The organism is Alistipes timonensis JC136, from assembly GCF_900107675.1.
GTDB classification, from domain to species: Bacteria; Bacteroidota; Bacteroidia; order Bacteroidales; family Rikenellaceae; genus Alistipes; species Alistipes timonensis.
Map to the genome: position 1 here is coordinate 115,343 of NZ_FNRI01000004.1, position 230,686 is coordinate 346,028.

Consider the following 230,686-nt stretch of genomic DNA (forward strand, 5'->3'; position numbering starts at 1 on the left):
AGATAGAGACGATCTACGGCTCGCTGTCGCAGTACGACTATGCGGAGAACATTCTGTTCCGGAACAAGAATACGCCGGAATCCATTATGGAGATTCAGCATGTTTATACCCAGGGCGGACTGACCTATACTTCCAATGTGGCCTGCATCTGCCAGCCTTATCCGCGTTCGGCCAATTCGGCCATTTACGACGGCGTCGAGATTCCCGAACTCGGCGATCAGGCGACCGTATGGGCCGCCATGCGTCCGAACGTCTATTTCTGTCAGGGGCTCCAGTCCAAAATGGGCAAGGACATTCGCGCCAAATACAACATGGCCTGGGGCTACGGGGACAAGACGTTCAACAGCACGAACACCCGTCCGTGGTGCGGGCCGAAGTTCTGGAGTCCGAACATGCAGGCTTCGGCCGACGGCAACAACTACAAGGTGTTCCGTTATGCCGATGCCCTGCTCATGATGGCCGAATGCTATTTCTACAAGGATAATTACGAGAAGGCGGTCGAATACCTCGATATGACCCGTACGCGCGCCGGTCTGGCCAATTACACTTACCGCACTCCCGCGCGTCTCGAAGAGGAGATCCGCAACGAGCGGGCCCGGGAGCTCTTCGGCGAGTTCCAGCGCAAGTACGATCTGGTTCGCTGGGGCATCTGGTACGAAGCGGTGACGGATAACAGCGATTACGGCTATTTGCAGCTCAACACGGCGACCAGCCGCATCAAACCGTGCCACCGTTACTATCCGATTCCCGATACGGAGGTTACCTATTCGAAGAACAATCTCGATAATAATGAATACAAGGCTTACGGCTTGTAAAAATCCGAAATTTTCAGACTATGAAAACAATATTCGATAAACAGAAAAGATCGGTCGCCGGTCTGCTGACCGCCGTCATGGCGTTTGCGGCGGTCCTGACCGGTTGTCAGAAGGACTTCGAACTGGAACTGCCCCTGGCGGTTTCGGCGCGGGAGCTGTCGCTGACCAAGGATGCCGGATCGACGCACGTGCTGGTCTATTCGACCGGTGATTGGAAGGCCCGCTTTACGCGCAATGTGAAATGGGCGTCGCTCAACAAACTCGAAGGGTACGGCAATCACGAAATCGTGTTCACGTATGCGGCCAACTACGGCCTTTCGAGAAAAGTCGGCGTCATCTTCGAGAAAGGCGCTCTGGCCGACACCGTGATGTTCATGCAGGCCGGGACGGTCACCGATCCGTCGATTGCATTCTCGAAACCCGCCGTCACGTTGCTCAAAGCGCAGTCGCGGATCATGGCTCCGATCAGCACCAACCTGCGTTACAGCATCGACGATATGGAGGCCTCCGTTACCTATTACGACGAGAACGGCCTGCCCAACGAGCCCGTTCCCGTCGTGACGCGTGCCGGGGAGGACGAGGGCGAAGAAGGGGACGACGGGCCGCAGGCGGAGCCCGTCGCACCCTGGATCTCCAATGTTTCGATTACGCACAAGGGCGTTCAGTTCGAAGCCGCGGAGAATGAAACAGGCTTCGTCCGGTGGGCCGACCTGACCGTTTTCATCGAGAACGTCGAGGGCGACGTTTTCAAATCGGTGCTGACCGTTACGCAGGGCAGCGCCGTCCCCGTGTTCAAACTGGACAGCGAGGCGGAGACCTACGAAGGATACGGCCAGCAGTGCGTCGTTCCGGCCATGACCAACAACCTTGTGCCCTATTCCGATCAGGTCGAATACGATGTAGTGTACGACGTGCCTGTCGGGGAGGGCGACGAGTGGATTTTGAAGCCCGAGATCACCGACGAGGGGCTGGCGTTCTCGCTGACGATGAACGAGGGCTCGGCGCCGCGTACCGCCACGATCAAACTCAGCTTTACCGACGCCTCGGGGGCATCCGCTTCGGCCCTGTGCAAGGTTACTCAGAAACCCTATCCTGCTGCTGCCGACTTCGCGACCGTGCGCGCCCTGACTCCGGGCGAGATCACGATCGCGCAGTATATCGAAGGGTACGTCGTCAGCGATCCCGCCAGCAAGAACATCGTTTCGAGTCCCCAGACCAAACAGTTCTTCTTCGACCGCGGCGAGAACGACCGGACGGTCTACATCGAGAGTCTCGACGGGCAGTACGGTTTCTGCCTGAAGTTTGCGACCGCCGAAGACAACACGCTGGCCCGTTTCTCGAAGGTGCGGCTTGCAATCGCCGGTGCCACCCTCGAAAAGAAGGCCGATCCCGAATGCTATACCATTTCGGGGCTCACCGCAGCGAACGTTCTGGAAACGTCGGTTCCCGACGAATTCAAGATTCCCGTAAAGACCAAAAGCATCGCCGAACTTACCGATGCCGATATTTACACGCTGGTTTCCGTGACCGGTTTGGAGATTATGTGCAAGGACGGCGCCTATACCAACTGTACCGACGGCTATTCGTTCAAGGATGCGCTGAACGCAATCGGTACGGCTACCGCACCGCGCTGGGACGTGGCGCCGCTGATGTGCTACGACAAGGGCGGCAACACCATCTTCATGCTGACCAATGCCGCCGTGTCATGGCGACGCCACAGCTCGGGACGCGATCTGGATTTCTATTCGGTCGTCGCACAGGGTTCGGGTACGTTCCGGGGCATCGTCGTCGCCGACGATGTCGCCCCCGTCCGTTACGGCGATCTCGGCCGCTATCAGCTGCGCGCCATGACCAAAGAGGAGATCGCGCTGAACGACGAACCTTTCATGAAGACTGTCGTCGAGTGGAACTGGAACGATCGCAAGGTCGACCTCGTTCCGGAGATCGGTGCGGGCGAGATCAACAAATACGGCGCTGCGCAGGCCGCTGCGGCGGACTTCAACAACGTAGTCTGCTCGGGTAACGGCGGTTCGACGACCGAACAGAAAGGATTGGTGTCGAACGGCGGAATCATGTTCACCCAGCAGTGGTGGGACTTCACGGCTGACGAAGGCAGGTATTTCGACATTTCGTTCTCGACGCAGGGCATCAGCGGGTCGAACCTGATTTTCGGTATCACCTGGGGGCACGGCTCGATGAGCAATACCACGCTTTCCGGTCCTGCGCACTGGAATCTGCTCTACTCCGTCGACGGCGGCGGGACGTTCCTGCCCGTTCCCGACTGCCCGGTCATCAAAAAACGTTCGATAACGTGGTGGTCCACCACCTCCCAGGATTCGACGCCGGGCTTCACCGAGCACCTGCGCAGGCTGCCTGCCGACTGCTTCGGCAAGGAAAAGGTGGTGCTGCGGCTGCAAGTGGCCGACAAAGTTACCGACATCGATCCGAAAGCTACGGCCTCGAATTACCTGACGGCTCTGGGTATCGAGAAGGGCACGCTGACCTCGTCCGTCGCGGCGGGCAACAGCCAGGCCCGTATCGGTACGATCACGGTACGTTATAACTAAATGTCTTCGGTCCGTGCGGCAGGTTGGCTGCCGCACGGACGGGGACCAGACAAACAACGCATAAAATTCAGACTATATGAACTGTCGTAAACCGATAATTAAGTTTTTAAGCATCGTGGCCCTGTCCGGGGGCATGGTGGCTTGCGCCAATGCGGATGCCGAGGACATCGACCTCGTCAAACTGGGTGCGCTGGAAAAGGAGTTTGTCGTCGAAGCCGATGCGAATACGTTCGATATCGACATCTATACAAACAGCTCGTATCATATCGAGCGCATCAATCAGGCCGACTGGCTCAGCCTGACCTGCGGGGCGACGGAGAATGGCAAAGCCAAGATCACGGCCGAATGCGAATTCAACGAGGACTTCAAGCGCAAGGCGGGATTCGTGCTCTGCTCCGACGTGGATTCCCGCCGCGATACGCTCTACGTCAAACAGAAAGCGCTCATCGACGCGCGGATAGAGTTCGACAACTCGTCGGTCACCGTTGCCGGAGCCGGGGGCGAGAACAAGTCGGTCATCACCACCAACGTTCCTTTTTCGGCAATCACGGTCGACACCGAATATTCCGATCCCGAGAACGCCGGGTGGATCGAGCGAATCGAGATCGTGGATTCCGACAGCGAAAAGCGCGAACTGGTCATCGCTACCGAGGCCAATTCCGCGGATGAGATTCCGCGTTCGGCAGCCGTGTCGCTCTCGTTTACCGACGGCTGGGACGAAACTGTCTCCGTCGAGTTCAACCTGTTGCAGCGCACCGCCAGGGAGACGCTCGGACGCGAAATCACGTTCGACGAATTCCGCCGGACGTACGCCGCCAACAAGAAGATCGAAGATTACGTCATCGTCGAGGGCATCGTGGTCAGCAACACGGCGAACCGCAATGCCGGCGAAAACACGCAGCTCACGACTTCGACGATCGACTATACCGTGTCGGAAAGAACGGTCTATCTCGAATCGTTCGACGGACAGTACGGTATTGCCGTGCAGACCGCGACGGCCGAGGACAATGTGTATGACCAGTACGATCATGTGCAGATTCTCATTCAGGGCGCGTCCGGCTATCTGGTTGAGAATCCCGACCGCTACGAACTGCGCAACGTCACCAAGGCCATGGTCATTTCGCGTGTCGCGGGTTCGGCTTCGGACGTGCCCGTGAAGGAGAAGTACATGGGCCAGCTTACCGACGACGACATCTATACCTACGTTACGCTCAAAGAGGTCGAGTTTCCCGTGCGCAAAGGCGCTATCACGCCTATCAACGAGGGTTATGCCATCGGAACGAACGCCCACCGTATCAGCAAATACCCGCTGCTCGTCCGCGATGTCAACGGCGACGACATGTATATGCTGACCAACACCAACTGCGCTTATCGCAGCGACGGTACGCGTCTGCCTTACGGTTCGGGCCGGATTTCGGGCGTGATCGTCCATGAGCGTTTCCCGCGTTTCGACTGGCGCGACGGAGCCGACCCGGCTGAGATGGACGATGATCCGACGCTCGGGTTCATCGGCCGTTACCAGATCCGCCACCAGACCAAGGGCGACATCTGGGACAACATGCAGAACAGCGTCGAAGACAGCTTCTCGGCTCTGCTGACGGAGTATCGTTACTGGAATCCCGACAAGGAGAACCGGGTCCAGAAACCCACCTACGGCACGAACGGTTACCTGACGCACACCTATCAGCAGAAGTATTCGGGGTCGGAGAGCAAGGAGTATTTGCAGGGGACCTACAATCAGCACATGTGGGGCGGCGGCACGTATGAGTATCTGGGCCCGATCGGCAACAATGCCGGCTATCTTTTCGGAGCCAATTTCGGCAACAAGAACGGCATCGGCATCGTGATCGACCCCTCGAAGGAGAGTTGGAATCCGTTGATGAACGACCTCGTAAGCCGCAATCCCGATGGAACGGTCGAGTGGTGCGGTCCCTATGCCGCCGACAAGAACGCGGCCTGCGGCACGGGCGGCTGGACGAGCAATGAGGCGATCGCCACCAATTCGCCCCAGATCAATTACAGCGGCAGCACGGGCCTGCGCGGCAAGGGCAACGTCGGCGGAAGCTGCTATACCTCTTTCGCCAACCACTTCTGGTGGGACGACGACACCGACCGTCCCTATGCGTGGCTGATCAACTTCTCGACCGAGGGGATCACGACCTCGCACATCTCGATGCAGATTTCCGTCATGAATACGCAGCAGACCTTCTATTCGCCCCGCTTCTGGTGCGCCGAGTGGGCGCTCACCGATTCGCAGGCCGAGAAGGACGACGCCCAGTGGAACCTGATCGGCGAATACACCATTCCCGACGTTTCCGTCTGGTCGAATACGCTCTATTCGTCGTGCGTGGCCTACAAGAGCATCAATTTCGAACTGCCTCAGGAGATTCTCGGACACGAGAACGTTTACATCCGCCTGCGTCCGACGAGCGACCTTTGCAGCGACGGCAGCGACTACGCCAATGCGCGTCTGAACCAGAGCAAAAGCGGTGCGGCGCTGGCCGCCGAACATTCGAGCAACCTCGAATATTTTGCGATCCGTTATAACAAACAGTAAATTCATCGAATAACCCGGGGCTGGCAGGTGAAGAAAAAGTCCGGAACCTGCCAGCCCCTTTTCAAATGCTCTCTGAATCCATGAAACTGAATATTACGATGCTTCTGGCGGCGCTGCTGAGCTTTGCGACCGGGTATGCCGGTATCGGCATCATTCCCCGCCCGCTCGCCGTCACCGAAGGGAAAGGTTCGTTTCCGATCACCTCGCGAACGGTTGTCGTAACTCCCGAACCGTTGCGGACCTCCGCGGAATTTTTCGCCGAAGACCTTGCACGGGCGCTCGGCGTAAGGACGACCGTCGCCACGGATGGAAACGCGCGCCGGGCGATACGGCTTGCCGTAGATCCTTCGCTCGGAACGGAGGAGTATCTGCTCGCTGTAACGCGTAAAGGCATAACGATTCGCGGCGGTGCGCCGCAAGGCGTATTTTACGGGTTGCAAAGCCTGCTGCAACTGGCGGTGGCGAATGCGGGCGACGTTCCTGCCGTGGTCGTGCGGGACAAGCCGTGCATGGCTTATCGGGGAGCCATGCTCGATGCCTGCCGCCATTTCTTCCCGGTCGAAGATGTCAAACGCTACATCGACCTGCTGGCGCTGCACAAACTCAACCGTTTCCACTGGCACCTTACCGACGACCAGGGCTGGCGCATCGAGATCAAACGTTATCCCCGGCTGACGGAGATCGGCTCCGGCCGCCGGGAAACGCTCGTAGGTCTCATGCCCAAAAAGGGCGGGGAGATGCGGTTCGACGGCCGGCCCTACGGGGGTTACTACACGCAGGAAGAGATTCGCGAGATCGTGGCGTATGCTGCGGCCCGCTATGTCGAGGTGATTCCCGAGATCGAAATGCCCGGTCACGGAATGGGTGCATTGGCGTCCTATCCCTGGTTGGGATGTACGGGCGGCCCCTACGAAGTCTGGACTCGATGGGGGATCAGCGAGGATGTCTACTGTGCGGGAAAGGAAACGACCTACGAATTCATCGAGCATGTGCTCGAGGAGGTGATCGGGCTGTTTCCTTCGCGCCTGATCCACATCGGGGGCGATGAATGTCCCAAACAACGCTGGAAGGAGTGTCCGGCCTGCCGGAAACGCATGGCCGAGGAGAATATCAGGGACGAAAAAGCCCTCCAAAGTTATTTTGTCCGCCGGATTGAAAAGTGGCTGCAGGCGCACGGCCGCGAGATAATCGGCTGGGACGAGATCCTCGAAGGCGGAGTCTCCCCGACTGCGACGATCATGGTCTGGCGCGACCAGCAGCACGGCGTCGAGGCTGTGCGGAAGGGTAACAGGGTCATCATGACCCCGAAATGGAACTGTTATCTCGATTACAGCCAGACCTCCGATCCGAAACGATGGGAGCCTCTGTGCAATCTCCGGTATTTGCCGTTGCAGCAGGTCTACCGCCTCGATCCCTACGACCGGCTGCTCCCGAAAGAACGGGCGAACGTGCTCGGCGTGCAGGCTAATGTCTGGACCGAATACATGCCGGACATGCAGTGCGTGGAACGGATGGTTCTGCCCCGGCTGGCCGCACTGGCCGAAACGGCCTGGGCCTGTGACCGCAAGGATTACAATGATTTTGTAAGACGGTTGAGGGACTTTGTACGTATATACGATTTACGGTCCTACCGGTATTCCGATTTTGTATTTCGAGGGATAGAGTAGCGTTCAAAAAAGATGATTATGAATAGATTCGTTGGATTTCTGGCGCTGTTCACGCTGCTGTGCGGCGGTATGGCGTCAGGGCGTGACGATGCGGCTTCGAAGAGAGCCGCCCGGAGGGAGTTGAAGCTGATGTCGTTCAATATTCGTTATTACAAGCCTGGGGTCGACGGGGACAACTGTTGGGAAAACCGGCGTGAGGGTGTGCTGAAAATGCTGAGGGCCGAGGACCCCGACATCATCGGGTTTCAGGAGCCGCACCGTCCGCAGGTCGATTTTCTCCGGGTCAACATGAACGACTATGCTTCGCTCGATATGGGCCGCGACGCAGACACCGACATCGAAAAGCGGCCCGACGGCGGCGAACACCTGATGATCCTCTACCGCAAATCGCGGTTCGTTCTGCTCGACAGCGGATTCTTTTGGCTGAGCGACACGCCGCAACGGGCCTCGCGCGGCTGGGACGCCGTGTGCCGCCGCGTCACGGTGTGGGGTAAATTCCGCGACCGCAGGACGGGGAGGGAATTTTACTATTTCGACACCCATTTCGACCACAAGGGGGTGAATGCGCGTAAGCAGGAGTCCCGGATTATGATTGCGAAAATGAAAGAGATTGCCGGAGAGAAGGCCGCGGTCATCATGTCCGGTGATCTGAATGCCGTATTCGGCAACGAGGCCCTCGCTCCGCTGCGCGAATGGATGTCGGGAGCGCGCGAGACGGCTCCCGTGACCGACTCGCTGCCTACATTCAACGATTGGGGAGCGTGCGACCTTTGGATCGACCACATCTTTTATCGTCGGTTGAAGATCGTGGGGTATGAAAGTTTGATGAACGATGCCGGGCGGTACGGCGTTCCCTATTTGTCGGATCATAATCCGATTGTCGCCCGGTTTAAACTCTAAAAATTGCAAAGATGAGAAAACTGTTGATATTGTTCGCCGTGTCGTTCGCCGTGACGCTGTTCGATGCGGGCTGCGGAAAATCGGAGACGGGTAACGGTCAGGAGGAACCCTCCGGGCCGCCGACCCCTGCTCCCGGCGATGAAACCGACTGGTCGAAAGTCGATCCGGCGGCTACCGTGCGCGGCGTCGTGACGTGCGGCGGCGCGGGGGTGCAGGGCGTCGTCGTGACCGACGGCGTGAATATGACGCGCACCAACAAACAGGGTGCGTACGGACTGCGTACGTCGGCCGGGAAGTCGAATCTGGTTTATCTGACCGTGCCGTCCGGTTACGAGGTCGAGTCTTCGCGGGGCTTCATTCCCCGTTTTTATCGCCGGCTGACTTCTCCCGTGAGTGTCGAGGCGGTCCAGCAGCACGATTTCACGCTTAAAAAGGTGGACAACGACCGCCATATTATGATCGTGTCGGCCGATATGCACATTCGTAACCGCGCGATGATAAAGTCTGCGTCGGCGACGACGCCGTCGATTTGTCCGCCGAAGGGCGAGCTCGATTCGACGACGTTCCGGCGGACGTATCTCGAAACCCTGCGCGAATACGTGCGCGGCCTGCCTTCGGGCGTGCCGGTTTACGGGATGAATCTGGGCGATATGACGCAGGAGTCGCACTGGACGAATGCCAATAAGGCGACGCTGGCCAATTTCGTCAACGTGTGCGAACGCGGAGGCATGCCCATCCAGACCTTCCACCTGATCGGCAACCACGACCACGACATGGCGGTGCAGAACATTGCCGGCGAAGACGATTCGGAGGCCGAACTCGCATACAACGCGGCTTTCGGCCCGACGTATTATGCCGTCAATATCGGCAAGGTGCACTATGTCGTGTTCGATAATACGCAGTACATCAACAACGGGGGCGACAGGTCGTATACCGTCCGTCTCAACCGGCGCCAGCTCGACTGGGCGCAGAAAGACGCCGACTATATGACCGCCGGCACCGAGCGTATCGTGATCGCCTGGCATTGCCCGGCGTTTCGCCGCAATCCCAAGGCTTCGACGCCGACGCCGATGGACAATGCGAATGCGCTGCTCGACATATACAAGGATAAAAACCTGCCTGTGACAATTTGGTCGGGACACAATCATATCGCCGAAACGGTGACTGTGCCGCGCAGCGACATGACCGTGACCGAATATACCCATCCCGCCGTTTGCGGCGCCTGGTGGTATTTCCCGCTTTGCCACGACGGGGCGCCTGCGACTTTCACGCGTTACGATTTCAGCGGCGGGACGATAACGAACCGGCGGAGCGTGAATTTCAGCGATGAAAACGAACAGTATTACAGGGTATATAATTCGGGACAGAAGAATGTCGAGGGGAAATCGGTGGTACGCATCAATGTCTGGGACTGGCATTCGACGTGGAAGATAGCGTGCCGCGAGAACGGGGTGACGGTGCCTGCGTCGCAGCTCAAAGCCGTGAACGTCTACGACGATCGTTACGTCGCCGTTCATGAAGCCTGCGGCAACGGCATTTCGTCGTTCGATTTTCTGAACAAGTACAGCACGGACCATATGCTCGAATACACGCCTGTCACGCCGGCGGCCGATATTCAGCTGACGGCGACCGACGAGTTCGGCAACCTGCTTTTCGTCATCAACACGAAAGTGGTAAACTGATCCGTCGTAAACGGCCCGTGGAAAAGGTGAGCCGGGATTTGATGCGCGGATAGCGATCTTCTGGTTATCCTTGTAAATGAAAAAGGCGCTGATCATCAGCGCCTTTTTTGTGCCCAGGACAAGACTCGAACTTGCACGAACGTAATTGTTCACTACCCCCTCAAAGTAGCGTGTCTACCAATTTCACCACCTGGGCATTACACTCCCGAATCAACTTTCGGGAGTGCAAATATAGATACTATTTTGCGATTCGCAAAATTTTTACGCGAAAAACGTCAAAATTCGCCAAATGGCTGTGCAGGACCGCCTGCACAGCCGTTTGAACCGTTCTTTATTTAAGTTTCATCTCTTTGAGCAGGTAACCCGCGCCGCCGATGCGGTCCACGACGAACAGCACATAGCGGATGTCCACGGCGATATTGCGGCAGATCGAGGGGTCGAACGCCACGTCGCTCATCGTCGAACGCCACGTGCGGTCGAAGTTGATGCCGATCAATTCACCCGAGGCGTTCAGCACCGGTGACCCGGAGTTGCCGCCCGTGGTGTGGTTCGTGGCCAGGAAGCAAACCGGCACGGTCTTGTGCCCGCCGATCGTCGCCGCCCAGCGGCCGTATTCTTTCGAAGCGTAGCGATCGCGCAGCGTTTGCGGAATGTCATAGTCGTATATCTCGGGGTTGTCCTTGGCGATGATGCCGTCGAGCGTCGTCTGCGGCTTGTGGTACTCGCCGTCGGCATATTCGTATCCGGCTACTGTGCCGTAAGCCACGCGGAGCGTGAGGTTGGCGTCGGGGTAGAAAGCCCGTTCGGCATCCCATTCGCGCAGCCCTTTGATATAGGTGGTGTAGAGCTCGTTGAGCCGCTTGCTGTTGAGGTTGCGCAGCGATTTGGTGCCCGTGAGCCACGTGATGTGGTCGAGCATGCGCTTCGTTCCCGAGCGCAGGGCGGTTGTCGCCGTGGTGTCGCTCCCGTTCCATACCTGCGTGAAAATTTCTTCGGCAAAGGCCTCGGGCGAGCCGTACCGGGCCACGCCGTCGAGGAATTCCGGAATCTGGAACTGCGCCGGACAGCGGCGGGCATACTCCCCGAACTGCAGGCTGTAAAGGGCGCGTTCGGTCGCCTTGCGGTGGGCGAAGACTGCCTCGGCACGCTCCTTGGCGGAGTATTTTATCGGAAGGGCGCCGAGCGTCTCGAGCGTGATCTCGCGGGCGAAATAGGGGTCGGCAATGCGGGCGTATTCGGCTTTGAGCTGCGCCACGACGTTGCGGTATCGGAGTTTGTCCTGTGCCCAGGCGTCGAATGCCTCCTCATAGGCGCGTTTCGAAGCCACGGTGCCGCGGCGTTTGATGCCCAGCACCTCGCCCTGCCATTTCTTCCAGGCATTGGCGATCGAGGCATGCCGGGCGGCGTAGAAGATGCGCAGTGCGGGGTCGGATTCCTGCGCCTTGGAGATGATGTCGAGGCGGCCTGTGCGGATGGCGATCTTCGCCGGGTCGGAACGCTCGGCGATGTAGGCCACGGCATCCGAGAGGATGTACTCCTGCGTATTGCCCGGGAAACCGTAGATCATCGTGAAATCACCCTCTTTCACGCCTTTCGTCGAGATGGCGAAGTGTTTCTTGGGACGGTAGGGGACGTTTTGGGGCGAGTAGGCCGCGGGTTTGTTGTCCTTCGAGGCATAGACGCGGAACATCGAGAAATCGCCCGTGTGGCGGGGCCATATCCAGTTGTCGGTGTCGCCGCCGAACTTGCCGATCGACGAGGGCGGCGCGGCCACCAGGCGCACGTCGTCGAACTGCTCGTAGACGAACAGGAATTGCTGGTTGCCGTAGTACATCTGCTCGACGGCGGCCTTGTAGCCCGGACCCTCGGCTTCGGCTTTTTTGACGATCTCGTCCGCGGTCTCTCCCGCGGCGATGCGGTCGGTCACCTCCTCCATCCGGACGAGGAAGCGCACCCAGAGTTTTTCGTTGGGAAGCTCCTCGGCGCGCGACATGGCCCAGAATCCGTCGGTGAGGTAGTCGTGCTCGACGGTCGAGTGTCGTTGGATGGCGCCGTAGCCGCAGTGGTGGTTGGTCAGCAGCAGGCCCTCGGGCGAGATCAGTTCGCCCGTGCAGCCGCCGTTGAACAGCACCACGGCGTCCTTCATCGAGGCCTGGTTGACGGAATAGATGTCTTCGGCGGTGAGCCGGAATCCCTTGGCGCGCATGTCGTCGATGCGCGAGGAGATCAGGCTCGGGAGCCACATGCCCTCGTCGGCCAGCGCAGGCAGAATAAAGAGAGCTGTCAGCAGGGTCAGCAGGGTTCGTTTCATTGGTCTAAAAATTTATCTAATTCAACATATACTTTCTGGATGGGAAGGCCCATGACGTTGTAGAACGAGCCTTCGATGCGTTCGATGGCGGCATAGCCGATCCACTCTTGGATGCCGTAGGAACCCGCCTTGTCGAACGGACGGCAGGTGTCGACGTAGTGTTCGATCTCCTCGGCGGAGAGCGTGCGGAACCATACGCTGGTCCGCGCCTCGAAGCTGTGCATCCGCTCCGCCGTGCGCAGCGTGACGCCCGAGACCACCGTATGACGGCGTCCCGACAGCCGACCGAGCATCCCGACGGCCTCCTCGCGTCCGCAGGGTTTCCCGAGGACCTCGCCGTCGAGCACCACTACCGTGTCGGCGGTCAGCAGGATCACGTCCGGTGCGAGCGGTCCGGGCCAGGCCCGGCTTTTGAGCTGCGAGAGGTAGAGCGGCACCTCCTCGGCCGGAAGGTCGGCGGGATAGACCTCCTCGCAGTCGTATTTCGGGGCGGGTTCGTAGGGAAGCCCGCAGCCGGTCATCAGTTCCCGCCTCCGGGGCGACTGCGACGCCAGCAGCAGGCGGTAGGGTTTGAGTTTGTCGTTGAGCAGCATGTTATCGTATGTCGAAATTCAAAAGTTCGCGTCCTTCGAGCGCCGCGCACAGGTTGTCGCCGGGCGCGACGGGCCCCACGCCTGCGGGCGTTCCCGTGTAGAGCAGGTCGCCCATGCGCAGTGTCACGTACCGCGACACCGAGGCGATGATCCGGTCCACTGTGAAGAGCATCTCCGCCGTGTCGCCCGTCTGGCGGCGTTGGCCGTTCACGTCGAGCGTGAAATGCAGCCGTTGCACGTCGCCGCCCAGTTCCGCGAGCGGGACGAATGCCGGCGAGATCGCCGCCGAACGGTCGAAAGCCTTGCAGCTCTCCCACGGAAGCCCTTCGGCAATGGCCCGTCGCTGGAGGTCGCGGGCCGTGAAGTCGATGCCCAGCCCCACCTCGTCGTAATAACGGTGTGCGAACCGCTCGGAGATGGCTTTGCCGACGCGGTTGATCCGCACGACCAGTTCGCATTCGTAATGCACCTCCTGCGAGAACGACGGAACATAGAACGGGTCGTTGTTTCGGAGCAGCGCCGTGTCGGGTTTCATGAAGAACATCGGTTCTTCGGGGAGTTTTCCGCTGTCGTTCAACTGTTCGTGCAGTTCCGCCGCATGTTCGGCGTAGTTGCGGCCTATGCAGATGATTTTCATTGGTTTTCCTTCTTTAACTCCTCTGCCATCCGCGCCGCGAAGCGGTCGCTGGCGCCGGGGCCGCCGATCACGGTGCGCAGTTCGTCGAAATCGGCGAGCATCTTTTCGCGTTTTGCGCCTCCTGCGACGATTGCCCGCAACTCCTGCTCGGCCCGCTCGACCGAGAGGTCGGACTGGATGAGTTCGGCCACGGATTCGCGCCCGAGGTTGAGGTTCACCAGCGACACCCACGGCACCTTCAGGACATAGGGACGCAGCCACACCTGCCACCACACCGTGCGGTAGACGACCGCCTCGGGGATTCCCAGCAGGGCTGTTTCGAGCGTCGCCGTGCCCGATGTCACCACGGCCGCTTCGGCCGCCGCCAGCGTTTCGTAGGTCTGGTCGCAGACATAGCGGATGTCGCTGCCGGCCATATGCTGCTCGTAAAGCGCGCGGTCGATCCACGCCACGCCCGCCACCACGAACTGATGTTCCGGGAATCGTTTCGACAGCAGGGCCATCAGCGGCAGGTTCGCGCGGATCTCGCCCCGGCGGCTGCCGGCCAGCAGGGCGATGATCGGCCGGTCGTCCAGCCCGTTCCGGCGGCGGAATTCGTCGGGCGCCGGGAGCGATGCGCGGCGGGCTTCGATGGCGTCGACCAGCGGATTGCCTTCGAAAACGGGTTCGATGCCGTGCTTCGGGAAATAGGTGCGCTCGAAGGGGAAGATGATGAACAGCCGGTCGACATATTTGCGGATCGCCTTCACCCGCCATTCGCGCCACGCCCAGACCTTCGGGGCGATGTAGTAGAAAGTGCGGATGCCGCGCTCTTTGGCCCAGCGGGCCATTTTCATGTTGAATCCGGGGTAGTCCACCAGGATCAGCACGTCGGGGGCGAACTCCGCCACGTCCGCCTGACACTCCCGCATCTGCCGCCGGATGGTCCCGAGGTTTTTCACGACCTGCACGATCCCGAAGAACGAGGTTTCGTTGTAGTGCTTCCGCAGGTTGTCCCTGCCTCCTGCGGCCGCCATAAGGTCTCCTCCCCAGAAACGGAATTCCGCTCCGGGGTCGGCCTTCAGCAGCCCTTTGATCAGGTTTGCGCCGTGCAGGTCGCCCGAGGGCTCCCCGGCAATCAAATAGTAACGCATGGCTTTATTCGTTTAAAAGGTCGGGGCGCAGGCGCTTCGTGCGTTCGTAGGCCTGTTCGTCCTGCCATTTTGCGATTTCGGCGAAATTCCCCGACAACAGCACGTCGGGAACCCGCCAGCCCCGGAACTCCGCGGGCCGCGTGTAGACCGGGGGCGCCAGCAGGTTGTCCTGGAACGAGTCCGTGAGGGCCGACGCCTCGTCGCCGATGGCCCCGGGGATGATCCTCACGACCGAGTCGGCGATGATGCAGGCTGCCAGCTCGCCGCCCGTCAGCACGTAGTCGCCGATCGAGATTTCGCGCGTGACGAGGTGCTCGCGGATGCGGTGGTCGATGCCCTTGTAATGGCCGCAGAGGATGATGATGTTTTCGAGCGTCGACAGCCGGTTGGCCTCGTGCTGGTCGTACCGCGCGCCGTCCGGCGAGGTGTATATGATTTCATCGTATCGCCGCTCGCTCTGGAGCTTCTCGACCAGTTCGAACACCGGTTCGCATTTCATGACCATACCCGCCTCGCCGCCGAACGGATAGTCGTCGGTGGTCTTGCGGCGGTCGTGGGCGTAGTCGTGCAGGTTGTGTACGACGATCTCCACCAGACCCTTCTCCTGCGCCCGCTTCAGGATGGATTCGTGAAGCGGCGAGGTCAGCAGTTCGGGGACGACCGTCAGGATATCAATGCGCATATCTGAAAATAATGTCTTTTGTGGAATTTTCCGTCAGGGGCGCCTCCTGCCCGTGTTCGAGCGTGTAGCCCCGGTATCCTAACTCCGTGAAGAGCGCGACGATCTGCGGACGGTTCGCACCGCCCGTCTCGATCAGCACCGCGGGGCGAAACTTCTCGAGCAGCGGACGCATCTCGTTCATCACCACTGCCTCATAGCCTTCGATGTCGCATTTCACGAAATCGAGGCGTTCCAGTTTGCCGAACAGCTCGCTGCCGCGGCGCATCTGGGCCGTGAACTCCACGGCGGCCTTTTCGCCGCCGTCGTTGACGAAATTCTGTCCCGTGCCGAAATAACCCGTCTCGCGCGCCGAATCGTTGGCCATCGTGATCGGTTTGTTTTCGGTCCCGAGGGCATAGGGTATTATCTCGGTGTTCCCGCAGCGGCGGAGGTTGCGGCTCAGCACCTTGCGGATCGGGGCCACGGGCTCCACGGCATAGACTTTTCCCGCGGGACCCGCCAGCCGCGAGATCGTGCGGGCGTAGTAGCCGAGGTTGGCGCCGATGTCGATGGCGGTGTCGCCCGGGCGCACCAGCTGCGGCAGGTGGTAGACATACTCCGTGGCCGGGGCATAACGTCCGATGCCGAGCCGCTGCCAAAGAAAGAACAGCCTGCTCACGGCCCGCAGATAGCCTTCGAGCGGCAGGGTCCGGTAGAGAACTTTATGGATCAGGGCCTTCATCACTCCTTGTAGTTCACCTCTTCGTTCAGCACTTCGACGATGAAAGGGTTGTAGAGCATTTCGTGGCCGATCGTCGATTCGGGGCCGTGGCCGGGGTAAACGTGGACCTCTTCGCCCAGCGGGACCAGGGAGTCGAGGATCGAGCGCATGATCCACGAGTAGTCGCCGCCCGGCAGGTCGGTGCGGCCGATCGACTCGCGGAAGAGCGTGTCGCCCGTGAAGAGCGATTTCGACACGGGTTCGTACAGCGCCACATGGCCCGGGGTGTGGCCCGGGGTGCGGATCACGCGCAGCGCGGTCTCCCCGAAGCGGACTTCGGAGAGCGTGTCGAGGTCGATCTCCGCCGCGGGCATCTGTCCGATCTTCACCCCGAACACCGAGCCGCTCGTCGCGGCGTTGTCCAGCAGGAATTGGTCTTTCGACGAGAGGGCGAAGGGGATGCCGTAGCGCTGTTTGAGGTGCTCGACGCCCAGCGTATGGTCGAAATGGCCGTGGGTGTTGACCGCCATGACGGGCTTCAGGCCGTGTTCGGCGATGAAGTTGTCCAGCGCGGCGTCCTCACGGGGGTTGCTGTTTCCGGCGTCGATAATGACGCACTCTTTCGTATCGTCCCAGACGATGTAGGTGTTTTCCTGTATCGGGTTGAATTGCAGGCAGGCTATTTTCATAATTTACGGCTGTTTTGGTGCGGTCTGTTTCGCAAAGATAGTGCTTTTTGCGGGATTTTACCTACCTTTATGACCCAAAACCTCGATCTCTTATGAAACGATTTCTGCTGTTTCTTTTTGCGCTGACCCTGCTCTGCCCGGGAGTCACGGCCCGGACGGATGCTTACCGGACGGAGAAAAATATCGCCTACCGCGATGCCGCGGGCGACAGCTATGCCGATTCGCTCTGCCGGCTCGACATTTATTACCCGGCGGATGCGAAGGGCTTCCCGACCGTCGTGTGGTTTCACGGCGGCGGCCTGACGGGAGGGCGTCGTGAAATCCCGAAGGCTTTGTGCGAAAAGGGGTTCGCCGTCGTGGGCGTGGATTACCGCCTCGTCCCGCGCGTGAAGGTCGCCGACTGTGTGGAGGATGCCGCGGCGGCGGCCGCGTGGGTGGTGAAGAACATCGCTTCCTACGGCGGGGACCCGAAGCTGGTCTTCATCGCCGGGCATTCGGCGGGCGGCTACCTGACCTCGATGATCGGCATGGATAAACGCTGGATGGCGCCCTACGGCATCGACCCCGACACGGCGTTTGCGGCGCTGATCCCTTACAGCGGGCAGGTCGTGACCCACTTTGCGCGCCGCCGCGAACTGGGCATTCCCGATACGCAGGTGGTCGTGGACGATATGGCGCCGCTGAACCACGTGCGCCCCGACTGTCCGCCCGTCCTGATCCTCTCGGGCGACCGCGAGCGGGAGATGCTGGGCCGTTACGAGGAAAATGCCTATTTCTGGCGCATGATGCAGGTGGTGGGGCATCCCGACGTGCAGATCTGCGAATTCGACGGATTCAACCACGGCAATATGCCCCAGGCGGGTCATTACGTTGCGGTGCGCTACATCCGTGACTTTGTGAAAAACTGGAAGGATAATTGCGTGCCGGAGCGATAAACGGAATCGTATGAACGGATGGATGAAACTGGCCGCTGCGCTTTTCGCCGCGGTGTCGCTGACGGGATGTTCGCTGCTGAAAGTGGCCGTGGCCACGGGCGACCCCTTGTCGAAAGAGGAGATGAACGTGCGGACCATGACGCGCGGTTTTTACTACGACATGGCGGGCGAGGTGGCCCGGGCGGCCGATTCGATCGCATCGCTGTCGCCGGACGTGAATACGCGGGTGGCCGCCGTGCGGTGGAAAATCCGCGCCACGCGCGCCGGGGTGAACGCCGCAATGCAGGGTATTCCCGACGTGGCGCTGGCCGACATGTGGATTCTGTGCCGCCGCATGAACGACGCCTTTTCCGCGGCGCCCGATTCGCTGCTGTTCGGTCCCCAGAGCGGTATCGCCCGCGACGCCGTGCGGCGGCTCGACCGCCGGGCCGGACGGCTGGCCCGGCAACTGCTCCCGGCGGACCGTTACGACCTGATGGCCTCTTTCGTTGACGACTATATCCGTAAGAATCCCGCTTCGGAGGGCGACGAGACCGACAATACGACCCTCGCGTGGCTCGAATACCTCGGGGACAACGGTGTGGAGCACGCCTATGCCACGGGGTCGATCGCCGAGGTGCTGGCCGATGTCAACGACCGCCTGAGCGGCCAGACCCAGCAGATGTCGAACAGCATCGGGTGGTCGAAGGACATTTTCGAGATGCGTCTCGAACAGGACAGCCTGCGCCTGCAGGTCGGGGCGCAGCTGGACTCGCTCGAACGCAGTTTCAACCGCATCGTCGTCGTCGCCGAACACCTGCCCGAGATCACGGACAAGATGCTGGAGGAGCTGAACCGGCAGGTTGCGCAGTTGATGGGGACGATGAACGCCTCGGTCGACAACGCTTTTGCCGATTTCGACCGTCAGCGCGACGAGTTGCAGCAATATGTCTCCCGCGAACGCGAAGCCCTTGTCGGGCAGCTGCGGCAGACGGGCGACGATCTGGTGCGGACGGTGCTCGACGCCCTGCCGGGGCTCGTCGGAGAGATTCTGCTCTATCTGGTGCTGGCGCTTGCGGTGCTCATCGGCGGACCTTTCGCGCTGGGATTCTGGCTCGGAGGGGTGCGCCAGCGGGCGAAGGGGCGCAAAGCGGAAAACCGGTGATTTTTTATACCTTTGCAACCCGAACTCGAACTTATGGCAAGAATGGCAAGGAAAAAAGCGAATTATCCCCTTATCGAGGGGCTCGAAATAACGACGCTCGCGGCCGAGGGCAAGGCCATGGGGCGTTGGAACGATGTGGTGGTCTTCGTCCCGATGACCGTGCCGGGCGACGTGGTCGACGTGCAGATACGTTCCAAACGCCGCCGCTTCATGGAGGGCTTCGTGGTCAACTATGTCAAAAAATCGCCGCTGCGCTCGGAGCCGTTCTGCGAACATTTCGGCGTCTGCGGCGGCTGCAAGTGGCAAAACCTGCCTTACGACGAGCAGCTGCGCTTCAAGACCGAACAGGTCCGCGACCAGCTGACGCGCATCGGCAAGGTCGAACTGCCCGAAATCGCCCCCTGTTTCGGCTCCGCGCAGACGCGGTTCTACCGCAACAAACTCGAATTCACCTTCGCCGACCGCCGCTGGCTGACACGCGAGGAGATCGAGACCGCAGGCGACATCGGCGACGCCCCGGCCGTGGGATTCCATATCCCCTCGATGTTCGACAAGGTGCTGGACATCCGCAAGTGCTGGCTGCAGCCCGACCCGTCGAACGGCATCCGCACCGAGGCCCGGCGTTTCTGCATCGAGAACGGCTACACGTTCCACAACGCCCGTTCGCACGAGGGGCTGATGCGCAACATGATCGTCCGCACGGCCTCGACGGGCGAGGTGATGGTGATCGTGGTCTTCAACAGCGACGACCGGCCCCGGATCACGGCTCTTCTGGACCATCTGGCGGAGGCGTTTCCCGAAATCACGTCGCTGTTCTATATAGTCAACACCAAATTCAACGACTCGGTCGGCGACCTCGATCCGGTCTGCTACCGCGGCAAGGACCATATCATCGAGGAGATGGAGGGGTTGCGCTTCAAAGTGGGACCCAAGTCCTTCTACCAGACCAACTCCGCGCAGGCTTACGAACTCTATAAGGTGGCCCGCGACTTCGCGGACCTCAAACCCGGCGACGTGCTCTACGACCTCTACACCGGCACGGGCACCATCGCCAACTTCTGCGCCGCGCGCTGCGGCCGGGTGGTGGGCATCGAGTATGTTCCCGAAGCCATTGCCGACGCGAAGATCAACTCCGAACTGAACGGCATCGGCAACACGCGGTTCTACGCCGGCGACATGAAGGCCGTACTGGATGATGATTTTGTCGCCGCGAACGGCCGTCCCGACGTCGTCATCCTCGACCCGCCGCGTGCGGGCGTCGACGAGCCGGTGATCGGCGTCATCCTGCGCGCCGCGCCCCGGCGAATCGTCTACGTGAGCTGCAATCCCGCCACGCAGGCCCGCGACCTGGCGCTGCTCGACGCCGACTACCGCGTCGAAGCCGTGCAGCCCGTCGACATGTTTCCCCACACGCACCACGTGGAGAACGTCGTGAAACTTGTGCGGCGATGACCCTCCCCATGCAGTATTTTCGGTTTCCGGCGTTTTATTTGCAAAGGACAACCTTAAAAAAGAAAATTATGAAACGATTCATTTTAGCAGCGGCGGTCGTGCTTCTGGCCCTCCCCGCAGCAGCCCAGGTTCAGGAGGCATTCCCCAGCTACATCCAGGTCAACGGACGTGCCGAGAAGGAGATCACGCCCGACGAGTTCTACCTCCAGATCGTCATCAACGAGCGCGATTCGAAAGGCAAGATCTCGGTAGAGAGCCAGCAGCGCGACATGATCGCGGCCCTGAAACGGCTGGGCGTCAATGTCGAAAAACAGCTCAAAGTGGCCAACCTGTCGAGCGAGTTCTTTAAGAAGAACACCTCGGTAGCCACGGCCAAGTATCAGTTGCAGCTGGGTTCGTCGGCCGAAGTGGGCAAGGTGTGGCAGGCGTTGGACGGACTGGGCATTTCGAACGTCTCGATCCTGAAGGTGTCGCACACGCAGCTCGAGCAGTATAAGGCCCAGGTGCGCATCGAAGCGATGCGGGACGCCAAGCAGAACGCCGCAACGCTGGCCGAAGCCATCGGACAGAACATCGGCAAGTGTTTTTATATATACGACTCGAACAGCGACATGATGCCGCGTTTCTACAACAACGCGGTGGTCATGCGCAGCATGAAGGCGTCGGCCGACATGGCCGAGGGCGCCGTTGCGGACGAACCGCTCGACTTTAAGACGATCAAACTGGAATACAGCGTGCAGGCTAAATTCGTCCTGGAGTAGTTTTCGGTTTCAGACGGCTGTTTCCGCACATTCCTCACGCGGGGCGAACAGGACGTACTCCGGTACTGCCCGTCCGCCCCGTGTTTCACGATGCACGAAATTTGCCTGCCTGAAATCAAAACCCGTCATGGCCCGGTGATGCGGACCGCGACGGAAAAAACGGTTAATAAACCGAAACGGATTCGGAGAAAACCGCAAAGTTTCATTATCTTTGACTTTGCCGAAGATACTTTCGCTCGGCAAAATGCAGGTAAACTTGCTTTTGCCCTCGCTTATTCGTACTTTGGCTTTGCCGAAGATACTCCGCCTCGGAAAAAATGCAAGCGAGCTTGCTTTTTTCTCTCGGCTTATTCGTATCTTTGTAATTCACCCCTGTAAAAAAGGAGGAGTTATGAAAAAGCAGTTTTGTTTCGACTATGAACACTATGCGGCCCTCGCGGAGCTTCCCGAAGCCGACCGCAAACTGGTCGCCGAAGCCGAGCGGGCCACCGCCAATGCGCATGCGCCCTACTCGAAGTTTCACGTAGGGGCCGCCGCGCGGCTGCGCAGCGGGAAGATCCTCTACGGCAGCAATTTCGAAAGCGAAGTCTATCCCGCGGGCCTCTGCGCCGAGCGGACGCTGTTGTTTTACGCCCAGGCCAACTACGCCGACGACCCGATCGAGACGCTGGCCATTGCGTCGAACCCTTCGGACCGTGAATGTTATCCCTGCGGCCAGTGCCGGCAGGTGATGGTCGATGTCGAACGCCGCCAGGGCTCCCCGATGCGGGTCATCATGAGCGGCCACGGCACGGCGACGGTGCTCGATTCGGCTTCGCGGCTGCTGCCTTTCACCTTTATTCTGTAATACCTGCGATGTTCACTCCCGACGATATTCTCTACGAGGACAATCACCTGCTGATCGTCAACAAGCGCTGCGGCGACCTGGTGCAGCCCGATCCTTCGGGCGAAAGCGCTTTGGAAGACCAGATCAAAGCCTTCATCAAAGGGCGCGATGCGAAACCCGGCGAGGTGTTCCTCGGCGTGGTGCACCGCATCGACCGTCCCGTGAGCGGGGCCGTTATTTTCGCCAAAACATCGAAAGCCCTCGCAAGGCTCAACGAAATGATCCGCGAGGGCCGCATCCATAAGGTCTATTGGGCGCTGACCGAGGCCACGCCCGATCCCGAGAGCGGCGCGCTGTGCCACTATATCCTGCGCGACGGCAAGACCAACCGTTCGCGGGCTTACGACGCCCCGAAGGGCGACGCCAAGCAGGCGCGCCTGCGCTATGCGACGCTCGGAGCGGGTACGAACTACACGCTCGTGGAGGTCGAACTGCTGACGGGACGTCATCACCAGATCCGGGCCCAGCTCTCGAAGATCGGGTGTCCGATCCGTGGCGACCTGAAATACGGCGCCCGGCGCTCCCTGCCCGGAGGCGGCATTTCGCTCCATTCGCGCCGTGTCGAGTTCGAGCATCCCGTGCGCCGCGAGCCCCTCTCGGTCACGGCCCCCGTGCCTGCGGGCGACAACCTGTGGTCTTATTTCGAAAACCTGTAACCCGTTTGTAGTATGCGATTGCTGATCCAGCGTGTGAAACACGCATCCGTCGCCATTGACGGAGAAGTCCGCTCCCGGATCGGCGCCGGAGTGCTGGCGCTGGTCGGCGTCGGGAACGACGACGGTGCGGAGGATGTCGAATACCTGGCGGGAAAACTGGTCCGGCTGCGCATCTTCGACGACGAGGCCGGAGTGATGAACCTCGACGTGGTGCAGACCGGCGGCGAAGTGCTGGTCGTGAGCCAGTTCACGCTTCAGGCCTCTACACGCAAGGGCAACCGCCCGAGCTATATCCATGCGGCTCCCGAAGCCGTCTCACGGCCCCTCTACGAGCAGTTTGCGGCCCGTGTCGCGGAGCTGCTGGGGCGGGAGGTCGCCACGGGCCAATTCGGGGCCGACATGCAGGTCGAGCTGGTCAACGACGGCCCGGTGACGATCTGGATGGATTCGAAACACAAAGAATAAACGCGATGCTGATGAAAAAGATTTTTGCGCTTCTGATTGCGGCCCTTTCCGTGGCCTTTGTCGCCTGCGGGGATGAAAAGACGGATAACGGGAACGACTGGTTCCTGACGCCCGAATACTCGGTTGACGGCACGACGGTCGAGCTGACCTGCCTGACGCGCTTCGGCGACGGGGTGCTGGAGGGGCTCGGCGCGGGATTCTCCTGCGCGGCGCTGACCGGCGAGTCGCTCGGCGGATTCGTCGATTATCCGGATGTCACGATCGACGGCAACCGCCTGTCGGCCCGGGTGAGCGGTCTGCAGCCCGAGACGACCTACATTTTCTACGCCTATGCCGACCTTCCGACCGGGCGCACCCGGAGTGCTTCGGCTGCGTTCGTGACCGGCAAAAGCTCGGGCAACCCGACGTTCGGAACTCCTTCGGCAACTGATGTGACGACGACGATGGCTACGCTGAAATGCGGAATCACGTTCGACAGGGATGCGACCGACTATGCCGTTTATTTCCGCTATAAAACCGCCTCGGCGGACGATTATACCGTGGTAACGACTACTGCCGGTTCGGGCGAGAAGAGCGTGACGCTGACCGGACTGACGCCCGGCGTGGATTATGAGTTCCAGCTGTGTGTCGGTTGGGTTGGTGCGACCTACGCCAGCGCTACCGGACGCTTTACGACGCTCCAGCTCGTAACTCCCGGGAAGACGCGTTATGCCGGCTGGGCCGAGCTGCCGGCCGAAGCGGACCATAAAGACGGCTATTACTATGCCTACCATATGCGCGCCGACCTGAAGACCATGCGCAATTATTCGGTCTGCTACAGCGCCGATAAGCGCACGGGCATGTGGTCGGCATTCCCGCTGCACGAGTGCTACCGGGGAGATCAGGACCGGACGAAAAAGTGGTACTATGATCCGGCCGTTCCCCAGGCGGTCCAGCCCGACCTGATCGACGGATCGTATCAACCGCAGCCGGGCTATTCGAAAGGTCACCTGATTGCTTCGAACGACCGGACGATAAGCTACGAAGCGAATTCACAGACATTCTATGTGACCAATGTGGCTCCGCAGTGGCAGAACAGTTTCAACGGTGGGGTCTGGTCGTTGCTCGAGGAGGATTGCTGGAAGAATATCTGCGCCGACACGCTGTATATAGTGTCGGGCGTCTATTTCGCCAATGACGATACGACCGTCACGGACCAGAGCGACGATACGTGCATCGTGCCGACGAATTTCTACCGCGTGCTGATGCGTTCGAAGGCCGGCAATACGGGAAAACCTCTCTGGGAGCTCTCCGCCGACCAGATTAAGTGCGTGGGTTTCTGGTTCGAGAACCGTGCTTATTCGGGCGGCAAGCCTTCGTCGGGCATGATGTCGGTCGCCGACATCGAGCAGAAGGTGGGCTTCGAGTTCTTCCCGAACGTTCCGCTGGCCCCGAAGGATACCTATAACAAGTCTGACTGGACATTTCGATGACCTATCCGTGGGGTGATGAGCGGCGGTTCAACTCCTATGCGGGGTATTTCCGCCGGATGTTCGGCGGCCGGGTCCAGAAACTCTCGGTCGATGCGGGTTTTACCTGTCCCAACCGCGACGGAACCATTGGAAAAGGAGGGTGTACGTTCTGTGACAACGGGGCGTTTACACCCTCTTACTGCACCCCTGCGAAAAGCGTCCGGCAGCAGATCGACGAGGGCATCGAGTTTCACCGAAACCGTTACCGCACGGCACGCCGATACCTGGTCTATTTCCAGTCGTTTTCCAACACCTATGCCCCGCTGGAGCGTCTGAAAGAGCTGTACGGCGAGGCGCTGGCGCATCCCGAAGTGGCGGGCATCGTCGTCGGCACGCGCCCCGACTGCGTGGACGAGGAGAAACTCGACTGGTTTGCCGAACTGGCCCGCGACCGCTATGTGGCCCTCGAATACGGCATCGAATCGACTTACGACGCCTCGCTGCGGGCCGTCAACCGCGGTCACGATTTCGCCTGCGCCCGCCGGGCTGTGGAGATGACCGCCGAGCGGGGGCTGCCCGTCGGGGCGCACTTTATCCTGGGGCTTCCGGGCGAGACGGACGAGATGCTGCTGGCCCAGACGGAGCGGATCAACGCCCTGCCGCTCACGACCGTGAAGTTCCACCAACTGCAGGTTTTCCGCTCGACGCCGATGGCCGCCGAGTACGACGCCGACCCCGGGCGTTTCCGCTTCTGGGAGCCCGGCGAGTACATCGACCTGTTCATCGAGATACTCCGCCGCCTGCGTCCGGACCTGGTCGTCGAACGCTTCGCTTCGGAGGCTCCGCCGCGCTACCATTACGGCCGTAACTGGGGGCTGATACGCAACGAGCAGCTGCTCGCCCGGCTCGAGAAAAGATTGGAGGAACGCAATGCATATCAAGGCGAATTTTTTACTATCTTCGCCGAAAATAATTCTTAATAAAAATCCGTCGCTATGAAATCCATTTCTCCGGATATCGTGCTGAAGCCCGTCAAGGAGTATATCCTGATGGCTGTCGGCATGTTGATGTATTCTTTCGGCTGGATTGGCTGTATCCTTCCGGCGGGCGGTGTCGGCGGCGGTGCGGCAGGTCTGTCGCTCGTGCTGTGCAACGCCCTTTCGACGGTGGGGATCAACCTGCAGATCGGTACGATGGTCTTCATCATCAATGCCGCCCTGCTGCTCGTCGCCGGGTTTATCGTGGGGTGGAATTTCGGTGTCAAAACCATCTATTGCGTGGTGGTCATCTCCCTGGGCATGAACTTCTGGCAGGAGGTGCTTCCCGAGGGCAATTTCCTCGGGGTCGACAACCTGCTGGCGATCGTCATGGGCGGCATCCTGGCCGGCGCGGGCATCGCGCTCTGCTTCTCGCAGGGCGGTTCGACGGGCGGCACGGACATCGTGGCCATGATTATCAACAAGTACCGCACGGTCAGCTACGGCAAGATACTCATCTACTCCGACTTCGTCATCATCGCTTCGGCCCTGCTGGTGGGCATGGGCATCAGCGCCGTGATCTACGGCTACGTGATGACGGCTGTCGTGGGCTATACGGTCGATATGATCATGGCCGGGAGCCAGCAGTCGAGCCAGGTCTTCATCGTCACGCACGACTACGAGAAGATGGCCCAGGCGATCGTCGACAATGTTCACCGCGGGGTCACGCTCATCGACTCGCAGGGATGGTATTCGAAGAAGGGGTCCAAGATCGTCATGGTGGTCTGCCGCAAGCGCGAGACCTCGATGATCCTCAAATTCGTCAAAACCATCGACCCCGAAGCCTTCATGACCGTCGGCTCGGTCATGGGCGTCTACGGCAAGGGATTCCAGGCAATCGGCAAGGGCTGATGCTCCGTTATGCCGACATAGTCCTTCCGTTGGCGCAGCCGGCCTATACGTTCGCCGTGCCCGAGGGGGCGGCGGTCGCGGCCGGGCAGGCCGTGGCGGTGCAGTTCGGCCCCCGCAAATTCTATACGGGCATCGTGTGGCGGGTCCACGACCGGAAGCCCGATTTCAAACGGATCAAATCCATCCACCGCGTTCTTTACGACGCACCCCTGCTCTCGGCGCAGCAAATGTCGCTCTGGGAGTGGGTCGCCTCGTACTACATGTGTTCGGTGGGCGAGGTGATGCGCGTGGCGCTGCCGTCGCTGATGAAGCCTTCGGGCGACACGGAGGAGGAGTTTTCCGATGACGAGTTCCGGCCCCGGACGGAGTGTTATGTTGCATTGTCCCGGGAACTTCACGATGAAACGGCGTTCCACGAGGCGTGCGAGAAGCTCGAGCGGCGCGCTCCGAAACAGTACGAAGCGCTGCTGGAGCTGGCTGCGGCCGGCGACGAGACGCGCATCTCGACGGGCGAGGTGGCCCGCCGTCTGCTCCGGGCCGATTACGCCGTGCTGCACGCTTTGGAACGTAAGAAATTGATCGTCTGCACCGAGCGCGAACGCACCGTCGAGCGCGGCGGCTCGGCATTCCGGCTGCCGGAGCTCACCGCCCACCAGCAGGCGGCGCTCGATGCGCTGCGCGGGGAATTTGCCGCCGGGAAAACCACGGCCCTGTTGCAGGGAATCACCGGCTCGGGCAAAACCGAAATCTACATCCACCTGATCGCCGAGGTGCTGGCACGCGGCGGCGACGTGTTGCTGCTGGTTCCCGAGATCGCCCTCACGGCCCAGCTCATCGCGCGCATGGAGCGCATCTTCGGCAGCCGTGTCACACCCTACCATTCGAAGCTCACCAACCGCCGCCGCACGGAGACCTACCTGCGGCTGAACCGCTCCGAGGGGGGCGAGTTCGTCGTCGGGGTCCGCTCGTCGATCTTCCTGCCGCTGAAACGGCTGCAGCTCATCATTGTCGACGAGGAGCACGACGCCAGCTACAAGCAGACCGAGCCTGCGCCGCGCTACAACGCCCGCGACTGCGCCGTGGTGATGGCCCGCCTCGTGGGGGGCCGCACGCTGCTGGGCAGCGCCACGCCGTCGCTCGAAACGTGGCTCAACGCCGCGTCGGGCAAGTATGGTAGGGCGGAACTCTCGGAGCGTTACGGCGATGCCCGGCCGCCCGAGATCCTCGTTTCCGACACCCTGCGGGCCGCCAAGCGCGGCGAGCGCAAGGCCCATTTCAACAAACTCCTGCTGGACAAGATCGGCGAGGCCCTCGACCGGGGCGAGCAGGTGATGCTGTTCCAGAACCGCCGCGGCTTCTCGCCCTATGTCGAGTGCACCGAGTGCGGCTGGACAGCCCGCTGTCCCCATTGCAACGTCACGCTGACCTACCACAAGAGCGGGCGGAAACTCGTCTGCCACTATTGCGGCTACACGGCTGAGGTCCCGGCGAAATGCCCTTCGTGCAAGGTTACGGACGTGATTCCGATGGGCTTCGGCACCGAGAAAGTCGAAGAAGAAATTGCCAAAATCTTCCCCGAAGCGCGTATCGCGCGGTTGGACCGCGACAGCGTGACCTCCGAAAAGGCTTTCAACGCCATCATCGCCGACTTCGAAGCCCGCAAAACCGATATTCTGGTCGGCACGCAGATGATTACCAAGGGATTCGATTTCGGGGGCGTCTCGCTGGTGGGCATCCTCAATGCCGACAACCTGGTGAACAACCCCGATTTCCGGGCCGCCGAACGGGCCTTCCAGCTGATGATGCAGGTGGCGGGACGTGCCGGCCGCCGCGCCGAAGGGGGCGAGGTGGTGATTCAGACCTCCGAGCCGGGGCATCCCGTCATCCGGCAGGTCGTGGCGGGCGATTTCGGGGCGATGGCCCGCGCCCAGCTCGCCGAACGCGAAGCCTTCTTCTATCCGCCCTATGCGCGGCTCACGTCGCTCACGCTGCGCCACCGCGATCCCGTGGTGCTGCGTCAGGGGATCATGGAGCTGGCCGCACGCCTGCGGGTCCGCTTCGGACGCCGTGTGCTGGGGCCCATGACTCCGCCCGTCGACCGCATCCGCGGCGAATACCTCGCGGGGCTGCTCCTGAAGATCGAGAGCGGCGCCTCGTCGGCCCGGGCCCGCGAACTGCTTGCCGCAGAGCTGAAAACTTTCTCCGAAAACCCGGCTTTCAAAGCCGTCACCGTCGTCGTCAATGTCGATCCTCAGTGATTTCGTGCACGATATCGCGTCGCTGTTGTTCCCGGCCCGCTGTGCGGTCTGCGGCGAGCCGCTTGCGCGCGGTGAACGGACGGTCTGCACGTTCTGCCGCGCCACGGCGCCCCTGACCGGCTACTGGGACGAAGCCGACAACCCTGTCGCCCGCAAATGCTGGGGGCTGGTGCCCGTCGAGCGGGCCTCGGGGTTCCTCTTCTTCGTCCATGCGAGCGGCTGGCGGCGGCTGATTCACGGCTTCAAATACCGCGGGGCGTGGCGCACGGCCCGGGAGATGGGCGCGTGGTACGGGCGGCACCTGAAACAGAGCGGGCTTTACGACGATGTCGAGGTCGTGGTTCCGATGCCCCTGCATCCTTTCCGGCGGTGCCGGAGGGGTTACAACCAGTCGGAATACCTCGCCGAGGGAATCGCCTCGCAACTGGGCGTCGGGGTCGACCGCCGCAGTGTCCGCCGCAGGCGCAATACGCCCAGCCAGGCCCTCAAATCACGCCGCGACCGGGCCCGCAATGTCGAGGGAGCCTTTGCGGTCCGCCGTCCCGAGCGGCTCGCCGGGCGGCATGTGCTGCTGGTCGACGACGTGATGACCACGGGCAACACGCTCCTCGCCTGCGCCGCCGAAATTCTCCGCGCCGCACCCGGCTGCCGCGTCAGCATCGCCGCCTTCGCCGTCTCGCGTCACGAAATGGGCGTGAAGGAGTAATTAAAAATGAAAAATTCTTTTTCAACAGGCCGTTTTCGGATGCAGCGGGAGTTGTTTGCGGATGAACCGTGTTATTAACACGGTTTTCGACAATAACTTTGCCGCGGCCGTTTTGTTTTCTCCGGCCGAATCGCTACTTTTGAAGTCTGAAAGATTCCGATACCAAATGGCGAAAGATTTTACCCCCTCCTCCCGCAACCGGGAGGCATTCGAAGCGATGACCGACACCGTCGGCAACGTACCCCCGCAGGCGATCGAACTGGAGGAGGCTGTGCTCGGTGCGCTGATGCTCGAGAAAGACAGCATCATCTCCGTACAGGAGTACGTGACCCCCGAGGCGTTCTATACCGAGGAACACCGCCTGATCTACAAGGCGATCAACGAACTGTCGATGGAGCTCAAACCCATCGACCTCTATACCGTGACCGAGCGGCTGAAGGTCAAAAAGGAGCTTAAGAAAGTGGGCGGGGCCTCGTACCTCGCGCAGTTGACCCAGAAGGTCGGTTCGGCGGCCAACGTCGAGTTCCACGCCAAGATCATCGCCCAGAAATATGTCCAGCGCGAGCTGATCCGTTCGGCCACGGAAATCCAGAAACGTTCGTACGACGAGTCGACCGATGTCACGGAGCTGATCGGCTATGCCGAGGGCGAGATTTTCAAAGTCGCCGAGGGGCACGTCAAGCGTTCGGTGCAGTCGTCGAAGGACATCCTGGCCCGTGCGCTGATGCAGATCGAGGAGGCGTCGAAGAACACCAGCGCTTTCAGCGGCGTGCCGTCGGGCTTCATGGCCCTGGACCGCGTGACGCTGGGCTGGCAGTTGTCCGACCTCATCATCGTCGCCGCGCGCCCCTCGATGGGTAAGACGGCCTTCGTGCTCTCGATGGCCCGCAACATGGCCGTCGACCATGAGCAGGGCGTGGCCTTCTTCTCGCTCGAAATGTCCTCCGTGCAGCTGATGATGCGTCTGATCATCGCCGAGACGGGACTTTCGGGCAATGATGTCAAATCGGGCCGCCTGACGCCCGAGCAGTGGCGCCACCTCGAGTCGGCGACCAAGCCGCTGGGTTCGGCGCCGTTGTTCATCGACGACACCCCGGCCCTTTCGGTCTTCGAGTTCCGCTCGAAAGCCCGCCGTCTGAAGATACACAGCGATATCAAGATCATCATTATCGACTACCTCCAGCTGATGACCGGCAACCAGGATACGAAGGGCAACCGCGAGCAGGAGGTGGCCTTCATTTCGCGTACCCTGAAAGCGATCGCCAAGGAGCTGAACGTGCCGGTGATCGCCCTTTCGCAGCTGAGCCGTGCCACGGAGATGCGCGGCGGCTCGAAGCGTCCCCAGCTCTCGGACCTCCGCGAGTCGGGCGCCATCGAGCAGGACGCCGACATCGTGGCCTTCATCCACCGTCCGGAATACTACGGACTGACGACGACCGAGGATGGTATGCCCACGGCGGGTATGGCCGAGATCATCCTTGCCAAGCACCGTAACGGCGCCGTGTGCGACGTGCCGCTGCGCTTCATCAAGGAGCAGGCGCGGTTCGCCGATATGGACGACGTGATGCTGCCGCCCGCGCAGGCTTCGGACAGCCAGCAGGCCTACGACGACTATGCCAGCGGGTCGAACGGCCAGCCGGCGGTGTCGGGACTGGGGGCCGCGATGGGCGGCGAGTTCGACGTGAACCGCTCGGTGAACCTCAACGACGAAGCGCCCTTCTGACCATGTTCGTTCGCACTTATGCAGGCGCACTTGTCGGGATCGACGCCGTGGCGGTGACCGTCGAGGTCAACATCACGGGCGGCGGTCTGGGGCTGTACCTCGTGGGACTGCCGGACAACGCCGTGAAGGAGAGCGAACAGCGTATCCGTGCGGCGTTCGAGAACTCCGGGGAGCGGATGTCGGGCAGGAAAGTGGTTGTCAACCTGGCTCCCGCCGATCTCCGCAAGGAGGGCTCGGGCTTCGACCTGCCGATCGCCGTGGGGATTCTCGCAGCGATGGGCCGCATCGACGCCGAGGCGGTCGCCGACACGATGTTCGTCGGCGAACTGTCGCTCGACGGATCGGTCAAACCCGTGCGGGGCGTGCTGCCTCTGGCGGTCCGGGCGCGTTCGGAAGGACTGCGGCGGCTGGTGCTGCCGGCCGGGAACGCTGCCGAGGCGGCGGTCGTGGAGGGGATCGATGTGATCGGTGTCACGACGCTCCGGGAGGTTGTCGCCTGCCTGAACGGCGAGGCGGAGATTGTTCCGGCAAAGCCGGCCGACGGCGAACCGTTCGATGCGGAGACGTTGCGGTATGCCGAGGATTTCGCCGACGTGAAGGGTCAGGCGCATGTGAAACGGGCGTTGGAGATCGCTGCGGCGGGCGGCCACAACGTCATCATGATCGGTTCTCCGGGCTCGGGCAAGACGATGCTCGCGCGGCGTCTGCCGACCATCCTGCCGCCGCTGACGCGCGGGGAGGCGTTGGAGACGACCAAAATACACTCCGTGGCGGGCGGCATGACGGGCGGACTGATGACCCGGCGGCCGTTCCGGGCTCCGCACCACCTCGCCTCGCAGGTCGCCGTGATCGGCGGCGGGCAGTCGCCCCGTCCGGGCGAGGTGTCGCTGGCCCACAACGGGGTGCTGTTCCTCGATGAACTGCCCGAATTCGGGCGCAGCGTGCTCGAAGTGCTGCGGCAGCCGTTGGAAGAGAAGCGGGTGGTGGTTTCGCGGGCCAAATACAGCGTCGAATATCCGGCCAACTTCACGCTCGTGGCGGCGATGAACCCGTGTCCGTGCGGCTACTACAACCATCCGACGAAGGAGTGCACCTGCTCGCCGGGATCGGTGCACCGTTATATGAGCCGCATTTCGGGTCCGCTGATGGACCGTATCGACCTGCATGTCGAGGTGACACCCGTGGCTCCGCAGGAGCTTTCGGCGACGGCTCCGGGCGAGCCGAGCGCGGTGATCCGGGAACGGGTCGTCCGGGCGCGGGAGGTGCAGGCGGCGCGTTTCCGGGATGCGGCGGGCGTGTATGCCAACTCGATGATGAACAGCGCGATGCTGCGCGAATACTGCCGCCTCGACACGGCTTCGGCGGCCCTGCTGGAGCGGGCCATGGAGCGGCTGTCGCTCTCGGCGCGGGCTTACGACCGCATCCTGAAGGTGGCGCGCACGATCGCCGACCTGGCGGGACGCGCCGGCATCGTTCAGGCGGACATCGCCGAGGCGATCAACTACCGGTCGCTGGACCGGGGCAACTGGGGCAGGTAGCGGTTTTGTGGTGTTATTCCGGTCGCATGCGATAAGCCCCTCCCGAGGGAGGGGTTTGGGGTGGGGTCAGGCTTGTAAACACGGCCAAAGGCCGTGAATAAGAACCGTGAATAGCAATGGAACGATAGAATAAAATAAATATACGATTATGAAACGCATCATTCTTTCCGGCGGCGGCACGGGCGGCCATATCTACCCGGCCGTGGCGGTCGCCGAGGCCCTGAAGCGGCGCTTCGGAGACGAGGTGGAGATCCTCTTTGTCGGCGCCGAGGGCAAGATGGAGATGGAAAAAGTTCCCGCGCTGGGTTACCGCATCGCGGGACTGCCGATTGCGGGATTGCAGCGGCGGCTGGACTGGCACAACCTCGCCGTGCCGTTCAAAGCGGTGAAGAGCATCCGGATGGCGAAGCGGATCATCCGCGAATTCGGGGCCGATGCGGTCGTCGGCTTCGGCGGTTATGCCAGCGCCCCGGTGCTGTGGGCCGCGCAGCGGATGGGCGTGCCGACGGTGATTCAGGAGCAGAACTCCTATGCGGGGGTGACGAACAAAATCCTGTCGAAAGGTGCGAAACGCATCTGCACGGCCTACGAGGGGATGGAGCGCTTCTTCCCGGCGGGCAAGATCACGCTGACGGGCAACCCCCTGCGGGGCCGCTTCTCGAAGGAGGGCGCCGACCGCGCCGAGGCGCTGAAATATTACGGCCTCACGCCCGACCTGCCGGTGATTCTGGTGGTCGGCGGGTCGCTCGGCACGCGGTCGCTGAACGAGATGATGAAGGCGTGGATCGTCGAAACGGGCGGCGAAGCCCCCGTGCAGGTGATCTGGCAGACGGGCAAGTACTACGAGCGCGAGATGCAGGCCTTCCTGGCCGCACATCCGGCCCGGCACGTCTGGCAGGGGGCTTTCATCGACCGCATGGACTATGCCTATGCCGCGGCCGATCTGGTCGTGTCGCGCAGCGGCGCCGGGACGGTCTCGGAGCTGTGTCTCGTGGCGAAACCGGTGCTGTTCGTGCCTTCGCCCAACGTGGCCGAGGACCATCAGACCAAGAACGCCCGGGCGCTGGAGACAAAGGGCGCCGCGGTCGTGGTCGCCGACGCCGAGAGCCGCACGAAAGCGATGCCGCGGGCCCTGGAGCTGCTGGCCGACCGGGAGGCGCTGGCGGCGATGAGCCGCAGCCTCGAAGCGCTGGCCAGGCCGAACGCTGCGGAAGATATTGTGAATGAGATTGTAAAGGTAATGAAGTGATGGAATACAGGAACGTCTATTTTCTGGGTATCGGCGGTATCGGCATGAGCGCCCTGGCCCGTTATTTTCTGCACGAAGGCCGCCGAGTCGCCGGGTATGACCGCACGCGCTCGCGCCTCACCGAAGAACTCGAGGCCGAAGGCGCTGCGGTCCACTATGAGGACGATGTGCGGCTGATTCCCGGGGAGTTCCTCGACCCGAGGGAGACGATGGTGGTCTACACCCCCGCCGTGCCGCAGGACCACAGCGAATACCGCTATTTTACGGAGCATGGTTTCCGGATCGAGAAGCGGTCGCAAATGCTGGGACACTTGGCCGAAGGCAAATATGTGATGGCCGTGGCGGGCACGCACGGCAAGACCACCACCTCGACGATGGTGGCGTGGCTCAACCGCGTTCTGACGGGCGGCGGTTCGGCATTCCTGGGCGGCATCTCGAAGAATTTCGGGGGCAATCTGGTGTTGGGCGGCGGCGGGAGGCTGGCCGTCGAGGCCGACGAGTTCGACCGCTCGTTCCTGCGCCTGTATCCCGACGTGGCGGTGGTGACCTCGGCCGATGCCGATCACCTCGACATCTACGGCACCCACGAGGCGGTGAAGGAGGCCTTTTCGCAGTTCGTGCGGCAGATTCGTCCCGACGGATTCCTCATCGTCAAACAAGGGGTCGATATCGTGATCGACAACCCGGAGATCACCGTTTACCGCTATGCTTACGACACGCCGTGCGACTTCTACGCCCGCAATGTGCAGTTGCTCGAGGGCGGCCATTACCGCTACGACATCGTAACGCCCGGCGGCGTGATAGCGGGGTGTACGCTCGGCATTCCGGGATGGATCAACATTGAGAATTCGGTGGCGGCGGTGGCATCGGTGTGGTGCGCCGCGCAGGCCGAGGGGACGGAGCCGGACGCGGACAAACTGCGCGAAGCGCTGGCGTCGTTCTCGGGCGTCAAACGGCGTTTCGAGTTCTATGTGAACACTCCGAAACAGGTCTATATGGACGACTATGCCCACCATCCGCGCGAACTGGCGGCGACGCTGACCTCCGTGCGCGGGATGTTCCCCGGGCGGCGGATCACGGCGCTTTTCCAGCCCCACCTCTACACCCGCACCCGCGATTTGTATGCGGAGTTCGCCGAGGCGCTGTCGCATGCCGACGAGGTGGTGCTGCTGCCGATTTACCCGGCGCGGGAGGAACCGATTCCGGGCATTGCGTCGGAGATCATCGCCGACCGGGTGGCGGTCCCCTGCCGGATCGTGGAACGCGAACGGCTGGCCGACGCGGTCGCCGCAATGGATACGGACGTGGTCATCAGTTTCGGGGCCGGCAATATCGACGCCTGCTGCGAAGCCATTGCCGAAAAGCTCCGCGTGAAAAGTTAGACGATGAACCGCTACCTCCGATACACGCTTCTGGGCCTCATGTGGGCCGCCGTTGCCGCCTATGTTATCTGGGCGGGAGCTTCGGCACGGCGTGTGCGTACGGGGAAAAAGGTGGCGGGCGTGGAGATCGAGGTCGTGGACAGCTCCTCGCAGGGACATCTGGTCTCGGCGGCGATGGTCCGCGGATGGATTTCCCACAGCGGGATCAAAACGCTCGGCGAGGCTGTCGATGCGGTGGACCTCGCGGGCGTCGAACGCCTGATCGCCCGCAACGGTTTTGTGGACGAGGTGGTCGCCTATGTCTCCTACGACGGGGTCATGCACGTCGCTATCAGCCAGCGCAAGCCCCTTCTGCGGATGCTGACCGACGGCATGAATGCCTATGTGACGCCCGAAGGGTATGTTTTCGCCGCCCCGCGCGCCTCGTCGCTCTACGTTCCGGTCGTTACCGGTTCGTACCGCCCGCCTTTTCCGGCATCGTATGTGGGGAGTGTCCGGGAGCATATCGACCAGCGGTTGCAGGAGATCGAAAACCGGATCGCCGAACTCGAACGGGAGAAGTATCCCCTCTACCGCCGCGAGCTGGAGAACGACCGCAACACCTCGGCCCTGCGCCGCATGCGCATCAAACGGCAGTGGTGGCGGCTGGAGAGCTCCAAGGAGTTCGATGCGCGGGTCGATGCGCTGCGCGAAAAGAAGGCCAAACTGCGCCGGACCTACCGCTACCGGGCGCGTGTGATCCGCGAGGAGATCGAGCGGATCGCCGGGCGGCAGGAGGCCGAGCGGGCGAAGCAAAAAAAGTTGGAGAAAAGCTACGAAGATTTCATGAAACTCCTTACCTTTGTGGAAAGTGTCGAGAACGACGATTTCTGGAGGTCGGAAGTGGTGCAGATCGCAGCGCGCACGACCCCCAGCGGAGCATTGGAAGTGGAACTGACGCCCCGCAGCGGTCGTTTTACGATTCTCTTCGGCCGGTTGGAGGAGGTTGAACGCAAGTTCGGGAAACTGCAGCGGTTCTACCGTCATGGACTTTCGTCGATCGGCTGGAACGAATACCGCACAATAGACATCAGATATAACGACCAGGTGGTCTGCAAGAAGTAAAAGGAGTATACCGTGGAAAGAAAGAATTATACCGTTGCCGTCGATCTGGGCAGCTCGTCGGTCGTGGTGGCCGTCGGCGAGAAGACGCCCGAAGGCGCCGTTGACGTCGCTTGCGTCGTCTCGAAACCCGTCGAGGGGGTCAATGCGGGCCGGATCGAGAACATCGAGCTGGTGAGCCGCGCCATCCGCGAAGCCGTGTCGGAAGCCGAGGAGCAACTCGGAATCCGCATTACGGAGGCTTATGCCGGTATTTCGGGCGATTTCGTGCGCTGTGCGCGCCACACCGACCATGTCTTCGTTTACGACCCCCAGAACGGCGTCAACCAGAAGGATGTCGATGCGCTGTTCGACCGCATGCGCAACGTGCAGGCTCCCGACGACGAGACCATTATGGAGCGCGTGCCCCAGAACTATCTGGTCGACGACAGCCAGGAGGTTCGCAACCCCGTGGGGTCGTTCGGCAAGAAACTTTCGTCGACGTTCAACTTCATCCTCTGCCTCAAAACCCCGATGCAGCGTCTCGATATGGCGCTGAAACGCTTGGGAATCAAAATGCTGGGCGTCGTGTCCGACGCGCTGGCGGTGCCCGAATCGGTACTGCTGCCCGATGAAAAAGAGGAGGGCGTGGCCGTGGTCGACATCGGCGGCGGCGTTACCGACGTGACGGTCTATTACCGCAACGTGGTGCGCTACATCGCCTCGATTCCGATCGGCGCCTCGGCCATCAACCGCGACATCCGCACGATGAGCGTTCCCGAGAAGCACGTCGAAAGCCTCAAACAGAAATACGGTTCGGCGGTTGCCGAACTGGCTCCCGAAGACAAGCTGATCCGCGTCAACGGCCGCACGGCCCGCGAGGCGAAGGACATCCTGCTGCGTAATCTGGCGACGGTGGTCGAGGCCCGCGCCACGGACATCGCCGAGTTCGTGCAGCAGGAGATCAAAGACTCGGGTTTTGCCGGGAAACTGGCCTACGGCATCGTGCTGACGGGCGGTTCGGCGAAATTGAAGGACCTCGACGAATTGTTCCGCCGGGTGACGGGCATGGATGTGCGCGTCGCCGTTCCCGAGGCGGGCATCACCGAGGAGTCGAAGGAAAAGGTCGCCGATCCGGCCTATTCGACGGCTGTGGGCATCCTGCTGAAAGGTGCCGAGCAGGGCGGATGCGCTTTTGTAGAGCGTCCCTCGACTCCGGCGTCGACCGCAGTGCCGGGAGCCGCGCCGCGGACGGGTTTCATCCCTCCGCAGCAGCAACCGGGGCCGAAGTTTACCTCGGTGCCGCCCCGTTACCCGCAGGCCGCGCCGGCGGAGGAGCCCGCACCGGCTGAGACCCGGCCCGAGATTCCCGGACAGGACGAAGAAGCGGACCGGGAGGACCCGGTGGTGGTCGAACCCAAGCGCAAGCGTGGTTTCGGGTCGATTGTCATGAGTGCGATCGACAAGATCAACAAGGGTTTCTCGGCTGCCGAAGACGAAGAGATATAGGGGTCGGAACTGGTGCAGACAATTCCGTCTGCATTCCGGTCGAAATTTTGGCTGAATCCCCGGTTGCGTCGCGACAAGCCCCCTCCGAGGAGGGAATTTAGGAGAGGGGCAGACTTGCATACGCGGCAGAAGGCCGTGAGTGACTGACCTTCGACAGCGAGACGGCGATTAATTAAGTGATTAGGATAAAAAGCGAAATAACGATATGACAGACGAATTGATGTCGGAAATCAAGGCCCCGCGCACGAACGGCTCGATCATTACGGTGGTCGGTGTCGGCGGAGCCGGAGGCAATGCCGTGAACCACATGTGGAATCTCGGCATCAGAGGGGTTACGTTCATGGTCTGCAATACCGACCAGCAGGCGCTCGACAAGAGTCCCGTCGAGCAGAAGATACGCCTCGGGGCCGAGGGTCTCGGAGCCGGCAACGATCCCGAGAACGGGCGTCGCGCGGCTGTCGAGTCGCTGCCCGAAATCCGGCAGGTACTCGAAGAGGCCGGTACGAAGATGCTCTTCATCACGGCCGGTATGGGCGGCGGCACGGGCACGGGCGCTTCGCCCGTCATTGCCAAGCTGGCCCGCGAGATGGGGTTGCTGACGGTGGCCATCGTCACCTCGCCGCTGGCCGTCGAGGGTAAGATACGCTACGAGCAGGCGTTCCGCGGTATCGAGGAGCTGCGTCAGAATACCGATTCGCTGCTGATTATCAACAACGAGAACATTCTGGAGATTTACGGGCGACTTTCGCTCAAGCAGGCGTTCGGCAAGGCCGACGACATTCTGGCCTCGGCGGCCAAGGGCATTGCCGAGATCATCACCGTCGAGAGCGATCTGGTGAACGTCGACTTCGCCGATGTCTCGAAAGTCATGCGCGACAGCGGCCGGGCCCACATGGCCGTCGCTACGGCCGACGGCGACAACCGCGCCGAAGCGGTTGCCGAGGCGTCGCTGCGTTCGCCGCTGCTGGATCACAATTTGATATCGGGGGCCAAGAACATCCTGCTGAACATTTCGGTATCGGATGCCGACGCGCTGATGTACGAGGAGGTGGTGCGGATTCTGGAGTATATTCAGGCCCATGCCAGCGTGCAGGACGATCACGGTGTGATCCACAATGCCAATATCATCTGGGGTACGAGCGAGAAGCCGCAGCTGGGCAATTTCATCGAGTTGGTGGTTGTCGCCACGGGATTCGAAGGCGATGCGCAGCACGGCGTGATGAAGCAGATCATTCCCCCGGCGCGCACCGTCGAGCCGGTCGCCAAGGAGCCCGCCGCGGCTCCCGTGCTGGAGCCGATCAAACCCGTGCCTCCCAAGGTCGCGCAGCGCCAGCCCGAGCAGGTGATGCTCGGGGCCAAGCCGACCCGCTACAATAATATCGAGACCCTGCTGGCCAAACCCGCCTACCAGTCGCGCAACTCGAAGTTCGTCGTGCAGATGCCCGGCGGCCGCAAAGAGGTGCTGAAGGACGACGCGGCGGAGACTCAGGCTCCGAAGGAGGAGACGCAGGGCGGCTCGCTGTTCGATTAACAAATTGATTGTCAGTTTGGAAGAAGCTCATTCCTGGATCGCGTTCAACGGGTTCGAAGCCCATATCGCCGTGCTGTGCGCGGTGACGTTCTGCCTGCTGTGTGTTTCGGCGCTCGTTTCGGGGGCCGAGACTTCGTTTTTCTCCCTTTCGCACAACGACATCCGCCGCCTGCAGAACAGCAGGAGCACGTCGGCTGCCGCCGTGCTGCGCCTGCTGACCGATGTCGACCTGCTGCTGGCCACGATCCTGGTGGTCAACAACCTGGTAAACATCTGCATCGTCATTCTGACAGCCGGCATTATCGATTCGCTTTTCACGTTCCTGCGTTTCGAGTTTCTGTTCAAAACCGTGCTGGTGACTTTCCTGCTGCTGCTCTTCGGCGAAATACTGCCCAAGGTGCTGGCGCAGACCATCCCCGTGCGTTTCGCCTCGATGGTGGCCCGGCCACTCGTGCTGCTGCGGTGGATTTTCTACCCGCTCTCGTATGCGCTGGTCCGCACGAGCAGCCGCATCAGCGAGAAAGCCGCCCACAAGAGCGAAATATCGCTCGACGAACTGGCCGATGCCGTGGATATGACCCAGGGGTCCAGCCCCGAGGAGCACGTGATGCTGTCGGGGATCGTCAACTTCGTCAATACCGAGGTGCAGGAGATCATGAAGCCCCGCGTGGACATCACGGCGCTCGATGCCACGGATGACTATGAGACGGTCAAAAAGACGATCATCGAATCGGGCTTCTCGCGTATTCCGGTCTACGAGGAGGATATCGACAACATCCGCGGCACGCTCTACGTCAAGGACCTGCTGCCTTATATCAACAACGGCAGCGATTTCGCCTGGCAGCAGTTGGTCCGCAAGCCCTATTTCGTGCCCGAGCACAAGAAGATCAACGACCTGCTGGCCGATTTCCAGTCGAACAAGGTCCACATGGCCATCGTCGTCGATGAATACGGCTCGACGCTGGGATTGGTCTCGCTGGAGGACATCATCGAGGAGATCGTGGGTGAAATTTCCGACGAGAGCGACAACGACGAATCGTTCTATACGTGCCTCAATCCCAAGTGTTACGTATTCGAGGGCAAGACCCACCTCGGGGATTTCGAACGCATCCTCGGCCTGGGCGAAGACACTTTTGCCGATGTGCGGGGCGAGGCCGAGACCCTGGCGGGACTGATGCTCGAGCTCAAGCGCGACTTCCCGCGCAAAGGTGACGTGTTCACCTCGCACGACATCCGTTTCACGGTGCAGGGGATGGACGGGCACCGCATCGACAAAATCCGCATAGATATCCAATGATTCGGAAACTGCTGGTCGAGCCGCCGATGACCGCCGAAGAGGCGGTCCGGTGGACGACGCCCGAAGAACGTGCCGAGGCTGCGGCATTCGGCTCGGAGCGTCGCCGCGCGGAGTTTCTCGGCTGGCGGGCCCTCGTGCGGCGCGAACTGGGGACGGATGTGCAAATCGGTTACGACGCCGTGGGGGCTCCCGTGCTGACGGGTTCGGACTGCTGCATTTCGGTCGCGCATTGTGCCGGCCGCATCGCCGTCTGCATCTCCCCGGAGCGTTGTGCCGTGGATATCGAACCGGCGTCGCGCAATTTCAGCCGGGCCGAAAGCCGTTATATGACTCCGTCCGAACAGGCTCTTTCCGACGATCCGCTGTGGCCGGGGATCGTCTGGTGCGCCAAGGAGGCGCTCTACAAATACGCCGGGCGCCGGGCGCTGGATTTTCAGAAAGACCTCCGCATCGGGAGCGCGGACCTTGCGGCCGGTATGCTGACGGGCCGGATCGAAAACGGAGAGCCCGTGGAGCTCTCCGTGCGCCGTGAAGACGGCTTTATCCTTGTCTGTATTCTTTAGAATGCTTCGGAAGCGGTGAAGAGGAATGCTGAGGAGCGCTTGCGGTCCCACGGCAGGTTTTGGTTGCCGAAATTGCCCCATCCGTAGTCGAGGCGGATATTCATGCGGTTCTTAAACTCGAAGCGGTAGCCGCACCCGAAACTGCACAGCGTGTTGCCCCAGCGGAACCGGTCCGTACCCCAGACCTGCCCGCCGCCGATCCATCCCACGATGCCGTGGCGTCGGTAGATCTTCTGCCGCAGTTCGAACTGCGTCTCGATGAGCCGTTTGTCGCGGTAGCGTCCCTCGTAGTAACCGCGCATGCGCTCCATGCCGCCCATCTTGGCGTACATGTGCCATGACGGGGTTCCGGCCGTGCCGTCGGCGTAGAGGTCGTAGGCCAGCACGGCCCCTTTCCAGAGCCTCTGGTAGAAGTTGAAGGTCAGCGTGAAGCGTCCGAACGTGCGGCGGGTGTTGCCCAGCCATTCGGGATACCATTTGGCTTCGGCTTTGATGAAGATGCCCTTCGAGGCGTTGAACGTCACGTCGCGTGTATCGTATTGGGCGAAAATCCCGAGACTGGTGTTAAACGCGTTGGGCTTGTCGCCCGTCGTGGCGATGAAGTTCGAGAAGGGGTCCTGCTTCTCGGGGTCGTAGCGTTTGCCGTCTTTCCAGAGATCGTACATTTCGCCGATCTGTCCGCCCGGTTTCGGGATTTCGTTGTTGTCGATCCGCTGCATGTATTCCACCATGCCGGAACTCTTGTATTTGGCTCCGGAATAGTCGATGCTGCCGCTGACGCCGACATAGAAACGCCCCACGAGAGAGGTGCAGTAGGAGATGCGGAAAGCGCCCATCGTCGTGGTGAGATCCTGCGCGTAACCCTCTTTGCCGGCCTGGTAGCCCACGCCGTAGAAGGCCCCGGGGAAGTAGACGAAAGCTCCCGAATAACTCAGCCGTTGTTTGTTCTTGTTGTAGATGTTGTCGCCCGAGAAGCGCAGCAATACGAATTTCTTGGTCGTGAAGTTGCCGTAGATCGAAATGTTCGACGGAGCGGTGACCGAGTCGGTGCGGTCGAGCCTGTAAAGGCCCGCCAGCAGGAAGCCGATGCCGAACCCGACGTCCGACGAGTAGTTGGGGCCGGGAGCGATGCTCCAGTCGATCTTTTTTTCGAAAGTCCGGTCGACGTTCGACCGGCTGTAGTAGTCGATGATGCGGCGGATGAGTCCGGGGCGTTTTACCGGAGCGGCGAGTGCCGACGTGTCGGCCGGTCGTATGTGTTTGGCGTTCGGGTGTGCTTCGGCCTGTCCGATTTGCAGGAGCGTCGTCTCGGTCGAAGGGAAATTCTCTTTCGAGGGCTCCGTGTTCTGAGCGGATGCCGGGCGTGCGGCTGTCAGCAGGAGAACTGCGGAAAGAAGGAGTGCGATGGTCTTTTTCATAGCGTGTTGGGTGGGAGCCGAATGCAAAGATAACCCTAATTTTTCGGTTGTGCAAAATGAACAATCGGAACCCTTGCGGGAGGCGACTGATCCGGGAAAAATTCCTACCTTTGTAGCAATTCAAACAATCTTCGTGTATGGAAATCGCCCGTCCGCAACTGCCTGCCGAGCCTGAAACGGCTGCCGACCCCATCCGGATGCACCTCGACGAGGAGATCGCCGACGCTGTATTCCGCGGTGCGGATTTCGGCGCACCCGTCCGTGAACACCTCTCGGTGCAGGGCTGTCGCTTTACCGGCTGCGTCTTCGCCGGAAGCGCACTCGGGCACTCGCAGTTCTCGGATGTCGTTTTCCGCAACTGCGACTTTTCGAACGCCGATCTGCTGGGATGCAGTTTCCATCGCGTGGAGTTCTCCGACTGCAAGCTGACGGGGACCAACCTTGCCGAGACGACCTTGAATCATCTGTTGTTCGACCGTTGCAAGGGCGAATTTGCCAATTTCGCCTTTTCGCGTCTGCGCACGGTGCGCTTTGCCGGATGCCGGATGCGCAGTGCGGCCTTCGGCGACTGCCGTTTCGAACGCGTGGAGTTCGCGCAGTGTGAGCTGGCGATGGCCGAATTCTTCGGGACGCGCCTGCGGGGCGTGTCGTTCGCCGATTCGGACATCCGCGGGATACGGGTCCGCGAGATCGACTCCTTCGAACTGAAAGGCATGAAGATAAGCGTGCTTCAGGCCGCCGAACTGGCCCGTCTGCTGGGCGTAGAGATCGAGGAGTGAGCCGGCTCCGATAAATGCACAGCCCGGACTCCATCGAAGCCCGGGCTGTCGTTTCGTGCGGTGCATGCGCTTATTTGAGTCCGATCTTTTTGAGTATCTCCTTGGGTACGCCGTTCTTGTTGACCAGCACGGTCATCGTCTTGTAGGCGACGAACGGACGCGAAAAGTACCAATAACCCTCGTAAGGTCCCGCCAGGGCCCACGAGTTCTTGACCTTGTAGTAGGGCGTGCCGTTCTGGTCGACGGCCGTGCCCACGATCTGCATGCCGTGGTCGTCGGTGCTCTCGTAGTTGTCATAGCCCTCCTGGCGAAGTTCCTGCGTGATGGTGCGCTCCTTGCCGGGTTTCTCGAAGGTGTAGAGTGCGGCGTCCTTCTCCTTCTGGGTGAGTTTGCCCCACTTCTCGGCCTCGGTGCCCTCCATGCCTTCGAGGTCGGCCTCGGGAATGATGCCCAGGCCTTTGGTGCGGCTGAAGCCTTTTTCGCTGACGTCCGTGCCCCAGGCGATGGTGTAACCTTTCTCCAGCGAGTTGTCGATGATTTGCATGAACTCGTCCAAGGGGACGTTCCACACCTTGTCCCAATTCCAGTTGTCGGGGACCTCCATGGCGAACTCCGTGTAGAAGGGATGGTGGGTGAACGACGAGAACTCGATGTAATCGTTCATATCGATCGGCAGCGAGGCGGCGAACGAGGCGGGGGTGTACTCCTTGCCTGCATAGGTGAACTTTTCGGGCATGGCGCCGAAATAGGCGTCGAGAATGCCGTTCAGTCCGGCCTGCCAGGCGGTCGTGAGACGGCTGTCGCTGCGTTTTTCGCCGGCATTGATCACCGCGTCGGCATAGGCTTTGATGACGGCGTCGATCTCGTCGAAATTGGGCTTGTCATAGCCGTAGTTCAGTCCCGGATAGACCTCCTCGGGGACGATGCCGTAGCGCTCGATGCCGCCGATCACGTCGTGGGCCTGACCGCCGACGGCGAGGTTCAGCGAACCGTGCAGCCGGACGTATTTCACAGCTTTCTCAAAGTAGACGTTGCGCACAATCCACATCTCCGAGAGGTCCAGTTCGGGACCTCCGGCGCGGAGGATTTCGCTCTCGAGGAACGAGAGGGTCGAGTAGCACCAGCAGGTGCCGCTGCGGCTCTGGTCTTTGACCGAGGTGACGGGCAGGATTTTGACATCGGTGAACCGGTAGCCTTCGGGGGCGGTCTTTTCGGTCGTTTGTGCCGCGGCTCCTCCTGCGAGACAGAGCGCGAATACGGTGAGAACGAGGTTTTTCATGGTATGACGGGTTTTTGTTGTCCTTATTTCTTCGATCCGGCGACGATTTTCAGGCATTCGTCGAGGGTCAGTTCCTCGGGCTTGGCCCCTTTCGGCAGACGGTAGTTCTTGCCCTTGTAGGCGATGTAGGCGCCGTAACGGCCGTTCTTCACCAGCATGTCGGGGTCCTCCGGGAAACTTTTGAGCGGCGTGTTGGCAGCTACGGCGGCCGCCTGATGTGCGCGCACGACCTCTACGGCCCGGTCATAGGTGACCGTATAGGGATCGTCGGTTTTAGCCAGCGAGGCGAACGACTTTCCGTAGCGGATGTAGGGACCGTATTTGCCGATGCCGACGGTCAGTTCCTCGCCGTCCAGCTGCCCGAGGCCGCGGGGCAGGGCGAACAGCTCCAGCGCCTCTTCGAGCGTGATCGACTCGATCAACTGGCCCTTTTTGAGCGATGCGAAGCGTCCTTTCTCGCCTTCGTTGCCTTCGATCTCGACCATCGGGCCGTAACGGCCGATGCGGGCCTTCACGACGTGGCCCGTTTTGGGGTCGTTGCCCAGAATGCGCACCTCGCGCGTCTTGGGGTTCTGGGTTGCGATGGCCGAATCGACCATCTGGTGGAAGGGACCGTAAAATCCGTCGATCATCTTCTCCCACGTGATGTCGCCCTCGGCGATGCGGTCGAACTCTTTCTCGACGCTGGCCGTGAAGTTGTAGTCGATGATCGGGCCGAACTGCTCCTCCAGGTAGTCGTTCACCACCATGCCGATGTCCGTCGGCGAGAGGCGGTTTTTCTCCTTGCCGTAGTTCTCCGAGAGGTTCTTCTCGGCGATCCTGTCGCCGGTAAGCGTGAACTGCACGTAATTGCGCTTCTGTCCGTCTTTGTTCTGTTTGACGACGTAACCGCGGTTGATGATCGTGGTGATGGTCGGGGCGTAGGTCGAAGGACGCCCGATGCCCAGCTCCTCGAGGCGCTTCACGAGCGATGCCTCGTTGTAACGGGCCGGAGCCGACGTGAAACGCTCCGTGGCGGTGATCTGCGTCGGGAGCACCCGGTCGCCGGCCGCCAGTTTCGGCAGCAGTCCCTCGCCGCTTTCGGCAGCCTGGTCGTCGTCCGTCGATTCGGAGTAGAGGCGCAGGAAGCCGTCGAAACGGACCACCTCGCCCTGCGCCACGAACTGGTTCGACGAACCCGACATGTCGATCGTAATCGTCGTGCGGTCCAACTCGGCACAAACCATCTGCGAGGCGACCGTGCGCTTCCAGATCAGGTCGTAGAGTTTCTTCTCGGCGGGCGTGCCCTCGATCGACTGCCGCTCGATATACGACGGCCGGATGGCCTCGTGGGCCTCCTGGGCGCCTTTGGTCTTGGTCTTATAGTTGAACCAGCGGGAGTATTTCTCGCCGTAGAGCTTCGTGATCTCCTCCTTGCACTGGGCCAGCGCTTGCTGCGAGAGGTTCACCGAGTCGGTACGCATGTAGGTAATGAGACCCTGCTCGTAGAGGTGTTGCGCCACGGACATCGTCTGTGAAACGGACATGCCCAGTTTGCGCCCTGCTTCCTGCTGGAGCGTCGAGGTGGTGAACGGCGGTGCGGGGTATCGCTGCGCGGGTTTCTCCTCGGATTTGGCCACCGTGAAAGTAGCACCGATACAACTTTTCAAAAACTCCTCAGCCTGTGCCGCGGTTTCGAAACGCGATCCGAGTTCGGCTTTGAAGAGCGTTTTTTCGGGATCGCCGGCGGCGTGGAACTGCGCCACGACGCGGAAATAGGCCGCCGAACGGAATGCGATGATCTCGCGCTCGCGCTCGACGATCAGCCGTACGGCCACCGACTGTACGCGTCCCGCCGAGAGCGACGGACGCACCTTTTTCCACAGGACGGGCGAGAGTTCGAAACCGACCAGCCGGTCGAGTATGCGGCGTGCCTGCTGGGCGTTTACCAGGTCCATATTGACCGTGCGCGGTTTTTCGATGGCTTCCAGGATCGCCCGCTTGGTGATCTCGTGGAAGACGATGCGCTTGGTCCGGTCGACGGGGAGCCCCAACACTTCGGTGAGGTGCCATGCGATGGCTTCTCCTTCGCGGTCTTCATCGGACGCCAGCCAGACGGTTTTCGATTTGGCCAGCTTCGTGAGTTCGTCGACCACCTTCTTCTTGTCGCCCGGGATTTCGTAGACCGGTTTGAATCCCTCCGTGATATTGATGCCGAGGTCCTTTTTGGCGAGGTCCCGGATATGGCCGAAGCTCGATTTGACGATGAAGTCCTTGCCGAGGAATTTCTCGATGGTCTTGGCCTTGGCGGGGGACTCTACGATAACTAAATTTTCCTGCATTGCGTTTTTTTGATAGCTTTTCAGAAATGCGAAAACCTAAGCATTACACTTAGGTTCCGCATGAGGATTGTCTGTCGTTTATTTAATCAGGTTATAGGTCAGGTCGAAGCGGATCGGGGCGTTGTTTGTGCCGGCTTCCGCCATGCCCTGCAATACGCCGAACGACGTGGAGTAAAGACTGTACGCTTCGGGGCCGATATAGACCGTACGGTTCGTTACCTTGTCCCAGTCGATGTCGGCGATCACGCCGCCCGCGGCCTCCTTGGCCTTGTTGTAGCTGTTCCACAACTGCTGCATGTAGCCCGTGATGTCCATCACGTAGCATCCGCGGCTGCGGTTGATCTTGCCGCCGTAGGAGAGCGTCGTGTTGTAATTCTGCTCGTAGGAATAGTTGTAGTCCGAGATCGGCGTCAGCGTCTTGAAATTGGTATACATGCCCAGCCGGCTCGGGAATGTGTTCATCTGATCGATCATCGTCGGTTTGACCGGGTTGAGCGCTTCCCAGTCGTAGTCGCTCTCATCGAAATAGACCGACATGCGCGCCTGGCTGAATGCCAGTGTCTTGAAATCTTTGCCGTCCTTGTTGCCCTCGGCGATTTCCTCTTCCAGCCGTGCGAAGAACTCCGGCGTGAAAGTCATCTCGGTAACCACGCCGCCCATGCCTTCGACATAGACGCGGGGATTCAGTTCCCGGTTCTCGTTGATGCTTCCGTCGGGATTGACCTCGCGGGCTTTGGTGATGTCGATCTTGGCGTCCGAAGTGGCCGCATCGTAGTTGTGGCTGATCGTGTTCACCGAGACATTGCCGAACTCGGCGCCGGATTCGTAGAAGTAATAGACCATGCCGATCGTGTCTTTGATCAGTGTGGGGTCGTCCTTCACGCGGTTACGGCCGAAGACCGCCAGTCCCGAGTAGTCGAGCGATGTGGCGAAGAGCGTACCCGTCTCCTTGATGCCGTCTTGTTGAATCGGTGTATCCGGATCGGGGCAGATATAAAGTCCTTTGAACCGCTGAACCCAAAACTCGAGACTGTCCGGGCTGTAAATCGAATAGTCCGGCTTACCGTCTTTGTACTCGCTTTCGTCCTGAAGCATCAGGCGTTTGATGTATTTTTCTCCCTCCTCGGTCGGAGTCAGCGTGACAGCCGTTGCCGTCGAGGGAGTTGTGCCTTTGCCGCCGAGCTTGAAGGTGAAGAGCTTCTTCGAGGGATCATAGACGGCATCCGCATATTTGTTGCCGCTGGCGTCTTTCGGTCCCGTGGGATCGAAATTGATGTAAAAAGTCGTGTCGGCCTGCGATTTGCCGGCCGAAATCGGTTTTTTGGTGATGTAGTCGTTGCTGGTGATCTCGTAGATGGCAAAGGTCTGTTCGGTCAGCGAGTCGCGGCCTATGCCGGTGATTTTGAGCATGATCTGCGCCGAGTCGAAGATCGGCATGTATCCGAAATAACCCGAATCGACCTTATAGTAATTAATCATCTGCGAGAGGAACCCTGCCTTGCGCTCGCCGAGCGTGTCGTTGATGCAGGTTCCGAAATAGCCGTAGGAGATGTTCGAGCCGATCAGCGAGTCGCTCTGAAACAGCCGCGTCTCGACGTATTTCCGGGGGTTCACCTTCTCGCCGAGGAGTTCGACGTATCCGGCCTTCATCTGCTGATTGTCCGGAATGAGGTTTCCGCCCAGCGTATCGTCTACCTTGGTGCAGCCCGCGAACACCGCAGCGATCACGGCGGCCAATGCTGCGACCGGGAGCAGCTTGCGGCGGAAATTATTGAATTGCTTCATAGAATCGGTTGTAATTATCGAAAAAGTCCTCCGCCTCGGGTGACTGGTATTCGAGCATGGGCTTTCCGCTTGCGCGGGCCATATCGAGCACCTTGGGGTCGACATCCGGAGAAGCCGCCACCACACCGTCGGCATATTCCATAACGAAGCGGCAGAGATTTTCGTATGACGGGGCGTCGAGAATCGAGAGATTTTTATCTTTGACCCCTTCGCCGGCGATCTTCGCGCCGAACCCCGGATCGAGCTCCCCGGGGAATCCGTCGCCGTAGAGCGACACCACGACCTTGACGTCGCGGAAGATCGGATCGTCGGCGAAAACCCGCTTCAGGTAGACGGGAACCACGGCCGTAAACCACCCGTGGCAATGCACGACGGTAGGCGTCCAGCGCAGTTTTTTGACGGTTTCCAGTACGCCGCGGGCGAAGAAGATGGCGCGTTCGTCGTTGTCCGGGAAATAGCTGCCTTCGTCGTCGGCCAATACGGCCTTGCGCGAGAAATAATCGTCGTTGTCGATGAAATAGATTTGTACGCGTGCTGCCGGGATCGAAGCCACCTTGATAATCAGCTGGTGGTCGTTGTCGTCGATGATGAGGTTCATGCCCGAGAGGCGGATGACTTCGTGCAGTTGGTGCCTGCGTTCGTTGATACAGCCGTAACGGGGCATGAAAGTGCGGATCTCGTTTCCGTGTTCCTGCATTGCCTGCGTCAGTGCACGGCAAAGCCGGGAACCCTCCGTTTCGGGAAGATAGGGGGTGATTTCCTGACAGACGTACAGAATCTTGCTTGCCATGTTTTAAAGGGGGTTTATGCTTGCAAAGATAGTGAAAACCGCGTGCAGAACCAAATTTATTCGGATTCCGCCGAGGTGCATCCTATCTTCACGGGGTCGCTTTTGTTCCGTAAAGGTAGTGAAATTTTTTTAAAGAATCAGCATTGCGTCTCCGTATGTGCCGAAACGGTACCCTTCCTCCTTGGCTATCTTGTAGGCATTCATGACGGTTTCATACCCGCCGAACGCTGCCACCATCATCAGTTGCGTGGAGTAGGGCAGGTGGAGGTTGGTCACCATGGCGTCGGCCACCGTGAACTCATAGGGCGCGAAGATGAACTTGTTGGTCCATCCCTCCATGGGTTTTATCAGGCCGTTGGTCGAGACGGCGGTTTCGATCGTGCGCATGACCGTCGTGCCGATGGCCACGACCTTGCGTCCGGCGTTCTTGGCCTCGTTTACCGCGCCGGCGGCCTCCTCGGTGACGAAGAACTGCTCGGAATCCATCTTGTGCTTCGAGAGGTCCTCGACATCCACCGTGCGGAAGTTGCCCAACCCCACGTGGAGCGTCACGAACGTCTTGTCCACCCCTTTGATCTCCATGCGTTTCATCAGGTGCTTCGAGAAGTGCATGCCGGCCGTCGGAGCCGCCACGGCGCCCTCCTTTTCGGCGAAGATCGTCTGGTAGCGATCGGCATCCTCGGGCTCGACCTTTTCGCGCACCCACTTGGGCAGGGGCGTTTCGCCCAGTGCGAAGAGCGTCTGTTTGAACTCCTCGTAGGAGCCGTCGAACAGGAAGCGCAGCGTGCGGCCGCGCGAGGTGGTGTTGTCGATTACCTCGGCCACCAGCAGGTCGTCGTCGCCGAAATAGAGTTTGTTGCCGATACGGATTTTGCGTGCCGGGTCCACCAGTACGTCCCACAGCCGCAGTTCGCGGTTCAGCTCGCGCAGCAGGAAAATTTCGATCTCGGCGCCGGTCTTCTCCTTGTTGCCGTAGAGGCGTGCCGGGAAAACTTTCGTATCGTTGAAGACGAACAGGTCCTTTTCGTCGAAATACTCGATGATGTCTTTGAAAATGCGGTGTTCGATGGTGCCCTTGGCGCGGTTAATGACCATCAGCCGGGATTCGTCGCGGTTGTCGGCCGGGTATTTGGCCAGCATTTCGGGCGAAAAGTCGTACCCGTATTGCGATAGTTTCATAGATGAACGCTCTTTTTTACGTTTGAAAAAATACACAGATTATTTTCTATACGCAAAAAGAGCTATTTTGTTTCAATTTTTTGCAGATTTTCCAGAAAATCATCCAGTTCATACGCTTTTTCGAGCGTGAATCCGCCGCTGCGCGTGCGGCGCAGGGATGAGAGATGGGCTCCGCTGCGGAGCGCCTGTCCGATCTCGTGGGCCAGCGACCGGATGTAGGTGCCTTTGCTGCATCGCACCCGGATGCGCACCCGCGGAAGGGCGTACTCCACGATCTCCATTTCGTAAATGGTGATCAACGCCTGGCGCACGGCGACCTCCTCGCCGGCCCGGGCCAGTTCGTAGGCGCGCGTACCCTCGATCTTCTTGGCCGAGTAGACGGGCGGGGTTTGCAGCCGCTCGCCGGTGAGCGAGGCAAGCGCCTCTTCGACCGCTTCGCGCGTGATGTGTTCGTAGGGATAGGTTTGGTCGATCTCGTGTTCGAGGTCGTAGCTCGGGGTCGTGGCGCCCAGCATCACGTCGGCTATATACTCCTTCTCTTCGGCCTGCAGGGCGTCTACCAGTTTCGTGGCGCGGCCGATGCAGACCAGCAGGATGCCCGAAGCCAGCGGGTCGAGCGTTCCGGCGTGTCCGACTTTGATCTTGCGGTAGCCGAGTTTGCGCAGGGCGAATTTGACCTTGCGGACCACGTCGGTCGAGGTCCAGCGGAGGGGTTTGTCCAGAACGGCGATGTAGCCGTCTTCGAAGTTGATGCCGCGGAAATCCAGCGGTTCTCGGGTTATGGGCATGGGCGTCAGAGGATGGAGAAGACGATTGAAACGAGCCCTGCGAGGCAGCAGTAGAGGGCGAACCAGATCAGCTTGCCGCGTTTGACCACCTCGATCATGAATTTGCAGGCCAGCGTTCCCGAAATGAAGGCCGCGAGGAATCCGCCGACGAGGGCTCCCGCCGGGATGTCCATGGCTGCGACCTCGCCCGAACAGATGTCTAACAGCATCTTGCCCAGGATGACCGGGATGACCATGATGAACGAGAAGTTGGCGACCTCCTCCTTGCTCTTGCCGAGCAGCAGTCCCGTGGCGATGGTCGATCCCGACCGTGAAAGGCCGGGGAGCGTGGCCGCAGCCTGTGCGAGGCCGATGACGAAGGCGTTGCCGAAGGTGATTCCCTTCCTGGCGCGCGGTTTGGCGAAATAGGCGAAGGTCAGCAGTTGCGCCGTGAGCATCAGCATGGCGCCGACGAAGGTCAGCGATGCGAAGAACGTTTCGATCTGTTCGGCGAAGAGCACCCCGACGATGCCGGCCGGGATCATCGAGACGACGATTTTGAGGATGTAGGCCTGCTGTTCGTTGAAATGCCGCGAAAAGAGTCCCTGCAACAGGTGCAGCAGTTCGCGCCACAGCACGACGACGGTGCTCAGCACCGTGGCGGCGTGCAGCATGACGTCGAAGGTGATGTTGTTTTCGAGCTCCACGCCCAGCACTTCCTTGGCGATCTGGAGGTGTCCGCTGCTCGATACGGGAAGAAATTCGGTGATGCCCTGCACGATGCCGAGCAGGATAGCTTGCAGTGTGTCCATTTAGTACCTCTTCATGATGGCATATATCTCGATGACGAATCCGCCGATCACCAGGATCGGGGCCAGCGTGATGCGCCGCCACGAGAACATCGCGTAGTTGAATTCATCGGGCGAATCGCTGCCGCCGCCGGCCATCAGGACAAAGCCCAGGAGGATGACGGCGAATCCGATTGCCAGCAGGACGTAGTTGCGCCGGGTCAGCGGCATGCGGGTATCCTCCTGCGCGGGGTCCTGCGTTTTTTTCTGCTCCTTTTTCATTTAATATAGGTATATCTTGTTCGACTTCATGTTGACGAATTTGTTGAGGGCCGCGAAGGTGAAGAGCCCCGATATGACGATGCCGCCGACGACCATCGACCCGAGGATGATGGCGATCTTGCCTGCTTCGGCAATGGTCATCAGCTCGGGCACGGCTTCGTTGAGCCCGTAGACCGCGAGGACGAACAGCGCCGAGGCAGCCACGCCGGCCAGTATTCCCTGTGTGACGCTGCTTCCGAGGAAGGGCTTCATGATGAACCATTTGGTAGCTCCGACCAGCTTCATCGTGTTGATGAGGTAGCGTTTCGAGAAGATCGCCAGCCGGATGGTGTTGCTCAGCAGGATCAGCGAGATGACCAGCAGCGCCCCGCCGAACATCAGCAGCACGAGGCGGATCTTGTTCACCGTGGCGTGCAGCCGCTCGGCCATCAGCGCGGGGTACGACACCCGGTCGACGCCCCCGATGCGCCCGACGGCGGCGATGAACGAGTCGAGCAGCTCCTTGTCCGCCGAGGCGGAGGTCAGCGTGAGTTCGAACGAATCCAGCAGGGGATTCTCCTGCAGAATCTCCTCGAACGAACTGTTGAACATTTTGCGGAACTCCTGGTCGTCGATTTTCTCCTCCTTGGGCGAGTAGGCGATCGTCGCGACCATTTCTTCGGCCGTCAGCCGTTTGTTGATGGCCTCTTTCTGCTCGTCGGAGAGTCCGTTCTTCAGCTCCACGGTGACGGCGATGCTCTCCTGCAGCGTGTCGGCGACCTTCAGCGCCGCCACCATCAGGTAGCCCACCGATCCCAGCAGGAACAGTACGAGCGTGATGCTCACCGTCGATACGATGTAGGAGTTGCGGACCTTTCGTTTCAACCGCTTGTCATCTTTCATAACCTTACGCTTTTTTCTTCCTGAAACAATAGACCAGCGCCGCGACGGCTCCCAGCAGGATTGCGAGCGACGCCGTGAGCGTCACGCCCTCGACGGCCGTCCAGCTCGGTGCGCGGAACCGCCATTCGACGGTGTGCTTTCCGGCGGGGAGCTTCATCGCCCGCAGGACGTAGTCGGCCCGGAAGCAGGGCATCTCCTCGCCGTCGACACAGGCCGTCCAGCCGTGGTCGTAGAAGATCTCCGAGAAGACCGCCACGGCCTCTTCCGGCGCCGTGTATTCGTATTTGAGGTAGTTCGGGCGGTACTCCGTCAGCGCGATCGAGCGCACGAGCGCCGTATCGGCCCCGGTGCTTCCGGCCTGCCACTCTTCGGCGAAAGCCTTGTCCCGGGGATTGACCACCGCCGTCGTTTTGAGGTCGGTCGTGCCCAGCAGGTCGATCTCCTGCTGCGGGGTTTCTCCCGCGACGAGGCGGTCGACGAACCACGCCGCGCCGTTGGCCGTCGTCCGCAGACGCGGCTCGGGCTGGTTGTCCTGCCCCGGAACGATCAGGTAGCGGGTGTTGAGCATGTCCAGCACTCCGTCGTCGATGTTCGACAGATAACGGTCGATCAGGTCTTGGTAGCGGGCCAGTTTGGCGCCGTGGTATCCGCCCACCGAGCGGTGGAAATAGCTGGTCGTGGCGTCGTTGAACGGGCTCACCGTGAGGTTCAGCACCCGGTAGCCCAAATCCTTGTCCTGCATGATCGCCTTGTCGGCTGCCGAGGCCGTCACCTGTCGGCGGCGCGCCGATTCGAATTTGTCGTGTCCGAGGAACCGCAGGTCCACCGGCACGAGGTCCAGCAGCATCACGCCCGCCAACAACCCCGTCAGCACGTATTTGTTGATCTTCCGCAGGGCGAACAGCGCCACGCCGCCCGCCGCCAGCAGGATCATCAGCAGCGAACGCCACGCGTCGGCCTGCATCATCGCCGCACGGTCGGCGGCCATGGCGTCGGCCGTCGCTTCGGCCCATTCGACATCCATGCCGCGGTCGATGTACGACTGCATGTTGTTGCTTTCGAAAATGTGGCGGAACGTGTCGGTCATCATCGCGGCGCTCTCTCCGCGCCCGAAGTCGAAGAACGCCCCTCCGGCCACGGCCAGCAGCAGGCACAGCCCGCCCGTGACGCCCGCTGCCCAGGCCAGCGCGCGCATCAGCCGCTCACGCGGAATCTCCTCTTTCCAGAGCCGCATCAGTGCCAGCGCGCCCAGCAGCGGCACGGCCCATTGGACGACGACGAGCGTCATCGAGACCGTGCGGAATTTGTTGTATCCGGGGAGGTATTTGAAGGCGAATTCGGTGAATCCCATCAGGTTGCGGCCCCAGGCCAGCAGGATCATCACGACGCATGCGGCGATGATCCACCATTTGTTGCGTCCCCGGGCCAGTGCGATGCCCAGCGCCGCGAGGAACACCGCCGCGGCCCCGAGGTACGTCGGGCCGCCCGTGTAGGGCTGCGTGCCCCAGTAGGCGGGCAACTGCTGCGCCGCGCCGCGCAGTCCGTATTCGTTCAGCACGGCGGCCGTCTCTCCGTCGGCCGGGAAAGTCGTGGCCGACTCGCGGCCCATGAAATCGGGGATCAGCAGGTTGAAAGTCTCGGCTTTGCCGTAGCTCCACGCCGTAGCGTAGTCGAGTGCGAGGCCGCTTTTCGAGGTTTCGGCCGTCGCCGCGAGTTCCGAGCCGCCGCGGATGGTCTCCTTCGAATGTTTGGCCGTGTACCACAGGGACGAGAAGTTCGACCCCACGGCCAGGATGCCCGCCGCGGCCAGCGCCGCTGTGCGCAGGGCGAAATTTTTCATCCGTTTTTCCCGGAAGGAGACGATGCCTTCGCTGACCCAGAAAGCGGCCATCGCCACGAGGAAATAGTAGGTGATCTGCGGATGGTTGGCGCCGATCTCGAGCGACGCCGTGAGCGCCGTGAGCGCCGCGCCGCACCAGATGTTGCCCCTCAGCGTCATCCACGCGCCGCCCATCATCAGCGGGGCGTAGACCAGTGCCCACATCTTTGTGACGTGCCCCGCGCCGATAATCAGCAGGAAATAGGTCGACAGTCCGTAGGCCAGCGCCGCGACGATCCCCACCCAGGGGTTGACACCGAAAACAAGCAGCATCAGCCACATCGAGACCATGGCGAAGAAGAGGAATGCCGCCGGAGTGTCCATGATCTTCACGAGCTGCCCGACGGTGCGCTTCACCAGCTGGGCCGGGTAGGCGACGTTGATCAGGTAGGCCGGCATGCCGCCGAACATGCCGCCCGTCCACTGGGGGTCTTCGCCCGTTGCGGCGCGCATGTCGCTGATGTCCTTGGCCATGCCTTCATACTGGATGACGTCGTGCTGGGGGAGCACCTCGCCGCGGAACTGCGGGGCGAAGTAGAGCGCGCTCACCACGAAGAAGAGCACGAGGGCTGTTGCCGTCGGCAGCAGCTTGGATCGTATCGTGTTCGAAAATTCCATTTTACCGGGTCTTAACCAATTAACAAAAAGTACGAGAACGTCGGACGGGGCCAAAGCCGAATCGCGCATGGCTCGACGAAATTTTCCGCTCTTTTTCCGAAAGCGCCGTTACGGCACCGGCCTCAAAGGTACGAAAAAATAGTTACTTCCCGAGTCGTGATTGCGAAAAATCACTATCTTTGTCCCTATGATTACACTCGATGACATTCACAAACCCGTGACTGCCGAACTGGAGGCTTTCGACGAATTTGTCGACCGCCAGTTCACGGCTGAGGGGGAGTTGCTTTCCGATATGTTGCGTTATGCCCTTTCCACGCGCGGGAAAGGTATCCGTCCCATGCTGGTGATGCTTTCTGCGGCGATGAATGCTCCGGTGAAAGGCGCCGCGATGGGTCGTCGGGCCTGTCTGGCCGCCATGCTGGTCGAAATGATCCATGTGGCGTCGCTGATCCACGACGATGTGATCGACGAATCGGACATGCGCCGCGGGCAGCCTTCGGCCAACGCCCGCTGGCAGTCGCATAAGGCTGTGATCCTGGGCGACTATATTCTTGCCAAGAACATGAACATCGGTTTGCAGAGCGGGCAGTTCGACCTGGTGACCCACGTCTGCGGCTCGATGGCCGCGCTGTGCGAAGGCGAGGTCCTGCAGGACGATTGTGCCAGGAACCGCACGATGACCCGCCAGGCCTACCTCGATATTATATATAAGAAGACCGCCAGCCTGCTGGGCGTCAGCGCTTCGGCCGGGGCGCTGGCCGTAGGGGCCACGCGCGACAAGGTCGCCACGATGCGCCGTTTCGGCGAAGCCGTGGGCATGGCTTTCCAGATACAGGACGACATCCTCGATTATACCCCCTCCGCACATACGGGCAAACCCGCCAACAACGACCTGCGGGAGGGTAAGATCACCCTGCCGCTGCTCTCGGTGCTCGACCGGGCTTCGGACGAACGCCGCGCCGATCTGCTGGCCCGGCTGGCCCGCTGCCGCGAGGACGACGACGCGGTCGAATACCTGCGCTCGGTGGTCGAGAACGAAGGCGGCCTGACCTTCGCCGCCGAAGTGATGCAGGGCTATATTACGCGGGCCGTGGAGATGCTCGCCGATTACGAAGATTCCGAATACCGCTCGGCGCTGATCAACCTCTGTGCCTACATTGCGGAGCGGGACCGCTGATACGAAGAAACTTATTAACCTAAATTGATAAAAATGGAGACAAAAAAACAAAATTATGTTTTGCCGATCGTCGTGATGATCTTCCTCTTCGGTATGATCTCGTTCGTGACGAATCTGGCTTCGCCGATGGGTGACATTCTGAAGTATCAGTTCAACGTTCCGAACTGGATGGGTACGCTGGGCGTATTCGCCAACTTCATCGCCTATGCGATCATGGGCTATCCTGCAGGCAACATGCTTCAGAAGTACGGCTACAAGAAGACCGCGCTGGTCGCCATCGCCGTCGGTTTCATCGGTGTCGGCATCCAGACGTTGTCCGGTACGGCCCAGAGTTTCGGCGTTTACCTGCTGGGCGCTTTCATCGCAGGTTTCTCCATGTGTCTGCTCAATACGGTCGTCAACCCCATGCTGAACAAGCTCGGCGGCGGCGGTAACAAGGGTAACCAGTTGATCCAGGCCGGCGGGTCGTTCAACTCGCTCTGCGGTACGGCCGTGATTATCCTGACGGGCCTGCTGATCCCGGAAGGTATCAAAAACGCGCAGATCAGCAATGTGTTCCCGCTGATGTACGCCGCGCTGGCCATCTTCGCGTTCGCTTTCGTGGTAATCAGCCTGACGAAGATTCCGGAGACCAAGAAAGAGGTCGGACTGAAGAGCGCCGAGGTTTCGAAGTACGGTCCGCTGTCGTTCCGTCACTTCATTCTGGGCGCCGTCGCCATCTTCGTCTATGTGGGTATCGAAGTGGGTATTCCCAACGTGCTGCAGAAGTGGCTGCAGAATCCCGACCTGAACGTGCTGGGCGGCGGCGTGAATGCCGAGGCCGTTGCCGGATCGGTTGCCGCTACTTATTGGTTCCTGATGCTGGTCGGCCGTCTGCTGGGCGCCGCTGTCGGCAGCAAGGTATCCGCCAAGAGCATGCTGACCGTCGTTTCCGGCGTAGGCCTGCTGCTTACGCTGGGAGCGATGTTCCTGCCCGCGGTGGCTGTCAATCTCCCCGTCTTCAACGGTTCCGAGGGCTTCGGACTGGTGAATGTTCCCATTAACGCGGCTTTGCTGGTGCTTATCGGGCTTTGCACCTCGATCATGTGGGGCGGTATCTTCAACCTCGCTGTCGAAGGACTGGGCAAGTACACCGAGAAGGCTTCGGGTATCTTCATGGCGCTGGTTTGCGGCGGCGGTATCCTGCCCCTGCTTCAGAACGCGATCGTCGACGTTACCGACGGCGGCATGGGTTATCTGACCAGCTATTGGGTGATCGTGATCGCACTGGCCTACCTGCTCTACTACGCGCTCGTGGGTTCGAAGAACGTCAACAAGGACATTCCCGTAACGGAATAAATTTCAGCGGGCGTCTTCGCCCTGCCTTGTCCGGCCCGGATGGATTTTTTCATCCGGGCCGGATTTTTTCGTTCCGGGTGACCATAAAGAAAACAGGGTGTCCCGTCGGGACACCCTGTTTTTCTTCGCACCTTTGCGGATTATTTCTTCTCCGTGCGGGTAATACGCTTCTCTTTGATGCGGGCCTTCTTGCCGGTCAGGTCGCGCAGGTAGTAGATACGTGCACGGCGTACGACACCGACCTTGTTGACCTCGATCTTCTCGATGTGAGGCGAGTAGAGGGGGAAGATACGCTCGACACCCACGCCGCCCGAAATCTTGCGGATGGTGAACATCTTGGTCTTGCCCGATCCCTTGATCTGGATCACTACGCCGCGGAAACTCTGGATACGCTCCTTGTTACCCTCGACGATCTTGTAGGAGACGGTGATCGTGTCACCTGCCTTGAACGACGGTACGTCGGCGTCCGTCTTCGGCCACATCTGCTCGTTGACGAGCTTGATGATTGCGTCTTTGTTCATTGTTGCAACAAATTTTTGTGTTTCGCATTCGACATTTCCGCTGCGTTCCGGCTACCATACAAGCCCTTTGCCTGTAATCCCGCGGGAGCCGCGTCCGTCTCCGTCCGCGCCCGCATCCGCCGTACCGCCCAATGAAAGAGGTTGATATACGCCCGAAAGGGACTGCAAATATAGGAAGAATTTTCGGAACGGTGCAACTATTGCATGAAAAAAGCGCGATTTGACTATCTTTGCAGGAAAACAAATGGGAAAGATGAACGAAAGACTGATACTTGTCACCAACGACGACGGCTACGATTCCAAGGGGCTGGCCGCAGCCGTCGAGGTGGCCCGGGGCTTTGGCCGTGTGGTGGTCGTGGCCCCCGAGACGACGCAGAGCGGCATGAGCCAGGCCATCACAATGTACAATCCCCTCTACCTGCGGCGCGTCCGCGAGGAGGAGGGACTCGAAATATACGCCTTTTCGGGAACCCCGGTCGACTGCGTGAAGATGGCCTTCGACTACCTGCTGCGCGACGAGCGCGTCGACCTGGTGATTTCGGGCATCAACCACGGTTCCAATTCGGCCGTCAACGTGCTCTACTCCGGTACGATGGGCGCCGCCATCGAGGGTAGTTTTTACAGCTGTCCGGCCGTCGGGCTGTCGCTCGACGACCACCGTGACGATGCCGACTTCGACGCGGCCGTCGTCTACGGCAAACAGATCGTCGGCGACATCCTCGCCGCGGAGGTCGAGCTGCCGCTGTGCCTGAACGTCAATGTCCCGGTCGGACGCCCCGAGACGATAAAGGGAATACGGCTCTGCCGCCAGAACCGCGGTTTCTGGCGCGAGGAGTTCTACCGCCACGAAGACCCCCGGGGCCGCGAATATTTCTGGCTCACGGGCGAGTTCGTCAACGGTGAACCCGGGGCTGAAGACACCGACGAATGGGCCCTTGCGAACAGCTATGTGGCGGTGGTTCCCGTGCAGACGGACCTGACCGATTACCGCCAGCTGAAAAATCTTGGCAATGTGCTGAAATAGTCTTATATTTGCCGTAAGACAAATCCGAAGCCTATGCTGATTAAAATCCTGCTCGTCATCGCCATCGTCATCCAATGCGTCGCCACGGGCTACGCCCTGCGGCTGGTGCGTACCACCAAATACAATTCGGTGTGGATTCTCTTCATCGTGGGTTTCTCGCTGCTCTCGGTCGAACGCCTCGTGCAGCTGCTCCTTGCCTCCGGGTTCGAGGTCATTCCGCGCTGGTGGTTCGGCTATCTGGGCATCGTGATTTCGGTCTGCCTGTCGATCGGCGTGATGTATGCCCACAAGCTCTTTAAATACATCGACCGGCTCAACCGTCAGCGGTCCATGCTGAACAAGCGTATCCTGACGGCTGTGCTCCGTACCGAGGAGAAGGCCCGGTCGCGCTTTTCGAAGGAGCTTCACGACGGCCTCGGACCGCTGCTTTCGTCGGCCCGGATGTCGCTTACGGCCCTTTCGCGCGAGGAGCACAATGCCGAACAGCGCGAGATCATCGACAACACGACCTATGTCATCGACGAGGCGATCCGTTCGCTGCGCGAGATTTCGAACAACCTTTCGCCGCACGTGCTCAACGATTTCGGCCTGGCGCGCGGGGTGCAGAACTTCATCGACAAGAGCGCCGCGATGCACGATGTGAAGATCCGCTTCACGACCAACCTGCGCTCGGAGCGCTACGACACCGATATCGAGGTCATCCTCTACCGGGTGATCTGCGAGTTGATCAACAACTCGCTCAAACACGCGGCCTGTACGGCCGTCAACCTCTCGCTGTCGCAGAACGGTCCCGAGCTGACGCTCGATTATACCGACAACGGCCGGGGATTCAATCCGCAGGCGATGATGGACTGCGGCATGGGCCTTTCGAACATCGCCTCGCGCATCAATTCGCTGGGCGGAACGTTCGACATCTCTTCGGCCAAAGGCAAGGGAATGCGCGCCGCCATCCATGTCAATACGCAGCAGGCCCCCGTGCCGGCCAAACACCGCAAACGCCGCCGGTAATATGGAACGCCGAATTCTGCTTGTAGACGACCATTCGCTCTTCCGCAACGGACTGCGGGGGCTGCTCGAACATTGTGCCGATTGCCGCGTGGTGGGCGAGGCGGCCAGCGGCGAGGAGTTTCTGGCCATGCTCGACGATGTCGATGCCGACATCGTCTTCATGGATTTCTCCATGCCGGGGCTCGACGGCGCACAGACGACCGAGCGGGCGCTGGCGCGGCGTCCGGACCTGCGGATCATCACCCTTTCGATGTTCGGCGAGGAGAGCTACTATTCGCGGATGGTCGAGGCCGGGGCCCGGGGCTTTCTGCTGAAAGATTCCGATATCGGCGACGTGATCGACGCCATCGAGGCGGTGACGGGCGGCGGCAGCTACTTTTCGCCGCAGCTGTTGACCTCGCTGACGGGGCGTATGCGTACGCGCGAGGACGCCGCCGACGAACAGCTTTCGTCGCGCGAACGCGAGATTCTGGTGGCGGTCTGCCGGGGGCTGTCGAATCAGGAGATCGCCGACGAACTCTTCATCTCGAAGCGCACGGTCGACAAGCACCGCGCCAACATCCTCGAAAAGACCGGCTGCAAGAATACCGCCTCGCTGGTGGTCTATGCCATCCGCAACGGCATCGTCGACATTTAGATTTCGATTCTCACGGGCGCTTTTTGCACTTCCCTTGCGGTCCGGGACAGTCACATACTTCGGTATGCTCCTGCCCCGGACCACTTCACGAAGCCCAAAACCTCTGCGCCGTGATAATCAAAAACCCGCCTTTTAGGCGGGCGGGGTTATAACAGCGGGGAGAATACCCGCATGAGCGACTCCGCCCAGCGGCGCGGCCGCGGACGATTGAACCATTCTCCGGGTGTCAGGGCGTGGCAGCGCGTGGCGTCGTTCCGGAACACGGCGTCCATACGGGCCGTGAATTCCGTGTCGTAGACAAAGGCGTTGATCTCGAAATTATGCTCGAAACTGCGGAAATCCATGTTCGCAGAGCCGATCACGGTCAGCATGTCGTCGATAATCAGCAGTTTGGAGTGCAGGAACCCGGGCTTGTAAAACAGAATTTTAACCCCCGCTTTCATCATGTCGTCGAGGTAGGAGTGCGATGCCAGGTCCACGATCTTCGAATCGGAGCGTGCCGGAAGCATCAGCCGCACGTCGACTCCGGCCAGCGCCGCCACCTGCAGGGCCGTGTTCAGCACGTCCGAGGGCAGGTAGTAGGGGGTCTGTATCCAGATCCGCCGCCGGGCGTTCGAAACGGCGTAGCTGTCGGCCTGCAGCAACGCCCGCCATTGCCCGAAGGGGCCGCTGGGAACCATCTGGAGGATATTGTCCGTATGCCGTTCCGACAGGGGGAAGTAATCCGCGCCCGTTATGTGCTGCTTGGTGGTCGCCGACCAGTCGCTCAGGAACGACACCTGAAGTCCTGCCGCGCCGCTTCCCTCGACCCGGAAATGGGTGTCGCGCCACGAACCCCACTCCGTACCGCGGACATAGCGGTCGGCGATGTTCATGCCGCCGATGAATCCCACGCGGCCGTCGATGACGGCGATCTTGCGGTGGTTGCGGTAGTTGACCTTGCTGGTGAAGAGCGGGAATTTCACGTGCAGGAACGAGAAGACCTCGATTCCCTCGCGGCGCATCCCCTCGAAAAAGGCCTTTTTAACGCCGCTGCACCCCACATCGTCGTAGAGGATGCGCACCTCGACTCCCTGCCGGGCTTTTTCCACCAGCGCATCGCGCAGGCGGCAGCCCGTTTCGTCGTCGCAGAAGATGTAATACTGGATATGGATGTGGCGCTTCGCCCGGGCGATCTCCGCCAGCAGGGCCTCCATTTTCGAAACACCGTCCGTGTAGGGGGTGATGCGGCTGCCGTAAAGCGGTACGGAATGGGTCGTGCTGTAAAGAAGCGTGGCCAGCTGCCGGTGCTCCTCGGGAATTCCGGGATGTCCGGCGTCGCGGGCCTCCTCGAGCTGCATGGTGATGCGTCTGCGCGTGCGGCGCGAGATGATGCGCCGTTTGGAGAGGTTCTGCCCGAAGAAAAAATAGAACAGCAGCCCCACGACGGGGGCGAACACGAGTACGATGATCCACGGCAGGGTCTTCAGCGGGTTCCGGTTGTCGGTGATGATGACCAGGGCTATGCTGAGGATCGTGACCGTATAAAGAACGAGGAACGTATATGTCAGTATTTGCTGCATATTGTCGGTTTCGTCGTTTCATGCGGCGCCGTATGCCGCGGGCTCCCGGCTACTCCGCCTGTTTGGGGAACTGCACCGAGTAGAGCAGGTGCTCGACGCCGCGCATGTAGTTGCGCTTGCGGGGTTTGTTCAGGTCGGGGGCGTAGACGTAACAGTCGAGCGTGAAGACGCGGTTGGTGGCCGTGTCCACGGTCGAGTAGCTCACGAACGGACCGCCCATGAAGTCGCCGTGCACGTCCCAGAACCCGCGCAGCTCACACCACAGGCGTCCCTCGAGGCGGAACATGCGGTATTCGGGCTCGAAAGCGTCCGAAGTGATCATGTACGAGCCGTCCGACGGACCCGGGATCAGCGCCGCAAACTTGTTGCGGGCGGCGATCAGGGCCTTGGCCGAGAGCGATTCCGGGCCTTTGTAGGGATAGGAGTAGACGAAGAATCCCTGACTGGCCGTGGGGTATTCGTTGCGGGCCCAGACGAAGTTATCCTTCTGTGCGGCCAGCAGGTAGCCTTTCGGAATGCGCATTTCGACGCCGAACGTCTTGCGGACGGCCGCTTCGACGCCGGGGTTGTTGTAGATTTCGTTGGCTTTGACGGCGCGGTCGCGCTCGGCCTGTTCGAGGACGTGGACGAGGTCTCCGCGGTGCTGCGAGAGATAATCCACCACGGCCTTGTCGTCGGGTCCCTGAAGCGTCAGCACGATCTGCGGGTCGGCCGTGACGTTGTATTGCACGGCCGTCGCGGTCTCCTGCAGCGAGGGATCGACGATCACTTTGAGGATGTTGCGGTGGTCGGCGACCATGCCCGTGAAGCCGCGTTCGGTGACGCGCAGCACGTCGAAAATCGGCTCGACCTGGTTCAGGTAGGGCACCGGGGCGGTGAAAATCGCGCGCAGCGAATCTCCGACCTCGCCCGTCCATTCGGCCTGGGGGCATACCACGATCAGCTCGTAGGGTTTTCCCTGCGCGCCTTTTTTCGATTTGTTCAGGGTTTTGAAAGCGTCGCAGCCCGTCATCGTCGCGATGACGGCGGCAACCAATGCGATACGGAGGATAGTTTTCATGCTGCGGTCTGAAATTGAATCTACTACAAATATAGGTATATTTTTTCCAAATGGCCCGGATTTTCACTATTTTTGCGCCGACATGCGTTTTAAACCACCGAAAATAATCCGGCGCCTGATGCCGGACCTGATCTGGGAGATCGACGACGGGGACGGGGTGTTCCTCACTTTCGACGACGGTCCCACGCCGGGTGTCACCGAGTGGATACTCTCCACGCTGGACAAGTACGATGCCAAAGCGACCTTCTTCGTGCTGGGCAAGAACGTCGAGATGTATCCCGACCTCTACAAACGCATCCTCGACGCCGGGCACAAGGTAGGCAACCACACTTACTCGCACCAGAAAGGCTGGGGCATGAGCCTCGAACGTTATACGGAGGATGTCGATTTCGCCAACGACCTGGTTCACAGCGAACTGTTCCGTCCGCCCTATGCGCGTATCACCCCGGCGCAGGCGCGTTTTCTGGGGCAGCGTTACAAACTGGTGATGTGGGACATCATCTCGCGCGACTACAACCGCCGCCTCTCGCCCCGCACCTGTCTGAAAAACGTCACGAAATACCTCGCGCCGGGCGCCATCGTGGTGTTCCACGACAGCGAAAAGGCTTTCCGCAACATGCGTTATGCGCTTCCTCGCACGCTGGAGAAGATCAGGCAGATGGGCCTCAAATGCAAGGCGATAGAGCTCTGAGCCCGTTCTGCGCGCGTTTGCAGCAGGCTGTGGTTCGGAGAATAGGAATTTTCGGATTTTTTTCGTAACTTTGCGCCGCGAAAAAACAACAATTATAAACTATATTCCTATGACAATTACTGCAGCTGACATTAAGATCGGCATGTGCATCGAAATGGACGGCAAGACGTTCCTCGTAGTCGATTTCCAGCACTGCAAACCGGGCAAGGGCCCTGCCTTCGTCCGTTCGAAACTCAAAAACCTGGAAAACGGCCGCGTGCTGGAGAACACCTTCTCGTCGGTGGGCCAGAAGATCGAGCAGGTGCGTGTCGAGCGCCGTCCCTATCAGTTCACCTATGAGGATGATCTGGGCGCGCATTTCATGCACACCGAGACCTTCGAGGAGATCAACATCGACCGGAACCTGATCAACAACTACGACCTGATCACCGACGGTCAGATCGTCGAGGTGATGTTCCACACCGAGAAGGAGTCGGTCCTTTCGGCCGAGCTGCCTCCGATCGTCGACATGGAGGTGATCTACACCGAGCCGGGCATCAAGGGCGACACGGCTTCGACCAACTCGCTGAAACCCGCGACGGTGAATTCCGCGACGGCGAAAGACGGCGCCACGATCCGCGTGCCGCTGTTCATCAACACGGGCGACAGGATCCGTGTCGACACCCGCACCCGCGAGTACTACGAGCGCATCAAATAAGCGAATTGCGGCTTCGAAAGAGGGGAGGACTGTGCAGTCCTCCCCTTTTTGCTTCCCCTCTTTCCGGGTTACTCGATGTTGAGGCTCCGGCCCTTGGGATATTTCACCGCGTAGCGCAGCTTCAGCTCGCGCTGTTCGCCGGGTTTCAGCTCCAGCCGCCAGGTGACCGTTCCGGTCTCCTTGTCCAGCGTTCCGCCGCTCAGCTCCTCCTCGGTGACGGTGATCGAGCTGTTGCGCGATACGGGCAGTTGATCCGTGAGCATCAGCACCACGGGTTCCGTGCGGGTGTTGCGGACGGTGAGTTTCCACCCCATGGTCTGGGTCTGGTTCGATCCGACGGCCCGGCGCGCCGAGTAGTCGCTTTCCTTCGTGCGTTCGATGCGGATGCCCCGGTCGCGGCCCATCGAGAAGCGGAGCGTATCGCCGGCCTCCCGGGGGCTGAGGATGCTCTTGCCTACAAATGTGTTCTCGAAATAGACGTTGGCCTCGCCTTCCAGCAGGTTGAGTTTCGCCCAGTCGGTAGTCTCCGCCACGAGGAAGGCGTCTTTGTCGATCTTCGGCGTCGATCGGTAGGTGTACACCGCCGGGAGGCGGTAGCGACCGATCTCGGCGGCCACGCTTTTGCCGTCGGAGGGGATGGTGTAGGGCTGCCTGATCTCGAACTCGTAACCCAACTGGGTCTGCGTCTGTCCGACCTCCATCACATCGCTTTCTTCGGCAAAGTCCGCAAACTCCATCTCTACCGTCCGGGTTGCCGCTTTATTGCGGGCCTGTACGCCTGCGACACGGCCCGTGAGAGCCGCGGAAGGAGCGCTGCCGTATCCCGTGACGACGACTTCATCCAATTGTGCATTGTCCTCCTGCATCACGACGTTCATCGTGTTGCCCGCGATGGCGCGTGTCTGGGACTTGTAGCCGATGTAGTTGAATTGCAGGCTCGAAGCTCCGTTGGGCACGGTGACCGAGTAACGCCCCTGCACATCGGTCGAGGTCCCGACGGTGGTGCCCGGAACGAGGACGCTGGCGCCTATGAGCGGTTCGCGCTGTTCGTCGAACACCGTTCCCGACACGGTGTTGCTCGTCAGGCTGGGGTTGTAGCGCGGCGGCGCCATCCCGTAGTCGAGCCACCAGGTCTTCAACTGCGGGGCGATGCTTCCCGTCGTGGGATTCGACGAAGAGAGCGTCAGGGCGACGTTTTTCCACTCCTCTCGGGTGTTCTGGAAAATATTGGCTTTGTAGGAGATCTCCACGGGCTCCGACAGCCCGCCCGAACGGATGTCGTAGGAAGGGAACCACCCGGCGTTGCGGACATAGTAGGTCAGCGTGAACACCCCTTTGCAGGCCGCCGGGGATTCGATCCGCACCTCCACCTCGCTCATCGGCGCCGTCTGCCTGCCGCCCAGTTGGGTCAGGTCTGCAAGCACCTGTTGCTCGCGTTCGCTGAGCGTTTTTAGCTGCCCCTCCAGTTCGAGCGTCCGGCGTTTGAGCTCCTCCATCCGGGAGGTGTAATATTCGTTGAGCTCTTTGATCGCCGTCAGCGGGGTCGCCGCGTTGCGGTTGCCGACCGAGCAGTTGACCTTCAGCAGATCGCTCTCCGCATCGATCACTTCGCGTGCGGCCTGCTGTTTTTTTTGTTGTTGCCGGATGTTGGCGAGCTCCTGCTCCAGCGCTTGCTGGCGGGCCGAGCGTTCGAGGCTGTCCGTGTGGTTGAAGAGCCGGTTGACGGCCGTCACGGTGAATCGCCCCTTGGCGGCGACCTGCATGCTCTTGTCGTCGAGGTAGGGCGAGAGTCCCGTGAATACGAGCGTGGAATTTCCGGCCGGAATGTCGACCTGTTCGGTGCGCGTCACCTGCGCTCCGTCGATAAAGAGAGTGACCTTTTCGACGGAGGTCTTCACCTTCGTCTGCCCCGAAACCGGAGCGGCGGCCGCTGCGCAGATGCTTAGCAGCAGCCATGCGATGCAATTCAGACGTGTCATAACATGGTCCGTTTGGGTTGGTTTCAGACGAATTCTTCCAGCACGCGTTCCATCTTCTGCCGGATTTCGGCGGTGCAGAGGTTGCCGATGCTGCCTTCGTGGGTGTGGTGCACTTCGCGGGTGGGGGTGTACGCGCCCTTTTGCACGGCCATGCCCACCTCTTTGTAGGCTTCGCGGAAAGGCGTGCCCTGCAATACCAGGCGGTTGACATCCTCCACCGTGAAGAGGTAGTCGTATTTCCGGTCTTCGAGGATGTGTTCGTTGACGCGCATGTGCGCCAGCATGAAGTCGCACATCCGGAGCGTCCGTTTGATCTCGGTCGTCGCCGGGAAGAGGATGTCCTTCATCAGCTGCAGGTCGCGGTGGTAGCCCACCGGGAGGTTGGTCGTCAGCAGCGCGATTTCGTTGGGTACCGACTGCAGGCGGTTGCAGCGTCCGCGCATGATCTCGAAGACGTCGGGATTCTTCTTGTGGGGCATGATGCTCGATCCGGTGGTCAGTTCATCGGGCAGCGAAATGAAGCCGAAGTTCTGGCTCATGAACAGGCAGGCGTCCATCGCCAGCCGGCCGATCGTCGCGGCCACGGCGGCAATGGCGGCCGCTGCGGCGCGTTCGCTCTTGCCGCGGCTCATCTGTGCCGCCACGACGTTGTAGTGCAGGTCCCCGAAGCCCAGCAGGCGGGTGGTCATCGTGCGGTCGAGCGGGAACGACGAGCCGTATCCGGCGGCCGATCCCAGCGGGTTCTGGTTGGCGATGTGCCACGCCGCGGCCACCAGGCGCATGTCGTCGACGAGCGTCTCGGCATAGGCCCCGAACCACAGCCCGAACGACGAGGGCATGGCGATCTGCAGGTGGGTGTAGCCCGGCATCAGCACCGCCTTGTAGCGTTCGCTGAGCTCCTGCAGCCGGTCGAAAACGGCCTTCACGGCGTCGGCGGTCTGCCGCAGTTCGTCGCGCAGGAACAGTTTGAGGTCCACCAACACCTGGTCGTTGCGCGAACGCCCCGAGTGGATCTTCTTGCCTGCGTCGCCCAGTCGGCGGGTGAGCATCAGCTCGACCTGCGAATGTACGTCCTCCGTGCCGGGTTCGATCTCGAAGCGCCCGGCCTCGATCTCCGCGGCGATCTCCCGGAGCCCCGCCGTCAGCGTCGTGAGCTCCTCGGCAGTCAGCAGTCCGATCTTCTCCAGCATGGCGATATGGGCCAGCGACCCCTCGACGTCGTAGCGCGCCAGCCGCATGTCCAGCTCGCGGTCGTCGCCCACGGTGTATTCCTCGATCATCTTGTCGGGTTCAAACCCCTTATCCCAAAGTTTTGCCATATTCCAAAGCTAATTTTTCGATGTAATTTTCGTAGACGGCGATTCCCTCCCCGATCTCCGTCAGGAGCACGAACTCGTCCGCCGTATGCGAGCGCGATGACTGTCCGGGACCCATTTTGAGCGACGGGAAAGGCATCAGCGCCATGTCCGATGTCGTGGGTGACACGTACGAGGTGCGCCCGGCGGCCCGGGCCGCCCGCATCAGCGGATGTTCCGCGCCGAGGGCCGAGGCCCGGATGCGCGTCGAGCGGGGCACGGCGTCGGATTGAATCGTAGCCCGCAGGATTTCTACCGTCTCCTCGTTGGTGTAGGCGTCGGTCGTGCGGATGTCCGCGACGAAGCGGCAGGTGTCGGGCACCACGTTGTGCTGCGTTCCGGCCTCGATTTGCGTCACCGCGATTCCGATCGGGCCCAGCAGTTCCGACTCCCTCTCGAAGCGGAACGAGCGCAGGCGCGCGATGTCCTCCAGGGCGATGTAGAGGGCGTTGACTCCCTCGCCGCGGGCCGCATGCCCGCTCTTGCCGTGCGCCGTGCAGTCCAGCACCACCAGCCCCCGCTCGCCTGCGGCGGCCTGCATGCCGGTCGGCTCGCCGACCAGCGCCATGTCGATATGCCCCAGCGCGGGCAGCAGGGCCCGCATGCCGTTCTCACCCATACACTCCTCCTCGGCCGAGACGGCCAGCACGAGGTTGAAAGGCAGTTTCCGCGTGCGGAAAGTCAGGAACGTCTGGATCAGGCACACCGCCGAAGCTCCCGCGTCGTTGCTTCCGAGGCCGTAGAGCCGGTCGCCCTCGACCGTCGGCGCGAACGGGTCGCGCGTGTACGAAGCCGCCGGACGCACCGTGTCGTGGTGCGAGTTCATCAGCAGCGTCGGCCGCGTGGGGTCGAACCCGTCCGACCGCACCCAGACGTTGTTCGCAAGCCGTTCGGGCGCGGCGCCGTGCTCCGCCAGATATCCGGAGATCAGCTCCGCGGTGCGTGCTTCGTCGCGCGAGAGCGAGGGCGTTGCGATCAGCCTTTTCAGCAGTTCGACGGCATCTGTAACAGCTTTATTCAATTCTGAATTGTGAATTTTGAATTATGAATTCCGGATCACCGTTCCTGTATCGTTCAGCAGATTATCGGAATGTTTGATCGTGACGCTCCGCACGCCTTTCTCGATGGCTTTCAGGGCGTTCTCGATCTTGGGGATCATCCCCTTGCTCACCGTTCCGTCGGCTTTGAGCGGGGCGTATGTCGCGGCGGTGATCTCGCGGATCAGCGTCGTGTCGTCCTCCGGGTCGCGCAGGACCCCGGCTTTCTCGAAGCAGAAAACCAGCTCTGTCGGGGCGATCTGAGCCGCGCCCAGCGCGATGGCTGAAGCCACGCTGTCGGCGTTGCAGTTGAGTAGCGTTCCCTTTCCGTCGTGCATGATGGCCGAGAAGACGGGCGTGATGCCCCCTTCCAGCAACCGGCGCAGCAGCGCGGAATCCACCCGCTCGATGTCGCCCACGAATCCGTAGTCCACCGGATGCGGGTTGCGGCGGCGTGCCGTGACGGCGTTTCCGTCGGCTCCCGACAGCCCGAGGGCGTTGCATCCCGCGGCCTGCAGTCCGGCCACGACCTGCTTGTTGATAAGTCCCGCGTAGACCATCGTCACCACGTCCAGCGTCCCCTTGTCGGTGATGCGGCGTCCGTCGACCATCTGCACCTTCAATTCCAGCCGCTCGGCCAGCCGCGTGGCCAGCTTCCCGCCGCCGTGGATCAGGATTTTCGGACCCTCCAGCGCCGCGAACTCTTTCAGGAACCGTTTCAGCGCCGCGGGATTGTCGATGACGTTGCCGCCGATCTTTACGACTGTGATCCGTTCCATCATTCCAGCCCCTCCAACAGTCGTTTGAGTACCACCTGGGCCGATATTTCGCGGTTCGCCGCCTCGGGAATCACCAGCGAACGGGGCGATTCGATCACCTCGTCCGTGACGATCATGTTGCGCCGGACGGGCAGGCAGTGCATGAAGTAGGCGTTGTTCGTGAGCGCCATTTTTTCGGCGTCCACCGTCCACGCACGGTCGCGCGACAGCACTTTGCCGTAGTTGGGGTCCGCGTATGCGGCCCAGTTCTTGGCATAGACGAAGTCGGCGCCCTCGAGGGCCTTGCGCTGGTCGTACTCGACGCGGGCCGTGCCGACGAATTTCGGGTCGAGCTCGTACCCTTCGGGATGGGTGATGACGAAATCGTAATCCGCGGCGTTCATCCATTCGGCGAACGAGTTGGGTACGGCCTGCGGCAGGGCGTTGGGGTGCGGGGCCCAGGTCATCACGACCTTCGGGCGCTCCACGCTCTTGTACTCCTCGATGGTGATGAGGTCGGCGAAGCTTTGCAGCGGGTGGCGCGTCGCGGCCTCCATCGAGAAGACCGGGCGTCCCGAATAGCGGATGAACTGCTCCAGCACGCGCTCCTCGTAATCCTCGGCCTTGTCGTTGAAGCGTGCGAACGAGCGCACGCCGATCACGTCGCAGTACGATCCCATCACGGGGATCGCTTCCAGCAGATGCTCGGCCTTGTCGCCGTCCATCACCACGCCGCGCTCGGTTTCGAGTTTCCACGCCCCCTGGTTGACGTCGAGGACCATGACGTTCATTCCGAGGTTCATGGCGGCCTTCTGGGTCGAGAGCCGTGTGCGGAGGCTCGAGTTGAAGAAGAGCATCAGCAGCGTCTTGTTGCGCCCCAGTCCCGTGAACTGGAAGCGGTCGCGTTTGATCTCCATCGCTTCGGCGACGGCCGTCTTCAGGTCGCCGATATCTTGTACGCAGGTAAACTTATCCATAATAATACGGTCGTTTCAATTTGTTTTTCTGTCCGGGTCTCGTTCCGGGCGGTCGTTGTTGCGGCTTGCAGCCGCGTTCGCAAATCTGACCCACCCCCAAACCCCCGCCTCGGCGGGGGCTTTCGGCTGTCGCCTATGCGAGTACCTCTTTGAATGCCGCCAAAAAGCGGTCCGCCATTTCACGCGTGAGGCACAGCGCCGGCAGCAGCCGTACGGTCGAGGCTCCCGCCCCGCCGGTGAAGATGTGTTTTTCGAAGAGCAGCCGCTTGCGGAGCTCCGGGCCCGAACCGTCGATCTCAATGCCGATCATCAGTCCGCGTCCGCGCACCTCTTTCAGCCCGTCGATTTTGTGCAGTTCTGCCAGCAGGTATTCGCCGATCTTTGCGGCGTTCTCCACGAGCCCGTCGCGTTCGATCACGTCCAGCACGGCGGTCGCCGCCGCGCAGGCCAGGTGGCTGCCCCCGAAGGTGGTGCCCAGCAGTCCCGGACGCGCCTCGAAGTGGGGCGCGATCAGCACGCCGCCGATGGGGAATCCGTTGGCCATGCCTTTGGCCGTGGTGACGAGGTCGGGACGGATGTTCGCCGCCTGATGGGCGAAGAAACGCCCCGTGCGGCCGTATCCCGACTGGATTTCGTCCAGCACCAACTGCGTCCCGGTTTCGGTGGCCGCTTCGCGCAGCCCCCGCAGGAACTCGTTCGTGGGGCAGTGGATGCCCGACACGCCCTGGATGCCCTCGACGATCACCGCCGCGAACTCCCGCGTTGCGAGTTTCTGTCGGGCGGCTTCGAGGTCGTTCAGCGGCGTGAACTCCACGTTGGGGGTGCGGTTGAAGGGCGATGAGATCGCGGGGTTGTCCGTCACGGCGACGGCTCCCGACGTGCGGCCGTGGAAGGCCTTCGCGATAGCCAGCACTTTCGAACGTCCCGTGTGGAACGAGGCCAGTTTCAGGGCGTTCTCATTGGCCTCGGCCCCCGAGTTGCAGAGGAAGAGGCGGTAGTCGTCGTAACCCGAGATGCGCCCGAGCTTTTCGGCAAGCCTTTGTTGGAGCGGATTTTCGACCGAGTTCGAGTAGAATCCGAGGCGTCCGACCTGCTCCTGTACGGCCCGCACGTAGTCGGGCTGCGCATGCCCGATCGAGATCACGGCATGTCCGCCGTAAAGGTCGAGGTACTCGGTGCCCGCCTCGTCGTAGACGAAGCAGCCCTTGCCCCGGACGGGTTCGATCGGATATAGTGAATATACGTTGAATAATTCCATCTTAAAATGCGTTTGCTTTGAGTTGCAGGCCCACTTTTTCGTCGAGTCCGAACATCAGGTTCATATTCTGTACGGCTTGTCCCGAGGCGCCTTTCAGCAGGTTGTCGATCACCGAGGTGATGTGCACCTTACCGTCGTAGACGGCCGCGTGCAGCAGCGCCTTGTTGGTGTTTACCACCTGTTTCAGGTCTACGTCGCGTTCCGTGACGCGGGTGAATGCCGCCGGGGCGTAGAAATCGGCATAGAGCTTCCGGACGGCTTCGCCGTCGAGCGGACACGCCGTGTAGACGCTCGCCAGAATGCCCCGCGTGAAGTCGCCGCGCATCGGCACGAAGTTGATCGCGCTGTCGAACGACGGCTCCAGCAGCCGCAGGTTGCGTCCGATTTCGATCAGGTGTTGGTGCGTGAAGGCCTTGTAGACCGAGATGTTCGACGCCCGCCAGCTGAAATGGGTCGTGGCCGAGGGTTTTACGCCCGCGCCCGTCGATCCGGTGACCGCTGTTACATGCACTTCGTCCTGCAACAGCCCCGCCGCGGCCAGCGGCAGCAGCGCCAGTTGGATCGCCGTGGCGAAACAGCCCGGGTTGGCCACACGCTCCGCGCGGCGGATGCGTTCGCGGTTCAGCTCCGGAAGCCCGTAGACGAATCCTTCCGACTCATCGCGGAAATCCTGCGCCAGGTCGATAATCTTCACGCCTGCGGGAATCGTGTTTTCCGCCAGCCATACCTTGCTCTGCCCGTGCGCTGAGCAGAGGAACACGACATCGGCCGACCCGAGGTCGTACGAGTCGCAGAACCGCATGTCGGTGTCGCCCTCCAGTCCTCCGTGTACGTCCGCGAGGCGGTTGCCTGCGTTCGATGTGCTGTGGACGAAGACAATCTCGACCTGCGGATGGTTCACCAGCAGGCGGATCAGTTCGCCGGCGGTGTACCCGGCTCCTCCGATGATGCCCGCACGGATCATTGCTTGTTGCGCTTCTGGACGTTATAGAATATTTTGATCTGGTTGCCGAGGATCTTCGTGAATCCCTTCACGTCGTCCGCCGACCACGCCTTGTTGACCTCGCCGTATTCGCCGAAGTCGGTCTTCATCAGGTCGAACGTCGAGTCGACGCCCACGAGCGTGTAGTTGCGCGGACGCAGGATCAGTTCCACGGTGCCCGTCACGTTGCGCTGCGACGAGAGGAGCATCGCCTCGATGTCGCGCATCACGGGCTCGAGGTACTGCGCCTCGTGGAGGAACATGCCGTACCACGTAGCCACCTGCTCTTTCCAGTAGATCTGCCACTTGGTCAGCGTGTGCTTCTCGAGCATCTTGTGTGCGGCGATGATGAGCATCGGCGCTGCGGCCTCGAAGCCTACGCGGCCTTTGATGCCGATGATCGTGTCGCCGATGTGCATGTCGCGGCCGATGCCGAATTTCGATCCGATGGCCTCCACGGCGCGGATGGCCTCGACTTTATCCGCATAGGGCTTGCCGTTGACCGCCGCCAGTTCGCCCTCCTCGAACGTGAGTTTGAGCCGCTCTTCGCCTTCGGCCGTGATCTGGCTGGGGTAAGCCTCCTCGGGAAGCGTCTGCTCCGAATGGAGGGTCTCCTTGCCGCCGATCGAGGTGCCCCACAGGCCCTTGTTGATCGAGTACTCCATCTTCTTGTAGTCGGCCGTGATGCCGTGCTTGCGCAGGTAGTCGATTTCGTATTCGCGCGTCAGGGTCATGTCGCGCGTCGGGGTGATGATCTCGATCTCGGGGGCGAGGATCTGGAACGTCAGGTCGAAACGCACCTGGTCGTTGCCCGCGCCCGTCGAACCGTGGGCCACGGCGTCGGCGCCGATCTGCTTGGCGTATTCGATGATGGCGATGGCCTGGAAAATTCGCTCCGAGCTCACCGAAATGGGATAGGTTCCGTTGCGCAGGATGTTGCCGAAGACCATGTAGCGGATGCTCTTCTCGTAATACTCCTGCTCGATGTCGAGCGTGGCGTGGGCCACGGCGCCGAGCTCCACGGCGCGCTGTTCGATCTTTTCGAGTTCGGGCTTCGAGAATCCGCCCGTGTTGGCGATCGCCGTGTAGACGTCGTATCCTTTCTCCTCGGAGAGGTATTTTACGCAAAACGAGGTGTCCAGACCGCCGCTGAACGCCAGAACCACTTTCTTCTTTTCCATTTTATTTCGGTTTTTACTATTTCAGGTGAAACAACTTCTTTACTTTGTTCCTCAGGAACATCCGGTAGGGCGCCAGGCGCGACTGCTTCTCGGGCGGCTCCTTGGCCGGGTCGTAGAGCATTCCCGTGCAAAGGCACATGCGGCGGTTGTTGCGCTGCAGGATGTCGTAGTTGCAGCAGCCTTCGCAGCCGCGCCAGAACTCCTCGTCCTCGGTGAGTTCCGAGAAGGTCACGGGGACGTAGCCCATCCGCGAATTGAGCTTCATGACGGGCAGCGACGTGGTGATACTGAATAACTTGGCAAACGGGAATCGTCGTCGGGCAAGCTCGAACGTTCGTCGTTTGATCTGTTCCGCGAGTCCCATGTGCCGGTACTCCGGATCGACGATCAGTCCCGAGGTGGCGACGAAGTCGCCGTGACCCCAGCACTCGATGTAGCTGAACCCGACCAGTTTTTCACCGTCCAGCGCCACGACGGCCTTGCCACCGGTCATTTTTGCGGCGATGTACTCGGGCGAACGCTTGGCGATGCCCGTACCCCGCTGCAGGGCCGACTCATAGATCAGATCGCAAATACGCGGTGCGTAATGTGCGTGTGACGAGTCGGCGAATACGACGCTGATTGTGTTGTTATTCATTTATCGTTTATGTGGGTAAAAAGTTGTGTACGGATTAATTGATGCGGTAGGCGCGCTGCACGCCCTTGATGCGCATGATCTGATGAATCAGCGTGTCCACGACGGCTGCGCCGGGCACCTCGACCGCGACGGTTCCCGCCAGACAGCCGTTTCCCGCCGGGGCGAAGTTCATCGAGCGGATGCCCAGTTTGAGGTCGCGGACGATGACCTCGGTGATGTGGTTGGCCATGCCCGTCGTATCCGCCGCCACGATGCGGATCGTCACGCGGAAAGCCCCCTCGGCGTTCTGCCGCCAGCGGGCGTCGATCACCCGGTAGGGATAGTTTTCGCGCATGCGCTTGGCGTTGGGACAGTCGCAGCGGTGGATCGTGATGCCCGCATTGATCGTCACGAAGCCGAACACGTCGTCGCCTTTGATCGGGTTGCAGCACTTGGCCAGCTTATATTGTATTTTCGAAATGTCGTCGTCGATCACCAGTGCGTCCTGCGGCGCGTCGCTCTCCCGTGCGTTGTGCTGCGCGGCCTTCTGGCGCTCGATTTCGGCGGCCGCGGCGCGGCGTTCCTCCTCGGCCTCGCCCGAGAGGTGGCGGGCCAGTATCTCTTTGATCGACCCGAAGTCGAGCTTCTGGGTGGCGATCAGGGCGTAGACCTCGGTCCCGAGGCGCAGTTTGAAGTATTTGGCCAGGTAAGCCACCGCCTCGTCGATCGTGATGGCGAATTTCCAGTTTTTGAGCTTGCGCTCCAGCTCCTCGCGCCCCATGCGCGTATGCTTGGCCTGCTCTTCGCGCAGGTAGGATTTGATCTTGTTGCGGGCCTTCGACGTGATGACGAACGTCAGCCAGTCCGACTTGGGCGTCTGGTTCTTCTGGGTGAGGATTTCGACGATGTCGCCGTTGCGGAGCGTTTCGCGGATCGGCACCGAACGGTTGTTGACCTTGCCGCCCACGCACGTCGAGCCCAGCGAGGTGTGGATGTCGAACGCGAAATCCAGCAGCGTGGCCCCTTCGGGGAGTTTGCGCAGGTCGCCGTTGGGCGTGAAGACGAATATTTCGCCCGAGGCGGGCTTGGCGTCGAAACGCTGCGCCAGCGAGTGGGTCGTATCCTCCATCAGTTCGCGCAGGTGCCCCAGCCACATCTCGCTGGTCTGCGCCCCCTGATTGACCCCTTTGTAACGCCAGTGCGCCGCGATGCCGCGCTCGGCCACGGCGTCCATGCGCTCGGTGCGTATCTGCACCTCGACCCAGCGGCCTTCGGCCGATACGGTGGTGTGCAGCGACTCGTAACCGTTCGACTTGGGGATCGAGATCCAGTCGCGCATGCGGTTGGGATTGGGGGTGTAGAAGTCCGTCACCACCGAATAGGCCGTCCAGCACAGTTGTTTTTCGGCCTCCTTGTCGCAGTCGATGATGATGCGGATGGCGAAGATGTCGTAAACGCTCTCGAACGGAACGTGCTGCTTGTGCATCTTGGTCCAGATCGAGAAGATCGACTTGGTGCGGCTTTTGACGTGGAATTTGATGCCGAGGCGGTGCAACCGCTGCTCGATGGGCACGAGGAAGCGGGCGATGAACGCGCGGCGTTCCTCGGCGCTCTCTTCGAGTTTCGCGACGATGTGCTCGTAATCCTTCGGTTCGAGGTATTTCAGGGCGATATCCTCCAACTCGCTTTTGATCGAGTACAAACCCAGCTTGTGAGCGATCTGGGCGTAGAGGTTCATCGACTCCCAGCTCTTCTTGCGCCACTTTTCGCGCGGGAACATCTCCAGCGAACGCATCACTTCGAGGCGGTCGGCCAGTTTGATGAGGATCACGCGCGGGTCCTCGGAGTAGCTGACGATCAGGTCGCGGAAATTGTCGGCCTGCTCCTTGGCCACTTTGAGCTTCAGCTCCGAGATGTTGGCCAGCCCGAGGGTGATGCCCACGACCTGGTCGCCGAAGCGTTTGCGGATGTCGGCGCTCAGGGCGAGGAACTCCTCGGCCGGGAGCTGTTTGTGGGCCAGCCGCACGACGTCGTGGAGGATGGACGCAACGGCGGAGTTACGGCCGAGGCCGACCTCCGAGATCACGATCGAGGCCACCGCGACGGCGTGGTCCACGAGGGGCGAGCCGTCGTAACGCACCAGTCCGGCGAGCTTCGCGTCGGCATACTCCAACGCTTCGTCGACGAGGCGTTGTGTCTGCTCCGAGAAGTTCGCGCTCACGAGCGTGCGGAGTTTTTCGTAACGTGAAAAGTCCATTTTTACCTAACCAAAAGCCTATGCTCGCAAAGATATGAAAAAAAATTATAAATTTGTAACATTGAACCAATACGTTCCGTTATGGCAAAGAAAAAGGAGGCATATGTACCGACCGTGGGCGAGGAGATCGGCAATGCGGTGTCCCACGGCGTGATGTCGCTGCTGTCGCTCGCGGCCCTGCCCTTCGCTGCCGTGTGGGCCTATGCGCATGATCCCGACGGAGTTCTGGCGTCGGTTTCGGTCTCGGTTTTCGTGATCTCGATCTTCCTGATGTTCCTCGCTTCGACGCTCTACCACTCGATGAACCCGCAGTCGAAGCACAAGGACGTATTCCACATCCTCGACCACATCTTCATCTACGTCGCCATTGCGGGCAGCTATACGCCCGTCGCGCTGATGGTCATCGGCGGCTGGCAGGGGGTCTTCATCACCATCCTCCAGTGGGCGATGGTCCTTTTCGGCATCTTCTACAAATCGCTCTCCCGCAAGTCGATACCGGCCGTCAGCCTGACCATCTACCTGGTCATGGGCTGGACGATCGTCTTCTTCCTGCCGCTGTTCGTGCGCCGGGCCTCGACGCCGCTGCTGGTAATGATCGCGCTGGGCGGCCTGCTCTACACCCTCGGGGCCTATTTCTATGCCAAGAAGGGATTTCGCTACCACCACATGGTTTGGCATATTCTGATTAACCTCGCGGTTGCGGCGCATTTCGTCGGGATCGTCTTTTACCTCTGCTGACATGGCCGCTATCGATCTGCACATCCATTCCGAATACAGCAGCGACGGGGAATTTCCCGTCGCCGATATCGTCGGCAAGTGCCTCGGGGCGCAGTTGACGCTCTTTTCCCTGACGGACCATAATTCGGTGCGGGGTGTCGGCGAGGCCGCCCGACTGGCCCGCGAACGGGGCGTCGGATTTGTCCCGGGCATCGAGATCGACTGCAACTACCGGGGTACGGACCTCCACCTGCTGGGATACGGCATCGACTGGCAGTCGGCGGATTTCGCGCGGCTGGAAGAGGAGGTTGCCGCCAAGGTCATGGCGTCGTTCGGGGGCATGGTCGATAACCTGCTGAAACTGGGTTTCTCCGTGGATGCCGAAGCGGTGCTGGAGGCCGCTGCCGGGGGACTGCCGACAGGCGAACTGATCGCCGAGGTGATGCTCTCCGACGCGAAATACCATACGCCCCCGCTGCGGCCCTATATGGAGGGCGGCGCGCGGAGCGACATGCCTTACATCAATTTTTACCTCGATTATTTCGCCCAGGGGCGCCCGGCGTTCGTCCCCGTCGAATACATGGACTACCGTGATGCCGTCGAACTGGTCCGCGACAATGGCGGCACGCCCGTCGTGGCCCATCCGGGGTTGAATTTCCGGGGCCGCGAGGAGGTTGCCGAACAGCTTTTGGACCGCGGGGCCGCGGGACTGGAGGTCTTCAACAACTACCACACTCCCGAACAGGCCGTCTATTTCACCTCGCTGGTCCTTTCAAAAGGAGCTTTGATGACCTGCGGGAGCGATTTCCACGGCAAGACCAAGCCCCGCATCGCCGTCGGGCGATTTCCCGCTGACAGCCGTTTCGACGGTCGTCTGTCAGACTTTGTAAACCACGTAAATAGGATCGGCGGGCAGGGCGTATAGCCTGCGCTCCTCGTCGGTGAAGGTCGCGGCGTAGTCGATGTCGGCGGCTTCGAAGCCCGCCTCGCGCAGACGGTCGGCATAGTCGGCGCCGTAGATGCGCCGGTGGTCGTACTGCCCGAAGATGCGCGTGCGCTCGTCGGGATCGGTGATCGAATCGTCCTCGTAGGTCTGTTCGTAATCCCTGTCCACGGGCGAGAGGACGATGCCCCAGCCGCCGGGTTTGAGGATGCGGTGCAGTTCGCGCAGCGCCTTCCGGTCGTCGGCGACGTGTTCCAGAATGTGGTTGCAGATCACCACGTCCACCGAATCGTCGGCCAGCGGAATCTGCTGCACGTCGAAATGGATGTCCGCCAGCGGGCTTTCGAGGTCAGCCGTGACGTACTGTCCCGGATGCGGGCGGAAGTGGGGTTTGAGGTGGCGCATGATACAGACCTCGGGAGCGATGTGCAGCGTGCGCGGAAAGGCCGTCAGGAGGTCGGTTTCGCGCGTCAGGTAGAGCCACAGCAGGCGGTGGCGCTCCAGCGACAGGCACTTGGGGCACAGTGCGTTGGGCCGCGGATGCACATAGCCGTAGGGCATGAATTTCCGGTATTTCGCGCCGCACACGGGGCATTCGACCCCGCGGCCCTTGTAGAAGAGTCCCGCTGCGGGCACGGCCCATCCGGCGATGCGTTGCAGTACGGGGCGCGGAATGTGGTTCAGCGACCAGCGGATCAGTTTTTTCATCCTATTCCAGCACTTTGTTCACGTCGGCTTCGGCCTTGCGCAGCCGCGCCTTGCACGAGGCGATCAGTTCCGTGGCGCGCTTCACCTCCGCCGCGAGGCTGTCCACATCCATCTCTTCGCTGCGCAGCCGCGTCAGTATTTTTTCGATCTCGGCCATCGCCTCGGCGTAGGCCAGCTCTTTCTTTGCCATATTTTTCAGGATTTTACGGTTGCATTTATCTTGCCGTCGGAAACCTCTATTTCGATGTGCTCACCCGCCGCGACCGCCGCGGCCGAGGTCACGGCCCTGCCGCCGCTCCGCACCACGGCGAATCCCAGCCGGAGGATGCGCTCGGGCGACCGTCCGGCGATCAGCTCCGCGGCGTTCTCCAGCCGTGTCGTCTGCCGCGCGAGGAAATTCCGCGCTGTTTCGGGCAATAGTGTTCCGAGGTGTTCCAGTCGCAGCGATTGCCGCGTGAGGAGTTCGCCGCTCAAACGCCGCACCTCGCCCGAGAGGCGTTCGAGACGCACCTCCGAGGCGTGCATCGCCGCGGTCGTGGTATCGTGCAGTTGCAGTGCGGCGCAGTCGAGCCACCCGTCGATTCCGGCCATCCGCTCGACGAGCCATCCGGCCACCGCCGTCGGGGTTTTGAGCGCCGTGTGCGCCACCATGTCGGCGACGCTGGTGTCCTTGTCGTGTCCGATCCCCGTCAGGACCGGCAGCGGGAACTGCGCCACATGGGCGCAGAGGCGGTAGGCGTTGAAGCAGTTGAGGTCGCTCCTCGATCCGCCGCCGCGGATCAGCACCACGGCGTCGAATTTTTCCAGGTTGTTTGCGACGTTGCACAAGGCTTCGACGATCGACTCCTCGGCCGCTTCGCCCTGCATGAAAGCGTCGAACAGCGTGAGGGAGAACCGGTAAGGACTTTTATCCAGCTCTTTGCAGAAGTCCTGGTAACCCGCGGCGTTGACGCTCGACACGATGGCGATACGCTGCACGACGGCCGGCATCGGCACCTCGCGGTTCATCTCCCAAACCCCGTCCTGCTGCAGCTGTGCGATGGTCTGCTGCCGCTGCCGCTCCATGTCGCCCAGCGTGTACGAAGGGTCGATGTCGGTAATCTGCAGCGAGAAGCCGTAGAGTTCGTGGTAGGAGACCAGCACCTTGGCCAGTATTTTGATGCCCGCGGCGAGCCGCTGGCCCGTTTCGGCTTCGAAATAACCCGAGATGCGCGGATAGTGCGACCGCCACACGACGGCCCGGGCCTGTGCCGTCGGCACGCCGTTGTCGCCGCCCTTTTCGACCAGTTCGAGGTAGCAGTGGCCCGAGTAGTTGACCTTTATTTCGGAAATTTCGGCGCTCACCCACACGGGCAGGGCGAACTGCCCTTCGAGCGCCGCCTTCACGCGGCGCTGTAATTCGCGCAGGGTTATATGTTGTGTTTCAGCCATCAGCCCAGCAGGATTCCGACGGTGAACAGGGCTCCGAACAGCAGGATGTTGCGGGCCGTCTCGCCCAGACAGACGTTCAGCTCCTCGCCGTGGTCGATGCGCACCATCTTGCGCCACGTGGCGGTGTGTGCCGCGAGGTAGGCGAGCGGCAGCAGCGCAGCCCACGGGCGGCCTCCGGCCAGCAGCGTGAGGCAGAGTGCGACGGCGGCGGCCCCGAGGGCGAAATAGCCCCAGCGGCCGACTCCGGCTCCGAGGCAGACGACGACCGTGCGCTTGTTGCAGCGGGCGTCCTCTTCGCGGTCGCGGAAGTTATTGACCATCAGCATCGTGTTGATCACCAGCCCGCAGGCCAGCGCCGCGACCGAGACTTCCCATGTCCACGTTCCGGTCAGGATATAGTAGGTGAATCCCACGGGGATGAGTCCGAAAAAGAGAATGACCGCGATGTCTCCCATGCCGTGATAGGCCAGCGGCCAGGGTCCTGCGGTGTAAAAATAAGCGAAGACGACGCAGGCGGCGCCCACGGCGACGAGTTCCCAGCCGCCGTAGCGGAGGATGTCGGCGTGGAGAGCCCAGGCGAGGATTCCGGTTCCGGCGGCGCAGGCCGCGAGGGTGAATCCGGCGATGCCTGCCTTCATGGCCCGAAGGGTGATGTATCCCTTGGCGAAGGCGCGGTCGGGACCCAGCCGGTCGGGTTTGTCGGCTCCTTTCATAAAGTCCCAGAGGTCGTTTACGAGATTGGCCGTACACTGCATCAGCACGGCGAACAGCAGGCACAGCAGGGCCGGCAGCCAGTGGAATGCACCGTCGGTCCAGGCCAGTGCGGAGCCGACGAGGATGAGGATTACGGAGTTGCCGAGGCTGTAGGGCCTCACGGCGAGAATCCATGCGGGAAGCGAGTTGGTTTTCATGTATGAGGGTTAATTCTTGGGCGGGGGATTAGCGGAAAACGAGCTCTACGGGCCGCGGGATGCTTTTGCCCTCGGGGAGCTGGATGCTCAGCACGCCCTCGGTTTCGATCGGGCGGCCGTTCTTCCGGGCCGGCTGCCAGCGCGGGGCGTCGGCCACGGCTTTCAGCACGCGTCGTTTGAGGCGGTTGTCGGTCGATTCGAGCTCCTGGTGGACGACGGTGTCGCCCTCGGGGGTGATTTTGTAGCGCAGGACCACGCGGGCGGCGGGTTCGCTCGCATCCCACCGCACCCGGCTGGCGATATAGTGCCCGAACGTGGAGTCGGCGGGGAAAGCCGCAGGCTGGTCGTAGCGCAGGGTGATGAGCATCACGCCGTGCGCGGCCCGCTGGCCGTAACGGGCGATGGTCTCCTCGTCGGCGGGGAGCATCTCGACGTTCTCGATGTCCTCGGGCGGGATCGAGCGGATCTCCTTCATCTCCTTGCCGTTGACGATATACATCGGCGTAGGTTTCGGCGTCGCGGCTCGGACGGCTGCGGCGAAGCACAGGAGAAAGAGAAGTATGACGTATCTTTTCATAACCGTGAACATTTTATAGTCAGAACGGTCGGAAGGTGCGGGATATTGCCCGCTGAAACCCGTCTATACAGATGCGGGGGACCGGATAAGAAACGTTATGTCCCGCCGTCGCCCCTAAAACCCATCTTTAGATGGGCGGGGACTGGATGGGAAACGTTGTGTCCTGCCGCCGCCCTTAAAACCCGTCTATCAGATGGGTGAGGTCTGCGCAGCCGTTGCGCCGGAACCGCACCCCTTCCGCTTCGAGCAGCTCCCGCTGGGCGGTCCATCCGGGGGCCGTGCGGCCTGCGGCGTTGACGACCCGGTGGCAGGGAATTCCCGCCGGAGCCGCGGCCATCGCCCGTCCCACGCGGCGCGCGTATCCGGGCATGCCGGCCAACCGGGCCAACTGCCCGTAGGTCGCGATCCGCCCCGCAGGTATCTGCGCGACGATGTCCCAAATCTCGGCGTCGAAATCGGCGGGAAGGTGCATCAGAGCTCGCTCTCCTTCAGGCGTTCGGCGTTCTCGGCTACGATCAGGTGGTCGATGCAGTCCTGAATGTCGCCGTCCATGAAGGCCGCGAGGTTGTAGATCGTATAGTTGATGCGGTGGTCGGTGATGCGCCCCTGCGGGTAGTTGTAGGTGCGGATCTTGGCCGACCGGTCGCCCGTCGAAACCATCGTCTTGCGCTTCGAGGCGATCTCGTCGAGGTATTTCGAGTATTCGAGGTTGAAGACGCGCGTGCGCAGCTCCTCGAACGCCTTGTCGAAGTTCTTCAGCTGCGATTTCTGGTCCTGGCACTGCACGACGATACCCGTCGGGATGTGCGTCAGGCGGATGGCCGAGTAGGTCGTGTTGACCGACTGGCCGCCGGGGCCGCTCGCGCAGAAGATGTCCTTGCGGATGTCGTTCATCGAGATCTCCACGTCGAACTCCTCGGCTTCGGGCAGCACGGCCACCGAAGCGGCCGAGGTGTGCACGCGGCCCTGCGTCTCGGTCTGCGGCACGCGCTGCACGCGGTGCACGCCCGATTCGTATTTGAGCGTTCCGTAGACGTTCTGGCCCGAGACCTTCAGCACCACCTCTTTGAAGCCGCCCACGGCGCCCTCCGACGACGAGGTGATCTCGTAACGCCAGCCTTTCGACTCGATGTATTTGGTGTACATGCGCAGCAGGTCGCCGGCGAAGATCGCCGCCTCGTCGCCGCCCGTGCCGCCGCGGATTTCGACGATGGCGTTTTTCGAGTCCTGCGGGTCCTTGGGGATCAGCAGCAGTTTGATCTCCTCCTCCATCTGCACCAGCTGGGGCTCCAGTTCGGCGATCATCTCGCGGGCCATTTCGCGCATCTCCTCGTCCTTGTCCATAGCCAGCGTGTCCTTGGCTTCGGCGAGGTTGGCGACGGCCGTGCGGTAACGTTCCGAGGTCTCGATGATCGGTTCCAGCTCCTTGTACTCCTTGGTGAGCTGGATGAACTGTTTGACGTCGGCGATGACTTCGGGGTCGGTGAGTTTCTGCCCCGTCTCTTCGTATTTGAGCTTCAGACCGTCCAGGCGGTTCAATATGGTGTTGTCTGCCATGAATGTTTTATTTTGGCGGTAAAGATACGTAATAATCGGCAAACGGCAATGCGCGTCCCGAAAAAACGAAAAGAGGGACATGCCTCAGGCACGCCCCTCCCGTCTTGTCCTATCGGTTGATCTCCCGCAGCCAGTCCAGCACGGCGGCCTTCCAGATTTCGTGGTAGGGAAAGGTCGTGTGGAATCCCCAGCCGTGCTCGCCCATCGGGTAGATGTGCAGCGACGCTTTCACGCCGTGGGCTTTGAGCGCCTCGTAGTAGAGCGCGCTGTTGACCGGGGGCACGCCCGTGTCGTCGTCCGAGTGGAACAGCAGGGTCGGGGGCGTGGCTTCCGTCACGCGGTTCTGGAGCGAGTAGTATTCCGACTGTTCGGCCGTGCGGTCCTCTCCCAGCAGGTTGTCGAACGAGAACTGATGGCCTTTTCCGGGCTCGGCCGTGATGACCGGGTAGACGAGGATTGCAAAAGCGGGTTTGAAAGCCCCGAGGGTCGAAGCCGTGGCGGCCAGGTGGCCTCCGGCCGAGAAGCCCATGATGCCCACCTTGTCGGCGGTGAATCCCGTGGCGCCGGCCTCGAGGCCCGCCATGATGCGCAGTGCTTGCTGGACATCTTCCAGCGGCACCTCGGGGTGTCCGTTGGGCATGCGGTATTTCAGCACCGCGGCCGTGACGCCGTTCTGCGACAGCCAGCGGGCCACGTCGTGACCCTCGTGTCCGATGGCCAGCCCCAGGTAACTGCCTCCGGGGCAGATCACCACGGCCTGTCCGGTGGCGCGGGCCGGGTCGGCGGGGTAGATGCAGAGTTCGGTCTCGGTCGTGCGGATCGTGCGGGCCGGGTCGTCCTCTCCGGGGGCGAGGACGATGCGGTTGCTGTGGGGCGCCGTGGCGTTATCCCAGATTTTCAGCGTCGCGGCGGGTTCCTGCGACGTTGCGGCGAATGCGAAGAGGACCGCGGCTGCGGCCGGGAGTAGCTTTTTCATCGGGCGCGTGTTTTAATGTCTGCGGAGCCAGTCCAGCACGGCGTCCTGCCAGGCCTCCTTGTAACGGAACGATTTGCGGATGCCCCAGCCGTGGCCGCCTTTGGGATAAATGTGCATCGAAGCCTCGATGCCGTGCTCTTTCAGCGCCGTGTAATAGCACGTGCTGTTGACCGGCGGCACGCTCTTGTCGTCGTCCGAGAGCAGCAGCAGCGTCGGGGGCGTGGCTTCGGTCACGCGGTTTTCCAGCGAGTAGGTCGCGTCCTGCTCGGGGGTGCGCTCCGTGCTCAGCAGGTTGATAAACGTTCCCTGGTGGCGTTTGCCCCGTACGGCCGAGATGACCGGATAGAAGAGGATCGAGAAATCCGGCCGGACGCTGCCGATCGTCGAAGCCATCGCTGCGAGGTGGCCTCCGGCCGAGAATCCGGCGATGCCGACCTTGGGGCAGGTGAAGCCTTCGGCTCCCGGCACGTCGCCGCGCAGGATGCGCAGGGCTTGTTCGGCATCTTCCAGCGGCACCTCGGGGTGGTGGTTGGGCATGCGGTATTTCAGCACCGCGCCGGTGATGCCGTTCGCGGCGAGCCATTGCGCCACTTCATAGCCTTCGTGGTCGATGGCCAGCAGTCCGTAGCCGCCTCCGGGGCAGATCACGACGGCCTGACCGGTGGCTTTCGACGTGTCGGCCGGGAAGATGTAGAGTTCGGCGTCGGAGGTGTTTCTGAGCCGGTTGGGCTCTGTTTCCGTCTCCGGTGTGTCGATGCCGTTGCTGTGGGGCGCCGAGGCGTTGTCCCAGATGCGGACCGTCAGGGCTTGCCCGTAGTCTTTGGCGGAAGCGGATGTGCTCATAAGCAAAAATGCCAGGAAAAGTTGAAAGGTTTGTTTCATAATAGGACGTTTTTTGTCGGGTATTGTTTCCCGAAGGGGAAGCCCCTCCCGGGGACCGTTTAAGAAACGGTTTTTTAGAGGTGGAGGCGCGGACCCGGATCCGAGACCCGGCGACCGTGCACCGCCCCTAAACCCCGGCTCTTAAATTACGATGTTGATGATCTTGCCCGGCACGACGATGATCTTCTTCGGAGCCTTGCCGTCGAGCCACTTCTGCGCCTCGGGGGCCGTGACGACGTCGGCCTGAATCTCGGCGGGCGTCATCGACATGGCGTACTCCTTTTTGAAGCGGAGCTTGCCGTTGACCGACACGGGGTATTCGAAAGCGTCGAGCACGAGGTGCTTCTCGTCGAAGACCGGATAGGCGGCCGTGCAGACCGATTCGGTGTGTCCGAGCGCGGCCCACAGCTCCTCGGCGATGTGCGGGGCGAAGGGGGCGAGCAGCACGGTCAGCGGTTCGAGCACTTCGCGCTTCGAACACTCGCCCAGCTCGTTGAGACAGATCATGAAGGCCGCGACGGAGGTGTTGAACGAGAAATTCTCGATATCCTCCGACACCTTCTTAATGGTCTTGTGCAGCGTGCGGAGCTCTTTTTCGGTCGCCTTCTCGTCGGTGACGCACAGTTGTCCGTCGCGGTCGAAGAAGAGCCGCCAGAAACGGCGCAGGAACTTGTGCACACCGTCGATACCGTTCGTGTCCCAGGGTTTCGACTGCTCCAGCGGACCGAGGAACATTTCGTACATGCGCAGCGTGTCGGCGCCGTAGTTGTCGACGATGTAGTCGGGGTTCACGACGTTGTAGAACGACTTGGACATCTTCTCGATGGCCCAGCCGCAGACGTATTTGCCGTCTTCGAGGATGAACTCCGCGTCGTTGTACTCGGGCATCCACGCACGGAAGGCGCCGAGGTCGAGGATGTCGTTGCGGACGATGTTCACGTCGACGTAGAGCGCCTGCGTGTCGTACTGCTCTTTGAGGCCCAGCGACACGAACTTGTTGGTCCCCACGATGCGGTAGACGAAGTTCGAGCGTCCCTGGATCATGCCCTGGTTGACGAGCTTCCTGAAGGGCTCCTCCTCGCACACGGCTCCCAGATCGTAGAGGAACATGTTCCAGAAACGCGAGTACATCAGGTGTCCCGTGGCGTGCTCGATGCCGCCCACGTAGAGGTCCACGCTGCGCCAGTACTCGTCGGCCTCGCGGCTCACGAGCGCCTGGTCGTTGTGCGGGTCCATGTAGCGGAGGTAGTAGGCCGACGAGCCGGCGAATCCGGGCATCGTCGAGTATTCGTAGGGATAGCCTTCGGGCGTCGCCCAGTCTTTCACGCGGGCCAGCGGCGGCTCGCCCTGCTCCGTGGGGCCGAAATTCTCGATGGGCGGCAGCTCCAGCGGCAGTTTGTCTTCCGGAAGCGGGTAGGCCGTGTCGTCCTTGTAGTAGATCGGAAACGGCTCGCCCCAGTAGCGCTGGCGTGAGAAGATGGCGTCGCGCAAACGGTAGTTGACGAGTTTCTTGCCCAGTCCGCGCTTCTCGACTTCGGCGAACATTACCTGAATCGCCTCCTTTACATCCATCCCGTCGAGGAAATCCGAGTTGATTACTTTGCCCGATTTGGCGTCGTAAGACTCTTTCTCGATGTCGCCGCCCTCGACCACCGGAACGATCTCCAGCCCGAAGTGGCGGGCGAAGGCCCAGTCGCGCGAGTCGTGCGCCGGAACGGCCATGATGGCGCCCGTTCCGTAGCCTGCCAGCACGTAGTCGGAGATATAGATCGGAATGGCTTTTTTCGTGAAGGGATTGATCGCATACGACCCTGTGAATGCGCCGCTTACGCGCTTCGTGTCGGCAATGCGGTCGCGTTCCGAGCGCTTCTTGGTCTGGCAGATGTAATCCTCCACGGCGGCTTTGTTCTCGGGCGTCGTCAGCTCGCCGACCCACTCGTGTTCGGGGGCGATGACCATGAACGTCACGCCGAAAATCGTGTCGGGGCGGGTGGTGAAAATCTCGAGTTTCTTCGCCGAGTCCTGAATGTCGAAGAAGACCTGGGCGCCTTCGGAGCGGCCGATCCAGTTGCGCTGGATCTCTTTGAGCGAGTCGCTCCACTCGAGCTTGTCCAGTCCGTCGAGCATGCGCTGGGCGTAGGCGGTCACGCGCAGGAGCCATTGTTTCATGCGTTTCTGCTCGACCGGATAGCCGCCGCGGACCGAAAGTCCGTCGTGTACTTCGTCGTTGGCCAGCACGGTCCCCAGCTTCGGACACCAGTTGACCATCGTGTCGGCGCGGAACGCCAGCCGGTAGTTCTGGAGAATCTGCTCCTTTTCGGGTTCGCTTTTGGCCTTCCATTCGGCGGCCGTGAAGTGCATCTCGGTCGTGCAGGCCGCATCGACGCCCTCGGTGCCGCTCTTCTCGAACGCCGCGACGAGCTCCGCGACGGGGCGCGCCTGCTGCTTCGAACGGTCGTACCAATGGGAGAACATTTCGAGGAACGCCCACTGCGTCCACTTGTAGTAGCCGGGGTCGCACGTGCGCACCTCGCGGTCCCAGTCGAACGAGAAGCCGATCTTGTCGAGCTGCTCGCGGTAGCGGGCGATATTCTGCTCGGTGGTGACGGCCGGGTGCTGGCCCGTCTGGATGGCATACTGCTCGGCGGGCAGGCCGAATGCGTCGTATCCCATCGGGTGCAGGACGTTGAAGCCTTTCAGCCGCTTGTAGCGCGAGTAGATGTCCGAGGCGATATAGCCCAGGGGGTGTCCGACGTGCAGGCCCGCTCCCGACGGATAGGGGAACATGTCCAGCACATAGAATTTGGGCCGCGCGGGGTCGGCCTCCACCTTGTAGGTCTTGTCCGCCCGCCAGCGGCTTTGCCATTTGGCCTCGATCTCCTTGAAATTGTACTCCATATCTTTGAACGTTTTGTATTTTCGCTTCTCAATCCCGGTTCTTGGCCGGGTCTGCAAAAATAACAAAAGTTTTCCGATTTGTCATGCTTTCTGTTTTTGAGGGCATAAAAAACGGAACACGCCCCGAAAGGCGCGTCCCGTCATTGGACTGTGTGCGGAAGCCGGTTACTTGTAGAGCGGCACGACGCTCATCGAATAGGCTTCGCCGTGGCCCGTGCCGTCGGTGAGCGTGTGGAGTATCTCCTCGCCGTGCCACACGACGGCCGTGCGGGACGTTCCGAAGAGGGTTCCGGCGCTGAAAACGTCGTCGCCGTAGACGGCTATGGCGTAGGGCAGCGACCCCTGGGCCGAGCCGTCCGAAAGGTCGTAAAGTTCCCGTCCGTTTTTCCAGACGACGCCCTCGTTCTCGAAGCCGTCGACCTGGTAGCCCGCGGCGTAGAGCGCGCTCCCGGAGCGGCAGACGGCGGTGGCCTCGGCCGAGGAGGAGCCGTCGGTCAGCGTGTAGAGCAGGTCTGCGTCTTTCCAGACGACGGCCTGCGTGCCCACATAGCCTGCCGTGTAGAGCGTGCGGCCGTCGGCGCAGAGGGCGATGGCCCCGGCGTCGGTCTGTCCGTCGGTGAGCGTGAAATGCGCCTTGTCGTTCTTCCAGACCACGGCGAGCTGCTTTTCGAGACCGCTCTGGAGGCTGCCTGCGGCATATACGTCGCTTCCCGAGACGGTTACGGCCCGGGCCTGCGATACGGCGGGGCTCACCGAGTAGGCGTAAGCCTCCGCGCCGTCCTTCCAGATTTTGGCCGTCAGGGCGCCGTTCGTGTCCTCGCTGCCGGCGACATAGAGGCTGCCGTTCGCGGCCGATATCGAGTAGAGGTAGGCGCTGCCCGAAGCCGGCGCAACGGTGTATTTCAGCGCGCCGTTCACCCAGATCTTACCGACGATCGCGTCGCCCTGCTGTTCGTAGCCCGCGGTGTAGACCGTGCCGTTGTCGACCGAGACGGAGTAGGCCCAGGCGTTGTTCGTGCCGTCGGTCAGGGCGTAGAGTTCCTGCCCGTTTTTCCAGACTGTCGCCACGGATTTTCCGGACGGGGTTTTGTAACCTGCCGTGTAGATGTCGTAGCCCGAGGGCTTCGGCTGCCTGTCGTTGTCGTCGTCGCTGCACGCTCCCGAGCAGAGGGTTACTGCGAAGAGCGGCAGAAAAAGGTTGTGTAATAGTCGTTTCATGGTGTTTGCGGTACGGGATGTTCGGCGCCGGGGCATTCGGCGCTCCGGTGGTCCGTACCCCGCTTGGATGGCAAAGTCCGTGCCGCGGCGGGCGGCGGTTGGCGGTGGTGTATGACGTTGAAGATAAACCGGTTGATGAATTATATATAAGCAAAATGATTTATTATTGAAAATTCCATAAGCAAAAAGAATAGCAAATGGCGTAAATTCCTGTAAAATGGCGAAAAAAGATGCTCCTATATATTGTATTTCCGAAAAAATGCGTACCTTTGCAGTCCATTTTGGACAATGGAGATAGATTTTTTAACAATTAAAGGACAGTTTAAGCAATGCCAACTATTCAACAGTTAGTGAGAAACGGCCGTGTGAAGATGGACGACAAGTCGAAGTCTCCCGCACTGGCCGCGTGTCCGCAGCGCCGGGGCGTATGTACGCGTGTGTACACCACGACCCCGAAGAAGCCGAACTCGGCTATGCGTAAGGTAGCACGTGTGAGATTGACCAACGGCAAGGAGGTCAACGCCTACATCCCCGGAGAAGGCCACAACTTGCAGGAGCACTCCATCGTGCTCGTCCGCGGCGGTCGTGTGAAGGACCTCCCCGGTGTACGTTATCACCTGGTGCGCGGTGCGCTCGACTCGGCAGGCGTCGACGGACGTCGTCAGCGTCGTTCGAAGTACGGTGCAAAACGCCCCAAGGCAGGCAAGTAGTCAGAAGAATTTTTTAACAGATCATTTTTAAATAGCAATGAGAAAAGCTAAGCCAAAAAAGCGAATTCTACTTCCGGATCCGAAGTTCGGAGACGTGGCTGTGACCCGTTTCGTGAACAACCTTATGCTGGATGGTAAGAAGAGTATTGCCTACACGATTTTCTACGATGCGTTGGATATCGTCGGCAAGAAGATGAAGGATGCTGATAAATCTCCCCTGGAAGTCTGGAAACAGGCCTTGGAGAACATCACACCCCAAGTCGAAGTGAAATCGAAGCGTATCGGCGGTGCGACGTTCCAGGTTCCTATGGAGGTTCGTCCGGAGCGCAAGATTTCTATTTCCATGAAAAACCTTGTCCTCTATTCCCGCAAGCGCGCCGGCAAGACGATGGCAGACAAGCTTTCAGCTGAGATACTGGATGCCTTCAACCAGCAGGGTGCCGCCTTCAAACGTAAGGAGGAGATGCACCGCATGGCTGAGGCCAACAAGGCATTCGCACACTTTAGATTCTAAAAAGAGAGGATTGACAGATGGCAACCAGAGATTTAAAATATACTCGTAACATCGGCATCATGGCTCACATCGACGCCGGTAAGACCACCACATCCGAGCGAATCCTTTTCTACACGGGTAAGACCCACAAGATCGGTGAAACGCACGAAGGAGCAGCTACCATGGACTGGATGGTTCAGGAGCAGGAGCGCGGTATCACGATCACCTCGGCCGCTACGACCGCATTCTGGAACTACAAGGGCAATCAGTACCAGATCAACCTGATCGATACCCCGGGACACGTCGACTTCACGGTCGAGGTGGAGCGTTCGCTGCGCGTGCTGGACGGTGCTGTCGCTACGTTCTGCGCCGTGGGCGGCGTCGAGCCTCAGTCGGAGACGGTATGGCGTCAGGCCGACAAGTACAACGTTCCCCGCATCGGTTACGTCAACAAGATGGACCGCACGGGCGCCGACTTCCTGTCGGTGTGCGCGCAGATCAAAGAGCACTTCGGTGCTACGGCCCTTCCGGTCGTTCTGCCTATCGGCGCTGAGGACAAGTTCGAAGGTCTGGTAGACCTTATATATAATAATGCTATCTATTACTACGACGACAAGACCGTCCGCGATAACTTCGAGCTGAAGGAGATTCCCGAGTCGATGAAGGCTGAGGCCGCCGAGTGGCGCGCCAAACTCATCGAGGAGGTGGCTTCGACCGACGATGCGCTGATGGAGAAGTTCTTCGAGGATCCCGATTCGATCACCGCTGAGGAGCTGCTCGAGGCGATCCGCAAGGCTACGATCTCGATGCAGGTCGTGCCGATGCTCTGCGGTTCGTCGTTCCACAACAAGGGCGTGCAGAAATTGCTCGACTACGTGATGGCTTTCCTCCCCTCGCCGCTGGACCTGCCCGCAATTACGGGTATCAACCCCAAGACCGAGCAGGAAGAGACCCGCAACGCTACGGAGAGCGATCCTTTCTGCGGTCTGGCGTTCAAGATCGCTACCGACCCGTTCGTAGGCCGTCTGGCTTTCGTGCGCGTCTACTCGGGTAAGCTCGATGCAGGTTCCTACGTCCTGGATACGCGCAGCGGCAAACGCGAGCGTATCAGCCGTATCTACCAGATGCACGCCAACAAGCAGAACCCGATGGAGACCGTCGGCGCCGGAGACATCTGCGCAGCCGTAGGTTTCAAGGAGATCCGCACGGGAGACACGCTCTGCGCCGAGAACGCACCTATCGTTCTGGAGCAGATGACCTTCCCCGAGCCGGTGATCGGTTTGGCCGTAGAGCCCAAGACCCAGAAGGACCTCGACAAGCTCGGCATTGCCCTGGGCAAGCTGGCTGAGGAGGACCCCACCTTTACGGTTCACACCGACGAGGATTCGGGTCAGACGGTCATCAGCGGTATGGGTGAGCTTCACCTCGACATCATCGTAGACCGTCTGCGCCGCGAGTTCGGTGTGGAGATCAACCAGGGTGCCCCGCAGGTGAACTACAAGGAGTCGCTCACCAAGACGGTTCAGCACCGCGAGGTCTTCAAGAAGCAGACCGGTGGTCGCGGTAAGTTTGCCGACATCATCTTCGAAATCGGTCCTGCCGACGAGGGCAAGATGGGCCTTACGTTCGTCGATCAGGTGAAGGGCGGTAACATTCCCAAGGAGTTCATTCCTTCGGTTCAGAAGGGCTTCGAGTCGGCTATGGCCAACGGTGCTCTGGCCGGTTACCCGATGGACTCGATGAAGATCACGCTGCTCGACGGTTCGTTCCACCCGGTGGACTCCGACCAGCTGTCGTTCGAGATCGCTGCCCGCAACGGTTACCGTGCTGCCGCTCCCAAGGCAGGTTCGGTGATTCTGGAACCCGTGATGTCCGTGGAGGTCGTTACCCCCGAGGAGAACATGGGCGACATTATCGGCGACCTGAACAAGCGTCGCGGCCAGATTACCGGCATGGAGTCGAAGGGCACCGCCCGCGTGGTGAAAGCCAAGGTTCCCCTGTCGGAGATGTTCGGCTATGTGACCGTGCTGCGTACGATTTCGTCCGGCCGCGCCACTTCGTCCATGGAGTTCTCGCACTTCGAGGAAGTTCCTGCCGGTCTGGCCAAGGAGATCATCGAGAAGTCGAGTGGTAAACGTAAGGAAATAGAATAAGCAAACAATATGAACCAGAAGATTAGAATCAAATTAAAGTCATTCGATCACAATCTCGTGGACAAGTCGGCCGAGAAGATTGTGAAGACTGTGAAGAGCACGGGTGCCGTCGTGAGCGGCCCGGTGCCCCTTCCTACGCACAAGCAGATTTTTACGGTCAACCGCTCGACTTTCGTCAACAAGAAAGCCCGCGAGCAGTTCCAGCTCTGCACCTTCAAGCGTATCCTCGATATCTACTCGTCGACGCCCAAGACGATCGACGCGCTGATGAAGCTCGAGCTTCCCTCGGGCGTCGAGGTCGAGATCAAGGTGTGATAGTTTGAGCGACCTCCTGCCGGCCTCCGAAATGCCGTTTACGGCGTTTCGGACCGGGAGCCGGCGGGAGATAAACGTAACATCACTTTATACTATTTTATAACAAACAATTGACAACAAATGTCAGGACTTATTGGAAAGAAAATCGGAATGACTTCCGTTTACAGTGCCGAGGGTAAGAACATACCATGCACTGTCATTGAGGCTGGTCCGTGCGTTGTTACGCAAATCAAAACCGTCGAGAAGGATACCTACGAGGCGGTTCAGATTGCCTATGACGAAAAAAGTGAAAAGCACTCCACCAGCAGTTTGTTAGGTCACTTCAAAAAAGCCGGCACGACCCCGAAACGCAAGCTTGCGGAATTCAAGGACATGCCCGAAGTGGCACTCGGCGACACGCTGACCGTAGAGCTCTTCTCGGAGGAGGACTGGGTCGACGTGACCGGGATTTCGAAAGGTAAAGGCTTCCAGGGCGTCGTGAAACGTCACGGCTTCGGCGGCGTAGGCGGCCAGACCCACGGCCAGCACAACCGTGCGCGCAAGCCGGGTTCGCTGGGTGCGTCGTCCTATCCCTCGCGCGTCTTCAAGGGCAAACGTCTGCCCGGCCGGATGGGCGGTGAGCAGGTGAAGGTTTTGAACCTGCGTGTATTGAAAGTAATTCCCGAAAACAACCTGATCCTCGTGAAGGGGTCGATTCCGGGAGCTAAAGGTGCTTATTTAACGATTGAAAAGTAGTATGGAATTAGCTGTTTTAAACACACAAGGAAAAGAAACGGGTCGTAAGGTAGTCCTTTCGGATGCCGTTTTCGGAGTAGAGGCTAATGACCACGCTATCTACCTCGACGTGAAGCAGTACCTTGCCGATCAGCGTCAGGGTACGCACAAGTCGAAGCAGCGCAATGAAGTTGCCGGTTCGACCCGCAAGCTCAAGCGTCAGAAAGGCACTGGCGGTGCACGTGCGGGCAGCATCAAATCGCCCCTGTTCCCGGGCGGCGGCCGTATCTTCGGTCCCCAGCCCCGCGATTACAGCTTCAAACTCAACAAGAAGCTCAAGCAGCTGGCCCGCCGCAGCGCGCTGACTTACAAGGCTCAGGCCGGCGTCATCAGCATCGTCGAGGCCATCTCGATGGAGGCTCCCAAGACCAAGTCGGTAGTGGCTCTGGCCGAGGCGCTGAAGGTCGACGACAAGAAGGTTCTGCTCGTTCTTCCGGAATCGAACGTGAACCTGCAGCTGTCGTGCCGCAACCTTACCTACGTGAAGCCTGTGCTGGCTCAGAACGTCTGCACGTACGACGTGATGAACGCATCGGCCATCGTAATGGTAGAGGGCGCTGAGAATGTATTGAATACGATGTTAGCTTAAAAACGCAAGTTACAATGAACATTATTATTAAGCCGGTTTTGACCGAAAAAATGACGATTCAGGGCGATAAGTTGAATCGCTACGGTTTTATCGTTGACGTAAAGGCTAACAAGCTGCAGATTCGCAATGCCGTAGAACAGATGTACAACGTCGTCGTTACGGACGTGAACACCGTGAACTACATGGGCAAACTCAAGAGCCGCTATACCAAGGCAGGTCTTCTGGAGGGTCGCGCCAATAACTTCAAGAAGGCTATCGTCACCTTGAAGGACGGAGACAAGATCGATTTTTACAGTAATATCTAACGAAGATGGCAGTAAGAAAATTTAAACCTGTTACCGCAGGTACGAGACATAAAATTGTCGGCACGTTCGACGAGATAACGACGAACAAGCCGGAGAAGTCGCTTCTGAGCCCCAAAAAGAGCTCGGGCGGCCGTAACAGCGCCGGTAAGATGACGGTTCGCTATATCGGCGGCGGTCACAAGCAGATGTATCGTAATGTCGACTTCAAACGTGCGAAGGACGGCATGGCTGCAACGGTAAAATCGATCGAGTACGACCCCAATCGTACCGCACGCATTGCACTTCTGGTTTACGCTGACGGTGAGAAGAGCTACATCATCGCACCCAACGGACTCCAGGTTGGTCAGACCGTCATGAGCGGCGCAGGCGTTGCTCCCGAGGTCGGAAACACGCTCTTCCTGAGCGAGATTCCCCTGGGTACGGTCGTGCACAACATTGAACTCTACCCCGGTCAGGGTGCCGCCATGGCACGTTCGGCCGGTTCCTACGCCCAGTTGTTGGCTCGTGAGGGCAAATTCGCCATCATCAAGCTGCCTTCGGGCGAGACTCGTATGGTACTCGTAACTTGCCGTGCTACGGTGGGTGTTGTGTCGAATGTCGACCACAGCCTCGAGCAGTCGGGCAAGGCCGGACGCGAGCGTTGGCTCGGTCGTCGTCCCCGCACCCGTGGTGTCGTCATGAACCCGGTGGATCACCCGATGGGTGGTGGCGAAGGACGTGCGTCGGGTGGTCACCCGCGTTCGCGCAAGGGTCTGCTTGCCAAGGGTTATAAGACTCGTAACCCGAAGAAGACGACCTCGAAGTTTATTATTTCCAAGAAGAAAAAATAATTAAATAAGAGTACATAATGAGCCGTTCATTAAAAAAAGGACCGTTTATCGACCCCAAGCTCGAGGCGAAAGTCATCGCCCAGGCCGAAGGGAACAAAAAATCGGTAATCAAAACATGGTCGCGTGCAAGTATGATCTCGCCTGATTTTGTAGGTCAGACGGTAGCTGTCCACAACGGAAACAAATTCATTCCGGTGTATGTAACAGAGAACATGGTAGGTCACAAACTCGGTGAGTTTGCTCCCACCCGCAACTTCCGCGGTCACGCAGGTAACAAGAAAAAATAGGTAGAAAATGGGTGCAAGAAAAGCAAATATGGCCGAGAAAATGAAGGCCGAAAAGAAGCAGAAGGCAATCGCCATTATGCGTGACTGCCCGACCTCTCCCCGTAAGATGCGCCTGGTGGCCGACATCATCCGCGGTGTGGAGATCAACAAGGCTCTGGGCATCCTTCGTTACTCGAAGAAGGAGGCGTCGATTCGTATGGAGAAGCTCCTCAAGTCGGCGATCGCCAACTGGGAGACCAAGAACGAGTCGGAGCGTCTGGAGGACACGAAGCTCTGCGTGAAAGAGGTATTCGTCGACTGCGGTCGCATGCTGAAGCGTATTCAGGCTGCTCCCCAGGGTCGCGCACACCGTATCCGCAAGCGTTCGAACCACGTGACGATCGTAGTTGACAAAATGGTAACCGTAGAAAACAAGTAATCAGATGGGACAGAAAGTTAATCCGATAGCAAATCGTCTTGGCATCATCCGCGGTTGGGATTCCAACTGGTTCGGAGGCAAGGATTTCTCCGACAAACTCGTCGAGGACGCCAAGATTCGCAAGTATCTGAATGTCCGTCTGGCCAAGGCGAGCATCTCGAAGATCATCATCGAGCGCACGCTGAAACTCGTGACGGTTACGATTTCGACTGCCCGTCCGGGTATCATCATCGGCAAGGGCGGCCAGGAGGTCGACAAACTGAAGGAGGAGCTGAAGAAGCTCACCGGCAAGGAGATCCAGATCAACATTTTCGAGGTGAAGCGCCCCGAGGTGGACGCCGTGATCGTCGGTCAGAACATCGCCCGCCAGCTGGAGGGCCGTGTATCGTTCCGTCGTGCCGTGAAGATGGCCGTGGCTTCGACCATGCGCATGGGTGCCGAGGGTATCAAAATTCAGGTTGCCGGCCGTGTGGGCGGCGCCGAGATGGCCCGTACCGAGACGATCAAGGAAGGCCGCATTCCGCTGCACACGTTCCGCGCAGATATCGACTACTGCCTGACGGAGGCGCTCACCAAGGTGGGTATCCTGGGCGTGAAGGTCTGGATCTGCCAGGGCATCGTCTACGGAAAGCGCGACCTGTTCGAGATCGCAGGCGCTTCGGCGCAGGCTCCCTCGGGTGACCGCGGTGAGCGCGGCGACCGTCGTGGCGGACGCGGCGACCGTGGTGACCGTCGCGGTGGCGATCGTCGTGGCGGAGACCGTCGCGGAGGACGCGGAGACCGTCGCAACAACAATCAGTAGTAAGTAGGACCTTTTTAAAGCAGAACTAACATGTTACAGCCGAAAAAGACCAAATTTAGAAGAATGCAGAAAGGCCGTATGAAAGGTATCGCTCAGAGAGGAAACCAACTTGCATACGGATCGTTCGCAATCAAGGCACTTGAATCGACCTGGATCACAGGTCGTCAGATAGAGGCGGCCCGTCAGGCCATTACGCGTTACATGAAGCGTGAAGGTCAGCTGTGGATCCGCATCTTCCCCGACAAACCCATCACGAAGAAGCCCGCCGAGGTGCGTATGGGTAAGGGTAAGGGTAATCCCGAAGGCTTCGTGGCGCCAGTTACGCCCGGCCGCATTCTCTTCGAGGCCGAAGGTGTGCCCCTGGCAATCGCCCAGGAGGCGCTGCGCCTGGGAGCCCAGAAGTTGCCCATTACCACCAAGTTTATCGTAAGACGTGACTACGTCGAAACCACAATTTAAGGGAACGCAAAATGAAAAGTGCAGAAATCAAGGATATTTCGATCAAGGACCTGCAGGAACGCATCGAGACCGAAAAGGCCCAGCTCGGGAAGTTGAAGGTGCAGCACGCAGTGTCCCCCGTCGAGAACCCGTCGATCATCAAGAAGAACCGCAGAGATATAGCTCGCATGCTGACCATTCTGCGTCAAAAAAACGCTAAATAAGTAACAACTATGGAAAGAAATCTTAGAAAAGAGCGTATCGGTGTGGTTGTCAGCAACAAGATGGAGAAGACCATTGTGGTTGCAGTAGCACGTAAGGTGAAGCATCCTATCTACGGCAAGTTCGTGAACAAGACGACGAAATTCGTCGCCGAGTCGCTCGACGAGACCTGCAAGGAGGGTGATACCGTGCGTATCATGGAAACCCGCCCGCTGAGCAAGACGAAGCGTTGGAGATTAGTACAAATCATTGAAAGAGCTAAGTAGTTATGATACAACAGGAAAGTAGACTCATTGTAGCTGATAACAGCGGTGCGAAGGAGGTCCTCTGCATCCGGGTGCTCGGCGGCACGAAGCGCCGTTACGCATCCATCGGCGATAAGATCGTCGTGGCTGTGAAGAGCGCGACTCCCTCGGGCGATGTCAAGAAGGGAGCCGTATCGAAGGCTGTAGTCGTGAGAACCACGAAGGAAATCAGGCGTGCAAACGGTTCGTACATTCGTTTCGACGACAACGCCGTGGTGCTGCTTAACAACCAGGGTGAAATGCGCGGTACTCGTATTTTCGGCCCCGTAGCTCGCGAGCTGCGCGACCAGTATATGAAGATTATCTCCCTCGCACCCGAAGTACTGTAATCATAAAAACAATTTCGGATATGTCAGTGAAATTACATATTAAGAAAGGGGACCAGGTTCAGGTCATCGCCGGCGACGGCAAGGGCCAGACGGGTAAAGTCCTGAAGGTCGAGGTTTCGAAGCAGCGTGCTATCGTTGAAGGCGTGAACCTCTGCAAGAAGGCCACCAAGCCCAATGCCCAGAATCCCCAAGGCGGCATCATCGAGAAAGAGGCTCCGATCCACGTCTCGAACCTGATGCTCATCGACCCCAAGTCGGGGAAACCCACCAAGGTCGGCCGCAAGCTCAATGCAAAAGGTAAATTAGTTCGTTTCGCTAAAAAGTCAGGGGAGGAGATCAAATAATGGGATACGTACCTACACTCAAGACACGGTATAAGGAGCAGATCAAGGCTGCCCTTATGAAGGAGTTCGGCTACTCGAGCGTTATGCAGTGCCCGAAGCTCGAAAAGATCGTCATCAATCAGGGTATGGGCCAGGCCGTCGCCGACAAGAAACTCATCGACGTGGCTGAAGCCGAGCTGACCACGATCACCGGCCAGAAGGCTGTCCAGACCCGCTCGCGCAAGGACATCTCGAACTTCAAGCTGCGTAAGGGCATGCCTATCGGCGTGCGCGTGACGCTGCGCGATACGAAGATGTACGAGTTCCTGGAGCGTCTGATCGCAGTGGCGCTTCCCCGAATCCGCGACTTCAAGGGAATCAACGAGAAGTTCGACGGCCAGGGCAACTACACCCTGGGCATCACCGAGCAGATCATTTTCCCGGAGATCGACATCGACAAGATCACCAAGATCTTCGGCATGGAGATCACGTTCGTAACGACGGCCAAGACCGACGAAGAGGCTTATGCCCTGCTCCGCGAGTTCGGCCTTCCTTTCAAAAACGCTAAAAAGAACAACTAAGCTATGGCAAAAGAATCGATGAAAGCCCGCGAGGTGAAGCGTGCGAAGCTTGCAAACCGCTATGCTCACAAGCGCGAGGAGATCGCTGCCAAGGTGAAGAGCGGTGAGATGGACCACGAGGAGGCATGGCAGGCACTTTCGAAGCTGCCCCGCAACTCGAATCCGATCCGTCAGCACAACCGCTGCAAGATCACCGGCCGTCCCAAAGGCTACATCCGCCTGTTCGGCATCAGCCGTATCCAGTTCCGTGAGATGGCCTCGAAGGGCCTGATCCCGGGCGTTACGAAGGCCAGCTGGTAATTATTTTCCGGGGAATTTATCCCCGGAAAATCAATTAAAAATTGGGAATGGAAAATTAGAAATTATTTTCCATTCTTCAGAGAGGTCTCTGCGTCCGAGAGTGCATAGCTCGTGGCAGTAAAGTGAAATTTTTCATTTTTCATTGCCGAAGGAACTGAGGCAGATAGGGGTGTTTAACCCGTGTAGATACGTCACAGTGTCGGGGAAAGTGCCGCCGCAAGCGGTAACTTCCCGATATGTGGGACGTAGGCGAAGGGTTGGACACTTGGTTACAAATTTCTCGGACCGAGGGGCCGGAGGGTTGAGACCGGAACTGCGTGAGGCAGTGAAGGGGGATGCCGGACGGTCGCTGTGTGGCCGCAGGGAGTGACCGGGGCGGACCGCGGAGGCGGAACGCCCGGGTGATTTCCGAAGGCACTGCCGGTTGCTGAACGGGAGTTTTGTGCGGGCTATGTTAGCAACATACTGGGTGCTAACATTGTCTGCGTTCCGGGAGCAATGGCAAAATCGCTAAAAATCAGGCGGTAATCTTGGTCGTTTGGGAAATAATGCGTATATTTGCGCGCTTTGTGCCCTCGTGTGCGTATGCGAACGGGGGTGGAAGAGAAGAGGCTGTAAAGGGGTAGTTGATAGACAACCTGCTGAAAGCCAAAATGTTAATTAAACCAATTTATTAATTTTTAATTTCTATTCGTTATGACTGATCCTATTGCGGACTTTCTGACCAGAATTAGAAACGCGGTGAAAGCCAACCACAAGGTGGTTGAAGCTCCCGGTTCAAAAATTAAGCAGGAGATGACCAAGATCCTCTACGAGCAGGGTTACATTCTCGCTTACAAATTCGACAAGGACGAGAAGGGCCACCCGTCGATCAAAATCGCTCTGAAGTGGGATGCCGCCACCAAGACCAACGCCATCAAAGACCTCAAGCGCGTCAGCCGCCCGGGTCTGCGTCAGTATGCGTCGGTTTCGGACATGCCCCGCGTACTGAACGGTCTGGGCATCGCCATCGTTTCGACCTCGAAAGGCATCATGACCGACGCCCAGGCCCGCAAGGAGAACGTGGGCGGCGAGGTGCTGTGCTACATCTACTAATTGGAAATCATTAAAGAACAACACAATGTCAAGAATTGGTAAATTACCTGTAAACCTGCCTGCCGGCGTTACCGTAGAGGTATCGGCCGACAATACGGTAAGCGTGAAAGGGCCACTCGGGACGCTGAGCCAGAAAGTTGACTCGGATATCACGGTAGAGGTCGGCACGCATACGGACACCCGCACGGGCGCAGTAGTTCCCGCCGTCCTGGTGAGCCGTCCCACCAACCAGCCCCGCCACCGCTCGATGCACGGCCTGTACCGTGCGCTGATCAACAACATGGTTGTCGGCGTATCGAAAGGCTATGAGATCAAGCAGGAGCTCGTGGGCGTCGGCTTCAAGGCCGAAGTCAAGGGCCAGGTGCTCGAAATGAGCCTCGGCTATTCGCACGATACGCATTTCCTGCTGCCCAAGGAGGTGACCGCCACGGCCGTTACCGAGAAGAAGGGCAATCCCATCGTAACGTTCAAGTCGATCGACAAGCAGCTTATCGGCCAGGTTGCCGCCAAGCTCCGTTCGCTGCGCAAGCCGGAGCCGTACAAGGGCAAGGGTATCAAGTTCGTAGGCGAGCAGATCCGTCGCAAGGCCGGTAAATCAGCAGGTGCTAAATAGTAAATAGTCTGAAGTTATGTCACTGAACAAGATAGAAAGAAGAGAGAGGATCAAGATGCGTATCCGCAAGATCGTGAGCGGAACGCCTGCACAGCCTCGCATGACTGTATATCGTAGCAACAAGCAGATCTACGTGCAGTTCATTGATGATCTCGCCGGTGTAACCCTCGCTACGGCTTCCTCGCTGGACAAGGAGGTCGCCGAAGCCGCCGCCGGAAAGAACAAGTGCGAAGTAGCCGCCCTGGTGGGCAAACTGGCCGCCGAGCGCGCCGTCGCCAAAGGCATCTCGGCCGTCGCTTTCGACCGTAACGGTTACCTGTATCACGGAAGAGTTAAACAGCTGGCCGAAGCAGCACGCGAAGGCGGACTTAAATTCTAAGCGATTATGTCAAATACCAACATAAAGAAAGTACGCACGAGCGATCTCGAACTCAAGGACCGGCTCGTCAGCATCCAGCGTGTTACCAAGGTTACGAAGGGTGGTCGCACGTTCAGTTTTTCGGCCATCGTCGTCGTAGGTAACGAGGACGGCGTGGTAGGCTACGGCCTGGGCAAGGCTTCGGAGGTACAGTCGGCCATCGCCAAGGGCGTGGAGGATGCCAAGAAGAACCTTGTCAAAATCCCGGTGATCAACGGTACGATCCCCCACAAGCAGGAGTCGCGTTTCAGCGGTTCGCTCGTGATGATTCGTCCGGCCGCTCCCGGTACGGGTATCATCGCCGGCGGTGCCATGCGTGCCGTGCTGGAGTCGGTGGGTATCAAGAACGTGCTTGCCAAGAGCAAGGGTTCGTCGAACCCCCACAACCTGGTGAAGGCAACCATCGCGGCGCTCTGCGAACTGCGCGATGCTCACAGCATCGCCCGCCTGCGCGGCATCTCGATGGACAAGGTGTTTAACGGTTAATTCTCAAGAAGAACATGGCAAGATTGAAAATCACCCAGGTCAAAAGCCGCATCGGCTCTACGACGCGCCAGTGCCGGAATCTCGACGCACTGGGTCTGAAGAGGATCAATGCGAGCGTCGAGCACGACGACTCGGTTATCATCAAGGGTATGATCGAGCGCGTGAAACACCTCGTCAAGGTCGAGGAGGTTGCAGCGCCCGCGAAGAAGGCAGCTCCCAAGGCCAAGAAGGCCGAGGTAAAGGAAGAGGCCGCTCAGAGCGCAGAATAAGTTTAACTGCTAACGGATTATTTTAAACATGGAACTCCATAATCTCAAACCCGCAAAGGGTTCAACGCACCACGACAAGCGAATCGGCCGCGGTGCAGGTTCGGGTCACGGTGGCACCGCCACCCGTGGACACAAGGGTGCACAGTCGCGTTCGGGTTACTCGCGTAAGCTCGGCTTCGAGGGTGGCCAGATGCCGCTGCAGCGTCGCGTTCCCAAGTTCGGATTCACCAACCTGAAGCGAGTTGAATTCAAGGCTATCAACCTCTCGACGCTCGAGGAGCTGGCGGCCAAGAAATCGCTCACGGAAGTTACGGTGGATACGCTCGTGGCCGCAGGTTTCATCTCGTCGAACGACAAGGTGAAGATCCTGGGCAACGGCACGATCTCGAAGGCGCTCGCTGTCAAGGCTCACGCGTTCTCGAAGAGCGCCGAGGCGGCCATCGCGGCAGCCGGAGGCAGCGTCGAAAAACTGTAAGCAACCTTAGAACCCAAAAATTATGAATCAGTATCTCGTTGTTGGTATCGTCTTTTTGGTGGTAATCGCTCTTTTGGCGACCAACAAGAAATTGGTAGAAACGCTCAAGAATATCTACAAGATCGAGGAGCTGCGCAAACGTGTGATTTACACGATCGGGCTGCTGCTGGTCTTCCGCTTGGGTAGTTTCGTCGTGATTCCGGGCATCAACCCCAACGCTCTGGGCGAGGGGTCGGAGTTCGCCAGCCAGCTCGAAGGCAACGGACTGCTGGGCCTGCTGAACGTCTTCTCGGGCGGCGCCTTCGGCAACGCCTCGATTCTGGCGCTCGGAGTCATGCCGTATATCACCGCCTCGATCATCATCCAGTTGATGGGTATGATGATTCCGTATTTCCAGAAAATGCAGAAGGAGGGTGAGAGCGGCCGCCGCAAGATGAATCAGTGGACGCGCTTCCTGACGATCGGCGTCCTGCTCCTGCAGGGCCCGGCGTACATGGCCAACCTGTATCATCAGGTTCCCTCCGCCTTCGTCTACGGCAATTCGTTCGGCTTCATTGCCTATGCGACGACGATCCTGATCGCCGGTACCATGTTCATCATGTGGCTGGGCGAGAAGATCACCGACAAGGGTATCGGTAACGGTATCTCGCTGATCATTATGATCGGTATCGTGGCACGTCTGCCCCACGCGCTGTTGGCCGAGGTCAACGCCCGTTTCCAGACGGCCACCGGTAGCGCCATCATGCTGATCCTCGAGCTGATCCTGCTGTTCCTTGTCTTCATGGCAACGATCGCCCTGGTACAGGCAGTCCGCAAGGTGCCTGTGCAGTATGCAAAGCGTATCGTCGGAAACAAACAGTACGGAGGTGTGCGCCAGTACATCCCGCTGAAGATGAATGCTGCGAATGTGATGCCTATCATCTTCGCGCAAGCTCTGATGTTTATTCCGGCGCTGTTCTCCGGTACGGCCTTCGCGGCTGCTTTCAGCTCGATGACCGGTTTCTGGTACAACTTCACGCTTGCAGTGCTGGTAATCGCCTTCACCTACTTCTACACGGCGATTATCATCAATCCTCAAATGATGGCCGATGACATGAAGCGAAACGGCGGCTTTATTCCGGGAGTGAAACCGGGTAAGCAGACCGTGAACTACATCGACACCATCATGACGCGTATTACGCTTCCGGGTTCTATCTTCCTGGCGATCGTGGCAATTCTGCCCGCGCTGGCGATGAAGTTCCTGGGCATCCAGCAGGCATTCGCTTACTTCTACGGAGGTACGTCGCTGCTGATTATGGTGGGCGTGGTGCTCGACACTCTGAAGCAGATCGAGAGCTACCTGCTGATGCGCCATTACGACGGTCTGATGAAGACCGGCCGTATTCAGGGTCGTCATTAGGAGTTTTCCGAAGAGTTCTTAAGCGAAGAGAATGATATATTTAAAGACAGACGAGGAGATAGAGCTGCTCCGCGAGAACAATATCCTGGTGTCGAAGACACTGGCGGAGGTGGGTCGCCACATCCGTCCGGGTGTCACCACTAAGGAGTTGGACTCGATCGCCGAGGATTTCATCCGCGCGCACGGAGCAGTTCCCGCCTTCCTCGGGTATCAGGGATTTCCCGCTTCGTTGTGTATATCGGTAAACGAACAGGTGGTTCACGGTATCCCATCTTCGAAATGCGTCCTCAAAGAGGGCGACATCGTTTCGGTCGATTGCGGTACGTTTATGAAGGGGTTTGTTGGTGATTCGGCATATACGTTTGCCGTCGGAGAGGTTGCCGCGGAAGTAAGGCAGCTAATGGAGGTCACCAAAGAGGCTCTTTATAAAGGTACGGCGCAGGCCAAGGCCGGCAATCGCGTAGGCGACGTGTCGGCGGCCGTGCAGGAACACGCCGAGAGCTTCGGCTACGGCGTGGTGCGCGAATTGGAGGGACACGGACTGGGTCGCAAGATGCACGAAGACCCCGGTGTTCCCAATTACGGCGCACGCGGCAGAGGACCGCTGCTCAAAGAGGGCATGGTCATCTGCATCGAACCCATGATCAACATGGGGACCAAAGCGGTAGTTTTCGAACAGGATGGCTGGACGGTCCGCACGCGGGACCGCAAACCGGCGGCGCACTATGAGTTCGCCGTTGCGGTTCGCAAATCGGGTCCCGATGTCCTGACGGACTTCAGTATCATTGAACAGGCAATAAACAACTAAGACTCTATGGCAAAACAAGCTGCTATTGAACGGGACGGGACGATCATCGAGGCGCTGTCCAACGCGATGTTCCGCGTTGAGCTGGACAACGGCCACGTGCTCACGGCCCATATCTCGGGGAAGATGCGTATGCACTACATCAAGATCCTTCCCGGAGATAAAGTAAAAGTGGAGATGACGCCCTACGACCTTACGAAGGGGCGTATATCTTTCCGGTACAAATAATTAGATTGCTTGAAAATCATGAAAGTTAAAGCATCCATCAAGAAGAGAAGCGAGGATTGCAAGATTGTGAAGCGTAAAGGCAAACTTTACGTCATTTGCAAAAAGAATCCTAAGTTTAAAATGCGCCAGGGTTAATGTTTTTTAAACAAGTCAAAAAAGAAAAAGTATTTATATGGCACGTATAGTCGGTGTAGATTTACCGAAAAACAAAAGAGGCGAGATCGGCCTGACCTACATTTATGGTATCGGTCGTTCGACGGCTCGCAAAATTCTCGAGAACGCTGGCATCAGCTACGATCTCAAAGTACAGGACTGGTCGGACGACCAGGTCGGAGCTATCCGTTCGACGATCGCCGACATGGGCATCAAAGTCGAGGGCGAATGCCGTTCGATGGTCCAGATGAACATCAAGCGCCTGATGGATATCGGCTGCTACCGCGGCATCCGTCATCGTCTGGGTCTTCCGGTCCGCGGTCAGTCGACCAAGAACAACGCGCGTACCCGCAAGGGCCGCAAGAAGACTGTCGCAAACAAGAAAAAGGCAACGAAGTAATCTTTAGAGAATTATGGCAAAGAAAACTGGAACAGTTAAGAAAAAGGTTGTTAAGGTCGGTGCCCTGGGCAATGTCTATGTACACTCCACTTTCAACAACGTAATCATCACCATCACCAACGAGGTGGGTGACGTCATCAGCTGGTCGTCGGCCGGTAAGATGGGCTTCCGTGGTTCGAAGAAGAATACTCCGTATGCTGCACAGACCGCTTCGCAGGATTGCGCGAAGGTCGCTTACGACATGGGCCTGCGCAAGGTGAAAGTTTATGTCAAGGGTCCGGGTGCAGGCCGCGAGTCGGCCGTGCGTACCATTCACGGCGCAGGTATCGAGGTGATGGAGATCATCGACGTTACTCCGCTGCCGCACAACGGTTGCCGTGCTCCTAACCGCCGCCGCGTATAATTTCGGTGTGAGGTAAGGAATATTCAACGTTTTTTTAATAAGTTAAGACAATGGGAAAATACATAGGACCTAAATCGAAAATCGCCCGCAAGTTCGGCGAAGCTATCTATGGTGCGGACAAGGTGCTCGAAAAGCGCAACTATCCTCCCGGACAGCACGGTCTGGCGCGCAAGCGTAAAAAGGTGTCGGAGTACGGCACGCAGTTGAGCGAGAAGCAGAAGGCCAAATATACGTACGGCCTGCTGGAGAAGCAGTTCTCGCGCACCTACGAGCAGGCTGCCCGTATGGGCGGCATCACGGGTGAGAACCTGCTGAAGCTGCTGGAGTGCCGTCTGGACAACGTCGTTTACCGCTTGGGTATCGCCCCGACGCGTGCAGCTGCCCGCCAGCTCGTTTCACACTGCCACATCTGTGTGAACGGCAACGTCGTGAACATTCCGTCGTACTCGCTGCGTGCGGGCGACGTGGTCTCGGTTCGCGAGAAGTCGAAGAGCCTGGAAGTGATCTCGGCATCTCTGGCCGGCTCGTCGAAGAGCCGTTACGCCTGGTTGGAGTGGGACAACGCTTCGATGAGCGGAAGGTTCCTCCAGCGTCCTGAGCGTGAGGAGATCCCCGAGAACATCAAGGAGCAGCTCATCGTCGAGTTGTACTCGAAGTAGTAATCAAACAAATTCACTATTATGGCAATATTAGCATTCCAGAAACCTGAGAAGGTTATTATGCTTGAATCCACTTCGTCGTTCGGAAAGTTCGAGTTCCGGCCGCTGGAGCCCGGGTTCGGCAGGACTGTCGGTAACGCTTTACGTCGTATTCTGCTCTCCTCGCTCGAGGGTTACGCGATCACGACTGTCAAGGTAGCCGGTGTCGATCACGAGTTTGCCGCTATCCCCGGTGTGATGGAGGATATGTTGAACATCATCCTCAATCTGAAGCAGGTTCGTTTTATCCGCACAGTCGACAATCAGGATGCAGAAAAAGTATCCATTAACGTTGCGGGTGTGACGGAGCTGACTGCCGGATATATCTCGAATTACCTGTCGTTCTTCAAGGTGCTCAACCCCGACCTGGTGATCTGTCACCTGGCCCCGGGCACCAAGATGCAGATGACGCTCACGATCGGCAAAGGCCGCGGCTATGTGCCCGCGGAGGAGAACGCTCCCGCCGAGAGCGAGTTCGGAACGCTTCCGATCGACTCGATCTTCACGCCCATTAAGAACGTGAAGTACTCGATCGAGGACTACCGCGTCGAGCAGAGGACCGACTACGAGAAGCTGAATTTGGAAATTACCACCGACGGGTCGATTCACCCCAAGGAGGCTCTGAAAGAGGCCGCCAAGATTCTCATCCAGCACTTCATGCTCTTCTCCGACGAGAAGATCACCGTCAACATGGAAGACACGAACGGTGCCGAGGAGTTCGATGAGGATGTTCTCCACATGCGTCAACTGCTGAAGACCAAGCTCTCGGACCAGGATCTTTCGGTCCGCGCCCTGAACTGTCTGAAGGCTGCCGACGTGGATACCGTGGGGGATCTCGTGAAGTTGAACCGCAACGACCTGCTGAAGTTCCGCAACTTCGGTAAGAAGTCTTTGACGGAGCTCGACGAGCTGCTGACCTCGCTGAACCTGAAGTTCGGTATGGACGTATCAATCTACAAACTTGACAAAGATTAATTAAATGAGACACAATAAGAATTTCAACCACCTCGGCCGTCAGGCGGGACACCGCAAGGCGATGCTTTCGAACATGGCATCGTCGCTGATCATGCACAAGCGCATCGAGACCACCGTTGCAAAGGCAAAGGCCGTACGGCAGTTCGTGGAGCCTCTGGTGACCAAGTCGAAAGAGGACACGACCCACTCGCGCCGTGTAGTATTCTCGTACCTGAAACAAAAGGAGGCCGTTACGGAACTGTTCCGCACGATCGCCCCGAAGATCGCCGAGCGTCCGGGCGGTTACACCCGCATCCTGAAGACCGGTTTCCGTCTGGGCGACGCTGCCGACATGTGCATCATCGAGTTCGTCGACTTCAACGAGGCTTATACGCTGGGCATCGCTCCGGCAGCCGCTTCGGAGGCGAAACCCAAGACGCGCCGTTCGCGCAAGCCCGCAGCGGCGAAGAAGACCGACGCTGTCGAGGAGGCTACCGTTGTCGAAGGCGGTGAGGCCAAGAAGGCCGCAGCGCCCAAGAAGGCGGCTGCCCCGAAGAAGCCTGCAGCTCCGAAAGCCGCTTCGGCCAAGGTTGCCGCTCCGAAGGTTGCCAAGAAGACCAACGTAGGCAAGAAAATGTAACATTTCGATGATTGCGGCACTCCTGCCGTACATCGCTCGAATCCCCGAACGGGACGTACTTCGGTACTGCCCGTCCGGGGATTTTTCACGAAGCACGACATTTGCACCTCACGGATCGAAAATCAACTCCGATTTGAAAGGCATCTTTTGTCCGCCCATACCTGCCCCGGATAAAATCCGGGGCAAATTGCGTTATGGTCGAATATGATCCGGCCGACCGCTCCGGAAGCTGGATTTGTGGGACGGACCGTAAAACAGGAGCCTTTTTCGATCGGCAGTACTAAAAATGAAAAATCACTTTTTTTGGGTATCCGCCCGATTTTGCTATTACGAATTAATATTATATCTTTGTCACGACCTCTCCGGGCCGGATACTTGCCCGGAGTTTATAAAATTCAACTGAATTCCGATCTGCCGGAGCCGTTTCTCCGGTGGGTAGAAACGCTCCGAATCTATGAAATTGCGACACCTGTTGCTGCTGTTGTCTGTGCTGATTTCCCCCCCCCTCCTGCTTGCACAGAATAGCGCTTCCAAACCCGGCCGGATAATAACCGGCAATGTCAAAAACGAGAAAGGCGAGTTCATTGTCGGCGCCTCGGTCTATGTGAAATCGACGCCCCGGATCGGTACTGCGACGGATGCCAAAGGCGAATTCCGACTGCAGGGCATTCCGTCGGGCTCACAGACCATCGTCTTCACCTTTATCGGCATGATCCCTTTCGAGGTGGAGTATGCCAATCAGCGGGATATGCAGGTCGTGCTCAAGGAGGACGCCACGCAGGTCAATGAAGTGGTGGTGACGGGTATCTACAGCCGCGACAAGAACAGTTTCGCCGGTTCGGCGAAGACCTACACGGGCAAAGAGCTGCGGGCCATCGGAACGAAGAACGTCTTTCAGAGTCTCAAAACCCTCGAACCCGCTTTGACGCTTGTCGAGAACCGCGCTTTCGGTTCCGACCCCAACCGGTTGCCCGATCTGGAAATCCGCGGCAAGACCAGTTTGGTGGGTGATCTCACCACCGAGTACGACAACACGGCCAATCAACCGCTCTTCATTCTCGACGGTATCGAGGTGGAGATCGCCCAGATTCAAAACCTGAGTATGGATCGTATCGGCAGCGTCACGGTGCTCAAGGATGCCGCTTCAGCCGCCATCTATGGTTCGAAAGCCTCCAACGGTGTGATTGTCGTCGAGACGGTCAAGCCCGAACCGGGGCAGTTGCGCATCTCCTATACGGCCGACCTGCGGTTCGAGTTCCCCGACCTTTCGGACTACAACCTGATGAATGCCGGTGAAAAGCTCCGCTATGAAGTGTTGGCCGGACGCTACGTCGGCGAGGACCAGGATCAGCTCGATGCGCTTTACAACTCGCGGTTGGCCGAGGTGATGCGCGGTGTGGATACCTACTGGCTTTCGGTCCCCCTGCGCTCGGTGCTGAACCATTCGCACAGCGTCTATATCGACGGCGGCAGCGAGGCCATGCTCTACGGCGTGGGGCTGAATTACAGCGATCAGAAAGGTATCATGAAGGGCTCTGAAAAAGGGGTCACCGGCGGCAACATCAACCTCGTCTACCGTACCGACAAGCTGATCTTTTCGAACGACTTCAGTTTCGATTTCGTGAAGAGCGAACGCGAGCCCGTCTCCTTTTCGACCTTTGCTCAGGCCAATCCCTATTACCGCAAGTACAACGAAGACGGGGAAATCCCGGAGTTCCTGGAGCCTTATTCCGTGGCGCAGGAGTTCATCTACAACCCCCTCTATCAGCTCCGCAAGGTGGTCAACTCCGACGTGACGAAGGATCTCGGACTGCGTAATAATTTCACGGTCATCTGGCGTCCCGTGACCTCGCTGCAGGTCCGCGGGCGTCTTGCCCTGAACAAAACGATCTCTGAGCGTGAAGCGTTCAAGTCGCCCGCACACTCCGATTTCAACGGCTCGACCTCCAAGGGCTCCTACACGACGGAAAAGACCGACATGATGAGCTACAACGGTGATCTCACCGTCACCTACGGCCGGCTTTTCGGTCATCACCAGATCAATGCCGTCGGTGGCTGGAATTTCAGTTCGCGCACGCAGAAGAATACCGGCTATGAGATTTTCGGATTCACGAGCGACCTGCACCAGAACCCCTCGTTCTCCGAGGGTTTCCAGCAGGGCGACAAACCGAGCTACACCGACCGTATCAGCCGCAGTACGAGTTTCTACCTCAATGGCAACTACTCCTACCGCAACCGCTACCTGTTCGATGCCAGCCTGCGTATGGACGGGTCGTCGGTTTTCGGTTCGGAGAACCTTTTTACGACGACGTGGGCCGTGGGCGTGGGATGGAACATCCACAACGAGGCGTGGTGCAAAGCCAAGTGGCTCGACCTGCTGAAACTGCGGTTCTCGATCGGTAACCCCGGAAACCAGAATTTCGATGCTTACACGGCTTCGGGAACCTACATTTACAACTCCGCTTACCAGAACCTCTTCGGGACCAGCGCGATCCTCGAGAAGTTCGGCAACCCGAATCTCAAATGGCAGAAAACCATCGACAAGAACCTCGGTCTCGATGTCGACATCTTCGACCGCGTGAAGTTCTCCGTGGATTTTTACCACAAGAATACCGACCCGCTGCTGGCTCAGATCCCCGTGCCTCCGTCGCTGGGTACGACGCGCATCTACACCAATTTCGGCGGTCAGATTTCGAAGGGCTTTTCGGGCAGTCTCAATGTGGTGGTCATGAAACGGCAGTACTTGCGCTGGAGCGTGAACGCCTCGTTCAGTCAAAACAACTCGGAGTATCGCAACATCGGTGATAAGCTCGACTTTATGAACGAGAAGGGCAGCGCCACGACCTTCAAGCGTTATTACGACGGCGCCAGCCCCGATGACATCTGGGCTGTGCGTTCGCACGGCATCGACCCCTCTTCGGGGCGCGAGGTCTTCATCCGCAAGGACGGCCGCTATACGTTCAAATACGACGCCAACGACGAGGTGGTGGTCGGCTCGTCGGCTCCCACCCTGGAGGGCGTCATCGGAACCTCGGTCTACTACAAAGGCTTTTCGGCCAGTGTCAACCTGCGTTACAGCTTCGGGGCCGATGTTTTCGCTTCGGCGCTCTACAACAAGGTGGAGAACATCTCCGAAACGGCGCTCTACTACAACCTCGACCGGCGCGCGCTGAGCGACCGCTGGCAGAAACCCGGCGACAGGGCCCGTTTCAAGGCCATCAGCATTGACGATACTACGCCCATGTCCTCGCGCTTCGTGCTCCGGGAGAACTACATCGCCGGGGAATCAATCACCATCGGTTACGAAACCTCGGCCCGCTGGCTGCATGTCGTCGGCGTCAAAGGCGCTTCGTTCCGCTTCTATATGAACGATATCTTCCGCCTGGCTTCTTTCAAAGAAGAGCGGGGTACGGACTATCCCTTTTCGAAAAGTTTCTCACTCTCGATCAGCCTGCGTTTCTGATTCGAACCCCGAAAAACCGGATGCTTATGAAAATTATCAAACTATATCTTCTGCTGGCGCTGGTGTTGCCGCTGGGCGGCTGCAAGGGCTGGCTGACGATCGATTCGTCGGACCGTATCATGGAAAACACCCTGTTCGAAACCGAGGAGGGATTTTTCACGGCGCTCAACGGTGTTTATGCCGAGCTGCCGCAGTCGGATCTCTACGGCAAGTCGCTCGCGGCCGTGACGTTCGACGTGCAGGCTCAGTATTTCGACACCACGCAGCCCTCGACCCACACCTTCAACACGCTGGGCGCCTATTCCGCCGAGGCTCGTAAAACGGCTGTTGCCGGGATATGGGACAAAGCCTATTTCGTCATCGCCAACGTCAACAAGATACTCGAACACTGCGAGAGCGAACGCGATGTGCTTTCCGACCGTGCCTACCACATCATCCGCGGCGAGATGCTGGGCATGCGTGCGTTGCTGCACTTCGAGATGCTGCGCATCTTCGGGCCTATTTTCGCGGAGGCTCCCGTCCGCGTTTCGATTCCTTACCGCACGAGCAGCGAACTGACTGTCACACCGTTGCTGCCGGCCAACGAGGTGGCCGAAAAGATCGACCGGGACTTCACCGACGGACTCGCCGAACTTGCGGAGTGGGACCCCGTGCGCACCGAAGGCCGGCTGAACGGCTCGGCGACCGGTTCGGTGCGTTACCGGAGCCGGCACCTGCGGCTCAACTATTTTGCCCTGAAAGCCCTGCGGGCGCGTCTGGCCATTTACGTCGGCGACCGGAAGCTGGCCGGACAACTGGCCGGGGAGGTGATCGACGAGGCCGGGGCGTTCTTCCCCTTTGCCTCGCGCGAGGATGTGACCGGGCAGACCGCCGTCGGTGTGGCTACGCAGAATTCCGAGGACCGCATCTTCTCGTCGGAGGCGCTCTTTTCGGCGGTCAACTCGAAACGCACGAGCGACATTCACGACAAGTTCTTCTCGAACAAGCTCGAACAGGTCAACCTGCTCACGATGAATGATCTGGCCGTGCATAACCTCTACGATTCGGAGAGCGACCTGCGGACCTATCAGTGGCAGACGCTCAAGAATACCGAGGGCGTGGATCAGCGGTTTTTCGTCAAATACGGCCAGGTGCAGGACATGGAGCTGGGCTATGCTTCGATGGTTCCCGTCATCCGCATGTCCGAAATCTACCTGATCGCCGCCGAGTGCGAGGACTCCAAGAAGACGGCTTATGAGTGGCTCAATGCGCTCCGTTCGGCTCGTAAGGCGACCTCGCTGCCTGCAACGGGAACGCTGGACAATGACCTGACGGGAGAGTATATCCGCGAGTTCGTCGGCGAAGGACAGCTCTTTTGGTACTACAAACGCCTGCGCAAGACTTCGATCCGGAAAATCTACAGTAACAACGGCGGCTATTTGGAATTCGATCCGGCGAATTACCTCTTTGCGTTGCCCGAGAAGGAACAGGAGCACCATAAATAGCGATCGACATGAAAAATTACAGATACGGACTGATTACGACGTTTGCAGCCGCAGCCCTCGGACTTGGGGCCTGCGACGAATCCATCCGGACCTATGACGGCCGGACGGGCGTCTATTTCGCCATGCTGCAGTCGGGCAGCGACGAGGAAAATCCCCGCTATACGGCCGATTCGAGCGTTCCGTTTGCGTTGTTGCCCAGCGGGACCGATGAGCAAACCCTGCAATTGCGGGTCAAGGTCATTGGGGCGGTGGCTGACTATCCGCGTGTCTTTGCTTACCACACCGTTGCTGACCGGACCACGGCTGAGGAGGGGCGCGACTATGAGCTGCCCGAAGGCGACTGCGTCGTCGAAGCAGGGGAGGTTTATGGCTACATTCCGATCCGTTTCTTCCGCCGGGCTTCACTCGACGGAAAGGAGTTGACGCTCACGCTCGAACTGCTTCCCAACGAGCAGTTCGACCTGCCGCTGAGCGAATGGCTCCCGGTGACCGGGACCGAGACCGAAGGCACGGACATCCTGCGCCATACCGTTACGGTGAGTGACAAGTATGTGCGGCTCGAGGGGTGGTCGGACCAGTTTTACGGGACCTATTCGGACAAGAAGATCAAACTCATGTGCAGCGTCTTCGATCTGACGCTCGCCGATTTCCAGCCGGACGCCTTGTCGTATATCGAGCGCAAGGTGCTGGGACAGAATTTCCGCCGGTACCTCGACGAGGAGGAGCTCGCCGGGCGGACCGTCTATGAAGATTACCTCGACGGGGAAGGCAATCCCGTCAAAATGGAATCCGGGCCGGATTCGGCCAAATAATGATTCAGAGTCTATGAAAAAGAGCTGTTTGTTTGCGGCGTCCGCCCTCCTTCTGCTGCTGGGCGGCTGCTACGGCGACAAGGGGAATTACGATTACCGCGATATCAACGAGATCGTCATCGGGGCCCGGGGGTTCGAGGGCGTGGAATATAAATTGCGTTCGGGCATCGACGAACTGAAAATCAGCCCCCACATCACGGCGTCGCAGGACCCGGAACTCACGGGGACTTACGAATACGAGTGGGTGGTCGTCGGCCGGGTCCGCAATCCGGGTGAGCGCACCACGATCGCCCGGACGCGCGACCTGGACTATGCCGTGAATCTGCCCAGCGACGACTATTCGCTGTTGCTGCGCATCACGGACCCCGGCACGGGGCTGATGTTCAGCCGCAGTACCGAGATTTCGGTCAGCACGGCCTATACGCGCGGCTGGCTGGTCGCTGCGGAGGACGAGGCGGGCGGCACCGTCGTAGACATGGTGTCGATCAGCCGCGATACGCTGCTCCAGCGTGATGTGGTTAAGGACGATACCCGTCACAAGAATCCCCTGCGCATCTGGTGCGACAACGATGAGTACACCTCGCTGGCGCATGGCCGTATCTACCTCTCGACTGGGGAGGGGAGTTTTCTCTATGACCGCGAATCGTTCGGCACGGACGACTACACCGTGATGCGGAACTATTTCGCCAATCCCCAATACCTGACGGAAACCGCCGCTTCGGACATGATCCAGATCGACGACAAATTCCGTGTCTTCCTGGTCGATGGCTACGCTTATGTGTACAGCATTTCGTCGATCAATACGGGCTATTTCGGCAATCCGGTCAACCGCTATGCCGAGAGTTACGACTACGTGCGCATCGGCGACAGGATGGCCTACAACCTGAGCGGCGGCGCCGGTGCCGGATCTATCACTACCGTCATGCTCTATAACGACGACGATAAGCGTTTCTGCTACCTGATGCGCAACAACGAAACCCTGCGCAACGCCACCGACACCGAATCGGACCTTGCGCTGTTTCCCTGGCGAACCGGGTTGGATTATGTGACGACCGTCAATTCGCGATTTCTTTCGGGGCAGTCGGCGACGATCCTCCACGACTCCCGGATCGGGAAATACTGGATCTACACCTACGCCTGTCTGCGTTCCGGTCCCAGCAAAGGGGCGCGTTACGAGATCGACGCTTCGGTCCCCGTGGCAGATGCCGCGAACTGGTGCATGACTTCGCAGCACGGCTATATGCTCTACTCGGTGGGCGGGGTGCTCTACGGCTATGATTTCCGCAACGCCCGGAAACCCGTGCAGCTTTTGGATTTTTCGCCCGCGGAGATTACGCAGGTCCACGGCGACATCCACACCGTTTCCGAAGGCAATAAGGACTATGTCTATATCTGCACCTATGAGGCGGGCGTTCCCGACAGCGGCCGCATCCGCAAGTATGCGGTGGCGGATACCGCCGACCGGATCGAACTCCAGGCAGACAAAAACACCGATTGGACGGGATTCCAGCGCATCCGCTCGCTGTGGTTCAAGGAACTGTAATATATACACAACACCCGATAAATATGAATAAACAATTGATTCTGGCTGCTACCGCCGTGCTCCTGGCATGCAGCCCGTTGCATGCGGAGCAGATGTGGCCTTTTTCCAATAAGAAAAAGAAGGCCGCGAAGATGGAAAAAACGGATTCCGTCAAAAAAGAGGACAAATTTGACAAGGCTGTCAAGGGCGCCCAGAAAGGAAGCGGTCTGTTCGACTACTACCTGACGAAAAAGGGCGAGTTGCTGCTGGCCGTCACGCCCCGGAATCTCAAAGCCAACTACCTGCTGGCCAACCGGATCTCGGAGATCAGCCAGAACTCCAATTTCGTGGCCGGACAGATGTTGGGCGATCCGTTCATGATCCGCTTCTCGGCCGACACCTCGAACGTCTACCTCCACAAGGTCAACCACTGGGAGCGCGTGGCTCCGAACGATCCCATCGAAAAGTCGTTCCGCCGCAACGTGCAGGACCCCATCACCCGGACCTTCAAAATCAAAGCTTCCCGCAACGATACGCTGCTGATCGATGTGACCACGTTCTTCGTGTCGAACGACAAGCTGCTCACGCCGATCCGCCAGAGTCCGATGGTTCCGGGCGAGATGAGTGCGACGTACGATGCCTCCGGGTCGAAACTCAAAGAGGTCAAAGTTTTCGAAAAGAACCTCGAGATCACCAGTATCCTCAATTACACCTCCGAGCCGGACGGCTATACGGTGACCGTGCGGCGGTCGATCCTCGAATTGCCCGAGGAGCCGATGAAGGTTCGCTGGCAGGACAACCGCGTGGGCTATTTCAGCTCGAAATATTACACCTACACCTCGTCGAAGGACAAACTGCTGACGCATGAGATGATCCATCGCTGGCGTATCGAACCGAAAGAGGGCGAGTGGGAGAAATATTACCGCGGCGAGCTGGTCGAGCCGGAGCGCAAGATCGTCTTCTACGTCGACAACGCCTTTCCCGACAAGTGGCGCGAGGTGGTGAAGCAGGGCGTCGAGGACTGGAATACGGCTTTCGAAGCCGCCGGTTTCAAAAACGTGATGGAGGCCCGCGACTATCCCGACGATCCGTCGTTCGATCCCGATGACATTCGCTACAACTGCATTCGCTATGCCGTTACCGACGTAGCCAACGCCATGGGACCGAGCTACACCGATCCCCGCACGGGCGAGATCCTGGTGGCCGACGTCATCTGGTACCACAACGTTATTTCGCTGGTGCACAACTGGCGTTTCGCCCAGACGGGAGCCGTCGATCCGCGCGTGCGCAAGCAGGTTTTCGATGACGACGTGATGCGCGAGTCGCTGCGCTACGTGGCCGCTCACGAGGTGGGCCACACGCTGGGTCTGATGCACAACATGGGTGCGAGCTACTCCTTCCCGGTGGACTCGCTGCGCAGTCCGTCGTTCACGCAGAAATACGGCACGACTCCCTCGATCATGGACTATGCGCGCAACAACTATGTCGCCCAGCGCGGCGATTTCGAGCGCGGCGTGCGGATGGTGCCGCCCCTGATCGGTGTTTACGACATCCACGCCATCAACTGGGGCTACCGTATCTTCGAGAAGACGCGCGATGCCGAGGAGGAGCTGCCGCTGCTCAACGACCTGCTGGCCGCGAAGCGCGACGATCCGATGTACGAGTTCGGCGCACAGCAGATTTTCCTGACGCTCGACCCCACCGACCAGTCGGAGGACCTGGGCAACGACCATATCAAAGCGGGCAATTACGGTGTCGAGAACTGTAAATACATCATCGCTAACATCTGCGACTGGTTTGCTGAGGAGAACCGCGACTATAAGGATATTCAGTCGATGTACGCCGCTGTGATCGGCCAGTACACACGCTATTTGATGCACGTGATGCCTTATCTGGGCGGCGTGGAGTACAAGGACCTCGTGCAGGACGGACGCCAGCTGCGTGCCCTGAGCTATATCCCCGCTGAACGGCAGAAGCAAGCCATGAAATGGCTGGTCGATCAGGTGCTTACGGCACGTGCGTGGCTGCTGCCCCAGGAGTTGATGGACAAACTGGGCCAGCCCTCCACGATCCTCGACAACGCCACCTCGGGCATTGCCGGCAAGATTTTCAGCCCTGCGACCCTGGGCAGCATCTATCAGGGCGAGCGCTCGGGCCAGAAAGGTATCTACCGCGTGGACACTTACCTGAGCGATGCCTACAACACGGTCTTCGCATCGGCTGTCCGGGGCGGTTCGCTGACCATCGAAGAGATGAATCTGCAGGGCGCCGCCGTAGCCGCACTGCTCAAAAACAGCGGCCTGACGGGCCCTTCGGGTACGGCGCTCCAACTGGGCAAGGGACTCACGGACGACGGGACCGACCTGTTGGTGCGCATGGCCGACGAGGCACTGCCTCCGTTTGTCTGCAACCATCCCGAATGCCGCCACGACCACGCTTCGGCCGGAGAAATCTCCTATTACCGTCACGACATGAAGGGGCCTTCGCTCTCGGCACAGGTCGGACAACCGCTCTATACGGCTACGCTGCGCCGGGTGCTGAACCTCTATAAGCAGCGCCGGAGTTCGGGCGATGCCCGCACGCGTGATTTCTACGAATACCAGATCTTGAAGATCGAGGCGGCGTTCGACAACGTGAAATAATTTGTTATTCTATCAATATTTAATATTCGTTAGGTTATGAAAAAGGTAAAATTCCTGATCCCGGCGTTCGCACTGGTTGCGTTGACATTTGCCGGATGTTCCGATGACGACGGGGGCGACGACCAGCCCGTTGTGACCAAACTTGCGCTGGCTGATCCCGCACAGGCTGCGCTGACCTTCGTGGCGACCTCCCCCGAGGCGCAGGTCATTGCGCTCGACACCGACGCTTCGACGGTCACCGTCGAGCAGGTGTTGGCCGAGGGCGAATCGAAGGCCGAGTGGTGCGTGGTGACGATCCAGAGCGCCTCCCAGATCAAAGTGGCTCCCGCAAACAATCTGACCACTGCGGTGCGTACGGCCAAATATCGCATTTCGGCCGGAACGGTAACTCCCGTTGAATTTACCGTGACGCAGGATTTCCCCGAACCGGTGGATGCAACCCTGTCGATCGACCTGGAGGGAGAATATGGTTATTTCTTTACCGCTCCTGCAGCGGGCGGGGATGTAACCGTAACCACGGTAACCACCAATGCGCACCTTTGGACCGCCGAGCTCGACCCCGGCTATGGCGACGAACCCTATTGCACACTCAAAACCGCTTCGGGTGGCAGCGGGGATGCTCTGGTAGTCACTTTCCTGCCCAATACGCAGGGTATGATGCAGAGCGGCGCTTCCGTGACTGTCTCGGCAGGCAATGCGGAACCCATTACGATCTACATTAGTCAGGATGCGCCTTTGGCAACATCGGTTACAATCTATGATGCTGATTGGGCAAATGTGCTGACGTCGCCCTATGGGGTCAATTTTGCTAAGGATGAGTTCAGCTCTGCGAAAAAGCAGGAGTTCGGTGTCGAAGCGAACGGAGAGTGCTCGGTGAAGGTGGTTGCTGTAGGAACTGAGACCGAGGTGACTGACGCCTGGATAGAATCTTACTATGGTAGGGGAGCATGGGTGATTTATGCCGTCTCGGAGAACAAGACCGGTGCAGAACGCAAATTGGATGTGATCCTGGTGGGAGAGAATGACAAGGAGTTGTTCCGTATGAAAGTGACGCAGGCCGGAGTATAAGCACCCCGTACCTGAAAGTAGGCGGGGGCGGTCGTATCGAACGACCGCCCCCGCTTTGCGTTTGTCTGCTTTACAGGAAGAGCAGGAACAGTATCGGCACGGCAATACCCGCTGCGAGTTCGATGCCGCCGCGGCCCCGCAGTCCGTTGCGGCCCGGGACCATCACCAGCCCCGTGAGCGTGATGATGAGCAGCGATGCGGCGAACAGGTCGGAAAAACGGGTCCACCACCGGCTGGGATTGTAGTGCAGGCGATTCATCGAACTGATGACAGGCCTTTTTGTCAGTTTTTCGTAGACGGCACGGCCGTTCTGCATATCCACTTCGAGCACGGAGCCTCCGGCTACAAAGACCTTTACCCGATGCTCACCACTGACGTAGTGTTTTGCGTAGCGCGCTTCGGTATCGGCCGTGCGGAGCAGTTCCTCGGCTTGTTCACGACTCGTTTCAGCCGGGGCGGGATAGACGCCCGGCATCTGCAACTCGGTCCGGCGAACCGAGTAGTTGCTGTTGAAGTCGCGTTTGTGGTTCAGCACAATACCCGATACGGCATAGACAACCACTACGCCTGCGAAGAAATAGGAGAGGTCGCGGTGAATGATCCGTGCCCACCGGCGAAACAATGGGCCTCGTTTAGCGCCCGGCTTCGTCGTCGATGGCATGGCAGGCGAAAGTTTCGATGCGGTAAATGCTCCAGTACTCCTTGCCTTCGCGTGCACGGCGGGAGGTGATCGAGTCGCGGAGTTCGCGGATTTGGTCTTTGAGCATCGCTACGGCCTCGGGATTGCCCTTGCCGCCCTCGATGCTGGCGTCAAGGCGCATTTCCCAGTCATCGAGGAACGGCAGCTCGACGCGTTGTTCCGCCACGACACCCTCGACGGCGACCGTGCGGTTGGAGATCATCGGGTCGAATGACTGCATGTGCTCGTCGGCCAATGCTTCGACCATCTGTGTGGTGTCGCTGCCCATCAGGGTAATGTGGGTGCTGCCGTGGCCGCAAGTGCTGACGCAGAGACCTTCCACGCGTACGGTGTCGCCTATTAGCGCATCGGCCGTGGCGAGCAGTTCGTCGACCGTCAGGGTTTCGTTTCCGGCATTGCCGGTGCGGTTGCAGGCCGTTACGGAGAGTGCGGCCAGCAGAAGGATGAAGAGGTGTTTCATTTTTATGAAATCGGTTTTGGCCGGGAGGAGAGGAACCCGGAGGAATCCTCCGCCCGAGCGCAGGTTTAAAATACAAAGATAACGATTTACGGCCGAATGCACAAGTTGGAACCGTAGCTTTTGAGGGCTCGGCCTGTTATTTTCCGGCTATTGGAAATGGTAGAGGAATACGACCGTGGCTTCGAAGGCGTTCTTGGGGCGGTCTTTGATCTCGAGCGACACCCGGATTTCGGTTTTGATGACCCCGCGGAGGTTCGAGATCGACTGCAGGGCGGCGCGCAGCCGGACCTCGTCGTTGACCAGCACAGGCTGGTTGAAACGCAGTTTCTCGATGCCGTAGTTGACCATCATCTTCACGTTGTTCACCTGTACGACCTGCGCCCAAAGGTGGGGAAGGACCGAGAGCGTCAGGTATCCGTGCGCGATGGCGGAGCCGTAGGGACTCTCTCGCCGCGCCCGCTCCGGGTCCACATGGATCCATTGGTGATCGAGGGTCGCATCCGCGAAAAGGTCGATCTGCTCCTGCGTAATTTTCAGGTAGTCCGAAACGCCCAACTCCTCTCCTTCGAGTTGCGCGAATTCTTCGAAATTGTTGATAATCAGTCGGCTCATGTCGAATAGTGTCGTTACGGTACCAAAGATACGAAAAATGTTCGTTCCGCCCGCCCGTGATGCGATATTGAACACTTTTGCGGGCAGTATGAAAAATCCCCGGTCTCGGTGGAGCCGGGGATTCGATGGTGCCGGGGTTACAGATTCACCTCGATTCGGGGATGGTCTTTTTCGGAGTGCCACATGTTCTCGACGGTGAAGCGGAGCGGTTTGTCCCGGCCTACGGTCGTCGTGATGGCTGAGAAAGGTTTGAGCACGACCGGATTCTGTCCCGGGAAGCGGAGGTAGTACTGTACCGAGGTGTTGTTCGTGAGGCTCACTGTACGTTGGCCGTTTTTCGGATCGGTGTAGAGTACCTTCGTTTTGACCGATGCCGCGAAAAGATCTTTCATCAGCTGTTCGTCGCCGGCAATCGTGTCGAACGAATAGGCCAGCGTGCGGTGCGCCTCGATCGCCTCGCGCAATGCCTCGGGCGAGTTGTCACGGGCGAAAATCAGCGTCATGTTGCGGCGGTGGCCCTGTATGCGGTAGGTTTCGGCCGCAGAGTCGTGGATGTCGGTGTTCGCCGAGACGAACAGCTTCCGGGTGTGTGCGCGTGCGATGGCCTTGGGGTAGAACTCCGCGCCGTTCATGATCTCGATGCCGTCGATCAGCCCTTCGCCGTAGGCTTTGACCTCGAATTCGGGGTGCTCGAGGCTCTTGCGCCGCCAGCCCGGGTGGTTGTGCATCACCAGCGCTCCCTGCGCTTTGGCGTTGCGGAGCGATTGCAGGGCGTCGACGTCGTAAAGGGCGTTGTTGTCGGCGGTGAAAAGAGCGTTGTAGTGGCCGTAAGCGAGCGGTTCGCGGGTGATTTCAGCGCCCGGGATGATGGTTATGCCGTATTTCACGGCTGTCTCCTGTGCCAGCCTTACCGGGAGGTTCAGGTCGGTCTGGATGCCCCGTTCGTCGGCCGCTTTCCGGATGACGTTGTTGTTGAAGGCCTCGGTGCCTTCGGGGACGTAGCCTTTCAGGAAGTGCAGCATCTTGCCTTCGTGGCGGCGGTATTCGACGTGATCGGTGATCGCCAACACGTCCAGACCGTCGTACCACGCTTCGCGCACGCGGAACTCGGGCGTGCAGTCGCCGTCCGAATAGATCGTGTGGGTGTGCAGGTCGGCTTTGTAGGCGGTGTAGCCGTTCACCTCGGGCAGCACGAATTCCATACGCTGCGGGGCGATGCGCTCGGTGTGGCGCGTGATGTCGGGATTGTGGGCGTCGGTATAGTAGCCCTGTGCGCTCACGGCGCATGTTGCCGTGAGGGCGATGATGAGAAGCAGCGGTTTTTTCATGGGTTGGTAGTTTTCGGTTGGTATAAAACAAGAGAGGTCCTTAATGAAGGGCCTCTCTCGGTGATTGTTCGCTGTCGCGGAATTACTTCGAGAATCCCTTGCCGATGGCGAGGAAATCCTCGGCTTTGAGGGCTGCACCGCCGATCAGGCCGCCGTCGACATCCTCCTTGGCGAAGATCTCGGCTGCGTTCGAAGGCTTGCACGAACCGCCGTAGAGGATCGCCGTCTCCTGGGCTGCGGCGCCGAACTTGGCGGCCAACACCGTGCGGATGTAGGCGTGAATCTCCTGTGCCTGCTCGGCCGTTGCGGTCTTGCCGGTGCCGATGGCCCATACGGGCTCGTAGGCGATCACCAGCTCCTTATACTGCTCTTCGGTGAGGTTGTAAACCACCTCCTCGATCTGGGCTTTCACCACGTCGAAGTGCTTGCCGGCCTCACGCTCTTCGAGGTTCTCGCCTACGCAGTAGATGGGAACCAGTCCGTTGGCATAAGCCTGCGCCATCTTCTTGTTGAGCGTTGCGGAGGTCTCGCCGTAATACTGGCGGCGCTCCGAGTGGCCGAGGATCACGTACTTGCAACCCAGTGCGGCGATCATCGACGCGGCGATTTCGCCCGTGTAGGCGCCTTTGGCCTCCGTTGCGCAGTCCTGTGCGCCGAGTGCGATGTCCGAACCCTTCAGGGCCTCGGCCACCATCGACAGATGGGTGAACGGCGGGCATACGATGAAGTTCACGCACGAGCAAACCTCTCCGCGGCCTGCTACGACGCCTTTGGCCAGTTCGACACCTTCGGCGGGAAGCGTGTTCATCTTCCAGTTGCCGGCAACAATTTTCTTTCTCATTTTCCTGAATGTTTTATAGTGAATTAGTTCTCTTCAGTACACCATTTCTTTACCTCGTCGATCGAGGGGGCTTTCAGCCCGAGCTTGTTCTTCTTGTTGAACCCGCACAGGTCGTTGAAGAATTTCCCGGGGGCGAGTTTTTTCAGCGACTCGACCGTCAGGTAGCCCATCTTCTGAATCACCGGAACCCACTCTTCGGGGACCCCGATGGCGGTGTAGGCCTCCACGGGATCGCTCACGACCTTCTTCTCGGGGCGCATCTGGGGGAAGAACAGCACGTCCTGGATCGACGTCTGGTCGGTCATGAACATCGTCAGGCGGTCGATGCCGATGCCCATTCCCGAGCAGGTCGGCATGCCGTATTCCAGCGCGCGCACGAAATCCATGTCGATGAACATTGCCTCGTCGTCGCCCTTTTCCGAGAGCCGCAGCTGCTCCTGGAAACGCTCCAACTGGTCGATCGGGTCATTCAGCTCGGAGTAGGCGTTGCAGAGTTCCTTGCCGTTGACGAACAATTCGAAACGCTCCGTCAGGTCGGGATTCGAACGGTGGCGCTTGCAAAGCGGCGACATCTCGCGCGGATAGTCCGTGATGAAGGTGGGCTGGATGAGCTCCTCCTCGCAGTACTGCCCGAAGATGGCGTCGATCAGCTTGCCCTTGCCGTAGGTCTCGTCGACCTCGACGTTGAGCTGCTTGCAGGCTTCGCGCAGCTCCTCTTCCGAGCGGCCCGTGATGTCGTAACCGGTCTTTTCGCGGATGGCGTCGGTCATCGTCAGGCGGCGGAACGGGGCTTTGAACGAGACCGCCTTGCCGTCGATCGTCAGCTCCGTGGTGCCGTTCACGGCCACGGCCACCCGTTCGAGCATCTGCTCGGTGAACTCCATCATCCAGAGGTAGTCCTTGTAGGCCACGTAGATCTCCATGCACGTAAACTCGGGGTTGTGCGTGCGGTCCATGCCCTCGTTGCGGAAGTTCTTGCCGAACTCGTACACGCCGTCGAATCCGCCGACGATCAGCTTTTTAAGGTAGAGCTCCGTGGCGATGCGCAGGTAGAGGTCGATATCGAGCGAGTTGTGGTGCGTGATGAACGGACGCGCCGAGGCGCCGCCCGGAATGGGTTGCAGGATCGGGGTCTCGACTTCGATATAGCCTTTCGAATTGAAAAATTCACGCATCGTGGCCATGATTTTGGCGCGGCGGACGAACGTATCTTTGACCTGCGGGTTGACAATCAGGTCGAGATACCGCTGGCGGTAGCGCACCTCGGGATCGGTGAAGGCGTCGAACGTCCTGCCGTCCTTCTCTTTGACGACGGGCAGCGGGCGGATCGACTTCGACAGCACGGTGAAACGGCGGCAGTGCACCGACAGTTCGCCGGTGTTGGTGAGGAACGCGAAGCCCTCGACGCCCACGAAGTCGCCGATGTCGAGCAGTTTTTTGAAGACCGTGTTGTAGAGCGTCGGATCGCCTTCGGGGCAGATGTCGTCGCGGCGGATGTAGACCTGAATACGGCCCGTGTGGTCCTGCAGTTCGAAGAACGAGGCGCTGCCCATGATGCGGCGCGACATGATGCGTCCGGCGATGCGCACCTCCTGGAAATTCTTTTTGGCGTCGTCGTAGTTGTCGGCGATCTCGCGCGCCGTGGCCGTCACCTCGTAGCGGGCTGCGGGGTAGGGTTCGATGCCCAATTCACGGAGCGCCGTGAGCGACTGTCTGCGAAGCTGTTCCTGTTCGCTGAGTTCGAGTGCCATATCGTATGTTTTTGATGTTTTCTCGTGTAACCCTGCAAAATTAGTGAAAAATAGGCAAATTAGCAACTGTTTCCGCATTCTGCCTCATCATCCCGGGACGGGTTTCGAAAAAGGACGTATGATATTTGTTTATTTCCGGTTTATGACTAATTTTGTTAAACTTGTCTAATTTAAATCCGGACTATGAAACAACTCGACTCCTTTCTGCGCTGCATGCTGAAATACCCTCCCCCGCGGGTTTCGGGGATTCTTTTAGCCTGCCTGCTTCTGTTCGCCTCCTGCGGCGGTGACGACTCCTCGGACGAATCCTATGCCGCCATCGAATCCGGGTCTTTCACTTTCGATGAGACCGACGACGCCAACAATGCGGTCCGTGTGATGGCCAACGGTGCGTGGCAGGTCTACTGGGAACCTGCCTCGGCGGCCGTGACGGCCGATCCTTCGTCGGGCGTCGGCAACGGAACCTTCCGGGTGAAGGAGATGCCCCGGGGAACGTCCGTCAAAATCGGGGTGCGCACCGCTTCGGGCAAGGTCTCCGGCAAGACCATCACCGTGACCCGTGCCGCGGCTCCTGCCGAAGTGACGCTCTCGCTCGCTCCCGCGGAGCTGCGCTTCAACCCTGCGGGCGCTAACCGCATCACGGTAACTTCCAACGCTTCGTGGAGCGCGTCGTGTCCCAATTCCGCATTGAAATTCGCGCCGGCATCCGGCACGGGCGACGGCACGATCACCGTTACGGCTGCACCCGAAGGGGTGCGCTGCACGCTCACCGTCACGGCGGGCGAAGGCGCCGGGGCCAAGACGCAGCGTGTGGAGATCACCTGCGCCGGTACGGCCGGATACCGCTGGGCCGAACTTCCTGCGACGCCCGCCGACATGACCGGCAAGAAAATCCACACGTTCTGGGCCTCGACCGTGACCACCAAACAATATTTGCGCAATTATACGTATTGCTACGATACGCAGCGTCATTGCCCGTTGTGGATCGCCCATCCGCAGCACGCCTGCTATCAGGAGGGCGGCACTACGCGCCCTGCTACGGACCCGTGGGCGCGCGATCCTTCGATGACCGAGACGGAGCAGGCGATCATCTATCCGTTGGCGGTGAACAACAACCGGGCGATGTCGCTTTACTCTGAGAGCATCGACAAGCAATGGATTCGCGGGCACATGCTGGCGTCGAGTTACCGGGGATGCGGCGACAAGAACAATCCGGCGGAGATCAATACGCAGACTTTCTATCCCGGTAATATCTCGCCGCAGGGCCGCACGGCTTTCGACAAGGTGTGGGGTGATGCCGAGAAGCGGATATTGGATAGATATGTCTGCTCCGATACGCTTTACTGTGTTTCGGGAGCCTATTTCGAGAACGATGACATGGTTGCCCGCGATGCGAGTTGCTGGAATGGTTCTGGCGATACGCGGGTGCGTTACTATGTGCCCGGATACTCGAAAGAGTGCATCGTGCCTACCCATTATTACAAATTGTTGTTGCGCACCCGCAGCGGCAACCTCAGAAAGCCGATTCAGGAGTGTGCAGCTTCGGAACTGAAGGCTGTGGGCTTCTGGTTCGAACATGCCGATCAGATCGGCGGTTCTTCGTCGCCGACGCTCGATAAGAGCTATCTGCGCTCGGTGAAAGAGATCGAGGAGAAGACCGGGTTCACCTTCTTCCCGGATGTGGACGAGAGTGTCAAAGCCTCCTGCAATCCCGCCGATTGGGGATTCTGACCCGGTCGGCGAAAACGAAAAGGAGCTGCTATTGCAGCTCCTTTTTTTGGGTGAGTTTCCGGTAGGCCTGATAAGCGGCCCATCCCAGTATCGCCCCGACGAGCGTGCCCCACACGAGGTCCATCGGGAAATGTTTGCCCAGGTAGATGCGCGAATAGCAGATCAGTACGGTGCAGAAGAGCATCAGCGCCGTGAACCACCGCCGCCGGATCACCGAGGCCGACAGCACGGCCAGCGCGACGATCGTAGCCGCATGGGCCGAGACGGTTCCGAAACGGCCGCTCACGGCCTCGACCGGGACGTGCACGGTCCAGTTACCGGGCGTGCCGGCCATGCGCAGCGCCCGCAGCGAGTCGGGGGCGATGTCCAGCCCTTCGAGCGAGGGGGTGAACATCGGCCGCCAGCGCGGTTCGAAGCCCGGCAGCAGGTCACCCAGCACTCCGTTGCCTTTGAATATGCCCGAAACCATGTCCGAGAGGGCCAGCGCCGCGATCATCAGCACCGTGAAAACGATGACGTTGCGCCATCCGCCGCGCCGCCAGACGAGCCAGAGAATCAGCGCATAGAGCGGAAGCCACATCGCCGTGCCCGAGACGGTCAGCATCAGGCGGTCCACGACGGGGCCGCCGTCGAAATTCAGGCCGAGAAACAGTTGATGGTCAAAGTCGTACATCGCTTGCCTAAAATTGGAAGTAGATAAAGGGCTGTATGTCGCTGGATTTGATCTGCATGACGCACCAGATCATCGCTGCGGCCATCACGACCTGCAGCACCAGCGACGCATGGACCACGATCCTTTGTGCCAGGGCGTCCACCCGGCCCGGGAGCAGGTGGAGGATATATCCCGCGGCGATCAGCGCAAAGGCCGCGGCATAGCCCGTCAAAACCTGCGGGATCATCGCGGCGTTGAAATTCTCGAAAATCTGGTGCAGCATCAGCGAAACCGTCTGCATCGACTCGGCGCGGAACATCAGCCACCCGAAGCAGACGATATTGAACGTGAGGAAGATGCCTGCCGCACGGCTCCACCAGTGCATCTGGGCCCCGGAAGCCTTGGCGCCCGGGACGACCGACATCCACAGCTTGTGCAGGGCCAGGGCCGTGCCGTGCAGGCCGCCCCAGAGGATGAAGCGCACCGCCGCGCCGTGCCACAGTCCGCCCAGCAGCATCGTCAGTAGCAGGTTGCCGTAGGTCCGCAGGCGGCCTTTGCGGTTGCCGCCCAGCGAGATGTAGAGGTAGTCGCGCAGCCACGACGAGAGCGAGATATGCCACCGCCGCCAGAATTCGGTGATCGTCGCCGATTTGTAGGGGGCGTCGAAGTTCTTCGGGAAGCGGAATCCCAGCAGCAGGGCGATTCCGATGGCCATGTCGGAGTAACCCGAGAAATCGCAGTAGATTTGCAGCGCATAGCCGTAAATACCCATCAGGCACTCGAATCCGGAGTAGAGCAGCGGTTCGTCGAAGATGCGGTCGACGAAGTTAAGCGAAATGTAGTCCGAGATGATCGCTTTTTTGAACAGGCCCGTGAGGATCAGGAAGACCCCCGTGCCGAACATCTCGCGGGTGACGACGATCGGATTCTGCCGGATTTGCGGAATGAAGTCCCGGGCCCGGACGATCGGGCCGGCCACTAACTGCGGAAAGAACGACAGGTAAAAGAGATAGTCGAACCAGTTGGACAAGGGTTTCAGCTGACCGCGGTAAATGTCGATGGTGTAGCTCATCGACTGGAAGACGAAGAACGAGATGCCGACCGGCAGAAAGATGTTCTGGAATTGCAGGAATCCCTGTCCGAACAACTGGTTGGAGATGTCGATGAAGAAATTGGTGTATTTGAAATAGCCGAGCATGCCGAGGTTGACGGCGACGCTCAGTACCACCAGCCAGCGTTTCAGGCCTTTGAAACGGGCCCGGTAGATGCCCTGCGCGATCAGGAAATCGCTCGCTGCGGCGAAGATGAGCAGCAGGAAATAAATGCCGCTCGACTTGTAGTAGAAGTAGAGCGAGAAGGCGATGACATAGACGATACGGGCCGTCGGCGCACGGCGGAAAGCGCTGTATATGAGCAGAAACCCCGCAAAAAGGAAGAGGAACAGCCCGCTGCTGAAAATCAGCGGCGACGAAGCGTCGTAGGCCAGCAACGCCTGCACCTTGTCCCAGAATCCGTCTGTCGCGGGGAGTGTCATCGTGTCGGTGTGTTAAGCGGTTGGGAGGCGACGGCCGGCAGCAGCCTGCGCTCGATGCGCGCCGTTTGCAGGGAGTCCAGCACTGCGGCTTCGGCCTGCCGGCGCAGCTCTGCGGCCCGCTGTTCGGCATGGAGCGCGCAGGCCTCGGCGTTGAGGGCGTCGAACAGCGCCCACGCCACGCGGCGTCCTCCGGCGTAGTTGATGTGGGTGTAGTCCTTCCCGGCCCAGCCGTTCTTTACGAACTGCTCCATGCCCCCTTGTGCGCGCATGGCGTCGCACGTGGGCCAGAAGGCCGCGCCCGTGTTCCGGGCCGCCTGGCGCTGGAAGTCGAGCATGTAAGGGATGGCGTCCATCGGTTCGAAACCCGCGTCGGTCTTCGTCGAGCGGTCGCTGACGCCCAGCACCAGCACCGCGGCGTCGGGGAAACAGCTCCGGACGAAGGCGACCATCTTTTCGATCTGCGCCGCATAGTTGGTGTAGCTCTTTACGCCCGACTGCATGATGTTGAGCCCGTATTGGAGGATCACCAGGTCGTAACCCGTGAGGGCGTTGATCTGGGCGTTGACCGACGGGTTGGTCCAGAACATCGCCTGGCCGTTGTTGCTGCGCACCGAGTAGTTGTCGACGACGACTCCGCCGCCTTCGAAGACCGCGCCGTAGCCGATGAATCCCTCCGTGCCGGAGAGCACTTTGAAGGTGAGCGAGCGGATGTGCGGGGCCGAGATCTCGATCTGGCGCACGGCGTTGTCGCCCGAGATGTCGAACTCGCGGCGTTCCGTGTCGTTGAGCGTCACCTCGACGCGGCTGTCGCGGGGCGAGAGGAAGAAGATGCGCGCTCCGTTGCACGAGTCGAGCAGTTTGCGGTAGTCGGTGTTCTCCCAGCGGGTCGATGCGCCCGCCGTGGGTTGGCAGACCCAGCCCGAGACATAGAAATTCCCGCGCAGATTGGCCGGGGCGCTCTTGCGCTGCATGATGTTGTAGGCTGTCCAGCCTTTCGACTGGGTTTTGATCGTGCGCCGGAAGGCCGTCAGCGGCGAGGCCATCGGGGCGAATCCCGCGCCGCCGCCGGGCCGTCTCCCGAAGGCCGTCTGGAGCCGTTCGCGCAGGTCGGCGGTGAGGATGTCTCCCTCGACGAACGAGTCGCCGAGGAAGGCGATGCGCACCGGACGCCGGGCGTTGAGCAGCGTGTCGCAGAAGGCGCGGATACGACCGCTGTCGCTGTAATCCTCGATCGGGACGGGCGTCGCGGTGAAGCGCGCCGAGTCGGGCTCGGGCCGTTGGCCGCGGAGGCTGTCCTGAGGGATGAGCCATGTGTAGGTGGTCTGCGCCTCGCGCGGGGCGGTGTCTGCCTCGATGCGTTCGGCGACGGCTTCGAGGTCGACGTGGAAATCCTCCTCGTCGAAAAGGACGGGTTCGGCGACCGGTTCGGCCGCTGCCGCATCGTCGAAGGCGAGGACATCCGAGAGGATGTTGGCACGGCGCAGTTTGACGCCTCCGACGCTCTGCGGGGGAATGAAGCCCACGGCCACGAGCACTGCGATAAGCGCCGCGGTAGCCAGCCAGCTGCGGTGGGTGTAGTCTTTTTCGGGGGAGTTCATTGCCGGTTTAGTCGCGCCTTCCGAGGATCAGGAAGACGTAGTAGAGGACCGAGGCGATGGCGCTCAACGCCGCCACGAGGTAGGTGCGGGCCGCCCATGAGAGGGCTTCCTTGGCCTGTGCGAGCTGTGCGCCCTGCATCGTGCGGCTGGTCTGCAGCCACTCCACGGCGCGGGCCGAAGCGTTGTACTCCACGGGCAGCGTGACGAGCGAGAAGACCGCCGACATGGCGATCATGCCCACGCCGATCCAGCAGAGGAGTTCGTTCTGCGTCGAGGCCAGGATCACCAGGCCCAGGATGATGACCCACGTGGCGGCCGACGAGGCGAACTGCACGACGGGAACCAGCTGCGAACGCAATACCAGCGGCGCATAGCCCTGCGCGTGCTGTACGGCGTGGCCGCACTCGTGGGCGGCTACGGCCGCTGCGGCGACGCTCGTCGACGAGTAGACCGAGTCGCTCAGGTTGATGGTCATCGTCTGCGGGTTGAAATGGTCGGTGAGATGACCGCCGACGTGCGTCACTTTTACGTTGTGGATGTTGTTGTCGCGCAGCATCTTCTCGGCTACCTCGGCACCGGTCAGTCCGCCCGGGAACTGGACCTTCGAATACTTTTTGAACACCGACTGCAGGCGTGCCTGCACGATGAAGCCGATGACGCCGATGGCGATAATCAGCACGAACATGCCCATCGTGGCGGCCGAGTAGCTGATTCCGGCGCTCTCCTGGGTGTAATAGCCTGCCTGGAGCAGTGCAATCATAGGAAATGTCATAGCGTTTTCTATTTTGTTTTGCGGTACGTGTAATAGGCTCCGGCCTGTTGGGCGGGCATCAGTACCATATCATTAACGTTCATGTGCGCGGGTAATTGTGCTGCCCATGCGATCGCTTCGGCGATGTCGTCGCCGGTGAGGGGCTCGACGCCCGTGTAGACCGCGTCGGCGCGCTCCTTGTCGCCGTGGAAGCGGACCTCGGAAAACTCCGTCTCGACCATCCCCGGACGGATTTCGGTCACTTTGATCCCGGCCGACAGCAGGTCGGCCCGCATCGACTGCGAAATGGCGTGCACGGCGTGTTTCGAGGCGCAGTAGACCGCGCCGTTCTCGTAGGCTTCGGTCCCGGCGATCGAGCCGATGTTGAAGATATGCCCGCCGCCCGCGGCGACCATCTTCGGGGCGATGACGCGCGTGACGTACAGCAGCCCTTTGACGTTGGTGTCGATCATGGCGTCCCAGTCGCGGGTGTCGCCTTGGTCGATGTGTTCCAGTCCGGCGGCCAGTCCCGCGTTGTTGACCAGCAGGTCGACCCGTCCGAGTGGTTCGAGGTTCCGGCGCACCTCCTCTTCGGAGCGCACGTCGAACACGAGCGTCGTGCAGCGGCCTCCCGCGGCTTCGATCTCGGCTTTCAGCGCCGCGAGACGTTCGGCACGCCGTCCGGTGACCGTGACGGCATATCCTTCTTTCGCAAGCCGGAGCGCCGCGGCGCGTCCGATGCCCGACGTCGCACCCGTAATAAGAGCTTCCTTTTTCATATCGAACCCTTTGTTTGCCGCAAAGATAGGAAAAAACGAGCGGTTTCGAAATACTTCCCGGATGATAAAAGTGGTGTTACGATGTTAATCGGTACAAAAAAGCCGGACTGTTCCAAAACCGGATTGCAGGGGCTTTGTAAAACCTTCCGACTCATAAAAGTGTCGTCACGACACCCGAAATACGAAATTTATATGTTACTTTGCATAAATTTTCTGCAAAACAACTGCCATGAATCTCGCCTTTTTCATCGCACGCCGTATGGCGAAGCCCTCCCCGGAGAACAAGCCCGGGGTGATGGAGCGCATCGCCGTGGTGTCGGTGGCGCTGGGTGCGGCGGTGATGATCCTCGCGATGGCCGTCATCATGGGGTTCAAACGCGAAGTGGCGCACAAGATGACGGGCTTCGCCGCCCACGTCTCGGTGACCGACGTGCGGGGTGTCAACGCCCTCGATTCGGAACCCGTGCACCGCAGCGCGCACCTCGAGGAGCTGATCCGCGCGACCGACGGCTTCGAGGCGATGGCTCCCTATGCCGTGAAGGGCGGCATCGTCCGCACGGCCGACGCCGTGGGCGAGGTGATGCTCAAAGGCGTCGAGGGGGATTACGACTGGTCCTATTTCCGCGAATGGCTTGTCGACGGCGAGCTGCCCCGCGTGGGCGATTCGGTGCGCACGAAAGACATCCTCTTGTCGCGTTCGCTGGCCGACAGGCTGCTGCTCGGGGTGGGCGACAAGGTCGAGATGCTCTTCGTCGAGCCGGGCGAAATGCCCCGCCGCGACCGCTTCAAAGTGGCAGGCGTCTACGCCTCGGGGATGGAGGAGATGGACGGCATGGTGGTCGTCACGGACATCCGCAACGTGCAGCGGTTGTCGGACTGGGGGCCGGACGAGATATCCGGTTACGAAATCCGGACCCGCGACCTGCGCGACGCCGCGGCCTTTGCCCGCACGCTCGGGCGGACGCTGCTCTACGACGACGAGGAGGGGACCGAGAACCTCGCGGTGACGAGTGTCACGGAGCGTTATGCCAACATTTTCGACTGGCTGAAGGCCCATGACGTGAACGCCGCCGTGATTATCGTCATCATGCTGGTTGTGGCCTTCTTCAACATGGCTTCGGCGCTGCTGATCCTGGTGCTGGAACGCACCCGCATGATCGGGCTGCTGAAAGCCCTCGGAATGCGCAGCGGCGAGCTGCGGCGCATCTTCCTCTGGCGGGCGGGCTTCGTCACGCTGCGGGGACTGGCGTGGGGCAATGCCGTCGGACTGGGGCTGTGTCTGGTGCAGAAGTGGACCCATTTAATAAAACTCAGCTCGGAGGGCTACCTGCTCTCGGAGGTGCCCGTGTCGCTGGGGTGGGGATGGTGGCTGGCGCTGAACGCCGGGTTCATCGCCGCGATCGTCGCCCTGCTGATGATCCCGACGGCCGTGGTGTCCGGCGTGAAACCCGAAGAAACGATTAGATACGAATGAAACCCTACAACACAGATCAGACCAAAAAGGAGGAGGTCCGTGAGATGTTCGACAACATCGCGCCGCGATACGACCTGCTGAACCATACGCTTTCGGTAAACATCGACCGCATCTGGCGGCGCCGCGCGGTGAACGAGGTGCGGCGCGCGAAACCCCGCCGCATTCTCGACGTGGCGACCGGCACGGGCGATCTGGCGATCGCCATGGCGCGCCGGATCGAGGGCGTGCAGGTGATGGGGGTCGATCTCTCGGAGGCGATGCTCGCCGTGGCGCGCCGCAAGGTCGAGGCCCGGGGGCTGGACAACCGCATCGTCCTCGAAAGGGGCGATGCCGAGCACCTCGCCGTGGCCGACGCTTCGGTCGATGCGGCGACCGTCGCATTCGGAGTGCGCAATTTCGGCGACCTCGCGGCCGGACTGCACGAGCTCGCCCGCACAATAAAACCCGGGGGCAAAGTCGTTATCCTGGAGTTCTCGCGGCCCCGCAACCGGGTGTTCCGGGCATTGTACGAGTTCTACTCCTACAAGATTCTGCCCCGCATCGGCGGGCTGGTGTCGCGCGACAAACGGGCCTACGAATACCTGCCGGCCTCGGTCGGGGAGTTTCCCGCCCCGGCGGAGTTTCTGGGAATGATGGAAAAGGCGGGGTTTCGCAATTGCCGGGCGAGAAGCCAGAGTTTCGGGATCGCGCAAATATATATAGGAGAGCGATGAGAAAATTTTTGTTATACCTGTTGCTGCTGGCGGCGGCGGTGTCGGCGACTTCGTGCCGCAGGGCCGTCGAGAAGGCGCAGCGCAACATCCGCTTCGAGGGGATCGAGAAGATCGAGCGCCAGGGGTTGACCGGCGCCGAGATGGTCGTGCGGGTGATGAACAACACGGGCTACAAGCTGCAGCTCGGCATGGCCGAGATCGACATTGACTATGCCGGAGGTCGTGTGGGGACGATCGTGCTGCGCGAGCCGGTCGAAGTGCCGCGACGCACGACGGGCAGTTTCCGGACGCTGTGGCGGGTGAAAATATCCGACCCGCTGGCGCTCTACGTGCTGCTCCGGAAAGTCGAGGCGGGGGACCTTTCGCAGATCGGCGTCGCCTATGCCCTGGAAGGGCGCGGAGGCCCGGCGCCCGTAAAAATTTCGCACGACAGGATGCCGTTGTCGGAATTTTTGAATACCTTTGGCCTTACGTTGCAGGATGTTAAAAATCAATTGAAGTGATGCGCAGATTGTCGATCCTTACCCTGATGCTCCTGTGTGCGGCCGTTTCGCTCCGCGCACAGTCGCTCGACGCTTTCAAACAACGGCTGGCCGAACCCGTCGCCGGGGCCGCGCTTTTCGGCCGTGCCCAGGTGACCGTCACGGAGCACGGCGATGCCGCGCGCGCCGTAGCCGACGCAACACGCGCCGGACAGCAGTTGCAGATACGCGGCCATCGCGTCTGCATCTTTTCGGACAACGGGCCCGAAGCCCGCAACGGGGCTTTTGCCGCCCAGAAACTTTTCGAGGAGACCTATCCCGACGTGAAGGTTTACATGGACTACAAGATTCCCTATTTCGTCGTTTCGGTCGGGGACTGCCTGAGCGAAGAGGAGGTGGTGATGCTGAAAGGCCGTGTGACGGGAACCTTTCCGAAAGCGTTCCTGAAGAATGTGGAATTTCCAATTTCGAACCTTTTGGACTAAGAAATGTCCGTTTTCGAAAAATATACGTTTTTTCTTTGCTTATTTCTGGCGAATATATATCTTTGCGGCGTTACTGAACAACTAATTTCTAAACATTTAGCGCTATGAAAAAGATTTTCTCTTTTGTTGTCGTTATGGCTGCCGTCGCTATGGTAAGCTGCTGCGGTAATTCGAACAAGAAGGCTGCTGAAGGTGCTGCTGCCGAGGCTGCTGCCGCCACGACCGAGGCTGCCGCCTGCTGCGCCGAGAAATGCGACTCGACGAAGGCTTGCTGCGCCGAGAAGTGCGATTCGACGAAAGCCTGCGCCGAGAAGCCCTGCTGCGAGAAGGCTGAGTAATTTCCGGTTGGGTTTGAGAGTGAGGGAGGTTCGAAAGAATCCCCCTTTTTCATTATAGATAAAAGCCGTGTCTCCGGCGCGGTAAGTGCAAGGAGTGTCCTTATTAAAAATAGCTGCCATGAAAGTATTGCTTATCAACGGAAGCCCCCGGCGCGAGGGGAACACCTTCATCGCGCTTTCGGAAGTGGCCCGTACGCTCGAAGCCGAGGGTCTCGAAGCTGAAATCGTATCGATCGGTGCCAAAGCCGTGCAGGGGTGCATCGCCTGCGGAAAGTGCACGGAACTGGGCCGCTGCGTCTTCAAAGACGCGCTCTACAACGAAGTGCGTGAAAAACTCGCCGGGGCCGACGCCCTTGTGGTCGGGTCGCCGGTCTATTATGCCGGGCCGAACGGATCGCTGTGCGCGCTGTTGGACCGGTTGTTCTACTCCTGCGGGAACCTGCTGGCCTACAAGCCCGCGGCTGCGGTGGCCGTCTGCCGCCGGGGCGGGGCGAGCGCGACGTTCGACCGGCTGAACAAATACTTTACGATCTCGAACATGCCCGTCGTCTCGTCGCAGTATTGGAACTGTGTCCACGGACGGCTTCCCGGCGAAGCGGCGCAGGACGCCGAGGGACTTCAGACGATGCGGGTGCTGGCGCGCAACATGGCGCGCGTGCTCCGGGCCGGACTGCTGGCCGGGGCGGGGCTTCCGGAACCCGAGGAACGGGTGGTGACGAGCTTCATCCGGTAGGAATTTGCGCCGCTCCCAAAACAAAAAGGGTTGCACAAAGTGCAACCCTTTCGTTTGGAAATCAATTTTGCGGAAAGAAGGGGATTCGAACCCCTGAAACCCTTTAGGGGTTTACTCGCTTTCCAGGCGGGCCAGTTCAACCACTCCTGCATCTTTCCGAAAGGTGCCCCAAAAGTACGCAATATTTCCCGATTCTGCAAATGGCGACCCCGATTTTCTGCGGAAAGCCCTGTGTCGGACCGGTTTTGCTCCCGGATTATCGACTGTGCGGGTCAGAAAGGATAGCCGATGGCCAGGTGGAAGCCCAGGCCGTCTTTGAAACTGGAGATGTTGTAATAACCCTTTTTGTCCGGATTCGGGTAGGGGGTGTGCAGACCGATGCCGAGGTCGGCGCGGATGACCAGGACGCTGATGTCGTAACGCAACCCGAAGCCGGTGCCCAGTGCGATCTCGTTCAGGAAGCCTTTCCATTTCAGCTCCGCACCCGGGCGCTTGGGGTCGTTCTTCAGCAGCCAGATGTTGCCGGCGTCGAGGAATACGGCCCCGCCGAGCTTCCCGAGGAGCCCGAAGCGGTATTCGACGTTGGCTTCCAGTTTGAAATCACCCGTCTGGTCGAGGTAGCCGTTGCGGTCGTCGCGGGGCGGGCGGTAGCTGCCGGGGCCCAGCGAACGCACCGTGAAGGCCCGGATGCTGTTGGCGCCGCCGATGTAGAACTGTTCGCTGTAAGGCATCACCTCCGAATTGCCGTAGGCATAGCCCACACCGACGAGCAGGCGCGTCGCCAGCCAGTTGTTGCGGTGGCCGAGGCGGTGGTAGAATTTCAATTCGCTCACCTCCTTGGCGAACTGCGAGAAGCGGTTGCCGAAGAGGTGCTGGGGCTGCCGCTCGCCGAAGGCCCGCAGGATGCCCGAGAGGAGGTTTCCCGCCGAAGTGACGCTGTTCTGCCAATAGAGGCGGCGGTTGCCCGTGGCGCCGTAGGTCTTGTCGAACGTGTAGGTGTAGCCGATCGACGGCACGAACTGGTTGCGGAAGCTCATGGCGATAGCCGGATTCTCGTCCATCGTGCGGTCGAAGGATTCGGTCGTGTGCAGCAGTTTGTTGTAGGTGAGTTTGAAGACCGTCAGCCCGTGGCGGCTGTAAGGCGAAGTCTGGAAATTGTAGCCCGCCGAGCCGCTGAAGGCGATCAGCCGGAAGAAGCTGGGGCGGTTCATCAGGTCCACGCCCAGTTGGAACGAGGTGCTTCCCGGATAGCGCAGGCGGCGTGTCATGGACTCCGGCAGCAGCAGTCGCGGGATGTTGAGGTTGGCGTTCAGCCCCAGTTCGTAGGAGTTCAGCCGCGAGGAGCGGCCTCCGGAATTCCGGTTGCCCGTCTGCCATTCGTAGGAGCCGTTGAGTTTCAGGGCGAGGACCTCGCCGCCCCGGAAGAGGTTGTTGTTGCTGAGTTTGAAGGTGATGCCCGGACCGATGAAACTGTTCGACTTGGTGGTCACGTCGGTCTCGAGGGCCGCTTCGAGGGGGTAGTCGAACTGCGCTTCGAGCGTGACGTCGAGCGTGTCGGCGCCCCGCAGGGAGTCGAGCGGCGTGACGCTCAGGTTGACCGAACGGAAAATACCCAGCTTGTTGAGACTGGTCTGCGTGCGGCTCTGGGCATCGACGGTGAAGAGCTGGCCGGGTTCGAGGGCGAGCGCCCGGGCCAGGATTTTGGGGCGTATCTTCATCGGTTGCTGGGCGATGACCGTTGCGTTGCGCAGCCGGAGGGTGTCCGTCGGGCCGGGGCGGATGTTGGTCAGACGGACGGTGATGTCGCCCACGCGGTAGGGTTTGAGGGCCACCGCGGGGATGTTCGGTTTGAGATTCAGCCGCACGGCCACCCGCTGCGGCGAGATCGTTGTGTCGGCGAGGTATTCGAGGTATTCCGGACGGAAATAGTAGTAGCCCCGGTTGCGCAGGAGCCGCGCGATGCGCTGCCGTTCGAGCGTGAGGGTGTCGAGGTTGTACTGCGCGCCCGTGCGGAGCAGCGAGGTAGCGTGCATGCTGTCGACCAGGGGTTTCAGCCCGCCCTCGACCGCCGGGTAGGAGATCTCCGCGTAGCGGAACGGCGGCGCGATCCGGAGCGTGTAGTTCACCTTGGCTTTGCGGCCGTGCTTGCGGTAGAGCAGGGAGTCCGAGGCCCGGGAGCCGAAATAGCCGTAGTTTTCGAGAACCTGCTCGGCGACCCGCGTGCGCAGTTCGGGCTGTACTTTGGAGATCAGCACGGGCTGTTTGGCCAGCCGCTTGTAGAACCAGTATTTGAATCCCTTTTCTTTCGGCGTGTAGAAATAGTTCCACGCCCACAGGCCGACCGGCAGAGGCGTACGCAGGTAAGGGCTGTAAAGCGGGTTGTTCGGAGCCACGGAGAGGGGCTCCTTCACGGCCGATTCGGCGGCTGCCGAGAGCACGACGCCCGAGTCGGGTTCGATGCGGATTTTCTTCACACCCGTGTACAGAACCTCGTCCGCCCCCAGGCGCCGGGTGGTGGAGCAGGCCGCGAGCAGCGCGGCGGCGGCAAGCAGGACGATGCTATTTCGGATGTTCTTCGGATTCATTGCGTTGCTGTTTTTCGATGCTGCGCTTCGTCAGCCGGAACAGGTCGCCCAGCCGCAGCAGCTTTTTGCGGATGACGAAGCCCACGCCCGTCTCGGTGATCTCGCCCTCGAGGATGCTCTCGTAACCCGTGTGGCGGAACAGCCGCAGGTACATGTTGTCCCGTTTGGTGAGCATGTATTCGAGCGATATATCGTCGATCAGGTTCTCTTTGAGGTTCTGCGACGGGTCGGCGTCGGTGCTGATCTTGCCCCCGATCACGGCCCGCACGCGGTTGCTGAACAGGCTCTTCGAAAGTCGGTAGGAATAGTCGGTGCGCTGGCCGTTGGGGTCGTCCTCGCCGTAGGAGTTGATGCCGAACGAGAGGTCGACGCCTTTCAGGTTGTTCTGCGCCCATTGGTTGAGCTCCTTCTGGATGAACGAGTTGAGCGGGTTTTCCGAGGAGGCTTTGCCCGTCGATCCGGGACCCGTGTAGGTGTTGTAGATCAGCAGGTTCATCGCCTGTGTGGCGCGCTGTTCGGCCGTGAGCGAGTTCAGCTCGTTTTGCAGCGTGAGGTCCTCGGGGGCCGCGAGGTCGAAGCTCACCGCGAGGTCGTTGAGCGTGTTGCGAATGTTGATCGAGATGTTGAAATTCACCGGGCGCGCATCCTGGTCGTTCGAGGAGACGTTGGCCCGGACGGTCTCGACGGCCGTGATGTTGAAGGCCGGGTCGGCGATATTCCCCACCCACTCGACATAGCCGTCGGGCGTGATGCGGAAGATTTTCTGCGAGATGACCGGCGGGTTGTAGCGCACGGTGCCGCCCGAGAGGACGTATTTGCCCGAGAGGCTCACATCGCCCAGCGGATTCATCGTGTAGGTCAGGTTGCCGCCGCCCTGGAGGTCGATGCGGTTCTCGCCGTTGGTCGAGAGGTCCACGCCGGCTTTCACGTCGCTGTTGATGTCGACGTTCAGCAGCACGTCCATCCCGCCGATCCGGACTGCCGGGGCCGCTTCGGGGGGCTCCTGCGCGTCGAGGTCGCGGAACGAGACGAACGTCACGACGTTCTGCGGACGCTCCTTCACGTCCATCGGCGAATCCTGCATGACATAGCTGATGTCCGTGCCGCCCAGCAGCGCGAGGCTGCCGCGGACGACGAGTTCGTCGAGCGGTCCCCGGGCCGTGGCGTCGAGGTCGAGATAGGCTTTTCCGTAAACCGGGGCCCCCTCCTTGCGGGCGACGTTCACGAACTGGAAGTCGGAGGCGCGCAGTGCGAGGTCGGCCTTCATCTGCGCGAAGTCCGAGAGGTCGACGCTGCCCCGGATCGTCAGCGGGTTTTTGTTCGGGGCCGTGACGGCGTAGTCGTTGAACCGCACGCGGCTGTCGGCAATGCGGATGGTGTCGGACGAGAGCCGGAACGAGGTGCCGATCATCGGCACGCGGACTTCGGTCTGTGCGAAGCGTATGCCGCCGTTGAGTTTCAGGCGGTCGGGGGTGCCCTGTACGTGTACGTTGGCCTGGAGATCGCCCGAGAGGCGGAGCAGATCTTCGGGCAGGAAGATGTTGACCGGACGCAGGGGAAGCCCCGGAACCGAGACCGTCAGGTCGAGCGGGCTCTCACGGTCGGTGCGGTAGTCGCCCGCGACGGCCAGCACCTCGGCGCCGTCCAGCATGAGCCGGGCGTCGGCCCGGTGTCCCCGGCCTTGGCCGTAGAAGAGTCCGAAGTCGATATTCCCGAAGCGTTGCTTTTCGTAAGAGAGTTCCGACACCGATACGTCACCCCGGACGCACAGGCTGTCGGGCGCGAGGTTCAGCGTCACGTCCGCGCCCAGCACGCCGTCGACGGGCGGCGCCGAGGGGAGGAGTTCCAGCATCGAGCCGATGTTCAGTCCGGCGATGTCGAGGCGGATGCCGTCGGGCGCGCCGGGGGCGGAGACGCTCCGGAGCGCGAACCGCTGATTGCCGTGGGTCATGTCGAGGTCGGCTTCCACGTGTTTGTCGAAGCGGTAGACGAGGTAGTTGCCGGGGTTGACCTCCCAGGGTTCGAACCCGAACAGTGGATTGCGGGGCGTGACGCTCGCACGGACCAGGCTGTCGGTCCACGCCGCGTCGAGCCCGAAGCGGAACCCTTCGCGTCCCGAGCGGTTCTTCTGCCAGAGGTTCACCGTGACCGTGTTGCCCGCGAGACTGCCGTAGAGGGCGGCTTGCGCCACATGGTCGAGGTTGCCGGGGGCGTTTGCCGCACGGAGGCGGTAGGCCAGTCGTTTTCCCTGCTGCGCGACGCCGAACTGCACGGTGTCGAGCACGATGCCGCCCGAGGCGAGACCTTCGACGCGCATTCGGAGCGAGACGGGCTGCGGGCCGTGGTTGCCGCCCCGGATTTCCAGCGCTTTGAAAGAGGCTTTCCGGCTTTTCAGCAGGTTGTTCAGGATGTTGTTCCGTCCGGCGGTGGCTTGCAGGTCGAAATCGGGAAGCACGGGTTGCAGTTGCTCCATGTCGACGTTTTGGAGACGGATTTGCCGCGCCAGCGTGTCGGCGCTCCGGGTCAGGGCCGCGATCAGCGAGTCCAGCGGATTGCGGGACGAGAATTGCAGCGACAGGTCGCCGGACGACACCCCGGCGCGGGTCGAAGCGGTGTCGGATGCGAACGAGACGCTGGTGGCGCGGATGCGGTCGGTGCGGGAGCCGTTCCGGATTTCGATGCTGTCCAGTCCGATGCGGGCGGCATAACAGCCCGGCCGGGTGGCCGAGGCCGAGGCGTCGAGCAGGAACGATCCGCCGATCCGCTTCGGGGTGAATCCCATTTGCGCAAGGTCGAACCCGGCGACTTTGCCCGCGAGGCGCACCTCCTGCCGCTCCCCGGTCAGTGTGCCGGTGAGGAGCAGCGACAGCCGCAGGGCTTCGTTCCGGTCGGAGAGGGCGCCCGAAAGCCGGTGGTCTTCCAGCTCCGCGTCCAGGGCGATGCCGCCGAAGTCGCGGCCGCGGTACTCCGCGCGGTCTATCTGTGCCCGGAGGCTCGTCCGGGTCTGCGGTTGGAGCGGATCGAACCCGGCGCCCCGGGCCGTCAGCGCGAGGTCGAGCATCCCCAGCGAGTCGGCCGGCAGGAACCGGTAGACCGGGAAACTGTCGCACCGGAACTCGGCGTCGTAGCTCTCCTTTCGGGGGTCGAGACGGCCATTCAGGACAATCCGGCCGGCATCGACGGCAAGTGTCGAGGCGACCGAGAGTGCGCCCCGGTCGGTCCCGGCCGAGCCGTGGAGCCGGATTTGGTCGGGAATCGTCACACGGCGGCGCAGGGCCGAGTCGGGCAGCAGTTCCACGAGGAAGGCCAGGTCGCGGAAATCGCCTTCGAAGCGGGCGGAGGCGTTCAACGACTCGGGGTCGAGCAGATTTTGCGCCCGGCCGTCGGCGGTGAAGTCGAGGTGTCCGGGCGACGATATGTCGAGCCCGAACCGACTGATGTCGGCCAGGGTTCCCGCTGCGGTCAGGTTCATCCGGACCGTGCGGTCGTTCAGCACCGGAGGGACCGCCGCCGGGTAGAGGGCGGCGATCTCTTTCGTGTTCACCGCGGCCGAGAGGTCTGCCGATAGGGGTGTGGCAGGCTCCGTGTGCAGGATGCCGGGGCCGGCCGAAACGTCGGCCCGGAGCCGGGAATAGGGCGTTTCGAGTTCGAATCCGGAGAGCGAAATGCCTGTGGAGTCCATTTCGAACCGGCCGCTCGCGTTACGCACGGAGAGGCCGCTGCGCTCGGTGAACCTCATCCGGCGAAGTTGCAGGGCGATGTCGGAGCCCCGGTTGTAGACCGAGTCGATCGTAAGGTCGAGGGCTGAAAGGGCGATGAGTGCCGGATCGAATCCTGCGGCGGGGCGGTGGCCCAGCGTGCCGTACTCGGCCCGGTTGTCCGTCAGCGCGACGCTGCCCGCCCGTACGGTCCACGGCAGGGAGGGCGCCGTGTCGCCGGAGGGTGCGGGTTCGGGCGACGGTTCCTTTTCGGGATCGGCCGGGGCGGTCAGGTAGGAGTAGGTGCCCCGGTCCAGCAGGATGCTTTTCACGTCGACCTGCTGGCTGTCGAGCCGGACGCGGCAGGCCTCGACTTCGCCGTCGGCGAGGCGCACCGTGAGTTCGGTCACGGCGGGGGAGGTGTGCATCCCGAAGGCGGTGTTCAGGATCGAGATCTTTCGGATGTCGAGCGACCACGCCAACGGAGCGGTGCTGTCGGCTTTCTCCGCAGGGGCCGATTCCGTCAGGTCGAGGAAGATGTCGCCGTCGGAGAGGGTGATCCGGGCGATGTCGGCCCTCTGGGCCCGGAGGTCGGCCCGGGTTTTCCCGAGCGAGAGCAGTCCGGCGGCGAGGCGCATTTCCAGTCCTCCCGTGGAGTCTTTGTAATGGGCCGCGATCCGGTCCAGTTCGAAACTGCGGACGACGACCTCTTTCCGGATCAGCGGCCACAGGGCCACGTCCAGCGAGAGCCGGCCGCAGTCGACGAGCGTGTCGGCCCGGTCGACCAGCAGCGTCTCCTCGACCGTCAGCCGGAGCGGGAAGGCGAGGCGGATGCGACCGACCGAGAGCTCCATGCCGAGCGCTTCGGAGGCGTAGCCGACCGCCTTGCCCCGGATGAAGTCCTGAACGGCCGGGACGTAGAGCAGCGCGGGGATCAGCAACGCCGCCAGCAGGATGACGAGCAGCGTCCGGAGTGTATATTTTACGATCTTTTTCAGCATTTGTAAAACGGACCGTTTCGTCCGCTGCAAAAGACAAGCCATTGAAATCTAATCGTTTATTGGCTTTCCGGGTGCGAGGGACGAAATTCCGGTCGCAAATTACTAAAAATCGGGAGATTACGCAAATGTCCGGACTCGGATAAACGGTCTCATTCAGGACATTTACGGTCTTTTCCGTTCGTATTTTACGGAAGGTCGGGGAGGGCCGTTCCCCGTGCCGGGCTGTTCAGACGCTTACGATTCGGTAAAATTGTTCCATGTCGGTGCTCCGGCGCACATGGTCGGCCAGCAGGTCGTATTGCTGCTCCTTGCAGGTGCGGGCATCGACGGCTTCGGTCCGTGGGAGCCGGTCGGCGAAGGGCCGCAGCAGGCGGTCGATGAACGGGGAATTGTCGGCGATTCCGTGCAGGTAGGTTCCCAGGCAGTTCCCGGCGACGCAGCCGTCGCCGGTTCCGTCGGCGAGGCGTGCGAGCGGTTCCGCCGGGTGTCCGGGAAGCGGTGCGGTGCGTCCCATGTGAATTTCATAGGCCGATCCCGTGCGGTCGTCCCCGGGAAGGGTGAACCGGACCTGCCGGGTGATCTTTTCGCCGGTCAGTACGGTCCCGACGGGCAGCAGCCCCAGTCCCGGCATCGTCTCGGTGTCGCTTTCGATGCGGTGCGGGTCGCGGATGGTGTGCCCCATCATCTGGTAACCGCCGCAGATGCCTGCGACGGTGCGTCCCTCCTCGGCCAGCCGGACGATCTTGTCGGCCAGCCCTTTGCGGCGGAGTTCCGCCAGGTCGGGCATCACGCTTTTGGAGCCCGGCAGGAAGATGATGTCGGCGTCGTCGAGCGCTTCGGGCGAGTCGGTGTAGTAGAGGCAGACGCCGGGGCGGCGTTCCAGCGTATCGAAATCGGTGAAATTCGAGAGGTGGCGCAGCAGTACGACCGCGATGTTGACCTTTCCGGGTTCGGCCCGGCGGTGGCGCCGGTCGAGGGCTACGGAGTCCTCGGCTTCGATGTGCACGTCGCGCAGGTAGGGGATCACGCCCAGCACCGGGATGCCGCAGAGCTTTTCCAGCATCCGGCGGCCTTCGTCGAAAAGGCCGAGGTCGCCCCGGAACTTGTTGATGAAGATGCCTTTGACCAGGCGCCGCTCCCACTCTTCGAGCAGTTGCATGGTCCCATACACCGAGGCGAACACGCCTCCGCGGTCGATATCGGCCACCAGGAACACGTCCGCCCCGGCATGGGCCGCCATCGGCATGTTCACGAGGTCCGTGTCGCGCAGGTTCAGTTCGCTGATGCTCCCGGCGCCTTCGAGCACGACGGGGTTATGGCGGGCCGCCAGCCGGTCATAAGCCGCGCATACCTCGCGCCGCAGCGCCTCCCGTTGGGGCCCGGCGCGGAAAAACTCGGCGGCGGAGCTGTTCCCGACGGCCCGGCCGTTGAGGATCACCTGGCAGACCTTGTCGGTGTTGGGTTTCAGCAGCAGCGGATTCATGTCCGTGTGGCACTCCACGCCTGCGGCCTCGGCCTGTACGACCTGCGCCCGGCCCATTTCGCCGCCGTCGGCCGTCACGAAGGAGTTCAGGGCCATGTTCTGGGCTTTGAACGGCGCGGGGTCGTATCCGTCCTGCCGGAGAATGCGGCAAAAAGCCGCAGCGAGCAGGCTCTTGCCCACGTCGCTGCCCGTTCCGGCGAACATGATCGGGTGCAGTCCGAAAGCGGCGGTCGTCTTGCCTTTGCCGTTTCCGGTGTAAATGTGGGGATAGCCTTTATTCATGGTACAATATTATTTCTTATTTTTGTCTTTTCAAAACCTCGTTGCCCATGGATCCGAAAATACCGGCCGTTTTCAACTGGAGCGGCGGAAAAGATTCCGCACTGGCCCTTTACCGCGTCCTGCAGGAGGGTGTCTATGAGGTGGTCTCGATGCTGACTACGGTCAGCCGGGACACCCGTCGTTCCCCGATGCACGGCATTCCGATCTGGCTGCTGCGCCGTCAGGCCGGGAGCATAGGGCTACCGCTGGAGGTGGTCGAACTTCCGGCCAACGGCTCGATGGAGGAGTGCGAAGCCGCCATGTCCGAAGCCGTCGACCGTTTTAAGGAGCTCGGAGTCCGGCACTTTATCTTCGGCGACATCTGTCTCGAGGATGTGCGTGCCTACCGTGAACGCCGGTTGGCTCCCTGCGGCATTACGGTCGTCGAGCCGCTGTGGGGATGCGATACGAAAGCCGTTGCCGAGGAATTTTTCGCCTCGGGGCTGCGGACCGTCGTCGTGACGACCAACGCCGCACTGCTCGACGAACGCTTTGTCGGCCGCGAGTACGACCGGGCCTTTGTGGCGGAGCTTCCGGAGGGAGTTGATCCCTGCGGTGAGAACGGGGAGTTCCACACGGTTTGCTATGCGGGCGGGATGTTCCGTATCCCTGTCGAATTTTCGCTGGGGAAACCCATGCGCCGCACCTATTCGGCCAAACTGGAGGACGGCACCGTGCAGAAACACGCCTATTGTTCCGCCAACCTCATTCTGCCGGAGAATTCCTGAGGTCGGAGCAGCCCGTTGTGCTGTTTCGCGTATCTGTTTTTGTCGGTACGCTCAGGAGCGGACTCTCTATCCGGACAAAAGAAAAACACACTATCTTTGGAATAGTGTGTTTTTGATGTGTGAAACGTGTAAATTTTTCAGCGGAGAGAGAGGCTTCATAACCTATAATTCACATTGATTCGGATTAATTGATAAATAGTACTGTATTAAAGTGATTTATATTTGCATAGTTCAGAATAGTTTTTTGTAGTTTATCGTATTTTATGGAAAAGTGTGCTTATATTTGTGCGTAACTATTTCATGTAGAATATGGCGGTAAACTTTTATCTGAACAGCAGAGGCGATAAACACGGGGATTTCCCGATACGTGTTTCCATAGCCATCGGCGGAATAAGGCTTCTTACGTCCGTAGGGTACAGTATCAACCCTGCGAAATGGGACAGTTCCAAGCAGAAGGTCAGGCAGGGGGCGTCCAATGCGAAGGGAATAACGTACAACGTCATCAATTCCCACCTCAATAATATCGTTCAGCAGAGTATTGATTTCGAGAATAAATGCCTGACTGAAAAACTGAAGGTTACCAAGGAGCTGATTCAGCAAAATATCAACACCAACAAAAACAAACTGGATGACGTGGGTGAGATACGTGAAAAAACGCTGTTCGATGTCTTCGATGAGTTCATTAAGGAGATAGGAAATATAAACGGGTGGACGCACGGTACGTATGAAAAATACATCGCCCTGCGGAATCATCTGTATATCTTCTCGCCAAACTTGTCGTTCGACGATCTGACGGAAAAGGGACTTGCGGATTTCATTACTCATCTTCGGGACGAAAAAGGGCTTCGCAACAGCACGATAGGAAAGCAGTTGGGGTTCTTAAAATGGTTTCTGAAATGGTCTGCGAACAATGGTTACCACAAGAATATGGCTTACCTCTCCTTTAAGCCCAAATTGAAAACGACCGAGAAACGTATCATTTACCTCACTTGGGATGAACTGATGACCGTTTACAACTTTCCGATACCGGAGAGTAAGAAATATTTGGATCGGGTTCGGGATGTTTTCTGCTTTTGCTGTTTCACTTCGCTGCGTTATTCGGATGTCTATAATCTGAAACGGTTTGATATCAAAAACGGGGCGCTTCATATTACAACGGTAAAAACAGCGGACAGCCTTACAATCGACCTGAATAAATACAGTCAAGCAATACTCGATAAATACGACGGGGTTCCGTTTGAGGATAATAAGGCATTGCCCGTAATATCGAATCAAAAGATGAACGATTATATCAAGGAACTCGGCCAATTGTGCGGTCTGGATCAACCCGAAACGGTTACCTATTATGTAGGGAACGAACGGGTCGATGAGGTTTATCCGAAATACGAACTGATGGGTACACATACGGGGCGGCGGACATTTATAAGCAATGCGATAATGATGGGCATACCCCCGCAAGTGGTGATGAAATGGACGGGGCACAGCGACTATAAAGCGATGAAGCCCTATATAGCCATTGCGGATTCGGCTAAAGCCGAGGCGATGAAATTGTTTAATGAAAAATAGTTAGGATATGGATGATAAAATTTATTTCATCAGAGATAACGAACAGCAAATACCTGTTTATGATTTTATTAAAGCGATGGATCCGGATGCTCCGATAAATCCGACTCATAATTTTGAGCTTTTGAAAGCACGCCGTCTGAAAATGTACGACAAGGCGGAGCAAGAATATATCGCAGAACGAACTATAAATCGGGTGGAAGCTGGCGATCTGGAGAAATCCGTACTCTATTATGGGTGGTTGAAGAATGAACTTCAAATTATCGCGCAATGGTTATCGGACACCTATCCGAACGGAGAGAAGAAACGAATTAAAACATCGTCAGCTATTCAGATGGAAATACTTAAATACGAGCGATACGTTAAAACAGAGATGGAGCGGATTGAGGAGCTTGTGAATGGTCGTTCTGATGAAAGTATTTCAAAAAATGCAGGAATACCGCCGCATTTGTTCGAATTTGATCCTGCCCAATGTCAATATTTATATGGGAAACTAACTAAAGACGGTCACTTCCTGCCGGAGAAAACGAATCAGACGCATTTTAACTATGTGTTCGGCGGCGGTCTGTATCCAGAAGATTTCAAGCCGCTACGCTGGAATAGAAGCAAGCAAGCTATCGGCGAATTAATTTTACTGCTTACAAGAAAGCCTTCAATTTCTCGTGGTAAGAAAAGGAATGCCCGAAATCTTTTTCTAAAAAACAATAAAACTATAGGTGAATTGTCGAATCCAAAGAAAGGAGAACCGACAAAAGATTATGGAATCTTGGAAGAGATAGCGAAAAGCATAAATACTCGCTCGGTGTAAATGCTTTATTTTCAGATACCCGCTCACTACCCGCCCATTGGAAGATGGGTGGGTAGTTTGTTTGGAATCAGTTGATTATAGATTTATCATTGTGTAGTTTTGTTTCCGCAGAGCAGTATACTGGCCAGATACGTCGATGCAAAAATTAAAAATTATACAATGATACACGTACTATTAAAGAAACCGGTGTGGCAGATGAACGGGGAGGAACTTTTGGAACTCCAACGTTTAGCCGCACCCCAAAGAGTTGAATCCGCCGAGGTAAAGGAGCCTCGATTGGTCTATGGTCTGCGTGGGTTGTGCGAACTACTCGGCTGTTCGCGCACTACTGCGAATAAGATTAAGCACGATCCTCGTTTGCGGGGATGCTACTCGCAGGCAGGGAAGAAAATCGTATTCGATGCCGAAAAGGTACTTAAAGCGTTAGGAAGGGAATAAGTATGGGAACGATTAATTATGCAGAACTACAACAGGATATACTGAATACCTTGGTGAAACAGGTAACTCCTGTCAATTTCAAGAATTTGGCTTACCCCGAAGCGAAGCTGCTCCAAAAACAGCTTGCCGGATGCGCCCCTGACAGCGATATGGCGCAGAGCATTCAGAAGAAACTGTTGAAAATGAAAGTCAATGAAAAACACTACGTGATTTTCACCATTGAGGAGATTGCGAGGTTGGCCGAAAAAAACGATTGGGGGCTGTGCCGCAATCAGAACGAAATATACCTGTATAACGGGATGTTCTGGTCGAGGCTCGATGTCGATGCCTTCCAGAAATTTCTGTTGAAAGCCTCGGAGCGGATGGGCGTTCCTATCGTATCGTCCAAATACTACCAATTCGGGAAGAAACTGTTCGAACAGTTTATGATGCAGTCCTATTTGCAAAGCCCGGCGGCCAATTCCAATGTGGTGCTTATAAATCTACTGAACGGAACGTATGAGATTAGAAACGGTCAGGGGAAACTGCGGAAATTCTGCAAGGATGATTTTCTGACGCATCAGCTCCCTTTCAAATACAATCCAGATGCGGCGGCTCCTCTCTTCGACAAATACCTGTCCAAAGTACAGCCGGATGAATCCGCCCGAAAGGTGCTGGCCGAATACATCGGCTACCTCTTTATAAAGACGGGCAATACGATTCTGAAAGAGGAAAAGGCATTGATGCTCTACGGCGGCGGCGCGAACGGTAAGTCGGTGTTCTTCGAAATTGTAAACGCCCTGCTCGGCGCTGAAAATGTCATCTGTCATTCGTTGCAGGATTTGACCGATGGGAGTGGATATTACCGGGCGCAGTTAGCGAATAAGTTGGTGAACTATGCGAGTGAAATCAATGGCAAATTGGAGTCGTCCATATTTAAGCAACTTGTTTCCGGTGAGCCTGTGTCGGCCCGGTTGCCCTATGGCAAGCCGTTTCATCTTACGCACTATGCCCGGCTTATTTTTAACTGTAATGAACTTCCGAGAGGTAACGAGTTTACGGATGCTTATTTCCGTCGGTTTCTGATTGTCCCTTTCGATGTAACGATTCCGCCCGAAGAACAGATTAAGGACTTACATAGCCGGATTATCGAAAACGAGCTTGCCGGAGTATTCAATTGGGTGCTTCGCGGACTTGCAAGACTTCTGAAACAGAATGGATTTACCGAATGTATTGCTGCGCGAAAAGCCGTTGAAGATTACAGATTGCAGTCCGACAGTTTGAGGCAGTTCCTGAACGACGAGAGGTATAAATCGGATGTCAATGTGAAAACAAAAATTGTCGATTTATATATCGAATATAAATACTATTGTCAGGAAAACGGGTTTTACCATTTGACCAAACCCAATTTCATCAAGCGGCTTAAATCATACGGTATTCAGGTTTCGACGATAAACGTGGGTAATGTTGCGTATTTGAAGAAACATAAATCCGATGAAGAATAAATTTCATTCTAAATCTTCATAAAATTAACCTTCTTAACCATTCGGCCAACCTTGGGCCGAAGTATTAAAAGTTTTCGGCATGAAAAACAGACTGGATGTAGCTGTCAGCTACTACGAGCACATCTATACAAAATTCCCGGTAAGAGCGACTCTAATCGACCTCTTGACCACAAATCGCTACAAATCCTGTGTTCTGGCTGTCCGGACAGAATTAGACGCAAGGAAGAAAAAGGAGTTGAAAACTCGACTGCCTGCATTCACGCCGTCAGGTTTGTTCCGGGGCGGGGCGGCAAACACGTTGCTGAAACCCACCGGACTGATTTGTATGGACATCGACAGGAAAGATAATCTGCAGATCGAGGGGTATGACAGGTTGAAAGATCAGCTCGGTAGACTACCTTATGTCGCATTTTGCGGACGGTCTGTCGGCGGTGAAGGATACTATGCGATTGTCCCTATAGCGCAGCCTAACAAGCTACTGTTGCATTTCCGGAGTTTGCAGACCAAGTTTTCCGCGATGGGGATTACCATAGACCCGTCCTGTTGTGACATTTCCCGAAAACGGTTCGTGTCTTACGATCCGGAGCCATATATCAACCAAGAGGCTGAAATATACGAGGGATTGACGGACGGCGCGGCTGTGCCTGACATTACCGGGAACGCAACTCTACCCGGAACGGACAGCGAAGACGAACCGCTGAAAGAGGTGCTCAAGTATATCCAGATAATCGAGCAGAAAAAGGTAGATATTACCGCAGGTTATGCAAATTGGCTGCGGATAGGCTATGCGTTGCATAACGCCTTCGGGGATTTCGGCCGGGAGTTATTTCATCGGGTCAGCAGTTTCCATCCCCGGTACAGCTATGTCGAAACGGATAGGTTGTTTAGCGGCCTTTCGAAAGGAAACTGCGCAAATCAGGTAACCATTCGCTCGTTCTTCTATTTTGTTCGCCAACATGGGTTGGATGCGGCTGCTGACTTTGGGGTTAGTGATGAGAAAGGTTAAAAATATGAACCTGTCGAAAATAGATTTAATTTTCATTCTTTTATTTGAATAGACCATATATGCGCATTTTAAATGGTCAGGTAATGGATTTCTTTGGGTTGAAGTGTTTTGTTGTCCTATAATGAAAGAAAACGGCCATTTCGCATGGGGTATGATATCTTTTCGGAATAGGGTTCGATAAAATGTGCATAAAGACCATGTTTCTGTACGCGGAATTGTCGCGCGCAGTGCTGACGCCCGCGCGATGTCCTGCGAATACGACAAATACAGTTGAAGTACTGGGCTTTTATCTGTCGGAATTTTCACTATCTTTGCAGTTACATAGCGTTACGCTATTGTTGCTCGCAGAAAAACGACCAATTTTTTAGGCAACTGAATAGACGATAATAGATGGAAACGCCTTCGCTTGGCGCGGGCTTTTCTTATTCTATTCAGGGTGCTTGGTCGTACCTTCTGCAGATAGGATTAGACCTGCGCCTTTTTTATTGGTGCGGTTCAACTCTAATTACAAGGACAGACCAAGCCAATATGGATTACAGCCGCTGCAAGCAGATACTACACGACTTCTATTCCGAGAATGGAATAATCGACCGTTTCGAAAGGAACAACCTCTATTTGGAAAAAGCTTTTCACGAGATTAACGAAATGTGGTTTCGAAATCTGGAGTGTATAAAAGAGGTCAAATACCTAATGATAGCCGAAGCCCCTTTATGGGGTAAAGACAAAAGCTATATCTACAATCCCGAAACGAAAAATACGTCGTTTTTCTACAAGAGCGACTTGGAATATGTACTGAATATTCAAATCGCCGACAAGCAGGATTTTATAAACTATTGCAATGAAATAGGGTTGCTTATCATTGATATTTCGCCTTTTGCCCTCAACACAGAGGATACGATTATTAATTATCGCAGTATTAGTGCAAGTCAGTATCGTAAACTCGTAAAAAATACCTTCCCATTCTATTTTGAACAGAAATTAAAGGCAGTCAGTAATAAAAAATCAGACTCTATTAAGGCATTCTTCCGGTACGCAAGAGTGAAGAAACGATTCCTGCCATTAATCTCAGAAGCCCTAATCGATTACCATTTCATTAAATCGGCAAATGAGATTTCAGACATATCAAAACGGGGATGGAATGTGGACAAAAATAAGATCAAACAATTATTAGTTTTGTGAGAATCTATTCATCAAAGCATTCTTTATAGATTTTTTCTGCTAATTTATTATATTGACTTGATTTAAACTCTTCGAAATTAATAGTTGCGATGGGAGCTAGTTTCTTTAAGTAAAATTCCGAATTGCCAGTTTTATTATTTGCAATCAATTTTCTTAAGCAAATTATAAATCCATTTATTACTGTTGTTGAAAGGACTCTGTTTGGATTGTTTCTGTCTGAGGTCCAATTACCTGCATTACTTGTGATTATTTTTATAGGTAAAAAGAATTCGTTAATCTCTTTTACACAAAAACTCTTATATTCATCTAATAATCTTATCTCTTCCCCTTTTAATAACCCAGATTTATGCGGATTCGCCCATAAGCAATATAAACTATCATTTCCACTTAATTTTACTAGCGATTTTACACCAAAACTTACAATAGAGGTTGTTTTGACTTTATCCTTGTCAAAGAAACTAGTTTCAAAGACATCTAGCAATGGTCCCTCTTCATTCAATTTCATTATGACAGACCTAGCTATTGATTCGGACGAGAATGGGCGTAATAATAGTCCTATCTTCTGTTTTAATTCAGTCTTCGCATTCGCTTGATTGGAATTAATCTCTAAAAATAATTTTGCTTCAAATTCTGTTTTCTCTTGCGTCGATATACTGTCTGGGTAGATAATGCCACTAACCAGCATATTCTGCTGGTCTCGTAAGAGACTTATTATTTTCTCACTGGACGAATTTGGATTATCTTCGTGGTAGGCATATACTCTATGTTGACCATCAATTAATCCAATAGTGTTGTATCTGTTGGGTATTTGTATTTCTACAGGTTGAGTTTTATTTAATTTGGATGGATCTACAATTTGGCCTGTGCTTTTATCTATCAATTTTGTATCCGACGGAAGTGTGACTAGTAAATTATTTATAAACACTCTACGTTCATGAACCAGATACTCACGGATCGAAGTCATTTTTTTGGCAACCAGCATCCTTTGATAAACACCCAATGAATCATTCCATCCATCTTGTCTCAATACATACGACTTTTCGAGTAGTTCTTTAGGTGCTATATAAAAAGAAACAACTTTATATCCTCTTTTAAAGTTACTCGCCGATTCAGGAAGAACTGTGCCTGCTACTTTGCAATATTCGGATAAATTCGAAAAAACATTCTGACCAATATCTTCTGTTTTTAATCTCATAAAGTTAAATAACTCATATTTAGCTGACAGTTTAATGCGATTAACAACTTCTTGAAAGTATTTTACAATGGGATAGTCCAAGTAGATCAGATATGGTAAGTGCTGTTTATATTCTTTGTTAAGATGATACTTTGAACAATAAATCTGTATAACCCTATAATGATCAATTCCATAATAATTGCCCAATGCTTCTTTGAATGAGCTGAAATGCTCTTTCAGGTATTCAATAAATCCCTGTTTGTCTCCTTGGATTAAGTCATATAAAACTTTTTTAGGGAGCAGGTGCTCACCCAATTCTTTAGATTTCACAGTATATTCAACGAGTACTATGATATTCTGATAAACAAAAACATCATCAAAATCGCCTTTTCTGCCTTTGAATTCTATTTCTTTGTCAGCAATGTTAGGTACCCTAGAGAATCCGGCTTTAGTGAAAATACTTTGAATCTCTTGCGTGTGTTTTTTCTTCTCAATTTGATGAGTAGTTAGCTTGACTTTCTTCCGTTTCTTTATTGTTGCCATACCTCGCACCTTATTATTCATAATCTTTTTCATTAAGAGCGACCATTATTTCACTGACGATCGGATGTAATAATGCCGTTGTATTGTCTAATATCACATTAGTAAAACAATGTGTAGATTTTAATGAATAGGCATACAACTTTTTATCGGCTATTATTTCTGTAAATGCGATTTCATCATTGGTAATTTGGAATTCTGGAGCTATCCCGAACTTTGATAAGGGTGCTTTGGTAATCAAAGTATTTATTTCTGCTTGCAACTTATCTGTATTTGCATCCGCCGTTACTAGGAATCGATATGTAGCATTTACTAGAATGGTGTGTTTTTGAGAAGTTTTCTCTGCCTTTTGAACAAACACACATCTAATGTCATTGTTATTTTTCTTTTGTAATCCAAGAAGAATGATTTTTGCATACTTTAGTATTCTCAAATCCAAGATTAGCTCTTGGAATTTGGTTTGCTTTAAGCACGTTGCAGATTCTTTTTCATATGCGCTTATTCGTTCAGCAGATAGATCCGTGATATATTTCTCAAACATTTTAATATATTCCGGATTTAGTTCAAATCCAAGATACCGTCTTTTCATAAAATGGGCAACTGCCGGAACAGTACCAGAGCCAGCAAAAGGATCCAATACCACAGAATTCTCATCCGTTGTAATTTTGATAATCTGTTCTATCATTCTTTCTGGCAGAGGACAGAAATGGCTCCTATAGCTATTGCCCCACGAGCCTTGAGTTGGGATTTCAAATTTCCAAATACCCGTAGGTGTTTTACCTTTAGGGTTGTATCGCTCAGGGTATTTTACCCACCACTTTTTTAAGTTCTCATAATCTCGAACCCGGTCTATATGGAAAGTGTATTCTTTTGACTTGGAAAAGAATAAAATGTATTCAAATATATTTCGCATCTGTCCTTGATGTGCCCAAGGGACAGTTTTATCTTTCTCCCATATTATTATTTCTTGTAATTTCCAGCCTATTTCAGCCATCTTCTTTGAGAAATCAAATGGCAATGGGATTACTTCATCATTTCTTCTAAATGCGTCAATAATTATCCATAGAGTGCCATTGTTTTTTGTGCAATGGTAGACGTTTTCGAATACTATTTTTAAGTCATTTAGATATTGATCATATTGTTGTCCATATCCAATTTGTCCTTCGTAACCATAATCTTTTAGATCAAAATAAGGTGGTGAAGAAATGGTGACGTCAACAATTTCGTCATTTAATATTGTCGAAATCTGTCTTGCATCGATGTTGTATATGGTATTCATCAAGTTAGGAATTCAAAATGATAAACAAATTTACAATATTATTTTAGATATACAAAGAAAACAAAAGCACACAGTTTCTACGTTTGTGTGCGTAAAACTGTGCGCTTTTTCTGCAATTGATTGATAATCAATACTTACTGCGGAGAGAGAGGGATTCGAACCCCCGGTACAGTTGCCCGTACACCGCATTTCGAGTGCGGCCCGATCGACCACTCCGGCATCTCTCCTTTTTCGGTCGCGGGAGAAGGACTCGCAGTCCCGGACTCCCGGCTCCAAAACCGTTGTTTTGGGACTGCAAATATAGACATATTTTTTATTTCCGCACATTTTCATGCGGAAAAAATTGAAATCTGTTGAAAAAAAGCCTCGGAGACTCCTCCGGTTCGCATTTTTCCGGATATAATTTCTATCTTTGAAGGCAGGAGTTCCGCCGCGCGCGTGCAGTATTTCCGGCGCGGAACCGTTTATAAGAATGAAATGATACTAAAAACGGTATGGTTTTCGTTTTTAGATCAAAGACTAACGCAAACAATATCTTGTGCGCTATGAAAAAGTTGAAGATTTTAATCGGAACCGTCTTGCTGTCCGCCGGTCTGGCCGGCTGCTCGTCGGCATATTACGCCTCGACGGGGTACGCCTCCGACGACCTTTACGCCGTGCATGACAAGACGCAGATCGCCCGCAGGAAGCAGGCCGAGGCCGAGGCGCAGCGTGCTGCCGCCGAAGCCCGCAGGGCCGAATGGGAGGCGAAGATCGCCGAGGCGGAGGCCGCGGCTGCCGAGAATAACTATTACGAATACCAGGCTGCGGATGCGAATCCGTACCAGAGCGTGTTGGCCGACGACTACGAAAGCGCCTATGCGCGCCGTCTGCGCGGCTTCGAGTCGCCGAGCTACAAAATGCCGTCGAGCTATCTCGACGCACGTTACAGCAGCGCGTTCAACTACGCTTCGGCTTACGATCCGGCGTTCTACAACATCGTGATCTCGGGCGACCAGGTATGGGTTGAGCCCAAGTACATTACGTCGATGTTCGGCTCGTGGGGAACGGTGGTCTACGGCGATCCGTGGTACTGGGGCTGGAACCGTCCGTGGGGACCCAGCTTCTCGATCGGAAGCTGGGGATGGAGTTTCGGATGGAATTCGTGGTACAATCCCTGGTACGGTCCGTGGGGACCCTGGTACAGCTCGTGGTACGATCCCTGGTACCGGCCCGGATGGGGCTGGGGGCCCGGATGGCACGGCGGACACCACCATTATCCCGGTCCGGGATGGGGCGGCGGACACGGACGGCCCTATCATTCGAACATCGTACGGCGCCCCAATCCCTACACCTCGCCTTCGGGGACCCGCTACGGGGTGGGATCGCGCTTCGGAAGCCCGTCGTCGGGATCGCTGCGGGGCAGCGGAAGCAACCGACGGAACAATTTCGGCGTGCGCTCCAACAACAGCGGCGGTTCGTCGAGGAACCGTTACGATTCGGGCAGTTCGTCGCGCGGAAACCGTTACGACGATACCTACCGTAATTCCGGCGGGAACTCCTACAACCGCGGTGGCAGCTATAACAGCGGCAGTTCGTCGTCCTACAACCGCGGCAGTTCGTCGTCGGGAAGTTCCGGAGGCGGCTCGCGCGGCGGTTCGGGTACGACCTCTTCGGGCGGAAGCTACCGGAATTCGGGCGGACGGTAACGGTTCTCTGATAAATGTGAAAATACGATGAAGAGAGTGATTTTATTGCTTGCGGCCGTCGCAGCGACGGCCGCGGCTTCGGCTCAGAACCCCGACAGGGGATGGGGCGGCCTGCTTATGGATAAGGATGTGATGATGCCCGGGGATATGGCCGAATTGTCGCAGACCCAGTTCAATTTCGGGACCGCGCGGGCCATGGCCATGGCCGGGGCGTTCACGTCGCTGGGGGCCGACCTTTCGTCGATGTCGATCAATCCGGCGGGGCTGGGTATGTACCGCCATAGCGACATTTCGATCACGCCGATGATGTCCTTCGCCCGGAGCAAGACCAACGCCCCGGAGTACGGACGCAATTCGCGGGATCGTTTTTCGATGGCCAATATCGGTGTGGCGATCAATGCCTATGAGGGCTCCGGTTCGCTGGTAAGCCTCAATATCGGTTTCGGGTATAACCGTCTCGCCGATTTCAATTACGACTATTCGTTCCAGAGGGGCGGACAGCGGGCGACCGTCGGCGATGTCTATTCGCGCCAGCTCTATTGGGGCGGTGTTTCGAAGAACGATTTTTACAACGCAGGCGGTTCGGGCAACTGGAACTGGGACAATATCGCCCCCGAGTTATGGAATGCCGCGCTGGCTTACCGCGGATTTCTGATCGATCAGGAGGACCCGAAGAATCCCAAAAGCTGGAAGCCGACCTGGATCGGGAACAACGCCGAGATGGGGCATTTCACGGAGTTGCAGAGCCGCGGTTCGGTCGGGGAGTACACGCTGTCGGTCGGCGCCAACATCAACAACAAGATCTATATCGGCGCGTCGCTCGGCATTCAGAGCGTCTACCAGCGCAAATACATCGATTACGGCGAAGAGTACTACTATCCCGGCACGGGGCCCGACGGATACGGCAATTCCGGACTGGATTATCAGCTCCTCTGGTGGAAGCTCAACCAGAGCGTGATCGTGGAGGGTACGGGCGTCAATTTCAAGGCGGGTATCGTCTACCGTCCGACGACCAATCTGCGTCTGGGTGCGGCGATCCACACCCCGACCTATTATTCGCTCGACCGGAAATTCCAGAGCGCCGCGGCCGGACTGGCTTACGCCAACAACCATGTCGATCCGAATGTCACGCCCGACGACGATGGATACATTTCCACGGCGAACGATCCCAACATGACCTCGCCGGTGCTGCTCGACGACGGTCCCAACAGTTGGTCGTTCGTCTCTCCGACGCGGCTGATGTTCGGCGCTTCGTACACCTTCGGGCAGCGGGGCGTGATCTCGGTGGATTACGAGCGCGACTGGTACAACGGCATTCGCATCAAGGACAATCCGTCGGGACTCGACTCGCAGTCGTGGTACAACGATTCGTTCCGCGACAATTACAAGGGGGCCAACATCGTGCGTGTGGGCGCTGAGTTCAAACCCCTGCCGGTGCTGGCGCTGCGGGCGGGCTTCGGGTACAGCGGTTCGATGTTCAAGGACGACGTGTCGCCCTCTTCGCCGATGTTTGCGAAGACCACTTATTACGGAGCCGGCGTGGGATTCGTGCTGGGCCGCGGAGTGTTGCTCGACATCGCTTACCAGTATGTATCGTCCAAAACGCCCGATTATTACCTGTTCTACGTGTGGGACGAGGACGGCGCGGCCGACAGCGCGGTCTATTCGACCGAGGTGAAGCGTCACAATGTGGCGCTGACGCTGGGATTCCGCTTCTGAAAAGGCTTTTCGGATAATATAAAGGTGCGTCTTTGTGACGGACCTTTATTTTTTTGTATATTTGTCGTCCGAAATAAAAGTAAAAACCGAAATAATATGGCAAAGGAACTTAAAGACCTCACGAAGTCCGACGAAAACTACTCGCAGTGGTACAACGAGTTGGTCGTGAAGGCCGGACTGGCTGAGAATTCGGCCGTCCGCGGGTGTATGGTCATCAAACCCTACGGCTATGCCATCTGGGAGAAGATGCAGGCCGCGCTGGACCGGATGTTCAAAGATACGGGGCATCAGAACGCCTATTTCCCGCTCTTCATCCCCAAGTCGTTCTTCTCGAAGGAGGCCCATCATGTCGAGGGTTTTGCCAAGGAGTGTGCCGTGGTGACGCACTACCGCCTGAAAAACGATCCCCACGGCAAGGGTGTCGTGGTCGATCCCGATGCCAAGCTCGAAGAGGAGCTGATCGTGCGTCCGACATCGGAGACGATTATCTGGAACACCTATAAGAACTGGATTCAGTCCTACCGCGACCTGCCGATCCTCTGCAACCAGTGGGCCAACGTCGTGCGCTGGGAGATGCGTACGCGCCTGTTCCTGCGCACGGCCGAGTTCCTCTGGCAGGAGGGCCATACGGCGCACGCCACGCGCGAGGAGGCCATCGAGGAGGCTGAAAAGATGATTCATGTTTACCAGAAATTCGCCGAGGAGTGGATGTCGCTGCCGGTGGTCGTGGGTCACAAGTCGCCCAACGAGCGTTTCGCGGGTGCCGAGGACACGCTCACGATCGAGGCGCTGATGCAGGACGGCAAGGCGCTGCAGAGCGGTACGTCGCACTTCCTGGGACAGAATTTCGCCAAGGCGTTCGACGTGCAGTACGTCAACAAGGAGGGCAAGCTCGAGTACGTGTGGGCGACTTCGTGGGGCGTTTCGACCCGTCTGATGGGCGCGCTCATCATGGCCCACTCGGACAACAACGGTCTGGTGCTGCCCCCGAAACTCGCGCCGATTCAGGTGGTGATGGTCCCGATCTACAAGGGCGAGGACCAGCTGACGGAGATTCGCGCCCGTTTCGAGGCTATCGCCGCGCAGCTCCGGGAGAAGGGTATTTCGGTGAAGATCGACGACCGCGACAACGTGCGTTCGGGATTCAAGTTCGCCGAATACGAATTGAAGGGCGTGCCCGTGCGTCTGGCGATGGGACCCCGCGATATGGAGAACGGCACGATCGAACTGGCGCGCCGCGACACGCTCGAAAAAGAGACCGTTTCGCAGGAGGGGCTCGTGGAGCGTATCGAAGGGCTGATGACCGAGATTCAGGAAAACATCTTCAAGAAAGCCTTGGCTTTCCGCGAGTCGATGATTACGAAGGTCGATACGTGGGAGGAGTTCAAACGGGTGCTCGACGAGAAGGGCGGCTTTATCCTCGCCCATTGGGACGGCACGGTGGAGACCGAGGTGGCGATCAAAGATGCCACGAAGGCCACGATCCGCTGTATTCCGGTGGATGCTCCGGACGAGGAGGGCGTCTGCGTCTTCTCGGGAAAACCGTCGCACCGCCGCGTATTGTTCGCCCGCAGCTATTAGTTTCCGATTTCAGGCGGATATTTCCGCACATCCCTCGAGCGGGACGAATGGAATGTACCTGAGTACTATCCATCCGTCCCGTTCTTCACGATGCCCGAAACTATCTCACCTGAAATCAAAAACACGCCGGGCTGCATTTCATAAATATACTCCTCCGAGAGCAAAAACAACGCATTTTGAGGGAGTGATGCTATGAATTTTTTTCGTATTTTTAACCGCTAACTTTTATCTATGTCAGACACCGCAGAAATACGGAAACGCCGCATCTATCGCGTGACCTTCATCGGTTTCGTGGTCAATCTCGTATTGTCGCTCCTGAAGCTCGCCGCGGGCATCCTCGGGCGAAGCGGTGCGATGATCGCCGATGCCGTGCATTCGTTCTCCGATCTGGCCACCGATGTCGTCGTGATCGTCTTTGCCCGGATTTCGGCCAAGCCCCGGGACGACGGGCATGATTACGGCCACGGCAAGTATGAAACCCTTGCCACAATCCTCATCAGCATTGCGCTGGGCATTGTGGGCGCCGGAATCCTCGTCAACAGCATCGGGGCCGTCCGGGTGGTGCTCGACGGCGGGCTGCTGCCCCGGCCCGGACTGGTCGCCCTCGTGGCGGCGGTCCTTTCGATCGCGGCCAAGGAGATTCTCTACCGTTATACCGTGCGCGAGGGGCGTGCGATCGACAGTCCCAGCGTCATAGCCAACGCCTGGCATCACCGCAGCGATGCCCTTTCGTCGCTCGGAACGCTCGTCGGCATCGGATGCGCCTATTTCCTGGGCGACCGGTGGCGCATCGCGGACCCGATCGCTGCGCTGATCGTGGCGGTGTTCATCTTCAAGGTCGCCTTCGACCTGATCCGCACGGGATTGGGCGAACTGCTCGAAAAGTCGCTCCCCGAGGAGACGGAGCGGGAGATCCTGCGCATCGTGACGCTCGATCCCGCCGTTCGGGAGCCGCACAACCTTCGTACACGGCGCATCGGAGCCGCCATCGCCATCGAGGTGCATGTCCGCGTCGACGGGGCGATGTCCGTCGCCTGTTCCCACGCCCTGACGGTCGGTATCGAGCGCCGCCTGCGGGAGCGTTTCGGCGAGGAGACGATGATTGCCGTTCATGTTGAACCGTTGAAATAAGGGTTTGTTTACGGCACGGAATTTGTATTGTTCGGCATGAAAAATTGTGCCGGCAAATTTCCGGCAGAGTAGAAAAAATTTGGTTTTTTCGGAAAATGTGCTTACCTTGCCAGCGTGAAGCCTCCGGAAACGCCGACGTTTACCAGGCCCGAACAATGATTATTAACGCCATCAGTAACTCTAAAAGGATTGCCTATCGGGAAAGAAATCTACTCTTAGTAACTAATTGAGACAAGAGTATGAACGTGCAAGTATTAAGTGACCAGGTATTGCTTAATCACTACCTTTCAGGTGACCGGAGTGCCATATCCAAACTCATCGAACGCCATAGCAGACGCGTGCGGGACTACATCAGCATGATGGTGAAGGACCGCGACGTGGCCGACGATATTTTCCAGGAGACATTCATCAAAGCCGTCCGTGTGATCGACGAAGGCCGTTATACCGATAACGGCAAGTTCCTGTCGTGGATACTGCGCATCGCCCACAACCAGGTGATCGACCACTTCCGCGCACAGCGGCAGAACAAGTCGGTCAGTGAGTCCGAGGCGGGCTACGACGTGCTGGGCACGCTCAAGCTGGCCGAACGCACCGTCGAGGATGCGATGGTCTGCGACCAGATCGAGCGCGACGTGCGCGCGCTGGTCGAACTGCTGCCCGCCGAGCAGCGCGAGGTGGTGATTATGCGTTATTTCTCGGGGCTGAGCTTCAAGGACATCGCCGAGCAGACCAACGTGAGCATCAACACCGCGCTGGGACGCATGCGCTATGCGCTCATCAACCTGCGGAGGATGATCAAGGAAAAAAATCTGATTCTGAGCTGATGCCGCACAATAATCCCCGGAGGGGTTGCGTTATATGAATAAAGCAAGCTAAAACACGCAAAGCCTATGGAGGACATTGACAAAAACGAGGTTTCAGACAACGGCATCTCTGAGGACGAGGACTTAATGATGCGGGAGGTGGTACAAGGTGATGCGGATTTGTGTTATTTGCATCATTACCTCTCGGAAGTTTTCCGAAACGGGGATAATTTTTAAGGGTTAATTTTTGATGGGGAAGGGCGCCGGGAGGCGCCCTTCATTTACCCTCCGGGCGGTCTGTTTTTTGCACTTCACACTCTAAAATCAGCTAATTATGAAATTCAGCAATGTACGGCTATTGGTCAAAGACTACGACAAGTGTTTCCGGTTCTATACCGAGAAACTCGGTCTGGAACCTGCCTTCGATATCGAAGGCTGTTACGGCAGCTTCAAAGTCGCCGAAGGCATCGAAGGGCTGGCGATATTCACCTCCGACCTGATGGCTCCGGTTGTGGGCAATGCGGACAAAGGCCAGCCGGACGGCTGCCGGGAAAAGATGATGGTGTCGTTCGAGGTCGACGATGTCGATGAAGCCTTTGAGACTCTTGCCGCAAAGGGCGTTGAGTTCGTCAATCGGCCGTCCGACATGCCCGCTTGGGGAATGCGGGTCGTCCATCTGAGAGATCCGGAAGAGAATCTGATCGAGCTTTTCACCCCTTTGAAGTGACTCCATGACACGCATACGTATCAAACGGGTTTACGAAGCGCCGGCGCCGGACGACGGCTGCCGGGTGCTGGTCGATAAACTCTGGCCGCGCGGCGTCCGCAAGGAGGCCCTGCCGTACGATATCTGGGCCAGGGACATTGCGCCCTCGGCCGCCCTGCGCACGTGGTATCACGCCGATCCTGCGGCGCGGTGGCAGGAGTTCCGCCGCCGTTATACGGAGGAGCTGCGCGGTTCGCAGGCCGTGCGGGATTTTGTCTGCGAGATTGCGGATGCAGGGACCGTGACGCTGCTCTACGCTTCGAAGAACGCCGCCGAGAACCATGCGCTCATCCTGCAGGAGTACTTGCAGCATGCCGCGGAAGAAGCGGCCGGTTAATGAAAAACGGGACGTTACTTCGGTAACGCCCCGTTTTTCAAAAAGTGCGGATCTTAACGGCCGCTGCCGAGGCAGCGGTGGGCATTGCGGAGCTGGAGGGCCAGCGAGAAGGCCGCGACGCCTGCGAAGAGCAGCGTGATGCCGACCCAGACGACGACGGCCGTGGTGCCGAACACCAGCGGTTGGAACAGTATCCACAGCGAGCACAGCAGGAGCAGGACGCCCGTGAAGACGGTCCAGCCCGCGCCGGGAATCTCCATGGCGCTCATGTCGCCGCCCAGTCCGATGGAGCTGAATCCGCGCATCATCAGCCAGAAACCCAGGAAGATAGGCAGCGTGGCCGCCGACAGCGCGACGTTGAAGATCAGGATGATGCCGAGGATGATCTCGATGATGCCTCCGGCCATCATCCAGCCGCGGCCGGTGATGAAGTGGCGGTTGGCCGACGAGAGCACCACTTCGAGGATGCCCGAGATCAGCATCAGCCAGCCGAAGACGAGCGACATGCCCAGATAGCTCTGGGCCGGGTAGACGAAGGTCAGCACGCCGACTGCGAACAGCGCGATGCCGACGATCAGCAGCAGCCACCAGTAACGGACGGCTTGCTTCGAATTTTCGATCAGTGTGGTAAAATTCTTCATGGTATACGGATTTACCGTTTCCCGAGCAATTTGCGTACCAGAACGGCGTGTTGCGACTGCTCGAATCAGCGGATTCTCAGCGGTTCGCGGCTGTGGAATACCGGGGCCGGGAATGTGTGCCGGCGGGTTTTCGGGACCGTTCGGACGGCTTTTGCCGGCGGCGGGGGTGGATTTTTGCCTGAAATCGGCTGTTTTGGCCGTTTTAGTAGTTTAAATATGTTATTTTTGTATTGTATCCGACAAAGTTTTATACATTTGCGGTTGATTATTGTAATAAGTGACGCCCCTTATGCATTATTTATTTAATTTGCGGCCGGGACCAACTGTGGGATTGGTGTTTGTCGCACTCTTTACCGCGTGGTTATGCCTGGCTCCCCAAACTGAAATTTACGCCCGGAACGACGTCGGCAAGACGGAGATCAGGGGGCGTGTTACCGATGAGGCGGGGATTCCGCTGGTCGGGGTCACCATTGTGGAACGGGGCACTCCGAACGGTACGGCGACACACTCCGACGGACGCTTTTCGATCCGGGTCACAACCGGAGGAATCCTCGATTTCTCCTATCTCGGCTATGCCGCGCGCAGCGTTGAGCCGGGCACCCGTACCGAATTGGAGGTGGTGTTGAAGGAGGATGTGAAGGCCATTGCGGAAGTGATCGTGACGGCCCTCGGCCTCGAGCGCAACTATGCCGACCTGACCTATGCCGCCGACAAGATCAAAGGTACGGAGCTGTCGGCCGTCAAATCCCCGAACATGATTCTGGCGCTGGCCGGGAAGTCTGCCGGCGTGCAGGTCAACGCGAGTTCCTCGGGAGCCGGCGCTTCGGCCAAGGTGAGCATGCGCGGAATACGTTCGGTGGCCAGCGACAATCAACCGCTGTATGTGGTCGACGGGATGCCGATGCTGAACTCCTCGCCCGAGCAGTCCTATTCGGCCATCGGCGGCATCGCCGATGCCGGCAACCGCGACGGCGGCGACGGCATTTCGAATCTCAATGCCGAGGACATCGAGAGCGTGTCGATCCTCAAAGGGGCCCCTGCGGCGGCGCTGTACGGCAGCCAGGCCGCCAACGGCGTCATCCTGATCACGACCAAGCGCGGCAGTTCGGAGAAACAGCAGGTGACGTTTACGTCGAATCTGACCTTTCAGCGGCCTTTCTGCCTGCCCGAGTTCCAGAATCGCTACGGCGTGAGCGGCGGGGTCGAGAGTTGGGGAGCCCGGGGCGGCGTGACGGCATACGACAACGCCGGGGAGTTTTTCCGGACGGGCGTAACGTCGGTGAACAGCGTGTCGGTCTCCACGGGCTCGGAGCTGATTCAGAGTTACTTCTCCTATGCCAATACCGCCGAGCGGGGCATCGTCGGGACAAACCGGCTGATGCGTCACAATTTCAACCTGCGCACCACGTCGGATATTCTCCGCAAACGGGTGAAACTCGACGGAACCGTCAGTTTCATGCGTCAGACGGTGAACGACAAACCCGTGCCGGGCGGTTTCTACATGAACCCGCTGGTAGGTCTGTACCGTTTTCCGCGCGGCGTGGACATCACTCCCTACCGGGAGAATTTCGAGGTCTACGACGCCGACCGCAAACTCTATGTGCAGGACTGGATCGCTCCGAGCGACGATTTCGAGCAAAATCCCTATTGGGTCGTCAACCGCATCCGCAGCAAGAGCCTGCGCAACCGCATCATGGCCTCGCTGTCGGCGGACTGGCGGGTGACCGGGTGGCTGCACATCAAGGCCCGCGCCAATGTGGATCATTTCAGCGACAAGGTGCGCCAGAAATTCTGGGCTTCGACGGCGCCCGCGCTGGCCGGCGCCAACGGACGCTATGTGGAGAGCAGTTTCGCGGAGACGCTTTTCAACGGCGAGGTGCTGGCGCTGTTCGACAAGCGCCTCTCCGACGACTGGAAATTCAGCGCGACGCTCGGCACGGGGCTCAACGACCGCACGGTCAATTCGCTGCGGATCGATTCGAAAACCGCGTCGCTCTACTATCCCAACATCTTCAACGTCGCCAATATCGTCATGAACAGCTCGGCGTACGTCGATGAGCAGATCGACGCCCGGCGCCAGACTCAGTCGTTGTTCGCAACGGCTTCGTTCAAATATGCCGAAAGCCTCAATCTCGAGGTCACGGGGCGTAACGACTGGGCCTCGACGCTGGCCTACACCGACCATGAGAACAGCGGTTTTTTCTATTATTCGGTCGGGGCGTCGTGGGTGATCGGCAAGTTGTTCAAACTGCCCGAGTGGGTCTCGATGGGCAAGGTCCGCCTGACCTGGAGCCGTGTGGGCAACGATATTCCGATGTTCATTACAAACCCGGAAGCGCACATCTCGGCGGGCGGAGGCGTCAATGCCGCCGATGCGGCTCCCGGAACGAACCTCAAGCCCGAGATGACCAACGCTTTCGAAGCAGGCGTCGAGTGGCGTTTCTTCGGCGACCGGCTGAACGTCAACGCCACGTATTACAAGACCAACACCCACAACCAGTTTTTCAAACTGCCGGCCCTCTCGGGCGAGGCGTATGCCTTCCGTTACGAGAATGCCGGAAACATCGAGAACGAGGGCGTGGAGATCGCGCTGAGCGCCTATCCGGTTTACGGAAAGCAGGTTACGTGGTATTCGGCGGTGAATTTCTCGCACAACAGGAATCGGGTGGTCAGGCTCCACGACGAGCTGCGCGAATATGTTTACGGACCTTCGAGCTTCTCGTCGTCCTACGCCATGAAGCTCGTCGAGGGCGGTTCGATCGGCGATATCTACGGCCGGGCTTTCGAGCGCGACGAACAGGGGCGGATCGTTTACGAGACCGAGGGCGACTATGCGGGGCTTCCCCGCACGGTCGGCGACGGAAACACCGTGAAGGTCGGCAACGCCAATCCCCGCTTCTCGCTGTCGTGGAACAACACGGTCTCCTATAAAGGGGTGTCGCTGGCGCTGCTGGTGGACTGCCGCTACGGGGGACGGCTGCTGTCGCAGACGATGGCCGATATGGATTCCTACGGCGTCACGAAGGCGACTGCCGATGCCCGCGACCGCGGTTACGTGACGCTCGAAGGGCGGCGGATCGAGGATGTGAGGGGATTCTACAAGCTGGTCGGAGGACGCGCCGGCGTGACGGAATATTACATGTACGATGCGACGAACATCCGCCTGCGGGAGCTGTCGCTCTCCTATGCGCTGCCCAAGCAACTGGTGCGCCGCACCCGGGTGTTCAGTGCGGTGAGCGTGTCGCTGGTGGCCCGCAATCTCTTCTTTATCTACAACGCGTCGCCGTTCGATCCCGACCTCGTGCTCTCGACGGGCAACGACAATCAGGGCATCGACGTCTACGGCATGCCGACCGTGCGGAGTGTCGGATTTAACATCAAACTGGAATTCTGAGGATATGAAACGCTGGCATACATATCTTTTCGCCGGATGCTGTGCGCTTTGCCTCGGGGCATGCACGGGTAATTTCCGGGACATCAACGACGATCAGTCGGGTACTACGGACAAGGAGTTGGAGGCCGACAACAACGGCCTGGGCTACCGGCTGAAGATCGTCCAGCAGGGAGTCTATTTCAACTATGACTACGGCAAGGGCAAGAACTGGCCCTTTCAGATGACGCAGAACCTCAGTGCGGACATGTTCTCGGGGTATATGCACGATCCCAAGCCGCTGCAGGGCGGAAGCCATAATTCGGATTACAACCTTCAGGACGGCTGGAACAGCTCCATGTGGCAGTTCACCTACTCCTACATCATGCCCGAGATCTACCGGCTGGAACAGACGGCCGAAGAGCTGATGCCGCCGTTTTACGCCATTACGAAAATCCTGAAAGTGCTGGTCATGCACCGCGTGACCGATTTTTACGGACCGGTGATCTACTCCCGTTTCGGCAGCAGCGGCGCCGAATATGTGCCCGACAGCCAGGAGGAGGTCTACGGACATTTCTTCGCCGATCTGGACGAGGCCGTGCGGATACTCTCGGAGTATGTCGCACAGCATCCTGCGGCCAATGAGTTTGCACGGTTCGACCTGTTGCTCGACGGCAGTTATGTCTCGTGGCTGCGGTTCGCCAACTCGCTGCGCATGCGGCTGGCTGTGCGGATCGCCTCCGTGGCTCCGGAGCGGGCCGCCGAGGAGTTTCGGACAGGGCTGGAAGACGCTTATGGCGTGATCGAGTCGAATCCGGGAAATGTCGCCGTAGATGCCTCGGGCGTCTTCCTGAATCCGCTGGGAGCAATCAACCGCAGTTGGAACGAGGCGGTGATGAACGCCGCGATGGAGTCGATTCTGGGCGGATTTGAGGACCCGCGCATGGAAAAATTCTTCGAACCCTGCCGCGCCGACCTGGTCGTCACGGAGGAGGGCGGAAAAACGATCGAAATTGCCGGAGAGTTTCATGGAATCCGGCAGGGAACCGCGTTTTCGCACAACTATTACGCGGCGTTTTCGCGTCTGACGGTCGAACAGACGACCGATGCCGTCCTGATGACGGCCGCCGAGGTCTGGTTCCTGCGCGCCGAAGCGGCCCTGCGGGGGTGGACCGGCGAGAGCCCGGAGAACTGTTATCGGCGGGGTGTGAGCCTTTCGTTCACCCAATGGCAGGCGGCGGGTCTCGAACGCTATCTGGAGAGCGGTGCGACGGCGGCGGACTACCACGACCCCGTCGATCCGCAGAACGACATTGCAGCCCGGTGCCGGGTGACGCCCCGGTGGGACGAGTCTGCGGACGACGAGCTGAAACTCGAGCGGATCATCACCCAGAAATGGATCGCCATGTATCCCGAGGGGTGCGAGGCATGGGCCGAACAGCGGCGCACGGGTTATCCGCGGCTGTTCCCGGTGCGCTTCAACCACAGCAAGGGACAGAGCATCGACACCGAGACGATGATCCGGCGGCTGCCTTTCCCTGCGACCATGGCTACCTCTGATCCCGAGCAGTACAATGCGCTGACCGGCGTGCTGGGAGGTGCGGACCACGGCGGCACCCGTCTGTGGTGGGACACCGGAACGAATTTCCGGTAGACGGTCCGATTACCGTTGCTCTGCGCCGTCGTTCCGGCAGATGCAGCCGGTCAGGTGATCGTTGATAAACCCCGCGGCCTGCAGGTGGGCGTAACAGATCGTGGACCCGAAGAATTTGAATCCCCTTTTTTTCATGTCTTTGCTCATGGCATCGGATTCGGGCGACGATACCGGGATCTCGCTCAGCGACCGGAAGGTGTTGACGATCGGTTTCCGGTCGGGAAAGAACGTCAGGGTGTAGTCGTAGAAACTGCCGAACTCTTTCTGCAGGTCGAGGAACAGCCGGGCATTCGTGATTGTGGCTTTGATTTTCAGCCGGTTTTTCACGATGCCGTCCGTGTGCATCAGCCGTTCGACATCTTCGTCGGTCATCCGGGCCACCCGTTCGGCATCGAAATCGCAAAAGGCTTTGCGGTATCCTTCGCGCTTGCGGAGGATCGTTATCCAGCTCAGTCCGGCCTGGGCGCTCTCCAGCACGAGGAACTCGAACAGCGTCCTGTCGTCGGTCACGGGTTTTCCCCACTCTTCGTCGTGGTATTTCACATACAGCGCGTCGGTTCCGCACCAGCCGCAGCGTCCGTTTATCATATCCTGCATAATAGGAACAAGTTTAGTATGGAGTAAAGATAACGGATTCGCTGCGTCGGGCCAAATTTCGGCGGCCTTATTGTGCGGCAGTGCGGATTTCGTCGGCCGGAGTGCTGTTCCACACGCAGAACCTCCGGATGCAGGCCCTCCGCGCGGCCTGCCGGCAGAGTTCGGCTTCGCGTTCCGTCAGGGCGTGGGGCGTGTCCTCCAGGCGGCACCCGTTGTCCGCGACGCTCGTCCCGAAAGCCGGGGCCACGAGCGACTGGAACCAGGTGCAGGCCGCCGTGTAGCGTCCCGCTTTCAGGCTCAGGTGATAGCCGTCGCGCGTCAGGTCCAGTGAGTCGCACAGCTCGGTGGCTCGTAGGTCCTGGATCGCTGTTCCCGAGGGAATGACCACCTCGACGGAGGTGTCGTCGAGGAGCTGCTCGACCGAGGCCACGATCGCATCGTACATCAACTGCTGTTTTTTCTCGTAGCGGCCGAAATCCTTGTGTTCCGAAGTGCGGGCGTAGGCCCAAGTCTGCTGCCAGGCGATGCAGGCTCCGGCGTTGGGGCAGTGCCACCGCACGATTTCTGCCAGCCGGTCGAACCAGGGGCGGTAGGTCTGGTACATGCCCGATTTGCCCGATGACTGTTGAAGCACCACGACATCCCACCGCTCGTCGGTGAGCCCGTCCAGCAGGGTGGCTTTCTTCGAGACGGTTTCCCAGCGGTTGTCCGTCGATTTGGAATAGGTGTACGAAGGTTTGTTGCCGGCATACTCCCTGCAATGGCGTTCGAGCGAACAGCCTCCGATATAGAGGCGTCCCAGCACGACGTTCCTGATGCCGGCGGCTTCCAGCAGTTCGGGCAGGTACATCATGCCGTCGTCGGTGAAGCTGTTGCCGATGCCGAGGATGCGCAGCGTGTCGGGCTGCTGCGGGATCGGGTAGTTGGGGAGTTTTTGGGCGTACAGGCTGACGCAGACCAGAGACAGTCCTACGGTCAGCAAAAGGCGCAGTGTGTGTTTCATAATCGTATGGTTGGTTTATCGGGTTTGTTGCAGATGGGTGATTCGCAGCAGCCGGTCGAATTTGTCCCGGGAGAGTTTCGTCGAAACCCCGACCGTGCGGCCGACGCCCGGCAAGAGGTCGAAATAGTTGTCTTCGAAGTGTTCGTTGCCGTCGAGCGACAGCCATGCGGCGCGAACGAACCGGTCGCTCGTGAGCGTGACCGCATAACCTTCCGCCGTCGGTTCGGCGCTCCACCGGATGTCGGCTTCGGGCAGCGCAAGCTCCTTTTGGGGTGCGAAATAACCGATGTTGGAGTAGCGTCGTCCGCCGGTCGTGAATTGTGTCACGACGATGGCTTCGCCGGGGGAGCAGCCGTGCAGCAGCCCGGAAATGTCGGCCGAATGGACCTTTCGGACGGCATTGGGGCCGAGGGTAACCCGGCGGGAGTTTTTCGAGAGGACGGTGCCGTCCATCTTCAGGACCGTCGTTTCGAGTTTTCCCCGGACGGTTTCGCGGCGGTCTGAAACGAGGAAGACCTCCAACCGTCCGTTTGCGGTGCAGGGCGATACGAGCAGGTCGTCGAAGGCCGGCCGGGCGAAGTAATGCTGCGCTTTCCAGCGGCCGTACCAGTCGCGGCTGGCCCACGAAGCTACGGGCCAGCAATCGTTGTGCTGCCAGAAGAGCGACCCCCAGCAGTAGGGTTTGTCGCGCCGGTGCGCTTCGATGGCGGTTTTGATGGCGTCGCCCTGCAGGACATGGCTCATGTAGAGGAACGTGCGGAAATCGCGTGCGGGCCAGTATTCGTCTTCGAGATACTGGCGGATGCGCATGTTGGCGAAACTGCCTCCGCGCTGGTGGGCCATCATCACCTCCGATTCGATGTCCCAGTCGCGCTCCTCGGGAGCGAAACACAGGACGGAAGCATATTCGGGGAATGACTGAAAGCCGTATTCGCTGAAGAAGCGGCTGCGCGTGGTGTTGTAGTCGGCAATCGGTGCGCGGCTGTGCCATACTTTCCAGAAATGCGTATCGCCTTCGCTGTTTTCGCTCGTGCCTTCGTAGCAGGACCACGGTGACGAAGGATGATAGGGCGTTCCGGGCGAGAACGCGGCGACGGCTTCGGGCAGCACTTCGTAGTATTGGCGTTTGAACTGCGTATCGATGATCTTATCGTATTCCGGATGCCCCTGTTTGGTGTACCGGGCGTTCCATCCCCAGCCGAACCAGGCGTCGTTGCACTCGTTGTTGCCGCACCATACGGCGATCGAGGGGTGGTTGCGCAGACGGCGGATGTTGTCTTCGGCTTCGAGCCGGACGTTTTCGAGCCATGCTCCTTCGGCGGGATAGATGCTGCATGCGAACATGAAATCCTGCCATACGAGGATGCCCCGTTCATCGCACAGTTCGTAGAAAACATCGTCTTCATAGACGCCTCCGCCCCAGACGCGCAGCATGTTCATATTCACGGCTGCGGCGTCGTCGATCGTCTTTTCGTAGACGGCGCGCGTGACGCGGGGCAGGAAAACGTCGCAGGGGATGTAGTTGGCGCCTTTGGCGAAGAGCGGCTCTCCGTTGAGTTCGAAGCGGAAGGTCGTGCCGTCCGAGACCTTCTCGCGCACGAGACGCAGCGAGCGCAGGCCGATGCGGGTCGTGCGGCTGTCGGAGACGTCGCCCGCCGCGACCGAAGTCCGGAATTCGTAGAGATGGGGCTCGCCCAGTTCGCGGGTCCACCAGCGTTTCGGAGAGGCGATGTCGAGCGGAACGGTTACGCGGTTGACGCCGGGCCGGAGCGGGGTCGTGACCGAGGCTTCGATCCCTTCGCCGGGAGCCGTGACCGTCACGACGGCCCGGGGCTGTTCCCGGACGGCGTCGATCTCCACCTCGACCTGCACCCGGGCCCGTTCGGCCGTGACCTCCTCCTGACGGTAGAAAACGTCGCTGATGCGGATGCCGTTCCAGCCTTCCAGATAGACCGGACGCCAGATGCCCGAGGTCACCAAGCGCGGCCCCCAGTCCCAGCCGTAGTGGTAACCCGCCTTGCGGGCGAAGACGCTGACGCGTTTGTCGAAGAGTCCGCCGTTGGCCGACTGATCGTTGATGGCCTCGTAACGGTAGGGCAGCGAGTCGTATTTGGGCAGGTCGACCTTGATCGGCGAATGGAAATAGACTTTCAGCGCGTTTTCGCCGGGACGGAGCAGCCGTTTGACCTCCGTGCGCCAGCGGCGGAACATGTTGTCGGTCGTGAGTATCTTTTCGTCGTTGAGGTAGACGTCGGCATAGGTGTCGAGTCCTTCGAAGACCAGTTCGATCCGTTCCCGGGCGAGCAGGTCGGCGCCGGCTTCGAAATGCGTTTCGTAGATCCAGTCTTCCTTGTCGACCCACTGTACGCCGCGTTCGTTGAGGCGGAAATAGGGGTCTTCGATGATTCGGTTGGCCATCAGGTCGGTGTGCACCGTGCCGGGGACCGTGGCCGGATACCAGTTGTTGAGCCGTGCCTGGCGGAACTGCCAGTCGTCGTGCAGCCGTTGACGGACGGGGCTTGCGGCAGCGGCGAGGGCCATGCAGAGGTACATAGCGGTAAGAATTTGTTTGAGGTTTTTCATGATTTGCGGAAACAGGTCAGTATTTGATAAGCATCTGGGAGATGTATTCGCGGTATTCGATCGGGGTCATGTTTTTCTTTTTGGTGAAGATACGGATGAAATTCGATTTATTGTTGAAGCCGCAGGCGTAGCAGATCTCCGAAGCGCTGAGCGTCGTGTTGGCAAGCAGCTGGCAGGCCTTGGAAATACGCATGTTGTTGACGAAAGTGATGTAGGAGATATTCGTGCGTTTTTTGAAGAAGTGCGAAAAGGCCGATTCCGACATGTTGACCAATTCGGCTACGTCGGCGAGCCGGATGTTCTGGCAGAGGTTTTTTTCGATGTAGTCGCAGACTTTGGCGATGCGGCGCGATTTGGAGGTATGGACGATGTTCTTCGAGTCGCAGAGATTGCTCATGAGCACCTTGCGGTTGGCCGTGGCCAGGGCATTGAGAATGTCCAGAAAAGCGGTCGCCGACTGAAATCCCTGCATGCGGGTCAGTTCAAGAATCCGGTCGCGGACGCTCAACTGTTCGGGACCCGTGAACGAGAGTCCCTGCCGGGAATCGAGCAGCAGTTGCCGGATGGGGAGAAACAGGCGTTTATTGACGATCGGGAAGTCGATCAGGTCCCCCGAGAACTGGATGGTGATGACATGGTTGGTCTTCAACGGCGATTTCCATACGTGGGGCACATAGGGGCCGGTCATCACCAGGTCCAGGGGGCCGAAATCCTCGGTGGAATCGCCTACGATGCGCGATCCCCGGGTGTTCATCACCAGGTTGATCTCGTATTCCGGATGGCAGTGGATCGGATAGTCGAAATGCGCGTTGGGGTGGTTGAGGATGATGAAAAGGTCCTCGTTCGTGATCGGGGTGATCTCCTGCTGTATCTCTTTCATGTCCGGTAGGGTTTCGGGTCCGGTACAAAAATAGGAATAATTCAGAAAGCTCCATGAATAATTCAAAAAAGTATACTTGTTTAGCCGACTTATACAATCCGGTAAATTTTAGGGTACATATCTTTGCATTAGTAAAAAAATCCTAAAACGACTTACATGAATTCGATTGCGATTAATTTTGTCGACTGTGCGATTATCGTCCTTTACCTTATATTAATAATCTGGTGGGGGCTGCGCCACGGCAAGAGTTCCGACGCCGGGTCTTATTTTCTGGCCGGCCGTACGATGCCGTGGTGGATCGTGGGGCTGTCGCTTTTCGCCGCGAGTATTTCCAGTACGACGCTTATCGGCCAGTCGGGCGACGCCTACCATACCGGTGTGGCCGTGTTCAATTACAACCTCACGGGGGTCGTGGTGATGGTGTTTTTCGCCACGTTCCTGCTCCCGCTCTATATCCGTTCGGGGATATTCACCATTCCCGAGTTTCTCGAACGACGCTTCGACAAGCGGTCGCGTTACTACTTTTCCGGGATCTGCATCGTGGGCAACATCTTTCTCGATGCGGCCGGGGCGCTGTATGCCGCCGCGCTGATTATCAAACTGTTGTTTCCGGATGCGGACTTGCAGCTCATCATCATCGTCTTCGCCGTGCTGGCGGCTTCGTACACCATTCCGGGCGGTCTTTCGTCAGCGATCAACGCCGAGCTGATTCAGGCGGTGATCCTGATTGTCGGGTCGGTGATCCTGACGGGAGCCTGCTTCGCCAACGGCGGTTTCGACTACCTCGCGTCGCTGTTCGAAAGCGGCGACATGAGCGTCAAACTGATTCGTCCGCTGACCGATACGGCCACGCCCTGGCTGGGGCTGATCGTCGGCATGCCGGTGCTGGGCATCTATTTCTGGGCCAACAACCAGACGCTCGTGCAGCGCGTGCTGAGCGCGCGGAGCGTCGACGAGGGCCGCAAAGGGGTGATGTTCGCCGGAGCGCTGACGCTGGCCACCTTCTTCATCATCGTTTTTCCGGGTGTCATAGCCCGGCACCTCTTTCCGGGTATCGAGAAGCCCGATATGATCTATCCGACGATGGTGCTTCGTCTGTTGCCCACGGGGTTGCTGGGCATCATGCTTTCGGCGTTGCTCGCGGCGCTGACATCGACGCTGAGCGCCATTCTGAACTCCACGTCGACGCTCTTCACGATGGACTTTTACGCCAAGATCGACAAGCGGGCCGACGAGCGTAAACTGGTGCGCGTCGGCAAGCTGGCTTCGCTGGTTATCATCGTGATCGCCGCCCTCTGGGCTCCGCAGATCGGCCGTTTCGGTTCGCTGCTCAAATATTACCAGGAGATGCTCTCCTACATTGCGCCTCCTGTCGTGGCGGCCTTCCTGATGGGCGTTTTCTCGCGCCGCGCCAACGGACGGGGAGCCTTTGCCGGGCTGATCGCCGGGTTGGTCGTCGCGGCGGCGATGCTTCTCTGGCGCACGGAGATCTTCGGCGGGATGCACTTCCTGCTGATCGTGCCGTTCCTGCTGGCGTTCAGTCTGTTGGTGATTTGGGCCGTAAGCCTCACGGCCCCGCTGCCCCCCCCCGATAAACTGACCGATACGACCTTCTCGGCGGCGGATTTCCGGGCTGAAACCCGCTCGCTCGCGGAAGTTTCCTGGTGGCGCAACTACCGCGTATGGGGTGTTGTGCTGTTGGTCCTGTGTGTGTTCATTCTTATAATTTTCTGCTGATATGAAACTGAAAAAATACGAAAAGAATCCGATTGTCGCTCCCAATCCCGCGAATGCCTGGGAGAATCTCGTGACCTGCAATCCGGGGGTCATCTACGACGACGGCAAGTTTTACATGCTCTACCGCGCTGCCGGCGACGATGAGGAACATGTCATCCGTTTGGGGCTGGCTGTCAGCGAGAACGGCTTCGATTTCCGCCGTGTCGGCGATTTGCCGGTGTTCGGACCCAGTGTGGACGGCCCCGACGGAGGGTGTGTCGAAGATCCGCGCATCGTGAAGTTCGACAATGAGTTTTACATTACCTATGCCTACCGCGCCTATGCTCCCGGGCAATACTGGACCTTCGCGCACGATGTGGTGCGTCTGCCTGAATGCGGGGCTTATGCGCCGGCCGCCATGGCGCATAATCTGGGAAATACGGGGCTTGCCGTGACGACCGATTTTCGGAATTTTCGCCGGCTGGGGCGGCTTACGTCGCCTGTGCTCGACGATCGGGATGTGATCCTTTTCCCGGAGAAAGTGGGCGGCCGGTTCGTTATGATGCACCGCCCGAAACAGTTTGTGGGTGAGCGCTATGGCGTGAAATACCCTTCGATCTGGCTGAAGTTCTCCGACGACCTGCTGGCCTGGGAGGACAAGCCCAGCGAACTGCTCATCACCGGCCGCGAGGGGACCTGGGAGGAGAAGATCGGCGGCAGCACGCCGCCGATCCTGACCGAGGCGGGATGGCTGACGCTCTACCACGGGGTCGCCGACGGCGGTACGGCCGAATACCGCGTCGGGGCGCTGCTGCTCGACCGGGAGAATCCGCTGCGGGTGTTGGCCCGGACGCCGGAACCGATCCTCGAACCCGAGTTTTTCTATGAAACCGAAGGTTTTTACAGCCATTGCGTCTTCCCGACCGGCAATGTGGTCGTCGACGGCGTGCTGTACGTCTATTACGGCGGGGCGGACAAATATGTAGGCGTTGCGACCTGCCGGTTGGAGGAATTATTAAATTATTTGACGGAGAAGTGCCGTTGCGAATAGCTCTTTTGCAATCTGTTTTCATAAAAGTATAATCAATCAGCGATTTTCTAAAACAGTTCCTCCGCTGCGGAATGTTACTTTGCAGTGTCCGGTGAAGTTCCCGGAACCGCACCGGACCGTATCGATAAACTACTCTAATCTAAAACGTATGAAAATGAAATTTTACCTGATCGTTCTCTCCCTGCTGGCGGTCTGCCTGTGGGGGACGGGAAACGTCCGCGCCCAGTCCGCATCACGGAGTATGACCGTGACGGGCAAGGTCGTGGATCAGAACGGCGCCGCCGTGACGGGCGCGTCGGTCGTCGTAGCCGGTACGACGAAGGGCACCACGACCGGTGCCGACGGGGCTTTCTCGCTGACCGGAGTGGCGGCGGACGCCCGTCTGACCGTCAATTTCATCGGTTATAAAACGCAGACGGTGGAGATCGGCGGCCGCACCTCGTTCAATATCGTGTTGGTGGAAGAGGCTACGGCGGTGGACGAAGTGGTGGTCGTGGGTTACGGACAGGTCAAGAAGAGCGACCTGACGGGCTCCGTGGCCTCGGTCAAGGCCGAGAAACTCACCGACATTCCCGCCAACTCGATCGACGGACTGTTGCAGGGCCGCGTGGCCGGCGTGCAGGTGGTCAACTCCTCGCAGGATCCCGGAGCTTCGTCGACGGTGCGTATCCGCGGCAACTCGTCGCTCAACGGTTCGAATGCCCCGCTGGTGGTCATCGACGGATTCCCCTGGGGCGACGCCGGCGATTTGAAGCAGATCAACCCGCAGGACATCGTTTCGATGGAGGTGCTCAAAGATGCTTCGGCGTCGGCCATCTACGGTTCGCGCGGAGCCAACGGCGTGATCCTCATCACCACGCGCAAGGCGCAGGAAAACGTGACGCGCATTACGCTGCGTCAGCAGACGACCGTTTCGGGATTCAGTTCCGAACTGAATCTCTGGCGCGATCCGGTGCTGATGGCGATGCTCTCGAACGAAAGCAGCATCAACGCCGGACTGACGCCGACCTACATCGGTGCGACCAATGCCAACGGCGTCTATTATCCCTCGATTGCGGAGTTGCAGACGACCTGGACGACCAACACGCGCTGGGATGACCTGGTGTTCCGCTCCACCCCCGTGTCGAACAACACCACCGTGCAGGTGCAGAGCAGCAACGACCGCACGATGTTTCAGGCCAGCGCCAACTACTACCTCGACAACGGTATGTATATCGAGGACACCTACCGCAAATACGGGGGAAATTTCTCGGTCGAGCACAAACTGCTGGACAACCTGCGCATGAAGGCCAGCGCCAATATCACCAGCAACAAACGTCACAACAACGGCGGACTGGCCTATTGGCGCAACCCGATCTTCCCGGTTTACGACGACGAGGGCGATTACTGGCTTTACGGCGCCCAGGACTATTCGCATCCGCTGGCCCTGACCGATTTGCAGAAGAACGATTCGAAGGGCCTCGACATCATCTCGTTCGCTTCGGTGAACTGGGACGTGCTTCCCTGCCTGAACGTCATGGCGCAGTTCAACTACAAGCACGGCGAACAGATCACCGACAAATATTTTCCGAAGAAGTATTCCGAGAGGGGCGTGTTCAACGACGGTTACGGGTCGATCGACAACTGGAAGGACGACAACATCGTTTTCGAGGCTTACGCCACGTTCGATCGGACCTTCGCTGAAAAGCACCGGCTGACGGTGATGGGCGGTTACTCTTACGAGAACTATCAGTCGCGCAGTTCGTCGCTGGCGGCCAAGGGCTTCATCAACGAATCGCTGGGCAACGAGAACTTAGCTGCGGGCGATTCGGAAACCTATTCGATCGGCAACAGCTTCTACAAGACCGAGCTGGTATCGGCCCTCACGCGTATCAACTACACCTTCGATAACCGGTTTCTCTTCACCTTTACGGCCCGCGCCGACGGTTCTTCGAAATTCGGCTCCAACAACAAGTGGGCTTTCTTCCCCTCGGGGGCGTTCAGTTGGAAGATGCACGAGGAGCGCTTCATCCGGAACCTGAACGTTTTCGATGTGCTGAAAATCCGCGCCTCCTATGGTATTTCGGGTAACCAGGGCATTTCGGCCTACCAGACGTTGAGCCGTTACGGACAGCACAAATATTTCAACGGAGGCAAGTGGGTGACGGCCATCGGACCCGGCTATCAGTCGGGCACCACGGGGCAGGACGGCATCTATGCGCTTTGGAGCGGCATTCCGAACAAGGGGCTGAAATGGGAGACCACCGCGCAGGTAGACCTCGGATTGGACATGTCGTTCTTCGGCAACCGTCTGAACGTGACTTTCGACTGGTATGACAAGCGCACCTCGGACCTGCTGCGCGAGCGCAACATCGCGCCTTCGTCGGGTTACGACAAGATGTGGGTCAACGACGGCGAGATCCGCAACCGCGGTATCGAACTGACGATCGACGGCGTGGCGTTCCAGAACCGCGACTGGCGCGTGGGCGGCACCTTCGTCTTCTCGCGGAACCGCAACAAGGTGCTCAGCCTCGGAAACGCCGTGCAGACCGGGCTGAAAACCGACCTCCGGACCGGCATGCAGTATGAATATTACGGCAACCAGAGCGAACAGTTCCGCGCCTATACGAATATCCTCGCCGTAGGGCAGCCGATGTATGTGTTCTACGGTTACAGGACCGACGGCATCGTGCAGTCGTTGGCCGAGGGGCTGAGCGCGGGACTTTCAGGCGATGATGCTCTGCCGGGAGAGTTCAAATACGTCGATCTTTACAATGGCGACGGATTGGAAACCGTCGACGAGAACGACATGTGCATCATCGGCGACCCGAATCCCGACTGGATGGCTTCGCTGGGCATCGATGTTTCGTGGCGCCGTTTCGATTTCAGCATCTTCTTCAACGGCGTCTTCGGCAACGACGTGCTGAACACCAAACGCTTCGACCAGCCGAGCAACATGCCGATGCGCTGGACGGCCGACAACCCGACCAATTCCTACCCGCGGCTGAACGCCAACCGCCAGACCAAGCTCTCCGACTGGTGGGTCGAGGACGGCTCGTTCGTGCGCATCCAGACCATGACGCTGGGTTATTCGATCCCCTTCTCGAAGAAAGATGCGGCTCGCAAGGTACGCCTCTACGTCAGCGCCGACAACCTCTATACCTTCACCGGCTTCGAGGGCTACGATCCCGAGGTGGGGATGACGGGTATCTATTCGGGCGGCTATCCGCGCCTGCGCAAATGGACGTTCGGAGCCGATTTCACCTTCTAAACATTGCCAACCATGAAAATCAAACACCTTATACTTGCGTTCGGGGGGATCTCTCTCCTCGCGGCCTGCAACCTGGACGAGTATCCTTACGGCTTCTACTCCGAGGACAACTTCTACAAGACGGAGGCGGACGCCGAGTCGGCCGTGAACTATATCTACGACGCGATCAATTATATCGAGTATTCGCGTTCGATCGTCTTCCTGGGCGACATGAACACCGACGACATGGAGCCGAAAGGCGACGCGGCGGCCGCCAACAAGGAGCTGGACGGATGGAAGATCAACAATTTCAGGACCAACACCACGCTCGGCAATTTCTACAAGTACTCCTACATCACGATCAACCGGGCCAACGCCGTAATCAAGAAGGTGCCGGGGATGAACATTGACGAGGGCCGCAGGAACCGCTTCCTCGGTGAAGCCTATTTCATGCGTGCCTATTCGTATTTCAACCTCGCGCGCAACTTCGGCTGCGTGCCCGTCCACACGACGCCTGTCGAGACGCTCGAAGATACGGCCGTCCCCGCCGCCGAGTCGCTCGACGCCATGTGGAAGCTCGTCATCGAAGACTTCAAGACCGCCGGTACGCTGCTGCCGTTCTTCGCAGCGCCCGAAACGGGCCGTGCGGACCGCGCCGCGGCCTACGGAATGCTGGCCAAGGCTTATCTCTACATCGCGTCGGCCAAGGAGCACGGCGTGCCCCAGTACGCCGCCATGTCGCACGACGTGGACGAATACTATGCCGAGGCGGTGAAATACGCCGGTCTGGTGGTCGACAATCCCGAGCAGACGGTTTTTCGTTTCGACGACAACCTGCTCGATATTTACGACGTCGAGCGGCCGGCCGGACCCGAGCATATCTTCATCATGTCGATGGACCGCACGGGAGAATCGGAGGGGCAGTATTCGAAGATCTCGAAGATGTACCTGCCCTATGTTTCGGGGGCCACGATCTATCTCAAGCAGGGCGATTCCGACGAGATGGTTCCGACCCATGACGGCTGGGGCGAGTACCGGACCGCGCTGTCGTTCTACGACGCGTTCGCCGCGGGCGACCGTCGTCACGACTGGCTGATCGTCGACAAGGTGTACGACGCTGCGGGCAATGTGGTGGCTTCGACGGCTGATGGAAAACTGAGCTATCCTTTCTGCCGCAAGTTTATCGACCCGAACTTCGCGGGGGACAAGACCTCCACACGTCCCTATTTGCTCCGCTATTCGGACGTTGCATTGACCTATGCCGAAGCCGCCGGACCGACGGCCAAGGCGTATGAACTGGTGAACTTCATCCGCAATCGCGCCGGTCTGGGCGATTTGGAGCCGGGACTGGACAAGAAGACGTTCCGGGAGCGGGTGATGGACGAGCGCCGTTTCGAACTGGCTTTCGAGGGGAACCGCTGCTACGATCTGCGCCGATGGAACCGTCTGCATACGGATATTGCAGAAGCGAAGGGGCAAGGGCTGACAGCCGAGCAGATGGTATTTTATCCCATTCCCTCCGTCGAATCCGACCTGAACCCGAATCTTTAACCTTTCAAGAAAACGCAGAATTATGAACAAGCTGAAATATTTGCTGAGCGCTTTCGTCCTGCTTTGCTTCGCATCCTGCAAGGACGATCCGTGGGAAGATGTCGCCGACAGCGGCTGGAACCACGAGCGGTCGATCATCGACGTTAAGTTCGAGGGTCAGGCCGGAACGCCGACCATCACGGAGACCGATTCCGAAACGGGTGTCATCGAACTGCAGCTGGCTTCGGACATGGTCGCGGACATGTCGAAGGTCCGGGTCGAAACGCTGACGCTCTCCTATAAGGCCACGGCGAACGTCGCATCGGGCGGGACGATCGACTTCACGAAGGGCGATCCGCAGATCGTCGTGACCTCTCCCAACGGCGAGTCGCGCACCTATACGCTCGAAATGACCGAGTTCACGGAGACGCTGACCGGTACGTATACGATCAGCAACCTCTGGGTCTACGGAGGCACGGGCGCCGCTTACAACTGTACGAAGCTCTATAAGCCCGCCGACAAGTCGTGGTGCTGGAACGGCGAAGGCCGGGGACCTGCCGCCGAGATGGACAACTACCTGGTGTTCACGCTCGGAGAGATTCTTGCCGACGGCAATACGACCGGAACCTGCATGAACTGGGCCGGCGAGGACGCTAAAAACTGGGACTGCGTCTTTGCCGGGGCGTCGAACCCCGACACCGGGAAGCCGGTCGATCTGACGCAGTTCTACCGTCAGATTCCCAAGGGCGAGAGCACCTGGCTGCGCAACTATTCCGACGGGACGATCACCTTCACCGATGCCGACGGACACAAGACCTCCTGCACGCTCGTGCCGAAGGGCACCTACCAGATGCCCAACGTGCCGCCGATTCCGCTGACGCTCGAATCCGAGGCCTTCAAGTTCAATCTGAAAGGTACGGAGGACTGGAACAACACCTACAACGATTACGGGGTCTTCGCCCGCAATCCGGTGACGTATTACATCGAGATCGTGAAACAGCCGGCCGGGTTCGAGGTTCCCGAGGCGTCGAAGACGATCGAGGAGCCGGTCGATCCCGAACCGGAACCGGAGCCCGATCCGGAGGAGACCTCGCTCGCCGGAACCTACTCCGTAGGCCGCCTGACGGTGTACGGCGGTTCGGCCGATCCCGCGTTCGTCAACCCGGTGGACAAGAGCTGGGTGTGGGACGATTCGATCGGGAAGGAGTCCGACAACATCCTGGTGATGACCGCCACGGGCACCGACGCCGCCGGCCGGGAGACGGGAGAGTGCGAATACCTGCCCGGTGAGGACGGCGGGTACTGGAATTACATCCTCAAAGCCGATTATAACAAGGAGGGAACGGGGGCTCTCGACCTGACCAAATATTACGGCCTGCTGCCCCACGGCAAAAGCGCCTACGTGTATGACGCCGAGGCCGGAACCGTGGTGTTCACCTCGGGAATCGTCTCCATCACGGCGAAGCTCCTGCGGGAAGGAGACTATACCTACGGCTCCTCGACGCTCAGTGTTCCCGGTATCGCCTTCGACTTTGCACTGCCCGGGCAGACGACGCAGGGGGCTTATCCCTGGACCGATTACGACCGGTTCGCCGTCGGGCCGCGCAACTATGTGATGCTCTTTAACAAGCAGGCGGAAGCCGGCGAGTGATCCGATAACGTCCGCATGCAGGTTCGGCCTGCATGCGGATTTATAACCGATGCCTATGAAAAACTTCGGAAACCTTCTGCTCGCATGCGTGGCGGCGCTGCTGGGGGCCTGTGCGGGAGAATCCGCCGGGAAATGCGACGTTGTGGTGCGTATCGATGCCGACAGCGTCGTCAATCGCGGCTACATCGGCAACGGGGTCCAGTGGGACCCTTATGCGCTCGACTACGGAAAGGGACGCGTCGAGATCAGCGATGCCGACTGGGAGAAGCTCTATGACCGCCTCGATTTCATGCGGCCGGCCTTTATCCGCGTGATGACCAACACGACCTCGGTCGTACGCGACGGGCGGCTCGATCCCGGGCGCGGATTCGAACACCTCGCGCATATTCTCGACTACTGTCGTTCGCGCGGCGTGACGGTGATGTTCGGCGATTGGGGCGGATCGCTCATGGACGCCCGGGCCGGGACGGTCAACTACCCGCTGCTGGACCACGCCGCGGCCTATGTCGCCTGGCTGGTCGGCGAAAAGGGCTATGACTGCATCCGTTACTACAACCTCGTCAACGAACCCAACGGCTTCTGGTCGGCGGCCGACGGCGATTTCGACCTGTGGGCGAAGGCCGTGGGCTATTTCCGCGGGCGGCTCGACGCCGAAGGGCTGGACGGGAAAGTGGAGCTGGTCGGTCCCGACGCTGCGATCTGGGGACCCGAAGAGGCGTGGTGGGTGAGCCGCAGCCGCGATGAGCTGGGCGGCTGTATCGGGCTGTACGACATCCACACCTATCCGTCGAAATGTACGGTCAACTCGGGAGAGTACGCCCGTATCCTGCAGGCTTACCGGAAGGAGGTGCCTGCCGGTCGGAAGATCGTGATGGGGGAGATCGGCTTCAAATTTGTCGAGCCGGCCGATTCGCTCTTGCAGGCTGAGAACCTGCGCCGGGCCGCGGCGCATCCGAATGCCTCGACGGACGATTCGCAGATGTTCGTCTACGACTGGATGTACGGCACGGACATGGCCGACGCCTTGTTTCAGACTGTCGAAGCGGGTTATTCGGGGTGTATCGCCTGGATGCTCGACGATGCGATGCATTGCAAGGAGGCGCCCGACAAACTCAAGATATGGGGTTTCTGGAACATCTTCGGCGACGAGATTTTCGGAGCCGGCGAGGAGTGCGTGCGGCCGTGGTATTATGCCTGGTCGCTGTTGTGCCGCACGCTGCGGCCGGGAAGCGATTTCTGTGCTGTCGATGTGCGGGGAGCCGCCGGGGTCAGGGCTGTCGCCGCCGTGAAAGACGGACAGCGCACCGTCGCCGTCGTGAACGTGTCGCGTGAACCGCGCCATGTGCGGATCGAGTCTTCGGGCTGGGGCCGGCTGGAGGGTGTGGTCCGCTACCGTTACGGCGAGGGGTTGATGCGTACCGAGGGCGACCACGTGCTGCTGCCCGACGCCGCGGACCTGAAGATCGACCTGGCGACCGGCGCCGAATATGAACTGCCCGGAGAGTCGATGATTTTACTGACCGAACAAAATAACTGATTATGAAAAGATTGCTGATTTCACTGGTCGGCGCGGCGGCTCTGTTCGCCGCCTGCAACTCCGGGCGGGCGCTTCGTATCGAAGTGACGGACCGGGTCGTAAGTGCGGATTACATCGGCAACGGCGTCGAGTGGGACCCTTACGATGAGGCCGGAGCCTGGGGCGCTGAGGTGAGCGACGCCGATTGGGGCAAACTGTTCGAACGCCTCGATTTCATGCGCCCGGGCTATGTGCGCTGCATGATCAACAGTCCGTACCGCTATTACGACGCCGCGACGGGCCGTTACGACCGGATGCGCAACCTCGCGTCGCTTCGCCGTTTGCTGCAATACTGTCAGGACAAAGGCATTACGGTGGCCTACGGGGAGTATAATCCGCCGACGTGGGCGATGAAGGATTCGCAGCGGTGGGTGGAGATGTCGGTCGATTATCTGAATTTTCTGGTCTGTGACCTCGGGTTCGACTGCATCCGCCATTTCATTATCTTCAACGAGCCCGACGGGAGCTGGGCTTCGACCAACGGCGATTACGACCTGTGGCGCTCGATGGCGCGGCGTTTCGATGCCGAAATGGCCCGGTATCCGGAATTGAAACGAAAAGTGTCGCTTGCGGCGCCCGACGTGGTGATGAGTTATAAGAATCCGGCGTCGGAGTACGATGCGGCGGGATGGGTGGCCCGGAGCGCGCAGGACCTCGGTGCGCAGATCGGCGTCTACGACGTGCATGCCTATCCCGGTCAGCACGAGGTGCGCAGCGGGGCTTATGCCGAAAAACTGCGCCGCATCCGTGCCGAGGTTCCGGCCGGGAAAAAACTGATTCTCGGCGAGGCCGGATACAAGTATTCGTCGCCGGAGGATTCGCTGCTGAAAGCCGAGTACGACCGTCGGGTCGTCGGGCATCCCTTCACCAAAGGCTCGGACTGCAACATGCTCTGCTACGACTATTTCTACGGGCTGGATATGCCCCTGCTGGCGATGGAGGTGATGAACAACGGCCTTTCGGGGGTGGCGGCGTGGATGCTCGACGACGCCATGCATTCGAACGGCGATTCGGGCCGCACGGAGGACGTGAAGATCTGGGGCATGTGGAACATCCTCGGCGAAGAGGTCTTCGGCGACGCTTCGCAGGAGGAGCTGCGTCCCTGGTACTATACCTGGTCGCTGATGTGCCGCTGTTTCCCCGCCGGGTGCGACATCCTCGCGTGCGGGGTTCCGCAGCGCGATGGGGTGCGCGTCGCGGCCGCCCGCAAAGACGGGGCGTACAGCGTGGCGGCGGTCAACTTCTCGCAGGAATCGTGCGACATCGAGATCGCTCTGCCGGGCGATTTCGCCGGAGGCGTGTTGTATCGTTATACGGAGAACGGCCGGGCGTGCGACGAACGCGGGCTGCCCGTGCCGTGCGAACGCGGTATTGCGGGACGAAGTTTCCGCACGACCCTTCCGGCTGAGAGCTTTGTCTTGCTGACGAATATCGAATAATCCAAATACCTGAAACTATGAAAAGAATTCCATTTATGCTGTTGGTTTCGCTGCTGTTTTCCGTCGTGGCGTGCAGCGATGACAACGAGGGGCCGAAAAAGAAGGGTGAGAGCGATCCCGTGACCCTCACATTGTCCGATCCGAACGCCACCGAAGAAACAAAAGCGCTCTATTCGAATCTCTGGGCCATCCAGAGCAAGGGGTTCATGTTCGGTCATCACGAGGACCTGATGTACGGTCGCACGTGGTACGGCACCCCAGGCGGTTCGGATACGAAAGCGGTCTGCGGCGATTACCCCGCCGTATACAGCTTCGATCTGGCTGAACATATCGACGACCGGTATGCCGCCGACCCGGATGCTCAGGAGTTGCGGCTGCGCTGCTGTAAGGAGGCGTATGATCGCGGGATGGTGCTCATTTCCTGCATTCATATCAACAACCCGCTCACCGGCGGCGATTCGTGGGACAATTCCAGCAATCGGGTGGTTGCAGAGATTCTGACGGAGGGTAGCGCCACGAATAAAACGTTTAAGGAGTGGCTCGACCGGCTGGCGGACGTCGCGCTCAATCTTCGGGGGAGCGACGGTAAGTTGATTCCCGTGATTTTCCGCCCGTTCCATGAACATACGCAGACGTGGTCCTGGTGGGGCGCGTCGTGCACGACGACCGAAGAGTTTATGAACTTGTGGAAATTTACGGTGAAGTATTTGCGCGACACGAAGGGCGTGCATAATTTCATTTACGCCATCTCCCCGCAGATGGACAGTGCGAAGACCGTGGACGACTTCTATTTCCGCTGGCCGGGCGACGAGTGGGTCGATTTCGTGGGTATGGACTGTTACCAGGGTATCAACAATGCGGTTTTCGTGACCAACCTGAAGGCTATTTCGAAAGTTTCGATGGCGAAGCGCAAGCCGTGCGGCGTGACCGAAACGGGTGTGGAGGGTTTCTCCGCCACGGATTATTGGACGACGAACATCCACGCTCCGCTGACGGGCCGCCGGGTGAGCATGGTGGTGACGTGGCGTAACAAGTACGATCCGATGGAGAGCGGGACGCACTATTTTTCAGTATTCCCCGGGCATCCCTCGGAGCGCGATTTCGTGAAGATGTATAATCAGGAGAATTCGTTCTTTTGCGGGGATTTGCCCGACATGTACTCCCCGGCAGAAAATGTGACGGTGCAATAAGCGTCTGTCTGCAACGAACGTGAACCGATTTGCGCCCTGCGGGAAACAGCTTCCGGCGGGGCGTTTTCGTGGCGGTCGTACGTTATTCGAATACGAGGTATTTCCAGCCCTCTTCGGTGAAGCAGCGCACTTTGTCGGCGTTCCGGTCGTAGTAGAGCGTTCCGACCGGGATCGACTTGCCGCCTAACTGCGCATTCTCATACGAGGTGTCGGCCGGGGCGTCGTCCAGCGCGGCCAGGGAGAACGGCACGAACGACACGGCCCAGCGGCGGCCGAAATCCACGCCTTCGTTCCGGTCGTCGGAGCCGAGTTTGACCCATCCGAAGTGCCGGGCCGGACGGTAGAGCCCTTTCGGGGAGTAGACCTGGATGCAGGCGATGTCGGGGGCCTGTTTGCCGATCAGCATGGTCAGACGGCAGGTTTCCGTGCCGTTCCACCCTTCGAAGAGGTGGCCTCCGTCGACGAACGAAGTGCGGGGCTTCGCCGCCTTGTTGTGCCAGCGTCCCCGGCCGCCGCGCACCGAGAGCATCGTGGTGGATTCCAGAATGCCGTCCACCGTATTGTATACGGGTTGCTCTTCGGGGTCGAAGCCGTAGTTGTAACGCACGTCCTGCCATTTTTCCCAGGCGGGGTCGATCTCTTTGCGAACCGGAACGCATTTCCGTTCCAGGGCATCGACGACGCCTTGCAGGCTGTCGATTTTTGCAGTCAGGGCCGCGACGGCCCGTACGAGCGCTTTACGATTCGTTTTGGTCTTCTGCCGGGCCGAAACGGGCAGGCAGATCGCAAGGGCCAAAAACAGCCCGATGATTTTTTTCATGATAGAGGTGTATGTCGGATGGTTGTTCATGCGTTTTTTTATACGCCGTGACGGGTGTCGAACCCGCCACGGCGTATGAGTCCGGTTAATAGCCGTAATTCTGTTCGAGGTTCTTGTTCACGAGCACGTCGGTTGCGGGCAGCGGCCAGAGATAGTGTATCTCCGGATTGAACACCCGGTTGTACAGCGCGGTGATGTGGGGGCGGTTTTCCCGGCTGAACGTGGCGTCCATCTCCGGGCATCCGCTCTCGTCGATCGCGGGCGTGGGAATGAACCACTGTCCGTCGGTCATCACCTTTTTCAGTACGTTGGCGCCGGCGTTGTACTTGATCGTCCAGTCGCTATAATTGAGCACCTTCTCGGCGATCCGCCAGCGCAGGAGGTCATAGATGCGCAGCCGCTCGAACGCGAACTCCATCCGGCGCTCGGTGCGCAGAATGGTGCGCAACTCGCTTTGGCTGCGCGTGACGATCGCCGGATACTGGTCCGTTTCGGTGTACTGAACCCCGTAGGCGCGGGCGCGTACCCGGTTCATGGCCTCGAGGGTCGCATCGTCGATCTCGTTCAGCTCGATCTTCGATTCGGCATACATGAGCAGTACGTCGGCGTAGCGCATGATGATCTTGTCGGGATCGGCCTGATAGTCGTCCGTCCAGTCCTTGTCGATGCCCTTGCGCTGCACCAGTCCGGTGCGCGACGGAAGACGCGATTCGCTGGCCGTCACGATGTTGTCGGGGTTGGTGATGTTGCGTCCGGCGTTCGAGTCCCAGACCTGGCTGACATCGAAACGCGGGTCGTAGACCACGCCGCAGAAGTCCGTGCCGAACTCCACGATGCTCTCCGCCAGGCGCGGGTCGCGGTTCTTGAACGGATCGGCCGGATCGTAGAGCGGCGATTCGTCGATGGGTTTGCCGTCGGTGCAGAGGAACGCGCAGAAGAGGTCCCAGGTCGGGAATTCCGAAATGGTGCCGCCCAGTCCGATGGGGATGTTGGCCGTGATGCTCGTCCCCTGGAGGTACTGCCGTTTGTTGTCGGCGGCGTAGGCCAGCGAACGGGGGATGCAGAAGACCGACTCTTCGGCGTTGTGCGTCTTGTTCAGGAACAGTTCGCCGAAATCGGCATGGAGCTGGTAGACGTTCAGGTCCATGCACGCCTTGGCGGCGTCGCGGGCGATGCCGTAATGATAGGCGGCTTTGTCGGCGTCGCGCATGGCGGCGTCATAGGTGTAGAGCGAGGCGAAATAGAGCGCTACGCGGGCCTTCATGGCGTAGGCGGCGCCCCGGGTCGCCCGCACAACGGCTCCCTGATAGGTCTCCGGGCAGTGGGCGGCGGCATAGTCGAAATCGTCGTAGACGTATCCGAGAACCTCCTCGCAGGGAGTGCGGCCGATGTCGTAGGCCTCTTCGAGCGGAATGTCGCGGGTGAAATAGACCGGATCGCCGAAGAGCATCATGATCCGCGAGTAGAAGCAGGCCCGGTAGAAGCGTGCGCAGCCTTCGTAACGTTCGTACAGTTCGGGTTCGACGCCGGCTTTGGCTTTGGGCATGTTTTCGAGGATGGCGTTGCAGCGCGTGATTCCCTTGTAGGTCAGGCTCCACATGTTCGTCGTGGCGGCATGGGTGGCGGTGAGGGTTCCGGCCTTGAAGGCGACCAGCGCGTTGCGCCGCATCAGGTCGTCGGTGATCTCGTCCATGTCCATGACCCCCGATCCGGTGAATTCGTAGCGTTCCTGGGGCCAGAACTGATGGAGCAGCAGGGTGTTGAGCGACATTTCGATCTTCGGACCGTCGTCGTACCACGTTTCGGCCGAAGGGTTGTCGAGCGGATTGAGATCCAGACTCGTGCAGGCCGTGCCGAGCAGTGCGGCGGCCGTGCAGAGCGCGATGTATTGTATGGATGTTTTCATGAGCGCGGGAGATTAGAATTTGATGGAAGCCGTGAAGATGACGGATTTGGTGATGGGGTAGCCCGTCGAGCTGACCTCCGGGTCCCAGCCCTTGGGAAAGTGGCTGAACGTGAAGAAGTCGGACAGCGTGGCCGAAAGACGCAGGTTCTTGACGAAGATTTTCCGCAGCCATCTCTGCGGCAGGGTGTAGCCCAGCGTGATGTCCTTGATGCGGAAATAGGAGCCGTCGATGAGCCAGTAGTCCGACACGGCGTAGTTGGCCGTCGTGGTGCCGCTGTTCTGCGAGTAGCGGGGATAGCGCACGCGGCGGTTCTGTTCGATGGTGTTGAAGACGCTCCAATGGTCGTTGACCACGAATTTCGGCACGTTGTACCAGCCCGTGCGCAACGGCTGGACCATTTCGTCGGTCAGCAGCGCGTCGCGTTTGGCTACGCCCTGGAACGTGCACCCCAGGTCGAAACCCTTGTAGGCGAGGTTGATGCTGCCGCCGAAGTTGTAGCGCGGCATCGAGCTGCCGATCACCGTGCGGTCGTACGTCGCCGAGATCGTGCCGTCGGGCGTGCCGTCCTTGCCGCTCAGATCGACGTAGCGCACGTCGCCGGGCTGGTTCGACGACGAGACCTTCGGACTGCCGGCCACCTCTTCGGCGGTCTGGAACAGTCCGTTGCTCCGGTAGCCGTACCAGGCTTTATATTCCGTGTTCGACTGGATGATTGTGCCGCCGCTGAGCTGGTAGTCGTTGCCGATGTAGCCCATCATCGACTTGTAATCCGAGAGATTCACGGCGACCGAGTAGCTGAAATCCTCGCCGATACGGTCGCTCCACGCGACGGAGAGGTCCCAGCCTTTGGTGTTCATGTCGCCCGAGTTCTTATAGGGGGCCGTGTAGCCCAGATAGGAGGGGATGTCCACCAGGATAAGCATGTCGCGCGTGGTCTTTTTGTAGTAGTCGGCCGTGATCCGCAGGCGGTCGTCGAAGAAATTGGTGTCGATGCCCACGTCATAGGTTTCGGTGGTCTCCCAGGTGATGTCGTCGAGGACCATCTGATAGGCCGAGAACCCTTGAAGGGCCTGCACCAGACCTGCGGAGCCGATGAATCCCACCGGGTCGTTCGACGAAAGGGTCGATTGATAGGGATAGTTGCCGATGCGGTCGTTGCCCAGTTGTCCGTAAGAGGCGCGCAGTTTGAGGAACGAGAGCACGCTGCGCGCTCCCTCCATGAATTTCTCCTGCGTGAGGACCCAGCCCGCCGACACCGAGGGGAAGAATCCCCAGCGGTTGCCTTTCTTGAAGCGGCCCGAACCGTCGTAGCGGAAGTTCGCCTGGGCGTAATATTTCGATTTGTAGTTGTAGTTCACGCGGCCGAACACCGAGACATAGGCGTTTTCGTAGGGCGAGTTGTTCACGCCGGCTCCCATCAGCTCGGTGGAGCCCATCGACAGATAGGGGTAGTAGCTGATTTTGAACTGGTCGCGGGAGGCGTAGATGTCCTCGTAGTATTTGTAATAGTCTTCGACGCCGGCCATGGCGCTCAGGTGATGGTCGCCGTTGCGTCCCAGGTCGATGTCGTAGTTGGCGAAGAGCTGGGTGGTGTGCGTATAAGTGTCCGTACGGCTCTCTTTGAGGTCGGTGGTCGTGGCGTCGGAGAGGTACGAGGGCGTGACCGTGGGATCGTTCCACGGCGTGTAGGGAACGGCGATGTTGAAGTCCTTGTCCTTTTCGAACACGTATTTGGGAATGAACGCACCCGTGATTTTCAGACCTTTGACGGGCGTGATCTCGACCTGGAACTTGCCGCCTCCGAGCCACGTCTCGTTGCGCTTGGTTCCGCCTTCCATCATCTTGCCGTAGGGGTTGATACCCTCTTTTCCCGAGGCGATGCGGCCGTCGCTCCACTCGGCCGCGAACGTCGGCGGCATGTAGCGCATCGATCCCGACGGGCTGTAATAGGGATTCACCGACTTGGTTTTGCGCATGTTCAGGTCGAGCGATACGTTGAGCCATTTGGCCAGCCGGATATCGTTGTTGGCCCGCACGGTGAAGCGTTTCCACGAAAGGTTCTTCCGGAAAAGACCGTCCACGTCGTCGTACCCCAGGCTGATTTTCGTACGTGTGGTCTTGCCGGCGGAGGTGATGCTCAGCGCGTGCGACTGGCGCAGGGCGTTCTTTTTGAGGATCATGCCGAGCCAGTCGGTGTCCGGATAGAGATCGGGATTCTGCGCATGGAATTTCCGGTAGTCGGCGATCTCCTCCTGCGTGTAGACGCTGTACAGACCGCCCGACGGCGTGTCGTTGTACATCTGTTCGTTCTGGGCCTTCATGTAGCCTACGGCGTCTTCGTATTCGGGCATGCGGGTCGGATAGTCGAGCGAAACCGAATAGGTGTAGTCCACTGAGGTCGGTTCGCCGCTCTTGGCGCGTTTGGTGGTGATGAGGATTACGCCGGCGGCGGCACGCGCTCCGTAGATGGCCGCCGATGCGGCGTCTTTCAGCACGGAGATATTCTCCACGTCGGCCGGATTGACATCGCCGATCGTTCCGGGGGCGCCGTCGATGATGACCAGCGGCGAGCTGTCCTTCATCGAGGTGATGCCGCGGATGCGGATGGTGGCGTTGGCGCCGGGGGCCGAATTGGTCCTCGTCACGGTGACTCCGGGCAAAGCCCCTTGAAGGGCGTTCGAAATTTGGTTGGTTTTGCGGGCGGTGAGGGCGGCGCCGTCGACGCTGGCGATGGCTCCCGTGAGATCCTTTTTGCGCATCGTGCCGTAGCCGACCACCACCACGTCGTCCATTTCGTTGACGGCTTCGCGCAGGATTACCTCCACCCGCGTTTTGCCGCCTGCGGGGACGGTTTGGGTTTCGTAACCGATAAATGAGATTTGCAGGACGGGCTGGACGCCTGCGTCGAGTTTGATGGAGAATTTTCCGTCTGCGTCGGTCGTGGTGCCGAGCGTGGTGTTCTGAACGATGACGGTGGCTCCGTAGATGGGTTTACCTTGCTCTGTTTGCACGGTCCCTTGGATTGTCCTTCCCTGGGAGAAGGCGGAAGTGGAGAGAAAGAGGGTTTCGATGAGAAATAAAAGAGATGCTAAAATGAAATTGCTGAATCTCCCCCCCCCGCATTAGAAAAAAATGTCGGAAGTTTTTTCATAATAATTAAATTAGTAGTATATTTGTGACGCCTACCTGCCCACACGGAACAGAGTTGGAAGGCTGAAAACCGTGTGGTAGATAATGCGAATATACGTGGATATTTTGTAAAAAGCAAAGAAACAGCCGCGTTTTTTGCAGTTTTCAGTTTTTATATTTCAGTGTGTCTCGTCCGGTGATTTCCGGTTCCGGCCGGATTCTTCGGCAACGGGCATTGCAGTTCTCAACGGGGACCGGCTCCCTGTCGGATAGGTGTTCGCGGTCGAAACCGCCATGTTTCGTTGTCTTTCGGTGTCGGATGCATATTATGATCCGAAAGTTTGAAACGGAACGGCGGTTTGATCTGCAACGGCGCTCCGGCGGACGGCCGCGCTCCGCAAACTCACTTATTAAAACCACAGATTCTCATGAAACGTTATTTTATAGGTATTTTCCCGGCAGCGGCGATGGCCGCCGCTACGCTGCTGCCCGGATGTGAAAATGAAAACAATGTGACCGGAGGCAAGGCGAATATCTCGGTCCCCTCGCAGGTGGCGCTGGATGACATCGCCGGGGACGGCGAAATCCGCACGTTCGATGTCGAGAGCGACGGCTACTGGTCGGTGATTGCCACGGGGGCGGACGGCGATGCGGCTCCCTGGATCTCGGTCGAGCCCGCACAAGGTATCGGCGACGGGAGTGTGGCCCTCTCGTTCGCCAAGAATCCCAGCAATAATGTTTCGCGGTCGGGACAGGTTTGCGTGCAGTTGCGGGACGAGTCGAAGAATGTGTTGCTGCCCGTCGTGCAGGGAGCGGCCTCCTATCCGACCGGATTCCAGCCTTTCGTACACCTGATCGAATTCGCCAAGGGCGACATCGTCAACTGTGTCAGCGGCAGGGTCAACGAGGCGAAGAACGCTTTCCTGTTCAATGACGGGGCGAGCATCGCGCTGACCGGGGCCGGCGATATGACGGTGGCCGGCCTGACCGCGGACCGCTATTACATCGGCGTGCTGAGGGCTTCGGGCTGGGATGCGGAAAATGCCGCGTGGACCGTGGCGGTTCCCGTGACCGGCGAATTGTCGGGGACGCTTTCGTTCGGCTTCGGCATGCTGACCAACTCCTCTTCGCTTTGCGCCGTTCCCCGCGATTGGAAAGTGGAGTGGAGCGCCGACAATGCGACCTGGCACGATATCGACGCGTTCTATGCCTGGAACGGCAAGAATGCCTGCCCGGCGGAAAGTTCTGTCAGTGCCGACAAGTCGGTGTCGTTCGCGCTGCTGCCCAACATCAATGCGGATGCCTACAACCACCGTCAGGCGGTCTTCACCGTTCCGGCTTCCGCGCCTCTCGCCAAGGGGAGCACGCTCTACGTGCGTGTGGCCAAGGCCGGCGACACGCCTGTCAAGGGTACCGCGATCGACCCGTCGCACATCGTCCGTTTCACGTTCGGCTGCTGCGTCTCCCAGTTCGAAAAGAAGGCCTACCACACGACGACGATGCCCGTAGGCGAGCAGGTCGTACTGGCTCAGGGATTCGACGACTGCCTTTCGGGACTGGATTACATGTCGGACATCGGCCACCTGGCCTATGTGACCGGGGCGGCTTATGACGCTCCGGAGGGTTGGAGCGTTTCGGGAACCGTGACCGCCTCCATCGGATATGTTCGCCTGGCGGCCAAGGGCGTGCTGACCACGCCGGCGCTCGCATCGCTCGGCACGACGCCGACCGACATCGTCGTTTCGTTCAAAGCCGTGGTCCGGTGCAGTTCCACGGATGCTATCGATAAGAAGGAAATCACGGTGCAGGTGGCCGAAGGCGACGGTACGGTCGAGGCGCAGCCCGATATGACCGGAGAGTTCTCGAAGCGCGACGACTGTTTCGCGTGGCGTACCTTCACGGTGCGCGTGACCGGGGCGACGGCTTCGACCAGACTGGCGTTCAGCAACACGGGGCAATGGTTCCTGGATGACGTTGTCGTAACCAAATAACCGGCGGAAGCTATGGACAGAAGGGATTTTCTGAAAAAAGCGGGGGTTGCGACGTTGTTGCTCTCCTCGGGAAATGTGCTTGCCGCGGCAACGACGGTAGAGGACTCCATGACTCCGGACGGGAACGTTGCGGAGAAGAAACGCCGCGTGCCGGTAAGCCGCACGGCCGACGTGGTGGTTTGCGGCGGCGGTCCTGCCGGTATCGGCGCCGCTATCGAGGCGGCCCGTTCGGGTGCCCGGGTCGTGCTTATCGAGCACGCCGGGTTTCTGGGCGGCACCTGGACGGCCGGACTGTTGGGCGTCATGCTCGACCACGAGAACAAGACGGGCCTGATGCAGGAGTTGAAGCAGACGCTCACCGAACGCAAGTGGCGCAATACGAAAGTTTGGACCGACGAACTTTTTACGTTCGATGTCGAGCGGATGAAACTGCTGCTCGACGAACTGTGTGCCGGGCATAAGATCGAAGTGCTGCTTTATACGTCGGTCGTGGCGACCGTTGTGGACCGGGGACGCATCACGCATGTCGTCACCGAATCCAAGTCGGGGCGCGAGGCGATCGCCGGAGAGGTCTTTATCGATGCGACGGGCGACGGCGACGTCGCTGCGCTGAGCGGCTGCGGATTCGACTGGGGAGATGCCGAAGGGCATACCCAGCCGATGTCCATGCTGGGACTGGTGACGGGCGCCCGGTTCGAGGAGATCAAAGACTGCGTGCTGTGGGACGGTCGGAAGACCCGGAGGGCTTCCAAGCGGAACCTGATTGCCGAAATCCGTCGCAGCGGTTTCGAGGCGAGCTACAAGATGCCGTGCCTGTTCCTGCTCCACGACGATCTCTATGCGCTGATGGCGACGCACCAGTACGGTGCCAGGGGCATCAGCCGCGATGACCTGACGAGGGCGAGCATCGAAGGCCGCCGCGAGGTGCACCGGATCGTCGATTCGCTCCGCTCGCTGGGCGGCCGCTGGGAAGGGCTGAAACTCGTGGCCACGGCGTCGCAGATCGGATGCCGGGAAGGCCGGCGCATTCACGGACTTTACACCGTTACGGAGCAGGACTTGGTCGAAGGACGCCGTCACGAAGACGCCGCCTGCGAGGTGCGCTACGGAGTCGATGTCCATTCGGTGCACCTCGAAAGCGAAGGCAAGGGTGGCTCCTATACGCGCGGCATCAAGTCGAAGCCCTACGATATTCCGCTGCGGGCCCTGATCGCCCGGGATGTCAAGGGGCTGATGATGGTGGGCCGTTGCATCAGCGGCGATTTCATCGCCCATTCCAGCTACCGGGTCAATTCCAATTCCGTCATACTGGGCCAGTCTGCCGGACGGGTGGCTGCGACGGCCGTGCGCGAGCATAAGGCGCCGCAGGAGATACCGTTCCATTACAGGCAGTTGTGAATGGACGGTCGAACGAATGCAAATTATTAAAAAAGAACGAAAATGAAAAAATTACGATACCTGTTTTATGCAGCGGCATTTTTCGCCCTGGGATGTTCCTCGGGCAAATCGGAGGGCGAGGAGCCGGCGCCCGGTCCCGAAGGACCCGCTTCCGGCGTGTTTTCCCTGAAAGTGATGTCTTTCAATATCCGTTACAGCAATACGACGGATCAGGGTGAGAAATCCTGGTCGCAGCGCCGGAAGCCTTGTGTCGATATGATCAAGGATGTGAATCCCGGAGTGATCGGCATGCAGGAGTCGCGCACCGAGCAGCGCAATTACCTGAAAACGATGCTCACGAAATACGAACTGCTCGAAGTGCCGAACACCGGAACGGGTTCCGGCGGAAATTCGACGGTGCTTTACCGTACCGATCTCTTCACGCGTGTCGATTGGGGGTATTTCTACCTGAGCGACACTCCCGAGAAGCCTTCCGCACCGTGGGATGCGACCAATTCGGCGCGCCGCTCTTCCGTGTGGGTGCATCTGAAAGACAATGCTTCGGGGCGGGAGTTCGTCTTCCTTTCGACGCACTTTCCCGAATCGAACACCTCGGCTGCGGACAACGAGGCGCGTTTGAAGTGTGCGCAGCTCAATGTGAATAAAATGAAGGAGATCGCCGGGACTCTGCCCGTCTTTATCGTGGGCGACATGAACTGCTCCTATGCTGCCGACGATACGCGCCGGTCGGCGCTGGCGCCTTACTATGCGTGGATGCAGTCGGGCCGGGAGAAGGCTCCCGACCGGGACGGCGCTTACAGTTATAACAATTTCGGCGGCGGCACGCCGTCGGCCCGGTGGAATCTCGACCATATATTTTACAAGGGCGTTAAGCCGGTCCGTTTTCAGACGGTCACCACGCCGAACTATGGTGTGGCTTATCTTTCGGATCATTATCCGATCACGCTCACGGTCGAATAACCATAGATCGCCGGAAAAAGATTCCGCTCCTGCTGCAATATGCGGCAGGAGCGGATTCCATTTTTGTTGCAAATTATTCCGTGTGGTCGGAAGGTTCGAAGTCGCATGCGGGCGGTTTTTCGACCGAATATGCGAACAAAAAGAGGACGGATTCGAAAATCCGTCCCCGGGAGTTGCTTTGTGCGGATAAAGGGACTCGAACCCCCACGCCGTAAGGCATCAGATCCTAAGTCTGACGTGGCTACCAATTACACCATATCCGCATCGGTAAGACAAAGGTATGCAAAAATTCACAAATAGCAATCGGTGACGGGGATTATCCGGGTTTTTTGGTTATTTTTGTAGACAAAATTCTATAACATGCCGCAGCAGATTACCCTCACGCTCACTCCCCGGCAGGCTGCCGATGCGAAATTCTACACCGCGCAGGCGGCTCGTCGCATGGGTATCCGCGAGACGGACATCGCCCTGGCGCGGGTCGTGAAACGGTCGATCGACGCCCGCCAGCGGCAGGTGAAGGTGAATCTCACGCTGGATATCTACGCTGACCGCGAGCCGCAGCCCGGGCCGGTGCATTTCGACTATCCGTCGGTCGAAGGCCGTACGGAGGTGGTGATCGTGGGCTCGGGGCCTGCGGGGTTGTTTGCCGCCCTGCGGCTGATCGAACTGGGGCTGCGGCCCGTGATTCTCGAACGCGGCCGCGATGTCTCGGCCCGCAAGCGCGACATCGCGCAGATCAACCGCAACGGGGCCGTCGATCCCGATTCGAACTATGCCTTCGGCGAGGGCGGGGCCGGGACTTTCTCCGACGGCAAGCTCTTCACGCGCAGCAAGAAGCGCGGCGACTACAACAAGGCGCTGCAAACGCTCGTATTCCACGGCGCGACGCCCGAGATACTCTACGAGGCGCATCCGCATATCGGCACCGACCGCCTGCCGGGCATCATGCAGCGTATCCGGCAGACGATCGTCGATGCGGGCGGCGTGTTCCGCTTCGGGAGCCGCGTCACGGACCTGAAAATCGAAAAAGGCCGCATCGGCGGCGTGTGGTGCGGCGACAGCCTGATCGAAGGTGCCGCCGTGGTGTTGGCTACGGGGCATTCGGCACGCGATATCTATGAACTGCTTCACCGCCGCGGCGTGCGCATCGAGGCCAAACCGTTTGCCATGGGGGTGCGCATCGAGCATCCGCAGGCGTTGATCGATTCGATTCAGTATCATTGCGAAACGCGCGGCGAATACCTTCCGGCAGCCTCCTATTCGCTGGTGAGCCAGGAGAACGGCCGCGGGGTTTACTCGTTCTGCATGTGCCCGGGCGGCTTTATCGTCCCGGCCATGACCGACGCTGCGCAGTCGGTGGTCAACGGCATGTCGCCCAGCGGCCGTACGTCGCCTTATGCCAATTCCGGACTGGTGACCGAGGTGCGTCTGGCGGATTTTGAACACCTGCGGAGCGAGTGGGGCGAACTGGCGGGGCTGAAATTCCAGCAGCAGTTCGAGGAGCTGGCCCGCCGGGAGGGCGGGGAGCACCAGATCGCTCCGGCGCAGCGGGTCGCCGACTTCGTGGCGGGGCGCGCGAGCGGATCGCTGCCCGCGACCTCGTATATTCCCGGTGTCACGCCCTCACGGCTCGACCGCTGGATGCCCGGTTTCATTGCGCAGGGGTTGCGGCAGGGGCTCACGACTTTCGGCCGCCGGATGCGGGGCTATGTGACCGGTGAAGCGCTCATCGTGGGCGTGGAGTCGCGGACTTCGACACCCGTGCGCGTGCCGCGCGATCCCGGGACGCTGATGCACCCTGAAACGGAGGGATTGTTCCCCGCGGGTGAGGGGGCCGGTTATGCCGGCGGCATCATCTCTGCGGCGCTCGACGGCGAACGAATCGCCGAAGCGGTAAAAAATTATATCCGATAGCCGATGGAACCGAAAATCAGTGTTATCATTCCGGTCTACAACGTCGAGCCGTTCCTGGCCCGATGCCTGGACAGCGTGGTGGGACAAACCCTGCGCGACATCGAGATCATCTGCGTCGACGACGGAAGTCCCGACCGTTCGATCGACATCCTGAACCGCTATGCAGCCGAAGATGCGCGTATCCGCGTGATTTCGCAGGAGAACCGCGGGCTGGGCGGCGCCCGCAACCGCGGGTTCGACGCGGCGGCGGGGGAGTTCGTCCTCTACGTCGATTCCGACGACTGGATCGATGTGGCCTACTGCGAGCGGCTCTACGAAGCGGCCCGGGAGACGGGGGCTGACGTGGCCTGCGCTTCGATGCTGAAAATCCGTCCGTCCTATTCGAAATGGACGATCCGTTACACCGAGCGGCAGGTGGTCGCCGGGACGCAGGAGAAGTTCCGCCTCTGCCGCTGTCCGCCCGACTTCTACGTGATGAACAAGCTCCTGCGCCGGGAGATGCTGCTGCGGCTGGGGCTGCGTTTCCGCGAAAGGGTCTGCTACGAGGATGTCGAATACACGATGCGCGTGCTGTGTGAGGGCGGGGACGTGGTGACGGTGCCCGGCGTGGTTTACCGGTATGCGGTGAATGCGACCTCGATCACCAAGAGCCGCCAGACGCCGAAAAAACAGCAGGATAAATATTTGGCCCACAAAGCGTTTGTCGATTATATGGCGGCGCACGGGCTGCATCTCGACGCGCGGTTCCGGCACATCACCCGCCGCACGTACGACCGTTGGGGAATCACGTGGTTGAAACTCAAAGAGTGCGGCGACCGGCAGACTTTCCGGCTGTTCGACCTGATCCCGGTCTGGCGCCGCCGCGCCGCCGACAAATAAGTACGACTATGGAGATTGATCTGGTATACCTCTGGGTCGACGGCAACGATCCCGTGTGGCTGGCGAAAAAGAACGCTTACCTGCCTGCCGACAGGCAGGTGGACCCCGAAGCGGCGGGGGAGTGCCGCTTCGTCGAGAACGACGAGCTGCGCTATTCGCTGCGTTCGGCCGAGCGTTATGCGCCGTGGATACGCCGCATCTACATCCTGACCGACGACCAGACGCCCGCATGGCTCGACACGTCGAATCCGCGTGTGCGGGTGGTTTCCCACCGGGAGATTATGCCTGCCGAAATCCTGCCCGTCTTCAACTCCTGTACGATCGAGCTGTTTCTGCCCCGGATTCCCGGTTTGGCCGAGCATTTCCTCTATGCCAACGATGATATGTTTTTCAGCCGTCCCGTCGATCCCGGGTTCTTTTTCGACGAAGGGGGACGCCCTGTCGTGCGGCTCAAAAAACAATCGCTGAAACGGCACGACGACGACATTTACTGCCATACGATCCTGCGTATGCAGGAGTTGGTGCGGGCCTGCTGCGGTCGTTGCTCCGAACTGGCGCCCCATCATAACGTCGATGCCTACCGCCGCAGCGATTTCCTGACCGCCCTCGAAGCGTTCCGCGACGAGCTGGCGCCCACGGAGTCCCACCGCTTCCGCTCGCGCGACGACTGGCAGCGCTCGCTGGTGCTTTATTACGCCCTTGCCCGCGGGGAGGCTTCGCTGCGCGAGGTCACACGGTATAACAAACTCGAAACTCCCGTGCAGCGGCTTCGCGCCCTCTTCGGCGTCGGCTGCGGGAGCGACTCGCGCTGCATTCCCGCCTATACGCCGGATTTGGATTCGGTGATGGAGAAGTACGATCCGTCGCTGTTCTGCCTGAACGACGACGCCCGGATGACCGGCGAGGACCGCCTCCGGGTACGACAATTTCTCGGGAAGCTGTTTCCCGAAAAATCATCGTTTGAAAAGTAATTTGCAGAGGAAGTGCCGGCCAATCAGCCTCCGACGACGGCGGCAGACCCCCCCCCGAGGTAGGATATTTTCGGGGTAAGGTGCCGGTCGAGGCCCTTTTCGCAGCGCATGCGGTGTTCGCGGATGCTCTCCAGGTAGCGCAGTTCGTTGATGGCGCAGTTATCACGGGAGGCTTTGTCGTGATGGAGGTGGAACGCGACGCCCTGGAATTTCATGCGCCGCTGCTGTACGCCGCTGTTGTTCAGGCGCAGTCCCAGTTCCGTATCTTCGTATCCCCATCCTTCGAATGCCTCGTCGAATCCGTTGACGCGGATGAGGTCCCGGCGCCACAACCCCAGGTTGCAACTTCTGGGCGCCTGCGAAGGCGCGATCATGCGGTAGACGATGGCCATGATGGGTACGCGCATGACGTTGTTGCTGTTGCGCACGCCCTTGGTCAGCGCCGTCAGCGAGGTGATCTCGCCGCTGAGGACCTTCTGGGTCAGCATTTCGGTGATGATGCCGCGGGAGCCCGAAACGTAGCAGCCTTCCCGGGCGAAGAGTATGTGGTCCTGAATGAAATTGCGCTGCAGGATCAGGTCGCCGTCGACATGGATGACATAGTCGCCGGAGCTGGCGGCGATGGCCTTGTTGCGGATGGCTGCGACCCGGAATCCCCGGTCTTCATGCCAGATGTGGTGCACGGGAACAGGAGAGATGTTCTGGAAGTGCCTCACGACATCGCGGGTGCTGATGCCCGATCCGTCGTCCGCAACCAGGATTTCGGAAGGCATGACGGTCTGCTGCATCACGCTGTCGAGACACAGGTAAAGCGCCCGCGGCCAATTGTAAGTAGTAATGATCAACGATACAGTCATCGTACTGGTATAAATTGGTTAGGTTGTAGGGTAAGGCACTGTCGATTCCGCAAAATCTCAGCCGGGATTTTGCCGGAAAGCGCGGTTGCAATAGAGGCTGTCGAAATCATTTGGCAAAAGTAGCAATTTTATCTGTTACGAGCAGCATATAACAATTTTATTCTTTAAATGCCGTATTTCCGAAATACTGCACGCTTTCCGGCGAAAAATCTTTCGGATTATCGCCGGAACGGTTGTCGGCGTTGATTATCAAACACTTGTATTTCGCTGATGCAGGGCGTTATTAAAAAATATCAATAAATTTGAAAATTATTTTAATAAAAACTTGCAAGGTCTGTTTTTTCGTCTTATCTTTGCAGTGAAGTTTTAAGGTTCATTTAGGTTAGTAGTTTTAGGTTGGTGAGGAAACTGTGGAAGAGGAACTCCGGTTCTGATTCCGGGTTTCCTTTTTTTATCTCTGTTCTCAGGTGTCCGGCTATTTCGTCCGGTGTGGTTTTCCTTCTTTTGTTTTTGCCCTTTTTCGGCATTGTTTTTCCGGATTTCACCCGGGCGGGAGTTTATTTTCTAATCGTTTTGCATTTTCCCCGCGGACAGGCTTTCCGGCTGGTTTTCCAACCGGAAGTGGCTTATCCATAATTGCTTGCGAGAGTGGTTGCTTAATCGGGTAAATATCTTTGTTGGGCATCCAATGTTACCAAATTGTTAAATATATTTAAGATATTCGTAAAATATTTGCAAAAATGGAAAATGCCCCTTATCTTTGCAGAGAAGTTTTAAGGTTCATTTAGGTTAGTAGTTTTAGGTTGGTTGAGGAAATCGGCAGGTTGCAGCGGAATGATTCGTTGCTAAGACTTAAGAACGGTACTCGTTTGATGAGTCGAATACCTCCGATTGAACCTCATTTTCGGAGGGGGTGGTTCCCCGCCGAAAAAGAAGGTCCTAGTCGTGAGACTCGGACCTTTTTTCATTTTTGCCGCTCAGGCCGGCGGGAGCTATTTTCGGAGTTGTCCGATCTCTTCGTTCGTAAGGCTGACTTCGATGCTTCCCAGGGCGTAGCATCCGATCTCATAGGGATTGAAATGGAAGGTCATGCCCTCCGGCGTGAGGATGAAGTTCTCGGTCGCGGCGATGTATTCGGGGAAGAACCCCGCTTCGCTCAGCGCTTCGTCGTCCGCGGCTTCGTACTCCTCGCAGAGTTTGGCGTGGATCGCTGCCGCGAGATTTTGCTGTTCTTCTTCGCTGAAAAGGTCCGCGAGCTCGTATTCGTAGCCGTCCGCAAGCGAATAGGTGTGGCATTCGGTGCCGTACATTCCGTGGGCGCCGCCCAAGTAACTCCAGCGGTTGATGACGCACGTCAGAAGGGTGTCGGTGACGGAAATTTCGCTGTCGATCGAGTATTCATAGGTGTGGCTCTGTTCGGGAATATCCTGAAGGTATTCGGCTGCGATTTCGCGCAGGGATGCCTGAGCGGCCTCTTCGGGTGTTCCCGAGAATCCCTCCAACAGGAAAAAATAGCCGATGTTCGTCTGTTCGATCGCTTCGAGGGCGGGGGAGGCTGCGGCGTTGCGGATTGTAGCAAAGCGGTATTCGACTTTGCAGGCAAGGCCGTTGTTGCTGATGAGCGTGTCGATGGCGGTGGTTCCGAGGTCGGGGCGTACGGGGCGTTTCGTGCAGGAGCCGACGGCAAGGAGCGCGGCGGCGAGAAACAGGGAAATGCGGATTTTCATGGCGGAAAGGATTTTATCTCAGGTAAAGATAGTCAAAAAGTGGGTTTGGAGGGCTTTTTGCGAAAAAAAACGCAGTTTTCGGCGGAAAATTTTGCAGATTTAAAAGAAGGCTTTATCTTTGCACCACAAAACCGGTGGATTCATCTAAGGGTTAGGATACATGCCTCTCACGCATGACATAGGGGTTCGAATCCCCTATCCACTACCAAGTCGGACGGCTGCACGCAAGTGCGGCCGTTTTTCGTTTAATCCGGTGGCGGGGATGAGACCTCCTGTCCACGACCAGGTCGGGCGGCCGCACGCATGTGCGGCCGTTTTTCTGTTCCGGATTTCCTGCGTTGATAAAATACGCTGTTTGGTTGGCAGAATATGCCGTTTCGTTGAATTTATTTGCCGTCGTCGTCCCCGGAGCCTAATTTTATGGCGACTATAATTTTTGGGATTTTTTAATTAAGTGATTATGAAGAGAGTATTATGCCTGTTCATGGCTGCGGCCATGACTATGAGTGCTGCATTCCTCACGGGCTGCAACGATGACGATGACAACGGGGATAAGCATGCCGCGCCGACGCTTACGCTCAAAGGCGGCGACATCAAAGCGGTCCACGAGATTCAATCGACCATGTCGGTTGTGGTGGACGTGACGGCGCCCGCCGGCATTTCCGACCTTACGGTGAAGATCGAATCGCCCTGCCTGACGGCCGAGGTGCTCGGTGAACTGGGGCTTGCGCAGACGATGAATCTGGTGAACCCGGCCACGGCGGAGATGGCTGCGGGACTCAAAGAACTCGGGTTTCCCGTGGGAGACGAGGTGAAGAACAAGACTTCGCTGTCGATCAATATCTCGCAGCTGGTGCCGATGATCGCGATGATCTACAATCAGGATTCGAACCACAATTTTGTGCTGACGGTCATTGACGCCGATAAACAGAAGAGCGTCGAAACGCTGAAATTCCACCTGACGCCGGCGCAGTAGCCCTTCTCCGTATTGCCGGTGATCCGGCCGGCATGAGTATTCCCGGGACGAGACCCGCAGGGAGCGGGGTGGTGAGTAGGTTAGGTAATTTCGTCCCGGGATTTTTTCGCCCGGTTCCTGAAGAATGCGACGGCCGCCTTTTCAAAAGGCGGCCGTCGCGGCGTTCAGTTAGTTAAGGTTAAGGTTGGTGGGGTTTATTTCTCAGTTTTCGCTTTGAATTTCTCCAACTGGCGTTTCAGGGCGTCGATGGCTTCGTCGACCGACTCTTCGAAGGCTTTCGACTGGTGGCAGGCCACCAGGTCCTCGCCCGGCATGTGCAGCGTGATGGTTGCGAATTTGTTTCCTTTTTCGTGGTCCTTATCGAGTTTGAGAATGACCTCGGCTCCTGTCGAGCGCTCCGCAAAGCGGTCCAACTTCGCCATCTTGGCATTCACGAATTCGATCAGCCGCTTGTCGGCGTCGAATTTCACGGATTGAATCTGTACGTTCATAGCCTTATATTATAAAAGTTAATCACTCGCCACCCTTTTCACGGGGATGGGCTTTTGCATAAATCTCCCGGAGCTTGGCAATGCTGTTGTGCGTATAGACCTGCGTGGCCTGCAGCGAAGCGTGTCCCAGGAGTTCCTGTATCTCGCGCATATCGGCTCCGCCGTTCAGCAGGTGCGTTGCGAAAGTGTGGCGCAGCACGTGGGGGCTTTTCTTTCCTTGTACACCCGCCTTGTCCAGCTCTTCCTGCACCGTCCGGTAAACCGCCGTCCGGGATATGCGTTTTCCTTTGTGTGTTAAAAATAGCGCTTTTTCCGGTGAAATGCAAATATTTTGCCGCTCAATTAACCCGATGTAGTGCAAAATCTTTTCGCGGACGAATTCCAGAATCGGTACGATGCGCTCCTTGTCGCCTTTGCCCCGGACGCGCAGCGAGGTGTAGTCCGCCGAGAAGTCCCCGCGGTCGATGCCGACCAGTTCGGCCAGCCGCAGGCCGCAGGCGTAGAAGAGCAGCACGATGAGCGAATTGCGTTCGCGGATGAAATCTTCGCTGTCCTGTTCGCATTCGCTGACGATCCCGCTCATGCGGCTTTCGGGAACGAACGCGGGCAGGCGGCGCGAGGTCCGCAGCGACGCCACGGGCTGTGTCACGTCGCGGCTGACGGCGCCCGTGCGCAGCAGCCAGCGGAACAGCGCCCGCAGCGACGAAATCTCGCGGTTCATCGAGGCGGCGCTCAGATGTCCCTCCTCGGTGCGGAAGAGCATCCACTCGCGGATATCCTCCGTGGTCACCCGGCACGGGTCGAAATCGGCGTCGCCGACCCCCAGCCATGCGAGGAACTGCTCGACGTCGTGGCGGTAGTTGCGCACGGTGAGCGGCGAGTAGCGGCGTTCCGCTTCGAGGTATCGGGTGAAATCGGCGAGCATACGAAACAAAGGTACATAAAAGCCGGACACGCTGCAAAACCGGATCGCATTCGTGCCGTTATGACGCCAAATATACGCAAAAACCGTTACCTTTGTCCCGAAAAACGAATCGAGATGAAACAGAACTGGAAACCGGGAACGGTGCTTTATCCCCTGCCGGCGGTGCTGGTGAGCTGCGGCGCGACGCCCGACGAGTACAATCTGCTGACCGTGGCATGGACCGGCACGGTCTGTTCCGATCCGCCGATGTGCTATATTTCGGTGCGCCCCGAACGCCACTCCTACGAAATCATCCGCCGCACGGGCGAGTTCGTCATCAACCTTACGACGCGCCGGCTGGCGCGAGCCGCGGACTGGTGCGGCGTGCGCTCGGGCCGCGATTACGACAAGTTCCGCGAGATGGGGCTCACGGCCGTTCCGTCGGAGAGGGTCGCCGCGCCGGTCATCGCCGAGTCTCCCGTGAATATCGAGTGCCGCGTGCGGCAGGTGTTGCCGCTCGGGACCCACGATATGTTTCTGGCCGAGGTGGTCGGGGTGCAGGCCGACGAGGCCTATATCGATCCCCGGACGGGCCGTTTCTGCCTCGAACGCGCCGATCCGATCGTCTATTCCCACGGAGAGTATTTTGCGCTGGGCGAGGCGTTGGGACATTTCGGATGGTCGGTCCGCAAAAAGAAAACAGCGCGAAAAAAGCGGTGATTTTCAGGGGTTTTTACTGCCTTCGCCGAATGATGTTTCGTTCGAAGAGCTCCCTGTCGCTCGTTTTCGCCGCCGCCGTGGTGCTGGCGGGATGTATTAAAACGCCCAGGGCCAACGGGACGGAGCCCGGCGGTCCGGACAGCCCCGCCCCCCCCCGCGGAATACGCCCGCTTTTTCGTTTTCCGGCACGGGATTCTGCGGAATATTCCGTATCTTGCATCCCGAAACAATCAACACTTTCCGACAATGAAAAAACTCCTTTTCTCGCTGGCCGGGCTGCTTTTCTCGCTGGCCGCCGTGGCGCAGGATTTCAAAATCACGCACGGTCCTTATCTCTGCGATATGACCCGGGACGGTGTCACGGTCGTCTGGACCACCAGCAAACCGGCCCTCTCGTGGGTCGAGGTCGCGCCCGACGACGGGCGGAGCTTCTATGCGCAGGAGCATGCACGCCATTACCAGACCGTCGCGGGCCGCAGACTGGCTGACAGAACCCTTCATGCCGTGCGGCTCAAAGGGCTGAAACCCGGCACCGACTATTGTTACCGCATTTTTTCGCAGGAGGTTACGGCATGGCCGCAGCGCGGCAAAGCCACTTACGGGAGTGTTGTCGCAAGTGACGTTTTCCGTCGCAAGCCCTATCCGTTCCGGACCTTTCCCGACTCGGGCGCCGACTGCTCGTTCATTATGCTCAACGACATTCACGGCAGGGCCGACTACATGAAGGACCTCTGTAAGAAGATCGATTTCAGTGAGATCGGATTTGTGGCCTTCAACGGCGACATGTCGAGCAGCGTCGAGAGCGGGGAGCAGCTTTTTGCAGACTATATCGACGCGGCGGCGGCGCTGTTCGCCTCCGGGACGCCGATTCTCTACAACCGCGGCAACCACGAGACGCGCGGCGTTTATTCCGACCGCCTGAGAGACTATTTCCCGACCCGCAACGGGGAGTTTTACGGCATTTACCGCTATGGCGACGTCTGCATCCTGATGCTCGACTGCGGGGAGGACAAGCCCGACAGCGACGTCGAGTATTACGGGCTGGCCGATTACGACGCCTACCGCATCGAAGAGTGTGAATGGCTGAAAAAGGCCGTGCAGTCGGAGGAGTTCCGTTCGGCCTCGGCGCGGGTCGTCCTGCTGCACGTGCCTCCGACGACGGGGACATGGCACGGGAACGTCCATCTCAACGAGCTTTTCATGCCGGTGCTGAACGAGGCGGGCGTCGACCTGATGCTCTGCGGCCACGAACACCGCTGTTCGGTCCATCCTGCCGGGGAGCGGGGCGCGCGGTTCCCGATCGTAATCAACGACAACAAGAGCTATGCCCGCTGCGACGTTTCGGACAGCCTGATCCGGGTGCAGATCGTCGGTCCCAAAGGCAAGGTCGCCCACACGCACGAATTTCCGCTGAATCGCCCGGCAGCCGATTCCGAATAGGATTTCTCTGAACGAAAAGCGCCTGCTCATTGCAGGCGCTTTTCGTTATCGGCGGATGAAGCGGGCGACAGTTCCTCCGTTCCGTGGCAGGTCGAGCGGGAGCAAGTCTCCGGCTGCGACGGGGCGTTCCGTGCGACGGAGTCCCCCTTTGCCATCCTCTTCGAGCAGGACCATCGTGTAATTCCCTTCGGCGAGAAAGTCTAACTTAAACGTCTCCTGGGCGGCTTCTGCGGCAGCAATGGCCAGATACCACGTGGCTCCGCTGCGGCGGGCGAAGGCGGCGAGACTGCCGATGCGGCTTTGCGGCAGCACGACGGTTTCGTTCCAGCAGACGGGGAGTTCGCGCAGGAATTCCAGCGCCGGACGGAGGCGCTCCTCACGGAAGAGGTAGAAGGGATTCTCGGCCAGCGTCATCAGCGGCGAGGTGATCAGGTAGGCGCAGGCCAGTTGTTGGGCCGGAAGAACCTCGCCGGGCATCGAAAAGCCCACGGGCGTGTAGTCGGCGGGACCCGCCACGCAGCGGGTGAAAGGCAGCGCGGCATTGTGGGAGGCCGGGATGTTCTGGTTTTCGTTGCCCGGGACATAGGGACGGTCGGCGACGGATGTTCCCGCGGCGTGCATGCGTGCGAGGTAATTAGCCGTGATTCGGTTGAGTTCCATGCCCCGGACTCCTTCGCGGGTGAGTTCGTTGGGATAGGTGCGGATCTCTCCCGAGGGCTTCTGACATCCGTGGAAATTGACCAGCAGACGGCGGCGGGCGGCGTTTTCGAGCACGGCCGTCGTAAAGCGGATCTGACGGAGCCCTTCGCCGTTCATGAAGTCGATCTTCAAACCCTTTACGCCGCAGCCGGCGACGCTGTCCATGAACGAACGCATCTGGAAGTAATCTTCCGCCGGATCGTTCAGCTTCTCCCAATGCCGCCATACGAAGAGCCCGACACCCTTTCCGGCCGCGTAATCCGCTATTTCCCGAAGCGTCGTCCATTTGTCCGCAAGGTTCTCCCATCCTTCGTCGAGCGTCGAATATTCATATCCCATTTCGGCGGCGAGGTCAATGACGGCCTGTTCTCCCTCGACGGTCATGTAACGGCCGTCGAGGCCGCTCCACCAACTCCAAAGCGACCGCCCGGGGCGTATCCACGACATGTCGCCGAAAAGTTCGGGGTCGGGCGCCGGACTGAGGTTGGTGACGATGTCCGTTGTGACCAATCGGTCGAGGTTCTCGGCGACGATCAGCACGCGCCACGGCGTAGTGACGGTGTCGCGGAGGTCGAATCCCTCCTTTTCGGTAAAATCGGCGTGCAGACTGCCGTCCTTGCCGGCGCGCAGCCGCATGCCGCTGTATTCGTAGAGTGCGGCCTCGGTGACCATCAGACGGAGTCCGTCCGCAGTTTCGTAGAGCAGCGGCATGGTCTGTACGGGTCCCTGAGAGGATACCGTGGCCAGTTCCGGAGCCGGGGCAGAAGTCCATTCGCCGGCATAGGTCAGCAGTTTCCACGCCGAGTTCCGCTCGGCGAACCAGACCCGGCTGTCGGCAGGCAGCCGCCACTCGGCCGCTTCGCCGCCGATGTGGCGGACACCCTGTCCCGGGAGGATGAAGCGATAGGCGAATCCGTCGTCGTAGAGCCGGGTTTCGAGGGTGTAGACGTATCCCGTGGGGCGGTGCGTCACCTCCCAGATATATTCGCGGGCATGGTCGCGGGCGAGGTCGTGTACGCCCCGCACGGGGTAGCTTTCGTTGCGTTCACGGCTTGCGGCAAGCCGGAGCGATGCTTCTCTGAAGGTATCGATTCCGTCGATCGTGACGCCCATGGAGGAGGTGTCGCAGACCATCCTGCCGTCGTACGACACGGTGTAGGCCAGGGAGCCGTTCGGTGTGGTAAAGACTTCGGCGGAGAGTTTTCCCGCCGGGGCGGTCATCGCTCCCGGGGAGCATCCTGCCAGCAACAGCAGGCAGCCCGGTATCCAGTGTTTCATTTTTCGGTCGTGTTTATCGGGTTACACAAAGGAAGTTGCGTCCGGCGCGGAAACGTCCGAAGGAGGAGAGTTCTCCGGTCGTCGAGATGAAGGCGACACGGCGGATGACTTCGTCCGAATAGCCCTTCTGGTTGATATACCAGCCCTGCGTGGCGGAGGTGTTGCCGTTCTCGTCCAGATTGGGGTAAAAATAGGGCTCCGGCGCTTTGGCGGCATCGGCTGCCGGGGCGCACCATACGCTGATGGCGTCCTTGTCGTATTTGCCGCGGGCGGCTTTGGCCGTGATGCGGCAGACGAGCAGCGTCTTTTCGTTGTCTTTGACCAACTGTTTCCCCTGCACGACCGAGGCGGCCGCCTTGCTCGACGTGAGGCGCGTGATACCGGTCAGCAGCGATCCTTCGGCATCGACGATCACCTTGCCCACGGGGGCATTGTCCGTGTCGGTGAAAGTCAGTGTCAGCTCTTCGCCCGGTTTCTTGGTAATTTCCGCGCTGAAATAGATGCATCCGTCTTCGGCGAGGCTGTAAGTCTTGTCGAGGGCGATTTCGGCGCGCGGTTCTCGGAGGTCGGTGTCGGGTGTCGGGTCGAGCAGCGCCTCGGGTTTGTAGATGCGCACGTAATCCACGGCCATCCACGTTCCGTCGGCTTCCTCGTCCACGAGCGGCGACCAGGCCGACCCCCACGGAATATTGGCCAGGATGATGTGCATCTTGTCGCCGTTGTAGCCGCCGAGGTAGTTCCAATCCTCCTGCCCGTATTTGCCGTAGGCGCGCTGTTCTTCGAGCGGATTCCATACGGGGGCTTTGCCGACGCCCGTGTAGTACTGGTCGGGATAGGTCTTGCTGGTCCTGCCGCGCCAGAGCTCTTCGCCGTCGAGATAGTAGATCATTTCGTTTTCGCCGTACCACAGTCCCCAGACGTGGTATTTGTCGAAATCGTGTTCGACGGCGATTCCGGCGGCGATATCGCACTTGTTGCCGTTCTTGTCGAGGGCGTAGGGATAGGTTTTCCAGTCGTGATAGGCCAGATGGCCGTTGCCCTTTCCGGTGCGGACATCCTTGCGGGCCTCCACGATATCGACCTCGTATTTGTTGCACCAGGTATTGTTGGGCGGAGTCTTGCAGGCGAGCCAGAAGGCGTTGTTTACGCCCGACGAGGCCCCCGAACGGAACCGGCATTCGATGTAGACGTTGTTCTCCAGCGGCTCTTTGAGATAGACATAGCCCGCGATCCATTTGACCTTCTCACTGCGGTTGACCTTGCGGACATTGAGGCGCAGCTCTCCGTCGCGCACCTCCACGGCTTCGGGGCCGCGGCTGGTTTCGTGCTTGATGTTGTCGGGATTCTCGGCGGCCCAGATATTCCAGTTCATCTTTTTGCCGTCGAACTCGTCCGAAAAGATCAGGCGGTAGCCGCTCAGGTCGATGGTCTTGTAGCCCTCCTCTCCCGGGCGGGCGGGTGTTTCCGGAGTCTCTTTGGCGCAGGAGGCCAGCACCGCGAAATGCAGTGTCGCGATCAGCAGAAATGCTCTCAGTTTCATAAGGCGGTTGTTTTAGTCTTTCGATAGTTTGAACGTTCCGCTGCGCACGAGCCGTCCGTCGGTGGTGACGCCTGAAAGCTCAATGACGATCTGTCGGGCTTCGGCCGGAACGGGAGCGGTGAATTCGAAGGGGTAGGAAGTGTCGTTCAGCGCCAGAGGCCGCCCGCCGTCGATGCTGTAGGTCATCGATACGTTGCGGAAGCGGCTGTCGTCGTCCTGCAGGTAGATGTAGCAGGTCTTCAGTTCCCGGCCCAGGTTGAGGAGCATGGCCCGGGCGCGTCCGAATTCCAGTTCGCCGTAGTCGTGGCGCCATCCTTCGGTATCACGGTCGGTCAGTTGTTGCTGGAAGCGGGGGCGAATATCGACTCCGCGGACGATAAGGGCCGTGATACCTTCGGGCGATACCTCGATGCGGGTTTTGCCGTCGGTGACGGTCTGCTCGCCCGTCCGGCGGTTGTCACGCCATACTTCGGCAGTAAAACTTTTTCCGACAAGCATCGGCAGCAGTTCGGGATTGAATGTGATTTCAGCGGATACTGCGCGGGCGCTCTGGTTCGTGAAAGCCACCAGCAGTTCCCCGTCGCCCCGGGCCGCGAGGTAGTTCAATTCCACGTCGGAGGTGGCGAGCAGGCGGCGGGGCATCCAGAGCCAGACATTCTCCCGGCCGTAGAAGCGTCCCGGACGACTGCCGTAGAACTTGGCCTGCAGGTAGCCGTAGCCTTCGATGTAGTCGCCGCGGAAAGCGATGGCGCCTCGGGACTTGTTCGTCGCGTCGGTCACCAGATAGTCGTACAGGACCGACAGCAGCGGGAACTGGTGGTTGTAGTGGAACGAGTTGACGCTGATGCTGTCGTGCGGACGCAGCGGAAAGTCGGGTTTCTCGTAAGCCGTCGTGCGTTCGGTGTTGATGTGATAACCCGGGAAATTGGCGTAGCGTCCCACGATGGCGCTGCGGGCGATGTCACGGAGGAATCCGTCGCCCGTGAGGTCGGCGATGCGCAGCATATAGGGGGCATGGTGTGCCATGAATACCGCGCGGTGGCCGATGCAGGTGGTGGAGCTCTCCGGTACGAGGCCGATCTCCGAGAACCGCCATGCGGGAACGCTCTCCTCGGGGCAGTGCTGCCGGGGAATGCCGCGGCTTTTGAGGTACCAATACCACGGGGCCAGACCTCCCTTGTTGACCGTGACGTTCTCCTGCGGGATGGAGGGAACCATCCAGACGAACATGGCATATTCGCGGGCCCCTTCGTGGGCGGCTTCGAGATAGCGCCGTTCGCCGGTCTCTTCGTAGAGCTCCAGCAGGTTGATGTAGAACGGGGCGTAACGGTTCCAGAAAAAGGCGTTCTGGAATTTCTCGGGCTGCGTGCGGATGAATTTTTCGATATAGATGTCGGCCTGTCTCTTCGCATGGTCGAGGTAGGCCGTCTCTCCCGTTGCACGGTACATTTCCAGCGCGTCGTACCAGTTGCCGCCGGCTCCCGGGATGCGTTTTTCGGCGGGTTTGTGCTTGTAGTATTTCTCCTCGGCGAAATAGCGCAGCACGGGGCTTTTGCCGCCCGAGAGGCGGTAGAGCCCGGCCAGTTCGCTGACGGGCGCGCAGGGACCCGCCAGTTCGCGCGAGGGCGACTGCACCTTCTGCGTCGTGTCGAGGCAGAAGAGCGTGTTCTTGCGCGAGAGCATATATTCGACGATCGGGTAGGCCCGGCGGCGGTAGAGTTCCCCGTCGTCGGCGACCAGAGCCACCGAAAGCGGGTTGAGCGAGCTGACGTTTTTCGTCGAACCCGGCACGTCGGTCGAGTAGGAGCAGCCTTTCAGACTGTCGATGAAGTTGCTGTAAGGGCTCAGTGTGTAGTCGATGATGTTGTCGATGGTGTTGTTGAGCGTCGAAATGGCGTTGCTGCGGTAGTCGTGGAAATCGTAGAGGTTGCGGGCCATGGTCTGAAAGGCGATGTTCAGCGGTTTTTCCTCGACCCACAGCCGCATCCGGAAAGCGAAGGGTTTGCCGGGCTCCATCTTCGAACCGGCGTGTCCCAGCACCGGGGCGAAGAGCATCGGCTGGACCTTTCCTTCGGGGTTGTGCAGGGCCACGCCGAAGCGGTTGTTGTCGCGTGTGGGCAGGGGTTGGAAGGGCATTTCCCGGCTGTCGGCCGCAACGCCCGCCGTCGCGCCGCCGACATGGACGAGCGTGGCGGGAATCGGGCAGGTGAAGGCCAGCGACATGTAGGGCTGCGAGGGGAAGATCCGCCGCTGCCAGACCATCGGCTGCCACAGCGCTTCTACCCGGCCCAGGTCGAAGGACGGGGCGCCGAGATATCCTACCGAATAGTAGCCTTCGCGCGTCGGGGTGAATCGGAACTCCATGCCCGGCGCCGAGCCGTCGACGGCCCAGACGCGGCATTCGAGCGTTCCCCACACCGTGGCGGGGTAGCTGAAACGGATGGTGTCGCCCGCCATTTCTGCTTTCGAGGGGGTGAGGTCGGTATACGGGGCCGCAGCGAAAAGATCGAACGTGCGGCCTTTGACCGATCCGCTCACCGAATCGTCGATGCCGTCGCCGCCCATGCTTTTGCTCTGTTTGATCTGTGCGATAGCTTTCTCCGGTGCGAGGTTGTCGGCTATCCACGAAGGGGCGAAAAAGCGGCAGTCGGGCAGGGTGCGAAGCTCCATTTTCGGGTCTTTGTCGGTCCGGAACAGGCGGAAGTCGGCGCGGAATGTGAACCGGGCTTTGCCGTTCGTGACTACGACAGTGTCTTTCTGCAAGGTGGCTGTCATCTGCTGCGGCTCGCGGGGTGCGGCTTGCAGGGTCATCGCTCCGGCGATCAGGCCGGTTAAGAGGATGATTCGTTTCATCGTTGTACGGTGTTAACAGGATATACGGGGCTCCAATCGCTGGCGTAGCCGTAACGAAGCCGTTTGCGGATGCGCAGATAGTGCTGTGCGTCCGGTTCGACGACGGGCAGGTTGCAGGCACCCGTCACGGTCGTCAGGATATGTCGGTCGAGTTTTTCGGGGACCGTCCCGTATTCGAATTCATAGCAGAAATCTCCGAAATCGCAGGCATAGCCGACCTGAATGTTCCCGCCCTCCTGAGCCAGGTGACGGATGACGGGAGGCAGTTCGGCGGCGCGGGTCCGGACCCGGACGATCTCGGCGGCAGGAGTCTCCCCGGCGTCGTTCACGGCGACCAGCTGGATCTGATACTCGTTGCCGTATTCCAGTTTCGGCAGTTCGATGAATCCGTCGATGGTCGGGGCGCTTCGGTTTTCGAGCCGGTCGGTGCCGTAACGGACATACCATTCGTCGGCCGTGAATCCGCGGTCGAACCAGATGCGGATGATCTCCTGTCCGCTTTCGGTCCGTGTGACGACTGGGGAGGCGGGCGTGGCGAGGCTCTGCACGGCGTCGTGTACGGCATAGCCCGTCGGGGTGACGAGTTCGGCGCTGATCCTTGCGGCTCCGGCGGTCGGGAGTGGAAGTTGCAGGCTGAACGCTTTGTCGCCGGGTTGGATGACGGGCAGCGTCCGCACGGCGCGTTGCAGGGTGTCGCCGTCTGCACCGAGTGCGCTGAGCCGTACGGTATACCCCTCCATCCGGAAAGCCGGCAAATCGAGCCGTCCGCGCGGAGTCAGGGCGATTCCGGCGCCGTTTTCGGTGAGCGTCAGGCCGAATTCGGCGAGCGGGGAGTTTTGGCATTGAAGTTCGCGGAAACCCCGTTTCGGCGTGCCGTAGACGTCCACGATACCCCAGGGACGGTTGCCTGTAGCCGCCGTGCCGCTGTCACGGTAGTTGGTGCGGTAGTCGTTGAAGGTCCAGACCGAAGCGCCGATCAGGTGCTCGCGCCCCCGCATCGAGGAGAGCATGGCGGCATAGTCCGAGAGCGTGTTGTTGGGGTCCTCGCTGTTGGCTTTGGTGCCGTACTCGCTGTAAAAGATCGGTTTGCCCGGGTAGCGGCGGTGCACCTCGTCGGCCCGTTCGCCGTGCGCGCCGTATTGGTTGAAAAGGATCATGTCCGACAACAGCACCGGTTCGTCGTATTGCTTGGCGGCGGTGTGTGTGACATAAACCGCCAGGCGCGTGGAATCGAGCTCGCGGATGCGGCGGAAGGCCGAGGCGAGATAGCCTTCGATGTCGGGGTTGTCGCTCAGGCGGCCGATCTCGTTGCCTGCGCTCCAGCCGATGATGCAGGGATGGTTGTAGCGCTGGGTGATAAGTTCCGTGAGCCAGCGCATCGGCACGGGATGGTCGGCTTCGACATAGTGGTTCTTGTTCCAGAGCGGGATTTCCTCGAAGATGAGCATCCCCTTTTCGTCGAGGTAGTTCAGCACCTCTTTGGGCAGGGCCAGGTGGCTCAGGCGCGCCATGTTGACGCCGCAGCTCTTCATCCGGTCGATGTCGCGGCGGTAGATTTCGGGAGGCAGCGTGTTGCCGTGGAACGGATCGTAGGGAACCCAGTTCGCGCCGTTCAGCCGCACGCTCTCGCCGTTGAGCAGCAGGCGGTAGCCGTCGATCTCGATTTTGCGGATGCCGAAACGCTCGGTGACGGGCTCTCCATCGCCGTAGGTAGCTGTGACGGTGTAGAGATGCGGGTGGTGGAAGTCCCAAAGCCGGGCCTTGCGGATGCGGAGCGGAATGAGCGCCTCACTGCGTCCGGCGGCACGGGCTTCGCCCCGGGCCACGATGCGGCCCTCGGGATCCGAGATCGAAACCCGGACGGTACCTTGTTTCGTACCGTTGAGAAGGACCTTTACGCCGATTTCGGCGCTGCCTTTTTGGAGGTCGGGTTCGGCACTGACGAACACGCTTTCAATACGTTCACGAGGCACTGTGCGCAAGGTGACCGGACGGCGGATGCCGCCCCAGTTCCATGTAGCGCCCAGTTTGAAACTGTTTTCCGCACGGACGACGAGGCGGTTCACAGCGCCCGGCGCGATACGGCCGGTGATGTCGAATCCGAAGGAGGTGAACCCGAAGTCGTGACTGCCCAGGTGTTTGCCGTTCAGCCAGACGTCGGCGTCGGCGTAAACCGCCTCGAAGTCGAGCAGAATATCGTATTCCGCGGGTTTCTGGGGCAGGACGAACGTGGTGGCATACCACGCCGCACCCGTATAGTCGGCGTATTCGAGGCGGGTGTTCCAGCATCCCGGAACCTCCGTTTCATCCCATCCGCTGCGGTCGTGCCCGGGTGCGTACCATGCCTCCCGGAGACCTGCGTTCAGCGGGTCGGTGCAAAAACTCCATTTTCCGCCGAGCGGCGTTTCCGCAGCCGCAGCCGCGGAACAGCAGCAGAGCGCAAGCAGTGTGAGCAGTCGTTTCATGGCCGTTTAGTATCTGAGCAGTGTTTTTACGGGATAGAAGATGATGTCGCCCGATTCGAAGGATTTGTCCAGACGAACCCGGTTTCCCTGCTTGTCGGTAAGGTATACCTTGCCTTTTTTGACTGTTACGGTCAGCGGATGGCTCGGGAAAAGGGTGTAGAGCGTCTGCCCGTCCTGGAAGGATTCGGGTGCGAATTTTCCTTTTATGATGTTGTATTTTAGGGTATTGCGCAGGCGTGGGGGATTGCCGTTGGCATAGCCTTCGGTCCGGTAGTAGACCTCGATACCGGTGTTGTCGGGGACGATCACCGTGTACTTTTTGCCGTCGGTCAGGTAATCGGCGAACGAGTTGTCGCCGGCGTACATCGCATACATGCGTTTGTATTCGGTGACATAACGGTCGTATTTTCCGTTGTCGGTCCGGGAGAGCAGTTGCAGCGCTTCGCCGCCTATCTCCCCGGTTTGCTGGGCCTGGACCGGCGGGAACGAGCAGAACAGCGCCAGCAAAGCCGTGATCGTGAAGGTTTTCATCGTTTCTTGGTTTTAAGTTCCGTATCGAAGGTGAAGGGCGGCAGCGGAAGGCCGCTCTTGTGGTAGATCGTGAGGGTGTTGACGTTGCCCCAGGCATAACGCGCTCCGGTCGGGACCGGTACTTCCGCGGAGGACAGTTCCAGCAGGTTGCCCCGGATGTGCAGGTCGGCTTTATGCCAGTTTCCTTCCGTATCGCGCAGCTCGAATCCGGACTCCCCGCCGCGCAGGGTAAGACCGTTGCGGATGCCGCCGACGGAAATTTCGACCCTGCGGCCCTCGACCGAGGCGGGGCCGGGTAATGTCAGCGTTCCGGGGTCTTTGCCGCCGTAGACGAGTTCTTTGGCTGCTGCGGCGAACCGTATGCCCACGGGGTATTTGTTTTTGGGATGGATATTCTCCGCATCGCCGCAGTCGGCCGTTACGACCATGGCCGTATGGGGGACCGTGCGGGCCGTGTTGAGCTGCGACTGGCGGAGGCGGGCCCAGCGTTCGCCGCTCTTGTCGCCCGGAACCCGGTAGGAAGGGAGCTGGGCGAAGATGAAGGGCAGGTTGTCGTTGCCGAAAAAGCGGCGCCAGTCGGCGATCAGTCCCGGAAACAGGGTGGCGTACTGTTCCGGAAAATAGCCGTTGCTCTCGCCCTGATACCAGATGACGCCGCGAACGGTCAGGCCGCGAAAACGGGCGAGCATCTTTTCGTAGAGCACCGAAGGATTTTTGTAATGGCTTCCGATGCCGTCGTAGACCTTGCCGACGGCGGCTTTCAGCGCCGGATCGGATGCGAACGCTTCGGGACTGATCCATGCTTCGGCCGTCGAGCCGCCGTGCGAACAGTTGACGATGCCTACCGGAACGCCCAGTTCACGGTGCAGCTCCCGGGCGAAAAGGTAGGCCACGGCGCTCCAGTCGTAAATGTTCCGTCCGTAGGCTCCCGACCAGGGACGGTCGGAGGTGTCGAGCAGTTTGCCGCCGCTGACGACGTTGGCCCGGTAGTAGCAGCGGATGTCGGAGTAGTCGGCATCGCGGATCAGGGCGAGGCGGTCGTCGAACTCCATGCCGCGGACTTTGAAGGCCATGTTCGACTGTCCCCCGGCCAGCCAGACCTCGCCCACCAGAATGTCGCGGATCGTCACGGCCTCGCCGCCGGACCGGATCTCCATCGTGCGGTTCCGGCTGCTGGCCTCCAGAGCCGGAATCGTGACCTGCCATACTCCCTGTGTATCGGCTTCCGTCGTGACGGTATGTCCGGCAAATGATACCTCGACGGTGCTTCCGGGGGTTGCCGTGCCTTCCAATGGAAGCGGTATGCCGCGTTGAAGTACCATGCTGTCGCAGAGGTAGGGCGCCGGAGCGAGTTTCTGGGCCTGTACGCCGAAGGCGGCGGAGAGCAGGACGGTCAGGATGAGAAGACGGAGCGGTTTCATGGCAGGCTATTTTTCGAGCGTGAGGGTTTCCCATTCGGTTATGGAGCCGTCCTTCTTCCGGGCCGAGGTCCGGATTTCGAGATGTTCGGCGTCGGCCGGGAACGTGAACTCGTAGGGATAGGTCCCCGAACCGAGGCGTTTGCCGTTGACCTCCGCTGTTGCTGAAGCGTATTCCGTGTCGCTGATGTTGAAGTAGATGTAGGCGTGGCAGTTGTCTTTGCCCGTGTTGAGCACCATGCAGCGCACACGGTCGTCGCCGCTGGCCGCATAATCCTTGCTCCATGCCTCGGGAACCGCCAGAAGACGCTGTTGGACGGCAACTTTCGGCCGGACGCCTTCGATCTTCACGGCGGTCAGCGAGTTGGGTTTGACGGTGACTTCGAATTCACCTCCGTGCGCGTCTTTGCACGAGCCTTCGGGACTCAGCAGGCGGACTTTGCAGGTTGTGTTCCGGCCGATGCCCAACCGTTCGGTGTCGAGTCGGACCGTGGAGACGACCTCGCGGCCGCATTGGTTCGAGAAGGCGAGGTAGAGGGCATCTTCGCCGCGGGCGGCCACGTAGTTGAGTTCGATGTCGGAACTTTCAGCCAGTCCGTCAGGCATCCACAACCATGCCTGCTCGCCGTAGAACTCGCCCGGGCGATGTCCGTAGAATTTGCTTTGCAGGTAGGCGTAGGCCTCGATGAACTCGTCGGGAAACCGGATTGCGCCCCGGCTGCGGTACAGTGCGTCGGTGACGAGATAGTCGTAGAGCAGCGATACCTGCGGCATGATGTGGTTGTAATGGAACGAGTTGACCCCTAATTCCTTGTGTCCGCGCAACGGATAATCCTCCTTTTCGTAGATCGTCGTGCGGGCCGTGTTGATGTGGTAGCCCGGGAAATTGCGGTAACGCCCGACGATGGCGTTCTTGGCGATTACGGCCAGGAAATCGTCACCCGTGTAGTGGGCCAGTCGTACGAACCAAGCGGCGTAATTGGCCATGAAGATAGCGCGGTGTCCCGTGCAGGTCCCCGACGATTCGGGGGTGAGTCCGATTTCGGAGAGTCGCCAGGCGGGGGCCTCTTCCCGCGGGGCGTCCATCCGGGCATGCCCTTTCTGTTTCAGATAGGCGTAATGCGGGGCTTTGCCGTCGGGGTTCACGACGATATGCGTGTCGGGAACCTCCGGGCAATACCAGATATACTGGGTGTAGAGCCGTGCGCCGCGGTGCGCCGCTTCGAGGTAACGTTTTTCGCCCGTCGTTTCGTAGAGTTCCAGCAGGTCGATCCACTTGGGAGCGAAACCCGTCCAGAAGAAGAAGCCTCCGGCCGCCGGGTCCGAAAAGTCGGCCGCCGGGGTGTCGATGCGGGCTGCGATATAGGCGTCGGCGCCACGCATGGCTTCGTTCAGATAGACCGTGTCGAGCGTGGCCCGGTAGAGATGCAGGGCGTTTTTCCAGGTGCGGCCCTCTTCCCGGACATCGAGGTTCCGGACGCGGCTCTTGCCGTATTCCTGTCCGGCGAGGCGCACGAGGAACGGGTTTTTGCGCTGGAAGACGTTGTAAAGTGTCGTCAGTTCCGAAATAGGTGCGCAGGGGCCGTCGAGCTTGCGCGACGGGTACTGGATGCGCTGCATCGAATCGGCCGAAAAGAGGAATTTTTCGCGCGAGAGCATGTATTCCAGAATGGGGTAGGCGCGTTTTTCGTAAACGGCTTCGTTGTCGTTCAGCAGGGCGATCTCCAACGGGTTGAGCGCCGAGACGTTCTTCACGGCGCCCGGCACGTCGGTCGAGTAGGCGCATCCTTTCTGTTCGTCGATGAACCAGCTGTAACGGCTCATCGTGTAGCCGATGATGTTGGCGATGGTGTTGTTGAGCGTCGAGATGTCGTTGTGGCGCAGGTCACGGAAGGCGTAGATGCGCTCAGCGGTACGCTGTACGGCGTCGGTTGTGTTTCCTTTGCAGGCGAACAGCAGTGCGTTGAAACGGTAGGTGTCCCCTGCCGCCATTTCCGACTCCGTGCCGCCCGGAACGGGGGCGAAGAGCATCGGTGCGGCTTTGCCTTCGGCGGTGCGGAGTGCAACGCAGAAGCGGCTGTTTTCCGCGGTGGGCAGCGGGTCGAAGGGAAATTCTGCGGGATGGGCCACGATGCCGCGGCTTACGCCGTCGGTGGTGACGAAGGCCGAGGGTACCGGACAGCGGAACGCCAGCGTAGCGTAGCTGCGGTCGGGAAAGCGGCGCTCCTGCCAGATCATCGGCTGCCACAGCTCCGTGACACGCGCCGTGTCAGCCGCTTCGTAGCCGGTGAAGCCTACCGAATAGTAGCCGTCGGTCTTGGGCCGCAGCGTGCAGGAGAGCATCGGGTAGCCCGACACGGAGTCGACGCCCAGTTCGGCTTCGAGTGCGAAAAGCTCGTGTTCGGGGTAGGTGAAGCGGACCTTTGCGCCGTCGGCGACGGCTCCGGAGGGACGCATTTCGATATTTTCGCCGGTGTTGAAGAGCGAAAAGGTCCGGGATTCTACGGCGCCTTCGAGGATGCTCGCGTCGAACCCGTCGCCGACCTGATCGTCGGTGCGCTCGACGCGCCGCACGTCGCCGTTTTCCGAACGCCAGGTGGCGGCGTTGTAGAGTACGTTTTCGATTCCTGCGGGGCGCATTTTCAATTCCGGGTCGCGGGGCGTGCGGATGATCGTGAAGACCGGGACATAGCTGTTTTTCGTGCCCTCCGTCCGGAAGGTGATCGTGCCGTTGGGTGCGACGCTGACATCGCCGTCCGTCGCCGGAAGGTGTATCGAAGAGCCGCAGCCGGCGAGCCATAAGGTTGCGGCGAGTGCCGCTGCCATCAATCTGTATTTCATCTTATTTGCGTGTTATCTCCCATAGTTTAAGTCCGAATCCGTCGATCGTGCAGTCGGTTGCTTCCGTGTCCGAGAGCCGTTCGGTTTCCGGTGTCAGGGCACGGACCCGGTCGATACTCTGCCAGCCGAGTTTCGTGACATCGAGGGTGATCCGGCCCCGGTTTTCGTGTGCCGAACTGCCCAGCAGAACGATGTAAAGCCGTCGGCCGTCGCTCGAAAGCGCCGTCAGGCAGTCGAGATCGGGACACCCCGTCCGGACGAGTCCCGGGCGGAGGATCAGGTCGGCTTCGTGTTGCCCGATGCGTCCGGGTGCGAATCCCGTGATGCGCTGCGGCCCGACCTTGGGCGTCACGAAGCCCCGTGGGAAGGCGATCAGCCCTTCGCTGCGGCATTCGGCTTCGCAAAGCAGGTAATCGACGATCCATCCCAGCTGCCACCAGGCATGATGCGGGAAAGGTCCCGGGCCGCGGTCGAACTGCGACCAGTAGTAAGTGGCGATCTTCGTGTCGGGGTTGAGGAACTCCTCCCGGGCGATGGCCGCCGTGCGCGCCAGATCGACGAAGAGGCTGTCGCCCGTCATTGCCGCCAGCCGGGTGTAGAGTCCGCAATGGCTCGTCAGCAGAATGGGACCGCTCTTGGTTGCCGATCCCGTGCTTCCGCCGTGTTCGAAACAAAGTCCCGTCTGGCTCAGCTGCCAGTCGCGCAGTTCCCGGCCTTTCCGCCGGACGGGTGCATTCTCCGACCGCGGGTGGGTGTATACGGAGCAGGCATAGAGCCGTGCCGCGCGGACGGCTGCTTCGAGATAACGTTCGTTCCCGCTCGCTTCGTATGTTTCGAGCAGCGCTTGGGCGCTTTGCACCGTGGCGAAGTCGTTGATGAAACGGGCATCGCCGCAGACGCCGAGGAACCGTCCCCGGTCGACGGCGTGCCCGACATACCAGTCGGCGCCGCGGAGCGCCGCATCGAGGTATTTCCGTTCGCCCAGGATGCGGTGGGCGACCAGCAGTCCGTAGAACGTGGGGCGCAGGTCTTCGAGGTCGGTGAAGAGCGCCTTGCCCGTGAGTTTGTCATAGGCCACGTTGAAACTGCCGTCCGGATGTTGCAGCGAGAGCAGCAGATCGGCGCCTTCGCGCAGTTTCTCGCGCAGCAGTGTGTCCTGAGGCTCGAAGAGCAGGATGTTGCCGATGTCGATCAGCGTGTAATAGGTGATGCCGATCGGCTCGATGTGGTTGCCCCATTCCTCGACGAACGTCCCCTTTTTCGAAAGGTAGTACTGTCCGAGCGCCGCGCCGCGGTTGCGGTCGCCGTGTCCGCCCTGCTGCATGAGTTTGAAATTGCGGATGTAAGGCAGACGGCCGTGCCGGAGCAGGCTGTCGCCGGTCATCGCCGCGAGCATCCACACCGCCCCGGCGTCGGCGTTTTTCATGGCGTCTTTCTCCGAGCCGACGACGCTGCCCAGATAGGCCTGTGCGCCGATTTCAATTCCTTCGCAGCGTTCCGTGCGCCAGAGCGAGAGCGAGTCGTCGCAGACATAGCGGTAGATCGCTTCGAGCCGGTCGGTGAGCGAGAAACGGGAACGCCGCAGGGCGAGTTCCTCTTTCAGCCCGTAGATGTCGTAAACGGCGTGTTTGAAAACTTCGTACCAGTCGGTGCGGCGCAGCGTGTAACGAAACGCAAAACGGGTTTGGCCGCCTGCTTCGAGCCATGAACCCTCCTCGCCGAGCACCGGGTGCCAGGCCGTGGGGCAGAGCCGTCCGTCGCGTGTCATGTGCGAAAGTCCCGTGCTCCAGCATTCTCCATGCGTGCGCCGGTCGCCCGCGTAGGGTTTCCGGTCGTAACCCGGCTCGGGAATGACGGCCAGCGTGAGCCCTTGCCTGTCGGTCAGCAGCGAGGCCATTGTAGTCACGGTGTTTTCGTTGCAGACCATCGGCAGGTGCGGCAATCCCTGGCCGTACATGTAGGCCCGGTGGAAGTCGGATTCGATGGCGTCGCCCTGGAAGAATCCCGGGATGCATCCCCACGCCAACTGTTCTTCGGGGAGTGTGGCCGTGGCCGGGGTTGAAAGGGAATAATAGCCTGCCCGTGCTGCGGTGAAGGTCATCCGTACGCACAGGTCGCCCGGATGGGCCGCGTCGGCCCACCATTCGGCCGTGAGTCGTCCGGGTTTACCTGTGGCTTCGAAACGGAGGGTATCGCCGCTTCGGTGCATCTCCTGCGGCACGAGCCGGAAGGCTTCGCCCGCACGGTTCAGCGGTACGGAGGAGGTGGCTTTACGGTAGCTCGGGGCGATGCAGTGGAAACGGTCGATGTCGAAGCACAGCGTGTCGCCGCCCCGGTTGACGACGATCTCGCCTTCCGTCGGCGGCCTTTCCGGTGTGTAGAGCACAGTGTATCCGCCGTCGGGAATGCCCCAGACGAACGTCTGCCCTTCGTCGCGGAGCTCCATTTTCCGGGGCTTCCAGCCTTCGCCGCTTTTCTGCCACGAAATGCCGATCCGGGAATCGCCGATGCGCGGACCGTTTCCGAAGAGGGTCAGCGGGCCGAGGAGGGCGAGTATGCAGAGCGCTTTTTTCATCGTTGCGGCTGTTCGGGTTTATGGCAGACAAGCAGCCGGGTCGGGACTGCTTGTCTGCGCGTTCGGTGAGGCGGCGTTTAGTAGCCGGGATTCTGGTCCGGGGCGTTGATATAGGGATTGGTGTTGATCTCGTTTTGCGGGATGGGCCACAGGTAATCCCGGTTGGGATTGAACGATCGCGTGTCAACCTTGTAGGGGATGTACTTCGGCGGGTTGAGGCGCACGTCCTGGTATCTGTAGCCATAGGCGTCGGTCATCATTTCGGGACCGATCCGCCAGCGGCGGATATCCGAAATGCGGGTGCCTTCGAACGCGAACTCGACGCGGCGTTCGTGGCGGATGATGGCCCGCAGCGCATTGGCATCGAGCTCCGTGCCTTCGACGTCCTCGACCTTCGGCATCATCACCGAAGGACGCTGACGTACGCGGTCGATCAGCCCGCGGACTTCGGCCTCGTCGAACGTTCCCGATTCCACGAGCGCCTCGGCACGCATCAGCAGCACGTCGGCGAAACGGATCAGGATGATGTTGTGTTCCGAGTTGTTCTTCTCGGTCTCGGTGTAGTCGTTCCACTTGCGGATCTTCATGCCCGTGTGGTTTGAAGAGCTCGGGAGGAAGATCGTGCCGCGGCCGTTGTCCGTGCCCGGCATGATGATCGACTGGTCGAGACGCGGGTCACGGTCCTTGTAGGGGTAGGTCGGATCGAAAGCCGGGTCGGCGCTCTTGTAGAGCTGCGTCTCGGCGTCCCAGCTTACGGGATAGCCGTTCTTGGTGTAATAGCATTCGGCGAGTGATGCCGTCGGGCAATAGGAGTTCCACTCGTAGGTAAAGGTATAGAGCTGGTGCGAAAGCCCCTGCGAATAGGCGTTCTTCATGTACTGGATGTCGAAGATCACCTCGCAGTTGTTCTCGTTCTGGGGCAGAAACAGCTCCCGGTAGAGGGGATAGAGGTCGTAACGGAGTGCACCGTTCTCGTCTTTGAGGTCGATCACCTCTTTGAGAGTCTCGGCTGCCTGGGCGTACATTCCGTTGTAGAGCTCGATCTTGCCTTTGAGGGCCAGTGCGGCGCCGCGTGTGGCGCGCCCGGTATCCTCGGCGGCATAAGTTACGGGCAGGTATCCGGCCGCTTCTTCCAGATCGCCGAGGATCTGTTCCACGATCTGCGCCTTGGGGGTGCGGGGTTTGCTGTCGGCCAGGTCGACCTGTTCGAGGTACATCGGCACGTCTCCGAAGAAGTCGATGAGCTCCGAGTAGAAATATGCGCGCAGGAAGAGCGCCTCGCTGCGGAGCCGGTCCTTGATGTTGGTGGCCGGGACGGTTATTTCGTAACAGTGGTCGAGCCAGGCCAGCAGGGTGTTGGCACGCGAGATTCCGCGGTAGCCGCGGCTCCAGAAATTCAGGGCATAGATGCTCGACGAACCGTGGGTGCCCTGTCCGAATTCCTGCGTGTTCTGGTTGCGCGAGTAGTTGTACATGTTGTCCGACATGCAATCGAAGTCGATGGCGTAGGTGCGGCCCTTCACCGGTTCGAGGGCGGCGTTGTAGATGCCGTTGACGGCGATGACGGCGTTCTCCTGCGAAGAGAAGAAGGTGGCGGGGTCGAGTGCGTCCTGCGGCTCGCGTATCAGGTAATCCGCGCAGGAACCCAGCATGAGCGCCGAACCGACGAATGCGACTATTTTATGATAAGTTTTCATCTTTGTCCGTGTTTAGGGTTAGAAACCAATGTTGAGGCCGAAGTTGTAGATGCGTATCTGGGGATAGACCTCCGACGCGATGTTGGTCGAGGGGCGCTCGGGGTCCCATCCCGGGAAATTCGTGAGCGTCCAGGCGTTCTGGATGCCGGCATAGATGCGCACTTTCGACATGTGCAGTTTGGCCGTCCAGCGTACGGGGAGCGTGTAACCCAGTTCGATATTTTTCAGGCGCAGGAACGAGGCGTCGTAGATATAATAGCTCGAACGGGTGTTGGCCGTCTTCGAATCGTAGTTCATGCGCGGGTGGCGGTTGGTCGGGTTGTCGGCCGTCCAGCGCTTGTCGACCATGTCTTTCCAGACGTTGCCGTTGTCGTTGTAGAACGGCACGACCATCGGACCCTGGTTGTACATGTCGCGGCCCAGCACCGTCTGCCAGAACATATTGAAGTCGATACCCTTCCAGCCCCAGTTGAGGTTCAGCGACATCGAAACGTCGGGGAACGGGTCGCCGATGATGGTCCGGTCGTAGTCGAGGTCGATCTTGCCGTCGGGCTTGCCGTCCGGGCCGGAGAGGTCGGCGAATTTCAGGTCGCCGGGACGCGGGCTGCCCTCGCTCGGCACGGGCCGTCCATCTTTGAGCTTGTAGACACGGTCCTGCAGGGGTACCGAGGGGTCGCTGTCGTTCTGCCACGTGAAGTCGTCGAACTGGTAGACACCGGCCATCCGGTAGCCGTAGTAGGCTCCCACGGGGTGCCCCTCCATCTGGACGATGGGCAGCGAGGCATGGATCACGGGGCTGACACCCTTCAGGTCGAGGATCTTGTTGCGCAGGAAGGTGGTCGTGAACGTGGCGTCGACGTACATCTTGTTGCGGTAGGTCTGACGGTAGTTGAGTGTCAGTTCGAGACCTTTGTTCTCCATGCTGCCGGCGTTCTGGTAGGGGCCGCCGTTCACGTTGCCGATCAGCGACGGCGGGATGGGCAGCTTCATCAGAATATCGGTGGTCTTCTTGTAGAAAATGTCGGCCGTCAGCGAGAAGCGGTTCCAGATGCCGATGTCGAGACCGATGTTGGTCTGTTCGGAAGTCTCCCACGAGGTGTCTTTGTTCGAAAGTTCGGTGATGGCGGCGCCGGCCACCTGCGTACCGTTGAAGTCGTAGTAGCTGTCGGTCGAAAGGGTCGGGTAACCCGTGTAATTCGAGGAGATATACTCGTTGCCGAGGCGTCCCCACGATACGCGCAGTTTGAGGTTGTTGATATACTCGGTCACGCCGGAGTTTTTGAAGAAACTCTCCTGGGAGATGCGCCATCCGGCGGCCACCGACGGGAAGAGCCCCCATTTCTTGTTGTAGAAACGCGACGAACCGTCGTAGCGGACGTTGACCTCGAAAAGATAGCGGTCGTCGTAGGAGTAGTTCACACGGCCGAATAGCGAACGGGTCGCACGTTCGTTGATGGCATTGTCGTTGACTTGTGTGGCGGGGTCGCCCATGTTCAGCGACGGGGTGAATGAGGACATGTTGTCACGGCGCGCCATCTCCCATTCGTTGCGCCACCAGTACTGTGAAGCGCCGACGAGTACCGAAAAGTCATGACGGTCGATGCGTTTCTTGTAGTTGGCCGTAAGTTCGGTGGTCGTCGAGAGGGTCGTCGAGTTTTTGATCTCGATGAAGCTGGCCGCTTTGTTCTGCACGTCGCCGTAGAGGTCGCCCACGGTGTAGATCGGGGCAACGAACTGGTCGTTGCGCGAATTGAAGTAGACCGTGGCGAACGAACCTTGTATTTTCAGTCCTTTGACGGGTTCGACCCCGGCGCTGATCTTTGCTGTCAGCTGGTTGGAGACGTTCTTCGTGCGGCCTCCGGCTTCGAGCTGTCCCATGTGGCGTCCGTAGAAGCCGTAGAGGCCGTTGTAGGCCTTGAAGATGCTGGTGGGGCCTGCGCGGTGGATGTCCTGGATGGTCTGGTTGGTGCCCATGGCCGTCGAGGTCATGTCCTTGCGGTAGCCCGAGAGGT

Annotated in this window: 197 protein-coding genes and 5 tRNA genes (2 of these 202 cut by a window edge); 118 read left to right on the forward strand and 84 right to left on the reverse strand. The window is 59.2% G+C overall.

Annotation, left to right across the window (positions count from 1 at the left end):
* The 6 genes from BLU78_RS06550 to BLU78_RS06575 form a co-directional block, all read left to right on the forward strand.
* Positions 1-815: the 3' portion of a RagB/SusD family nutrient uptake outer membrane protein gene (locus BLU78_RS06550; RefSeq protein WP_010262137.1), read on the forward strand. It extends 718 nt beyond the left edge of the window; the window shows 815 of its 1,533 coding nt (coding positions 719-1,533); its start codon lies beyond the left edge, outside the window; it ends in the stop codon at positions 813-815.
* Positions 816-835: 20 nt separating this feature from the next.
* On the forward strand, positions 836-3,382 hold the full coding sequence (locus tag BLU78_RS06555; RefSeq protein WP_010262138.1) for a BACON domain-containing protein: 2,547 nt from the start codon (positions 836-838) through the stop codon (positions 3,380-3,382).
* Between the two features lie 76 nt (positions 3,383-3,458).
* Positions 3,459-5,939 (forward strand): DUF5689 domain-containing protein, encoded by a 2,481-nt coding sequence (locus tag BLU78_RS06560; protein ID WP_010262140.1) that lies wholly within the window; start codon positions 3,459-3,461, stop codon positions 5,937-5,939.
* Between the two features lie 80 nt (positions 5,940-6,019).
* Positions 6,020-7,606 (forward strand): beta-N-acetylhexosaminidase, encoded by a 1,587-nt coding sequence (locus BLU78_RS06565; protein ID WP_010262142.1) that lies wholly within the window; start codon positions 6,020-6,022, stop codon positions 7,604-7,606.
* 18 nt (positions 7,607-7,624) lie between these two features.
* A complete protein-coding gene (locus BLU78_RS06570; RefSeq protein WP_044106458.1) occupies positions 7,625-8,506 on the forward strand; it encodes an endonuclease/exonuclease/phosphatase family protein in 882 nt (293 codons plus the stop codon).
* Between the two features lie 11 nt (positions 8,507-8,517).
* Positions 8,518-10,188 (forward strand): metallophosphoesterase N-terminal domain-containing protein, encoded by a 1,671-nt coding sequence (locus tag BLU78_RS06575; RefSeq protein ID WP_231290818.1) that lies wholly within the window; start codon positions 8,518-8,520, stop codon positions 10,186-10,188.
* A 110-nt stretch (positions 10,189-10,298) separates the two neighbouring features.
* On the opposite strand, the gene BLU78_RS06580 is transcribed toward BLU78_RS06575, so the two are convergent.
* From BLU78_RS06580 to BLU78_RS06615, 8 genes are all read right to left on the reverse strand, one after another.
* Positions 10,299-10,384: transfer RNA gene (locus BLU78_RS06580), tRNA-Leu, on the reverse strand.
* A 135-nt stretch (positions 10,385-10,519) separates the two neighbouring features.
* Complete coding sequence (locus tag BLU78_RS06585) at positions 10,520-12,499, reverse strand: S46 family peptidase (protein WP_010262147.1); 1,980 nt, start codon at positions 12,497-12,499, stop codon at positions 10,520-10,522.
* A complete protein-coding gene (locus tag BLU78_RS06590) occupies positions 12,496-13,092 on the reverse strand; it encodes a Maf family nucleotide pyrophosphatase (RefSeq protein ID WP_010262150.1) in 597 nt (198 codons plus the stop codon). The genes BLU78_RS06585 and BLU78_RS06590 overlap by 4 nt, the downstream gene beginning before the upstream one ends.
* A 1-nt stretch (position 13,093) precedes the next feature.
* Positions 13,094-13,729 (reverse strand): fumarylacetoacetate hydrolase family protein, encoded by a 636-nt coding sequence (locus BLU78_RS06595; protein ID WP_010262152.1) that lies wholly within the window; start codon positions 13,727-13,729, stop codon positions 13,094-13,096.
* Positions 13,726-14,862 carry a lipid-A-disaccharide synthase gene (lpxB, locus tag BLU78_RS06600; RefSeq protein ID WP_010262153.1) on the reverse strand — a complete coding sequence of 379 codons (1,137 nt, stop codon included), beginning with the start codon at positions 14,860-14,862 and terminating at the stop codon, positions 13,726-13,728. Before lpxB ends, BLU78_RS06595 begins: the two co-directional genes overlap by 4 nt.
* A gap of 4 nt (positions 14,863-14,866) precedes the next feature.
* On the reverse strand, positions 14,867-15,544 hold the full coding sequence (trmD, locus tag BLU78_RS06605; protein ID WP_010262155.1) for a tRNA (guanosine(37)-N1)-methyltransferase TrmD: 678 nt from the start codon (positions 15,542-15,544) through the stop codon (positions 14,867-14,869).
* Positions 15,534-16,265, reverse strand: a complete 732-nt coding sequence (locus BLU78_RS06610; protein ID WP_010262156.1) for an FkbM family methyltransferase — start codon at positions 16,263-16,265, stop codon at positions 15,534-15,536. Before BLU78_RS06610 ends, trmD begins: the two co-directional genes overlap by 11 nt.
* The gene (locus tag BLU78_RS06615; RefSeq protein WP_010262157.1) at positions 16,265-16,933 is read right to left on the reverse strand and encodes an MBL fold metallo-hydrolase; all 669 of its coding nucleotides are present in this window, start codon (positions 16,931-16,933) and stop codon (positions 16,265-16,267) included. Before BLU78_RS06615 ends, BLU78_RS06610 begins: the two co-directional genes overlap by 1 nt.
* Positions 16,934-17,025: 92 nt before the next feature.
* On the opposite strand from BLU78_RS06615, the gene BLU78_RS06620 reads away from it, so the two are divergent.
* From BLU78_RS06620 to BLU78_RS06720, 21 genes are all read left to right on the forward strand, one after another.
* Positions 17,026-17,868 (forward strand): alpha/beta hydrolase, encoded by an 843-nt coding sequence (locus BLU78_RS06620; RefSeq protein ID WP_010262158.1) that lies wholly within the window; start codon positions 17,026-17,028, stop codon positions 17,866-17,868.
* A 10-nt stretch (positions 17,869-17,878) separates the two neighbouring features.
* Positions 17,879-19,012: a hypothetical protein gene (locus BLU78_RS06625; RefSeq protein WP_010262160.1), complete on the forward strand. Its 1,134-nt coding sequence runs from the start codon at positions 17,879-17,881 to the stop codon at positions 19,010-19,012.
* Positions 19,013-19,054: 42 nt separating this feature from the next.
* The gene (gene rlmD, locus BLU78_RS06630; RefSeq protein ID WP_020691941.1) at positions 19,055-20,464 is read left to right on the forward strand and encodes a 23S rRNA (uracil(1939)-C(5))-methyltransferase RlmD; all 1,410 of its coding nucleotides are present in this window, start codon (positions 19,055-19,057) and stop codon (positions 20,462-20,464) included.
* Between the two features lie 68 nt (positions 20,465-20,532).
* Positions 20,533-21,225, forward strand: coding sequence for an SIMPL domain-containing protein (locus BLU78_RS06635; protein WP_010262163.1), 693 nt, complete (start codon positions 20,533-20,535; stop codon positions 21,223-21,225).
* 391 nt (positions 21,226-21,616) lie between these two features.
* Positions 21,617-22,072 carry a cytidine deaminase gene (locus BLU78_RS06640; RefSeq protein WP_010262165.1) on the forward strand — a complete coding sequence of 152 codons (456 nt, stop codon included), beginning with the start codon at positions 21,617-21,619 and terminating at the stop codon, positions 22,070-22,072.
* 8 nt (positions 22,073-22,080) lie between these two features.
* Positions 22,081-22,767 (forward strand): RluA family pseudouridine synthase, encoded by a 687-nt coding sequence (locus tag BLU78_RS06645; RefSeq protein ID WP_010262167.1) that lies wholly within the window; start codon positions 22,081-22,083, stop codon positions 22,765-22,767.
* A gap of 12 nt (positions 22,768-22,779) precedes the next feature.
* Positions 22,780-23,232 (forward strand): D-aminoacyl-tRNA deacylase, encoded by a 453-nt coding sequence (dtd, locus tag BLU78_RS06650; protein ID WP_010262169.1) that lies wholly within the window; start codon positions 22,780-22,782, stop codon positions 23,230-23,232.
* Positions 23,233-23,243: 11 nt separating this feature from the next.
* Positions 23,244-24,704 (forward strand): DNA/RNA non-specific endonuclease, encoded by a 1,461-nt coding sequence (locus BLU78_RS06655; protein WP_231290820.1) that lies wholly within the window; start codon positions 23,244-23,246, stop codon positions 24,702-24,704.
* The gene (gene mnmL, locus BLU78_RS06660) at positions 24,701-25,663 is read left to right on the forward strand and encodes a tRNA modification radical SAM protein MnmL/YtqA (RefSeq protein WP_010262172.1); all 963 of its coding nucleotides are present in this window, start codon (positions 24,701-24,703) and stop codon (positions 25,661-25,663) included. The genes BLU78_RS06655 and mnmL overlap by 4 nt, the downstream gene beginning before the upstream one ends.
* Positions 25,664-25,678: 15 nt before the next feature.
* Positions 25,679-26,572 carry a YitT family protein gene (locus BLU78_RS06665; protein WP_010262176.1) on the forward strand — a complete coding sequence of 298 codons (894 nt, stop codon included), beginning with the start codon at positions 25,679-25,681 and terminating at the stop codon, positions 26,570-26,572.
* Positions 26,572-28,830 (forward strand): replication restart helicase PriA, encoded by a 2,259-nt coding sequence (priA, locus tag BLU78_RS06670; protein WP_010262177.1) that lies wholly within the window; start codon positions 26,572-26,574, stop codon positions 28,828-28,830. The genes BLU78_RS06665 and priA overlap by 1 nt, the downstream gene beginning before the upstream one ends.
* Entirely contained in the window at positions 28,814-29,536 is a 723-nt protein-coding gene (locus BLU78_RS06675) for a ComF family protein (protein WP_010262180.1), read from the forward strand. The genes priA and BLU78_RS06675 overlap by 17 nt, the downstream gene beginning before the upstream one ends.
* 166 nt (positions 29,537-29,702) lie before the next feature.
* Positions 29,703-31,259 carry a replicative DNA helicase gene (gene dnaB, locus BLU78_RS06680; protein WP_010262183.1) on the forward strand — a complete coding sequence of 519 codons (1,557 nt, stop codon included), beginning with the start codon at positions 29,703-29,705 and terminating at the stop codon, positions 31,257-31,259.
* Between the two features lie 2 nt (positions 31,260-31,261).
* Positions 31,262-32,797, forward strand: a complete 1,536-nt coding sequence (locus BLU78_RS06685) for a YifB family Mg chelatase-like AAA ATPase (protein WP_010262186.1) — start codon at positions 31,262-31,264, stop codon at positions 32,795-32,797.
* Between the two features lie 148 nt (positions 32,798-32,945).
* Entirely contained in the window at positions 32,946-34,046 is a 1,101-nt protein-coding gene (gene murG, locus BLU78_RS06690) for an undecaprenyldiphospho-muramoylpentapeptide beta-N-acetylglucosaminyltransferase (protein WP_010262189.1), read from the forward strand.
* Complete coding sequence (murC, locus tag BLU78_RS06695) at positions 34,046-35,428, forward strand: UDP-N-acetylmuramate--L-alanine ligase (RefSeq protein ID WP_010262191.1); 1,383 nt, start codon at positions 34,046-34,048, stop codon at positions 35,426-35,428. The genes murG and murC overlap by 1 nt, the downstream gene beginning before the upstream one ends.
* Before the next feature lie 3 nt (positions 35,429-35,431).
* The gene (locus tag BLU78_RS06700) at positions 35,432-36,532 is read left to right on the forward strand and encodes a cell division protein FtsQ/DivIB (RefSeq protein WP_010262194.1); all 1,101 of its coding nucleotides are present in this window, start codon (positions 35,432-35,434) and stop codon (positions 36,530-36,532) included.
* 12 nt (positions 36,533-36,544) lie between these two features.
* Positions 36,545-38,017: a cell division protein FtsA gene (gene ftsA, locus BLU78_RS06705; protein ID WP_010262197.1), complete on the forward strand. Its 1,473-nt coding sequence runs from the start codon at positions 36,545-36,547 to the stop codon at positions 38,015-38,017.
* 205 nt (positions 38,018-38,222) lie between these two features.
* Complete coding sequence (ftsZ, locus tag BLU78_RS06710; protein WP_010262199.1) at positions 38,223-39,548, forward strand: cell division protein FtsZ; 1,326 nt, start codon at positions 38,223-38,225, stop codon at positions 39,546-39,548.
* Between the two features lie 16 nt (positions 39,549-39,564).
* Positions 39,565-40,845, forward strand: a complete 1,281-nt coding sequence (gene gldE, locus BLU78_RS06715) for a gliding motility-associated protein GldE (RefSeq protein ID WP_010262202.1) — start codon at positions 39,565-39,567, stop codon at positions 40,843-40,845.
* Positions 40,842-41,408: a 4'-phosphopantetheinyl transferase family protein gene (locus BLU78_RS06720; protein ID WP_010262205.1), complete on the forward strand. Its 567-nt coding sequence runs from the start codon at positions 40,842-40,844 to the stop codon at positions 41,406-41,408. The genes gldE and BLU78_RS06720 overlap by 4 nt, the downstream gene beginning before the upstream one ends.
* Here BLU78_RS06720 and BLU78_RS06725 read toward each other — a convergent pair.
* Positions 41,405-42,826, reverse strand: a complete 1,422-nt coding sequence (locus BLU78_RS06725) for a BamA/TamA family outer membrane protein (RefSeq protein ID WP_010262208.1) — start codon at positions 42,824-42,826, stop codon at positions 41,405-41,407. The two genes, BLU78_RS06720 and BLU78_RS06725, sit on opposite strands and share 4 nt — an antisense overlap.
* 137 nt (positions 42,827-42,963) lie before the next feature.
* Here BLU78_RS06725 and BLU78_RS06730 point away from each other — a divergent pair, with 137 nt between their 5' ends.
* Positions 42,964-43,605 (forward strand): pentapeptide repeat-containing protein, encoded by a 642-nt coding sequence (locus tag BLU78_RS06730; RefSeq protein WP_010262210.1) that lies wholly within the window; start codon positions 42,964-42,966, stop codon positions 43,603-43,605.
* 70 nt (positions 43,606-43,675) lie between these two features.
* Here the strand turns inward: BLU78_RS06730 and BLU78_RS06735 are convergent, their stop codons facing one another.
* From BLU78_RS06735 to BLU78_RS06780, 10 genes are all read right to left on the reverse strand, one after another.
* Positions 43,676-44,884 carry a C1 family peptidase gene (locus BLU78_RS06735; protein WP_010262213.1) on the reverse strand — a complete coding sequence of 403 codons (1,209 nt, stop codon included), beginning with the start codon at positions 44,882-44,884 and terminating at the stop codon, positions 43,676-43,678.
* Between the two features lie 23 nt (positions 44,885-44,907).
* Positions 44,908-47,205 carry a type I DNA topoisomerase gene (topA, locus tag BLU78_RS06740; protein WP_010262215.1) on the reverse strand — a complete coding sequence of 766 codons (2,298 nt, stop codon included), beginning with the start codon at positions 47,203-47,205 and terminating at the stop codon, positions 44,908-44,910.
* Positions 47,206-47,283: 78 nt separating this feature from the next.
* Positions 47,284-48,990 carry a DUF4270 family protein gene (locus BLU78_RS06745; RefSeq protein WP_010262217.1) on the reverse strand — a complete coding sequence of 569 codons (1,707 nt, stop codon included), beginning with the start codon at positions 48,988-48,990 and terminating at the stop codon, positions 47,284-47,286.
* Entirely contained in the window at positions 48,974-49,780 is an 807-nt protein-coding gene (locus tag BLU78_RS06750) for a glycogen/starch synthase (RefSeq protein WP_010262220.1), read from the reverse strand. The genes BLU78_RS06745 and BLU78_RS06750 overlap by 17 nt, the downstream gene beginning before the upstream one ends.
* Before the next feature lie 129 nt (positions 49,781-49,909).
* A complete protein-coding gene (queA, locus tag BLU78_RS06755) occupies positions 49,910-50,959 on the reverse strand; it encodes a tRNA preQ1(34) S-adenosylmethionine ribosyltransferase-isomerase QueA (protein WP_010262222.1) in 1,050 nt (349 codons plus the stop codon).
* Between the two features lie 62 nt (positions 50,960-51,021).
* Positions 51,022-51,747: a tRNA pseudouridine(55) synthase TruB gene (gene truB, locus BLU78_RS06760; RefSeq protein WP_010262226.1), complete on the reverse strand. Its 726-nt coding sequence runs from the start codon at positions 51,745-51,747 to the stop codon at positions 51,022-51,024.
* Between the two features lie 5 nt (positions 51,748-51,752).
* Positions 51,753-52,538: an undecaprenyl-diphosphate phosphatase gene (locus BLU78_RS06765; protein WP_010262228.1), complete on the reverse strand. Its 786-nt coding sequence runs from the start codon at positions 52,536-52,538 to the stop codon at positions 51,753-51,755.
* Complete coding sequence (locus tag BLU78_RS06770) at positions 52,539-52,796, reverse strand: DUF3098 domain-containing protein (protein ID WP_010262231.1); 258 nt, start codon at positions 52,794-52,796, stop codon at positions 52,539-52,541.
* A complete protein-coding gene (locus BLU78_RS06775) occupies positions 52,797-53,678 on the reverse strand; it encodes a cell division protein FtsX (RefSeq protein WP_010262233.1) in 882 nt (293 codons plus the stop codon).
* 4 nt (positions 53,679-53,682) lie between these two features.
* Positions 53,683-56,175, reverse strand: a complete 2,493-nt coding sequence (locus tag BLU78_RS06780; protein WP_010262235.1) for a YfhO family protein — start codon at positions 56,173-56,175, stop codon at positions 53,683-53,685.
* 187 nt (positions 56,176-56,362) lie between these two features.
* Between BLU78_RS06780 and BLU78_RS06785 the strand changes: the two genes are divergently transcribed.
* Both BLU78_RS06785 and BLU78_RS06790 read left to right on the forward strand, forming a co-directional pair.
* A complete protein-coding gene (locus tag BLU78_RS06785) occupies positions 56,363-57,352 on the forward strand; it encodes a polyprenyl synthetase family protein (protein ID WP_010262237.1) in 990 nt (329 codons plus the stop codon).
* 33 nt (positions 57,353-57,385) lie between these two features.
* Positions 57,386-58,690, forward strand: coding sequence for an MFS transporter (locus BLU78_RS06790; RefSeq protein WP_010262240.1), 1,305 nt, complete (start codon positions 57,386-57,388; stop codon positions 58,688-58,690).
* Between the two features lie 140 nt (positions 58,691-58,830).
* Here the strand turns inward: BLU78_RS06790 and rplS are convergent, their stop codons facing one another.
* A complete protein-coding gene (rplS, locus tag BLU78_RS06795; RefSeq protein WP_010262244.1) occupies positions 58,831-59,211 on the reverse strand; it encodes a 50S ribosomal protein L19 in 381 nt (126 codons plus the stop codon).
* Positions 59,212-59,455: 244 nt separating this feature from the next.
* Between rplS and surE the strand changes: the two genes are divergently transcribed.
* The 3 genes from surE to BLU78_RS06810 are packed head-to-tail and all read left to right on the forward strand — an operon-like array spanning position 59,456 to position 61,880.
* Positions 59,456-60,235, forward strand: a complete 780-nt coding sequence (gene surE, locus BLU78_RS06800) for a 5'/3'-nucleotidase SurE (protein ID WP_010262247.1) — start codon at positions 59,456-59,458, stop codon at positions 60,233-60,235.
* Positions 60,236-60,268: 33 nt separating this feature from the next.
* A complete protein-coding gene (locus BLU78_RS06805; protein ID WP_010262251.1) occupies positions 60,269-61,243 on the forward strand; it encodes a sensor histidine kinase in 975 nt (324 codons plus the stop codon).
* A gap of 1 nt (position 61,244) precedes the next feature.
* Entirely contained in the window at positions 61,245-61,880 is a 636-nt protein-coding gene (locus BLU78_RS06810; RefSeq protein ID WP_010262255.1) for a response regulator, read from the forward strand.
* 146 nt (positions 61,881-62,026) lie between these two features.
* Here BLU78_RS06810 and cls read toward each other — a convergent pair whose 3' ends face one another.
* Both cls and BLU78_RS06820 read right to left on the reverse strand, forming a co-directional pair.
* Entirely contained in the window at positions 62,027-63,442 is a 1,416-nt protein-coding gene (cls, locus tag BLU78_RS06815) for a cardiolipin synthase (RefSeq protein WP_010262259.1), read from the reverse strand.
* A 49-nt stretch (positions 63,443-63,491) separates the two neighbouring features.
* Positions 63,492-64,502 carry a DUF4837 family protein gene (locus BLU78_RS06820; protein ID WP_026020717.1) on the reverse strand — a complete coding sequence of 337 codons (1,011 nt, stop codon included), beginning with the start codon at positions 64,500-64,502 and terminating at the stop codon, positions 63,492-63,494.
* Between the two features lie 118 nt (positions 64,503-64,620).
* On the opposite strand from BLU78_RS06820, the gene BLU78_RS06825 reads away from it, so the two are divergent.
* Both BLU78_RS06825 and efp read left to right on the forward strand, forming a co-directional pair.
* On the forward strand, positions 64,621-65,193 hold the full coding sequence (locus BLU78_RS06825) for a polysaccharide deacetylase family protein (protein WP_010262265.1): 573 nt from the start codon (positions 64,621-64,623) through the stop codon (positions 65,191-65,193).
* A gap of 109 nt (positions 65,194-65,302) precedes the next feature.
* Positions 65,303-65,890, forward strand: coding sequence for an elongation factor P (gene efp, locus BLU78_RS06830; protein WP_010262267.1), 588 nt, complete (start codon positions 65,303-65,305; stop codon positions 65,888-65,890).
* 68 nt (positions 65,891-65,958) lie between these two features.
* Here efp and BLU78_RS06835 read toward each other — a convergent pair whose 3' ends face one another.
* From BLU78_RS06835 to BLU78_RS06880, 10 genes are all read right to left on the reverse strand, one after another.
* Positions 65,959-67,869 (reverse strand): DUF4139 domain-containing protein, encoded by a 1,911-nt coding sequence (locus tag BLU78_RS06835; protein WP_010262270.1) that lies wholly within the window; start codon positions 67,867-67,869, stop codon positions 65,959-65,961.
* 23 nt (positions 67,870-67,892) lie between these two features.
* The gene (gene argH / locus BLU78_RS06840) at positions 67,893-69,188 is read right to left on the reverse strand and encodes an argininosuccinate lyase (RefSeq protein WP_010262274.1); all 1,296 of its coding nucleotides are present in this window, start codon (positions 69,186-69,188) and stop codon (positions 67,893-67,895) included.
* A complete protein-coding gene (locus BLU78_RS06845; protein ID WP_010262278.1) occupies positions 69,169-70,245 on the reverse strand; it encodes a M20 family metallo-hydrolase in 1,077 nt (358 codons plus the stop codon). The genes argH and BLU78_RS06845 overlap by 20 nt, the downstream gene beginning before the upstream one ends.
* A 21-nt stretch (positions 70,246-70,266) precedes the next feature.
* Complete coding sequence (gene argB / locus BLU78_RS06850) at positions 70,267-71,040, reverse strand: acetylglutamate kinase (protein ID WP_020691925.1); 774 nt, start codon at positions 71,038-71,040, stop codon at positions 70,267-70,269.
* Positions 71,040-71,996, reverse strand: coding sequence for a Rossmann-fold NAD(P)-binding domain-containing protein (locus BLU78_RS06855; protein WP_010262286.1), 957 nt, complete (start codon positions 71,994-71,996; stop codon positions 71,040-71,042). The genes argB and BLU78_RS06855 overlap by 1 nt, the downstream gene beginning before the upstream one ends.
* Positions 71,997-72,129: 133 nt before the next feature.
* The gene (locus tag BLU78_RS06860; protein ID WP_010262289.1) at positions 72,130-73,254 is read right to left on the reverse strand and encodes an aspartate aminotransferase family protein; all 1,125 of its coding nucleotides are present in this window, start codon (positions 73,252-73,254) and stop codon (positions 72,130-72,132) included.
* A 1-nt stretch (position 73,255) separates the two neighbouring features.
* The gene (argC, locus tag BLU78_RS06865; RefSeq protein WP_010262293.1) at positions 73,256-74,218 is read right to left on the reverse strand and encodes an N-acetyl-gamma-glutamyl-phosphate reductase; all 963 of its coding nucleotides are present in this window, start codon (positions 74,216-74,218) and stop codon (positions 73,256-73,258) included.
* Positions 74,215-75,417, reverse strand: coding sequence for an argininosuccinate synthase (gene argG, locus BLU78_RS06870; protein WP_010262297.1), 1,203 nt, complete (start codon positions 75,415-75,417; stop codon positions 74,215-74,217). Before argG ends, argC begins: the two co-directional genes overlap by 4 nt.
* Positions 75,418-75,433: 16 nt before the next feature.
* The gene (locus BLU78_RS06875) at positions 75,434-76,054 is read right to left on the reverse strand and encodes a GNAT family N-acetyltransferase (RefSeq protein ID WP_010262302.1); all 621 of its coding nucleotides are present in this window, start codon (positions 76,052-76,054) and stop codon (positions 75,434-75,436) included.
* Between the two features lie 34 nt (positions 76,055-76,088).
* A complete protein-coding gene (locus BLU78_RS06880; RefSeq protein ID WP_010262305.1) occupies positions 76,089-78,290 on the reverse strand; it encodes a RelA/SpoT family protein in 2,202 nt (733 codons plus the stop codon).
* 81 nt (positions 78,291-78,371) lie between these two features.
* Here BLU78_RS06880 and trhA point away from each other — a divergent pair, with 81 nt between their 5' ends.
* Both trhA and BLU78_RS06890 read left to right on the forward strand, forming a co-directional pair.
* A complete protein-coding gene (gene trhA / locus BLU78_RS06885; protein WP_010262311.1) occupies positions 78,372-79,028 on the forward strand; it encodes a PAQR family membrane homeostasis protein TrhA in 657 nt (218 codons plus the stop codon).
* 1 nt (position 79,029) lies between these two features.
* Positions 79,030-79,932 (forward strand): PHP domain-containing protein, encoded by a 903-nt coding sequence (locus BLU78_RS06890; RefSeq protein ID WP_010262315.1) that lies wholly within the window; start codon positions 79,030-79,032, stop codon positions 79,930-79,932.
* Here the strand turns inward: BLU78_RS06890 and BLU78_RS06895 are convergent.
* The 11 genes from BLU78_RS06895 to BLU78_RS06945 all read right to left on the reverse strand — a co-directional run bounded on the left by BLU78_RS06895 (position 79,885) and on the right by BLU78_RS06945 (position 91,108).
* Positions 79,885-80,658 carry a class I SAM-dependent methyltransferase gene (locus BLU78_RS06895; RefSeq protein WP_010262320.1) on the reverse strand — a complete coding sequence of 258 codons (774 nt, stop codon included), beginning with the start codon at positions 80,656-80,658 and terminating at the stop codon, positions 79,885-79,887. The two genes, BLU78_RS06890 and BLU78_RS06895, sit on opposite strands and share 48 nt — an antisense overlap.
* Position 80,659: 1 nt before the next feature.
* The gene (gene xseB, locus BLU78_RS06900) at positions 80,660-80,848 is read right to left on the reverse strand and encodes an exodeoxyribonuclease VII small subunit (protein WP_010262323.1); all 189 of its coding nucleotides are present in this window, start codon (positions 80,846-80,848) and stop codon (positions 80,660-80,662) included.
* A gap of 5 nt (positions 80,849-80,853) precedes the next feature.
* Positions 80,854-82,089, reverse strand: coding sequence for an exodeoxyribonuclease VII large subunit (xseA, locus tag BLU78_RS06905; RefSeq protein WP_010262324.1), 1,236 nt, complete (start codon positions 82,087-82,089; stop codon positions 80,854-80,856).
* Positions 82,089-83,000: a 1,4-dihydroxy-2-naphthoate octaprenyltransferase gene (menA, locus tag BLU78_RS06910; protein ID WP_010262330.1), complete on the reverse strand. Its 912-nt coding sequence runs from the start codon at positions 82,998-83,000 to the stop codon at positions 82,089-82,091. Before menA ends, xseA begins: the two co-directional genes overlap by 1 nt.
* Positions 83,001-83,028: 28 nt before the next feature.
* Positions 83,029-83,577 carry an energy transducer TonB gene (locus tag BLU78_RS06915; RefSeq protein WP_026020719.1) on the reverse strand — a complete coding sequence of 183 codons (549 nt, stop codon included), beginning with the start codon at positions 83,575-83,577 and terminating at the stop codon, positions 83,029-83,031.
* A 175-nt stretch (positions 83,578-83,752) separates the two neighbouring features.
* Positions 83,753-84,049, reverse strand: coding sequence for an MGMT family protein (locus tag BLU78_RS06920; RefSeq protein ID WP_010262336.1), 297 nt, complete (start codon positions 84,047-84,049; stop codon positions 83,753-83,755).
* Entirely contained in the window at positions 84,049-85,134 is a 1,086-nt protein-coding gene (prfA, locus tag BLU78_RS06925) for a peptide chain release factor 1 (protein ID WP_010262339.1), read from the reverse strand. The genes BLU78_RS06920 and prfA overlap by 1 nt, the downstream gene beginning before the upstream one ends.
* A 109-nt stretch (positions 85,135-85,243) precedes the next feature.
* Positions 85,244-86,110 carry an alpha/beta hydrolase gene (locus BLU78_RS06930; protein WP_010262343.1) on the reverse strand — a complete coding sequence of 289 codons (867 nt, stop codon included), beginning with the start codon at positions 86,108-86,110 and terminating at the stop codon, positions 85,244-85,246.
* Between the two features lie 12 nt (positions 86,111-86,122).
* A complete protein-coding gene (locus tag BLU78_RS06935) occupies positions 86,123-86,992 on the reverse strand; it encodes an alpha/beta hydrolase (protein WP_371826283.1) in 870 nt (289 codons plus the stop codon).
* A gap of 141 nt (positions 86,993-87,133) precedes the next feature.
* Positions 87,134-89,890: a leucine--tRNA ligase gene (leuS, locus tag BLU78_RS06940; protein ID WP_010262348.1), complete on the reverse strand. Its 2,757-nt coding sequence runs from the start codon at positions 89,888-89,890 to the stop codon at positions 87,134-87,136.
* A 165-nt stretch (positions 89,891-90,055) separates the two neighbouring features.
* Positions 90,056-91,108 (reverse strand): WD40 repeat domain-containing protein, encoded by a 1,053-nt coding sequence (locus tag BLU78_RS06945; protein ID WP_010262352.1) that lies wholly within the window; start codon positions 91,106-91,108, stop codon positions 90,056-90,058.
* Between the two features lie 329 nt (positions 91,109-91,437).
* Here BLU78_RS06945 and rpsL point away from each other — a divergent pair, with 329 nt between their 5' ends.
* The 39 genes from rpsL to BLU78_RS07140 all read left to right on the forward strand — a co-directional run bounded on the left by rpsL (position 91,438) and on the right by BLU78_RS07140 (position 121,309).
* Positions 91,438-91,818, forward strand: coding sequence for a 30S ribosomal protein S12 (rpsL, locus tag BLU78_RS06950; RefSeq protein ID WP_010262354.1), 381 nt, complete (start codon positions 91,438-91,440; stop codon positions 91,816-91,818).
* Positions 91,819-91,855: 37 nt separating this feature from the next.
* Positions 91,856-92,332 carry a 30S ribosomal protein S7 gene (gene rpsG / locus BLU78_RS06955; protein WP_010262357.1) on the forward strand — a complete coding sequence of 159 codons (477 nt, stop codon included), beginning with the start codon at positions 91,856-91,858 and terminating at the stop codon, positions 92,330-92,332.
* Between the two features lie 17 nt (positions 92,333-92,349).
* Entirely contained in the window at positions 92,350-94,464 is a 2,115-nt protein-coding gene (gene fusA, locus BLU78_RS06960; RefSeq protein WP_026020720.1) for an elongation factor G, read from the forward strand.
* Between the two features lie 9 nt (positions 94,465-94,473).
* Complete coding sequence (rpsJ, locus tag BLU78_RS06965) at positions 94,474-94,779, forward strand: 30S ribosomal protein S10 (protein ID WP_004329464.1); 306 nt, start codon at positions 94,474-94,476, stop codon at positions 94,777-94,779.
* 120 nt (positions 94,780-94,899) lie between these two features.
* Positions 94,900-95,514: a 50S ribosomal protein L3 gene (rplC, locus tag BLU78_RS06970; RefSeq protein WP_010262376.1), complete on the forward strand. Its 615-nt coding sequence runs from the start codon at positions 94,900-94,902 to the stop codon at positions 95,512-95,514.
* Between the two features lies 1 nt (position 95,515).
* Positions 95,516-96,142, forward strand: a complete 627-nt coding sequence (gene rplD / locus BLU78_RS06975; protein ID WP_010262380.1) for a 50S ribosomal protein L4 — start codon at positions 95,516-95,518, stop codon at positions 96,140-96,142.
* 14 nt (positions 96,143-96,156) lie between these two features.
* Positions 96,157-96,447, forward strand: coding sequence for a 50S ribosomal protein L23 (gene rplW / locus BLU78_RS06980; protein WP_010262383.1), 291 nt, complete (start codon positions 96,157-96,159; stop codon positions 96,445-96,447).
* 5 nt (positions 96,448-96,452) lie between these two features.
* Positions 96,453-97,277: a 50S ribosomal protein L2 gene (gene rplB / locus BLU78_RS06985; protein WP_010262385.1), complete on the forward strand. Its 825-nt coding sequence runs from the start codon at positions 96,453-96,455 to the stop codon at positions 97,275-97,277.
* Between the two features lie 17 nt (positions 97,278-97,294).
* The gene (gene rpsS / locus BLU78_RS06990; RefSeq protein ID WP_010262388.1) at positions 97,295-97,564 is read left to right on the forward strand and encodes a 30S ribosomal protein S19; all 270 of its coding nucleotides are present in this window, start codon (positions 97,295-97,297) and stop codon (positions 97,562-97,564) included.
* A gap of 7 nt (positions 97,565-97,571) precedes the next feature.
* Positions 97,572-97,982, forward strand: coding sequence for a 50S ribosomal protein L22 (gene rplV / locus BLU78_RS06995; RefSeq protein ID WP_026020721.1), 411 nt, complete (start codon positions 97,572-97,574; stop codon positions 97,980-97,982).
* Between the two features lie 4 nt (positions 97,983-97,986).
* The gene (gene rpsC, locus BLU78_RS07000) at positions 97,987-98,784 is read left to right on the forward strand and encodes a 30S ribosomal protein S3 (protein WP_010262394.1); all 798 of its coding nucleotides are present in this window, start codon (positions 97,987-97,989) and stop codon (positions 98,782-98,784) included.
* A gap of 30 nt (positions 98,785-98,814) precedes the next feature.
* A complete protein-coding gene (gene rplP, locus BLU78_RS07005) occupies positions 98,815-99,243 on the forward strand; it encodes a 50S ribosomal protein L16 (protein ID WP_010262397.1) in 429 nt (142 codons plus the stop codon).
* Between the two features lie 11 nt (positions 99,244-99,254).
* The gene (gene rpmC, locus BLU78_RS07010; protein WP_010262400.1) at positions 99,255-99,446 is read left to right on the forward strand and encodes a 50S ribosomal protein L29; all 192 of its coding nucleotides are present in this window, start codon (positions 99,255-99,257) and stop codon (positions 99,444-99,446) included.
* A 9-nt stretch (positions 99,447-99,455) separates the two neighbouring features.
* A complete protein-coding gene (gene rpsQ, locus BLU78_RS07015; protein ID WP_009597655.1) occupies positions 99,456-99,710 on the forward strand; it encodes a 30S ribosomal protein S17 in 255 nt (84 codons plus the stop codon).
* A 2-nt stretch (positions 99,711-99,712) separates the two neighbouring features.
* Positions 99,713-100,078 (forward strand): 50S ribosomal protein L14, encoded by a 366-nt coding sequence (gene rplN, locus BLU78_RS07020; protein WP_010262407.1) that lies wholly within the window; start codon positions 99,713-99,715, stop codon positions 100,076-100,078.
* A gap of 20 nt (positions 100,079-100,098) precedes the next feature.
* A complete protein-coding gene (gene rplX / locus BLU78_RS07025; protein WP_010262408.1) occupies positions 100,099-100,422 on the forward strand; it encodes a 50S ribosomal protein L24 in 324 nt (107 codons plus the stop codon).
* Positions 100,422-100,982, forward strand: a complete 561-nt coding sequence (gene rplE, locus BLU78_RS07030) for a 50S ribosomal protein L5 (RefSeq protein ID WP_010262410.1) — start codon at positions 100,422-100,424, stop codon at positions 100,980-100,982. The genes rplX and rplE overlap by 1 nt, the downstream gene beginning before the upstream one ends.
* 3 nt (positions 100,983-100,985) lie before the next feature.
* Positions 100,986-101,282, forward strand: a complete 297-nt coding sequence (gene rpsN / locus BLU78_RS07035) for a 30S ribosomal protein S14 (RefSeq protein ID WP_010262412.1) — start codon at positions 100,986-100,988, stop codon at positions 101,280-101,282.
* 696 nt (positions 101,283-101,978) lie between these two features.
* Positions 101,979-102,377 carry a 30S ribosomal protein S8 gene (rpsH, locus tag BLU78_RS07040; RefSeq protein WP_010262415.1) on the forward strand — a complete coding sequence of 133 codons (399 nt, stop codon included), beginning with the start codon at positions 101,979-101,981 and terminating at the stop codon, positions 102,375-102,377.
* A gap of 25 nt (positions 102,378-102,402) precedes the next feature.
* A complete protein-coding gene (gene rplF, locus BLU78_RS07045; RefSeq protein WP_026020722.1) occupies positions 102,403-102,990 on the forward strand; it encodes a 50S ribosomal protein L6 in 588 nt (195 codons plus the stop codon).
* 16 nt (positions 102,991-103,006) lie between these two features.
* Complete coding sequence (gene rplR, locus BLU78_RS07050) at positions 103,007-103,369, forward strand: 50S ribosomal protein L18 (protein ID WP_026020723.1); 363 nt, start codon at positions 103,007-103,009, stop codon at positions 103,367-103,369.
* 6 nt (positions 103,370-103,375) lie between these two features.
* Positions 103,376-103,894, forward strand: a complete 519-nt coding sequence (gene rpsE, locus BLU78_RS07055; RefSeq protein ID WP_010262425.1) for a 30S ribosomal protein S5 — start codon at positions 103,376-103,378, stop codon at positions 103,892-103,894.
* A gap of 14 nt (positions 103,895-103,908) precedes the next feature.
* On the forward strand, positions 103,909-104,163 hold the full coding sequence (gene rpmD / locus BLU78_RS07060) for a 50S ribosomal protein L30 (RefSeq protein WP_020691901.1): 255 nt from the start codon (positions 103,909-103,911) through the stop codon (positions 104,161-104,163).
* A 28-nt stretch (positions 104,164-104,191) separates the two neighbouring features.
* Complete coding sequence (gene rplO, locus BLU78_RS07065; protein WP_010262431.1) at positions 104,192-104,638, forward strand: 50S ribosomal protein L15; 447 nt, start codon at positions 104,192-104,194, stop codon at positions 104,636-104,638.
* A gap of 22 nt (positions 104,639-104,660) precedes the next feature.
* Complete coding sequence (gene secY / locus BLU78_RS07070; RefSeq protein WP_010262433.1) at positions 104,661-106,037, forward strand: preprotein translocase subunit SecY; 1,377 nt, start codon at positions 104,661-104,663, stop codon at positions 106,035-106,037.
* A 31-nt stretch (positions 106,038-106,068) separates the two neighbouring features.
* A complete protein-coding gene (gene map / locus BLU78_RS07075) occupies positions 106,069-106,845 on the forward strand; it encodes a type I methionyl aminopeptidase (protein WP_010262438.1) in 777 nt (258 codons plus the stop codon).
* 6 nt (positions 106,846-106,851) lie between these two features.
* Complete coding sequence (gene infA / locus BLU78_RS07080) at positions 106,852-107,070, forward strand: translation initiation factor IF-1 (protein WP_009597667.1); 219 nt, start codon at positions 106,852-106,854, stop codon at positions 107,068-107,070.
* An 18-nt stretch (positions 107,071-107,088) separates the two neighbouring features.
* Positions 107,089-107,205, forward strand: a complete 117-nt coding sequence (gene ykgO, locus BLU78_RS07085) for a type B 50S ribosomal protein L36 (RefSeq protein WP_010262443.1) — start codon at positions 107,089-107,091, stop codon at positions 107,203-107,205.
* Positions 107,206-107,242: 37 nt separating this feature from the next.
* Positions 107,243-107,623: a 30S ribosomal protein S13 gene (rpsM, locus tag BLU78_RS07090; protein WP_010262446.1), complete on the forward strand. Its 381-nt coding sequence runs from the start codon at positions 107,243-107,245 to the stop codon at positions 107,621-107,623.
* Positions 107,624-107,636: 13 nt separating this feature from the next.
* On the forward strand, positions 107,637-108,026 hold the full coding sequence (gene rpsK, locus BLU78_RS07095; RefSeq protein ID WP_010262449.1) for a 30S ribosomal protein S11: 390 nt from the start codon (positions 107,637-107,639) through the stop codon (positions 108,024-108,026).
* A 50-nt stretch (positions 108,027-108,076) separates the two neighbouring features.
* Complete coding sequence (rpsD, locus tag BLU78_RS07100; RefSeq protein ID WP_010262452.1) at positions 108,077-108,685, forward strand: 30S ribosomal protein S4; 609 nt, start codon at positions 108,077-108,079, stop codon at positions 108,683-108,685.
* Positions 108,686-108,706: 21 nt separating this feature from the next.
* The gene (locus BLU78_RS07105; protein ID WP_010262457.1) at positions 108,707-109,699 is read left to right on the forward strand and encodes a DNA-directed RNA polymerase subunit alpha; all 993 of its coding nucleotides are present in this window, start codon (positions 108,707-108,709) and stop codon (positions 109,697-109,699) included.
* A 4-nt stretch (positions 109,700-109,703) separates the two neighbouring features.
* Positions 109,704-110,318 carry a 50S ribosomal protein L17 gene (gene rplQ, locus BLU78_RS07110; RefSeq protein ID WP_010262460.1) on the forward strand — a complete coding sequence of 205 codons (615 nt, stop codon included), beginning with the start codon at positions 109,704-109,706 and terminating at the stop codon, positions 110,316-110,318.
* A 454-nt stretch (positions 110,319-110,772) separates the two neighbouring features.
* Complete coding sequence (locus BLU78_RS07115; protein WP_026020725.1) at positions 110,773-113,781, forward strand: SusC/RagA family TonB-linked outer membrane protein; 3,009 nt, start codon at positions 110,773-110,775, stop codon at positions 113,779-113,781.
* 26 nt (positions 113,782-113,807) lie between these two features.
* Positions 113,808-115,265 (forward strand): RagB/SusD family nutrient uptake outer membrane protein, encoded by a 1,458-nt coding sequence (locus BLU78_RS07120; protein ID WP_010262469.1) that lies wholly within the window; start codon positions 113,808-113,810, stop codon positions 115,263-115,265.
* 8 nt (positions 115,266-115,273) lie between these two features.
* Positions 115,274-116,077: a DUF4843 domain-containing protein gene (locus BLU78_RS07125; RefSeq protein WP_010262473.1), complete on the forward strand. Its 804-nt coding sequence runs from the start codon at positions 115,274-115,276 to the stop codon at positions 116,075-116,077.
* Between the two features lie 13 nt (positions 116,078-116,090).
* Entirely contained in the window at positions 116,091-117,620 is a 1,530-nt protein-coding gene (locus BLU78_RS07130) for a PKD-like family lipoprotein (RefSeq protein ID WP_010262476.1), read from the forward strand.
* 23 nt (positions 117,621-117,643) lie between these two features.
* Entirely contained in the window at positions 117,644-120,241 is a 2,598-nt protein-coding gene (locus tag BLU78_RS07135; RefSeq protein ID WP_010262479.1) for a zinc-dependent metalloprotease, read from the forward strand.
* Positions 120,242-120,277: 36 nt separating this feature from the next.
* Positions 120,278-121,309: a BACON domain-containing protein gene (locus BLU78_RS07140; RefSeq protein WP_010262482.1), complete on the forward strand. Its 1,032-nt coding sequence runs from the start codon at positions 120,278-120,280 to the stop codon at positions 121,307-121,309.
* A 70-nt stretch (positions 121,310-121,379) separates the two neighbouring features.
* On the opposite strand, the gene BLU78_RS07145 is transcribed toward BLU78_RS07140, so the two are convergent.
* The 6 genes from BLU78_RS07145 to lysS all read right to left on the reverse strand — a co-directional run bounded on the left by BLU78_RS07145 (position 121,380) and on the right by lysS (position 127,001).
* On the reverse strand, positions 121,380-121,970 hold the full coding sequence (locus BLU78_RS07145; protein ID WP_044106426.1) for a PepSY-associated TM helix domain-containing protein: 591 nt from the start codon (positions 121,968-121,970) through the stop codon (positions 121,380-121,382).
* Positions 121,942-122,469, reverse strand: a complete 528-nt coding sequence (locus BLU78_RS07150; protein ID WP_010262488.1) for a hypothetical protein — start codon at positions 122,467-122,469, stop codon at positions 121,942-121,944. Before BLU78_RS07150 ends, BLU78_RS07145 begins: the two co-directional genes overlap by 29 nt.
* Before the next feature lie 147 nt (positions 122,470-122,616).
* Positions 122,617-123,081 carry a MaoC family dehydratase gene (locus BLU78_RS07155; RefSeq protein ID WP_010262491.1) on the reverse strand — a complete coding sequence of 155 codons (465 nt, stop codon included), beginning with the start codon at positions 123,079-123,081 and terminating at the stop codon, positions 122,617-122,619.
* Positions 123,082-123,218: 137 nt separating this feature from the next.
* Positions 123,219-124,409 carry a PHP domain-containing protein gene (locus BLU78_RS07160; RefSeq protein ID WP_010262495.1) on the reverse strand — a complete coding sequence of 397 codons (1,191 nt, stop codon included), beginning with the start codon at positions 124,407-124,409 and terminating at the stop codon, positions 123,219-123,221.
* An 82-nt stretch (positions 124,410-124,491) separates the two neighbouring features.
* Entirely contained in the window at positions 124,492-125,250 is a 759-nt protein-coding gene (tpiA, locus tag BLU78_RS07165) for a triose-phosphate isomerase (protein WP_010262498.1), read from the reverse strand.
* A gap of 23 nt (positions 125,251-125,273) precedes the next feature.
* On the reverse strand, positions 125,274-127,001 hold the full coding sequence (gene lysS, locus BLU78_RS07170) for a lysine--tRNA ligase (RefSeq protein WP_010262508.1): 1,728 nt from the start codon (positions 126,999-127,001) through the stop codon (positions 125,274-125,276).
* 183 nt (positions 127,002-127,184) lie between these two features.
* On the opposite strand from lysS, the gene BLU78_RS07175 reads away from it, so the two are divergent.
* A complete protein-coding gene (locus BLU78_RS07175) occupies positions 127,185-128,732 on the forward strand; it encodes a DNA/RNA non-specific endonuclease (RefSeq protein ID WP_010262512.1) in 1,548 nt (515 codons plus the stop codon).
* Positions 128,733-128,760: 28 nt separating this feature from the next.
* Here the strand turns inward: BLU78_RS07175 and BLU78_RS07180 are convergent, their stop codons facing one another.
* The 5 genes from BLU78_RS07180 to BLU78_RS07200 are packed head-to-tail and all read right to left on the reverse strand — an operon-like array spanning position 128,761 to position 134,046.
* On the reverse strand, positions 128,761-129,405 hold the full coding sequence (locus tag BLU78_RS07180; RefSeq protein WP_010262515.1) for a phosphatase PAP2 family protein: 645 nt from the start codon (positions 129,403-129,405) through the stop codon (positions 128,761-128,763).
* A 7-nt stretch (positions 129,406-129,412) separates the two neighbouring features.
* Positions 129,413-130,918, reverse strand: coding sequence for an MBOAT family O-acyltransferase (locus tag BLU78_RS07185; RefSeq protein ID WP_010262518.1), 1,506 nt, complete (start codon positions 130,916-130,918; stop codon positions 129,413-129,415).
* Positions 130,915-132,516 carry an SGNH/GDSL hydrolase family protein gene (locus BLU78_RS07190; RefSeq protein WP_010262520.1) on the reverse strand — a complete coding sequence of 534 codons (1,602 nt, stop codon included), beginning with the start codon at positions 132,514-132,516 and terminating at the stop codon, positions 130,915-130,917. Before BLU78_RS07190 ends, BLU78_RS07185 begins: the two co-directional genes overlap by 4 nt.
* Positions 132,517-132,523: 7 nt before the next feature.
* On the reverse strand, positions 132,524-133,276 hold the full coding sequence (locus BLU78_RS07195; protein ID WP_010262522.1) for a zinc metallopeptidase: 753 nt from the start codon (positions 133,274-133,276) through the stop codon (positions 132,524-132,526).
* Between the two features lie 20 nt (positions 133,277-133,296).
* Positions 133,297-134,046, reverse strand: a complete 750-nt coding sequence (locus BLU78_RS07200; RefSeq protein WP_010262524.1) for an SDR family NAD(P)-dependent oxidoreductase — start codon at positions 134,044-134,046, stop codon at positions 133,297-133,299.
* A gap of 229 nt (positions 134,047-134,275) precedes the next feature.
* Here BLU78_RS07200 and BLU78_RS07205 point away from each other — a divergent pair, with 229 nt between their 5' ends.
* From BLU78_RS07205 to BLU78_RS07230, 6 genes are all read left to right on the forward strand, one after another.
* A complete protein-coding gene (locus BLU78_RS07205; protein ID WP_010262526.1) occupies positions 134,276-135,520 on the forward strand; it encodes an ABC transporter permease in 1,245 nt (414 codons plus the stop codon).
* Positions 135,517-136,233: a bifunctional demethylmenaquinone methyltransferase/2-methoxy-6-polyprenyl-1,4-benzoquinol methylase UbiE gene (gene ubiE, locus BLU78_RS07210; protein WP_010262530.1), complete on the forward strand. Its 717-nt coding sequence runs from the start codon at positions 135,517-135,519 to the stop codon at positions 136,231-136,233. Before BLU78_RS07205 ends, ubiE begins: the two co-directional genes overlap by 4 nt.
* Entirely contained in the window at positions 136,230-136,736 is a 507-nt protein-coding gene (locus BLU78_RS07215) for a hypothetical protein (RefSeq protein WP_044106430.1), read from the forward strand. The genes ubiE and BLU78_RS07215 overlap by 4 nt, the downstream gene beginning before the upstream one ends.
* Positions 136,736-137,200: a hypothetical protein gene (locus tag BLU78_RS07220; protein WP_010262537.1), complete on the forward strand. Its 465-nt coding sequence runs from the start codon at positions 136,736-136,738 to the stop codon at positions 137,198-137,200. The genes BLU78_RS07215 and BLU78_RS07220 overlap by 1 nt, the downstream gene beginning before the upstream one ends.
* Before the next feature lie 104 nt (positions 137,201-137,304).
* The gene (locus BLU78_RS07225; RefSeq protein ID WP_020691887.1) at positions 137,305-137,538 is read left to right on the forward strand and encodes a hypothetical protein; all 234 of its coding nucleotides are present in this window, start codon (positions 137,305-137,307) and stop codon (positions 137,536-137,538) included.
* Positions 137,539-137,656: 118 nt separating this feature from the next.
* The gene (locus BLU78_RS07230; protein ID WP_010262543.1) at positions 137,657-138,271 is read left to right on the forward strand and encodes a flavodoxin family protein; all 615 of its coding nucleotides are present in this window, start codon (positions 137,657-137,659) and stop codon (positions 138,269-138,271) included.
* 70 nt (positions 138,272-138,341) lie between these two features.
* Here BLU78_RS07230 and BLU78_RS07235 read toward each other — a convergent pair.
* The 4 genes from BLU78_RS07235 to BLU78_RS07250 all read right to left on the reverse strand — a co-directional run bounded on the left by BLU78_RS07235 (position 138,342) and on the right by BLU78_RS07250 (position 147,320).
* A tRNA-Ser gene (locus tag BLU78_RS07235) sits at positions 138,342-138,429 on the reverse strand.
* Between the two features lie 114 nt (positions 138,430-138,543).
* Positions 138,544-140,856 (reverse strand): translocation and assembly module lipoprotein TamL, encoded by a 2,313-nt coding sequence (tamL, locus tag BLU78_RS07240; protein ID WP_010262546.1) that lies wholly within the window; start codon positions 140,854-140,856, stop codon positions 138,544-138,546.
* Positions 140,831-145,555, reverse strand: coding sequence for a translocation/assembly module TamB domain-containing protein (locus BLU78_RS07245; protein WP_010262547.1), 4,725 nt, complete (start codon positions 145,553-145,555; stop codon positions 140,831-140,833). Before BLU78_RS07245 ends, tamL begins: the two co-directional genes overlap by 26 nt.
* A 226-nt stretch (positions 145,556-145,781) precedes the next feature.
* The gene (locus BLU78_RS07250) at positions 145,782-147,320 is read right to left on the reverse strand and encodes a cobyric acid synthase (protein ID WP_010262548.1); all 1,539 of its coding nucleotides are present in this window, start codon (positions 147,318-147,320) and stop codon (positions 145,782-145,784) included.
* 47 nt (positions 147,321-147,367) lie between these two features.
* Here BLU78_RS07250 and BLU78_RS07255 point away from each other — a divergent pair, with 47 nt between their 5' ends.
* The 7 genes from BLU78_RS07255 to BLU78_RS07285 all read left to right on the forward strand — a co-directional run bounded on the left by BLU78_RS07255 (position 147,368) and on the right by BLU78_RS07285 (position 154,565).
* Positions 147,368-148,087 (forward strand): Dph6-related ATP pyrophosphatase, encoded by a 720-nt coding sequence (locus BLU78_RS07255; protein ID WP_010262552.1) that lies wholly within the window; start codon positions 147,368-147,370, stop codon positions 148,085-148,087.
* Between the two features lie 309 nt (positions 148,088-148,396).
* On the forward strand, positions 148,397-149,653 hold the full coding sequence (locus BLU78_RS07260) for a site-specific integrase (protein ID WP_009597218.1): 1,257 nt from the start codon (positions 148,397-148,399) through the stop codon (positions 149,651-149,653).
* Positions 149,654-149,660: 7 nt separating this feature from the next.
* Positions 149,661-150,458, forward strand: a complete 798-nt coding sequence (locus BLU78_RS07265; protein WP_010262559.1) for a hypothetical protein — start codon at positions 149,661-149,663, stop codon at positions 150,456-150,458.
* 159 nt (positions 150,459-150,617) lie between these two features.
* Positions 150,618-150,896, forward strand: coding sequence for a DUF3853 family protein (locus BLU78_RS07270; RefSeq protein WP_010262562.1), 279 nt, complete (start codon positions 150,618-150,620; stop codon positions 150,894-150,896).
* A 2-nt stretch (positions 150,897-150,898) separates the two neighbouring features.
* Positions 150,899-152,380, forward strand: coding sequence for a DNA primase family protein (locus BLU78_RS07275; RefSeq protein WP_010262566.1), 1,482 nt, complete (start codon positions 150,899-150,901; stop codon positions 152,378-152,380).
* Between the two features lie 79 nt (positions 152,381-152,459).
* Positions 152,460-153,386: a BT4734/BF3469 family protein gene (locus BLU78_RS07280; protein WP_010262569.1), complete on the forward strand. Its 927-nt coding sequence runs from the start codon at positions 152,460-152,462 to the stop codon at positions 153,384-153,386.
* A gap of 390 nt (positions 153,387-153,776) precedes the next feature.
* A complete protein-coding gene (locus tag BLU78_RS07285) occupies positions 153,777-154,565 on the forward strand; it encodes a hypothetical protein (RefSeq protein ID WP_010262571.1) in 789 nt (262 codons plus the stop codon).
* A 4-nt stretch (positions 154,566-154,569) separates the two neighbouring features.
* Here the strand turns inward: BLU78_RS07285 and BLU78_RS07290 are convergent, their stop codons facing one another.
* From BLU78_RS07290 to BLU78_RS07300, 3 genes are all read right to left on the reverse strand, one after another.
* Positions 154,570-156,315 (reverse strand): DGQHR domain-containing protein, encoded by a 1,746-nt coding sequence (locus BLU78_RS07290; RefSeq protein WP_081504094.1) that lies wholly within the window; start codon positions 156,313-156,315, stop codon positions 154,570-154,572.
* Entirely contained in the window at positions 156,296-157,558 is a 1,263-nt protein-coding gene (locus BLU78_RS07295) for a DNA-methyltransferase (protein ID WP_044106437.1), read from the reverse strand. Before BLU78_RS07295 ends, BLU78_RS07290 begins: the two co-directional genes overlap by 20 nt.
* Before the next feature lie 140 nt (positions 157,559-157,698).
* Positions 157,699-157,785: transfer RNA gene (locus BLU78_RS07300), tRNA-Ser, on the reverse strand.
* Positions 157,786-158,103: 318 nt separating this feature from the next.
* On the opposite strand from BLU78_RS07300, the gene BLU78_RS07305 reads away from it, so the two are divergent.
* The 8 genes from BLU78_RS07305 to BLU78_RS07335 all read left to right on the forward strand — a co-directional run bounded on the left by BLU78_RS07305 (position 158,104) and on the right by BLU78_RS07335 (position 165,583).
* The gene (locus tag BLU78_RS07305; protein ID WP_010262582.1) at positions 158,104-159,246 is read left to right on the forward strand and encodes a hypothetical protein; all 1,143 of its coding nucleotides are present in this window, start codon (positions 158,104-158,106) and stop codon (positions 159,244-159,246) included.
* A 27-nt stretch (positions 159,247-159,273) separates the two neighbouring features.
* The gene (locus BLU78_RS07310) at positions 159,274-160,965 is read left to right on the forward strand and encodes an OmpP1/FadL family transporter (RefSeq protein ID WP_026020729.1); all 1,692 of its coding nucleotides are present in this window, start codon (positions 159,274-159,276) and stop codon (positions 160,963-160,965) included.
* A gap of 96 nt (positions 160,966-161,061) precedes the next feature.
* The gene (proS, locus tag BLU78_RS07315) at positions 161,062-162,546 is read left to right on the forward strand and encodes a proline--tRNA ligase (protein WP_010262587.1); all 1,485 of its coding nucleotides are present in this window, start codon (positions 161,062-161,064) and stop codon (positions 162,544-162,546) included.
* A gap of 231 nt (positions 162,547-162,777) precedes the next feature.
* On the forward strand, positions 162,778-163,677 hold the full coding sequence (locus BLU78_RS07320; protein ID WP_026020730.1) for a cation diffusion facilitator family transporter: 900 nt from the start codon (positions 162,778-162,780) through the stop codon (positions 163,675-163,677).
* Between the two features lie 239 nt (positions 163,678-163,916).
* A complete protein-coding gene (locus BLU78_RS07325) occupies positions 163,917-164,501 on the forward strand; it encodes an RNA polymerase sigma factor (protein WP_026020731.1) in 585 nt (194 codons plus the stop codon).
* Positions 164,502-164,567: 66 nt separating this feature from the next.
* Positions 164,568-164,717, forward strand: a complete 150-nt coding sequence (locus BLU78_RS14110; RefSeq protein ID WP_010262600.1) for a hypothetical protein — start codon at positions 164,568-164,570, stop codon at positions 164,715-164,717.
* Between the two features lie 97 nt (positions 164,718-164,814).
* Complete coding sequence (locus BLU78_RS07330) at positions 164,815-165,207, forward strand: VOC family protein (RefSeq protein ID WP_010262604.1); 393 nt, start codon at positions 164,815-164,817, stop codon at positions 165,205-165,207.
* Positions 165,208-165,211: 4 nt separating this feature from the next.
* Complete coding sequence (locus tag BLU78_RS07335) at positions 165,212-165,583, forward strand: DUF488 domain-containing protein (RefSeq protein ID WP_010262607.1); 372 nt, start codon at positions 165,212-165,214, stop codon at positions 165,581-165,583.
* A gap of 53 nt (positions 165,584-165,636) precedes the next feature.
* Here BLU78_RS07335 and BLU78_RS07340 read toward each other — a convergent pair whose 3' ends face one another.
* On the reverse strand, positions 165,637-166,224 hold the full coding sequence (locus BLU78_RS07340; protein ID WP_010262610.1) for an HdeD family acid-resistance protein: 588 nt from the start codon (positions 166,222-166,224) through the stop codon (positions 165,637-165,639).
* 331 nt (positions 166,225-166,555) lie between these two features.
* Between BLU78_RS07340 and BLU78_RS07345 the strand changes: the two genes are divergently transcribed.
* The gene (locus tag BLU78_RS07345; protein WP_010262613.1) at positions 166,556-169,618 is read left to right on the forward strand and encodes a SusC/RagA family TonB-linked outer membrane protein; all 3,063 of its coding nucleotides are present in this window, start codon (positions 166,556-166,558) and stop codon (positions 169,616-169,618) included.
* Positions 169,619-169,622: 4 nt separating this feature from the next.
* Positions 169,623-171,248, forward strand: a complete 1,626-nt coding sequence (locus BLU78_RS07350; RefSeq protein WP_010262616.1) for a SusD/RagB family nutrient-binding outer membrane lipoprotein — start codon at positions 169,623-169,625, stop codon at positions 171,246-171,248.
* Between the two features lie 9 nt (positions 171,249-171,257).
* Here the strand turns inward: BLU78_RS07350 and BLU78_RS07355 are convergent, their stop codons facing one another.
* The 4 genes from BLU78_RS07355 to BLU78_RS07370 all read right to left on the reverse strand — a co-directional run bounded on the left by BLU78_RS07355 (position 171,258) and on the right by BLU78_RS07370 (position 176,311).
* Positions 171,258-171,845, reverse strand: coding sequence for a DNA-3-methyladenine glycosylase I (locus tag BLU78_RS07355; protein ID WP_010262621.1), 588 nt, complete (start codon positions 171,843-171,845; stop codon positions 171,258-171,260).
* Positions 171,846-171,912: 67 nt separating this feature from the next.
* A complete protein-coding gene (locus tag BLU78_RS07360) occupies positions 171,913-172,848 on the reverse strand; it encodes a DUF4886 domain-containing protein (RefSeq protein WP_010262625.1) in 936 nt (311 codons plus the stop codon).
* Positions 172,849-172,863: 15 nt separating this feature from the next.
* A complete protein-coding gene (locus BLU78_RS07365; RefSeq protein ID WP_010262629.1) occupies positions 172,864-175,401 on the reverse strand; it encodes a beta-mannosidase in 2,538 nt (845 codons plus the stop codon).
* 46 nt (positions 175,402-175,447) lie between these two features.
* Positions 175,448-176,311, reverse strand: coding sequence for an AraC family transcriptional regulator (locus tag BLU78_RS07370; protein ID WP_010262631.1), 864 nt, complete (start codon positions 176,309-176,311; stop codon positions 175,448-175,450).
* Between the two features lie 156 nt (positions 176,312-176,467).
* Between BLU78_RS07370 and BLU78_RS07375 the strand changes: the two genes are divergently transcribed.
* The 8 genes from BLU78_RS07375 to BLU78_RS07410 all read left to right on the forward strand — a co-directional run bounded on the left by BLU78_RS07375 (position 176,468) and on the right by BLU78_RS07410 (position 189,693).
* Positions 176,468-178,048, forward strand: a complete 1,581-nt coding sequence (locus BLU78_RS07375) for a sodium:solute symporter (protein ID WP_010262635.1) — start codon at positions 176,468-176,470, stop codon at positions 178,046-178,048.
* A 1-nt stretch (position 178,049) separates the two neighbouring features.
* The gene (locus BLU78_RS07380; protein WP_010262638.1) at positions 178,050-179,078 is read left to right on the forward strand and encodes a glycoside hydrolase family 130 protein; all 1,029 of its coding nucleotides are present in this window, start codon (positions 178,050-178,052) and stop codon (positions 179,076-179,078) included.
* Positions 179,079-179,226: 148 nt separating this feature from the next.
* Positions 179,227-182,328: a SusC/RagA family TonB-linked outer membrane protein gene (locus BLU78_RS07385; protein WP_010262640.1), complete on the forward strand. Its 3,102-nt coding sequence runs from the start codon at positions 179,227-179,229 to the stop codon at positions 182,326-182,328.
* A 12-nt stretch (positions 182,329-182,340) separates the two neighbouring features.
* Positions 182,341-183,858 carry a RagB/SusD family nutrient uptake outer membrane protein gene (locus tag BLU78_RS07390; protein ID WP_010262642.1) on the forward strand — a complete coding sequence of 506 codons (1,518 nt, stop codon included), beginning with the start codon at positions 182,341-182,343 and terminating at the stop codon, positions 183,856-183,858.
* Between the two features lie 22 nt (positions 183,859-183,880).
* Positions 183,881-185,488 (forward strand): hypothetical protein, encoded by a 1,608-nt coding sequence (locus BLU78_RS07395; protein ID WP_010262645.1) that lies wholly within the window; start codon positions 183,881-183,883, stop codon positions 185,486-185,488.
* Positions 185,489-185,543: 55 nt separating this feature from the next.
* Positions 185,544-187,025: a hypothetical protein gene (locus BLU78_RS07400; protein WP_010262648.1), complete on the forward strand. Its 1,482-nt coding sequence runs from the start codon at positions 185,544-185,546 to the stop codon at positions 187,023-187,025.
* A gap of 2 nt (positions 187,026-187,027) precedes the next feature.
* Positions 187,028-188,503: a hypothetical protein gene (locus BLU78_RS07405; protein WP_010262651.1), complete on the forward strand. Its 1,476-nt coding sequence runs from the start codon at positions 187,028-187,030 to the stop codon at positions 188,501-188,503.
* 17 nt (positions 188,504-188,520) lie between these two features.
* Positions 188,521-189,693 (forward strand): glycoside hydrolase family 26 protein, encoded by a 1,173-nt coding sequence (locus tag BLU78_RS07410; RefSeq protein WP_026020733.1) that lies wholly within the window; start codon positions 188,521-188,523, stop codon positions 189,691-189,693.
* A gap of 82 nt (positions 189,694-189,775) precedes the next feature.
* On the opposite strand, the gene BLU78_RS07415 is transcribed toward BLU78_RS07410, so the two are convergent.
* The 3 genes from BLU78_RS07415 to BLU78_RS07425 all read right to left on the reverse strand — a co-directional run bounded on the left by BLU78_RS07415 (position 189,776) and on the right by BLU78_RS07425 (position 195,515).
* Positions 189,776-190,513 carry a hypothetical protein gene (locus BLU78_RS07415; RefSeq protein ID WP_020691865.1) on the reverse strand — a complete coding sequence of 246 codons (738 nt, stop codon included), beginning with the start codon at positions 190,511-190,513 and terminating at the stop codon, positions 189,776-189,778.
* Positions 190,514-190,598: 85 nt separating this feature from the next.
* Positions 190,599-192,419: a RagB/SusD family nutrient uptake outer membrane protein gene (locus BLU78_RS07420; RefSeq protein WP_010262663.1), complete on the reverse strand. Its 1,821-nt coding sequence runs from the start codon at positions 192,417-192,419 to the stop codon at positions 190,599-190,601.
* A 12-nt stretch (positions 192,420-192,431) separates the two neighbouring features.
* Complete coding sequence (locus BLU78_RS07425; RefSeq protein WP_315969146.1) at positions 192,432-195,515, reverse strand: SusC/RagA family TonB-linked outer membrane protein; 3,084 nt, start codon at positions 195,513-195,515, stop codon at positions 192,432-192,434.
* A gap of 462 nt (positions 195,516-195,977) precedes the next feature.
* Here BLU78_RS07425 and BLU78_RS07430 point away from each other — a divergent pair, with 462 nt between their 5' ends.
* Genes BLU78_RS07430 through BLU78_RS07440 form a run of 3 tightly spaced genes read left to right on the forward strand, consistent with a single transcriptional unit; the run spans position 195,978 to position 199,898 of the window.
* Positions 195,978-197,540: a BACON domain-containing protein gene (locus BLU78_RS07430; RefSeq protein ID WP_010262667.1), complete on the forward strand. Its 1,563-nt coding sequence runs from the start codon at positions 195,978-195,980 to the stop codon at positions 197,538-197,540.
* 12 nt (positions 197,541-197,552) lie between these two features.
* Positions 197,553-198,938 carry an FAD-dependent oxidoreductase gene (locus BLU78_RS07435; RefSeq protein ID WP_026020734.1) on the forward strand — a complete coding sequence of 462 codons (1,386 nt, stop codon included), beginning with the start codon at positions 197,553-197,555 and terminating at the stop codon, positions 198,936-198,938.
* A 42-nt stretch (positions 198,939-198,980) separates the two neighbouring features.
* Positions 198,981-199,898, forward strand: a complete 918-nt coding sequence (locus tag BLU78_RS07440; RefSeq protein WP_010262669.1) for an endonuclease/exonuclease/phosphatase family protein — start codon at positions 198,981-198,983, stop codon at positions 199,896-199,898.
* 181 nt (positions 199,899-200,079) lie between these two features.
* Here the strand turns inward: BLU78_RS07440 and BLU78_RS07445 are convergent.
* A tRNA-Leu gene (locus BLU78_RS07445) sits at positions 200,080-200,161 on the reverse strand.
* Positions 200,162-200,258: 97 nt separating this feature from the next.
* On the opposite strand from BLU78_RS07445, the gene BLU78_RS07450 reads away from it, so the two are divergent.
* The 3 genes from BLU78_RS07450 to BLU78_RS07460 are packed head-to-tail and all read left to right on the forward strand — an operon-like array spanning position 200,259 to position 203,662.
* Positions 200,259-201,812 (forward strand): NAD(P)/FAD-dependent oxidoreductase, encoded by a 1,554-nt coding sequence (locus BLU78_RS07450; RefSeq protein ID WP_010262671.1) that lies wholly within the window; start codon positions 200,259-200,261, stop codon positions 201,810-201,812.
* Between the two features lie 3 nt (positions 201,813-201,815).
* Positions 201,816-202,691 carry a glycosyltransferase family 2 protein gene (locus tag BLU78_RS07455; RefSeq protein WP_010262674.1) on the forward strand — a complete coding sequence of 292 codons (876 nt, stop codon included), beginning with the start codon at positions 201,816-201,818 and terminating at the stop codon, positions 202,689-202,691.
* A gap of 8 nt (positions 202,692-202,699) precedes the next feature.
* Positions 202,700-203,662 carry a stealth family protein gene (locus BLU78_RS07460; protein WP_010262676.1) on the forward strand — a complete coding sequence of 321 codons (963 nt, stop codon included), beginning with the start codon at positions 202,700-202,702 and terminating at the stop codon, positions 203,660-203,662.
* A gap of 23 nt (positions 203,663-203,685) precedes the next feature.
* Here the strand turns inward: BLU78_RS07460 and BLU78_RS07465 are convergent, their stop codons facing one another.
* Together BLU78_RS07465 and BLU78_RS07470 are read right to left on the reverse strand one after the other, a co-directional pair.
* Positions 203,686-204,519 carry a glycosyltransferase family 2 protein gene (locus BLU78_RS07465; RefSeq protein ID WP_010262678.1) on the reverse strand — a complete coding sequence of 278 codons (834 nt, stop codon included), beginning with the start codon at positions 204,517-204,519 and terminating at the stop codon, positions 203,686-203,688.
* Between the two features lie 992 nt (positions 204,520-205,511).
* Positions 205,512-206,246, reverse strand: coding sequence for a DUF3298 and DUF4163 domain-containing protein (locus BLU78_RS07470; protein WP_010262679.1), 735 nt, complete (start codon positions 206,244-206,246; stop codon positions 205,512-205,514).
* 133 nt (positions 206,247-206,379) lie between these two features.
* On the opposite strand from BLU78_RS07470, the gene BLU78_RS07475 reads away from it, so the two are divergent.
* Both BLU78_RS07475 and BLU78_RS07480 read left to right on the forward strand, forming a co-directional pair.
* Positions 206,380-206,454: transfer RNA gene (locus BLU78_RS07475), tRNA-Glu, on the forward strand.
* A 252-nt stretch (positions 206,455-206,706) separates the two neighbouring features.
* Complete coding sequence (locus BLU78_RS07480) at positions 206,707-207,222, forward strand: hypothetical protein (protein WP_231290833.1); 516 nt, start codon at positions 206,707-206,709, stop codon at positions 207,220-207,222.
* A 194-nt stretch (positions 207,223-207,416) separates the two neighbouring features.
* Here BLU78_RS07480 and hpf read toward each other — a convergent pair whose 3' ends face one another.
* Both hpf and BLU78_RS07490 read right to left on the reverse strand, forming a co-directional pair.
* Complete coding sequence (hpf, locus tag BLU78_RS07485) at positions 207,417-207,713, reverse strand: ribosome hibernation-promoting factor, HPF/YfiA family (protein WP_010262683.1); 297 nt, start codon at positions 207,711-207,713, stop codon at positions 207,417-207,419.
* A gap of 22 nt (positions 207,714-207,735) precedes the next feature.
* Complete coding sequence (locus BLU78_RS07490; protein ID WP_010262684.1) at positions 207,736-208,638, reverse strand: tyrosine-type recombinase/integrase; 903 nt, start codon at positions 208,636-208,638, stop codon at positions 207,736-207,738.
* A 114-nt stretch (positions 208,639-208,752) separates the two neighbouring features.
* On the opposite strand from BLU78_RS07490, the gene BLU78_RS07495 reads away from it, so the two are divergent.
* Positions 208,753-209,337 (forward strand): flavin reductase family protein, encoded by a 585-nt coding sequence (locus BLU78_RS07495; RefSeq protein ID WP_010262688.1) that lies wholly within the window; start codon positions 208,753-208,755, stop codon positions 209,335-209,337.
* Between the two features lie 246 nt (positions 209,338-209,583).
* Positions 209,584-210,777, forward strand: coding sequence for a purple acid phosphatase family protein (locus tag BLU78_RS07500; RefSeq protein WP_010262690.1), 1,194 nt, complete (start codon positions 209,584-209,586; stop codon positions 210,775-210,777).
* A gap of 45 nt (positions 210,778-210,822) precedes the next feature.
* On the opposite strand, the gene BLU78_RS07505 is transcribed toward BLU78_RS07500, so the two are convergent.
* From BLU78_RS07505 to BLU78_RS07550, 10 genes are all read right to left on the reverse strand, one after another.
* Positions 210,823-212,754 carry a glycoside hydrolase family 97 protein gene (locus BLU78_RS07505; RefSeq protein ID WP_010262694.1) on the reverse strand — a complete coding sequence of 644 codons (1,932 nt, stop codon included), beginning with the start codon at positions 212,752-212,754 and terminating at the stop codon, positions 210,823-210,825.
* A gap of 13 nt (positions 212,755-212,767) precedes the next feature.
* Complete coding sequence (locus BLU78_RS07510) at positions 212,768-214,294, reverse strand: glycoside hydrolase family 16 protein (protein ID WP_010262697.1); 1,527 nt, start codon at positions 214,292-214,294, stop codon at positions 212,768-212,770.
* Between the two features lie 12 nt (positions 214,295-214,306).
* Positions 214,307-217,147, reverse strand: coding sequence for a glycoside hydrolase family protein (locus tag BLU78_RS07515; protein WP_010262699.1), 2,841 nt, complete (start codon positions 217,145-217,147; stop codon positions 214,307-214,309).
* Positions 217,144-219,612: a glycoside hydrolase family 2 protein gene (locus BLU78_RS07520; protein ID WP_010262702.1), complete on the reverse strand. Its 2,469-nt coding sequence runs from the start codon at positions 219,610-219,612 to the stop codon at positions 217,144-217,146. The genes BLU78_RS07515 and BLU78_RS07520 overlap by 4 nt, the downstream gene beginning before the upstream one ends.
* Positions 219,613-219,618: 6 nt before the next feature.
* Positions 219,619-220,143, reverse strand: coding sequence for a fasciclin domain-containing protein (locus BLU78_RS07525; RefSeq protein ID WP_010262705.1), 525 nt, complete (start codon positions 220,141-220,143; stop codon positions 219,619-219,621).
* The gene (locus BLU78_RS07530; protein WP_010262708.1) at positions 220,140-221,564 is read right to left on the reverse strand and encodes a sialate O-acetylesterase; all 1,425 of its coding nucleotides are present in this window, start codon (positions 221,562-221,564) and stop codon (positions 220,140-220,142) included. Before BLU78_RS07530 ends, BLU78_RS07525 begins: the two co-directional genes overlap by 4 nt.
* Before the next feature lie 6 nt (positions 221,565-221,570).
* Positions 221,571-224,402 carry a glycoside hydrolase family protein gene (locus BLU78_RS07535; RefSeq protein ID WP_231290834.1) on the reverse strand — a complete coding sequence of 944 codons (2,832 nt, stop codon included), beginning with the start codon at positions 224,400-224,402 and terminating at the stop codon, positions 221,571-221,573.
* 1 nt (position 224,403) lies between these two features.
* Complete coding sequence (locus BLU78_RS07540) at positions 224,404-226,977, reverse strand: glycoside hydrolase family protein (protein ID WP_010262716.1); 2,574 nt, start codon at positions 226,975-226,977, stop codon at positions 224,404-224,406.
* A gap of 77 nt (positions 226,978-227,054) precedes the next feature.
* Positions 227,055-228,674, reverse strand: a complete 1,620-nt coding sequence (locus BLU78_RS07545) for a RagB/SusD family nutrient uptake outer membrane protein (RefSeq protein ID WP_010262720.1) — start codon at positions 228,672-228,674, stop codon at positions 227,055-227,057.
* Between the two features lie 18 nt (positions 228,675-228,692).
* Positions 228,693-230,686: the 3' portion of a SusC/RagA family TonB-linked outer membrane protein gene (locus BLU78_RS07550; RefSeq protein ID WP_010262722.1), read on the reverse strand. The gene runs 1,087 nt beyond the window's last position; 1,994 of the gene's 3,081 nt are visible here — the last part of the coding sequence; the start codon falls outside the window, past its right edge — the gene reads right to left on this strand; its stop codon occupies positions 228,693-228,695.

Bases quoted from the DNA above. Each gene is read 5' to 3' on its own strand.
- BLU78_RS06555 (WP_010262138.1), top strand. From the start codon at position 836: ATGAAAACAATATTCGATAAACAGAAAAGATCGGTCGCCGGTCTGCTG.
- BLU78_RS06560 (WP_010262140.1), top strand. From the start codon at position 3,459: ATGAACTGTCGTAAACCGATAATTAAGTTTTTAAGCATCGTGGCCCTG.
- BLU78_RS06565 (WP_010262142.1), top strand. From the start codon at position 6,020: ATGAAACTGAATATTACGATGCTTCTGGCGGCGCTGCTGAGCTTTGCG.
- BLU78_RS06570 (WP_044106458.1), top strand. From the start codon at position 7,625: ATGAATAGATTCGTTGGATTTCTGGCGCTGTTCACGCTGCTGTGCGGC.
- BLU78_RS06575 (WP_231290818.1), top strand. From the start codon at position 8,518: ATGAGAAAACTGTTGATATTGTTCGCCGTGTCGTTCGCCGTGACGCTG.
- BLU78_RS06585 (WP_010262147.1), bottom strand. From the start codon at position 12,499: ATGAAACGAACCCTGCTGACCCTGCTGACAGCTCTCTTTATTCTGCCT.
- BLU78_RS06590 (WP_010262150.1), bottom strand. From the start codon at position 13,092: ATGCTGCTCAACGACAAACTCAAACCCTACCGCCTGCTGCTGGCGTCG.
- BLU78_RS06595 (WP_010262152.1), bottom strand. From the start codon at position 13,729: ATGAAAATCATCTGCATAGGCCGCAACTACGCCGAACATGCGGCGGAA.
- lpxB (WP_010262153.1), bottom strand. From the start codon at position 14,862: ATGCGTTACTATTTGATTGCCGGGGAGCCCTCGGGCGACCTGCACGGC.
- trmD (WP_010262155.1), bottom strand. From the start codon at position 15,544: ATGCGCATTGATATCCTGACGGTCGTCCCCGAACTGCTGACCTCGCCG.
- BLU78_RS06610 (WP_010262156.1), bottom strand. From the start codon at position 16,265: ATGAAGGCCCTGATCCATAAAGTTCTCTACCGGACCCTGCCGCTCGAA.
- BLU78_RS06615 (WP_010262157.1), bottom strand. From the start codon at position 16,933: ATGAAAATAGCCTGCCTGCAATTCAACCCGATACAGGAAAACACCTAC.
- BLU78_RS06620 (WP_010262158.1), top strand. From the start codon at position 17,026: ATGAAACGATTTCTGCTGTTTCTTTTTGCGCTGACCCTGCTCTGCCCG.
- BLU78_RS06625 (WP_010262160.1), top strand. From the start codon at position 17,879: ATGAACGGATGGATGAAACTGGCCGCTGCGCTTTTCGCCGCGGTGTCG.
- rlmD (WP_020691941.1), top strand. From the start codon at position 19,055: ATGGCAAGGAAAAAAGCGAATTATCCCCTTATCGAGGGGCTCGAAATA.
- BLU78_RS06635 (WP_010262163.1), top strand. From the start codon at position 20,533: ATGAAACGATTCATTTTAGCAGCGGCGGTCGTGCTTCTGGCCCTCCCC.
- BLU78_RS06640 (WP_010262165.1), top strand. From the start codon at position 21,617: ATGAAAAAGCAGTTTTGTTTCGACTATGAACACTATGCGGCCCTCGCG.
- BLU78_RS06645 (WP_010262167.1), top strand. From the start codon at position 22,081: ATGTTCACTCCCGACGATATTCTCTACGAGGACAATCACCTGCTGATC.
- dtd (WP_010262169.1), top strand. From the start codon at position 22,780: ATGCGATTGCTGATCCAGCGTGTGAAACACGCATCCGTCGCCATTGAC.
- BLU78_RS06655 (WP_231290820.1), top strand. From the start codon at position 23,244: ATGAAAAAGATTTTTGCGCTTCTGATTGCGGCCCTTTCCGTGGCCTTT.
- mnmL (WP_010262172.1), top strand. From the start codon at position 24,701: ATGACCTATCCGTGGGGTGATGAGCGGCGGTTCAACTCCTATGCGGGG.
- BLU78_RS06665 (WP_010262176.1), top strand. From the start codon at position 25,679: ATGAAATCCATTTCTCCGGATATCGTGCTGAAGCCCGTCAAGGAGTAT.
- priA (WP_010262177.1), top strand. From the start codon at position 26,572: ATGCTCCGTTATGCCGACATAGTCCTTCCGTTGGCGCAGCCGGCCTAT.
- BLU78_RS06675 (WP_010262180.1), top strand. From the start codon at position 28,814: ATGTCGATCCTCAGTGATTTCGTGCACGATATCGCGTCGCTGTTGTTC.
- dnaB (WP_010262183.1), top strand. From the start codon at position 29,703: ATGGCGAAAGATTTTACCCCCTCCTCCCGCAACCGGGAGGCATTCGAA.
- BLU78_RS06685 (WP_010262186.1), top strand. From the start codon at position 31,262: ATGTTCGTTCGCACTTATGCAGGCGCACTTGTCGGGATCGACGCCGTG.
- murG (WP_010262189.1), top strand. From the start codon at position 32,946: ATGAAACGCATCATTCTTTCCGGCGGCGGCACGGGCGGCCATATCTAC.
- murC (WP_010262191.1), top strand. From the start codon at position 34,046: ATGGAATACAGGAACGTCTATTTTCTGGGTATCGGCGGTATCGGCATG.
- BLU78_RS06700 (WP_010262194.1), top strand. From the start codon at position 35,432: ATGAACCGCTACCTCCGATACACGCTTCTGGGCCTCATGTGGGCCGCC.
- ftsZ (WP_010262199.1), top strand. From the start codon at position 38,223: ATGACAGACGAATTGATGTCGGAAATCAAGGCCCCGCGCACGAACGGC.
- BLU78_RS06720 (WP_010262205.1), top strand. From the start codon at position 40,842: ATGATTCGGAAACTGCTGGTCGAGCCGCCGATGACCGCCGAAGAGGCG.
- BLU78_RS06725 (WP_010262208.1), bottom strand. From the start codon at position 42,826: ATGAAAAAGACCATCGCACTCCTTCTTTCCGCAGTTCTCCTGCTGACA.
- BLU78_RS06730 (WP_010262210.1), top strand. From the start codon at position 42,964: ATGGAAATCGCCCGTCCGCAACTGCCTGCCGAGCCTGAAACGGCTGCC.
- BLU78_RS06735 (WP_010262213.1), bottom strand. From the start codon at position 44,884: ATGAAAAACCTCGTTCTCACCGTATTCGCGCTCTGTCTCGCAGGAGGA.
- topA (WP_010262215.1), bottom strand. From the start codon at position 47,205: ATGCAGGAAAATTTAGTTATCGTAGAGTCCCCCGCCAAGGCCAAGACC.
- BLU78_RS06745 (WP_010262217.1), bottom strand. From the start codon at position 48,990: ATGAAGCAATTCAATAATTTCCGCCGCAAGCTGCTCCCGGTCGCAGCA.
- BLU78_RS06750 (WP_010262220.1), bottom strand. From the start codon at position 49,780: ATGGCAAGCAAGATTCTGTACGTCTGTCAGGAAATCACCCCCTATCTT.
- queA (WP_010262222.1), bottom strand. From the start codon at position 50,959: ATGAAACTATCGCAATACGGGTACGACTTTTCGCCCGAAATGCTGGCC.
- truB (WP_010262226.1), bottom strand. From the start codon at position 51,747: ATGCCCATAACCCGAGAACCGCTGGATTTCCGCGGCATCAACTTCGAA.
- BLU78_RS06765 (WP_010262228.1), bottom strand. From the start codon at position 52,538: ATGGACACACTGCAAGCTATCCTGCTCGGCATCGTGCAGGGCATCACC.
- BLU78_RS06770 (WP_010262231.1), bottom strand. From the start codon at position 52,796: ATGAAAAAGGAGCAGAAAAAAACGCAGGACCCCGCGCAGGAGGATACC.
- BLU78_RS06775 (WP_010262233.1), bottom strand. From the start codon at position 53,678: ATGAAAGATGACAAGCGGTTGAAACGAAAGGTCCGCAACTCCTACATC.
- BLU78_RS06780 (WP_010262235.1), bottom strand. From the start codon at position 56,175: ATGGAATTTTCGAACACGATACGATCCAAGCTGCTGCCGACGGCAACA.
- BLU78_RS06785 (WP_010262237.1), top strand. From the start codon at position 56,363: ATGATTACACTCGATGACATTCACAAACCCGTGACTGCCGAACTGGAG.
- BLU78_RS06790 (WP_010262240.1), top strand. From the start codon at position 57,386: ATGGAGACAAAAAAACAAAATTATGTTTTGCCGATCGTCGTGATGATC.
- rplS (WP_010262244.1), bottom strand. From the start codon at position 59,211: ATGAACAAAGACGCAATCATCAAGCTCGTCAACGAGCAGATGTGGCCG.
- surE (WP_010262247.1), top strand. From the start codon at position 59,456: ATGGGAAAGATGAACGAAAGACTGATACTTGTCACCAACGACGACGGC.
- BLU78_RS06805 (WP_010262251.1), top strand. From the start codon at position 60,269: ATGCTGATTAAAATCCTGCTCGTCATCGCCATCGTCATCCAATGCGTC.
- BLU78_RS06810 (WP_010262255.1), top strand. From the start codon at position 61,245: ATGGAACGCCGAATTCTGCTTGTAGACGACCATTCGCTCTTCCGCAAC.
- cls (WP_010262259.1), bottom strand. From the start codon at position 63,442: ATGCAGCAAATACTGACATATACGTTCCTCGTTCTTTATACGGTCACG.
- BLU78_RS06820 (WP_026020717.1), bottom strand. From the start codon at position 64,502: ATGAAAACTATCCTCCGTATCGCATTGGTTGCCGCCGTCATCGCGACG.
- BLU78_RS06825 (WP_010262265.1), top strand. From the start codon at position 64,621: ATGCCGGACCTGATCTGGGAGATCGACGACGGGGACGGGGTGTTCCTC.
- efp (WP_010262267.1), top strand. From the start codon at position 65,303: ATGACAATTACTGCAGCTGACATTAAGATCGGCATGTGCATCGAAATG.
- BLU78_RS06835 (WP_010262270.1), bottom strand. From the start codon at position 67,869: ATGACACGTCTGAATTGCATCGCATGGCTGCTGCTAAGCATCTGCGCA.
- argH (WP_010262274.1), bottom strand. From the start codon at position 69,188: ATGGCAAAACTTTGGGATAAGGGGTTTGAACCCGACAAGATGATCGAG.
- argB (WP_020691925.1), bottom strand. From the start codon at position 71,040: ATGGAACGGATCACAGTCGTAAAGATCGGCGGCAACGTCATCGACAAT.
- BLU78_RS06855 (WP_010262286.1), bottom strand. From the start codon at position 71,996: ATGGATAAGTTTACCTGCGTACAAGATATCGGCGACCTGAAGACGGCC.
- BLU78_RS06860 (WP_010262289.1), bottom strand. From the start codon at position 73,254: ATGGAATTATTCAACGTATATTCACTATATCCGATCGAACCCGTCCGG.
- argC (WP_010262293.1), bottom strand. From the start codon at position 74,218: ATGATCCGTGCGGGCATCATCGGAGGAGCCGGGTACACCGCCGGCGAA.
- argG (WP_010262297.1), bottom strand. From the start codon at position 75,417: ATGGAAAAGAAGAAAGTGGTTCTGGCGTTCAGCGGCGGTCTGGACACC.
- BLU78_RS06875 (WP_010262302.1), bottom strand. From the start codon at position 76,054: ATGAATAACAACACAATCAGCGTCGTATTCGCCGACTCGTCACACGCA.
- BLU78_RS06880 (WP_010262305.1), bottom strand. From the start codon at position 78,290: ATGGACTTTTCACGTTACGAAAAACTCCGCACGCTCGTGAGCGCGAAC.
- trhA (WP_010262311.1), top strand. From the start codon at position 78,372: ATGGCAAAGAAAAAGGAGGCATATGTACCGACCGTGGGCGAGGAGATC.
- BLU78_RS06890 (WP_010262315.1), top strand. From the start codon at position 79,030: ATGGCCGCTATCGATCTGCACATCCATTCCGAATACAGCAGCGACGGG.
- BLU78_RS06895 (WP_010262320.1), bottom strand. From the start codon at position 80,658: ATGAAAAAACTGATCCGCTGGTCGCTGAACCACATTCCGCGCCCCGTA.
- xseB (WP_010262323.1), bottom strand. From the start codon at position 80,848: ATGGCAAAGAAAGAGCTGGCCTACGCCGAGGCGATGGCCGAGATCGAA.
- xseA (WP_010262324.1), bottom strand. From the start codon at position 82,089: ATGGCTGAAACACAACATATAACCCTGCGCGAATTACAGCGCCGCGTG.
- menA (WP_010262330.1), bottom strand. From the start codon at position 83,000: ATGAAAACCAACTCGCTTCCCGCATGGATTCTCGCCGTGAGGCCCTAC.
- BLU78_RS06915 (WP_026020719.1), bottom strand. From the start codon at position 83,577: ATGAAAAGATACGTCATACTTCTCTTTCTCCTGTGCTTCGCCGCAGCC.
- BLU78_RS06920 (WP_010262336.1), bottom strand. From the start codon at position 84,049: ATGCACCTTCCCGCCGATTTCGACGCCGAGATTTGGGACATCGTCGCG.
- prfA (WP_010262339.1), bottom strand. From the start codon at position 85,134: ATGGCAGACAACACCATATTGAACCGCCTGGACGGTCTGAAGCTCAAA.
- BLU78_RS06930 (WP_010262343.1), bottom strand. From the start codon at position 86,110: ATGAAAAAGCTACTCCCGGCCGCAGCCGCGGTCCTCTTCGCATTCGCC.
- BLU78_RS06935 (WP_371826283.1), bottom strand. From the start codon at position 86,992: ATGAAACAAACCTTTCAACTTTTCCTGGCATTTTTGCTTATGAGCACA.
- leuS (WP_010262348.1), bottom strand. From the start codon at position 89,890: ATGGAGTACAATTTCAAGGAGATCGAGGCCAAATGGCAAAGCCGCTGG.
- BLU78_RS06945 (WP_010262352.1), bottom strand. From the start codon at position 91,108: ATGAAACGACTATTACACAACCTTTTTCTGCCGCTCTTCGCAGTAACC.
- rpsL (WP_010262354.1), top strand. From the start codon at position 91,438: ATGCCAACTATTCAACAGTTAGTGAGAAACGGCCGTGTGAAGATGGAC.
- rpsG (WP_010262357.1), top strand. From the start codon at position 91,856: ATGAGAAAAGCTAAGCCAAAAAAGCGAATTCTACTTCCGGATCCGAAG.
- fusA (WP_026020720.1), top strand. From the start codon at position 92,350: ATGGCAACCAGAGATTTAAAATATACTCGTAACATCGGCATCATGGCT.
- rpsJ (WP_004329464.1), top strand. From the start codon at position 94,474: ATGAACCAGAAGATTAGAATCAAATTAAAGTCATTCGATCACAATCTC.
- rplC (WP_010262376.1), top strand. From the start codon at position 94,900: ATGTCAGGACTTATTGGAAAGAAAATCGGAATGACTTCCGTTTACAGT.
- rplD (WP_010262380.1), top strand. From the start codon at position 95,516: ATGGAATTAGCTGTTTTAAACACACAAGGAAAAGAAACGGGTCGTAAG.
- rplW (WP_010262383.1), top strand. From the start codon at position 96,157: ATGAACATTATTATTAAGCCGGTTTTGACCGAAAAAATGACGATTCAG.
- rplB (WP_010262385.1), top strand. From the start codon at position 96,453: ATGGCAGTAAGAAAATTTAAACCTGTTACCGCAGGTACGAGACATAAA.
- rpsS (WP_010262388.1), top strand. From the start codon at position 97,295: ATGAGCCGTTCATTAAAAAAAGGACCGTTTATCGACCCCAAGCTCGAG.
- rplV (WP_026020721.1), top strand. From the start codon at position 97,572: ATGGGTGCAAGAAAAGCAAATATGGCCGAGAAAATGAAGGCCGAAAAG.
- rpsC (WP_010262394.1), top strand. From the start codon at position 97,987: ATGGGACAGAAAGTTAATCCGATAGCAAATCGTCTTGGCATCATCCGC.
- rplP (WP_010262397.1), top strand. From the start codon at position 98,815: ATGTTACAGCCGAAAAAGACCAAATTTAGAAGAATGCAGAAAGGCCGT.
- rpmC (WP_010262400.1), top strand. From the start codon at position 99,255: ATGAAAAGTGCAGAAATCAAGGATATTTCGATCAAGGACCTGCAGGAA.
- rpsQ (WP_009597655.1), top strand. From the start codon at position 99,456: ATGGAAAGAAATCTTAGAAAAGAGCGTATCGGTGTGGTTGTCAGCAAC.
- rplN (WP_010262407.1), top strand. From the start codon at position 99,713: ATGATACAACAGGAAAGTAGACTCATTGTAGCTGATAACAGCGGTGCG.
- rplX (WP_010262408.1), top strand. From the start codon at position 100,099: ATGTCAGTGAAATTACATATTAAGAAAGGGGACCAGGTTCAGGTCATC.
- rplE (WP_010262410.1), top strand. From the start codon at position 100,422: ATGGGATACGTACCTACACTCAAGACACGGTATAAGGAGCAGATCAAG.
- rpsN (WP_010262412.1), top strand. From the start codon at position 100,986: ATGGCAAAAGAATCGATGAAAGCCCGCGAGGTGAAGCGTGCGAAGCTT.
- rpsH (WP_010262415.1), top strand. From the start codon at position 101,979: ATGACTGATCCTATTGCGGACTTTCTGACCAGAATTAGAAACGCGGTG.
- rplF (WP_026020722.1), top strand. From the start codon at position 102,403: ATGTCAAGAATTGGTAAATTACCTGTAAACCTGCCTGCCGGCGTTACC.
- rplR (WP_026020723.1), top strand. From the start codon at position 103,007: ATGTCACTGAACAAGATAGAAAGAAGAGAGAGGATCAAGATGCGTATC.
- rpsE (WP_010262425.1), top strand. From the start codon at position 103,376: ATGTCAAATACCAACATAAAGAAAGTACGCACGAGCGATCTCGAACTC.
- rpmD (WP_020691901.1), top strand. From the start codon at position 103,909: ATGGCAAGATTGAAAATCACCCAGGTCAAAAGCCGCATCGGCTCTACG.
- rplO (WP_010262431.1), top strand. From the start codon at position 104,192: ATGGAACTCCATAATCTCAAACCCGCAAAGGGTTCAACGCACCACGAC.
- secY (WP_010262433.1), top strand. From the start codon at position 104,661: ATGAATCAGTATCTCGTTGTTGGTATCGTCTTTTTGGTGGTAATCGCT.
- map (WP_010262438.1), top strand. From the start codon at position 106,069: ATGATATATTTAAAGACAGACGAGGAGATAGAGCTGCTCCGCGAGAAC.
- infA (WP_009597667.1), top strand. From the start codon at position 106,852: ATGGCAAAACAAGCTGCTATTGAACGGGACGGGACGATCATCGAGGCG.
- ykgO (WP_010262443.1), top strand. From the start codon at position 107,089: ATGAAAGTTAAAGCATCCATCAAGAAGAGAAGCGAGGATTGCAAGATT.
- rpsM (WP_010262446.1), top strand. From the start codon at position 107,243: ATGGCACGTATAGTCGGTGTAGATTTACCGAAAAACAAAAGAGGCGAG.
- rpsK (WP_010262449.1), top strand. From the start codon at position 107,637: ATGGCAAAGAAAACTGGAACAGTTAAGAAAAAGGTTGTTAAGGTCGGT.
- rpsD (WP_010262452.1), top strand. From the start codon at position 108,077: ATGGGAAAATACATAGGACCTAAATCGAAAATCGCCCGCAAGTTCGGC.
- BLU78_RS07105 (WP_010262457.1), top strand. From the start codon at position 108,707: ATGGCAATATTAGCATTCCAGAAACCTGAGAAGGTTATTATGCTTGAA.
- rplQ (WP_010262460.1), top strand. From the start codon at position 109,704: ATGAGACACAATAAGAATTTCAACCACCTCGGCCGTCAGGCGGGACAC.
- BLU78_RS07115 (WP_026020725.1), top strand. From the start codon at position 110,773: ATGAAATTGCGACACCTGTTGCTGCTGTTGTCTGTGCTGATTTCCCCC.
- BLU78_RS07120 (WP_010262469.1), top strand. From the start codon at position 113,808: ATGAAAATTATCAAACTATATCTTCTGCTGGCGCTGGTGTTGCCGCTG.
- BLU78_RS07125 (WP_010262473.1), top strand. From the start codon at position 115,274: ATGAAAAATTACAGATACGGACTGATTACGACGTTTGCAGCCGCAGCC.
- BLU78_RS07130 (WP_010262476.1), top strand. From the start codon at position 116,091: ATGAAAAAGAGCTGTTTGTTTGCGGCGTCCGCCCTCCTTCTGCTGCTG.
- BLU78_RS07135 (WP_010262479.1), top strand. From the start codon at position 117,644: ATGAATAAACAATTGATTCTGGCTGCTACCGCCGTGCTCCTGGCATGC.
- BLU78_RS07140 (WP_010262482.1), top strand. From the start codon at position 120,278: ATGAAAAAGGTAAAATTCCTGATCCCGGCGTTCGCACTGGTTGCGTTG.
- BLU78_RS07145 (WP_044106426.1), bottom strand. From the start codon at position 121,970: ATGCCATCGACGACGAAGCCGGGCGCTAAACGAGGCCCATTGTTTCGC.
- BLU78_RS07150 (WP_010262488.1), bottom strand. From the start codon at position 122,469: ATGAAACACCTCTTCATCCTTCTGCTGGCCGCACTCTCCGTAACGGCC.
- BLU78_RS07155 (WP_010262491.1), bottom strand. From the start codon at position 123,081: ATGAGCCGACTGATTATCAACAATTTCGAAGAATTCGCGCAACTCGAA.
- BLU78_RS07160 (WP_010262495.1), bottom strand. From the start codon at position 124,409: ATGAAAAAACCGCTGCTTCTCATCATCGCCCTCACGGCAACATGCGCC.
- tpiA (WP_010262498.1), bottom strand. From the start codon at position 125,250: ATGAGAAAGAAAATTGTTGCCGGCAACTGGAAGATGAACACGCTTCCC.
- lysS (WP_010262508.1), bottom strand. From the start codon at position 127,001: ATGGCACTCGAACTCAGCGAACAGGAACAGCTTCGCAGACAGTCGCTC.
- BLU78_RS07175 (WP_010262512.1), top strand. From the start codon at position 127,185: ATGAAACAACTCGACTCCTTTCTGCGCTGCATGCTGAAATACCCTCCC.
- BLU78_RS07180 (WP_010262515.1), bottom strand. From the start codon at position 129,405: ATGTACGACTTTGACCATCAACTGTTTCTCGGCCTGAATTTCGACGGC.
- BLU78_RS07185 (WP_010262518.1), bottom strand. From the start codon at position 130,918: ATGACACTCCCCGCGACAGACGGATTCTGGGACAAGGTGCAGGCGTTG.
- BLU78_RS07190 (WP_010262520.1), bottom strand. From the start codon at position 132,516: ATGAACTCCCCCGAAAAAGACTACACCCACCGCAGCTGGCTGGCTACC.
- BLU78_RS07195 (WP_010262522.1), bottom strand. From the start codon at position 133,276: ATGATTGCACTGCTCCAGGCAGGCTATTACACCCAGGAGAGCGCCGGA.
- BLU78_RS07200 (WP_010262524.1), bottom strand. From the start codon at position 134,046: ATGAAAAAGGAAGCTCTTATTACGGGTGCGACGTCGGGCATCGGACGC.
- BLU78_RS07205 (WP_010262526.1), top strand. From the start codon at position 134,276: ATGAATCTCGCCTTTTTCATCGCACGCCGTATGGCGAAGCCCTCCCCG.
- ubiE (WP_010262530.1), top strand. From the start codon at position 135,517: ATGAAACCCTACAACACAGATCAGACCAAAAAGGAGGAGGTCCGTGAG.
- BLU78_RS07215 (WP_044106430.1), top strand. From the start codon at position 136,230: ATGAGAAAATTTTTGTTATACCTGTTGCTGCTGGCGGCGGCGGTGTCG.
- BLU78_RS07220 (WP_010262537.1), top strand. From the start codon at position 136,736: ATGCGCAGATTGTCGATCCTTACCCTGATGCTCCTGTGTGCGGCCGTT.
- BLU78_RS07225 (WP_020691887.1), top strand. From the start codon at position 137,305: ATGAAAAAGATTTTCTCTTTTGTTGTCGTTATGGCTGCCGTCGCTATG.
- BLU78_RS07230 (WP_010262543.1), top strand. From the start codon at position 137,657: ATGAAAGTATTGCTTATCAACGGAAGCCCCCGGCGCGAGGGGAACACC.
- tamL (WP_010262546.1), bottom strand. From the start codon at position 140,856: ATGAATCCGAAGAACATCCGAAATAGCATCGTCCTGCTTGCCGCCGCC.
- BLU78_RS07245 (WP_010262547.1), bottom strand. From the start codon at position 145,555: ATGCTGAAAAAGATCGTAAAATATACACTCCGGACGCTGCTCGTCATC.
- BLU78_RS07250 (WP_010262548.1), bottom strand. From the start codon at position 147,320: ATGAATAAAGGCTATCCCCACATTTACACCGGAAACGGCAAAGGCAAG.
- BLU78_RS07255 (WP_010262552.1), top strand. From the start codon at position 147,368: ATGGATCCGAAAATACCGGCCGTTTTCAACTGGAGCGGCGGAAAAGAT.
- BLU78_RS07260 (WP_009597218.1), top strand. From the start codon at position 148,397: ATGGCGGTAAACTTTTATCTGAACAGCAGAGGCGATAAACACGGGGAT.
- BLU78_RS07265 (WP_010262559.1), top strand. From the start codon at position 149,661: ATGGATGATAAAATTTATTTCATCAGAGATAACGAACAGCAAATACCT.
- BLU78_RS07270 (WP_010262562.1), top strand. From the start codon at position 150,618: ATGATACACGTACTATTAAAGAAACCGGTGTGGCAGATGAACGGGGAG.
- BLU78_RS07275 (WP_010262566.1), top strand. From the start codon at position 150,899: ATGGGAACGATTAATTATGCAGAACTACAACAGGATATACTGAATACC.
- BLU78_RS07280 (WP_010262569.1), top strand. From the start codon at position 152,460: ATGAAAAACAGACTGGATGTAGCTGTCAGCTACTACGAGCACATCTAT.
- BLU78_RS07285 (WP_010262571.1), top strand. From the start codon at position 153,777: ATGGAAACGCCTTCGCTTGGCGCGGGCTTTTCTTATTCTATTCAGGGT.
- BLU78_RS07290 (WP_081504094.1), bottom strand. From the start codon at position 156,315: ATGAAAAAGATTATGAATAATAAGGTGCGAGGTATGGCAACAATAAAG.
- BLU78_RS07295 (WP_044106437.1), bottom strand. From the start codon at position 157,558: ATGAATACCATATACAACATCGATGCAAGACAGATTTCGACAATATTA.
- BLU78_RS07305 (WP_010262582.1), top strand. From the start codon at position 158,104: ATGAAAAAGTTGAAGATTTTAATCGGAACCGTCTTGCTGTCCGCCGGT.
- BLU78_RS07310 (WP_026020729.1), top strand. From the start codon at position 159,274: ATGAAGAGAGTGATTTTATTGCTTGCGGCCGTCGCAGCGACGGCCGCG.
- proS (WP_010262587.1), top strand. From the start codon at position 161,062: ATGGCAAAGGAACTTAAAGACCTCACGAAGTCCGACGAAAACTACTCG.
- BLU78_RS07320 (WP_026020730.1), top strand. From the start codon at position 162,778: ATGTCAGACACCGCAGAAATACGGAAACGCCGCATCTATCGCGTGACC.
- BLU78_RS07325 (WP_026020731.1), top strand. From the start codon at position 163,917: ATGAACGTGCAAGTATTAAGTGACCAGGTATTGCTTAATCACTACCTT.
- BLU78_RS14110 (WP_010262600.1), top strand. From the start codon at position 164,568: ATGGAGGACATTGACAAAAACGAGGTTTCAGACAACGGCATCTCTGAG.
- BLU78_RS07330 (WP_010262604.1), top strand. From the start codon at position 164,815: ATGAAATTCAGCAATGTACGGCTATTGGTCAAAGACTACGACAAGTGT.
- BLU78_RS07335 (WP_010262607.1), top strand. From the start codon at position 165,212: ATGACACGCATACGTATCAAACGGGTTTACGAAGCGCCGGCGCCGGAC.
- BLU78_RS07340 (WP_010262610.1), bottom strand. From the start codon at position 166,224: ATGAAGAATTTTACCACACTGATCGAAAATTCGAAGCAAGCCGTCCGT.
- BLU78_RS07350 (WP_010262616.1), top strand. From the start codon at position 169,623: ATGAAACGCTGGCATACATATCTTTTCGCCGGATGCTGTGCGCTTTGC.
- BLU78_RS07355 (WP_010262621.1), bottom strand. From the start codon at position 171,845: ATGCAGGATATGATAAACGGACGCTGCGGCTGGTGCGGAACCGACGCG.
- BLU78_RS07360 (WP_010262625.1), bottom strand. From the start codon at position 172,848: ATGAAACACACACTGCGCCTTTTGCTGACCGTAGGACTGTCTCTGGTC.
- BLU78_RS07365 (WP_010262629.1), bottom strand. From the start codon at position 175,401: ATGTACCTCTGCATGGCCCTCGCCGCTGCCGCAAGCCCCGTCCGTCAA.
- BLU78_RS07370 (WP_010262631.1), bottom strand. From the start codon at position 176,311: ATGAAAGAGATACAGCAGGAGATCACCCCGATCACGAACGAGGACCTT.
- BLU78_RS07375 (WP_010262635.1), top strand. From the start codon at position 176,468: ATGAATTCGATTGCGATTAATTTTGTCGACTGTGCGATTATCGTCCTT.
- BLU78_RS07380 (WP_010262638.1), top strand. From the start codon at position 178,050: ATGAAACTGAAAAAATACGAAAAGAATCCGATTGTCGCTCCCAATCCC.
- BLU78_RS07385 (WP_010262640.1), top strand. From the start codon at position 179,227: ATGAAAATGAAATTTTACCTGATCGTTCTCTCCCTGCTGGCGGTCTGC.
- BLU78_RS07390 (WP_010262642.1), top strand. From the start codon at position 182,341: ATGAAAATCAAACACCTTATACTTGCGTTCGGGGGGATCTCTCTCCTC.
- BLU78_RS07395 (WP_010262645.1), top strand. From the start codon at position 183,881: ATGAACAAGCTGAAATATTTGCTGAGCGCTTTCGTCCTGCTTTGCTTC.
- BLU78_RS07400 (WP_010262648.1), top strand. From the start codon at position 185,544: ATGAAAAACTTCGGAAACCTTCTGCTCGCATGCGTGGCGGCGCTGCTG.
- BLU78_RS07405 (WP_010262651.1), top strand. From the start codon at position 187,028: ATGAAAAGATTGCTGATTTCACTGGTCGGCGCGGCGGCTCTGTTCGCC.
- BLU78_RS07410 (WP_026020733.1), top strand. From the start codon at position 188,521: ATGAAAAGAATTCCATTTATGCTGTTGGTTTCGCTGCTGTTTTCCGTC.
- BLU78_RS07415 (WP_020691865.1), bottom strand. From the start codon at position 190,513: ATGAAAAAAATCATCGGGCTGTTTTTGGCCCTTGCGATCTGCCTGCCC.
- BLU78_RS07420 (WP_010262663.1), bottom strand. From the start codon at position 192,419: ATGAAAACATCCATACAATACATCGCGCTCTGCACGGCCGCCGCACTG.
- BLU78_RS07430 (WP_010262667.1), top strand. From the start codon at position 195,978: ATGAAACGTTATTTTATAGGTATTTTCCCGGCAGCGGCGATGGCCGCC.
- BLU78_RS07435 (WP_026020734.1), top strand. From the start codon at position 197,553: ATGGACAGAAGGGATTTTCTGAAAAAAGCGGGGGTTGCGACGTTGTTG.
- BLU78_RS07440 (WP_010262669.1), top strand. From the start codon at position 198,981: ATGAAAAAATTACGATACCTGTTTTATGCAGCGGCATTTTTCGCCCTG.
- BLU78_RS07450 (WP_010262671.1), top strand. From the start codon at position 200,259: ATGCCGCAGCAGATTACCCTCACGCTCACTCCCCGGCAGGCTGCCGAT.
- BLU78_RS07455 (WP_010262674.1), top strand. From the start codon at position 201,816: ATGGAACCGAAAATCAGTGTTATCATTCCGGTCTACAACGTCGAGCCG.
- BLU78_RS07460 (WP_010262676.1), top strand. From the start codon at position 202,700: ATGGAGATTGATCTGGTATACCTCTGGGTCGACGGCAACGATCCCGTG.
- BLU78_RS07465 (WP_010262678.1), bottom strand. From the start codon at position 204,519: ATGACTGTATCGTTGATCATTACTACTTACAATTGGCCGCGGGCGCTT.
- BLU78_RS07470 (WP_010262679.1), bottom strand. From the start codon at position 206,246: ATGAAAATCCGCATTTCCCTGTTTCTCGCCGCCGCGCTCCTTGCCGTC.
- BLU78_RS07480 (WP_231290833.1), top strand. From the start codon at position 206,707: ATGAAGAGAGTATTATGCCTGTTCATGGCTGCGGCCATGACTATGAGT.
- hpf (WP_010262683.1), bottom strand. From the start codon at position 207,713: ATGAACGTACAGATTCAATCCGTGAAATTCGACGCCGACAAGCGGCTG.
- BLU78_RS07490 (WP_010262684.1), bottom strand. From the start codon at position 208,638: ATGCTCGCCGATTTCACCCGATACCTCGAAGCGGAACGCCGCTACTCG.
- BLU78_RS07495 (WP_010262688.1), top strand. From the start codon at position 208,753: ATGAAACAGAACTGGAAACCGGGAACGGTGCTTTATCCCCTGCCGGCG.
- BLU78_RS07500 (WP_010262690.1), top strand. From the start codon at position 209,584: ATGAAAAAACTCCTTTTCTCGCTGGCCGGGCTGCTTTTCTCGCTGGCC.
- BLU78_RS07505 (WP_010262694.1), bottom strand. From the start codon at position 212,754: ATGAAACACTGGATACCGGGCTGCCTGCTGTTGCTGGCAGGATGCTCC.
- BLU78_RS07510 (WP_010262697.1), bottom strand. From the start codon at position 214,294: ATGAAACTGAGAGCATTTCTGCTGATCGCGACACTGCATTTCGCGGTG.
- BLU78_RS07515 (WP_010262699.1), bottom strand. From the start codon at position 217,147: ATGAAACGAATCATCCTCTTAACCGGCCTGATCGCCGGAGCGATGACC.
- BLU78_RS07520 (WP_010262702.1), bottom strand. From the start codon at position 219,612: ATGAAACGACTGCTCACACTGCTTGCGCTCTGCTGCTGTTCCGCGGCT.
- BLU78_RS07525 (WP_010262705.1), bottom strand. From the start codon at position 220,143: ATGAAAACCTTCACGATCACGGCTTTGCTGGCGCTGTTCTGCTCGTTC.
- BLU78_RS07530 (WP_010262708.1), bottom strand. From the start codon at position 221,564: ATGAAACCGCTCCGTCTTCTCATCCTGACCGTCCTGCTCTCCGCCGCC.
- BLU78_RS07535 (WP_231290834.1), bottom strand. From the start codon at position 224,402: ATGAAATACAGATTGATGGCAGCGGCACTCGCCGCAACCTTATGGCTC.
- BLU78_RS07540 (WP_010262716.1), bottom strand. From the start codon at position 226,977: ATGAAAAAAGCGCTCTGCATACTCGCCCTCCTCGGCCCGCTGACCCTC.
- BLU78_RS07545 (WP_010262720.1), bottom strand. From the start codon at position 228,674: ATGAAAACTTATCATAAAATAGTCGCATTCGTCGGTTCGGCGCTCATG.